The organism is Flavobacterium sp. NRK F7 (assembly GCF_024054195.1).
GTDB lineage: Bacteria > Bacteroidota > Bacteroidia > Flavobacteriales > Flavobacteriaceae > Flavobacterium.
The window spans coordinates 911,069-1,079,582 of the sequence record NZ_JAMXLB010000001.1 but is presented as its reverse complement, the minus strand read 5'-3'; the positions used below and the strand labels follow the sequence as shown (position 1 = coordinate 1,079,582).

At 31.5% G+C, this 168,514-nt stretch carries 142 protein-coding genes and 1 tRNA gene; 70 read left to right on the top strand and 73 right to left on the bottom strand.

Annotated features, from left to right (window positions below; genetic code table 11):
* Window positions 1–2,079: tail fiber domain-containing protein (locus NHF47_RS04560; protein ID WP_252763825.1), on the bottom strand; the 2,079-nt coding region annotated here is incomplete at its 3' end.
* A 297-nt stretch (window positions 2,080–2,376) separates the two neighbouring features.
* Between NHF47_RS04560 and NHF47_RS04555 the strand changes: the two genes are divergently transcribed.
* Complete coding sequence (locus NHF47_RS04555) at window positions 2,377–2,802, top strand: hypothetical protein (protein WP_252763824.1); 426 nt, start codon at window positions 2,377–2,379, stop codon at window positions 2,800–2,802.
* Between the two features lie 550 nt (window positions 2,803–3,352).
* Here NHF47_RS04555 and NHF47_RS04550 read toward each other — a convergent pair.
* The 4 genes from NHF47_RS04550 to NHF47_RS04535 all read right to left on the bottom strand — a co-directional run bounded on the left by NHF47_RS04550 (window position 3,353) and on the right by NHF47_RS04535 (window position 12,890).
* On the bottom strand, window positions 3,353–4,393 hold the full coding sequence (locus NHF47_RS04550; RefSeq protein WP_252763823.1) for a GMP reductase: 1,041 nt from the start codon (window positions 4,391–4,393) through the stop codon (window positions 3,353–3,355).
* Between the two features lie 133 nt (window positions 4,394–4,526).
* Window positions 4,527–5,450, bottom strand: a complete 924-nt coding sequence (locus NHF47_RS04545; protein WP_252763822.1) for a GYDIA family GHMP kinase — start codon at window positions 5,448–5,450, stop codon at window positions 4,527–4,529.
* A gap of 115 nt (window positions 5,451–5,565) precedes the next feature.
* Entirely contained in the window at window positions 5,566–6,912 is a 1,347-nt protein-coding gene (locus NHF47_RS04540) for a hydroxymethylglutaryl-CoA reductase, degradative (RefSeq protein WP_374670127.1), read from the bottom strand.
* Window positions 6,913–6,917: 5 nt separating this feature from the next.
* Entirely contained in the window at window positions 6,918–12,890 is a 5,973-nt protein-coding gene (locus tag NHF47_RS04535; RefSeq protein WP_252763820.1) for a PAS domain S-box protein, read from the bottom strand.
* Window positions 12,891–13,021: 131 nt separating this feature from the next.
* On the opposite strand from NHF47_RS04535, the gene NHF47_RS04530 reads away from it, so the two are divergent.
* Genes NHF47_RS04530 through NHF47_RS04515 form a run of 4 tightly spaced genes read left to right on the top strand, consistent with a single transcriptional unit; the run spans window position 13,022 to window position 18,902 of the window.
* Entirely contained in the window at window positions 13,022–15,193 is a 2,172-nt protein-coding gene (locus NHF47_RS04530) for a S9 family peptidase (protein ID WP_252763819.1), read from the top strand.
* A gap of 42 nt (window positions 15,194–15,235) precedes the next feature.
* Window positions 15,236–16,804, top strand: coding sequence for a peptide MFS transporter (locus NHF47_RS04525; RefSeq protein ID WP_252763818.1), 1,569 nt, complete (start codon window positions 15,236–15,238; stop codon window positions 16,802–16,804).
* Window positions 16,805–16,841: 37 nt separating this feature from the next.
* Window positions 16,842–18,386 carry a peptide MFS transporter gene (locus tag NHF47_RS04520; protein ID WP_140999164.1) on the top strand — a complete coding sequence of 515 codons (1,545 nt, stop codon included), beginning with the start codon at window positions 16,842–16,844 and terminating at the stop codon, window positions 18,384–18,386.
* A gap of 51 nt (window positions 18,387–18,437) precedes the next feature.
* Window positions 18,438–18,902: a thioredoxin family protein gene (locus tag NHF47_RS04515; RefSeq protein ID WP_252763817.1), complete on the top strand. Its 465-nt coding sequence runs from the start codon at window positions 18,438–18,440 to the stop codon at window positions 18,900–18,902.
* Window positions 18,903–18,905: 3 nt separating this feature from the next.
* On the opposite strand, the gene NHF47_RS04510 is transcribed toward NHF47_RS04515, so the two are convergent.
* The 6 genes from NHF47_RS04510 to surE form a co-directional block, all read right to left on the bottom strand.
* Window positions 18,906–20,918: a ComEC/Rec2 family competence protein gene (locus NHF47_RS04510; RefSeq protein WP_252763816.1), complete on the bottom strand. Its 2,013-nt coding sequence runs from the start codon at window positions 20,916–20,918 to the stop codon at window positions 18,906–18,908.
* 21 nt (window positions 20,919–20,939) lie between these two features.
* A complete protein-coding gene (locus NHF47_RS04505; protein ID WP_252763815.1) occupies window positions 20,940–21,551 on the bottom strand; it encodes a C40 family peptidase in 612 nt (203 codons plus the stop codon).
* A gap of 26 nt (window positions 21,552–21,577) precedes the next feature.
* Entirely contained in the window at window positions 21,578–22,693 is a 1,116-nt protein-coding gene (gene lpxB / locus NHF47_RS04500; RefSeq protein ID WP_252763814.1) for a lipid-A-disaccharide synthase, read from the bottom strand.
* A gap of 63 nt (window positions 22,694–22,756) precedes the next feature.
* A complete protein-coding gene (locus tag NHF47_RS04495) occupies window positions 22,757–23,266 on the bottom strand; it encodes a histidine phosphatase family protein (RefSeq protein ID WP_252763813.1) in 510 nt (169 codons plus the stop codon).
* 1 nt (window position 23,267) lies between these two features.
* Window positions 23,268–23,552 carry a hypothetical protein gene (locus NHF47_RS04490; protein ID WP_252763812.1) on the bottom strand — a complete coding sequence of 95 codons (285 nt, stop codon included), beginning with the start codon at window positions 23,550–23,552 and terminating at the stop codon, window positions 23,268–23,270.
* Entirely contained in the window at window positions 23,540–24,307 is a 768-nt protein-coding gene (gene surE / locus NHF47_RS04485) for a 5'/3'-nucleotidase SurE (protein ID WP_252763811.1), read from the bottom strand. The genes NHF47_RS04490 and surE overlap by 13 nt, the downstream gene beginning before the upstream one ends.
* Before the next feature lie 147 nt (window positions 24,308–24,454).
* Between surE and NHF47_RS04480 the strand changes: the two genes are divergently transcribed.
* On the top strand, window positions 24,455–26,626 hold the full coding sequence (locus NHF47_RS04480; protein WP_252763810.1) for a carboxy terminal-processing peptidase: 2,172 nt from the start codon (window positions 24,455–24,457) through the stop codon (window positions 26,624–26,626).
* A 131-nt stretch (window positions 26,627–26,757) separates the two neighbouring features.
* Here NHF47_RS04480 and NHF47_RS04475 read toward each other — a convergent pair whose 3' ends face one another.
* Window positions 26,758–29,805, bottom strand: coding sequence for a DUF2723 domain-containing protein (locus tag NHF47_RS04475; RefSeq protein WP_252763809.1), 3,048 nt, complete (start codon window positions 29,803–29,805; stop codon window positions 26,758–26,760).
* Window positions 29,806–29,949: 144 nt separating this feature from the next.
* On the opposite strand from NHF47_RS04475, the gene NHF47_RS04470 reads away from it, so the two are divergent.
* Window positions 29,950–32,694, top strand: a complete 2,745-nt coding sequence (locus tag NHF47_RS04470) for a T9SS type A sorting domain-containing protein (protein ID WP_252763808.1) — start codon at window positions 29,950–29,952, stop codon at window positions 32,692–32,694.
* A gap of 73 nt (window positions 32,695–32,767) precedes the next feature.
* Entirely contained in the window at window positions 32,768–33,763 is a 996-nt protein-coding gene (locus NHF47_RS04465) for a hypothetical protein (protein ID WP_252763807.1), read from the top strand.
* 29 nt (window positions 33,764–33,792) lie between these two features.
* On the opposite strand, the gene NHF47_RS04460 is transcribed toward NHF47_RS04465, so the two are convergent.
* From NHF47_RS04460 to NHF47_RS04445, 4 genes are read right to left on the bottom strand one after another with little or no spacing between them, the layout of a single operon-like run.
* Window positions 33,793–33,963, bottom strand: coding sequence for a hypothetical protein (locus tag NHF47_RS04460; RefSeq protein ID WP_252763806.1), 171 nt, complete (start codon window positions 33,961–33,963; stop codon window positions 33,793–33,795).
* A gap of 26 nt (window positions 33,964–33,989) precedes the next feature.
* Window positions 33,990–34,160 (bottom strand): bacteriocin, encoded by a 171-nt coding sequence (locus tag NHF47_RS04455; protein WP_252763805.1) that lies wholly within the window; start codon window positions 34,158–34,160, stop codon window positions 33,990–33,992.
* An 8-nt stretch (window positions 34,161–34,168) separates the two neighbouring features.
* On the bottom strand, window positions 34,169–34,309 hold the full coding sequence (locus tag NHF47_RS04450; RefSeq protein WP_252763804.1) for a hypothetical protein: 141 nt from the start codon (window positions 34,307–34,309) through the stop codon (window positions 34,169–34,171).
* A gap of 54 nt (window positions 34,310–34,363) precedes the next feature.
* Window positions 34,364–34,522: a hypothetical protein gene (locus NHF47_RS04445; protein ID WP_252763803.1), complete on the bottom strand. Its 159-nt coding sequence runs from the start codon at window positions 34,520–34,522 to the stop codon at window positions 34,364–34,366.
* 356 nt (window positions 34,523–34,878) lie between these two features.
* Between NHF47_RS04445 and NHF47_RS04440 the strand changes: the two genes are divergently transcribed.
* Window positions 34,879–35,133, top strand: a complete 255-nt coding sequence (locus NHF47_RS04440) for a bacteriocin (protein ID WP_252763802.1) — start codon at window positions 34,879–34,881, stop codon at window positions 35,131–35,133.
* Between the two features lie 22 nt (window positions 35,134–35,155).
* Here NHF47_RS04440 and NHF47_RS04435 read toward each other — a convergent pair whose 3' ends face one another.
* The 3 genes from NHF47_RS04435 to NHF47_RS04425 form a co-directional block, all read right to left on the bottom strand.
* On the bottom strand, window positions 35,156–36,877 hold the full coding sequence (locus tag NHF47_RS04435) for an AraC family transcriptional regulator (RefSeq protein ID WP_252763801.1): 1,722 nt from the start codon (window positions 36,875–36,877) through the stop codon (window positions 35,156–35,158).
* Between the two features lie 54 nt (window positions 36,878–36,931).
* Entirely contained in the window at window positions 36,932–37,993 is a 1,062-nt protein-coding gene (locus NHF47_RS04430; protein WP_252763800.1) for an AraC family transcriptional regulator, read from the bottom strand.
* A gap of 127 nt (window positions 37,994–38,120) precedes the next feature.
* The gene (locus NHF47_RS04425; RefSeq protein WP_252763799.1) at window positions 38,121–38,297 is read right to left on the bottom strand and encodes a hypothetical protein; all 177 of its coding nucleotides are present in this window, start codon (window positions 38,295–38,297) and stop codon (window positions 38,121–38,123) included.
* A 347-nt stretch (window positions 38,298–38,644) separates the two neighbouring features.
* Here NHF47_RS04425 and NHF47_RS04420 point away from each other — a divergent pair, with 347 nt between their 5' ends.
* From NHF47_RS04420 to NHF47_RS04390, 7 genes are all read left to right on the top strand, one after another.
* Window positions 38,645–39,823: an acyl-CoA dehydrogenase family protein gene (locus tag NHF47_RS04420; protein ID WP_140998415.1), complete on the top strand. Its 1,179-nt coding sequence runs from the start codon at window positions 38,645–38,647 to the stop codon at window positions 39,821–39,823.
* Window positions 39,824–39,945: 122 nt separating this feature from the next.
* A complete protein-coding gene (locus NHF47_RS04415) occupies window positions 39,946–40,728 on the top strand; it encodes a DUF3050 domain-containing protein (protein ID WP_252763798.1) in 783 nt (260 codons plus the stop codon).
* A 223-nt stretch (window positions 40,729–40,951) separates the two neighbouring features.
* Window positions 40,952–41,854, top strand: a complete 903-nt coding sequence (locus NHF47_RS04410) for a metallophosphoesterase (RefSeq protein ID WP_252763797.1) — start codon at window positions 40,952–40,954, stop codon at window positions 41,852–41,854.
* Between the two features lie 167 nt (window positions 41,855–42,021).
* Window positions 42,022–43,635: a sensor histidine kinase gene (locus tag NHF47_RS04405; protein WP_252763796.1), complete on the top strand. Its 1,614-nt coding sequence runs from the start codon at window positions 42,022–42,024 to the stop codon at window positions 43,633–43,635.
* A gap of 15 nt (window positions 43,636–43,650) precedes the next feature.
* On the top strand, window positions 43,651–44,301 hold the full coding sequence (locus NHF47_RS04400) for a LytTR family DNA-binding domain-containing protein (RefSeq protein ID WP_252763795.1): 651 nt from the start codon (window positions 43,651–43,653) through the stop codon (window positions 44,299–44,301).
* 91 nt (window positions 44,302–44,392) lie between these two features.
* The gene (locus NHF47_RS04395) at window positions 44,393–45,742 is read left to right on the top strand and encodes a LamG-like jellyroll fold domain-containing protein (RefSeq protein WP_252763794.1); all 1,350 of its coding nucleotides are present in this window, start codon (window positions 44,393–44,395) and stop codon (window positions 45,740–45,742) included.
* A 131-nt stretch (window positions 45,743–45,873) separates the two neighbouring features.
* A complete protein-coding gene (locus tag NHF47_RS04390; RefSeq protein ID WP_252763793.1) occupies window positions 45,874–48,714 on the top strand; it encodes a LamG-like jellyroll fold domain-containing protein in 2,841 nt (946 codons plus the stop codon).
* A 223-nt stretch (window positions 48,715–48,937) separates the two neighbouring features.
* Here the strand turns inward: NHF47_RS04390 and NHF47_RS04385 are convergent, their stop codons facing one another.
* Window positions 48,938–49,552 (bottom strand): HmuY family protein, encoded by a 615-nt coding sequence (locus tag NHF47_RS04385; RefSeq protein ID WP_252763792.1) that lies wholly within the window; start codon window positions 49,550–49,552, stop codon window positions 48,938–48,940.
* Window positions 49,553–49,576: 24 nt separating this feature from the next.
* Window positions 49,577–51,646, bottom strand: coding sequence for a TonB-dependent siderophore receptor (locus NHF47_RS04380; protein ID WP_252763791.1), 2,070 nt, complete (start codon window positions 51,644–51,646; stop codon window positions 49,577–49,579).
* Between the two features lie 113 nt (window positions 51,647–51,759).
* Between NHF47_RS04380 and NHF47_RS04375 the strand changes: the two genes are divergently transcribed.
* Together NHF47_RS04375 and NHF47_RS04370 are read left to right on the top strand one after the other, a co-directional pair.
* Entirely contained in the window at window positions 51,760–52,650 is an 891-nt protein-coding gene (locus tag NHF47_RS04375; protein WP_252763790.1) for a DUF6607 family protein, read from the top strand.
* An 8-nt stretch (window positions 52,651–52,658) separates the two neighbouring features.
* Window positions 52,659–53,006, top strand: coding sequence for a DUF6686 family protein (locus NHF47_RS04370; protein WP_308219256.1), 348 nt, complete (start codon window positions 52,659–52,661; stop codon window positions 53,004–53,006).
* Between the two features lie 32 nt (window positions 53,007–53,038).
* Here NHF47_RS04370 and NHF47_RS04365 read toward each other — a convergent pair whose 3' ends face one another.
* The 7 genes from NHF47_RS04365 to trmB all read right to left on the bottom strand — a co-directional run bounded on the left by NHF47_RS04365 (window position 53,039) and on the right by trmB (window position 57,753).
* Complete coding sequence (locus NHF47_RS04365; RefSeq protein ID WP_252763788.1) at window positions 53,039–53,368, bottom strand: 2Fe-2S iron-sulfur cluster-binding protein; 330 nt, start codon at window positions 53,366–53,368, stop codon at window positions 53,039–53,041.
* Window positions 53,368–54,426 (bottom strand): NAD(P)/FAD-dependent oxidoreductase, encoded by a 1,059-nt coding sequence (locus NHF47_RS04360; RefSeq protein ID WP_252763787.1) that lies wholly within the window; start codon window positions 54,424–54,426, stop codon window positions 53,368–53,370. Before NHF47_RS04360 ends, NHF47_RS04365 begins: the two co-directional genes overlap by 1 nt.
* Window positions 54,427–54,510: 84 nt before the next feature.
* Window positions 54,511–54,750, bottom strand: a complete 240-nt coding sequence (locus NHF47_RS04355) for a NifU family protein (RefSeq protein WP_130733409.1) — start codon at window positions 54,748–54,750, stop codon at window positions 54,511–54,513.
* 1 nt (window position 54,751) lies between these two features.
* Entirely contained in the window at window positions 54,752–55,894 is a 1,143-nt protein-coding gene (locus NHF47_RS04350; RefSeq protein WP_140998434.1) for an Mrp/NBP35 family ATP-binding protein, read from the bottom strand.
* Between the two features lie 213 nt (window positions 55,895–56,107).
* Window positions 56,108–56,443, bottom strand: coding sequence for an MGMT family protein (locus NHF47_RS04345; RefSeq protein ID WP_252763786.1), 336 nt, complete (start codon window positions 56,441–56,443; stop codon window positions 56,108–56,110).
* Between the two features lie 2 nt (window positions 56,444–56,445).
* Window positions 56,446–57,075, bottom strand: coding sequence for a LysE family transporter (locus NHF47_RS04340; RefSeq protein WP_252763785.1), 630 nt, complete (start codon window positions 57,073–57,075; stop codon window positions 56,446–56,448).
* On the bottom strand, window positions 57,076–57,753 hold the full coding sequence (trmB, locus tag NHF47_RS04335) for a tRNA (guanosine(46)-N7)-methyltransferase TrmB (protein WP_252766056.1): 678 nt from the start codon (window positions 57,751–57,753) through the stop codon (window positions 57,076–57,078).
* A 164-nt stretch (window positions 57,754–57,917) separates the two neighbouring features.
* Between trmB and NHF47_RS04330 the strand changes: the two genes are divergently transcribed.
* Both NHF47_RS04330 and NHF47_RS04325 read left to right on the top strand, forming a co-directional pair.
* The gene (locus NHF47_RS04330) at window positions 57,918–58,739 is read left to right on the top strand and encodes a UDP-2,3-diacylglucosamine diphosphatase (protein ID WP_140998438.1); all 822 of its coding nucleotides are present in this window, start codon (window positions 57,918–57,920) and stop codon (window positions 58,737–58,739) included.
* A gap of 12 nt (window positions 58,740–58,751) precedes the next feature.
* Complete coding sequence (locus tag NHF47_RS04325) at window positions 58,752–59,798, top strand: glycosyltransferase (RefSeq protein WP_252763784.1); 1,047 nt, start codon at window positions 58,752–58,754, stop codon at window positions 59,796–59,798.
* Here the strand turns inward: NHF47_RS04325 and NHF47_RS04320 are convergent.
* Both NHF47_RS04320 and NHF47_RS04315 read right to left on the bottom strand, forming a co-directional pair.
* Window positions 59,781–60,821: a cell wall metabolism sensor histidine kinase WalK gene (locus tag NHF47_RS04320; protein WP_252763783.1), complete on the bottom strand. Its 1,041-nt coding sequence runs from the start codon at window positions 60,819–60,821 to the stop codon at window positions 59,781–59,783. The genes NHF47_RS04325 and NHF47_RS04320 overlap by 18 nt on opposite strands.
* On the bottom strand, window positions 60,821–61,504 hold the full coding sequence (locus tag NHF47_RS04315) for a response regulator transcription factor (protein ID WP_140998441.1): 684 nt from the start codon (window positions 61,502–61,504) through the stop codon (window positions 60,821–60,823). Before NHF47_RS04315 ends, NHF47_RS04320 begins: the two co-directional genes overlap by 1 nt.
* Window positions 61,505–61,680: 176 nt before the next feature.
* Between NHF47_RS04315 and NHF47_RS04310 the strand changes: the two genes are divergently transcribed.
* The 5 genes from NHF47_RS04310 (at window position 61,681) to NHF47_RS04285 (ending at window position 68,853) form a co-directional block, all read left to right on the top strand.
* A complete protein-coding gene (locus tag NHF47_RS04310) occupies window positions 61,681–64,458 on the top strand; it encodes a TonB-dependent receptor (RefSeq protein WP_252763782.1) in 2,778 nt (925 codons plus the stop codon).
* Window positions 64,459–64,605: 147 nt separating this feature from the next.
* On the top strand, window positions 64,606–65,751 hold the full coding sequence (locus tag NHF47_RS04305; protein WP_252763781.1) for a hypothetical protein: 1,146 nt from the start codon (window positions 64,606–64,608) through the stop codon (window positions 65,749–65,751).
* Between the two features lie 171 nt (window positions 65,752–65,922).
* Window positions 65,923–67,425 (top strand): thrombospondin type 3 repeat-containing protein, encoded by a 1,503-nt coding sequence (locus NHF47_RS17265; protein WP_308219255.1) that lies wholly within the window; start codon window positions 65,923–65,925, stop codon window positions 67,423–67,425.
* A 121-nt stretch (window positions 67,426–67,546) separates the two neighbouring features.
* A complete protein-coding gene (locus tag NHF47_RS04290; protein ID WP_252763780.1) occupies window positions 67,547–67,894 on the top strand; it encodes a T9SS type A sorting domain-containing protein in 348 nt (115 codons plus the stop codon).
* 104 nt (window positions 67,895–67,998) lie between these two features.
* Window positions 67,999–68,853, top strand: coding sequence for a T9SS type A sorting domain-containing protein (locus tag NHF47_RS04285; protein WP_252763779.1), 855 nt, complete (start codon window positions 67,999–68,001; stop codon window positions 68,851–68,853).
* A gap of 74 nt (window positions 68,854–68,927) precedes the next feature.
* Here NHF47_RS04285 and NHF47_RS04280 read toward each other — a convergent pair whose 3' ends face one another.
* Complete coding sequence (locus tag NHF47_RS04280; protein ID WP_252763778.1) at window positions 68,928–69,869, bottom strand: methyltransferase domain-containing protein; 942 nt, start codon at window positions 69,867–69,869, stop codon at window positions 68,928–68,930.
* 160 nt (window positions 69,870–70,029) lie between these two features.
* Between NHF47_RS04280 and NHF47_RS04275 the strand changes: the two genes are divergently transcribed.
* Window positions 70,030–71,010, top strand: coding sequence for an acyl transferase (locus NHF47_RS04275; RefSeq protein WP_252763777.1), 981 nt, complete (start codon window positions 70,030–70,032; stop codon window positions 71,008–71,010).
* Here the strand turns inward: NHF47_RS04275 and tyrS are convergent, their stop codons facing one another.
* On the bottom strand, window positions 71,011–72,318 hold the full coding sequence (gene tyrS / locus NHF47_RS04270) for a tyrosine--tRNA ligase (RefSeq protein WP_252763776.1): 1,308 nt from the start codon (window positions 72,316–72,318) through the stop codon (window positions 71,011–71,013).
* Between the two features lie 138 nt (window positions 72,319–72,456).
* On the opposite strand from tyrS, the gene NHF47_RS04265 reads away from it, so the two are divergent.
* The gene (locus NHF47_RS04265) at window positions 72,457–73,449 is read left to right on the top strand and encodes an NAD-dependent epimerase/dehydratase family protein (protein ID WP_252763775.1); all 993 of its coding nucleotides are present in this window, start codon (window positions 72,457–72,459) and stop codon (window positions 73,447–73,449) included.
* Here NHF47_RS04265 and NHF47_RS04260 read toward each other — a convergent pair.
* From NHF47_RS04260 to NHF47_RS04250, 3 genes are read right to left on the bottom strand one after another with little or no spacing between them, the layout of a single operon-like run.
* Window positions 73,403–73,834 (bottom strand): DUF4296 domain-containing protein, encoded by a 432-nt coding sequence (locus NHF47_RS04260; protein ID WP_252763774.1) that lies wholly within the window; start codon window positions 73,832–73,834, stop codon window positions 73,403–73,405. The two genes, NHF47_RS04265 and NHF47_RS04260, sit on opposite strands and share 47 nt — an antisense overlap.
* Window positions 73,831–75,180: a dihydroorotase gene (locus NHF47_RS04255; RefSeq protein ID WP_252763773.1), complete on the bottom strand. Its 1,350-nt coding sequence runs from the start codon at window positions 75,178–75,180 to the stop codon at window positions 73,831–73,833. Before NHF47_RS04255 ends, NHF47_RS04260 begins: the two co-directional genes overlap by 4 nt.
* Window positions 75,180–75,905, bottom strand: coding sequence for a polyprenol monophosphomannose synthase (locus NHF47_RS04250; RefSeq protein ID WP_252763772.1), 726 nt, complete (start codon window positions 75,903–75,905; stop codon window positions 75,180–75,182). Before NHF47_RS04250 ends, NHF47_RS04255 begins: the two co-directional genes overlap by 1 nt.
* A 104-nt stretch (window positions 75,906–76,009) precedes the next feature.
* Between NHF47_RS04250 and NHF47_RS04245 the strand changes: the two genes are divergently transcribed.
* Entirely contained in the window at window positions 76,010–76,678 is a 669-nt protein-coding gene (locus tag NHF47_RS04245; protein ID WP_252763771.1) for a DUF4271 domain-containing protein, read from the top strand.
* Between the two features lie 10 nt (window positions 76,679–76,688).
* A complete protein-coding gene (locus NHF47_RS04240) occupies window positions 76,689–77,447 on the top strand; it encodes a uroporphyrinogen-III synthase (protein WP_252763770.1) in 759 nt (252 codons plus the stop codon).
* 84 nt (window positions 77,448–77,531) lie between these two features.
* Here the strand turns inward: NHF47_RS04240 and pckA are convergent, their stop codons facing one another.
* Together pckA and NHF47_RS04230 are read right to left on the bottom strand one after the other, a co-directional pair.
* Window positions 77,532–79,157 (bottom strand): phosphoenolpyruvate carboxykinase (ATP), encoded by a 1,626-nt coding sequence (gene pckA, locus NHF47_RS04235; protein ID WP_252763769.1) that lies wholly within the window; start codon window positions 79,155–79,157, stop codon window positions 77,532–77,534.
* A 71-nt stretch (window positions 79,158–79,228) separates the two neighbouring features.
* The gene (locus tag NHF47_RS04230) at window positions 79,229–79,612 is read right to left on the bottom strand and encodes a DUF423 domain-containing protein (protein ID WP_252763768.1); all 384 of its coding nucleotides are present in this window, start codon (window positions 79,610–79,612) and stop codon (window positions 79,229–79,231) included.
* Between the two features lie 236 nt (window positions 79,613–79,848).
* Here NHF47_RS04230 and NHF47_RS04225 point away from each other — a divergent pair, with 236 nt between their 5' ends.
* Both NHF47_RS04225 and NHF47_RS04220 read left to right on the top strand, forming a co-directional pair.
* On the top strand, window positions 79,849–81,219 hold the full coding sequence (locus NHF47_RS04225; protein ID WP_252763767.1) for a saccharopine dehydrogenase family protein: 1,371 nt from the start codon (window positions 79,849–79,851) through the stop codon (window positions 81,217–81,219).
* 86 nt (window positions 81,220–81,305) lie between these two features.
* Window positions 81,306–81,776 carry an Lrp/AsnC family transcriptional regulator gene (locus NHF47_RS04220; protein ID WP_252763766.1) on the top strand — a complete coding sequence of 157 codons (471 nt, stop codon included), beginning with the start codon at window positions 81,306–81,308 and terminating at the stop codon, window positions 81,774–81,776.
* Window positions 81,777–81,846: 70 nt separating this feature from the next.
* Here the strand turns inward: NHF47_RS04220 and NHF47_RS04215 are convergent, their stop codons facing one another.
* Window positions 81,847–82,545 carry a zinc metallopeptidase gene (locus NHF47_RS04215; RefSeq protein WP_252763765.1) on the bottom strand — a complete coding sequence of 233 codons (699 nt, stop codon included), beginning with the start codon at window positions 82,543–82,545 and terminating at the stop codon, window positions 81,847–81,849.
* Between the two features lie 251 nt (window positions 82,546–82,796).
* Here NHF47_RS04215 and NHF47_RS04210 point away from each other — a divergent pair, with 251 nt between their 5' ends.
* The 4 genes from NHF47_RS04210 to NHF47_RS04195 all read left to right on the top strand — a co-directional run bounded on the left by NHF47_RS04210 (window position 82,797) and on the right by NHF47_RS04195 (window position 84,998).
* On the top strand, window positions 82,797–83,390 hold the full coding sequence (locus NHF47_RS04210; RefSeq protein ID WP_252763764.1) for a hypothetical protein: 594 nt from the start codon (window positions 82,797–82,799) through the stop codon (window positions 83,388–83,390).
* 16 nt (window positions 83,391–83,406) lie between these two features.
* A complete protein-coding gene (locus tag NHF47_RS04205; protein ID WP_252763763.1) occupies window positions 83,407–83,802 on the top strand; it encodes an MmpS family transport accessory protein in 396 nt (131 codons plus the stop codon).
* Window positions 83,803–83,886: 84 nt separating this feature from the next.
* On the top strand, window positions 83,887–84,120 hold the full coding sequence (locus NHF47_RS04200) for a hypothetical protein (protein ID WP_252763762.1): 234 nt from the start codon (window positions 83,887–83,889) through the stop codon (window positions 84,118–84,120).
* 305 nt (window positions 84,121–84,425) lie between these two features.
* The gene (locus tag NHF47_RS04195) at window positions 84,426–84,998 is read left to right on the top strand and encodes a DUF2846 domain-containing protein (RefSeq protein WP_252763761.1); all 573 of its coding nucleotides are present in this window, start codon (window positions 84,426–84,428) and stop codon (window positions 84,996–84,998) included.
* 68 nt (window positions 84,999–85,066) lie between these two features.
* Here the strand turns inward: NHF47_RS04195 and NHF47_RS04190 are convergent, their stop codons facing one another.
* From NHF47_RS04190 to NHF47_RS04180, 3 genes are all read right to left on the bottom strand, one after another.
* On the bottom strand, window positions 85,067–85,480 hold the full coding sequence (locus NHF47_RS04190; protein ID WP_252763760.1) for a hypothetical protein: 414 nt from the start codon (window positions 85,478–85,480) through the stop codon (window positions 85,067–85,069).
* A gap of 72 nt (window positions 85,481–85,552) precedes the next feature.
* The gene (locus tag NHF47_RS04185; RefSeq protein ID WP_252763759.1) at window positions 85,553–86,152 is read right to left on the bottom strand and encodes a hypothetical protein; all 600 of its coding nucleotides are present in this window, start codon (window positions 86,150–86,152) and stop codon (window positions 85,553–85,555) included.
* A 226-nt stretch (window positions 86,153–86,378) separates the two neighbouring features.
* The gene (locus tag NHF47_RS04180) at window positions 86,379–89,321 is read right to left on the bottom strand and encodes a leucine--tRNA ligase (RefSeq protein WP_252763758.1); all 2,943 of its coding nucleotides are present in this window, start codon (window positions 89,319–89,321) and stop codon (window positions 86,379–86,381) included.
* Between the two features lie 155 nt (window positions 89,322–89,476).
* Here NHF47_RS04180 and NHF47_RS04175 point away from each other — a divergent pair, with 155 nt between their 5' ends.
* Both NHF47_RS04175 and NHF47_RS04170 read left to right on the top strand, forming a co-directional pair.
* Window positions 89,477–90,352, top strand: a complete 876-nt coding sequence (locus tag NHF47_RS04175; protein ID WP_252763757.1) for an ABC transporter permease — start codon at window positions 89,477–89,479, stop codon at window positions 90,350–90,352.
* A gap of 63 nt (window positions 90,353–90,415) precedes the next feature.
* Window positions 90,416–90,667, top strand: coding sequence for a DUF3098 domain-containing protein (locus NHF47_RS04170; RefSeq protein ID WP_252763756.1), 252 nt, complete (start codon window positions 90,416–90,418; stop codon window positions 90,665–90,667).
* Between the two features lie 562 nt (window positions 90,668–91,229).
* Here NHF47_RS04170 and NHF47_RS04165 read toward each other — a convergent pair.
* Window positions 91,230–91,847, bottom strand: coding sequence for a response regulator transcription factor (locus tag NHF47_RS04165; RefSeq protein ID WP_252763755.1), 618 nt, complete (start codon window positions 91,845–91,847; stop codon window positions 91,230–91,232).
* The gene (locus NHF47_RS04160) at window positions 91,848–93,716 is read right to left on the bottom strand and encodes an ATP-binding protein (RefSeq protein WP_252763754.1); all 1,869 of its coding nucleotides are present in this window, start codon (window positions 93,714–93,716) and stop codon (window positions 91,848–91,850) included.
* 95 nt (window positions 93,717–93,811) lie between these two features.
* Here NHF47_RS04160 and NHF47_RS04155 point away from each other — a divergent pair, with 95 nt between their 5' ends.
* The 6 genes from NHF47_RS04155 to NHF47_RS04135 all read left to right on the top strand — a co-directional run bounded on the left by NHF47_RS04155 (window position 93,812) and on the right by NHF47_RS04135 (window position 99,411).
* Entirely contained in the window at window positions 93,812–94,597 is a 786-nt protein-coding gene (locus NHF47_RS04155) for an undecaprenyl-diphosphate phosphatase (protein ID WP_252763753.1), read from the top strand.
* On the top strand, window positions 94,597–95,295 hold the full coding sequence (gene truB, locus NHF47_RS04150) for a tRNA pseudouridine(55) synthase TruB (RefSeq protein WP_252763752.1): 699 nt from the start codon (window positions 94,597–94,599) through the stop codon (window positions 95,293–95,295). The genes NHF47_RS04155 and truB overlap by 1 nt, the downstream gene beginning before the upstream one ends.
* Window positions 95,285–95,512 (top strand): hypothetical protein, encoded by a 228-nt coding sequence (locus NHF47_RS04145; protein WP_252763751.1) that lies wholly within the window; start codon window positions 95,285–95,287, stop codon window positions 95,510–95,512. The genes truB and NHF47_RS04145 overlap by 11 nt, the downstream gene beginning before the upstream one ends.
* A 204-nt stretch (window positions 95,513–95,716) precedes the next feature.
* Window positions 95,717–95,845: a hypothetical protein gene (locus NHF47_RS17240; RefSeq protein ID WP_256476859.1), complete on the top strand. Its 129-nt coding sequence runs from the start codon at window positions 95,717–95,719 to the stop codon at window positions 95,843–95,845.
* 120 nt (window positions 95,846–95,965) lie between these two features.
* Window positions 95,966–97,801: a DUF1800 family protein gene (locus NHF47_RS04140; RefSeq protein ID WP_252763750.1), complete on the top strand. Its 1,836-nt coding sequence runs from the start codon at window positions 95,966–95,968 to the stop codon at window positions 97,799–97,801.
* 11 nt (window positions 97,802–97,812) lie between these two features.
* Entirely contained in the window at window positions 97,813–99,411 is a 1,599-nt protein-coding gene (locus NHF47_RS04135; protein ID WP_252763749.1) for a DUF1501 domain-containing protein, read from the top strand.
* Here the strand turns inward: NHF47_RS04135 and NHF47_RS04130 are convergent.
* Complete coding sequence (locus NHF47_RS04130; RefSeq protein WP_252763748.1) at window positions 99,403–100,041, bottom strand: thioredoxin family protein; 639 nt, start codon at window positions 100,039–100,041, stop codon at window positions 99,403–99,405. The two genes, NHF47_RS04135 and NHF47_RS04130, sit on opposite strands and share 9 nt — an antisense overlap.
* 112 nt (window positions 100,042–100,153) lie before the next feature.
* Between NHF47_RS04130 and NHF47_RS04125 the strand changes: the two genes are divergently transcribed.
* The 8 genes from NHF47_RS04125 to NHF47_RS04090 all read left to right on the top strand — a co-directional run bounded on the left by NHF47_RS04125 (window position 100,154) and on the right by NHF47_RS04090 (window position 111,098).
* Window positions 100,154–100,933: a patatin-like phospholipase family protein gene (locus tag NHF47_RS04125; protein ID WP_252763747.1), complete on the top strand. Its 780-nt coding sequence runs from the start codon at window positions 100,154–100,156 to the stop codon at window positions 100,931–100,933.
* 68 nt (window positions 100,934–101,001) lie between these two features.
* Window positions 101,002–101,709 (top strand): UMP kinase, encoded by a 708-nt coding sequence (pyrH, locus tag NHF47_RS04120; protein WP_140998496.1) that lies wholly within the window; start codon window positions 101,002–101,004, stop codon window positions 101,707–101,709.
* A 73-nt stretch (window positions 101,710–101,782) separates the two neighbouring features.
* The gene (gene frr, locus NHF47_RS04115) at window positions 101,783–102,346 is read left to right on the top strand and encodes a ribosome recycling factor (protein WP_159778492.1); all 564 of its coding nucleotides are present in this window, start codon (window positions 101,783–101,785) and stop codon (window positions 102,344–102,346) included.
* A gap of 147 nt (window positions 102,347–102,493) precedes the next feature.
* Window positions 102,494–104,980, top strand: a complete 2,487-nt coding sequence (locus NHF47_RS04110) for a DUF5686 family protein (RefSeq protein WP_252763746.1) — start codon at window positions 102,494–102,496, stop codon at window positions 104,978–104,980.
* Window positions 104,981–105,057: 77 nt separating this feature from the next.
* Window positions 105,058–107,469, top strand: a complete 2,412-nt coding sequence (locus NHF47_RS04105; protein ID WP_252763745.1) for an RND family transporter — start codon at window positions 105,058–105,060, stop codon at window positions 107,467–107,469.
* Between the two features lie 30 nt (window positions 107,470–107,499).
* Complete coding sequence (asnS, locus tag NHF47_RS04100) at window positions 107,500–108,936, top strand: asparagine--tRNA ligase (RefSeq protein WP_252763744.1); 1,437 nt, start codon at window positions 107,500–107,502, stop codon at window positions 108,934–108,936.
* 80 nt (window positions 108,937–109,016) lie between these two features.
* Entirely contained in the window at window positions 109,017–110,483 is a 1,467-nt protein-coding gene (gene rpoN, locus NHF47_RS04095; protein ID WP_252763743.1) for an RNA polymerase factor sigma-54, read from the top strand.
* Window positions 110,484–110,486: 3 nt separating this feature from the next.
* Window positions 110,487–111,098, top strand: coding sequence for a hypothetical protein (locus NHF47_RS04090; protein WP_252763742.1), 612 nt, complete (start codon window positions 110,487–110,489; stop codon window positions 111,096–111,098).
* Here NHF47_RS04090 and NHF47_RS04085 read toward each other — a convergent pair.
* The 11 genes from NHF47_RS04085 to NHF47_RS04035 all read right to left on the bottom strand — a co-directional run bounded on the left by NHF47_RS04085 (window position 111,093) and on the right by NHF47_RS04035 (window position 118,891).
* Entirely contained in the window at window positions 111,093–111,788 is a 696-nt protein-coding gene (locus tag NHF47_RS04085) for a porin family protein (protein ID WP_252763741.1), read from the bottom strand. The genes NHF47_RS04090 and NHF47_RS04085 overlap by 6 nt on opposite strands.
* 77 nt (window positions 111,789–111,865) lie before the next feature.
* Window positions 111,866–112,339 carry a biopolymer transporter ExbD gene (locus NHF47_RS04080; RefSeq protein WP_252763740.1) on the bottom strand — a complete coding sequence of 158 codons (474 nt, stop codon included), beginning with the start codon at window positions 112,337–112,339 and terminating at the stop codon, window positions 111,866–111,868.
* Window positions 112,340–112,359: 20 nt separating this feature from the next.
* On the bottom strand, window positions 112,360–112,971 hold the full coding sequence (locus NHF47_RS04075; protein WP_252763739.1) for a biopolymer transporter ExbD: 612 nt from the start codon (window positions 112,969–112,971) through the stop codon (window positions 112,360–112,362).
* 2 nt (window positions 112,972–112,973) lie between these two features.
* Window positions 112,974–113,396 (bottom strand): hypothetical protein, encoded by a 423-nt coding sequence (locus NHF47_RS04070; RefSeq protein WP_252763738.1) that lies wholly within the window; start codon window positions 113,394–113,396, stop codon window positions 112,974–112,976.
* Between the two features lie 21 nt (window positions 113,397–113,417).
* Window positions 113,418–114,251 (bottom strand): MotA/TolQ/ExbB proton channel family protein, encoded by an 834-nt coding sequence (locus NHF47_RS04065; protein WP_252763737.1) that lies wholly within the window; start codon window positions 114,249–114,251, stop codon window positions 113,418–113,420.
* Window positions 114,252–114,330: 79 nt separating this feature from the next.
* Window positions 114,331–114,418 (bottom strand) — tRNA-Ser (locus NHF47_RS04060).
* 75 nt (window positions 114,419–114,493) lie between these two features.
* Entirely contained in the window at window positions 114,494–115,519 is a 1,026-nt protein-coding gene (locus tag NHF47_RS04055) for an asparaginase (protein WP_252763736.1), read from the bottom strand.
* A complete protein-coding gene (locus tag NHF47_RS04050) occupies window positions 115,509–116,645 on the bottom strand; it encodes a 1-acyl-sn-glycerol-3-phosphate acyltransferase (protein ID WP_252763735.1) in 1,137 nt (378 codons plus the stop codon). The genes NHF47_RS04055 and NHF47_RS04050 overlap by 11 nt, the downstream gene beginning before the upstream one ends.
* A 60-nt stretch (window positions 116,646–116,705) precedes the next feature.
* A complete protein-coding gene (locus NHF47_RS04045) occupies window positions 116,706–117,485 on the bottom strand; it encodes a TatD family hydrolase (protein ID WP_252763734.1) in 780 nt (259 codons plus the stop codon).
* A 100-nt stretch (window positions 117,486–117,585) separates the two neighbouring features.
* Window positions 117,586–118,305 (bottom strand): tetratricopeptide repeat protein, encoded by a 720-nt coding sequence (locus NHF47_RS04040; RefSeq protein ID WP_252763733.1) that lies wholly within the window; start codon window positions 118,303–118,305, stop codon window positions 117,586–117,588.
* A gap of 1 nt (window position 118,306) precedes the next feature.
* A complete protein-coding gene (locus NHF47_RS04035) occupies window positions 118,307–118,891 on the bottom strand; it encodes an RNA polymerase sigma factor (RefSeq protein ID WP_252763732.1) in 585 nt (194 codons plus the stop codon).
* Window positions 118,892–119,077: 186 nt separating this feature from the next.
* Here NHF47_RS04035 and NHF47_RS04030 point away from each other — a divergent pair, with 186 nt between their 5' ends.
* The 4 genes from NHF47_RS04030 (at window position 119,078) to NHF47_RS04015 (ending at window position 125,148) form a co-directional block, all read left to right on the top strand.
* Window positions 119,078–120,097 carry a hypothetical protein gene (locus tag NHF47_RS04030; RefSeq protein ID WP_252763731.1) on the top strand — a complete coding sequence of 340 codons (1,020 nt, stop codon included), beginning with the start codon at window positions 119,078–119,080 and terminating at the stop codon, window positions 120,095–120,097.
* Window positions 120,098–120,172: 75 nt separating this feature from the next.
* Window positions 120,173–122,188, top strand: a complete 2,016-nt coding sequence (locus tag NHF47_RS04025; RefSeq protein WP_252763730.1) for a PKD domain-containing protein — start codon at window positions 120,173–120,175, stop codon at window positions 122,186–122,188.
* Complete coding sequence (locus NHF47_RS04020) at window positions 122,151–124,751, top strand: CHAT domain-containing protein (RefSeq protein WP_252763729.1); 2,601 nt, start codon at window positions 122,151–122,153, stop codon at window positions 124,749–124,751. Before NHF47_RS04025 ends, NHF47_RS04020 begins: the two co-directional genes overlap by 38 nt.
* A complete protein-coding gene (locus NHF47_RS04015; protein ID WP_252763728.1) occupies window positions 124,711–125,148 on the top strand; it encodes a retropepsin-like aspartic protease in 438 nt (145 codons plus the stop codon). Before NHF47_RS04020 ends, NHF47_RS04015 begins: the two co-directional genes overlap by 41 nt.
* 86 nt (window positions 125,149–125,234) lie before the next feature.
* Here the strand turns inward: NHF47_RS04015 and odhB are convergent, their stop codons facing one another.
* Both odhB and NHF47_RS04005 read right to left on the bottom strand, forming a co-directional pair.
* Window positions 125,235–126,458, bottom strand: coding sequence for a 2-oxoglutarate dehydrogenase complex dihydrolipoyllysine-residue succinyltransferase (gene odhB / locus NHF47_RS04010; RefSeq protein ID WP_252763727.1), 1,224 nt, complete (start codon window positions 126,456–126,458; stop codon window positions 125,235–125,237).
* A 68-nt stretch (window positions 126,459–126,526) separates the two neighbouring features.
* Window positions 126,527–129,298, bottom strand: a complete 2,772-nt coding sequence (locus tag NHF47_RS04005; protein WP_252763726.1) for a 2-oxoglutarate dehydrogenase E1 component — start codon at window positions 129,296–129,298, stop codon at window positions 126,527–126,529.
* 113 nt (window positions 129,299–129,411) lie between these two features.
* Between NHF47_RS04005 and NHF47_RS04000 the strand changes: the two genes are divergently transcribed.
* A complete protein-coding gene (locus NHF47_RS04000) occupies window positions 129,412–129,957 on the top strand; it encodes a hypothetical protein (RefSeq protein ID WP_252763725.1) in 546 nt (181 codons plus the stop codon).
* Between the two features lie 7 nt (window positions 129,958–129,964).
* On the opposite strand, the gene NHF47_RS03995 is transcribed toward NHF47_RS04000, so the two are convergent.
* Together NHF47_RS03995 and NHF47_RS03990 are read right to left on the bottom strand one after the other, a co-directional pair.
* Window positions 129,965–130,315, bottom strand: a complete 351-nt coding sequence (locus tag NHF47_RS03995) for a hypothetical protein (RefSeq protein WP_252763724.1) — start codon at window positions 130,313–130,315, stop codon at window positions 129,965–129,967.
* A gap of 80 nt (window positions 130,316–130,395) precedes the next feature.
* Window positions 130,396–131,370 carry a polyprenyl synthetase family protein gene (locus NHF47_RS03990; RefSeq protein ID WP_252763723.1) on the bottom strand — a complete coding sequence of 325 codons (975 nt, stop codon included), beginning with the start codon at window positions 131,368–131,370 and terminating at the stop codon, window positions 130,396–130,398.
* Between the two features lie 194 nt (window positions 131,371–131,564).
* Here NHF47_RS03990 and NHF47_RS03985 point away from each other — a divergent pair, with 194 nt between their 5' ends.
* From NHF47_RS03985 to NHF47_RS03970, 4 genes are read left to right on the top strand one after another with little or no spacing between them, the layout of a single operon-like run.
* Window positions 131,565–132,161, top strand: a complete 597-nt coding sequence (locus NHF47_RS03985; RefSeq protein ID WP_252763722.1) for a TetR/AcrR family transcriptional regulator — start codon at window positions 131,565–131,567, stop codon at window positions 132,159–132,161.
* Between the two features lie 6 nt (window positions 132,162–132,167).
* Window positions 132,168–133,508, top strand: coding sequence for a TolC family protein (locus tag NHF47_RS03980; RefSeq protein ID WP_252763721.1), 1,341 nt, complete (start codon window positions 132,168–132,170; stop codon window positions 133,506–133,508).
* Window positions 133,509–133,521: 13 nt separating this feature from the next.
* Window positions 133,522–134,685 (top strand): efflux RND transporter periplasmic adaptor subunit, encoded by a 1,164-nt coding sequence (locus NHF47_RS03975; protein ID WP_252763720.1) that lies wholly within the window; start codon window positions 133,522–133,524, stop codon window positions 134,683–134,685.
* Window positions 134,686–134,694: 9 nt separating this feature from the next.
* On the top strand, window positions 134,695–138,198 hold the full coding sequence (locus NHF47_RS03970) for an efflux RND transporter permease subunit (RefSeq protein ID WP_252763719.1): 3,504 nt from the start codon (window positions 134,695–134,697) through the stop codon (window positions 138,196–138,198).
* A gap of 64 nt (window positions 138,199–138,262) precedes the next feature.
* On the opposite strand, the gene NHF47_RS03965 is transcribed toward NHF47_RS03970, so the two are convergent.
* Window positions 138,263–139,315: a ferredoxin--NADP reductase gene (locus tag NHF47_RS03965; protein ID WP_252763718.1), complete on the bottom strand. Its 1,053-nt coding sequence runs from the start codon at window positions 139,313–139,315 to the stop codon at window positions 138,263–138,265.
* Between the two features lie 118 nt (window positions 139,316–139,433).
* Here NHF47_RS03965 and NHF47_RS03960 point away from each other — a divergent pair, with 118 nt between their 5' ends.
* Together NHF47_RS03960 and NHF47_RS03955 are read left to right on the top strand one after the other, a co-directional pair.
* Window positions 139,434–140,900 carry a DUF5687 family protein gene (locus tag NHF47_RS03960; protein ID WP_252763717.1) on the top strand — a complete coding sequence of 489 codons (1,467 nt, stop codon included), beginning with the start codon at window positions 139,434–139,436 and terminating at the stop codon, window positions 140,898–140,900.
* 41 nt (window positions 140,901–140,941) lie between these two features.
* Complete coding sequence (locus NHF47_RS03955) at window positions 140,942–141,637, top strand: ABC transporter ATP-binding protein (protein WP_252763716.1); 696 nt, start codon at window positions 140,942–140,944, stop codon at window positions 141,635–141,637.
* 48 nt (window positions 141,638–141,685) lie between these two features.
* On the opposite strand, the gene NHF47_RS03950 is transcribed toward NHF47_RS03955, so the two are convergent.
* The 4 genes from NHF47_RS03950 to NHF47_RS03935 all read right to left on the bottom strand — a co-directional run bounded on the left by NHF47_RS03950 (window position 141,686) and on the right by NHF47_RS03935 (window position 145,218).
* Window positions 141,686–142,195, bottom strand: coding sequence for an acyl-CoA thioesterase (locus tag NHF47_RS03950; RefSeq protein ID WP_140998559.1), 510 nt, complete (start codon window positions 142,193–142,195; stop codon window positions 141,686–141,688).
* A 66-nt stretch (window positions 142,196–142,261) separates the two neighbouring features.
* Window positions 142,262–143,194: an SPOR domain-containing protein gene (locus NHF47_RS03945; RefSeq protein ID WP_252763715.1), complete on the bottom strand. Its 933-nt coding sequence runs from the start codon at window positions 143,192–143,194 to the stop codon at window positions 142,262–142,264.
* A gap of 79 nt (window positions 143,195–143,273) precedes the next feature.
* Window positions 143,274–143,957, bottom strand: a complete 684-nt coding sequence (locus NHF47_RS03940; RefSeq protein ID WP_252763714.1) for a response regulator transcription factor — start codon at window positions 143,955–143,957, stop codon at window positions 143,274–143,276.
* Window positions 143,950–145,218, bottom strand: coding sequence for a sensor histidine kinase KdpD (locus NHF47_RS03935; protein WP_252763713.1), 1,269 nt, complete (start codon window positions 145,216–145,218; stop codon window positions 143,950–143,952). Before NHF47_RS03935 ends, NHF47_RS03940 begins: the two co-directional genes overlap by 8 nt.
* A gap of 143 nt (window positions 145,219–145,361) precedes the next feature.
* Between NHF47_RS03935 and NHF47_RS03930 the strand changes: the two genes are divergently transcribed.
* From NHF47_RS03930 to NHF47_RS03915, 4 genes are all read left to right on the top strand, one after another.
* Window positions 145,362–145,835: a DUF1573 domain-containing protein gene (locus NHF47_RS03930; RefSeq protein WP_252763712.1), complete on the top strand. Its 474-nt coding sequence runs from the start codon at window positions 145,362–145,364 to the stop codon at window positions 145,833–145,835.
* A gap of 74 nt (window positions 145,836–145,909) precedes the next feature.
* On the top strand, window positions 145,910–146,380 hold the full coding sequence (locus NHF47_RS03925; protein ID WP_252763711.1) for a methylated-DNA--[protein]-cysteine S-methyltransferase: 471 nt from the start codon (window positions 145,910–145,912) through the stop codon (window positions 146,378–146,380).
* A 59-nt stretch (window positions 146,381–146,439) separates the two neighbouring features.
* Window positions 146,440–147,597 carry a serine hydrolase gene (locus NHF47_RS03920; protein WP_252763710.1) on the top strand — a complete coding sequence of 386 codons (1,158 nt, stop codon included), beginning with the start codon at window positions 146,440–146,442 and terminating at the stop codon, window positions 147,595–147,597.
* Window positions 147,598–147,793: 196 nt separating this feature from the next.
* Window positions 147,794–148,507, top strand: coding sequence for a 3'-5' exonuclease (locus NHF47_RS03915; protein WP_252763709.1), 714 nt, complete (start codon window positions 147,794–147,796; stop codon window positions 148,505–148,507).
* 48 nt (window positions 148,508–148,555) lie between these two features.
* Here the strand turns inward: NHF47_RS03915 and NHF47_RS03910 are convergent, their stop codons facing one another.
* Entirely contained in the window at window positions 148,556–151,501 is a 2,946-nt protein-coding gene (locus NHF47_RS03910) for a S8 family serine peptidase (RefSeq protein ID WP_252763708.1), read from the bottom strand.
* A gap of 193 nt (window positions 151,502–151,694) precedes the next feature.
* On the opposite strand from NHF47_RS03910, the gene NHF47_RS03905 reads away from it, so the two are divergent.
* The 3 genes from NHF47_RS03905 (at window position 151,695) to NHF47_RS03895 (ending at window position 156,035) form a co-directional block, all read left to right on the top strand.
* Window positions 151,695–153,134, top strand: coding sequence for a nucleoside recognition domain-containing protein (locus NHF47_RS03905; RefSeq protein WP_252763707.1), 1,440 nt, complete (start codon window positions 151,695–151,697; stop codon window positions 153,132–153,134).
* Window positions 153,135–153,138: 4 nt separating this feature from the next.
* Window positions 153,139–154,224: a serine hydrolase gene (locus tag NHF47_RS03900; RefSeq protein WP_140998577.1), complete on the top strand. Its 1,086-nt coding sequence runs from the start codon at window positions 153,139–153,141 to the stop codon at window positions 154,222–154,224.
* Window positions 154,225–154,433: 209 nt separating this feature from the next.
* Window positions 154,434–156,035 (top strand): fumarate hydratase, encoded by a 1,602-nt coding sequence (locus NHF47_RS03895; RefSeq protein ID WP_252763706.1) that lies wholly within the window; start codon window positions 154,434–154,436, stop codon window positions 156,033–156,035.
* 94 nt (window positions 156,036–156,129) lie between these two features.
* Here NHF47_RS03895 and NHF47_RS03890 read toward each other — a convergent pair whose 3' ends face one another.
* The 8 genes from NHF47_RS03890 to NHF47_RS03855 all read right to left on the bottom strand — a co-directional run bounded on the left by NHF47_RS03890 (window position 156,130) and on the right by NHF47_RS03855 (window position 167,277).
* A complete protein-coding gene (locus NHF47_RS03890; RefSeq protein ID WP_252763705.1) occupies window positions 156,130–159,039 on the bottom strand; it encodes a M4 family metallopeptidase in 2,910 nt (969 codons plus the stop codon).
* A gap of 139 nt (window positions 159,040–159,178) precedes the next feature.
* Window positions 159,179–160,345 (bottom strand): class I SAM-dependent rRNA methyltransferase, encoded by a 1,167-nt coding sequence (locus NHF47_RS03885; protein WP_252763704.1) that lies wholly within the window; start codon window positions 160,343–160,345, stop codon window positions 159,179–159,181.
* A gap of 72 nt (window positions 160,346–160,417) precedes the next feature.
* Window positions 160,418–161,077 (bottom strand): CoA transferase subunit B, encoded by a 660-nt coding sequence (locus tag NHF47_RS03880; RefSeq protein ID WP_252763703.1) that lies wholly within the window; start codon window positions 161,075–161,077, stop codon window positions 160,418–160,420.
* Window positions 161,078–161,079: 2 nt separating this feature from the next.
* A complete protein-coding gene (locus tag NHF47_RS03875; protein ID WP_252763702.1) occupies window positions 161,080–161,781 on the bottom strand; it encodes a CoA transferase subunit A in 702 nt (233 codons plus the stop codon).
* Between the two features lie 17 nt (window positions 161,782–161,798).
* Complete coding sequence (locus tag NHF47_RS03870; protein WP_252763701.1) at window positions 161,799–164,084, bottom strand: penicillin-binding protein 1A; 2,286 nt, start codon at window positions 164,082–164,084, stop codon at window positions 161,799–161,801.
* Between the two features lie 2 nt (window positions 164,085–164,086).
* Complete coding sequence (locus tag NHF47_RS03865) at window positions 164,087–164,578, bottom strand: gliding motility lipoprotein GldH (protein ID WP_252763700.1); 492 nt, start codon at window positions 164,576–164,578, stop codon at window positions 164,087–164,089.
* Window positions 164,559–165,728 (bottom strand): regulatory iron-sulfur-containing complex subunit RicT, encoded by a 1,170-nt coding sequence (locus tag NHF47_RS03860; protein ID WP_252763699.1) that lies wholly within the window; start codon window positions 165,726–165,728, stop codon window positions 164,559–164,561. Before NHF47_RS03860 ends, NHF47_RS03865 begins: the two co-directional genes overlap by 20 nt.
* Window positions 165,729–165,921: 193 nt before the next feature.
* Window positions 165,922–167,277 carry a rhodanese-related sulfurtransferase gene (locus tag NHF47_RS03855; RefSeq protein ID WP_252763698.1) on the bottom strand — a complete coding sequence of 452 codons (1,356 nt, stop codon included), beginning with the start codon at window positions 167,275–167,277 and terminating at the stop codon, window positions 165,922–165,924.
* 276 nt (window positions 167,278–167,553) lie between these two features.
* Here NHF47_RS03855 and recA point away from each other — a divergent pair.
* A partial coding sequence (gene recA, locus NHF47_RS03850) for a recombinase RecA (RefSeq protein WP_252763697.1) occupies window positions 167,554–168,514 on the top strand: 961 nt, incomplete at its 3' end.

Sequence of the window (168,514 nt, the reverse complement as noted above, 5' to 3'; positions counted from 1 at the left end):
TTTCGAAGATAATAATTGTTTCATATTTTCAATTTCTTTAGCTAAATCGGTGTATTTTTTACTCAGTTCTTCAATTTTAATTTCTTGTTTTTCAATAACACCTTGTTGTTCTTTGGTTACTTGAATCAATAATGCTGAAATTTTCGAATAATCTACGCTTTTGTAACCGTTTTTGTCTGTACTTACTATTTCAGGTAACACAACTTCTATTTCTTGTGCAATGACTCCAACTTGTAGCGATTGGTCTTTTTTATCCTTCCAATTGTAATAATACCCGTTAATTTGATTTAATTTATCTAAAGCGTTCTCAATCTTTTTAAAATTGGTTTTCCAACGACGGTCACTAAAAGTATTCCAAGCATTAGAACGAGCCACAGTACCGTCTCCAGACACCCCTACATCGAAATTACCATTCACTTTTAAATAATCGGTATCAAATTCTCCATAAACTAATGGAGTAGTGGAACCAGAATTTTCGATATATAATTTATTATCTCCCGTTTCATTACTTCCAGATCCTATTCCTATAAAGATATTTCCACTCCCAGTTGCATTTCTTCCAGCATTTTGACCTATTACCGTATTATTAGCGCCAGTTGTATTATTATATAATGCATATGCACCTATTGAGGTATTTTGAAAACCTGTTGTATTGTTGTTTGAAGCATATGCTCCAATTGAAGTATTATTTACACCAGTAGTGTTATTATATAATGCATTTATCCCTACAGCAGTTGCACCATCAGCTGTATGATTATACAATGTATTTACACCAACAGCTGTATTGCCAACTCCTGTAGTATTTGTATACATTGCAGATTTTCCAATTGCAGTATTAAAATTATTAGTAAGATCATCATTTAATCCAGCATATTCTCCTAAAAAAGTTGATTGTCCTGTGCTATGTACATTTATACGACCGTTTTTCATTGTAAAATACTGTGTTCCGGCAATATCAAATCGTATTGTATCGTCATCGGCTGATTCTTCTACTTGAATTTGCGTATCTAAATCGGTATCGATAATTTTAGTTGTATCACTATTTACATTTGTCCAAGTAATTGCACCAGCACCATCTGTGACTAAAGCTTGACCAGTAGTTCCATCTGATGTAGGAAATTGATAGGCGTTATTAACATCTAAAATTCCATTAACACGTAATAAATTCGTGTCGAATTCCCCATAAACTAAAGGTGTACCAGAAGCTGAATTTTCGATATATAATTTATTACTTCCTGTCTCATTTCTCCCTGATGAATATCCTAAAAATACATTTCCAGAACCTGTTGAGTTTTCACCTGCGTAAAATCCAAGTAAGGTATTATTGCTGCCATTTGGATTGTTCTTACCTGCGTTAGCTCCTAAAGCAGTATTATAAGAACCCGAAACATTAAATTCTAAAGTTGCAATACCTATAGCTGTGTTATATGCACCCGTTGTCAATAATCTTGAAGCATATGTCCCTACAGCGGTATTCCCATTTGATGTGTTGCTGTATAAAGCGGTTCTACCTAATGCTACATTTTGAATTCCATTTACATTCAAATATAAAGCATGACTTCCTACCGCTGTATTAGAATTTGTAGTTAAATCATCATTTGCTCCTGCATTTAAACCTAAAAATGTTGAATGCCCCGTATTAGTAACATTTATTCGACCCTTATTCATATTAAAGAACTCAACTCCAGCAGTTTTAAACCTTATAATATCTTCATCTGCTGATGCTTCCACTTGAATTTGCGTATCTAAATCGGTATCTATAATTTTAGAAATAGTGCCTGCTTTTTGTAAACCAATCCAAGTTGTAGTGGCATTATCCCAATAGTAAAAACCGGGATTATTTGTACCTACAGCAGTGTTCAAATAGACTAACATAGCATTTTGATCAACGGTTGGGTTGCTTGAAGGGAAAGTATCAATTCTTGGAATTAAAATTCCATCTTCGTTTGTAGGATTTGCAGTATCGTTAATTTGAATATCCAAACTCGCTTTTGGACTAGTTGTATTCACACCAACTTGTGCAGTTACAAAATTAAAAACACTAAAAAAGAAAATAAAGCAGCCAATTTTTTTCATCATGAATATTTATTTTTAAAGCATGCAAAATAAATATTTAAATAAAAAATACACTACTATATATAGTAATGCTACCCAATTGCTACCCTAGTTACCTACATTTTTATGAGAAGTAGACTTAAAGTATAACCTATAAATTAAATACCGAATAGCGGAAAGTTTTTTTACAAATAAAAGAATCATTTATATTACTTATTTAAGTTACTGTTTTTTATATCTTAGCTCAAAGTCGGGAGACTTTGCGCAGCTGAGAGGATGATGATAAAGAAAATAATCCAGATCATAATAAAGAAGGGTAATATGTACAGATATTTAATTATTATTATTTTATGTTGTAGTTGTAGACCTACATTAAAAATTATAAATGAAAAAAAAACTTTGACTAGAGATTATATAGAAAAAAGTAATGCTGATTTCAAAATAATGAATTCCGAAAGAGAATCTTTCATAATGTTCTTTACTTTTAATCCTAATGATTTTTTTTCTATTTCAAGTAAAGATACTGTTTATAGAAAGGGTATAATGAATATAAATCATGGTTATGGTGATAGATTATATGTTAGTAGAAATTCTAATATTGAAATTAAAATTAATAATTCAGTTTTAAATGTCCCTATTAAAAAATTAAGGAAGTATAGATATATTTATATAGAATTAATGAATGAAAATAAAAAAGATAAATATTTAATAACTTTTACAAATAAGGATAGGAAATATAGAATGTAATCCGATAGCGCGGATTTGTAATCCGTGCAATTAACAAATAAAACAAAAGCCAACCTGACCGCTCGGATTTATCAACGCAACGTTAGCGCGGAAATGCTTTCCGTGCCCACAATCAAAATAAATTAGACACAAAAGCCACTTCACTGTGGCTTTTGTTATTTTAAAAAAGACATTCTCTACCTATCTAAAGGAAAACCGTCTTTTAAGCACTTCCTATAGTAACATACACTACTACACTTGTAATTAGTATCACTTACCATAGGAGTATGCTCTATTGCACTTGTAAATTTGAAAAATACTATAGGAGTATACTCTGTTGCACTTGTAAATTTCAAAAATACTGTAGGAGTATGCTCTGTTGCACTTGTAAATTTAAATAATACTGCAGGAATATGCCTTCTTGCACTTGCAAACAACGTCACATACTGTAGTAGTATGACTGTTGCAACGCTACTGCGCAATTTATTCGTGTGGTAAATGGAAATAAAAGAAGCTGAAACAAGTTCAGCTTGACAAGATTTTGCTTTTTGGATAGGCTTTTGTTATTTAATCATGAAGTATACACTCTATTCTCCTGTTCGGCTACACGTATAAAAGTCGTGCGTTTGGTGAGTTCTTTGAGTTTAGCAGCACCTACATAAGTACAGGTACTTCGTAAACCTCCTAAAATATCTTGTATGGTATCTTCTACTTTGCCTCTAAAAGGTACTCTTACCGTTTTCCCTTCACTGGCTCTATAATTGGCCACACCACCTACATGCTTTTTCATAGCGGTTTCCGAACTCATGCCATAAAATTGTTTGTATTTTTCTCCTTTTATTTCAATCACTTCTCCACCACTCTCTTCATGACCGGCAAGCATCCCGCCGAGCATCACAAAATCGGCTCCTGCTCCAAACGCTTTGGCTACATCACCTGGAATGGCACAACCGCCATCGCTAATAATTTGTCCGCCTAAACCATGAGCCGCATCGGCACATTCTATAATAGCAGATAATTGTGGATACCCTACTCCTGTTTTTACGCGTGTGGTACATACCGAACCAGGTCCAATCCCTACTTTGATAATATCGGCACCAGCTAACAAAAGTTCTTCTACCATTTCACCTGTTACTACATTGCCTGCAATAATGACTTTATCTGGAAACTGTTTTCGGGTTTGTTTGACAAATTTTACAAAGTGCTCGGAATAGCCATTGGCTACATCAATACAAATGAATTGCAGTTTTGGAAAACGTTCAAAAATAGCTTGTACCTTTTTTGCGTCTTCTTTTCCTGTTCCTGTACTGACTGCAATATATTGATACAAATCATCTGAGATTTTGTTGAGAAATTGCGCCCAATCGTCTAAAGTATAGTGTTTATGAACCGCTGTAAAAATATGGTGTTTTGCCAAAGCCAAAGCCATTTCAAACGTACCCACCGTATCCATATTCGCAGCCATAATAGGCACACCACTCCACACATACGAGCTGTGCAAAAATTTAAAATTGCGTTGTAAATCTACTTGTGCTCTACTGCTTAAGGTGGATCTTTTAGGACGAATCATTACGTCTTTAAAGCCTAATTTTAAGTCGGTTTCTATTCTCATTTTTGAAGTGCTTTTTTCAAATGTAGGTTTTTCTTTTGAGATGAACAAGACCCTTTATTCAACTTTACAAGAAAGCCTAATTTGTTGAAAATCTTACACTTTTAGGAACAGAAGATATTTGACAAAAGAAACGTTAGTTACCCAACACCATGTCTTCATAACTCAGAATAGTTGGATACCCTTTGGCTACAAAATAATCGGTTGGGTCGTTTTTAGAGAGTACCATTACAAAATCGCCTCCCCAAGCTCCTAAACTTTTAACCACACCTTTAAAATCGGGGAAGAGTTGTTCTTTTACGGTTTCGGTTTCTAACACATCGCTCATAATGGCTTGGTGCTTTTCCATGAGTAAAGCAAAATCGCGTCCTTCTTGAACCGTTAAGGCTTCTTGCGTAATGGCATTGATTTTTGCAATTACTTTATCTACACGATGTTGTTTATTGATATAATTAGAAATCGCCGATTTACTGCTTTGCTTTTTATTCAAATAAACAAAGTGAATGTTTTCTTTAAACGGCGGATTGAAAGCAACCACCTCAACGGTAGGCTTGCCATTTTCAATAGTGTACAATATAGGTTCGCCATTTTGAGCACAGGCTACATCGTAACCGCTACCTCCAAAGCTTTTTTGTAATAATTCGAAAGCATCAATTTCTAGCCAAAAGCCAATATTGTTTATTAATGTAGAAGACGTTCCCAAACCCCAAAGTTGTGGAAAAGTAAGATGAGTCGTAATCGTATAGCCTTCACTTTCTAAGATAAAACTTGGATTTTGAAGAAAAGCTTGATGCAGAATTTCTAGTAAGGTATTTTTAATTTTTGAATGAGATTCTTGAAGGTCTTTGGTTTGAATCGCTTCAAAAGTAAGCGTGTCTTGAAACCAAATGGTACCATCGGAATCGTAGCTTGTCCAATGTATTTCTTTGTTGCTACCTGCATTTACGACTAAATTTTGTCCGAATTGAGTAGGTACAGCCAAAGCTTTAGCTCCATCCAGAACCACATATTCTCCTGTAAGGAGTAGTTTTCCGTTACTGTAAAATATTTTTTCTTGCATGATTGTGTTTTTAGCCCTGATGGAAGCGGCATCCTTTTTTATTTTGGCCTCTCGACTGCGCTCGAGGTGACAAAATAAAAAAGATATAGCGTACAGCAGGAAATAGCTCCAAAAATTATTGGCGTAAACTTTCTAAATAATCCACCACTAAACTATGGGAAATAGTGATGTTTTTGAAGTAATCCAATACTTTTATTTTTTCTTCTTTAGTCGCTTGGTGTTGATTCAAAATGTTATTAATATGCATTTTCATGTGCCCTTGCTGAATACCTGTAGTAGTTAACGAACGAACGGCAGCAAAATTTTGTGCCAGACCCGTTACCGCTACAATTTGCATGAGTTCTTCTGCGCTTGGGTTGCCCAACATTTGCAATGAAAATTTTACCAAAGGATGCAAACTCGTGAGTCCGCCAATGGTTCCTAAAGCCAAAGGTACTTCAATCCAAAAGGTAAAAATATCGTTTTCAATTTTGGCATGAGACAAACTACGATAGTGTCCTGACTGACTTGCGTAAGCGTGTACGCCAGCTTCCACCGCTCTAAAATCGTTACCTGTTGCTAATACCACTGCATCAATTCCGTTCATGATGCCTTTGTTATGTGTTACTGCTCGATAAGGTTCGACTTCTGCAATATTGACCGCTGTAACAAACTTTTCAGCAAATTCACGAGGGTTGATGTTGGCATCCTCGCTCATTTGGTCTACCGGACAAGAAACCTCAGCTCGTACGACACAATTTGGCACATAATTACTTAGAATACTCATGACTACCTGAATGTTTTTTTCAGTTTCTGTAAACGCTTCGTAATCGTGAGCTTCGTTTTCCAATGTTTTAGCGAATTGTTCTAAGCAAGTATTAATAAAATTAGCACCCATACTATCTTTGGTATTAAAAGTAGCATGTAATTGATAGTAGTTTGGCAGCTCGTGTGTTTTATTTTTTAATTGGATATCCAAAATACCACCACCGCGTTTTTGCATGTTTTTGGTTGCGTTTTCGGTATCCGCAAAGAATCGAGGTTTAATTGTATTGAAAAAAGTTTCTAATTTTTCAAATGCTCCTTGAAACAAGAAATGCACTTGACCTATTTTTTCGGTATTGATTACAGTTGCTTTAAAACCACCTCTTTCACCCCAAAATTTGGCTGCTTTAGAAGCCGCTGCCACAACCGAACTTTCTTCAATAGCCATAGGAACTGTGTAGCTTTTACCATTGATACTAAAATTAGGGGCTACACCATAAGGCAAATAGAAATTGGTAATGGTGTTTTCAATAAATTCGTCGTGAAGCTTTTGTAAATCTTCATTGGAATTCCAATATTGGGTCACAATTTGTTTCGCTTCTTTGGGATTGACAAAATAAGTGGTAGCAATCCAATCGATTTTTTCTTCTTTGGTTAGTTTAGAAAAACCTTTTATATTTTGCATCATAAATGATCTCATCTTTTTTAGTAACTGCAAAGATACTAAACGGAAATTTTATGCACCGTTTTTATCCATTTTATTACGGTTTTTTCAAAATAATCTTTATCGATAGGTTTTAGGATAAAATCATTCATTCCAATGTCTAAGCATTTTTCTTTTTCTCCTGTGATAACTCCAGCGGTTAAAGCAATAATCACCACGTCTTTATCCACTTTACGAATTAATTCTGTGGCTTCATAACCATTCATTACAGGCATTTGAATGTCCATTAATATAATTTCTGGTTTTGCATTTTTAAATACTTCTACAGCTTGAAGACCGTTTGAAGCTTCTGATATAACTGCATTTGGAAAAGCTCTAGTGACCAATGTTTTTGTCAACAACATATTGACTTTATTATCTTCAACAATTAGAATATTAATCTTGTTTTTATTGACTTCAACCAAATCGGAAGGAGTAATTTCATCTCCAACAAAAGGATTATTAATCTTATTTAAATAATTTTGAAGTACATTGATTTTCAAAGGTTTAATAATATTGTGAACATTCACAAAATCTTTGTTTGAAATAAAATCGGACGTAGAGTTTTGCATAATGATTAAATGTCTTTCCTGATTTTGACTCACTAATTCGATTATTTCTTGGGTCATTTTTCTATTTAGGAATTCATAATCAATAAGAATTAAGTCATATGCTGTAGCTTCTTTAATTTCAGAAACCAAGTTTTCTTTGGAAGAAAGGGTTAGACAAGGTAATTCGAGTGAGCGGAACATTCTTTCAATAACTTCGCATACCAAAGTATTATCTTCAACAACTATTGCTTTTTTAAATTTGTTATTGAGCAATATATTTTTGTTTTCACAAGTTTCCGTTTTTAAGACGATTTCAAAACTAAAACAACTTCCTTTTTTAACTTCACTGGATATCTCTAATTGACTATCCATTAATTTTAGAAGACTATTGGTAATGGACAAACCTAAACCTGTACCTCCAAAATTTCGAGTTGTAGAACTGTCTTCTTGAGAAAAGGCTTCTAATATTTTACCTTTATTTTCTGGTTTTATACCAATACCCGTATCTTTTACTTCAAATTGTATTTTAGAATGTTGTTTATTTACTTTAACAGCCTTAATATTGAGTTCAATTTGACCTTTTAAGGTAAATTTAACCGCATTACTTAATAAATTTTGTAAAATTTGTTTGAGTCGCACTTCATCGGTCCAAATCGTAGATTCTATATCTTCTTGGACATTTACAATCAATTCAATATTTTTTTGATGCGCAGTAAATTTGACCATATCGACGGATTGGTTTATAATACTATGCAGGTTTGTTTTGCTGTTTTCTAACGTTAATTTACCAGCTTCAATTTTAGATAAATCTAGTATATCATTCACTACATCAAGCAAGGACTCTGCAGATTGATTTACTGTTTGCAAATATTGTTTTTGCACTTCTGAAATACTGGTATTTAATAACAATTTACTAAATCCTATAATTCCATTTAATGGGGTTCTAATTTCGTGGCTCATATTCGCCAAGAATTCCGATTTGGCTTTATTAGAAGTTTCTGCTAATTCACGAGCTAAAATGGCTTCCTCTGCTTTTTTTCTTTCGGTGATATCAATTAAAACTCCTTCTAAATATTCCACAACTCCGTTTACTGTTACTGCTTCACCGTGTTCTTCTATCCAAATAATGCTTCCGTCTTTTTTAACTAATCTACTCGTTACTAAAAACGATTTTTTTTCTTGGATGGCTTTTCCAATTTCCACGATAGCTTTTTCTCTATCATCAGGATGATAAAGTTCATGTAGTTTTACTCTCTCCGAAAAGAAATCATCTTTAGAGTAGCCCGTTAGTTTTTCAAACTCATCGTTCAAAAAGACTTTGGTTCTATTTTCATCAAATTTTACTAAATAAACACCACCAGGAATATTATTTGCTAACAATTTGAATTTTTCTTCACTTTCTTGTAAGCCTTGTTTATTTTTGATTCTAATAATAGAAGTTGCAATATTGTTTGCTAGTGTTTCTAAAATAATAATTTCTTCTTTATCCCAAACTCGAACGATTTTAAAATTATCAAATCCAATATAACCAATCAGTCTATCAATATGAAATACAGGAATTAATAATGCTGAAAGAATGCCTCGCTCTTGCAATCTTTTCTTATGTATTGGATCTTCTACTTGGTCAGTAATAATTTGATAGGATTTATTTTGAAATAACCTTTCAAATATTTTGGGATAGCTCGCTTCTTTTAAGCCTTGAAAATGAGGATTATTAATATTCAATTGGTCATCATTAGCAAACCATTCAAATTTTTGATTTACTTCTTTTTCTATAGGGTCATATTCATAAAAACAAACGCGATCGGAATGAATGGCTTTTGTAAAATCTCCTAAAGTCTTATCAAAAATTTTATCCAAATCATCTTTTTGAATGAGTTTATTCGTATATTTTGATAAATGCGTTAAAATATTATTCTTATAAATAATCTGCTCTTCCAGTTTTTTTGTACTGGTAATATCTCTCATAACACATGAAAAACCGATGAGTTGGTTATCTAGATTTCTTTTAATTCTTACTTTTTGCGAAAACCAAACTATTTTACCTGATTTAGCAATAACGGGTAGCACATACGCTTCAAAATCATTTTGCTCATCGTTTTCAGGAACATAATATTTTAAGGAGTTTTCTTTTTCTTCGGGCGATAAAAAATTCGTAAAATGAGTTCCAATTATCTCTTCTTTTCGATATCCTAAAATTCGTAAACAAGCATCATTGATTAGAGTGATGATTCCATTTTTACTAATATCATAAATAATATCGGGTGCATTTTGAATTAAAGCTTGGTATTCGTTTTCTGCAATAATCTTTTGAGTAATATCATGACCTGTTGCAATAAATAAATCATCCGAATATTTAAAATCACTCCATTGAATAAATTTATACTCACCCGATTGGGCTTTTAATTTTCTAATATGAATCGTATTGGGCTGAAATTTAAGATTATAATCAATTTTTTCAAATTCTTTATCTTCCGTTAGATTCCAAAAATTATAACCTAATACTTCATCTGGAGCGTATCCTAAAATACCTACAATAGAGTCGCTACAAAAAGCCACACTTCCAAATTTATTACAAGCAATAGTAATGGAATTGGACTGATTGATAATATTATTGGTAAAAACTAATTTATCGTGAGTATTTAAAAAATTAATTCTTCTATAAAAATTGATAATTGTAATTATAAAAGACGCACTAACCAACTGAATATAAATTCCTTTATTTTCATCTTCTAAAATTAAAAAACAAACTACTAATGAGATGATAATAATGGTGTAGATAATATAGTTTCTGAACTTTTTAAAAACATTATAGGAAAAGAATAACAATAATAAAAATTCAGAAAAATTGACAAAATTTATTTCTGAGTAGCTTAAATTATTTAATACAACTAAGGTGATAATTATAAAAAAGAATCTAAATATCCATTCCAAATTCTTTTTAATTTTTTGTATGTAGGAAAATAGATAAAGGAATATGGCACAAAAACCTAAAATGATTTTTGTTATTACCTCATTCTCATTATAAATTTCAAATACAAAATAAGCTATTTGAGTGGTTATAATGATGATTCCAAAATATAAAAAGTAATTTTTTAAATCGTATTGAAGTTCATTTTCAGAAATATTTTTAACAAAATCTTTATTGTATTTAGACGAATCGCGAACTAAATAGTTAAAGGCAAAAATCGTCAAGGAGCAGATTAATAAAATAAACCACCAAGTAGTATAAAAAGGGGTTTCGATAACAAAAGAATAATAGGTTATATTCCCTAAATCATTTCCTAAAGTGTCCACTTCTTTTACATAAAATCTATAATTCCCAGGAGGCAAATTATAGTAATTTATATCTTTATTTTTAGTAGGTTTTGTCCAAAAATCATTAAGCCCTTTCAGTTTATAGGAATAATAATTATTTTCAGCTAAGGAATTATTTATTTGGCCAATATGAAATGTAATGGAGTTTTCTGCGTGATTAAAACTATGATTTTCATCGGGTACATTAAAATACTTATTACTTTTCGACTCAACGTCGTATTCATGATTGTTCACTAATAACTTTGTAATGAAAATGGGAGCCGATTTATCAGAATTATGTAGTTTTTGATTTTTATAATAGTATTTGTATAGTCCTTTTACAGTTCCCAAATAAATATTCCCTTCTTCATCTACAAAATCAGCTTTAGTATTCGTTTCAATTCCATCAAACATATTACTGGAATTCAAACTTTCGATGTTTACAATCCCTCCTTCTTTGCTAGAAGTAATGCGTTCCAATCCTAAATTGGAGCCCACTAAAATATTATCTTTAATTCCTGTAAAAGTGTAAATCAACGTGGAGGAAAGTCCATCATTAGTTCCAAATGATTTAATTTTATAGTCTTTATTAACAGAATAGATTTTACTTTCTCCAGCATACCAAATGGTATTGTATTTGTCTCGAGCACTTAAAAAAAGCAACTTATCTAAAATCTTTTTGGTAACAACAAATTGGCCGTCCTTATTTTCTAAAGTATAAAGACCTAATCCAGTCGCAACTAACCATCTGTTTTCTTCAACTTGTTCAATATTATAAACATTTTGTACTTTACTATTTTTAAAAAAATGAGCTTTTACTTGAAACTTAGCATCTAAAATAAGTAAGCCATCACCCAAAGTCCCTACCCAAAGTCGGTTCTGAGTATCTTTCTTTAAAGTGTTTACAGAAATTGATGGAAAAACATTCTTTAGCGAGTCTTTTCTGTAGGCATACAAGCCTTTTTCAGAACCAATAAGCAATTGATTTTCGTAAGGCAACATACAAGACACCCTTTTATCTAAAGGCAACTTTTGATCAAACTCTAAGTTAAAAAAATCTTTTCTATGAAAACTATTTAACCCATAATCTCTGCTAAAAACAAAAAGATTGTTTTTGTATTCTGATATCGAAAAAATCGATTTGGTATTGAGCTCAGGAATGTCAGAATATTTAACAAAAGTTTGGTTGCTAAACTGAATTACTCCTAAACTTATAGAAGCTAAAGACAAGCTACTATTTTCTACATAAATATCATTTATTTCTGTATGTGGAAACCCATTTCTAGTATCAATAATAACATAATTTCCGCTTTTATAAATAACCCCTACTCCTTCAAACCCTCTTCCTGAAACCCAAATATTCCCAGAATCGGTTTTATAAATATTATTAATACTTAATGGAGTTCCTTTATAATCTTTGACTGTTGTAATTAATCGATTATAGATATATTTATCTTTATTGAAGTGTAAAATATATATCTGACCTTGATCGTCCCCTACATAATGAAAAGTTTTTTTATTTTGAGTAATGCAAATATTTTTATCTGCAAAATCCAGTAAGGTAAAGGTATTGTTTATGTATTGATATAGCCCTTTATCTGTAGCAATTAATAAACTATTATTATCCAAATTCGTAACTCCATTTATCGTATTGATGGCTTTACCTTCAATACTAAGTAATGGATGTATCTTGTTGTTTTTTTCAATAGAATAAATTCTTTTTTTACTTACACCATATACAATTGTATCAATTTTGACAATTTTCTGAATAACATCTACCGAGTCATTAATCACCTTATAGTCAATAATTTTAGTGAATTGTTGACCATTAAAAACTAATAAACCTCTGTATTTGGTAAGTAAAAGTAACTCTCCTTTGTGCTCTGCAATATCCGTGATAAAAAAATTCTCAATATCGTGATATTTATTGTAGTTAATGAAACTGTTTCCGTCGTACCGAATTAAACCCGTTCCATTTGAACCATACCAAAGTAGCCCATTACTACTTTTAAAAATTTTATTTACAGAAGAAGACGGGAATCCCTTTTCCTGATTAATAACTTCAAAATTATATTGCTGACTATAGTTTTGATGACTTATCAGGAAGAAAAATGAAAATAAAATTAAATGGTAAAGTTTAATCATATTCAGTAAATAGCAGGTAGTTAAGCTCGTAAAAATACAAAAAAATTGCATCTTTAGCAAAATAAGTTAAATTTGATGGTTATTTGATAAAAAATCCCTATTATTGGGGGTTTTTTAATAATTAAAACGATATGAGAAGTAAGAAAATCACGTTACTTATTTTATTAATCGCTTCGTATTCAATAGTTGCGCAACAAAAAATAACACTAGAAGAAATTTGGACTGGAGCCTTCAGAACCAAAGGCATGGATGAATTACATGCGCTTAAAAACACAAACCAATATACCGTATTAGATTTTGACAGAGCTTCTAGAAGTATGCAAATCGATTTATATGATTTTGAAACTTTAGAAAAGGTAACCACCTTAATTAATACTAAAGATTTTTCTGAATTAGAGAGTATCGACAGTTATACTTTCGACTCATCAGAGACTAAAATTTTATTGGCCACACATTCATCTCCTATTTTTAGACACTCTTTTACTGCTACTTATTTTGTGTATGATACGAAAACAAAATCGCTACATAAATTTACCAATAATGCCATTCAAGAGCCTACTTTTTCTTCCGATGGTTCTAAAATTGCCTATGCTTTTGAAAACAACCTCTATGTTTATGATACTACTTCTAAGACCAACTTACAAATCACTCAAGATGGTCAAAAAAATAAAATCATAAATGGAATTACAGATTGGGTCTATGAAGAAGAATTTGCATTTGTAAAAGCCTTTGATTGGAACAAAACAGGTGATAAAATAGCGTATATCCGTTTTGACGAATCAGAAGTTCCAGAATTCTCTATGGATTTATACAATGAAGGTCTTTACCCATCTCAATATGTTTTCAAATATCCGAAAGCTGGTGAAAAAAATGCTACCGTTTCCCTTCATGTTTATGATTTAAAAACCAATACAAGTTCAAAAATTAACTTAGGAAATTATACCGATTTTTATATTCCAAGAATCCAATGGACAAACGATGCAAACATTTTGAGTGCACAAGTTATGAACCGCCATCAAAACAATTTAGATTTACATTTTATTGATGCTTCTTCTGGAAAAACAAACATCGTTCTTAATGAAAAAGACAACGCTTATATTGACATTACTGATAATTTAACTTTTTTAAGTGATACTAGTTTTATTTGGACCTCAGAAAAAGATGGATACAATCACATCTATCATTATGATAAAAATGGAAAATTATTAAATCAAGTGACCAAAGGAAATTGGGAAGTAACCGCCTATTATGGTTTTGATGAAAAAAACAAAACAATCTATTATCAATCGGTTGAGAATGGTTCGATAAATAGAGATATCTATTCGATACATATTTCTGGAAAAAAGAAAAACAGACTAACGTCTAAAACGGGAACAAACGATGCTACGTTCAGTCCTAATTTCCAACTTTTCATCAACACCTATTCTAGTGCTACGCACGCTCCTTTGTACACCTTAAATGACTCTAAAACAGGTAAAGAGTTAAAAACAATTCAATCCAATGAAACCTTAGAAAGTAAATTAGCTCCATATAATATTGCTCCTAAAACGTTTTTTACTTTAACTACAGAAAAAGGTCATACTTTAAATGCTTGGTCTATTAAGCCAAAAGATTTTGATGCTTCTAAAAAATATCCTGTATTAATGTACCAATATTCTGGTCCAGGCTCACAACAAGTAGCGAACCAATGGAATTCTAGTAATGATTATTGGTACTATATGCTGGCTCAAAAAGGATATATTGTAATTTGTGTAGACGGAAGAGGAACTGGTTTTAAAGGTGCTGAATTTAAAAAATGCACCTATAAAGAATTAGGAAAATACGAAGTAGAAGACCAAATTGATGCTGCAAAAGTGATTGCCAAATACGAGTATGTAGATGCTTCCAGAATTGGAATTTGGGGTTGGAGTTATGGCGGTTTTATGAGTAGCAATTGTATTCTAAAAGGGAATGATGTATTCAAAACAGCTATCGCAGTTGCTCCTGTAACGAGTTGGAGATATTATGATTCAATTTACACGGAAAGATACATGCAAACGCCACAAGAAAACGCGAGTGGTTATGATGACAATTCACCTATCAATCATGTAAACAAATTAAAAGGAAACTATTTACTTGTACATGGTACAGCAGATGACAATGTGCATGTTCAAAATACAATGAAAATGATTGAAGCATTGGTACAAGCCAATAAACAGTTTGACTGGGCCATTTATCCAGATAAAAACCACGGAATTTATGGTGGTAAAACCCGACTTCAATTGTATACCAAAATGACAAATTTTATCATAAACAATTTATAAAAGAGGCGTTGACTAGCCTTCATAATCTTTAATTTTTTACATATGGATTTTTCATTAGGACTAATAATTTTTGGATGGATTTTTTGCTTGATATGGATACCTATGGTAATCAAAGCAAATATTAAAATACATCCAAGAGCACTCTTTGTTTGCTTTTTTGCAGAAATGTGGGAACGTTTTTCCTATTATGGAATGAGAGCTTTACTTACCTTGTATATGGTTAAAGTTGTTTTCCAACAAATAGCTAGTGGTGAGGCAGATGTAAAATCTCTTGCAATTTATGGAACATATACTGCTTCTATCTATCTTGGGCCTATTATTGGAGGAATGATGGCAGATAAATTTTTAGGCTTTAGAAAATCTATTTTATTAGGTGGAATTTTAATTAGCATCGGTCATATTGTGCTAGCTGCTCAAGGTTTGGTAGCAGAAACTAATGAATTTTTCTTCTTTATTGCACTTTCATTCATAGTAGTAGGTACTGGTTATTTTAAACCAAATATTTCAAGTTTCTTAGGTAAATTTTATGAACAAGATGACCCAAGAAAAGACCCAGCTTACAATATTTTTTATATGGGCATTAATGTAGGAGCATTTTTATCAGCTCTTACATGTGGGTATTTAGGAGAAAGTGTTGGATGGCATTGGGGTTTTGGTTTAGCAGGTATAGGCATGTTTATTGGATTGATTGTTTTTTGGAAAAACCTTAAACATTTTGAAGGAAAAGGACTTGTTCCTGATGATAAATTTAACACTCAAAGTGTTTTTGCAGGTCTGAGTGCAAATAAATTAATAATACTACTAAGCTTCATTGCAGTGCCTTTATGGGCAATTTTATTCAGTTATGATAATGTATTTAAATTTGGTTTAACAGGAATTACGATTGTTGTTTTAGTTTATTTAATTTATCTTAGTACACAATACGAAAACGGATCTAGACTACTCGTCGTTTTAATATTATTTATATTCCATGCCATGTTTTGGGCTTTATTTGAGCAAGCTGGAGGTTCATTAACACTAATTACTGATAGATTTGTTGATAGATTTATCGGTAGTTCAGAAATTCCCGCATCGCAATTTCAAGCTTTAAATGCATTGTTTATTGTAATTTTCGCACCCATTTTTGCTTGGTTTTGGATGAAACTAAATAAGCTAAAAATGGAACCTAGCACACCATTAAAATTCGTTTATTCTTTGGTTCTTTTAGCTATAGGATTTTTAATTATTGTATTGGGAGCAAAATCAGCAATGGCATCAGGTGATAAAATTGTTATTTGGGTAATTATATTTATGTATCTTTTTCATACTTTGGGAGAGCTATGTTTATCCCCAGTGGGATTGTCAATGATAACAAAATTATCACCATCTCATATAGTCGGTTTTACAATGGGAGTTTGGTTTTTATCTTATTCTGTAGGTAATAAAGTAGCCACAGAAATTGGAAAATTAATAAGTGTTGGGGAAGTTGCGGAAAATGCTTCAATGGCAGAACAAATAAATCCTTATGTAGATGTTTATCTTCAATGGGGTGTATATGTAGTTTTAGGCTGCGCAGTAATTTTACTACTACTGGTTCCATTACTTAAAAAACTTATGAAAGGAATACATTAAAAAATAATAAATTAAATCTAACTTACAATTATAACTTATGAGTCAAAATTCAACCGATCAATTTTTTAAAAACAATGTCCTAGGGCATCCAGCAGGCCTTTTTGTATTATTCTTTACAGAAATGTGGGAACGCTTTTCTTATTATGGAATGCGTGCATTATTAGTACTCTTTTTAACCTCTTCTTTTGCAAAAGGAGGATGGGAATGGAGTGTAGAAGATGCTTTAGCTCTTTATGGTACCTATACTATGTCAGTATATTTCACTCCTGTTGTAGGTGGATTTTTAGCTGATAAATATTTAGGATACAGATGGGCAGTGGTTTTAGGAGCTTTAGCAATGACTTTAGGTCATGCATCAATGGCTGTAGAAACCCCAATGTTTTTATATATTGGAATTGGTTGTTTGATAATAGGTAATGGTCTCTTCAAACCTAATATGACATCGATAATTTCAAATGCTTATGCAAATCATCCTGAGAAAAAAGATGGTGCTTATTCTTTATATTACATGGGAGTAAATGCAGGTGCATTTCTTGGAATTATGCTATGTGGTTATATTGGAGAAAAAATATCTTGGAGTTGGGGGTTTGGACTTGCTGGAATTTTTATGCTTTTAGGAATGTTGCAATTCTATTTTACTCAAAATATTTTTGGTGAAATTGGTTTAAAACCTACAGCAGAATCGAAAAAATTAGCTCAAGAAAAAGCCGCTCAAGAATCAACTCCGGCAAATGTAATTAGAGATCGAATTATTGCTGTTGTAATATTTTCTATTTTCACTGTTTTCTTTTGGGCTGCTTTTGAACAAGCTGGAGGATCAATGACCATTTTTGCAGAAAAATTTACTCAAAGAGAATTATTTGGAAATGCGGCTTCAACATTTAAAATAGTAGACGCTGTTTTAACAATTATTCCTCTAATAATTATAACTTATGTTTTAATAAAACTTTTCAAACAAACCTTCAAAAAATATGCAATAGGAAATATTATTCTTTCTTTGAGTTTTATTATTATATGGGGAATTGTACTTTGGAAAGTTGGAAGAGAATTTTCTGCAACTGGGACTGAGGTTCCTGCAACATGGTTTGGTATTTTAAATTCCTTATTTATTGTTTGTTTTGCTCCTGTATTTTCAAAATGGTGGGAAAGTAAATATAATTTATCAGGACCAATGAAATTTGGGCTTGGGTTAACATTACTAGGGTTAGGTTTTGGTTTTTTAGCATATGGTAGTATCGATATTGTATCTGGTGAAGAAGTAGTGAGAGTTAGCATGTTTTGGTTAATCGCTGCCTATTTATTTCACACTTTAGGAGAGTTATGTATATCACCTGTGGGACTTTCTTATGTTAGTAAACTAGTTCCTGCAACATGGATTGGAATTATGTTTGGAGTTTATTATCTATTTATAGGAATGGGTAACAAATTAGCTGGTTCGATGGGTGGAATGATTGAGGAAATAACTGAAAAATACAGTCTATCTACTTTCTTTTTAATTTTTACTATTGTTCCAATTACAGCTGGTGTAATAATGGTAGTTCTGTCTCCAGTCATGAAAAAATTAATGCACGGTGTAAGATAACCAACATTTTTTGGCATCTTTTTTGTCTAAATTTGTATAAAAAATATCAAAATGAAAAAAATAACTTTATTTATAATAGTAACCTCTTTTAGCCTTACTACATATGCACAAGAATTAACCTGGCATACCGACATGGCTAAAGCTTCTGAGTTATCTCTCAAGAAGAAAAAACCAATGTTATTATTTTTCACGGGTTCTGATTGGTGTGGCTGGTGCATTCGTTTACAAAAGGAAGTATTACAAACACCAGAATTTGCAAAATGGGCTAAAAAAAATGTAATTCTTGTAGAATTGGATTTTCCTAAAAGAACACCTCAAGATGAAAATTTAAGAGCGCAAAATCAAAATTTACAACAAATGTTTGGCATTAGAGGATATCCTACCATATGGTTTGTATCTCCTGAAAAAACAAAAGAAGGAAAAATGAATCTAAAAGGCTTAGGAAGTACTGGATATGTAGCTGGTGGACCAACAAAATGGTTAGATGGCGCTTCAAAAATTGTAGCCAATAAATAAAAATTATTTCAATCTATAATATCCCTTTTCGGCTGTTGCATGAAAAGGGATATTTTTTTGTTTACAAGTTCTCTCCCATTGGTCAATCAAATAATAAAAATTACTGTTATCTGCAATTATTTCTTTTGGCTGAACCATTTCTATCAAGCGTACTAAATTAATTTTCGGATTTTGAGTAAGCACCACATAATCTGCTTTTAAATTGAACTCAAAAACGCCCATTTGATCCACAATTAAAATTCGATTATCATGATAACTCATTACATTTTGCAGTGCATTTATTTGATAATGATTTGTATGCAATCCTCTTTTATAATTCTTTATAGTTTCTTCATTGAAAACCGAATCATGACTAAAAAACTGAACTTGATTTCCTTTTTTAGCGCTTAAAAGTGTTTTTTTACTATTAAAAACTATCAATTCATCTGTACTTTGTTTTGTCCATTCAATATAAATTAAGCTAATTTGAAATAGTAACAACGCAATAGCCATGTTTCTAAAGGCAAACCATTTTAATTTATAACACCAATATATAAAGAAAAGAATAATCAAATAAGACAATATTACCATTTCGCTAGTAAAAGAAATATTTTTTATAACACCACTATCAAAAGTTGCTATAACAGCTATATATTGATTCATTGTAGCTATTAAAAAAGAGAGAATTTTACCTAACAAAAGCGCTAGAGATTTAAAAATAAAATTCAATAATAAAAGGACACACCCCAGTATCAAAACGAAACTACCCAAAGGAATTACAACTATATTTGCCAACAAAAAAAGTAAAGGCAATTGATGAAAATAATATAAAGTTAAAGGCAGCACTCCAATTTGAGCTGCTAAAGACACCAGAACAATATCTATAAAATAAACACCTATTTTATGTTTGGTAAAATAGCATTTTTCATAAAAAGGTTGGAACAACAAAATAGAAATAACCGCTGCATAACTCAATTGAAAACCGATATCAAATATATAATTAGGATTAAAAAGTAATAAAAGTAACGCAGAAACTGCTACCGCATTAAAAGCATGATTTTGCCGGTTATAAAAAGTTCCTAAACTAACAAAACTAAACAAAGTTACAGCTCTAGTTACAGATGCAGGCAAACCCGTTAATAAAGCGAAAAGCCATAAAAGACCTAAAATTAGAAACAGTCGTATAATGCTCCCATATTTCCTTTTTTCTAGAGGCTTTAAAAGCAATGAAAAAAAGAAATACAATATCCCAATATGCAAACCAGAAATTGCTAAAATATGTATAACTCCTGCATTACTATAATTTGCTATTGTTTCTTCATCAATTACATTGCGTTGTCCAAATAATAAGGCTTCTAAAATACTTTTTGTTTTCGCATCAAATTGATATTCATCAAAAGAAGCTATTAATTTTTCTCTTATATTTTGTATGTAATAATTTGTATTTTTATGAATTCTAGTGGTAATAACACTGCCTTTTCTACAAAATACTTGATGAGAAATATTCAATTTTTCAAGATAGGCACTATAATCAAATTGATAGGGATTTGTAGCTTTAAAAGTGGGAAGTAATTTTCCTATAATTATAATTTCCTGTCCAGATTTTAAAATAGCATTGGTCTTGTCATTGTAAACTAAAATTTTACCAAAACAACTTGTATCATTATATTGAGACAACGAAACAATATATTTATGAAAGTTTTCACTTGGCTTTAAAACAGAAACTATACTTCCTTTAATAATAGTTTCATTAGTGTCTGTCAAAAAATTAGAATAATGATTTTCATAATGACTATCGGTATGCCAGTAATGTGCTTCGCTTCCCAAGCAAAAAAATAAAAAATAGGCTGCAATTCCAAAATAAACATCCTGAAACCATTTTTTCTTAGCTCTTATATAAGCTAGAATGCTTATTAAAAAAGCAACAGTAATCGCTACGTTAAGATAGCCTATATTAGGTTCAAAAAAAGAATTAAAGATTATCCCAAGTATAAATGAAGTTGTAAGGGTTATTATTGGAAACTTAAAAAACTTCATATTGGGAATTTTAAATAGGAATTAGTATTCTAAAACTCTATTTATTTGTGCAAATGTCTTTCCGTAATATGCATCAGATGTAGAAGAAACTATTACTCCTTTTTGAGTAGAAGAATGAATAAATTTAATTTCGTTTGGTAAAACTTCGACAATGATTCCTACATGATTTACAACAGTCTTCCCATTGGTTTTAAAAAAAATTAAATCTCCAGGTTGCGCTTCTTTAGTACTCATCATCTCCCCTTCTTTTGCCATATCTATCGATGTTCGAGGTAGTTTTATATCATAATTTCCAAAAGTACTAAAGACCAAACCAGAACAATCCATCCCGGTTTTTGTAGTACCTCCCGTTTTATAGGATACACCTAAATTTCGAAGTGCATCATCTACAATCTGATTGGCCAATGCATTTTCACTTTTAGATACTCTAATATAAGTTGTCTTATCATATTCATTTGTAGTTTCCGAATCATAAGATGTCTCAGCAACTAGTCTATTGGTTGTTTTCTTTTCTTTAGTATACGAATAAACTCCTTTCTCAATCGCTTCTTCTTTAGAAGTGATGATGTTGGATTGTGTTTTACAACTTACAATTGTAATTGTGAGAAATAATAAATAAGTAATTTTTTTCAAAACGTATTTTTTTGCTAAAATAAATATTATTTTTTTATAGAAGATACTATTAAGTGCGCTGTTTTTTTACTTGCGCCTACACCACCTAATTTTTCTTCTAAAATGTTATAATTTTCAATCATTTTGGTTCTTTCTGCTCCCTGTAAAATTTTATTTAATTCTATTTTAAGTTGGCGAGAATTAAAGTCATCTTGAATTAACTCTTTTACTACTTCTTGATCCATAATTAAGTTTACCAATGAGATATATTTCAAAGTAATAATCCTTTTTGCAATTTGATAAGAAACCCAACTTCCTTTATAACATACCACTTCAGGCACTTTAAACAAAGCTGTTTCTAAAGTTGCGGTCCCTGAAGTAACCAAAGCAGCATGAGCAACTTGTAACAAATGATAGGTCTTATTTGAAATAAAATGTACATTCTCTTTTTTCAGAAAAGGTTCATAAAATGAAAAATCTTGACTAGGAGCTCCAGCAATAACAAATTGATAATCTGGAAAATCCTTTACTATAGACAACATGCCTGAAAGCATTTTAGTAATTTCTTGTTTTCTACTACCTGGTAATAGCGCAATAATAGGTTTATCAGTTAATTTATTTTCAAGTATAAAAGTTGCTCGATCCAATTTTTTCCTATTTTGAATGGCATCAATTAACGGATGGCCTACAAATGATACAGGAAAATGATGCTTTCCTTCATAGAAATCTTTTTCGAAAGGTAGTATGACATACATGTAATCTACATCTCTCTTAATCGCTTTAATTCTATTTTCTTTCCAAGCCCAAATTTGAGGAGAAATATAATAATGCGTCGGAATATTTCTTTCTTTTGCCCAAGTAGCAATACGCATATTAAAGCCAGGATAGTCAATGAAAATTATCACATCAGGTTGAAAAGCTTGAATATCGGATTTACAAAATTGAATATTATTCAAAATGGTTTTTAAATTTAAAACCACTTCCAAGAATCCCATAAAAGCCAAATCTCTATAATGTTTTACAAGAGTTCCACCTGCATTTTGCATTAAATCACCTCCCCAAAACCGAATAGCCGCATTTGGGTCTTCTGTATAAATTGCTTTCATAAGATTAGAGCCATGTAAATCTCCAGAAGCTTCACCTGCAATTATATAATATTTCATTTATTTCGAATTAATAATCTATTATTTTATCTGTTTTTAAATAAAAATACAAAGAATTATGCATTAAAAATTGTATAAACTACAGTCTACTAAACGTTCATCTGAATACGTTAAAATCCATATTTTACTATAAACATCTTCTGTTAACTCTTTAAATTTATCTTTTCCAATTAATTGATTTACCAAGGCTGGAATGCTATTTGAATGTCCTACTACAATTGCCGTTTCCCCTTTCACTTTCGACCATAAATAAGTAGAAAAATTAGGATCTTTTGGATTGTAGATTTCAACAGTAATGTTTTTACTTGCTGCAACTGGTGCCACTGTATTTTTTGTACGTATGTAAGGTGACGAAAAAATTTGATCTACATCGATGTCAGATAATAAAAAACGAAGTCGTTCTGCTCTTTGTTTTCCTTCAGTTGTTAGTTCAGGATCTTTAGAACCGTCTAGCATTTTTTCAGCATGACGTACTAAAATAATTTTGGTCACTATTGGCTCATAATTGGCATTTTGAGCCATCAAAATAGAACCACAAAATAAAAAAACAAGTACTACAATTGCCTTTTTCATATTATAAAAATAAGGTTATTATAACTAAAATAAACATCGCTAAAATTATACCTCTAGCCATGAGATCTTTATTTTTCTTTAATAAAATAAAAAACAGGATAAGATTAGGCACACTTCCTAATGTAATAACTTTGCCAATCATTCCTGCTTGTCGCATGATTCTAAAACCTTCTATAAAACCTTGTTTTGTAAAAAACTGAAAGGCAAAAAATGTTCCAATGAAAGCCCCTAATAGACCAATGATTAAGCCTATAAAAATGTCTTTTTTTGATATCATAGTTTCCATGAGTTTAAAGTACTTATTGCATGATGAGCCGTTAAATCAAACTGTACAGGTACAACGGAAATATAGTTGTGTTTTAAAGCCCATTCATCTGTATCCTCTCCAAGATCCTTATTCACAAATTCTCCAGTTAACCAAAAATATTCTTTCCCTTGAGGGTTGGTTCTTTTGTCAAATTCTTCGACCCACATAGCTTTCGCTTGACGACATATTTTAACACCCTGAATTTCATTTGCATCCACTTTAGGGAAATTCACATTTAAAACGACTCCCTCAGGCAAACCATTTTTCAAAACAGCTGAAACAATTGACTTCACATGCGATCGTAAGGGTTCAAAATTAGTATTCCAACTATAATCCAAATGTGAAAAACCTATTGCTGGAATTCCTTCTATTCCTGCCTCAACAGCAGCACTCATGGTTCCAGAATAAATTACATTTATGGAAGAATTCGAACCGTGATTTACCCCTGAGACACATAAATCAGGTTTGCATTTTAAAATTTCATGAACCGCCATTTTTACACAATCCACAGGAGTGCCAGAACAACTGTATTCATGCTCAATTTCAGGATCTAAATTAACCTTGTCTAGATGCAAGGTGTTATTAATAGTAATAGCATGACCCATAGCACTTTGAGGACTATCAGGAGCTACCACAATAACTTCACCAATCTCTTTCATAACACTTATTAAAAAACGAATTCCAGGTGCTACTATACTATCATCATTGGTTATTAAAATAAGGGGGTTTTTCATGTTTAATTTTTTGCTAAAATAAATAATTTAAATGGAAAGAAATATCAACCAACTTAAATTTAAAAAATTTAGTTAAAGTGAAAAAAATGTGTTAAATTGCGATGTAATGGCATGATTTTTTATGTACATTAGTAGAAATTTTTATTGATGACCCAAATTGTTGATTTTATGAAAAGAAATTATAAGGTTATTTTGCTGATAACTGCCTTAGCTGCAGTTTTATGGAGTTTTATACCTACTAAGAAAACAGAAGATCCCGAGAAAGACAAATTACTCTTGGAACTATTGACCTACGTACTTGAAAAGGGACATTATAGCCCTGTGGAGATAAATGACTCTTTTTCAAGAGAAGTATATGACAAATATATTACTGGAATCGATCCTACAAAAAGATTTTTTTTAGCATCTGACATTAAAGAATTTGATCAATATAAGCAAGTTATTGACGACATGATTAAAACGAAAGACTTATCTTTCTTTTATTTAACAAACGCTCGTCTTCTAAAAAGAATTTCTGAATCAAAATCCATTTATAAAACTTTATTAGCAAAACCATTTGATTTTTCAACTGAGGAATTTATTGATACCGATTATGAAAATCAATCGTATGCTAAAAATGATAAAGATTTAAAAGAAAGATGGCGCAAGCAATTAAAACTATCTTTATTATCAACAATTACAGATAAACAAAAGCTAGAGCACAACAAAAAAGAAAAAGACCCAAACTACAAAGAAAAAAAGTTTGAAGAAATTGAAAAAGAAGCTCGCGAAAGTTCTTTAAAGTCTTTAAATGAATACTTTGACTTTGTAGAAAATGAATTAGATAGTAATGATTGGTATTCCATTTTTATTAATTCTGTTGTAGAACAATTTGACCCTCATACTTTTTATTTTTCTCCTGAAGAAAAAGATAAATTTGACATTAGCATGAGTGGAAAATTTGAAGGAATTGGAGCTCGTTTACAAAAGAAAGACAATGTAGTAGAAGTTTCTGAGTTAATTTCTGGTGGTCCTGCATGGAGATCTAAAGAGTTAGAAGCAGGTGATATCATTCTTAAGGTAGCTCAAGGCAAAGAAGAGCCTCTTGATATTGCAGGTATGCGTCTTGATGATGTGGTTAAAAAAATTAAAGGTGCTAAAGGTACTGAAGTTCGTCTTACTGTTAAAAAAGTAGATGGTTCTATTGAAGTAATTTCAATTATTAGAGACGAAGTTGAAACCGAAGAGACTTTTGCTAAATCCTCAATCGTTGAGAAAAACGGAATGAAATATGGTGTAATTTACTTGCCTAAATTCTACATTAGTTTTGACAACAAAGACAATCGAGATGCTTTTAAAGATGTTGCCATTGAAATTGAACGTCTAAAAGAACAAAATGTTCAAGGAATTGTAATGGACTTAAGAGGTAATGGTGGTGGATCATTAGAAACCGTGGTTAATATGACAGGGTTGTTTATTGAACAAGGTCCAGTAGTACAGGTAAAGTCTTCAGACAGAAAAAAAGACATTCTTTCGGACAAAGATCCATCTGTACAATGGACAGGTCCTTTAGTAGTTATGGTTGATAATTTTTCAGCTTCAGCTTCTGAAATTTTTGCAGCTGCGATCCAAGATTACAAAAGAGGAATTATCATTGGAAGCAAACACACTTATGGAAAAGGAACCGTTCAAAACATAATTGATTTAAATCAATTTGTTAGAAGCAATTCTTTTGGAGATTTAGGGGCGTTAAAAACAACTACTCAAAAATTCTATAGAATTAATGGTGGTTCAACTCAAAGAGAAGGTGTATTAAGCGATATCGTACTTCCAGATCGATTTGCTTATTTAGACATGGGTGAACGAGATGAAAAAAATGCTTTACAATGGGATAAAATTGATGCTGCAGATTACAACCCTATCTTTTCAGGATTTGAATCTATTATTGCAAACAGTAATAAAAGAATTGCAGATAACCAATATTTCAAATTAATTGATGAAAATGCGAAATGGATTTTCGAAAGAAAAGATGATAATACTTATAATTTAAGCATTGATCGATTTAAAGAAAAAATGGAATTAGTGGATTTAAAATTGAAAAAATTTAAATCACTATCAGATTATAAAAATAATTTAACGTTCACTTCATTACCAAACGAATTGGCTTTATTTAAATCAGACCCTGTTCTGAAAGAAAAAAGAAGTCGTTGGCATGAAGATTTAGGAAAAGACATTTACATTGACGAAGCCTTGAATGTTTTAAGCGACCTTGACCAAATTGGATTACGAAGTGTTGTTTACACTAAAAACAGAAAAGGTAAACTTGATAAAATGGATTAACTACAAAACAAAAAAAAGGGTTCAAAATGAACCCTTTTTTATACTTATACATAAAGAAACAACACCTTTTCTTATTCGTTTTTTATAGTGTAATTTGAACCTGTAACCACAAGAATCTATTTATATTTTTCTTAATAAGGCCAATTTCTAATGTGCCATTTGGTAAAATAAGCATTAAATTCTATTGCCTTTTGCTTTTCCTCCAAAGCTCTTTCTGGATTGAAAGGTTCTAATTGTACAATCATTTGCTCATACATTTCTTTCAATTTTACTGCATGTTTTACATTTATAATAGGATTAGTAGAAGAATTAAAGGAAGTAATCCATTCTAATTCTTCCCAGATATTGTTCAAGCTTTTTAAACACACTTCATTTCCTTTTTCTTTTTGCCCAATTTTATAGTATAGCTTACCTAAAGCAAAAGCATACTGCTTATAAGGAATCTTGCCATCTGGTAAATTCTTAAAAGACCTATCTAAAACTTTTTCAGCTTCTTCTATATTGTTTTCTTCCACTAAAGCTTGAACCAGGAAATAGTCATTTCTCCTAATTATAGTTTGAGCATATTCCCTATTTTCAGACTTTATAAAAATATCAGAATCATTCTCAAATACAAAAGAGTTCTTTTGAAAGAGCAAATTACTTTCAAGAGTATTTACTATTTTTGGATTCATCTCTTTATCTATTCTTTCTAAAGGCAAGAGTTGTTCTACAAAACCAGTGTGGACTAAATAATTTTGAAAACCTAAATAGTGTTCTCTATTTCCATTTACTAAAAAACAGATTGGTCTTTCTTGTATGTTCTCCAAAATCAAATTCATTCCAATTAAGTCATTTAACTGATAAAAATCTTTACTAAATTTCCATGTGATTTGATTTGTAAATTGAGTATTCAATCGCTTTTTATCAATATTAGAAAAGATGCTTTGAGTCGTGTCAATTTTAATTTGAAAAACATCACCAGGAATGTAATGCTGCTTCTTCCCATTCCAAGTTATCTTGGTATTTTCATCATTCAAAAATTGAAACAATGAAGCAAGATCCACATGCTCTTTAGTATCGATTTTTAAGGGATACAACTTTGGATTCCCTTCGCGGTAATTTTCATAAGAAAAACTAATTTTTAAAGGGTCAGAAGAGAAATTCTTGTTTTTCAATTTATCAATATAATACGACAAATTCAACAAATCATAATTCACCACTCTAACGTCACTTCTATAGTGTTCCACTTCTTGTAAGTACCATAAAGGAAAGGTAAAATTATCACCATTCGTAATCAATATTGCCTCTTTCGGACAAGAATCTAAATATTTTTTTGCTAAATCATATGCAAATGTATCACCAGTTCTTTGATGATTGTCCCAATTTTTAGCCAATAACTGTAAAGGAGACATTATAAACACTACTATTGCTAGAATAGATACCCTTAGCTTCTCTGATTTAATTTTTGAAGCCCATTCATTTAAACTTAATAAGGATAATCCAATCCAAATACTAAAAATGATAAACGAACCCATAAAAATATAATCTCGCTCTCGAATTAAAATGCTCTCTGGTAACGGATTTACATAAATAATTATTCCAATTCCAAATGTTAAAAAGAAAATCAAAGTACTAAAAAAATAAACCCCTTGCTTTCTTAATGACCACAATCCTATAAGCCCGAAAATAAAAGGCAAAAAGTAATAAACATCATTACTTTTATCTTGTTTGTATCGTTCAGGAATATCTTCTTGCGCCCCTATTCTATCCGCATCAAAAAATGTAATTCCGCTTTGCCAATTTCCGTTAAAAACCGTTCCAGTTCCTTTAATTTCATTTTGTTTGCCAATAAAATTCCAATATAAATATCTTAAGTAAAGCCATTCCACTTGATAATTTTTAAAAAACTCCAAATTCTCAGAAAATGTAGGTTTAAAAATAGTCTTCTCCTTACCTAAAACAGGATACATCAACTTTTCTCCTTTTATAGCTACCCAACTGGAATACAAAGCAATACTACTACTTTTCTGACTGTACATCCTTGGGAAAAACATATCAAATTCGTGAGCATAGTTCACTTTACTCCATTTACCATCGTCGACTAATTCATATTTTTTTGATACAGCATTATAATCATATATAGGTTCACCATCTACAAATGGAAAATCTTTATCCAAAGGAGCATTACAAATTTTGCCCTTTAACAAAGGAGTATCTTGAACTCCGAATTGTTTCGCTTGAATGTATTTTAATAAATCATTGGAAGTATATATTTGGTTTGAAATGGAGCTTTCTACATGATTACGAACCAAAGGTATTAAATAAGAACTAGCACCTACTGAAAAAAGAAGTAGTGCTACAATATATTTTTGAATAGGAGGATATTTTTTTTTGGTAAAATACAATCCTGAAAATAAAATTCCCAAAAAGATAAGTATCAAAAGAAACAATCCGCTATTTACAGGCCAACTAAGACTATTCACTAGTTTCATATCTAGCCAATAGGCAATTTTTAAAAACCCTTGTATTCCAATAAGATAAAGTGATAAAAATAAAACGACACTCACTCCTAAAGCCAATAAAAGCGATTTCCATTGCAAGCCATACTTTTTATGCACATAAATAATAGATAGCGGAACAACTATCGATAAATTAATTAAATGCACACCAAGAGAAATTCCTAACAAAAAAACCATCAAAAAAACTATTTTAAGTTCTTTAGATTGATCTTTTTCGGAATGCCATAATAGCATAAGATAAAATAAGAACATCAATAAAAAAACAGAAAGTGTATATACCTCAGCTTCTGTAGAAGCAGTCCAAAAGGTATCTGAAAAAGCAAGTGTTAAAGAACTTACAACCGCACTTAAAATCGAAACTGTATTTTTATTTTCAGATATTTTCAAACTAATATGCTTCACAATTTTATACACATACATCACAGTAAGTGCTCCAAAAAAAGCGGAAATTAAATTCGAAATGAATGCTGCCCAAGTACTAGGAAAAAACAACAACACTAAATTACATAATAAAGTGTAAAAAGGTGCTCCAGGTGGATGTGTTGCTTGTAGATGATAATTGCTAGCAATGAATTCGCTACTGTCCCAAAATGCAATCGTTTTTGAAACCGATACAGCATAAATTAAAAAAACTAAAACAAAAAGAAAAGGGCTAATAAAGTTTTCAATTTTCTTCATAAATACAGGTACTAATTGGGTGCAATATACTAGTTTTATCGGTAATGAAATGCTCCTTTCAACGATTTAAATTCCACTTAATATAATAAAATTGGCTTTTCTTTAAGAATTGTTTATTTTGACAACAACTAAAATCAAGAAAAAATGAGAAAAAAATTACTCTTATCCCTTTTGGTTAGTTTACTGATTGCCAATTTTTCGATAGCGCAAACGTTAAATGAAACATCAGGAACTGGCTCTGGAGTAAGTATTACTTCAGGAGATTACAACACCATGTATGGGGACAGTACAGGAAGTTTTTTAACTTCTGGTTCTCAAAACACGTTTATGGGATACCAAGCAGGTAGAAGTAACACCACTTCTGAAAGTGTGTTTATTGGTTACCAAGCGGGTTATTCCAACACAACAGGTTTTGACAATACTTTTATTGGACATCAAGCGGGTTATTTCAATGTTACTGCTGGAGACAATACTTTTGTTGGAACAGAGTCTGGAGAAAACAACACTACGGGTTACGACAACACCTTTGTTGGAGAAGAATCAGGCACAAGCAACACAACAGGTTATGAAAATACTTTCATAGGTGAAGATGCAGGATATAGCAACACTACAGGTTACAAGAATGTATTTGTAGGAAATGAGGCTGGTATTTCTGCTAATATTGGATATAGAAATGTAGCAGTAGGTAGTGAAGCGATGAGTGACGTTGATGAAGGTCATCATAACACAGCACTTGGTGATTCTGCAGGTATTGATATTGGAGACGGAAAATACAATACGATGGTAGGAGCTGCTTCAGGAGTGGCAACAGAGTATGCAAAATACAATACTTTTATAGGCGCCATGTCTGGTTGGGATAACAATCGTACCAACAGTATTTCTAACGCAAATCATAATACGTATGTAGGATATTACTGTGGTTTCTCAAACAGAGAAGGACAATATAACGTAGGAATGGGGTCTTTAGCCAATTTTGATAACACCAACCGCTCTAATGCTATGTTTTTTGGGTATGATGCTACACCAAGTAATGACAACTTAATGATGTTTGGTAATCGATCTTTTGCAGATGGACAATATACCATTTCCTTAGGTCACGACCATGATACTAGAGGCGATTACAGTATTGTTATGGGTAATGCGGCAGATGTAGAAGCAGCGGGAGATTATGTCGTAGCCATTGGTAATGCGATTAATGTTGACAACATGCATGTAACCGCTTTAGGAAGTAATGTAGTTGCGCAAAATGATGGCGCTATTCTATTAGGTTATGGTGCTTCCTCTACAGACCCAAGTGCTTTAAATCCAACAAACAATATCGCGATTGGTTATAATGCTAACGTACAAGGTTTCAATTCAGTAGCTATAGGAAATGCGGCAACAGCTGCAACTGATAATACTATGGTATTAGGAGGCGCAACCAATCCATTAAGTGTAGGTATTGGTACCGATTTACCCAATTCAAATGCTTCATTAGAACTAGCAGATACAGATAAAGGTTTTAAAATAAACAGTTTAACCAATACGCAACGCACCACATTAGGAAGTAGTTTAGGAGCTTCTGATGAGGGAATGATGGTATATGACAATGAAGATAATTTAGTGTATACTTGGTCAGGTTCTTCATGGAGTAATGTAAGTGCAGGAGATAATTTAGGAAATCATACTGCTACAACTGCATTAGACATGAATGGTAAAAACATTAATGATGCCAATAAAGTAACCGTAGATGGATTTAATGGTGTTGTATTTGACACTAGTAGTTATGATTTTTCTATTAATATCGGTGGAGGCACTGAATACAATTACGGACCTATTTCCGATGTTTCAATGAAATTCTCAAGTGTACAAAGTTATCCTCAAGATGGATGGGTTTGGGGTGTAGATGGTGTTGCACCAATTGCTGCTTTAAATACTGAAGGGAAATTACAAATTGCAAACAGCTTAAATATTGCTGGAGCTTATGAATTTCCAATAGTTGACGGTACAGCTTCACAGGTATTAGTTAGTGATGGTTCAGGAAATTTATCTTGGGCAACTCAAACCGATAATCAAGAATTAAGTTTATCAGGTACTACTTTAAGTATTTCTGGCGGTACAAATACAGTTGATTTAGCTTCTTTTGCAGGTACCGATAGTCAAGATTTAACATTATCTGGCAACACTTTAAGCTTAACAAACGACGCTACTTCAGTAGATTTAAGCAGTTACTTAGATAATACAGATAATCAAGAATTAAGTTTATCAGGAGCTACTTTAAGCATTTCTGGTGGTACAAATACGGTTGATTTATCTTCTTTAGCAGGAACCGATAGCCAAGATTTAACATTATCAGGAAACACATTAAGCTTATCAAACGATGCTACAACAGTAGATTTATCAGCCTATGTGAATACCGACTCTCAAAACTTAACTTCTGCAACTTTAACAGGAAACACTTTAACTATTGCTATTGAAAATGGAGCTTCTGTAAATGTAGATTTATCGCCTATTTTAAGTGCATTAGAAGCAGAAAACATCAACCAACAAACACAAATAAATGATATTTTAACTCGTTTAGATGCTATTGAGGCTTGTGCATGTGACGGAATGCTTTCAGGGCCTACAACTACAACAGTTAAAGTTTCTGGACCAATTTTATACCAAAATATTCCAAATCCTTTTAATAACACCTCAGTAATTAAATATTACCTTCCATCTGAATCTCAAAATGCTAAATTAGTATTTACGGATATGTTAGGTAAGGTTATTGAAAAAGTAGATTTAAATGAAACTGGAGAAAATGAGCTTCACATTAATACTAAAGGGCTTGCTTCTGGAATCTATAATTATACACTTTTCATAGGTGGAAACAAAATTGATAGTAAAAAAATGGTTATTAAATATTAATTCATTTTTTTACTAAATAAAATTCTGAAAAAGCTTCAAGTGTAATCTTGGAGCTTTTTTATATTTTTACACAATGAATCACATAAATATAGAAAAATTAAATACCTTACTAATACTTGTCTCATTAGTCCTAGCCTATATATTTCCATTTGAATTATTTGTCATTGTTTATGCGATTTTAGGACCCCTTCATTATTTTACAGAAATAAATTGGATTAAAGACAAAAACTATTTCGTTAAAAGTAAAACTTGGATTTATTTAACGCTTATTTTTGCATTTTTTATTGCTATTCCTGGAATTTTGAAGATTTCTAATATAAGTTTTCTAAATGACCTCTATCCTTTTTACTTGCTACGATATGGTTTACCAAAATACAGTAATCATCTCATTTTTTTATTATTAATTATCGCCTTTAGTTTACTTTTTTGGAAGAAAAGAAAACAACAACTACTCATTATCGTTCTAGGAATTATTGTTGCAATTGCTGTACACCAATTTAAAACGTATCATATACTAATTGGGATTTTATTACCCACCCTAATTCATGTTTATATATTTACAATTTTGTTTATGTGGTATGGCAACTTAAAAGAAAAAAAAACAATTAATTCTCTGAATATAACGTTAATGCTATTAGTGCCCTTTTTTTTATTAATTATTAATATTGACAATACCAGTTACCACTTTTCCGAAACTACTAAATCCATAATTGCAGAGCATTTTTATAAATTAAATTATACGGTTTTAGATCTATTTGGATTAGAAAAAAAACCCGATTTATTCTTTTATGATAGTGCTAATTTGAAAATTCAGATTTTTATTGCTTTTGCTTACACCTATCATTATTTGAATTGGTTCTCCAAAACAACAGTTATAGGTTGGCATAAAAAAATTACACAAAAAAAATCAATCTTAATTGGAACATTATGGCTCGTTTCTGTTGGATTGTATTTTTACAACTATAGTATTGGCCTTGCGGTATTATTATTTTTGAGCTTACTTCATGTAGTCATGGAATTCCCATTAAATATTCTGACCCTAAAAGAAGTACTAAAAAAGACCCCTTAGAAAGAGGCCTTTTACAACATGAATTATAATTATTCACATAAAAAATAATCATAACAACCGTCAATTTCAGGTGGAAAATCATCACTAAAACAACATAAAGCACCGCCACCAGCATTACCATTTCCGCCACCATTTATTTTCATTTGTTGCTCTTTTGACAACTTTTTAACACCTTCTAAATTTAAAATTGATTTTTTCATTTTTTCCAAGTTTAAATGTTTAATAATTAAAAATCTTGGCAAATAATCCAAGATTCACAGCCAAATGGAGGAAGTATAGGTGAGTCGTCTTTTAGACAACATAAATCCCAATCTTTTGTTTTTCCTCCGCTAATTACTTTCAATTCTTTATTAGAAAGTAATTTTACTTTTTCGATTTTTAAAATTGCTTTTTTCATGAAATTATTTATTTCTCCATACATGGTGGATAACCTGGTTTACCACATATAGTTGCATGTGGCGTTCCATTATGAGCTCCTTGAATGTTTACTTGCTGTTTTTTACTAAGAGTTTGTACACCCTCTAAATTTAAAATTGATTTTTTCATAATTTTTAATTTAATTTTTATGATTGAAATATTTGACTAATAAAAATTCTTTTATTATTGCAAATGACATGGAGGAAACATGGAACATACTTCTGGAAAATTTATTCCAAAAGGACTGTTCGGATTGCAACAACCACCAGCTCCATTAATTTTTAATTGTTCTTCTTTAGAAACAACTCTAAAATTTTCAAAATTTAAAATTGATTTTTTCATAATTTTTGCTTTTAATTGTTTCAAACATTTTTTTGTCAATTGAAACTTTTGACACTATAATGGCCATTATATTTTAAGATATTCCATCACTCATTATTAAATGAATAATTCGATAACCTCAAAACAAAATTGTCAGAAAAAAATGGTTTTTAAAAGCAGCTCTACATAGGATTTATAAAAAAAGGGGCTGTAATTTTTAAATTATAGACTAAAAATAAATTTTTAAATCACTGATTTACAATTACTTATTGTCTGGATTGGTTTACAACAACTTAGATTCTTGAATTTCAAATCTTCTTGAATACAATTTTTATACATTTGAAATATCATTAATCATTAAAAATCAATTAACAAGTATGAAAAAAAAGAATTCGATTTTAGCAAGTTTTGCGTCTAACGAATTAAGCACAAAACAACTTAAAAATGTTTATGGTGGTACAGAAATAACAACACCTCCTCCAACAAGTACTCCTTCTAGCGGTGGAAGCGTTGATTATGGTGGAAACCCTCCTCCAGGCTATACGCCTCCTCCAACTGGTTCTGGGTCGGGAACAGCTTGGAATGGTGATAGCGATACCAAACCAAGAACAGGTAGTCAACAAATTCCTTAATTAAAAAGAAAAGAGACATTTATTATGTCTCTTTTCTTTTTTTAACCTCATTTATAAATTGAAAAGGAGTTATTCCTGTTTTCTTTTTAAAAGAAGTTGTAAATGAATCCGCATTTTTAAAACCTGCACTTTCAGCTATTGCCTGTGTTGTATATTCTCTATATCTAGAATTAGTTATGATTTCATTTATCACAAAATTAATTCTTAATTCGTTTAAATAATTACTAAATGATTTTTGATAATGTTTGTTAACAATGTTTGACAAATAAGTGGTATTGGTTTTAATTTTTTTAGCAACACTTTGCTGTGTAAAATCTGATTTTAGATGTTCTTTTTTATCGATTAAATTTTTAAAGTTTGCTAAGATTTCATTCTCATTATCTATACTTATTACCGTAGGAGTTTCATTTTTAACATTGGAATCTATAGAAGTATTATCTTCATATTCTTTTATTAACTTTTCAATTTTTTCATTGAATCTTTTCTTAGTGTAAAATCGATTGATAACAAGAGTAATCAAGAGTATAAAAATTAAAATAAATACACCAATAAAAACTTTATTCATCACTATTTTACTATTATTATCTTGAATTATTTTTTGAATTTCATTTTTAGTTTCAATATTATTGACCTTTTTATTTACTTCAATAATATTAACATTTTTTATTTGATTGATTTTATCGCTATTCTTAAGATAAATATTGGAATATAGTAATGACTTTTTATAATCTTTTAAAATATTATAAATTTTAGCTTGTTTAAAATTAGCATCAACATATTCGGACAAACCTAAATTTTTTTGAAGATTATATAATGAATCCACATTATGAAAGTAGTGTAGTGCTTTGATGTATTCCTTTTTTTCATAATAAATTAATCCTAAATTATAAACAGAACTATATTCAATTAGATTATTATTATTTTCTTTAGAAATTGAATATGCATTTAAGTAATTTTCTTCTGCTTTTTGTAATTCATTTTTATAAAAGTGAATATTCCCAATATTTTTTAATGAGTTCATTTTAAAATAAAGATTATCATTGCTATACAATTTTATGGTTTTATCATAAAAAAAGAAAGCAGAATCTAATAACTTAAAATTGTCTCTGTTCTTTGCAAAATAAGCTTCATAACAAACTCCTAAATTAAAATTTACAAAGGCTTTTTTACTAAAATAATCTTCTTGTGTAACATTCAATTTATTGGCATCAATTGTAGCGTCTACTAACCTATAAATTTTAATAGCTTTTTCATAATTACCTATTTCATAGTATATATTACCAATATTCAAATTGATCATCCCAATCTGAATTTCGTCATTAATGGAAATAGCAAATTGTTTTGCTTTTAAATAAACATCTAAAGCATTTGAAAAAGATTTTGCGTTTTTATAGATATTTCCTCCGTATATATGTATTAAAATAGAATTTTCAATATTAAATTTATTTTTTGGAAGAAAATTTATAATATTTGATGCTTCATCATAAAGAACTACCGCTTCTTTAATTTTTCCATTTTTCGAAATCAAATTCCCTTTAGCTCCTTTAGCAAAAGCTAAATGTATTTTCTCTTTAGATTTTTCTATTTGATTAATATAAAACAAACAGCTATCAGAATTTGTATTAAAGAAAGATCTTGTTTTGTTTCGTACTATTAAAAATTCATCATCACTCAAGTTTTTATTAGTCTGAGAAAAAAGAATTGAAGTAATAAATAAGCAGATAATAATGATAGAATTCCTCATACAATTAAAATAAAGTTCAACAAATATATTATAAAAGCTGAAAATCAAAAAAACTTAATGCTTTCTGATTTTGGCCTTCGTTTCTGTGATGTATTGAAAAGGGGTTAATCCTGTTTTTTTTTTGAATGAAATGGTGAAGGAATCAGCATTCTTAAAACCAGCACTTTCCGCAATAGCTTGCGTTGTGTATTCTCTAAATTTTGGATTGGATTCAATTTGATCAATAATAAATTTTATTCTCAAATCATTCAGATAACTACTAAACGATTGTTCATAATATTTATTTACTACATAGGATAAATAAGCGGTATTGGTCTTTATTTTTTTAGCTACAAATTGCTGCGTAAAATTTGGATTTAAAAATAGTTTCTTCTCTATTAATTGCTGTAATTTTTCAATAATTTCATTTTCATTTTCTTGACTTAAAAGTACCGAATCGGTTTTACGAGATGCATTCTTTCCACGATAAAAATTACTATTACCTATTTGTGACTCTAAAAAATAAGGTGTCATTACTAAACCATAATAACCCAATGCGATAACAAATACTGCTAAAAAAGCTACCGTTATCTCTGAAACATTCAATAATATACTACACCAAGTAATTCCTATTCCAAAAATTAATAACCGAAGCCATTTTAATTTGTTTTGTTGGGTATTACTTGAAAATTGAAACGATTCATATTTACTAATTAATCGCAGCGAATATCCTACGCTACTAAAACCTGATAAAAGAACAAATACAAAATAAACCACACCCCATGAAGTAGTTTTATTAAGGAAAAGAGTTTCATCTAATTTTTCAACAACAAGCAAATAACTTAATCCCAAAAAACAAATTATAAGTGGTAAAAAAAGCAAAAGCAAAACTATTTTCTTACTTGAAATACCTAACATACTTCTTGTATATAAGAATAATAAAGGTCCGTGTAAAAGAGGAAAAGGCACATTCAAAACATTAAGAAAGAAATTGTCCTTTTTAAAATAGTAAAGAAATAAATCTAGGGTTAAAACCAGTAACCAAATAATTAAAATATAATCTGATTTCGTTTTTTGTTTATACCATAAAATGAATAGTAAAAAAAGGGAAAGAAAACTACCTAATATATAAATCATGTTGCTTGTTTTTAGCAAATTTATTTAGATTAGTAGTAATATAATTCAAAATTTATGCTAATTTTTTAAAATGAAAAAAGCTACTTATTCAACAATAAGTAGCTTTTTTTGAAATGAATTAAACGGTTTAACAGATATAATTGTTTTGAGCAGGAATATAACAACATACCTTCTCTCCATTCACATAAATATAACTTCCATCACCACCGCAACGCTTTGGGATTAAAGCTCCGCCATTAATTTCTTTTTGTTCTTTTTTAGTTAATTCTTGTGCACCACTTACCTTTAAGATCTTTTTTAACATAATTAAAAGTTTTAAAAATTTATACTTATTTATTTGTTTAAGACATCTAAACATTTGTCTCCTAATATCTAAAAGATTAGTATTGATTTTTAAAAATCAATCCCTAATCACAAAGTGGTTTATAGTAGTAAAAATCTCGAGAAGTTGTTACAAAATTCATTATAACGACTTCTAAAGTAGTATTAATTTTCGAATTATAAAAATATTTTTATGACCAAAATAAGTGCTGGTTCCAATATGTTTAAAAAATATAACATTTGTTCGTTGATTTGTTAAAAATCTTTATTTACTTTTGTTTTATTATTTTAACAAAGCAGTAAGGCAAACTAGCTCTTAATAACTTATATATGAAACCAGACTTATTTCAAGCTCCAGATTATTATCAATTGGATGATTTATTAAATGACGAACACAAATTGGTACGTGATTCAGCACGTGCTTGGGTAAAAAGAGAAGTTTCTCCAATTATTGAAGAATACGCTCAAAAAGCTGAATTTCCAAAACAAATTGTGAAAGGTTTAGCAGAAATAGGTGGTTTTGGACCTTATATTCCAGTAGAATATGGTGGTGCAGGATTAGATCAAATTTCATACGGTTTAATCATGCAAGAAATTGAAAGAGGTGATAGTGGCGTACGTTCTACGTCTTCTGTACAATCATCATTAGTAATGTATCCTATATGGAAATATGGAAATGAAGAACAACGCATGAAATATTTACCAAAATTAGCTACAGGTGAATTCATTGGTTGTTTTGGTCTTACAGAACCCGATCATGGTTCAAATCCAGCAGGAATGGTAACTAATTTTAAAGATATGGGCGACCATTATCTATTAAATGGTGCTAAAATGTGGATTTCAAATGCTCCATTTGCTGACATCGCAGTGGTTTGGGCTAAAAATGAAGAAGGAAGAATACATGGTTTAATTGTAGAAAGAGGTATGGAAGGTTTTACCACTCCTGAAACGCATAATAAGTGGTCACTTCGTGCTTCTGCAACAGGTGAATTAATTTTTGATAATGTTAAAGTACCAAAAGAAAACTTATTACCGAACAAATCTGGTTTAGGAGCTCCTCTGGGCTGTTTAGATTCGGCACGTTATGGAATCGCTTGGGGTGCAATTGGTGCTGCTATGGATTGTTATGACACTGCCTTACGTTATTCGAAAGAACGTATTCAATTTGACAAACCAATTGGAGCTACCCAATTACAACAGAAAAAATTAGCTGAAATGATTACTGAAATCACTAAAGCGCAATTATTAACCTGGAGATTGGGTGTTTTAAGAAACGAAGGAAGAGCTACTTCTGCTCAAATTTCTATGGCAAAGAGAAACAATGTAGACATGGCTTTAACCATTGCTAGAGATGCGCGTCAAATGTTAGGTGGAATGGGAATTACAGGTGAATATTCTATCATGAGACACATGATGAATTTAGAGTCTGTAGTAACGTATGAAGGCACACATGATATTCATTTATTAATCACTGGATTAGATATTACAGGATTAAATGCCTTTAAATAATAGTACAATAGATAAAAAAAATCAAAAATGCTTCGCTTTTTAGTGAAGCATTTTTAATTTTGGAACATTATTTGCAACCTATTTACTAATAGGTTACGTATATAATTTTAAAAACCAGCATTATGAATACCCAAATTGTTAACCAAAAAATCTTAGCTTATAAAGAACAATTACTCCAGCATTCATTATATAATGAAATCAAAACCGTTGAAGATTTAAATTGTTTTTTAGAACATCATGTTTTTGCTGTATGGGACTTCATGTCACTTTTAAAAGCATTACAAGCTAAATTAACCTGCACTACAACACCTTGGCTACCTGTAGGAAATCCTGAAATTCGTTATCTAATTAATGAAATTGTAGTGGCAGAAGAAACCGACGTGGATCAAAATGGCAACAGAAAAAGCCATTATGAATTATATTTAGACGCTATGGAAGCTCTAGGTGCCGATACACTTCCTATTCAAAATTTTCTAAGCGATGTAGAAACAACTAAAAATATTTTTGTTTCTATTAAACATAGTGACCTACATCCAAATGTGAAAGCCTTTTTGGATTTTACATTTCGAGTTATTGAAGAAGGAGATTCACATCAAATAGCAGCCGCTTTTACTTTTGGTAGAGAAGATTTAATCCCTGAAATGTTTACAGCAATACTAAAGAAATTTCAAGCTAATTTTCCCGATAAAGATTTATCTAAATTGATTTACTATTTCGAAAGACATATCGAATTAGATGCCGATGAACACGGACCAATGGCCATGAAAATGGTAGAAGAATTATGCGATAATGATGCTAAAAAATGGCAAGAAGTAGAAGAGGTATCTATTGTTGCCCTTCAAAAAAGAATTGGTTTGTGGAATGCTATTGAAGAAGCCATTACTAAAAAAATGGAATTCATTTAAAGCTTTTCGCGCTATCCGATTCAAGAAATCGTTTCCAAATTACATTACTAAATAAAAAAAAGGAGCTTCTTTACAGTTGCTCTTTTTTTATAAGTAAAGCTATCCTTTGGAAACAATTTGCTTTCCACTACTATCACGGCTAAATAATCTAGCATATAAACTAGTATTTCCATTAAAAATAACCTATTTTTGATAAGAACATATACCATTAAAGCTTGAAAAAATGTCTTCTCAAGATCGATTAAATAAAGCCTATAAAGAAGCTAAACGGATTGCTTTTACCAATACTGATAAATTTATTTTATTTAGCGATTGTCACCGCGGCGACAGTAGTTTTGCAGATGACTTTGCTAATAATAGAAATATTTATTTTCATGCCATGAGTCATTATTTTAAAGAAGGTTATACCTATATCGAATTAGGAGATGGTGATGAATTATGGGAAAATATGTTTTTTAAAACGATTTTCGAAGCGAATAAAAACGTATATCAATTACTCCAACAATTCTATATGACCAATAGGTTACATCTCATTTATGGCAATCACGATATGGTGTATCGAAACCAAAATGTAGTCAAAAAAAATTTATACGAATACTTTGATCAACGAAAAGGAGAAAACGTGCCTTTATTTCCAGGTATTCAATGTAACGAAGCCATCGTATTAGAAAACAAGGACAATCACAACCAAGAATTGTTTCTAACTCACGGTCATCAAGCTGATTTCATGAATTATGTAGGCTGGAAAATCAATCGTTTTTTGGTACGAATTTTATGGAAACCCTTACAAGTTTGGGGTATTAAAGACCCAACAAGCCCTGCAAAAAATTATGTTGAATTAATTAAAGTGGAAAGACGTATTAAAAAATGGATTGCAGATAACGGCAACAAAATAACCATTACAGGTCACACCCACCGACCTCGATTTCCTAGCCCAATTGAAAACGCTCTTCATTATTTTAATGATGGCAGCTGCGTGCACCCTAGAAGCATTACAGGAATCGAAATTGTAAATGGAACCATCGCTTTAATCAAATGGTTTATTGATACTAAAGAAGACGGCACACTTCAGATTAAAAAAGAGTTCTTAGAAGGACCTTGCCGATTGGAAGATTATAAATCCTAATCTCTATTGCTTCGTTCCCAATCCTTTTACAACATTCAAAAAATAAATACTCAATATTGTAAAATATAAAAAAAAAGTAGTAGGTTTATATAGCTATAACCAAATGAAGTAAAATGCTAAGAAAAAAAGACCTCTTTTTTTTTATTACTTTTTTTTGCTGTCTATTTATGTATGGACAAAAAGACTATAATACTACAATTGATCGTTATGTATCGCAATTTCAATATGATTCTGCATCTTATTTTACTCAAAAAGGAATCAAAGAAAATAAAGAAGATAACCATTTAAAAGCAAGTTATTATATTCGATATGCTCAAATATTAAAATCACTTTCTAAAGCAGATAGCTGTTTCTATTTTTTAGACAAAGCCGAAAACTATTTTAAAAAAGTAAACAACAGGAATGAACTGTTTCATATTTTAACTATTAGAGCTGAAGTTTCAAGATATTTAGTAAAACAAAACTTAGCCAATAGTTATATTTACGAGGCAGAAAAATTATTTAACGAGAATACCAACTTACACTATAAATACTATTACTTAAATAGGAGAATGGCAATCCTTGCCGAATATTACAACACAACACCTGATTCTCTTACTAAAGTTAAAGAAATTGGCCATGAAATTTTAGAAAACGCAACTGAAATTAAGGACAAATCTATTATCGTTTATACTCTAAATGAAATAGGCTATTTGGATTTTAATAGAAATCCTGAAAATGCATTGCCTTATTTTCTAAAAGCTTATGCAATTGCAAAAGAATATGATGTAAAAATTGCATTTATTGACGTATGCATCAATCTAGGTAGATTCTATCAACAAAAAGACAACGATATAACAACCGCCAAAAAGTTTTATAAAGAAGCAGTAAATCAAGCTAAAATTATAAACAATTTATGGCAAATTCAACAATGTTACAATGAATTAAAGAACATCAATACTTTAGATAACAACTTTAAAGAAGCTATGTTTTATGGTGATTCGTTAAATGAAATAAATAGTAAAATTTCCTTTTATTCCAGCAATAAAAGATATGAACTATTAGAAAATAAAATTATTATTGAATTCAATGAAAAGCAATTGAAAGCTTCTAAAAAAAACATCTATTATCTAATTACAGTTTTATTGATATCGCTTTTAGGAGTTTTTATACTCATATTCTACAGCAAAAAAATTCAACACAAAAACAAGTTGTTGGAGAAACTATCCGAGGAAAATGAATTTTTAATTAGCGAAACCAATCATCGCGTGAACAACAATTTACAGTTAATCACTTTATTAATTGCCGACACACTTAGAAAAAAAGAAAAGGAAGAACATCGGAATGATTTCTTGCGAATATTATCCAAAATTGAAACCATAGCATCGCTTCACCGCCATTTGTATAAAAATAAAAACAAAAACGAAATCGCTTTAAAAGATTATTTGACAGAAATTAAAAACAACTTCAATGAAATTGCTGAAGATAAAAATGTAGCACTTACTTTTACTATTGACGATTTCAAAATTGAATCTGAAAACGCCATGTATCTTGGGTTATTAATCACCGAACTGATAATAAATTCTATCAAATATGCCTTTACAGCAACGCAAGAGAAAATAATTACTACCTCCATAACCAAAGAAACTCAAGGGTATTCTTTCAATTATCAAGACAATGGAAAAACAAGTATTAACGAAAACATAAAACCGAAGTTAATTCACCAACTTTGTTTACAACTAGACGTAAACTATACCATCAACACTTCTAATGGATTTCAACTCTCATTTGTAAAAAAATAAATCTATTATTACCCTATGCCTAAAATTTTAATCGTAGAAGATCAAGTACTCATTGCAAATCATATCAAAGAGATTCTTGTTGAAAATAAGTATCTCGATATCGAATTAGCCTATAAATTAAATCAAGCCTCTGAAAAATTAAATGATTATCACCCAAATCTAATTTTATTAGACATCAATGTGGAAGGTAAAGACTCTGGAATTATTTGGGCACAAGAAAACCTAAAAAGTGAAAAAGTGATTTTCATTACAGGCCAAACTGAAATTGAAACATTGAAAAAAGCATTAACCATAAAACCGGTTGCTTATTTAACCAAACCCATAAAAACAATAGACGTAATTGCAGCTATTGAATTAGCCATAGAACAAACCAAACTCAATTTCATTACTATTAAAGAAGGTTATGAGGAAATCAAATTACCTTTTGATGACATTTTATTCATTAAAAGTGATAAAAACTATATCGATATTCAAACCTCAACAAAAATGATTACAGTTCGCTATTCTTTAGATCATTTTCATCAAGAACTAGATCAAAATCAATTTATTAGAGTGCATCGTTCTTATGTTGCAAATAAAAATAAAATAACGAGTAAAAGCACAACTTCTCTTAAAATCAATTCGTTTGAGATACCCGTTTCCAGAACATTATCTTTCAAACTTTAGTTTTATATACAAACTTCTGCCATTCGTCCCAAAAAAAGATAAGAAATAGGTATTTGATTTACTTTTGTAAAGTAACTCAAAATCTCACCTTATGAAACAAAAATACTTTGTAACTTTCTTACTTTCTTTTGGTTTTATCTTAACTTTTGGACAAAACAATGCTGTTAATCTTTCAGGTAACAACAACTTCTATTTAGCTGGAGGAGCATTGATGTTGGGTGATGGAAGTAACGTTTTTGATATTAATAATTTCACTATTGAGTATGATTTTTATCTTAACAGTGCTAGTAATTATAATGGAAGATTTTTTTCTGGAAATACTTTTAACTTTATTGCAAAACCTTTGGATTTTTATGTTGATAATTCTGGAAGTTCCTTTCTAAAGTTAGGAGATGGTTCAACTTCGGAAACTATTCCTAATACTCCAAGCTTCAATATCGGTCAATGGTATCATGTGGCATTTGTAGTAAACAACACTGCTACAAAAAATATTAAAATGTTTGTTAACGGTAATCTTGTTGTAGATTATAATTTCTCCTTGACATTGTCTGACAATAGTACAAATATTACTGTAGGTAGTAGAACGAATAATTCGGGTGATTGTAAGTTTGACAATTTAAGAATTTGGAGTATTTTAAGAACCAGTACCGAAATTCTTAACAACTACAATGGCTGTTTGAACAATACAGAAACGGGTTTATCGGCAAACATAAATTTTGACAGATCAAACAATGGAACTTTTAGAAATAGAGTAGAAAGTTCTCCACGTAAAAATGGATTACTGGAAGGATTATGTTCTTTTTCTAGTGGAACTGGCTGTACTATTCCAGAAATAGCTCCTGCTGTTACTGTAACTGGTAGTTATGCTGGCATTTATTATGCTATTGGTACATTAAATGGAAAAACGCATTATAAAACTGATGAAATTGTGTGTAATGCTGCAAATTTCCCTGCAGCAGTTTCATGTGACGGAACTCAAAATGCCTACGAAATATTTTGGGACAATACACAATGGGTATTAGCTCCTGCAGATTGTACTTGGATTTTTACTGATTGTGGAAATACTGTTGATTTTACTGGATTAATAGGTACTAATTCAAGCAATACTAATTTTGCGCCATGTACAGGTTGGTCTTTTACCGATACCAATGTAAATAGTACGTTTTCTTCAACGGATTGTGCTACATTATCAATCAACAATCTTGAATTTGAAAAAAAGATTTTAGCTTATCCTAATCCAGTAAATCACTTTTTAATAATTGAAACTAAGGAAAATATAACAGTTCAGTTATTGGATGTTTTTGGAAAAACCATTTTAGATCAAAAAATGGATACCCCAGCAACTTCTTTTGATCTATCTAAAAATGCAAAAGGAGTTTATATTCTAAAAATGACTGATAAAAATGGAAATGCTAGCTTTCAAAGAATCATAAAAGAATAAGAAATTAATTTAAAAAAGACTTGTGAAAATCAAGTCTTTTTTCATTCATATACAAACTTCTGCCATTCGTCCCTTTTAAAAAGCATCAATGGCTATTATATTTAATTTTACCTTATAAAAAACACTTTCCTATGAAACAAAAATACTTTAGTTTATTATTACTTGTACTATTTTGCATTTCAAACACCTTATTTGCACAAAATAATGCTATCGACCTTGCTGGAACAGCTAATTATGTGAGCCTTCCCAATAATTATTCATTAAACAGTACTGGATTTACAATAGAATTTGATTTCTATATGCATTCTTTACAAAATTATAATGGTGGAGTATCTGCTACTACCAACACGGGTAGCCCACAGCCTATAGATTTTTATGTTGATAGCAACGGTAATGCGAAATACGTTTTTGGCGATGGTATAAACCATGAAACTATTGATTTAATGACATTAAATACAGGACAATGGTATCATATTGCTATTGTCTTATATTCAGAAATAAGTGTATATATTGATGGCACTTTTATATCCTCTTATGAACCTTATGGCTTAATGGCTGCATTCGGTATCGGGAATGTTAGAATGGGTGATCGTATGGATGGTATGACCAATGCCAATGCCAAGTTCGATAATGTTCGTATTTGGTCAGTAGCAAGAACAAGCACCGAAATAGCCAATAACTTTAACACATGCTTGACAGGTAATGAAGCTGGTTTAGAAGTTTATTATACTTTTGAAAGTATTTCAGGAAATACCGTTACAGATCTTGCCACTACCAACGGTAGTCAAGATGGAACCATTGTAGGAACTTTTTCAACAGCTTCAGGTACTGGATGTAATCAGAATGTTCCAGCACCTACTACTTTATATACGACTCAAATTTTTACTGGTGATGATAAAACAGTGGATGACCTCCAAGTAACAGGAAGCAATATTAAGTGGTATTATGATGCAGCAGGTACTATATTATTAACTAACAATTATCCATTATATGATAATTTTACCTATTATGCTTCTCAAACCGTAACAGGAGTAGAAAGCACAAACCTTTTACCTGTAACTGTAAAAAGAGTTTCTACTAACTCTCAAATTGTTACACCAGGTAGTACCGTAGCAGATTTAGTTACTACTACCAGTACAGGTGCAACAGCGCAATGGTTTACAACTGCTTCAGGTGGTTCACCATTAGCCAGTACGGATGTACTTGTTTCTGGCACGTATTATGTAGAGCAAATAAATCCTACCACTATTGAAACGCTTGCAACTGGATTTCGTTTTCCATCAGGAGTAGCGATTCAAAATGATGGTAAAATTTTAATAGCTGACTTTGGCAATGGTTTATTAAAGCGTATGGATGCTGATGGTAGTAATATAGTAACCTTAGGAAGCGGATTTGATCCATTTGGGGTTACTGTACAACCTAATGGTAAAATTGTTTTGGCTGATTATACACAAGGTGTTAAACGAATGGATCCAGATGCTACTAATATAGAATCATTTTTACTTAATGAGCTATACCTTTCTTCTGGAATTGCCATACAAAATGATGGTAAAATTGTAGTTTCTGTAACAGATGACAGTAACATTATTCGATTAGATTCGAATGGTACAAATTCAGAAATTTTGGGAAGTGGATTTAATTCTCCTTATGCTTTAGCCATTCAAGATGATGGCAAAATTGTAGTGGCTGACACAAATAATAACGTTATAAAAAGAATGGATTCAGACGGCACAAATATTGTAACCTTAGCAAGCGGACTTAATTCTCCCTCAGGAATATTTATTCAAGCTGATGGCAAAATTGTATTTACTGATTCTGGAAATAATACGGTAAAAAGAATGGATGCTGATGGTACAAATATTACCTCAATTGCAACTGGTTTAAATTATCCTTTGGGTATAGCTATGCAAGCTGACGGTAAAATTGTAGTATCTGATTTTGGTAGTGATACTGTAAAGCGCATTACAGAAACAGCACCAAGCAACCGTGTAGCGGTACAAGTAACTACTACCACAACAGCTGCTACTCATTTAAATTTTGATGGTAACAACGATTATATTCAATTAACTCATTTTGAAAAACCTAATGAATTTACGATTGAAGCATGGGTAAAAACCAATTATGATTATAACAACACAATTATTTCATGGTCAAAAAACTCTAATGATACGAGCCATACCAAATTACGTGTAGATGATGGAGATGTAGATTTTTATATTTATGACTATGTGAATGATATTAATAATACGATTTCTTCTTCTATCAGTATTAATAGTAATTGGCATCATATAGCAGTAGTCAAAAATGCGAATGCAACTAACAATTTAGAAATTTATATTGATGGGGTTTTAGGTGTAACGGGTACTGCAACTATCAATATTACGTCAGATAATTTACTTATTGGTGGAAGATCTTATAATAATTTAGCTCCTTTTGAACTATATGAAGGAAATTTAGATGAAGTTAGAATTTGGAATACTGCAAAAACTGCTACTGAAATTAATGCTACTAAAAATTGTGAGTTACTTGGAAATGAAAGTGGTTTGCTGGCTTATTATACCTTTAATCAAGGTTACGATCAAGCAAATAACGATGCAGTTACTACTCTAACGAATTCAGTTTCTGGAGGTTCAAGTGGTGTGTTGCATAATTTTAATCTCTATGGAACAACTTCAAATTGGTTATCTGGCTCACCAGTGGCTTCAGGAGTTACTTGTGCAAGCTTAGCTACTAGTTCTTTTATAAACTCTGAAGACTTGTTATTATATCCAAATCCAACATCAGGAATTTTTAACATTGGTACAGAAAAAGAAAGTACAATTACTGTTTATGATGTTTTAGGAAAAGAAATTATCTTACAAAATAACAACTCAAAAACAATTGATATGTCTCATTATCCTAATGGTATTTACTTTGTTAAAATCACAACCCTTAGTGGAGAAAGTAGCTTACATAAATTAGTAAAAAAATAATGAAACTATTTAATAAATATAAAGTAGAAATGCTATTAACCCTCCTATATATTGCATTAGTTTTTCTAGCAGTTTATATTTATCATATGTAAAAAAAGGGCTGTTTAAAACAGCCCTTTTTAATTAAATAAAATTATCTCCTAATGAGAAAACAATTTTTCAACTAAAAAAATAACAAAAAATCTAAATGAATAAGATGTGTTTTTTAATGACTTTATTCTCATTAAAAATGTGTTGTATTATTCGGTTGGTATACAAATTTGAAAGTATAATAACGAGATGCTGATGTCATATCTGGACTGGCAGGAGCATCTTGATAATAACTTAAAATTTCAAATTTAGCATACTTCCCATCATGTGTTTTTACGACATATATTGTACCCGCTTTGGGAGTAATGACATGTGTAGTTGGATTATAATCATACCACGGTTCTGAAAAAGCATAAGACCCCGAACCATCTTGAACAAAAGAAGCAGCATCAGGAATGCTAGTAACCGTATTAAAAACACCTACAACTTTACTTACTGCACCTTCACCAGTTCTGGTGGGTTCATCGGTCAAACCTATGGCTTCTCCTCCATTTACGAGAAGCGTTGTACCACGAAAAGCAATATCCCAATTATCTGAAGTTACAATTTGATTTTCTGAAAAACTGAATTTTGTAAAAGCTCCAGCAGTTGGTTGCCCTTGTCCTCCTGTTTGTGGTGCGTACAAATTAGTCACCGTTTTTGTTTCTAAGCTGACTGGAGTTGCTGTTGCTGCATTGTCGTCATTAGTACAAGAGGTAAAAAAAATAAATAATGAAAAAAGGGACAATTGAATTAATTTGGTATTCATACTATATGTATTTAAGTTAATTTGTTACAAGTTAAATTGCATTCTAGCAAATAATTGTCGACCAGAAAGCGTACTAATTTGATTCGGATTTTTAAAATTGAATAGATTATTACTCCCAATTTGCACACTCATTTTTTGTTTAAATGTCTTGGTTATAGAAAGGTTTGTTAAAAAATACTCTTTCACAAAAGCATCGTATTGATCGAGAATTTGATTGTTGTTTGAATCTACAATTCCATATTTACTTCTGTAGAAAACTCTTAAATTAAAAGTGGTTTTAAGTTTTGAAATCGTATATAATACTTTAAAATTTGCCGTGTGCTTTGAGCGATTAAAAAGACCGAAATAGTCTGTTTTTTTTAATTGAAAAGATTCCAAAGTGTTCGCATCTCTCGCAAAGACATTTCCGCTGTCTAAATCACGTAAAACCGACCTATCTTTTGCAATAAGATATTGGTAACCCAAAGAAAACTTCAAATTGGAATGAAAAGAATAATGGAAGTTATTTTCAAAACCATAGGTAAAAATTTCATCTATATTAAAATAACTGAATACATTTTGACCGTTTGTTTTCTGAGCTATTACTTTTGTATCAATTAAATTAGAAATCGCATTGTAAAACACATTGGTGTCCCATTTAAAGTCATTTTTCTCATAAAAACTGCCCAAATTAATGTTAATTGAACTTTCTGGTTTTAATTCACTTGAAAAATCAGTTCCATTTGTTCGAAATAAAATTTGTCCTTGATTGTCTAATGCATCCAACCTTTCTTCAGCCACATTATATCCAAAAACGGCATAACCAATGGCCGAATTAGTAAAATCGAAATACAATTGTCTGAAATCCGGAGCTTTATAACCATAACCAATAGACGATTTTAATGATAAATGTGTGTTTAATTTATAATTTGCTGCTATTTTAGGACTCCATTGCGATTGATACTGATTGTGGTTATCCAACCGAAATCCTGCCAAAATATTCCATTTTTTCGTAGGAGTATAATCGTATTGTAAAAAAGCATATTGTGAATTAAAGATTGCTACAGAAGCAAAATACGTTCTATCCAATGCTTCATGATTTAAACCAAGACCAGTTGTTATTTTGCTTTTTGGTAATGAAAAAGTTGTTCGTATTTCTGGTCGAAAAAGCCATTGGTTATAAAAACTGTTTTCAAAAGCAAAACCCTGAGAATCATTTAAAAATTCATCCGTTTTATAATTTGTAGCATATAATTCATACTCTGAGTCAATAAAAGCATTCCATTTATGCGATACTTTTACTTGAGTATCCCATTCCTTTATTTTAGAAAGCCCCTTAAAACTTTCCGAATCTATTGTGGCTTTATAATCTTGCTCTTGATGGTAAAATCGCGTACCTAAAACCAATTGTAACCTTTTTGAAAAATCATAATAGAATTTAGGCTGAACCGTAACATTTTGATACGGTTCCACTGTTTTTTCTGGAATAGCTTCATTTAAATCATAACCAGCAGTTGCAAAGTAATTGGTAAAAACACTACCTGAAAATGCTTTTTTCTTCCATACCAAATCAAGATTAGCATCTTGCGTTTCAAAAGTAGCATAGCGATAAGCACTGGTAGCAGATAAGACATCTTCTTTAGGTTTTTTAGTAATAATATTAATCACGCCAGCTAAAGCATCAGAACCATATAACGAGGATGAAGCTCCTTTCACAATTTCTATACTACTAATATTCCCCACACTAACGCGAGACAAATCTAACGTGCCAGCACTTCTACCTATCAAAGGCACACCATCTAACAAAATAAGAGTATAGGCTGCATCCAAACCTTGCATTTGTATCCCTTCAGTACCACCAAAATCGGGAATTGTAATTAAACCCGTTTGCTCGGCTATAATATCGCTCAAACGAGTTACACCAGCTTTTGATATGGCGTCTGCAGTAATAATAGCACTTGGCAATGGCAACGAGGACAAACTCCTTTCTGTTCTTGTAGCGGTAACGATTACTTCATCCAATACTTTTGATTGTAAAGAATCGGTTTCAATTTCTTGTGAATAAGTAACATTTACACTGATTAGGAATTGTATGAAAAAAAGAAACTTTTTCATTATTTATATTTAGACTTAATAAAATTATTATTGCAAATATATTCCTTATTTTTATTTATTCTAAATTAATTTAATATTTTTGTCAAAGAAATTTATACTAAAAACTCATAATCATGAAAAAAACAATTTGTATTTTAATTTTAAGTATTTTATACACAATAAGTTACGCGCAAGAAAAAGAAAAAGACATCGCATCGATAAAAAAAATGTGTGGTTGTTATGAAGTACAATTCAATTTTACAGAGACCTTTCAAACCGTAAAAGATTCAACACATAAACCTTCCCCAACAAAAAAGGATTACGGTTTAGAATGGGTAGAATTAGTAGAAGAAACGCCTAACAAATTAGTTTTACAACATTTGTTACTTGTAAATGATCAAATGATTATTAAACATTGGAGACAAGATTGGCTATATGAGAATACTGATTTCTATCAGTTTTACAAAGACAAAACATGGAAATATGTGGCTTTACAACCAAAAGAGGTTAAAGGACAGTGGACACAAAAAGTATATCAAGTAGATGATAGTCCCCGTTATGAAGGCACTGCGTCTTGGATACATACAGATGGCAAAGACTATTGGATGAATACAACAGACGCACCACTACCAAGAAGAGAACACACGATTCGTAAAGACTATAATGTATTAGAACGAAGAAACATTCATGAAATAACCGATTATGGTTGGTTACACGAACAAGATAATAGAAAACTCGTGCGCGATGAAAAAGGAAATGACACTGAAATTGCGCAAGAAAAAGGCTTGGATTTATATGTTAAAGTAGACAATTCGAAATGTTTAGCGGCACAAAACTGGTGGAAAGCAAACCAAAAGTTTTGGAAAAATGTAAGAGACAAATGGCAAACTGTTTTTAACAAAAAACAAAATATTCAATTAGAAAATACGGTAGACAACAAGCCTTTATTTTCACATTTATTTGATTTGGAACCAACAGCTACCAAAGAAGAAACGGATAAAATTATTGATTCATTTGTAAGATAAATAATACTATGTGCCATCATTTTAAATACCTGACCAAAAATAAAAATGGCTTTTTGATTTACTGTTATAAGTCGAAAGCGTATCAGTTATCCTATAAGAACTTAAATTTTAATCTATCAGATTATGAATTGAACTGTTTGGTTAGGTATTTAGAAGCTATCGATTGTACCTATTGGGAAAAGGAATATGAAAATTCGATTTATGAGAAAAAAATTCCTATTCCAACCTTACAAAATAATTTTATGATTCTTTTAGAACGGCATGAAGTTGCGGAATTACTATCCTTACTCGATTTCAATAGAAAATCTGGATTTCTTTCCTATAATGATATTAATTATCCCATGAATTTAAATTAAAAAAAGCGAGATTGAATCTCGCTTTTTATTTTTTATTGTTCTGGTGCAATTTCAATTTCCAAACCCTCCAAATCTTCTGTGAGGTGTATTTGACAGCCCAAGCGACTATTTTCTTTTACATGATAGGCTTCTGAAAGCATTGCCTCTTCATCGTCATTACGTTCAGTTTTCAAAACATCATTCAAAACATAACACTGACAAGAAGCGCACATGGCCATTCCGCCACAAATACCAATAGTTCCTTCTTCCGCTAATTCATAAGAACGAATTAGTTCCATAACATTCATATTCATATCGGTAGGAGCCTGTATTTCATGAAGTACTCCATTTCTATCTGTGATTTTTATGGTAATATCTGTCATTAATCTATCGATTTTACAACTGCTTTTTCAGCTTCTTTTCGTGTTCCATCAAAACCATCTACACCTGATACAGTCGTATACTTTAACACATATCTTTTTCCAGGATTTAAACGATTATACACACTTTGGCACATTAAAGTGGCTTCATGGAAACCACATAAAATCAGTTTCAACTTGCCTGGATAAGTATTGACATCACCAATGGCATAAATTCCTTCAATATTTGTTTGATAATCTAAAGCATTATTAACTTTAATGGCATTTTTTTCGATTTCCAAGCCCCAATTTGCGATAGGCCCTAATTTTGGGGTTAACCCAAATAAAGGAATAAAATAATCGGTCTCGACATGCATACGTGCGCCATTGATTTCAATATCTAAAGATTCGATACGTTCGCTTCCTTTAAAACCCACTACCTCAGCAGGAGTAATTAATTTAATTTTTCCATCTGATTTTAATTCCTGCACTTTTTCTACAGAATCTAACGCCCCTCTAAATTCATTTCTTCGGTGTACCAAAGTAACGGATTTAGCAACATTAGAAAGGAAAATGCTCCAATCTAAAGCAGAATCTCCTCCACCAGCAATTACAATGTTTTTATCACGATATTTTTCAGGATCTTTTACAAAATAATCGACACCTCGATCTTCTTGCTCATAAAACTCAATGTCTTTTAAAAGTGGTTTTCTAGGCTCAAAAGTACCTAATCCACCCGCAATTGCAATGGCTTTGGCTTTATGTTGTGTGCCTTCTTTTGTGGTAACAATAAAACTTCCGTCTTCTTGTTTTTCAATTGTTTCAGCAGTTTCACCCAAAGTAAAACCAGGTTGAAACTGTTTGATTTGCTCCATTAAATTGGTTACCAAATCCCCTGCCAACACTTCTGGATAACCTGGAATATCAAAAATTGGTTTCTTAGGATATAATTCTGCTAATTGTCCTCCTGGTTGAGGCAAAGCATCAATAATATGACATTTTAATTTAAGTAATCCTGCTTCAAAGACCGCAAAAAGTCCTGTAGGACCAGCTCCTATGATTAATATATCTGTTTCTATCATGTATTCAAAAGTTTAAAATCAAACAATAAATAAGTTCAAATTTCTATCATTTAAACTATTTATTCTATGATTTTTATCATCTAATTAAGCAATATTTTCTACTGTTTCAATTTGAGGAACATACTTTTTAATCGTAGTTTCCACACCTGCTTTCATGGTGCTAATACTTAAACTACAACTGGTACAAGCTCCTTCTAAACGAACTTTAACATGCTTATCATCAACAATATCCACTAATGAAATGTCTCCTCCATCTGAATTCAAAAAAGGGCGAATTTCATTTAATGCTTTTTCGATGTTTTCTATGATTTCTTCTTTATTCATCTTATTTTCCTTTAACAGCAGCACAACCTGCCATTGTCGTTATTTTTATTGCTTCAGTTGCTGGTAAATTTTCATTTCTGTTCACCGTTTCCTGAACCACATTTCTTGCCAATTCTTCAAAAGCTTTTTCTAAGGGTGTTGCCGTTTGTAAAGCCGCAGGACGACCATAATCTCCTGCCTCTCTAATACTTTGCACCAAAGGAATCTCACCTAAGAAAGGTACATTTAAGTCTTCTGCTAAATTTCTAGCACCTTCTTTACCAAAGATATAATATTTATTATTTGGCAACTCTTCAGGAGTAAAGTAAGACATATTTTCAATAATTCCTAAAACAGGAACATTGATGCTTTCATTGGTAAACATAGAAACACCTTTTTTAGCATCTGCAAGAGCAACAGCTTGAGGTGTACTAACGACTACTGCACCAGTAATAGGTAAGGATTGCATGATAGACAAATGAATGTCTCCTGTACCAGGTGGTAAATCGATTAACATAAAATCGATTTCTCCCCAATTGGCATCAAAAATCATTTGATTTAAAGCTTTGGCTGCCATAGGTCCTCGCCAAATAACAGCTTGATCTGGTTTCGTAAAGAAACCTATCGAAAGTAACTCCACACCGTAACTTTGTACCGGTTGCATTTTGGATTTTCCATCTACTTCTATTGAAATAGGTTTGGCACTTTCAACATCAAACATGATGGGCATCGAAGGTCCGTAAATATCAGCATCTAAAACACCTACTTTAAAACCCATATTCGCTAAGGTAACCGCTAAATTAGCTGTAATTGTAGACTTTCCTACGCCACCTTTTCCCGAAGATACCGCAATAATATTACTGATACCTGGTATGGCTTTCCCTTTTATTTCATTCGGCTGATCTTCTTTTTTAGAAGCTTCTACTTTAATGTTTACTTTTACTTTCGCTTTTTCATATACCTTATCATGAATAACCTTCATAATATCTACTTCCGCTCTTTTCTTAATATGTAATGCGGGCGTGCTTAACAATACGTCCACTACAACTTCATCTCCAAAAGTGATTACATTTTGAATGGCGCCACTTTCTACCATATTCTTACCTTCACCTGCAACCGTAATGCTTTCAAGAGCCTTTAGAATTTCTTTTCTATCTAATTTCATCTCATTAAGAGTTTATTTTTGGTATTCCAAAGCATTACTAATAAGGCTACTTTGAAACAACACTTCATTATAATTATAAAAATCAAATTCTTATTAAGACTGAATTTGAATTGCAAAGATAGTCAGAAGTTTAAAAGTGTAAAAATATTACAGATTAAAGTTTTCTTATAATTGAATCAAAAAAAATTATAGAATCATTTTAACATAAAAAAATCAAAAATCAGGTTCCCAAAAATGCTTCTCAAAATCAACTATTTGATTGTCTTTGACCTTTATCCCTTCATTTTCTAAAAGCTGTTGCATTAAATTGGTTCCTTCAAAATGATGTTTTCCAGAAAGTAATCCTTTTCTATTGACCACTCTATGAGCAGGAACATCTTCCATATTGTGACTTGCATTCATTGCCCAACCCACCATTCTTGCTGATCGAGTGGCTCCAAGTGCTTTTGCAATGGCACCATAGGAAGTAACTTTCCCTTCAGGAATTAAACGCACAATTTCATATACGCGTTCAAAAAAATTATCGGTATGGGTTTCTTTTTTACTCAATTTTAAGAAGCAACTAATTTATATAAAGAAGAAATTGCTACGATGCCTGTTATGGCAGCAATTATAAAATTAATGTTTTTTATTAAAAACCCAACTTTATCTTCTATTTTTCTAAAAACAGCTGCATAAATATAAAAAACCAATAACGTTCCTAATCCAGCACCAATCACAAAACAGAAATTCGCAAGAGGAGAAAAATCAAAAATATTTTTAGAAGACAAGGTTAAACTAGCAAAAACATAATACGGAATGGCAAACATGTTAAAAGAAGACAGTACTACACCATATAAAAACCTATTTTTTTTACTCTTTATGGTTACTTCTTCTTTAGGCGGTTTTGGTTTTTTTAAGCCATTATAAATAAAAACAACGGTTAAAATAATAAAAATAAATACCGCAAACTTTTTAAGATTCTCACTTACTACGGGGTGGCTTTCTAAAAATTTTGCAAAATACAAGCCCACAAAACATTGTATCATTACAATAAATGCAGCACCATATCCAAATAAGAGCCCTGCTTTTTTGGTTTCATTTACACTAAGCTTTGCAACCATCATGTTCAACATTCCAGGTGGAATAATTCCAATGAAAGCAATAAAAAAGCCTAATAATAAAGAGATTAAATATTCCATTTATGGTTTAATCTTAAATTGAATATAGGTAATGGGTTTGTTTTGTTCTAAATACTGACTCTCGTAGAACGTTTGAATTTTCGTAACTTCATGAGGAGCTCCTTCATTCTTGTATACATTATGATTGGCATACAACACTTCATGACCTTCTCCATGCAGCAATCCTAAAGTATATCCATGCATAAACTCACTATCCGTTTTAAGATGCATAATGCCATTCGGTTTTAAAATTTTTTTATATCGTTTTAAAAACTCAGAATTGGTCATTCTGTGCTTGGTACGTTTATATTTGATTTGCGGATCTGGAAAAGTAATCCAAATTTCATCCACTTCATTTTCATTAAAACAATGTTCAATTAACTCAATTTGGGTTCTTAAAAAACAAACATTATTCATTCCTGATTCTACTGCAGTCTTTGCACCTCTCCAAAAACGTGCACCCTTAATATCAATTCCAATAAAATTTTTATTCGGATATTGTTCTGCCAAACCTATAGAATATTCTCCTTTTCCACAACCTAATTCTAAAACTATCGGATTTGTATTTTTAAAAAAATCAGTATTCCATTTTCCTTTTAAAGCAAAGTTATTAGAAACAACTTCCTCCCTTGTTGGCTGAAAAACATTTGCAAAAGTTTCATTCTCTTTAAATCGCTTCAGTTTATTTTTACTTCCCACTTTATAATTTAATTTATTGGCAAAATTAATGAAATAAAGTTTTGATAATGATTGATTAACTTTAATTAAAGTTAAAATTTCTTTTTTTGTAGGATATAATCTGTATTGAAACAAAAAGCAATCCACTTTTATTCAACAATATAGACACTATTTATTGTGAAAAAATGAAGAAACGAAAAGTAGAACTTGTTGTCATTTCTGATGTTCATCTTGGCACGTATGGCTGTCATGCAAAAGAACTATTGGAATATTTAGGCTCCATTAAACCTAAGACGTTAATTTTAAATGGAGATATTATTGATATTTGGCAATTTAGAAAATCGTATTTTCCAGCAAGTCATCTTAAAGTCATCAAAAAAATCATTTCATTAAGTTCCAATGGTACAAAAGTGTATTATTTAACTGGAAATCATGATGAGTTTTTAAGAAAATTCACAGATTTACATCTAGGAAATCTTCACTTATTAAATAAACTAGTTCTTGAATTGGATGGAGAAAAAGCATGGATATTTCATGGTGATGTTTTCGACTCTTCCATTACGCATGCCAAATGGCTAGCTAAATTAGGTGGTTGGGGATACGATTTATTGATTTTAATTAATCGTTTTTTAAATTGGATCTTAGTAAAATTAAATCGTGAGCCTTATTCCCTTTCTAAAAAAATCAAGAACAATGTAAAATCGGCTGTAAAGTTTATTACTAATTTTGAAAACGTCTGTACCGAATTAGCGATTGAAAATCAATATAAATATGTAATTTGCGGTCACATTCATGAACCAAAGATTGAAACAATTGCGAATGCAAAAGGTTCCACTACCTATCTTAATTCAGGAGATTGGATAGAAAACCTGACTGCTTTAGAATACAATAAGAAAAAGTGGAAACTGTATAAATACAAACCTCAATATGAATATCTCACAGATGATGTTTATTTTGATTATGAAAATCAATTGGCCGAACAATTTATTTCGGTTTTAAAAAAATAATACAACAAATAAATGCCTAAAAGAATTCTTATCGCTCCGCTCAATTGGGGTCTCGGCCATGCAACGAGATGCATCCCTATTATCAGAGCCTTAGAAAAGAATAATTTTGAGCCCATTATTGCTTCAGATGGTGTTTCTCTTGAATTATTAAAAAAAGAGTTTCCACATTTGAACAGCATTACACTTCCTTCTTACAATATTACCTATGCTGAAAAAGGAAAGAATTTTAAATTAAAATTAATTTCCCAACTCCCTCATATTTTTAAAGCGATTAGGGACGAAAGAAAAATAACTCAAAAACTAATTGAAAAATACGATATTGAAGGCATTATCTCTGATAATCGTTTAGGTGTTTATGCTACGAAAATACCTTCTGTTTTCATTACACACCAACTGAATGTTTTAACAGGAAACACTACTTGGTTAACCACTAAATTGCATCATTATTTTATAAAAAAATTTAATGAATGTTGGGTTCCTGATAAAGAAAAAGGACCTAATTTATCTGGAGATTTAGGCCATTTAGAAGAACCTTTTAAAAACATCAAATACATTGGACCTCTAAGTCGATTGTATAAAAAAAATTCGCCAAACAAATACGATTTGATGATTATCCTTTCTGGGCCAGAGCCTCAAAGAACGTTACTGGAAGAAAAGTTAATCCTAGAATTAAAAAAGTCTAAAGACAAAATTCTTTTTATTAAAGGTATTGTTGAAGCTGAACAAAAAATAGAAGAAGTAAAAAATATTACGTACTATAATTTTATGACAAGCGAACAAATTGAAACTGCTTTTAATGAAAGTGATAAAATTTTAACGCGATCTGGATATACTACCGTAATGGATTTAGCGCAATTAGAAAAAAAAGCTTTTTTTATACCCACTCCAGGACAATATGAACAAGAATATTTAGCTAAAAAATTTAAAAAAGAAGGAATTGCGCCTAGTTGTAAGCAAGAAAGTTTTGATCTTTCTAAGCTAAACAAAATTGATTTGTATAGGGGGTTTAGCAACTATACCACAGACGTTAGCTGGAAGAAACTATTTCGTCTTTTCTAGAGTAAATGAAAATTCGGAACCAATCCCATACTGACTTTCAACATAAATTTTTTCTTTATGCCCTTCGATAATATGTTTTACAATTGCTAAACCTAAACCTGAACCACCTTCACTTCTAGCACCACTTTTATCAACTCTATAAAACCTTTCAAACAGCCTTGGAATATGTTGTTTTTCAATACCTTCGCCATTATCTGTAATTCGCACAATTACTTTGTTATTTACTAAATCTTCAATACTCACTTCAGTAGTTCCTCCTTGTTTTCCATACTTAATAGAGTTCATTACGAGATTAGTAACCACTTGTTGTATTTTTTCTTGATCTGCAATTACTTTAACAGGTTTGTAAAGAGCATCAAAAGTTAGCGATATATTCTTTTTAGAAGCTCGCATTTCTAATAATTCAAATACATTTTGAATTACTTCTACTATATTGAATTCTGTAAGTTCTAAATTTAAATCTCCTGTTTCTAATTTGGTAATCATATCCAAATCTTTCACAATATAAATTAACCGTTCTACACCTTTTTCGGCTCTTTGCAAATATTTTTTACGAATATTTTTATCGTCCATTGCGCCATCTAGCAACGTAAGTAAATAGCCTTGAACGGTAAAAAGAGGTGTTTTCAATTCATGAGACACATTTCCTAAAAACTCTCTTCGGTATTCTTCTCTAATTTTTAAGGTTTCAATCTCTAATTTTTTATCTCTAGCAAATTTCTGAACTTCCCTAGTTAGCGTTGCCATATCTGTAGTTACAGGCTGATTTCTAAACGAAGCATTTTCAAGAAGCGACACATCATCGTATATTTTTTTTACTCTTCTGTAGATAAAACGTTCCACGCGATATTGCAAAACAAAAAAGGAGAAGAAGAAAAGAATGATAGCAAAAAAAAGTACAAATAAAGGATTGCTTTTTAATAAAAAATGATTAAAAAGGAATAAAACTCCCGATGAGAAGAGTGTGATATAAGTCGAAGACTTAATCGCAAATTTATATGATTTTTTAAAATTAATAACCATTAAAATTCTACCTTATACCCCACACCTTTAATTGTTTTAAAAAAATCATCACCGATTTTTTCTCTTAATTTACGAATATGTACATCTATAGTCCTACCGCCTACTACTACTTCATTGCCCCAAACTTTATCCAAAATCTCTTCTCTTGTAAAGACTTTTCCAGGTTTTGTAGCTAATAAATAAAAAAGTTCAAATTCTTTTCTTGGTAAAACAATCTCTTCATCCTGACGAATAATTTTATATTCTTCCCGATTAATCTCAATATTCCCTAAACGTAAGGTATCTGTAGCATTAGAATCGTCTTTCAATCTTCTTAAAAGTGCTTTTACTTTGCTTACTAAAATCTTTGGCTTAATAGGTTTCGCAATATAATCATCCGCACCTGCATCAAAACCTGCCACTTGCGAATAATCTTCTGAACGAGCCGTTAAAAAAGTGATGATGGTATGCTCTAATTCTGGAAATTTTCGAATGTTCTCACAAGCTTCAATTCCATCCATTTCAGGCATCATGACATCCATTATAATCAAATGAGGTAATTCTTTTTTTGCCTTGGTTATAGCTTCTTTTCCATTGGTAGCTGTAACAATTTGATAGCCTTCTTGGGACAAGTTGTAACCCACTATCTCTAAGATATCTGGTTCATCATCAACTAATAATATCTTAATTTCCTTTTTTTTCATAAAAAATTTGCTTGTTTCGTAGTCGTAAAGGTAAAGATAATATAAAAAGATTCAAGCTCTTAACAATAATTTAATGACTTTACATTTCCTTAACCTTGTAGAAACATTTTTATAATTACCCAGTAACAGTCTAGTAACTTACTTGGAGTTCCTTTGCACCAAAATTCAACAACACGATGAAACTAAAATTTTTACTAGGCTTTTTGCTATTAACTACGTTAACATTTTCACAGAATGGAACCGTAAGCGGAGTAATCACTGACAAAGAATACAACAACGAACCTCTTCCTTTTGCCAATGTGCTTATCAAAGGCACAACCATTGGAACATCAACAGATGATAATGGAAAATATAGCTTATCTGTAAAACCAGGAAGTTATACTTTAGAAATTGGTTATTTAGGTTATGAAACTAAAGAAATTCCTTTCACTATAAAAGCAGGTGAAAAAAAAGTAATCAACTATACCTTAGCTGCAAGTGGCGTACAGTTAGCAGATGTTGTAATTACACATACTGTTACTAAAGAAAGTGAAACTGCTTTATTACAAGAACAACAAAAAGCTGTAGAAATCAAACAAGCTATTGGTGCTGAAGAAATTTCTAAAAAAGGAATTAGCGATGTAGCCGCAGCTGTTGCAAAAACAACAGGTATTTCAAAATCAGAAAGTTCAAGTGGTATTTATGTAAGAGGCTTAGGTGACCGATATAACATGACTACTTTAAACGGACTTCCTTTACCATCTAACAATCCTTCTACAAAAAACATTTCACTTGATTTATTTTCAACTGACATTGTAGAGTATATTGGTATTGACAAAACCTATAATTACAAAAATTATGGAGACTTTGCGGGTGCAAATGTGGATATCGTTTCTAAAAACTATACTGGTTCAGGAATGCTAGAAGTTGGTTCAGGATTTAGTGTTAACTCAAACGCAATCAGTCAAGATAAATTTTATTTACAAGATGGACCAAACTTTACTGGTTTTAGTAAGGTTAATGAACCTGCGAATGGTTTAGCCAATTATAATTTTTCAACAAGTTGGGATAAACAAGCTGCAACTCCAATTAATTCTTCATACTATGTTAGAGGTGGAGATTCTTATGCAATTGGAGAAAACAGTAAATTCAGTTTCTTTGTAAATGGATCTTTTGACAATGCTTATTCGTATAAAGAAGGTGTTAGAAGAGGTTCAATTACTCAAGATGGAACTAAAGTAGTTGATTTATTTCAAAATTCTTACAGCTATTCTACCAATACTAATGGCTTATTAAACTTAGTATATAAAGTAAATAATAAAAACTTATTTAAAGCGAATTCAATGTATATTAACTCTTCAAGCCAAGATCATAGTGAATATACTGGAACTTTGAATGTTTTTGACAGAGCTCCAAATGGTGGAGGGTTTTTAAGAAGATCAACATTTGACAGAACTAGTCTTTGGGTAAACCAATTATTAGGAGAACATAAATTATTGAATGAAAGAATAGATGTAAACTGGGGATTATCATATAATATGATGACAAATGTAATTCCTGACAGAATGCAAAATACATTTATACCAAGAAATGATGACGATTTATCACAAGGTTTAGTTCCATCTAACTATAACAAAGCTGACAACAATAGATATTATCAAGAAATGACAGATGATGAAGTAGCAGGAAACTTTAGTGCTACTTATAAATTCAAAAAAGATTCAGAAGACAATTATAAAGGTAAGCTTATTGCAGGTTATAGCGGTAGATACAAAACAATCGACTTTAATGCTATTCAGTACAACATGAAACCTGTAAACGAAGTAACGCAACCAAACATTGATGTAAATAACATTGATGCGTATTTCAATCAAAATAATTACAATGCTGGTTTATTTACATTGAGTACTTTATTTGGAGATGTTAATTCTCCAAATGGATACAAACCTCAAAACTATAATGGTCAACAGATTATCTCTGCTGGTTATGGTGCTTTAGAATATCAGTTTACACAAAAGTTATTTGTGAATGTAGCTTTTAGAGCAGAATATATCATTCAAGATATCGAATATTTTACGACTCTTATACCAACTAAGACTAAAAAATTATTCGATACCATGGAGTATTTACCATCGTTAGCAGCGAAATATGAGTTAACTGAAAAACAAAACATCAAGTTAGCAGCTAGTAAAACATATACTTTACCTCAGTTTAAAGAAAGAGCTCCTTTCTTATATGAAGAAGTTGGTCAAGCTTATTTTGGTAACCCATATTTATACAACTCAACCGATTATAATTTTGATATAAAATGGGAATATTTTCCAAAAAATGGAGAAGTTTTCTCTCTAACAGGATTTGGTAAATACATACAAAACCCAATTAACGAAACAACAGTTGCTTCCGCTTCAAATGATATTTCATGGATTAACTCAGGTGATAAAGCGATAGGTCTTGGAGCAGAAATAGAAATAAGAAAATTCTTTTATCAAATAGAAAACAACACGGAGAACACAAGTGAAAGTTTCAGTGGAGGATTAAACATCTCTTATTTATATACAAACCAAGATTTAAACAAAGACAAAGTTTTCAAAGAGACAAAAGGATTTATCAATGCATTCTTTACGTATGATGAAAGTGCTTTAACTGGGGCATCAGATTTATTAGTTAATGGTGATGTAAGTTTCAACAAAAACATGTCTAATGACAGAGCATTTACCGCAACATTTACCGCAGGTTATTTCTCAGATCGTATTTATGCTTTAGGAACTAACTACAAAGGAAACATTGTAGACAAAGCGGTAATCACTTCTGATTTAATCTTAAAATATAAAGTTAATAAAAATTTAGGATTAGGCTTAAGTTTCAAAAACATAAACAATCCATCTATTAAAAGAGTTCAAGAAACACAAGATGTTACTATTTCAGAATACAAAAAAGGAAGAAATTTTGGTTTTTCATTGAAATATGAATTCTAAACAATAAATTAACAATAAATAAAGATTAGGCTGTTTTTTTACTAAAACAGCCTTTTTTTTATTAATAAACTCATAACCTTTAGGTAAAACTCTCCTAGCATACTATAGTTAAATTTGCCCTATTAAAATAAAATAACACAATCTAAAATGAAAAAATTATTATTATCTGCTTTAACGATTGCAGCTTTAACACTATCATCTTGTTCAAGAGATAATGAAGATGATAACACAAATGTTGTAACAATTGATCCTACAAATTTCCAAGGAACTTTAAAATCAGGACAAACGTTAACATTAGATCCTTCAATAACTTATAAATTAACAGGACCATTCGTAGTAGAAAATGGAGCTTCTGTAACTTTCCCTGCAGGAACAAGAGTTGAGGCATCAGGAGGTACTTCTGCATACATTGCTATTTCACAAGGTGCTTATATTTATGTAAATGGTACTGCAAGTAACCCAGTAATCATGACTAGTGCTAATAGTTCTCCAAATCAAAGTGACTGGGGTGGATTAGTAATTTGTGGTAAAGCCTACACTAACAAAGGTGGTTCTACAGGTCAGTCTGCTTTAGCAGAAGTTTCTAACTTAACGTATGGTGGTTCAGACAACAACGATAGTTCAGGTGTAATTCGTTATTTAAGAGTAGAGTATACAGGTGCTGCTTTCTCTAGTGATAAAGAATTTAATGGAGTTTCTTTATTTGCAGTAGGTTCAGGAACTGTATTTGAAAACGTTGAAGCTTATATGAGTGGAGACGATGGAATTGAATTTTTTGGAGGTGCAGTTAATGCTAAAAACTTAGTTATTGTTAACGCACAAGACGATGGATTAGATTTTGCTGACGGTTTTACAGGATCTTTCGAAAATGTTTTCATTAAAGATATCGAAAAAGCAGGTGTAGAAGGTTCAAACAATGGAGATAATTTTGATGCAACACCAAGAACAAATGCAACATTAAAAAACTTTACTATTTTAAAAGGTTCTTTAGCTGGTTCTGAGCATGGTATGTATTTAAAAGAAGGTACAGGATACTGGAATTGTCAAAACATCTATATTGATGGTTTCACTAAAGGTTTTAAAATTAAAGATGCAACAACAGATGCAGTTTCTAATGCAAATGTAGATAACAACCACGTTATTTTCAACCCTGTTTATTTTGGAGCTACAGTTACTACTCAATCAGAATATGCAGGTACGAATACGACTTACATAACTGTAGGGGCTAACACAGGTGCAGGTAATAGCGCAACTGCTCCAGCTTGGACAACTGGATGGACAATCGGTCTATAATTTTTCTATAATAAAAGTTAAAAATCCCTCAATTGAGGGATTTTTTGCTTTATAATCTAATCTTATTCAAAAGAATAACTATAGAAATTTAATCATAATTTGATAACGGTAACTATACTTTAAAACTAGTAATATATTATAATTTCACTGAAACAATTAAAATTAAAATTCATGAAAAAAACAATCCTATTTTTGCTGTTCTTTTTTATAGTCGCTTTTTCTGCAAATGCTCAATCAATAATTACAACTTATACTACTCGCAACTTTGGAAGCAACTATTCACAAGCTTCTAATCAATTTTGTTTACCAAATGCATCATCAAATGGTTTTAGTTTCAGAGTTAATGTCGTATCAACAACCTCAAATCCTTTACAAACCAATAAGCTTTATAAATACACAAATGAAAATATTACCTATTACTTGTATGTTGTAAGTAAAAATACAAATATTGATAATGATAGAGATTCTAGTGACCTAAGTAACTTTGAATTACAAAATATTACTTGTACCTATGAAACAGGCTATAATGTGAGAGACCTAGGAAATAATTATTCTACTGCAACAAATCTAGTATGCTCATCAATGGCGTCTACAAGCGGTAATAATTATAGAATTAATGTTCTTTCACAAACTTCTACAGATCCATTACAAATAAATAAACTATATAAGTTTACAGATGAAAGTATTGTGAAATATTTATATATAGTTAGTAAATTATCTGGCCCTGCATCTGATACAGATTCAAATTTTGAGAACAATTATATTTTACAGACACCTTTCTGTGATGCCGATAACGACGGTATCGAAGATAGTATTGACAATTGCAAAACTACCTATAATCCAAACCAGTTGGATACAGATGGAGATGGTAAAGGAGATGTTTGTGACAATTGTCCTTCCAACTCAAATGCAAATCAATCAGATATTGATGGTGATGGAATTGGCGACGTTTGTGATAATGATAAAGATGACGATGGCGTTCCAAATAGTTCAGATAATTGCCCAACTCAACCCGGTCCTGCTTCAAATAACGGTTGTCCAAGTACAACTCCTGCAAATATTATAATTACAAAAGTAAAAATAAAAAAAAATGGAGCAACTGTTGTTTATGACTCTTCTGTAAGTAACAGTATAGCGAATCTAAATAATGGTAATTCTTATGATTTAGAAATCGAAATAAAAAACATAGGTGGACAAACACAAAGTCAGATTCAATGGCTTATAGCTGAATCTATAGATAATATTATGAATTCTTCAGGAAATAATTCAGACTGTTTTAATACAGGAGGCGGTAGTGCTAATTTAACAGTAAATTTGGCAGCAAATCAAACATTAAATTCTGTTAGGAACGTACAGATTTACGATGGCAAAATGGGACAATGTAATGTTTATACTCAAGGAGGATTCTTAATGATTACTGCAACAACATTTGGAAATGCATTTGCTGTTCCTTACAGTTATTCTTCATCATCGAATAAAGGACTTATTTTAGAAAAAAATAGTTTATATAGTGTTGATAAACCATATTCCTTAGAAATTTATGATTTTAGTGGTCAAAAAGTTTTAATGAAAAGTATTATTACTAATGAACAAGAAAACGAAATTATTAAAATGCTTCCAACAGGATTATATATTATAAAGACTCCAACAGAAACTAGAAAAATATCAAGATAGTTTATACAGATTAGAATTTTTCTATAATAAAAGTTAAAAATCCCTCAATTGAGGGATTTTTTATTTGGCATTGTTATTGCAATAAAAAAATTGTTTATATTTACTTTTTAAAATAATGCGAGTGATAAAAAAATACTTTTATATAATTCTTATTAGTACCCTTTTATTTTCTGTAGATAGTATCTCTCAGAACAATAAACCTACTGCCTCAAGTACTACTTCAACTCAAGACCCAAACATTGAGGGGCTTACTATTTATCCTAATCCAGTGAATAGTGGAAAAATTTACATCACTTCTAAATTGGGCTTAGAAAAGAAAGTCGAAATTTTTGATGTATTAGGTAAAAAAGTGTTTGAAGCCGTTGTAACTACAAAAGAAGTAAACATTAGTGCCCTAAATACAGGTGTGTATATTGTAAAAGTCAAAGAAGGCGAAGCTTCAGCCACACGAAAGTTAATTATCAACTAGTTAACGAAAACTCTTTAATTTTATTTAACTGTAATTTTACATTGGCTATTTTTATAAAACAGAAAATACTTGCTATATTTGTAGACATTTAAAAACATAAAAAAATGAAAAAACTTTACTTTTTATCTTTATTATTAGGAACTTCCTTAACATTTGGGCAATCCCCAATAATAACTGCAATGATTGATGGACCATGTACTGGAGGATATCCAAAAGTTTGTGAAATATACGCTAACGGAACTGTTGATTTCTCACTTTATTCAGCACAAAATCAAACAAATGCTAATACAACTTGGGGAGCTACTTTAGACTTAACTCCACTAGGTACTAGAACAGATGAGTATGTATATATTATCCAAACTGGTGGTAATACAGCTATTGCTACAACTGAGTTCCCAAGCATTACAGCTTCAAATTCAATTGAAAATGCCGTAATGAACCTTAACGGTGATGACAGAATCAGAATTATTAACACGGCTACAACTGCTGTTATTGACCAATTTGGAGTAACTGATGTTGACGGAACAGGAACTTCTTGGGAATGGTTAGACACTTATGCAATTAGAAATAATGGAACTGGACCTGATGCTGGTTTTACAGAAGCTAACTGGACTTTTGGGGCTATTAATTTATTTGATACGGGTTCAGGAACTTGTACTGGAGGTACTCAATTGCAGTCTATAGTAGCACTTGGAACTTTTACTCTTTCAACTAAGTCTTTTAATGCTATTGATGGTTTAAAAATGTATCCAAACCCGTTAACAGGTAACACCTTAAACTTCTCATCAAATGCGAATGCTGCAATGACTGTTCAAGTATATGATGTATTAGGTAAAGAAGTGGTAAAAGGAAACGTAACAAACAACACTTTTAATACAGGTAACCTAAAAGCTGGTATTTACATTGTAAAAATCACAGAAGAAGGAAAAACAGCTACTAGAAAGTTAGTAGTAAAATAATAATTAATGTCATTCTGAAATAAATTCAGAATTTCAAAAAATCAAAAACACCAACATAATGTTGGTGTTTTTTTTTATGATTTTGTAAGTAGTAACGTTCCTCTTTGGTATTTTGTTAAATCAGTAAGATTAACTTTACAAGCGTATTTTGCAACAACATCAGCATGTATAAATCTCTCATCTAACAAAACTCTTTCTCTATAATTTTCACCCCTAAAATCAACTAAAAAACCATATTTCTTAGCCAATTCTAAATAATAGATATAAGAAAGCCTATTTACATATGCAATGGAATTTCCTGCCCAGAATTGCCAGTATGCATTCGAATACTTTAAAAAGTTAAACTCGGAAATTGTTTTATCTTGAAAAAAGCCAGGATTAGCAAAATGATCAATAAAATTAATTGTGTGAATCGAAAATCCATCTGGAACCAGCCAATTTTTCATTTTTTTAAAAAGAGAATCTAAAATTTCGGGAGATATATGTTCAAAAACTACCTGAGAAGTAATATAATCAAATGATTGTTGGTACTTTTCAATATCTTCAAACTGATAGGGCGCCAGATAAATTATGTTTAATTTTTCAAAAAGACTTTTTAAATCTTTTACATTAGATATTGTTTCCATTTTTTGCAAAAGTGTTTCCTTATTATAAATACTTCTCGTTAAAATTGCATTTATAAACGCTTCATCATTTAAGTATTGGGATTGTTTTTTAAAATTTGAAAAAACTACGTCGGGTGAAATATCTACAGTTATAATCTTTTTAAAACCTAATAAATAAAGTGTTATTGCTGATATAAGTGAATATCCTGTACCTATTTCTAAAGCAACCCTCTCTTTTTTTAAAAATTCAGCGCCACAATAATCAAATCTTCTAACTGCCTCCCAACTTTGGTATTTAAAAACATTTTTATGATACTCTTTACTTAAAGTTACTGGTATGTGATTTAGTTTATCCCCTAAACGAGTAAAAGATAAAAATTTTTGAAGACTAGCCTTGATTTTCCAATTCATAACTCAAATATAAGCATCAATCTTAAATAATTTATTACAACCTTATCATTTATATGTTTATTAAAATCATACTTATTTAAAATCTTTAAGTTATTATTATACTTTTTTTATTTTATATTTTTGCATCTATTGGAAATCGAAATAGTTTCCGCAATTCATTATGATTCACACAGAGGATATATTTACAATTTCAAGCAAAAGAGAATTTGAAAAACTTACCTTAAAAGTTTTTCGTTACCAATATGACAACAACAAAGTATATCAAGAATTTTGTAATTATCTCAATAAAGACAAGTCTAATGTAAAAACAATTCTAGACATTCCCTTTTTACCGATTCAGTTTTTCAAAAGTCATGAAATTATCAGCACCACCAACCCTGTTCAGGAAATTTTTACTAGTAGCGGAACAACAGGCATGCAAACTAGCAAACATTTCGTAACTGACGTTGCGTTATACGAACAAAGTTACCGTAACGGTTTTTCAGAATTTTATGGCAATATTGAAGATTACTGTGTTTTAGCTTTACTTCCTTCTTATTTAGAACGCGAAGGGTCTTCCTTAATTTATATGGTTCAAGATTTAATCCAAAGTAGCAACCACCCTGATTCAGGCTTTTACTTGAATAATTATGAAGAATTGATTGCCAAATTGATTGCCTTAGATCAATCGGGACAAAATGTAATTTTAATTGGTGTAACGTACGCTTTATTAGATTTAATAGAAAAACATACTTTTCAATTGAAAAACACCATCATTATGGAAACGGGTGGTATGAAAGGAAAACGAAAAGAAATGATTCGAGAAGAATTACACGCTATTTTAAGCCACGGTTTTGGTGTACCTGTTATACATTCTGAATACGGTATGACCGAGCTTCTATCGCAAGCGTATTCACTTGGAAATGGCATTTTCGAATGTCCACCTTGGATGCAAATCCTAACCAGAGACACAGAGGATGCTTTATCCTATGTTTCAAATGGAAAAACAGGAGGAATTAACGTTATTGATTTAGCCAATGTGAATTCGTGTTCGTTTATTGCTACTCAAGATTTGGGAAAAAAATATCCCAACCATTCTTTCGAAGTGCTGGGACGTTTTGATCATTCTGATATTAGAGGTTGTAATCTAATGGTTTTATAATTACACCACTCTTATTACATAGTAGTTTTTCTTCCCTTTTTGCAATAACAAGAATTGATTATTAATTAAATCTGCTGCCGTAATAATCTTATCTTCTTTTACTTTTACTTTATTTAAAGAAACTGAATTTTGCTTTAATTCTCTTCTAGCATCACTATTTGAATCTAAAAAATTAGTTTTAGTTGCTAAAGCCGAAACCATATCCAAACCTGCATCAAAATCAGCTTTAGAAATAGTAGCCATTTTTATACCTTTAAAAATATTCAACAAATCATCCTCAGACATATTGTTTAGTTCTATCATATCTTTACTAAAGAAAGCATTTGATGCAACAATAGCTCTTTCAAGTTCTTCTTTTGAGTGTACCAATATCATTAATTCATCAGCCAAACGTTTTTGCAATACTCTTAAATGTGGTGCTTCGTTATGCTCAGCAATTAATTTTTCTACTGTATCTTGGTCTAGAAACGTAAAAATTTTAATATATTTTTCTGCATCAACATCGGTAGTATTTAACCAAAATTGGTAAAAAGTATATGGCGTGGTTTTATCGGCATCTAACCATACATTACCTCCTTCAGATTTTCCAAATTTAGAACCATCTGCTTTAGTAATTAAGGGACAAGTCATGGCATAGGCTTTGGAACGCTCCTCATTGTCCACGTTCATTCTACGAACCAATTCGGTACCTGTTGTAATATTTCCCCATTGGTCACTTCCTCCCATTTGCAACAAACAATTGTATTCTTTATTTAAATGGTAGAAATCGTAACCTTGAATTAATTGGTACGTAAACTCTGTAAAACTCATTCCTTCACTGCCATCATCACCACTTAAACGCTTCTTTACAGAATCTTTTGCCATCATGTAGTTAACCGTAATACGTTTCCCCACATCTCTTGCAAAATTAATGAATGAAAAATCTTTCATCCAGTCATAATTATTTACTAATATAGGAGCAGCAGCATCTGTAGCATTGAAATCTAAAAAGCGAGACAAAACGCGCTTAATACCTTCTACATTATGATTTAGTGTAGCTTCATCTAACAAATTGCGCTCATTTGATTTCCCAGAAGGATCGCCAATCATCCCTGTTGCACCACCTACTAAAGCAATAGGCTTATGACCAAACTTTCTCAAATGCATTAGTAAAATGATAGGCACTAAACTCCCTATATGCAAAGAATCTGAGGTAGGATCAAAGCCAATATAAACAGTGGTAGACTCTTTAACCAGTTGTTCTTCAGTTCCAGGCATCATATCATGAATAAGGCCTCTCCATCTTAATTCTTCTACTAAATTCTTCATTTTTGTAATTAATTTTCGCAAATATATCAATTTTAGAAACCAAACTTCCTATTCCAAATTCCAAATTTTGGTAAATTTTAAAAAAATATTCTGAAAGTCATCCTATCAAAAGTCAAACAATCTCTTTATATTTACCCTATGATTCTAGTTACTGGTGCAACGGGCTTAGTAGGCTCTCATTTATTACTTCAACTGCTTTCAAAAAATGAAACAGTAAAAGCATTATACCGAGACAAAAGTAAAATTGAAACGGTAAAACAACTCTTTTTATCCAAAAACAAAATAGTACTATTTGAACAAATTATTTGGGTTAAAGGGGATCTAACCGATATTCCATCTCTAGAAATAGTCTTTGAAAATGTTACTTCTGTATATCATTGTGCAGCTTTAATATCGTTTGACCCAAAAGACGAAGAAAATCTTCGCAAAATTAACATAGAAGGGACTGCCAATGTAATCAATTGTTGTATCGACAAAAAAGTAAACCAACTTTGTTATGTAAGTTCGATAGCCGCGTTAGGAGATGCAAAAGAAAATGAATTTCTCATTACTGAAGAAACAGAATGGAATCCAGAAAAACTGCATAGTGATTATGCTATCTCGAAATATGGTGCTGAAATGGAAGTTTGGAGAGGACAACAAGAAGGCTTAAATTGTATTGTGGTAAACCCTGGAATTATTTTTGGGAGTGGATTTGCAGAACATGAAAGCAATCGTTTTTTTGCTGCAATAAAAAGAGGTATTTCTTTTTATACAAAAGGAAAAATCGGAATAATTGCTGTTGAAGATGTGGTTTCAATTATGTATTCGTTAATGATGCAAAAACAATTTAATCAACGTTTTATTCTTGTAGCAGAAAATACAACCTTTGAACAACTTTTGTTTTGGATTGCAGATGCGATGCAAGTAAAAAAACCATTTATTCACGCTAATAAAACCCTTACAAACCTGGCATGGAAAATGGATTGGTTGATTTCAAAACTTACTGGAAGAAAAAGAAAATTTACAAAACTAACTGCTATTGCTTCTCATAATAAAAAAGAATACAGTAATGAAAAAATTAATTCGGTGTTAAACTATTCTTTTATTGAGATGAAAGACTATCTAATTCCTTTAGCGAAGGCTTATTAAACTCTCTTTTTTTATTGATTGGTTTTTCAGGCCTGTTTCTTAATTCTTGAGCCATCAAAGTATCCAATTCTGTCTTTCTTTGCTGCAAACGGTCGGAAACCTTTTTATACATCCTTTTATATTTTTTAAAATCAGCAGCATAATACCTTTGATTTTGATAATACGTTGTACTATCTAAGTCATACTTGGTATAAATATAATTTTTAATTCGTATTTGGTTTTCTGTTAGTTTATTTGGCAAATAAGCTTCAGAAGCCTGTAATAACGCTGTATCATATAAAATATCAACCATCGTATCTTCCGACAACAAACGTTCTGGCTTAGGCACTGGGTTTTCGGCACATGAAAACAAAACTAAAACAACTAATACTACTATTTTTTTCATTTTACATCTCTTTCAAATAACAACCTTTTACCCACTTTTATTTCCTTACTGCGCCCATTTGCATAAACCAATCGACCATTTACAAAGGTATGCGTAACTCTAGATTTAAAAGTTGCACCTTCAAAAGGAGACCAACCACAATGGTATAAAATATTTTCTTTTTTTACATTCCAAGGCAAGTGCGGATTAACAATTGCTAAATCTGCATAATACCCTTCTTTAATAAAACCTCTTTTTTCAATCTTGAAAATTTTAGCAGGATTATGACACATTTTCTCTACAATTTTTTCTACTGAAATTTTACCTTTATGAAAAGCTTCAAACATAGCCACAACTGCATGTTGTACCAAAGGCCCTCCAGAAGGACAACTCGTGTAAGGATTAATCTTTTCTTCTAATGTATGCGGTGCATGATCCGTAGCTATTACGTCTATTTTATCATCTAATAAAGCTTGCCATAATACTTCTCTATCCTCTTTGGTTTTTACAGCTGGATTCCATTTTATTAAGGAACCCTTGGTATCATAATCTTCATCACTAAACCATAGGTGGTGCACACAAACTTCAGCAGTAATTTGTTTTTGTTCTAATGGAATTTTGTTGGTAAATAATTCCATTTCTTTAGCCGTTGACAAATGAAAAACATGTAATCTTGCACCTGTTTTTTTTGCCAACTCAATAGCTTTAGAAGAAGAAATATAACAAGCTTCTGCGCTTCTTATTAACGGATGATATTTCATTGGAATATCGTCTCCAAATTCTTCTTTATATTTTTCTAAATTTGCTTTAATTGTTCCTTCATCTTCGCAATGAACTGCAATTAACATTTTTGTAGAAGAAAAAATCTTTTCAAGCACATCTTGATTATCTACTAACATATTTCCAGTAGACGAACCTAAAAACAATTTTATTCCAGCTACATTTCTAGGATTGGTTTTTAATACTTCTTCCAAATTATCATTGGTACCACCCATCATAAAAGAATAGTTCGCATAAGAAGTAGTAGCAGCAATTTCATATTTTTGTTCTAAAAGTTCCTGAGTAACTGCATTTGGAACTGTATTAGGTTGTTCGATAAAAGACGTTATTCCGCCTGCGACAGCAGCTCTACTCTCCGATTCTATATTTCCTTTGTGTGTTAATCCTGGCTCTCTAAAATGAACTTGATCATCTATAGCTCCTGGAATTAAATAACTTCCTTCAGCATCAATAATAATACAATCTGAGGATTTTAAACTGATTTGTTCCGCAATTTCTTTGATGAATTCATTTTCAATTAATACATCTCCTTCAAAGACCACGCCTTCATTTACAATTTTAGCATTTTTAATTAAAAAGGTACTCATTATAGTTGGTTAAAAATTTTTCTTATTCGTAATAAAACAACTCCAAACACAGCTTCTCTTATGATAGACCCGCTCATTTTTGATTGTCCTTTAGTTCTATCAGTAAAAATAATTGGCACTTCTACTATTTTAAATTTTTGGACATAAGCCCTGTATTTCATTTCTATTTGAAACGCATAACCTATGAATTTTATTCTATCTAAATTAATTTTTTCCAAAACATTTCTTCTGTAACAGATAAAGCCTGCAGTTGCATCATGAATTTTCATTCCTGTAATCAATTTTACATACACAGAAGCAAAATAAGACATTAGCACTCGATTCAAAGGCCAATTTACTACATTTACACCTGTTGAATAGCGAGAACCAATGGCAACATCAGCCTGTTCCATCTCACAAGCAAACAACAATCGTTCTAAATCTTGAGGGTTATGAGAAAAATCGGCATCCATTTCAAAAATATATTGATACCCTTTAGATAAAGCCCATTTAAAACCATGAACATAAGCCGTTCCTAAACCAGATTTCTTAGTTCTTACAGATAGAAAAAGTTTTTCTTTATATTGCTGTTGTAAATCTTCTACTTTTTTTGATGTTCCATCAGGTGAATTATCATCTACAATTAAAATATGAAATTCTGTTTGCAAAGAAAATACTGCATGTATAATCTGATCTATGTTTTCTATTTCATTGTATGTTGGTATTACTACTATTGCCTTCAACATCCCTTAAATTAATTTTCGACTACAAAAATAAACTATTTATTAAGTTTATCTCTTAATAAATTTATAATAATTATTTGAAGTTAATTTTTGTAAATTTGCCACAAATGACAGCAATTCAATTTCACGAAAGAGTTATTCACTTTAAAGACTGGGCAACAATTTTATTTGTCCTAAGCTTTCTTGTCATTGGTATTAACAAGAATGTTTTTCAAGCTCGTTTTGCCGAGTTTATTAAATTAGCAGTTTCCGACAAGTACACAAAAATTTATAAAGACACTAGTAATTTAAGAAGTGGCTTTACGATTTCTATGTTTTTTATACAGTTGGTTTCTTTAACTTTTTTTATTCTTTTGTTTTTGAAACAATTTCAGTATTCCAAAATTCAAGAAGGCATCCTTTTTGTACAAATTTTCACTTTTCTAGCGGTTTTTATTTTATCGAAATATTTAGTTGAAAAAATTATTGCAACTACATTTAAAATTGAAGAATTTAACGAACAATTCAACTTATTAAAAGTGAGTTATCGAACTTATTTTGGCTTTTTACTTTTACCTATAAACATTATCCTTTTTTACAATCCTGTATGGAATAAAAACTGGATTTATTATATGATTATTGTTATTCTCTTTTTAGCCAATTTAACCACCTATATTGTTGCTCTAAAAATCTATCAAAATTTAGTATTACGTAAAATATTTTATTTTATTTTATATCTTTGCACCCTTGAAATAGCACCTTACTATTTTATCTATTATTTTATTACAAAAAATTAGAACAAAGCGTATGTCAAATTTAAAAGTGAAAACAATTTTGGTTTCACAACCAGAGCCTAAAGTAGAGAATTCTCCCTATTTTGAGTTACAAAACAAACTTAAAGTTAAAGTTGACTTCAGACCTTTTATCCACGTAGAAGGAGTTCCTGCCAAAGAAATAAGAGCACAAAAAATAGATTTAAACAATTTTACTGCGATTATTTTAACAAGCAGAAATTCTGTTGATCATTTTTTTAGAGTTGCTGAAGAAATGCGCTTTAAAGTTCCTGAAGATATGAGGTACTTTTGTCAATCAGAAGCAGTCGCTTTTTACTTACAACGTTATGTAGTGTATCGAAAAAGGAAAATTTATGTGGGACAAAAAGATTTTGTCGATTTAGCTCCACTGATTAAAAAATACAAAGACGAAAAGTTTTTATTACCTGCATCTGATCAATTAAATTATGACATTCCTCAAACTTTAGATAGTTTGAAAATAGCATGGACTCCAGCTATTTTTTATAGAACAGTTATGAGTGATTTATCTGATTTAAAAGATGTATATTATGATGTTCTGGCTTTTTTCAGTCCAACAGGAATTAAATCTCTTTTTAAAAACTTCCCTGATTTTAAACAAAACAATACAAGAATTGCAGTATTTGGAACTACTACTCAAAAAGAAGCTATTGACAGTGGCCTTAGAGTAGACATCATGGCTCCTTCTCCTGGAACACCTTCTATGACTGGAGCACTTGAAAAATATATTTCAGAAGTTAACAAAGGAAAATAATACTAATAAATATTTGTTATTATAAAATATAAAAAAGGGTTCTAAAATTTTAGAACCCTTTTTTATATTTATTATTTGATATTTTTATAAAGTAGGACCTGCTTTTACCAATAGTTTTCCTTCTTCATTATCTGTATACTGTTCAAAGTTTTTAACAAATTTAGAAGCCAAATCTTTAGCCTTCACTTCCCATTTTGAAACTTCATCATACGTTTCTCTAGGATCTAGAATAGAAGAGTCAACATCATGCAAAGCCACCGGTACAGTAAAATTAAATACTGGAATAACTTTAGTTTCCGCTTTTTCAATAGAACCATCTAATATAGCATCTATAATTGCGCGAGTATCTTTTATAGAAATTCTTTTCCCAGTTCCATTCCATCCTGTGTTAACCATGTAAGCAGTAGCATTGTGCTCCTCCATTTTCTTCACCAATTCTTCACCATATTTAGTAGGATGCAAAGATAAAAATGCTTTCCCAAAACAAGCTGAAAAAGTAGGCTGTGGTTCTGTAACGCCTCTCTCAGTTCCTGCCAATTTTGCAGTAAATCCAGACAAGAAATAATATTTAGTTTGTTCAGGAGTTAATTTAGATACTGGAGGCATTACTCCAAAAGCATCGGCTGTAAGAAAAATTACTTTGGTAGCATGACCTGCTTTAGATACTGGTTTAACAATATTCTCAATGTGTTCAATTGGATACGATACACGCGTATTTTGAGTTACTGATCCATCAGCAAAATCAATTTTACCATTTGCATCTAAGGTTACATTTTCTAGTAAAGCATTTTTCTTAATCGCTTTAAAGATATCAGGCTCGTTTGCAGCACTTAAATCAATAGTTTTTGCATAACAACCTCCTTCAAAATTAAAGACACCATCATTATCCCAGCCATGCTCATCATCACCAATTAATTCTCTCTTAGGATCAGTTGAAAGAGTTGTTTTACCCGTTCCAGACAAACCAAAGAAAACAGCCACATCTCCCTCTTTTCCTTTATTTGCAGAACAGTGCATAGATGCAATTCCTTGTAAAGGCAAGTAGTAATTCATCATGGAAAACATTCCTTTTTTCATTTCTCCACCATACCATGTTCCTCCAATTAACTGAATTTTTTCAGTTAAATTAAAAGCTACATATACTTCAGAATTTAAATTATGTTTTTCAAAATCTTTAAAAGAAGCTTTTGACGCATTCATTACAATAAAATCGGGTTCACCAAAATTTTCTAATTCAGCATCTGTAGGTCGAATAAACATATTTTTAACAAAATGTGCTTGCCAAGCTACTTCCATTATAAAGCGTACTTTTAAACGCGTGTCTTCATTGGCTCCACAAAAAGCATCAACTACATATAATTTTTTTTCTGATAACTGATTTACAGTTGTCTCTTTAAGCGCATTCCAAGTTTCAGTAGAAATAGGCTTATTATCATTTACCGCTTTATCAGAAGTCCACCAAATAGAATCTTTGGTTACCTCATCTTTTACAATATACTTGTCTTTTGGAGATCGACCTGTAAATTCTCCTGTCATAACATTCACTGCTCCAAGCTCTGACAATTGACCTCTTTCAAATCCTTTTAAATCTTCACTTAATTCTTCTTGGTATAAAAACTCATACGAAGGGTTGTAAATAATTTGTGAAGCGTTTCTAATTCCATATTTTTCCAACGAAATCGTTTTCGTAATTTGGGCGTAGCTATTCATAAAAAATGAGTTATGTTGTATGTTTTAAAGTGCAAAATTATAAATTTAATTTTAGAAAGAAGAACGAATTGCTATTTTTTAGTGAAAACACAATAAAAAACATATAACCATGAAGCAATTAGCAACAAACCTCCTACAGGTGTTAAGGGACCAATAAACTTTGTTTTTAATACTGTTAAACTTGCGGTCGATAGCAAATAAATTGAACCTGAAAATAAAATTACCCCAATGACAACTAAATACAGAACAATCCCTTTCTGTTTTAGTGTTAATAAGGAATTATTAGCTACAAACAATAAAAATAAGGCATGATAAATTTGATATCGTACCCCAACTTCGAAGGTATTCAACTGATCTAAGGTTAGCATTTTCTTTAAACCATGAGCACCAAAAGCACCTAACAGTATCGCTACTGCCCCCATTATGAGCGCAATTAAAAGGATTTTTCTATCCATATCTTTTTTTTTAGTAAAAATAGTAACTAATACAGAAATTACAATTTAAAAAAGATTAAATAAAATACGCTAACAATTAAAACTATAATCATTAATCTTAGAATTCAATTTTACTTGTTACCCTCCTAAAGCTTAAAAATGTTAAATCTTATACATTTTAGAATATATTTTAAGGTAAAATTTTTATAAATATAACATTTCACTATCTTCGTGTGATATTTTTGTAAAAATTAGTCATGAGAAACATATTAGTTATTGGCGCAGGAAGAAGCGCATCATCACTTATTAAATACTTATTAGAAAAGTCAGAAAAAGAACAATTACATATAACCATTGCAGACCTGTCTCTTGAATTAGCACAAAGGAAGACCCACAATCATCCAAATGCTAGACCGATTGCTTTTGACATATTGGATGCTGAACAACGAAAAGACGAAATTCAAAAATCAGATATTGTGGTATCTATGCTTCCAGCTTTCATGCACCTAGAGGTAGCAAAAGACTGTTTATTCTATAACAAACATATGGTTACTGCTTCTTACATTAGCCCAGCGATGCAAGAATTAGACAAAGAAGCTAAGGAAAAAGGATTGGTTTTCATGAATGAAATTGGACTTGATCCTGGTATTGATCACATGAGTGCTATGAAAGTGATTGATCAAATAAGGGAAAAAGGTGGAAAAATGATTTTATTCGAGTCTTTTTGTGGTGGTTTAGTCGCTCCTGAAAGTGATACGAATTTATGGAATTATAAATTTACTTGGAATCCTAGAAATGTAGTATTGGCAGGTCAAGGTGGTGCTGCCAAATTCATTCAAGAAGGCACATACAAATATATACCTTACAATAAATTATTTAGAAGAACTGAATTTTTAGAAGTAGAAGGTTTCGGACGATTTGAGGCTTATGCCAACAGAGACTCTTTAAAATATAGAGAAGTGTATGGTTTAGAAAATGCATTAACAGTTTACAGAGGTACCATTCGAAGAGTAGGATATTCTAGAGCATGGGATATTTTAGTGCAATTAGGTATGACTGATGATTCTTATACTATTGATAATTCAGAAGAAATGACCTATAGAGAATTTACGAATTCCTTCCTTCCTTATCACCCAACCGATACAGTTGAAATTAAATTGAGACACGCTCAAAAAATAGATCAAGATGATATCATTTGGGATAAATTACTTGAATTGGATTTATTCAACGGAAATAAAAAAGTAGGTTTAAAAAATGCAACTCCTGCTCAAATCCTTGAGAAAATACTTTCTGAAAAATGGACTTTAGAACCTCAAGACAAAGACATGATTGTCATGTATCATAAATTTGGATACGAACTAAACGGGAATCAACATCAAATAGATGCAACAATGGTTTGCATAGGAGATGATCAAACCTATACGGCTATGGCCAAGACTGTGGGCTTACCAGTTGCTATTGCAACCGTAAAAATATTAAATGGCGAAATTACTACAGCTGGTGTACAACTACCTATTTCTAAAGAAATTTACACTCCTATTCTTGACGAATTAGAAGATTATGGAGTAATTTTCAAAGAAATGGAAGTAGATTACTTAGGTTACAATCCTTTAAATGTGAGCAGCTAATAAAAAGTAACGATTTTAAATAAAAAAATTTGTTTTATTTACTAAATTAGTGCATTTACAAACTATTACTTACAAACAAAACATACATGAAGATAAATCAATTACAAATTGAAATTGATGGAATTGATAAAGAAATTCTACGCGATTTAATGGAAGACGCTAGAAAACCTATTTTACAAATTGCAAAAAAAATCGGTATTTCTGGAGCAGCCATCCATCAAAGACTTAGAAAATTAGAACAAGCCGGAGTGATATCAGGATCTAAATTCACTGTAGACATTAAGGTTTTAGGCTATTCTACAATGGCTTTTGTAGGCGTTTATTTAGAAAAAGCTTCCAGTAATTCTGACGCAGTAAGAGAATTAAAAAAAATACCTGAAGTTTTAGAATGTCATTATACGACAGGAAACTGGAGTATTTTAATTAAAATTATTTGTAAAGATAATGAACACCTGATGCAGTTATTAAATAAAAAAATTCAAGCCATTAAAGGTGTTTCTAGAACAGAAACTTTTATCTCTTTAGAACAACAAATAGACAGGCAAATACAGCTTTAAAGTTGCATAGTTAAAAACAAAAACCCTATTTCAATACTGAAATTAGGGTTTTTATATATGCAACTTTACTTTAGTCTCTAGAACCCAATATCCTATACGCCCAATATAAAAGTGATGCCAATGCTCCAAGTGCAGCCACAACATAGGTTCTTGCTGCCCACTTTAAAGAATCTTCTGCACCTGCATATTCTTGTTGGGTTAACATATTTTTGCTTTTTAACCAATTTAAAGCTCTGTTACTTGCATCATATTCAACAGGCAACGTAATAAAACTAAACATTGTGGCAATTGCCATTAAAATTAAACCAGCCACAGCTACATAAAAACCAATACTTGTTTTCGAAGCAAATCCTAAAATCAATCCTCCTATAATTAACCATTGTGACAAACTGGAAGAGACATTTACGATGGGAACCATTTTAGAACGCATTGTTAACCAACTGTAAGCTTGAGCATGTTGAACGGCATGACCACATTCATGAGCTGCAACAGCTGCGGAGGCGGCATTTCTTTGGTTATAAACCGCTTCACTTAAATTCACGGTTTTATTCATAGGGTTATAATGATCCGTTAACTGACCAGGTGTTGAAATCACTTTAACATCATAAATACCATTATCAGATAACATTTTTTCAGCAATTTCAGCACCACTCATTCCATTGCGTAAATGCACCTTAGAATAATAGGCAAATTTGCTTTTCAATTGTGCGCTAACCAACCAACTAAAAAGAGCAATACCACCAATTAATATCAAATAAGTAAAATCCATATTACATTTTTTTTTAAACTTTAAAACACTATTTAAATATCAAAATACATTCCAGTTTTAAAAAATGACACTTTGACACCATAAGCACTTATAATCAACTCATTAATCAAGGTAAATCTTGCTATAATTTAAAAAATAAAGGACTGTATTTTATAAAAGCTATGACAATCTGTTTTTTAAAGATGAAAAAACTATACAATTTTACAACGTAATAATCATCAAAATTATTTTGAATTTAAAATCAAATTAACATGAAACACTTATTCATTATAAGTATCTTATTTTCTTTCTTGAGTTGCAATCCAATAAAAAATGCAGATCGATTAGCCGAAAAAAATAAAACAACAATAGTATATCCTGAATTCAATTTCAATGCTGATGCTGCAAAAAAACAATTGGAAAAAGGAAATGGATTAATTAAAGGCGTTTTATATAAATCTACCAATAAATTATCAGTTACTGGAGCAAAGTCTTTTGGAAGAGGGATAAAAGTAGATTTATATCCTGTTACGGATTATTTTATGGTTTGGTATCAGTTAAGAGAAAAGAAAGAAAACAAAAAAACGGTTGTTTACTTATCAGATGAAGCTTATTCCATGCGATTAGAAACCTATACGGATGATTATGGCCGGTTTGAATTTAAGGAAATGAAACCAGGAAAATATTTCTTACAAGCCTTCATGTCTACTTCTAAAACTTATTCTAGAGATGTAGTCGTTGGAACAAACTCCTATGGAACTCAATTTTACCAAAAAGAAAACTACAACGTAGTAGACCATCATAGAGTTGAAAAATTCGTTGAAATCTCGAATTCAGGTGACATTATTGAAGTAAAATTAAATTAATATAAAAACTATACAAATGAACAAAATTCTAAGAAATCTTGTCGCTATTTTCATCTTCACAACTATTTCATGCAGTAAAGATGACACTCCATCTTCCAATTCAAAAATTATAAAATATGAACTTAGTGGTACATATTCAGGTACCTTAATCGTAGTATATACGAATCCTGATGGTGTAAACCAAATTGAAGATAATATTAGCTTGCCTTGGTCTAAAGAAATTACCCTTAACAATCCAAGCGCTACAACTGCGGTAGTCTTAACCGCAGGATCGGAAGTAAGTGGATCAGGACAAGTTAATGAAGTAGTTACTGGGAAAATTTTTATTGGCTCAGATCTTAAAAAAACAGCTACGGTCAATACCACTAGCATTGGTTATGCCAGTTTAAACATTGCTACTTTATATGAATAAAAACACACAAATAAATGATAGATAAAAGTCAAAAACGCAATTGACTAAAATGGTTTGCGTACCTAAATTTTAAAACAAATAATCATGGAAAATTTCAAAAAATTCGCATTAACAAATGAAGAAAGTTCAGCAATTAAAGGTTCTGGAAGAGTATCATACAGTACTTCTGTAGATAATGGTGATGGTACCACTACAATAACCTATGTAAGTTTTGTGGACACAAATGGTAATTACACTTGGGATGCAGGTGAAGAAGGCAGTACTGCTGTAGTAATTTGTCCAAGAGGAACAAGACAAATCACGAACCAACAACTTTAAAAAAAATAATAGTAGAAGCATTTAAACTATTATAATTTGTTTTGTTAAAATGGGACCTTCTGTCCCATTTTTTTAAATTGCTTACTACAGCAAAAACATTTCTAGTGTATTTTTAATTAACCGAACTTATTATAAAAATTGAATAAATTATTAAAACTAAATAGTCTAGATTCATTTTTTCTAATATTTTTGCAAACCAAAAAAACAATTAAATTAGAAATACAAAAACATGTTTTTAGATTTGTTTTTCATTCTTTCTCCAATTAAATAAGAAATCAACAAACATTAATATTATACATTTTAAAATGAAATCAATTCAACGATTAGGAATCTTAATTTTTACTTTACTAGCTTTTTCAAAGACTTTCTCTCAGGAAACTATTGAAATTAAAAAACCAACAGAAGGAAAAAGTTTAGTTTATTTTATTAGACCCACTGCTGTTGCTTTTTTAGTTAATTTTAAAGTATTTGACAAAGACACCTTTTTAGGAACTTTGTCTTCTAAAAAATATTTCACTTACGAATGTGAACCAGGCGAACATTTATTTTGGGCAACCTCAGAAAACAGGGATTATGTAATCGCAAATCTAGAAGCCAATAAAACTTATGTGATAAATGTTTCTCCACAAATGGGCGCTTTTGTTGCTGGAGTTAATCTAATTCCTTATGATCCAAATGTTGCTAATCATAAAAAATTATTTAACAAAGCACTTACTAAAGGAAAAGAAATGGTTCAAGACGAAAAAGAAACTGCAAATGACCAATCGGAAACCATTCAAAAAGGATTAGAAAAATATGAGGAATTAGTTGCTTCTGAGTCTACTAAAATTGCGCGTTTAAATCCGAACATGAATTTTGAAAATGCAAATAAAGAATAATTTTTGAAAAATTATTCTTACAATAGAATGATAAAAAAATGGGGCTTTTGGCCCCATTTTTTATATTTTTAATTCGTTGGTGATTTTGTTTTATTCACATCCATTACTGGTAATAATCCATTAGATGGAACATAAATAATTTGTGGTAAATCGCCTTTATCTGCTAATTTTTCTAAGGTACGAATGAACAAATATTGATTGTAGGTTTCACTCAACGTTCCATTTTCTACACGCATGGCTTCTGCCATCCCTTTTGCTCTTTCTATTTCTGCTTGCGCATTCAATTTCTCAGCTTCTAATTTGGCTTTGGCTTCTTCCACCAAAATTCTTCGGTTTTGTTCTGCTTTTGCCATTTCCGCTTTTCCTGCCATTTCTTGTTGCCAAACGTTATATCTTGGTAAACCAAACATTAATAAGGCTACGAAAAGAAAAATAAAAAACATAACTCCGATTATTACTTTTCCTGCATTTCTTTTTTCCATTTTTTTAAGTTTTTAGTTACTTATTATACGCAAAAAATGAAAAATGTTACAAAAAAAGGATTGAAAAACAATTTAGGAAACGTTTTTTAGCTCTTTATTTTTTTTAGCTTCTTCAAATAATTGTCTACGTAAACTTTGTTCTCTTTCGATACAAACTCTTCGGTAGGATTCATATTCTTCTTCTAAATCCTTTAATACTGTTTTAGAATGACTGGTTACTGCATTTGCCGTTTTAAATTTGTAAAATAAAATACCCGCCACTGCAAGTGTACCTAAAAATAGGGTCCACATCGTAACCGAATAACTATCTTTACTAACTAACATTCCTAAAAAAGAAATGCTTGCCTTCTCTTCTGTCAAAACGGCATTATTCTGCTTTAATTCCTGAATTTCATTTTGAAGCAACAAAATACTTTTTTTATTTTCAGCAATTTCTTTATTTAATGTATTTTGAATTTGCTCTTGTTCTTTAATAAAAGTGTTTAAACTGTTTTGAAAACCATAAATAGCATTTTTTTCGATTACTTTGTAGTTTTGGTAACTGGAAGATTTAGTAATTAAAGTGTTTAAATCAGTTGCAATTTTTGGTTCGTTTTCCTGTGCAACAGACACAGACAAGGAAGCACTAAAACACAATAGTGCAACCATCATTTTTTTAGATAGTTTAGTCATGATAGATTGGTTTGATAATTTAAAAAGGGCATATTTCTACTTCAAGAAATAAATCCTTTATTGTTTGTTTATTACAATAAATGAAAAAAAAACGAATTTATTGTGTAAAAATCTAATTTTAAGGTTTTTTTTAGATATTTCATGCCTTTTTATAAGAATTTTCAATAAAAAAATCCCAAACAAACCATTTCTGTCTGTTTGGGATGTACTATAAAAGATAAAAAATCTATCCTACTAAATTGATAATTTTTCCTGGAACGATAATTACTTTATTGGGTGTTCTTCCTTGTAACTGATTTTGCGTTCTTTCATCTGCCATAACAATTTCTTCTATTTGTTCCTTGGTTAAATCCAATGGCAATTTCATCGTAAATCGCATTTTTCCATTAAAAGAAACGGGATATTCTTTTTCGCTTTCCACCAAATATTTTTCTTCAAAAATTGGAAACGGTACTTTCGCAATCGAACCAGCATGACCTAAAGCGCTCCACAATTCTTCTGCAATATGAGGTGCATAAGGAGATAACACAATTGCTAAAGGTTCTAGAATAGCACGGTGATGGCATTTTTGTTGGGCCAACTCATTCACGCAAATCATAAATTGGGAAACCGAAGTATTAAAAGAGAAGTTCTCGATATCTTCTGTGGCTTTTTTAATCGTTTTATGTAGCGATTTGTACATTTCTGCTGTGGGTTCTTCATTGGTTACTATCAAACCATTATCATCAAAATACAAACGCCATAATTTTTTAAGGAAACCATATACCCCTGTAATTCCGGCTGTGTTCCATGGTTTTGCTTGTTCCAATGGCCCTAAGAACATTTCATACAAACGCAAGGTATCGGCACCATATTCATTACAAATATCATCTGGATTGACAACGTTGTATTTCGATTTTGACATTTTTTCTACTTCTCTCTCGACTCTAAATTTATCTCCTTCATCAAAAATAAATTTTGCATGTAAGAACTCTGGTCTCCATTTTCTAAACTTGTCTATATCTAATTCATCTGTAGAGTTTATCAAAGAAACATCAACATGTATTTTACTAAAAGTTGGAACATCAGTCCCAGTTAAGTCAATTATTTTCTTTAAAACATCAGATTTTTTTTCTGAATTATAAAAATTATCAAATTGCCCTTTTGATATAAAAACATCTTGTCTTTCATTTATTCTAATTACAAAAGCACTCATTCCCAAAATCATCCCTTGATTAATCAATTTTTTGAACGGTTCTTCTGTTGGTGCGAAACCTCTATCTTTTAAGAATTTGTTCCAAAAACGAGAATACAATAAATGTCCGGTTGCGTGCTCACTTCCTCCTATATATAAATCTACATTTTCCCAATACGCTAAGGCTTCCTTACTTGCAAATTCATTTTCATTGTGTGCATCCATATAACGCATCCAATACCAAGACGAACCGGCCCAACCTGGCATGGTATTTAATTCTAGAGGGAAAACGGTTTTGTTCTCGTCTCTCGACTCCGCTCGAGATGACAAAAACTCATTACTGACAACCGAATTGGTTTTGGTATCCCAAGCCCAAACAGTTGCGTTTCCTAAAGGTGGTTGACCGTCTTCTGTAGGTAAATATTTTTCCACTTCGGGTAACACAATAGGTAAATGTTTCAAATCGATCATTTGTGGTAACCCATTTACATAATAAACAGGGAAAGGTTCGCCCCAATAACGTTGTCTTGAAAAAACGGCATCACGCAAACGATAATTGGTTTTTCCTTTGCCTTGACCCATTTTTTCAAGAGCTTCAATTACTTTTTTCGTTGCTTCTTTATAGCTTAAACCATTTAAGAAATCCGAATCCACTAATTCAAAGCCTTCTTTTGCTCCAAAAGCCGCTTCCGAAATATCTTGATTGAAAATATTTTTAATTTCAGGCATACCCTTCGTGCCTTTAAAGAAATTGGCAAACGCATAATCGCGTTCGTCTCCACAAGGAACCGCCATAACCGCACCTGTTCCATAACCCGCTAATACATAGTCCCCAATCCAAACGGGAATGGATTCTTTAGTAAACGGATGTTCAGCATACGCACCTGTAAATACTCCAGAAATGGTTTTCACATCGGCCATACGTTCTCTTTCTGATCGTTTTGAAGTCGCTTCAATATAGGCTGCAACAGCTTCTTTTTGTTCTGGTGTTGTAATTTTAGCTACTAAATCGTGTTCTGGTGCTAACGTCATAAACGTAACTCCGAAAATAGTATCAGGACGTGTGGTAAACACATCTATTTGAAGAGGCTTCTCGACTCCGCTCGAAGTGACATTAAAAGAAACCATTGCACCAACTGATTTTCCAATCCAGTTGCGTTGTGATTCTTTTAAAGATTCAGTCCAATCAATGGTTTCCAAACCTTGTAATAAGCGTTCGGCATACGCAGAAATACGCATGGACCATTGTGTCATTTTTTTACGGATAACGGGATGACCGCCACGTTCTGAAACACCATTTACAATTTCGTCATTGGCCAAAACCGTTCCTAATGCGGGACACCAGTTTACTTCTGTTTCTGCTAAATAGGTTAATCGGTATTGCAATAGTATTCTTTGTTGCTGCTCTGACGAAAATGCGTTCCATTCGCTTGACGAAAAAACAGTAATCCCTTCATCACAAACCGCATTAACCATAGCATTTCCTTCTTTTTCAAAAAGAGCAATTAAAGTTGCTATATCTTCCGCTTTATTGGTATCGTTATTATACCACGAATTGAACAATTGAATAAAAATCCATTGGGTCCATTTGTAATAATCAGCATTTGAAGTACGTACTTCTCTACTCCAATCAAAAGAAAATCCAATTTTATCTAATTGCTCACGATAGCGTGCAATATTTTCTTTGGTGGTTTTATCTGGATGTTGCCCCGTTTGAATGGCATATTGTTCTGCAGGTAACCCAAATGAATCATATCCTTGTGGATGCAACACATTAAAACCTTTATGTCTTTTATATCTTGCGACGATATCAGAAGCGATATATCCTAGAGGATGACCCACGTGCAAACCAGCGCCTGATGGATAAGGAAACATGTCTAATACATAATATTTTGGTTTACCTGAGGATTCTATAGGATTTTCTGCAGCGAAAGTTTGGTTGTCTGCCCAATATTTACGCCATTTGGCTTCGATTTCGTTATGAAAATATTTCATTTGTAAGTGTAAATTTTAAAATTTTAGAGTCCTTTTTTACTCCTTAAAAAAACAGGTACAAAAATACATTTTAAAATATTAAAGTTAAAACTTTGTTGTTATATTCTACATAAACAAAATTTCTTTACTATTTTTACCTCATATTTCTAAATTTTATGGCATCTTCATTTGAAAATTATAACAAAAGACGTTTAATTTCATCTTATTTTTCGGTAGTATTAAGTATTTTTTTAGTCCTTTTTTTGTTAGGTACGTTAGGATTATTTGTAATCAATTCTAAAAAACTAACCAATGATTTTAAGGAAAACATTCCAATGACTGTTTTCTTTAAAAATGAAGCTAAGGATAGTGTTTTGAATGCATTTGATACGCAATTAAAAAATTCTCGATTTATTAAAGAATATGCTTTTGTTCATAAAGACAGTGCAGCCAAACACAATGTAGACATTGTAGGAAAAGATTTTATGTCTTTTTTAGGATTCAATCCGTTACAAAACTCTTTTGATATTAATTTAAAAGGCGAATATGTAGTAGCAGATAGTATTAAAAAAATTGAGCACGAGATTAAAAAAAATGAAATGGTTTCAGAAATCATTTATGACAAGCAATTGGTAGATTTAGTAAATGATAACATTAAAAAAATCAGTTTATGGATGCTTATTGCTAGCGGTTTTTTAGCGGTTATTGCCATGCTTTTAATTAACAGTTCGTTACGATTATCTATTTATTCCCATCGATTTACCATTAAAACCATGCAAATGGTTGGCGCAACCAAATCGTTTATTAGAAAACCTTTTATTTGGAGAAGCATTAAATTAGGATTAATTGGTTCCGGATTAGCAATACTAGCTCTTATTGGTCTTTTATATTATGCTGATCAATATTTACCTAGTTTAGGATTATTAAAAGATTATGTTTCTTTAGGAATTGTATTTATAGGAGTATTAATCGTAGGAATTATTATTACTTCAATTAGTACCTTTTTTGCAACCCAACGTTTTTTAAATTTAAGAACAGACGATTTGTATTAGTTTTATAAAAACAAAATACAATTCAGTATATTACTAATAAATTTTTAGAAAGAAATTACAGATATGAAAAACAACAATCAAGACAATAATCAACCAGAGTTTTTATTTGGTAAAACCAATTATACTTTTTTATTAATTGGTATAGCCGTAATTGCTTTAGGATTTCTATTAATGAGTGGTGGTGGAAGTGAAGATCCTAATGTTTGGAATCCAGAAATTTTTAACTTTAGAAGAATTCGTTTAGCACCAACGACTGTATTGCTAGGCTTTGGTATTGTTATTTATTCTATTTTCAAGAAAGACAAAAACAACTAAAAAAGAAAACACCCTTAAATCAGCATAGGCGTTTAAAGGTGTTTCTTAATTTAATTTACAATTGCCCAATTGTTGTTGTTTGTTTCTTGTTTGTTTACTCATTTGTGAATACAAAGAAAACACTATTTCGATATCTTTATACCCCTGAAAATAGGGGTTTATTTTTTTACATCGTTTTCAAAAAAGAAGAATACACTATAAAAAGAAAATACCCCTTTAAATAAGCATAGGCATTTAAAGAGGTATTACTTAATTTAATTTACAGTCGCCGAATTGTTGTTTGTTTATTTCTTGTTTGTTTATTCGTTTGTTAAAGCAAAGTAATCTCTTTTTTGACATATAAAAACCCCTGAAAAAGGGGGTATTCTATTTTTTAATCAAAAAAAATCGCTTATAAAAGAAAATACCCTTAAATCAGTTAATTGATTAAGGGTATTTCTTAATTTAATTTACAGTTGCCCAACGTTGTTTGTTTGTTGTTTGTTTTGTTATTGTTTGTGTTACAAAGAAAATACTATTTCTAAAACCACAAACCCCTGTAAAAAGGGGGCAACTTATTTTTTTAAATCAAATTGATTTTCATGGCATATTTTATCAAGCCAACTACATTGGTTGCACCTGTCTTGTAAAGTAAATTTTTACGATAGCCTTCTACTGTATAGTTAGAGATGTTTAAAATTTCAGCTATTTCACTTGTTGTTTTTTCTTCTATGATAAGTTTCAAAACATCAATTTCTCTGGGTGTAATTTCATTGGATTTATCCGATTTTAATTTGAAATTTTTAATGTAATCATCATAAATATCGGCTTGAAAAAAAGAGTCTCCTTGTACAATTTTTTGAATTCCGTTCAACAAATCAATACTAGAAACATTTTTATTTAAAAAACCATTTACACCTAATTGCATTAACTTATGAATTGTAGATTGATTTGTTAAACTACTCAAAACCAAAATTTTCACATTAAGCCCTTTACTTTTTAAGGTTTTAATTAAGAAAAAACCATCTTGATCTGGTAATTGTAAATCCGTTATCAACACATCTGGAGAAAATGACGTTATAATTTGCAATGCTTTCTCTACAGATGACACTTCCATTACTTCGTATTTATTTCTTAAAACAGAGGCAATACTTTCTGCAAAAACTTTGTGGTCGTCCACTATTAAGACTTTGTGTAACATTTATATGGGTAATTTAATATCTAAAGTTGTTCCTTTATCTGAAGTGATTAAGTAGAATTTCCCTTGGAGCATTTCAATTCTTTTTTCAATATTTTTTAAACCAATTCCCGATTTTGAACTATTTTTTGAAAAACCTACTCCATTATCTTTGATTATAAGAAAAATTTCCGATTCTGACTGAATAATATCCAATTGTATTTCTGAAGCTTGAGCATGCTTCAAAATGTTATTTATCGCTTCTTGTATAATCCTATAAATATTTAATAGAATTGAATCATCTAAGGTATTAATTTTTTCGTCTATTAATATATTTTTACGAATCTTTATTCCCTTTTTCTCTGGAATTAAACATAAACTATGAATCAATTGCGAAAATTCGATATCTAATATTTTATCTGAATTTAAATCGTGTGACCAATCTCGCACTTCATTATACAATTTATCTATTTTGTCCACGACTGAATTAATCGCATTGGCATCTAATATTTTCTCATTTGTTAACGCCACTTTTAAAGCTCCAATTTCATTTGCAATTCCATCGTGCAATTCTAAGGATAGTCGAGAACGTTCTTCAGATTTTGCTTTAATTTTTTCCTTTATAATTTCGGTACGTTGATTTTCCAACATGGACTTCAATTGTTCTTCATGAAGTAATTTTTGGTTGTTTCTAAGCTTTTTTTGTGTCTTTATTTTATTAAAATACACTCCTATTAAAGTTACTAGCAACACTAAAAGTATCCCAAAACCAATCACAAATTGAGATTTAATTTTCTGCTCTTTTTGAATGATTTTTTCTTTTAAAGCTAATTCTTTTTTGTTTTCTCTCAATTGAAATCGAGACTCTAAATCACTTCCTAGCTTTGCTTTTTCAACGTTAAAAATACTATCATTAATCTTATTAAAAAGAGCTAAACTTTCATTTTCATTTAAAAAATCACCCTGACTGGAATAGTAATCTTTATAGGCCAGGTAAATATCTTTTAATACTAAAATATTTCCTTGATTAAATTCTAAAGCTTTATCTAAATTAAATTTGATTAAGCGTTCATTTTTTTCGATTCTTGCCAAATGAGACAAATTCAAATAGGTACTCGATAACAAACTAGAAAAACCATTCTTTCGCTGATAATGCAACGATTCGTACAAACATTGATTGGAATTTTCAATATCTCCTAATAAAAGATACACATAGCCTAATTTATTTAAAAACAAAGGGTAATCATACACGTCTTTTTCATCAAAGAGTGCAAAACCTGTCAACAAATTTTCCTTCGCATTCAAGTAATCCCCTTTTTTAAGAGCCACTTCACTCTTTCGCAAATAATAATCTTGTTCGGAAGATTTACCTCGAATGAGTCGGAAAGATTTATCAAAATATTCGTTTGCTTTTTCTAATTGCTTTTCTCTCAAAAACAAATCTCCCATTAGCATGTACATTAGCCCTTTTTGTTGTGGAAATTGAGATTCATTTATTTTAAGTAAAGCTTGTGTTAACTCTTCAATTAACACATTGGTATCCACATAATTAATTCCCCATGTAGCATAATCAATAACCGATTGATAATAGGGTTCTTTTGCCAAGAAATGTTCTTTTGAAAACTGCAATTGTTTTTGGTAAAAATAACGTGCCGAATCCACATTCCCTGAATAATCATGTATATAACCTAAATAGCGATAGGCAATGATTTTTTGCTCATTTGTTTTAGCCAATCTATAAAGTTGATACGCCTCATTTTTTGCTTTTAAAGGTGCATTTATATATTGCGCAACAACTTTTTCTTTAATCAAATCAAATTCTTCATTGGAAGTATTTTGAGCGATCAAAGTTTGAAACATACAAACAAATAATAAAGCAATCTTTCTTTTCATTTCAGTAATAGCTGAGTAATTTTAGTGAAATCAAACTTACTAAACTACAAAAAAACAACTAAAACTATTATAAAAAAACATATTTTTGTAAAATTATGAATACACTACAAGCAATTATACTCGCAATTATAGAAGGTATAACCGAATTTTTACCAGTATCTTCAACAGGTCATATGATTATCGCCTCTTCTTTTTTTGGTATCGCAGATGATGATTTTACCAAACTCTTTACGATAGTCATTCAATTAGGAACTATACTTTCCGTTGTGGTTCTCTATTTTAAACGTTTTTTTCAAAGTATTAATTTTTATTACAAATTATTTGTAGCGTTTATTCCAGCAGTAGTATTTGGCTTATTATTAAATGACATTATTGATAGTTTATTAGAAAATCCAATTGTAGTTGCCATTTCATTAATTATAGGAGGTTTCATACTCTTAAAAGTAGATGATTGGTTTGGAAATTCTGAAAACACAGAAATATCCTATGTAACCGCTTTAAAAATTGGTTTTTTTCAATGTTTAGCTATGATCCCTGGTGTTTCTAGAAGTGGGGCAAGTATTGTAGGTGGAATGAGTCAAAAGTTATCACGAACAGCCGCAGCAGAATTTTCATTTTTTCTAGCCATTCCAACTATGTTAGGTGCAACTGTAAAAAAATTATATGATTATTACAAAGCAGGATTTGAATTAACACAAGACCAAACTCAATTGTTACTTATTGGAAATATAGTTGGTTTTATAGTAGCCTTAATTGCTATTAAGTCCTTCATTGGCTATTTAACGAAACATGGTTTTAAAGTATTTGGTTATTACCGAATTCTAGCTGGAGTAGCAATACTACTTATTCACTTTTTTATTAAAGAATTAACTATTATATAATGACTGCTGAAGATTTCTTGAATGGTCAAATTCTATTAATCGATAAACCTTTAACTTGGTCCTCTTTTCAAGCGGTTAATAAATTGAAATACGTTTTAAAAAAACGCTATGATTTACCTAAAAAATTTAAAATTGGACATGCAGGAACATTAGATCCACTTGCCTCTGGTTTATTAATTATTTGTACAGGTAAGTTTACCAAAAAAATAACCGAAATTCAATCTCAAGAAAAAGAATATACCGGTACAATTACCCTTGGAGCCACAACACCTTCTTATGATTTAGAAACGGATATTGACGCTACTTTCCCAACAGAACATATTACAGATGCTTTAATTAATGAAACTACTAATCAGTTTTTAGGTGAAATTGATCAAAAGCCACCTGTTTTTTCCGCAATTAAAAAAGACGGAAAACGTTTATATGAACATGCAAGAGCTGGAGAAGAAGTAGAAATTAAAGCTCGAAAAACCACCATATATGAGTTTGAAATTACACGCATTCATCTTCCAGAAATCGATTTTAGAATCAAATGTAGCAAAGGGACTTACATAAGATCAATTGCCTATGATTTTGGTATAGCACTTCAATCTGGTGGTCATTTAACAGCTTTGAGAAGAACAAAGATTGGTAATTATGACGTAAAAAATGCTGTTGATCCTGCAAATTTTGAAAAAAATATTTTACATGAAATTTAAAGCGCTCTTTCTGATTGTTTTTGTGTACCAATTGAACTTTGGTCAGGTAGAAACTACCATTAATGAAACTCAAACTCCTTCACAAAATTTCACTTATACTCAATTTGATATTATTGTTCCATTTAAAGGAAACAAAAATAGAGGAGCTTATTATTCAGATGGATCTCGAGATGATAATTGGTTTGTTCCAGACGGTTTAGGTGCTAAATTTGGATAAGGGGTTCACTATAAAAAATGGATTGGTTTAAGTGCAAATTCAGGTGTAGATTTTTACGGAAGTTATAAATTAGTAACCGTTCCTGTATTTACAAATTTAAGATTAAGTCCAAAAATAGGAGAAGAAACTAGAATAACCTTACAATATGGTATTGGAAAATCTTTTGCTATTGGAAGAGGTCATTTGCAAGGTAGTTATCAGAAAATGAGCATTGGTCTCGAATTTGAAGGCATTTGTTTGTTTATTGAAGGCAACAACCATGGATATACGGTTGGCAACTCTATAGATGAAGTCTACAGTATTAACCTTGGTTTTTGTTTGTTCAATTTTTAACTCCATTTTTTTTAAACAAGGCAAATAAGACCCTTTCCTTCTCACCCCTATTTATGGGGGTTAATGTTACTACAAGAATACTTTCTTTTGTAGCCAACTAACCTTCTAAATACAGAGCAAATGAGGAACCAAGTTATAACGAGAAGAGCGCTCTTTCGTAATTTATTTACGAATCCAAAGGTTAGTATACTTCAAAAAGACCCTTTATTTGAAAAATATTCTAGGAAAGTTTTTAACGGAAGAAGAACTTTAGCCCCAAAATCTACCGTAACTTCAACCAAAAACACTGAATTAGAAAGAGTTAACCCAGTAACATCTGGTTTAGAAATCTACAACGGACCGTGGTCGGATAAAGAAGCGATTCATTTACTCAAAAGAACGGGTTTTGGATTTAAAAAATCAGATTTGGATACGATTACAAATCTATCTATGATAGAAGCGGTCGATTTAATTCTGACAATTGACACAACTCCTCCATCACCACCCATAAATAATTATGAATTGGACGAACCCGATGAAAATAATTTACCTTATGGAGCCGATTGGACTACCGATCCTTTTGTAACCAATAATACGGGAAATACCACAGATAGAAAACGCATGAATAGTCTAACATCCTGGATGACTAACTTAGCTATTAATCAGGATATTTCAATAAGAGAAAAAATGGTTTTATTTTGGTATCATTTTATTCCCGTTGATTTTGATTTTATTAAAGCCAGTTCAAACCAATATATATCAGGAAATACAGCTCGCGTTTGTTATTTATATATTAAGAATTTAAGAGACTACTCTGGTGGCAATTTTAAAGCTTTAATTAGAAGTATTGCTACTCAGCCTGCCATGATGTATTATTTAAACAATCAGGCCAATACCAATACCGCCCCAGATGAAAATTTTGCCAGAGAAATCATGGAATTATTCACGTTGGGTAAGGGTTCCAATAGTCAATATTCACAACCCGATGTAATAGAAGCCGCAAAAGTACTCACAGGTTGGCGAGTCCAAAACTTGAATACACCAAATCCTACTACAGAATTTGTTCCTAATAAACATGATGACAGTACCAAACAGTTTTCTCCTTTTTTTAATAATACAACCATAAACAGTGGAGGCGCACAAGAATTAGACGACTTTATTGATATGCTTTTTTCTAAATCTGAAGTCGTTTCCCAATATATCTGCAGAAGATTATATCGCTTTTTTGTCTATTATGACATTGATCCATACATTGAAACCAATGTAATTGAACCCTTGGCCCAACATTTTGTTGCAAATAATTGGGATATTTTGCCTGTTTTAGATAAGTTATTTAAAAGCCAACATTTTTATGACATGGCAAACAGAGGTGTCTATATTAAATCTCCATTGGATTTATTTATCGGGTTTTTAAGAACCTTTAATATTAACACTACTATTAGTGATCCAACTAATTATGATGCGCAATATTATATATGGCAACGTTTCGATAATCTTTTAGCTGATATGGAGCAAAGCATGGGCAGCATTCCCAATGTTGCCGGATGGCAAGCTTTTTATCAAAATCCTTCTTTTCATGAATATTGGATTAATTCGAATACCATTCAAAAACGTTTCGCCTATATTTCCTATGCTTTCTATGGTATTACATTTACACGAAATGGTTTAACCACAAAAATAAAAGCAGATACTTTAGAATTTGTATCCCAATTTTCAAATTCTATTTGTGCTGATCCAAATCTTTTGGTTGATGAATGTATTAAATATCTATTACCAATTGATTTGAGTATGGAACAAAAAAGCATCCTGAAAACTCAAAATTTACTTTCAGGTCAAGCTACCGATTATTATTGGACACAAGCTTGGAACAGCTATATTCAGGATCCAACAAATGAAACCAAGAAACTAGCGGTAAGCAGTCGTTTGAATAGTTTATTCCTTACGCTTATACAATTAGCTGAATTTCAATTAATGTAATCTGAAATAACATGAAAAGAAGAAAATTTATACAAACCTCAGCTTTAGTTGCCGCTCCTTTATTATTCAATAAAATTCCGGTTTTAGCTTCTTCACATTTGGAAAGCACTAATTTAGAAATGTTAGCCAATGCTGCCTTATCCTGTGGTAAAATACTAGTTATTGTACAAATGAGTGGTGGTAATGATGGTTTAAATATGGTTTTTCCAAGAGATAAATGGAGTGAATTATCTAATGCAAGACCTAACATTCTCTTAAATGAAAATGACGTATTAACTTTGAATAACAACCCCACAACTGGTTTACATCCTTCTATGGTGGAAATACAAAACTTATACAATCAAGGTGAATTAATGATAGTTCAAGGTGTTTCTTATCCAAATCCTAGTTATAGCCACTTTCGCGCAACCGATATTTGGTTTACAGGTTCTCAAAGTGATGAAACTTTAAATACGGGATGGATTGGTAGAGCTTTAGATGCCATGTATCCCAATTATCCAGAAGCCTATCCAAATAGTGATATGAGAGATCCTTTAGCGGTACAAATTGGTTCAACACTTCCTTTTTCACTCCAAGGTCCTAATATTAATATGGGTTATAGTGCACCTGATCCCAATCAGTTGCTCAATGTTATTAATGAAACAACAGATCCAGCTCCAAACACTGATTATGGCTTAGAACTTACGTTTCTTCGCTTAATGAAGGATCAAAGTAACGCCTACAAGGAAACCATTCAAACCGCCTATAATGTTCCTCAGGAACAAACTACAGCATATCCTGATGATAAATTAGCTGCCCAACTAAAAATTGTGGCACGTTTAATTAATGGCGGACTACAAACCCCTATTTACATCGTAAATCACCATAAGAGTTTTGATACCCATGAAAATCAAATTATGGAGTCGGATAGAAAATTAGGAAGACAACCTGAAAATCTATCCATCCTTTCCAAAGCCATTGGAGCATTCCAAGCCGATTTAAAAAAAATGGGCAAAGCAGATAAAGTTACCGGAATGACTTTTAGTGAATTTGGAAGACGAATTAAAAGCAATGACAGTTTAGGTACCGACCATGGTTCGAGTGCTCCCGTACTTTTCTTCGGAAGCTCATTAAATACTGGTGTTGCCAATGTTATCGGAACCAGCCAACCTGTATCAGGAATGATTGGTTCATCTCCCGATTTGCCCCAAAATGCCGCTGTAAATCAACAAGTACCTATGCAATTTGATTTCAGACAACTCTATGCTACTATTATGAAAGACTGGCTTTGTATGACAGATGATCAAACACGAGCTGTATTAGGAAATAGTTTCGAAACCTTACCTATTTTCAGAAACAATTCTATTGATCCACCAGTCGATAACGATTTCATCCTTCTTTTCCCCAACCCGATTAGTAATAATCAAATTAACGTAGCGTTCAAAAAGTTTATCAATACAGAAGTCAAAGTGAGTGTTCATGCTGTATCTGGTAAACTTATTTACGCTAACAAACATTTTGTACTAGGTGACACTCTAACCTTTTCACCTAGTACAATTCTTTCTAAAGGAGTTTATATTTTAGAAATAACTTACCACACTAGTGTACTTCAGAAGAAATTTTTAGTGTAAAATTTCTTCTGAAGTACTTTTTCTTTTTTGCAAGTAAGAAGCAATTAAATCATAAATTTCCTCTTGAGTGGTGATTCCTTTGTCTTGTAAATACCATTTTTGAAGTTCAATTTTAGCAGTTTCATCTATAACTCCATGTAATGCTTTATAATCTGTAATAAGTTTTTTAGCAGGTAATGGTCTTGGACCCCAATCAGCAATTACTTCTTTCGTTGTTGTATCCAATAAAATAAGTTTTGGTATAGAACGACTTCCATTGGTTAAAAAAATATTCATAAGATCCTCATTATCATCTCTGAATACAATTTTCAAATCAATTTTTGAGGATAACTCAGCCATCTTATTCATAATTGGTAATAATTGTGCTGCATCTCCACACCATCCTTCTGAAATTACCAGCCAAGTTAAAGAAATGGGTAACTCTTTTATTTTTTTTTGAATAGCATCAGTAATCGCGATAGTTTTATCCAAACGTTTCATTCTGGTTTCGTTCAATTGCGAATAATGTAATAATGCTTCACTCTGAGTATGTCCTGTAACTTTTCCTTCTTCCATAAGTTTAGCAACTATCGTTTTATAGGTTTCGTAAGTAACCGCATTTGAAAGTGCTTTTTCAATTATATTTTTCATATCGCTTTCCTTTATTTTACAAATTTAAAGCTAAATTTGGACATAAAATGTTCGTTAGGTTACATAATGAATTTTCAGAAATAGAAAAGAATACAAGCAAACAGAAACAACCATGGATTTTCAATCAAAAGAAATTGGCATCGCTTTATCTGGTGGTGGTTCAAAAGGAATTGCGCATGCTGGAGTACTTCAGTTTTTGGATGAACTCGAGATTAAACCAACTGTTTTATCAGGTTCAAGTGCAGGAGCTATCATTGCAGCCATGTATGCTTTTGGGAAAACCCCAAAAGAAATCCTTACTTTTTTTCAATCCATTTATTTCTTCAATTGGAAACATTTTACCTTAAAAAAGCCTGGGATAATTGACTCTGATTCTTTTAAAATTTATTTTAATACCATATTTGGTGAAACTAAAATTGGTGATTTACCTATTCCAGTAAAAATTACAGCTACCGATTTAGTCAAAGGAAAATTAAAAATTTTCAACGACAATACTAAAGTAGTCGATGCGGTTTTGGCTTCTGCTTCCTTTCCTGGCATGTTAACTCCATATGAAATCAACAAAAAACTATATAGTGATGGCGGCATTTTAAATCATTTTCCAACCGATTTGCTGCAAGGCCATTGTGATTGTATCATTGGGGTTTATGTGAGTCCTATTCAAAATATTGAAGCCAAAGATTTAAAATCGATTAAAGCAGTTACTACAAGAGCTTTCGATTTATTATCGGCACAAGGAAATTATCAAAAATTTAGCCTTTGCGACCATATAATTGAACCTAAAGAATTAGCTAATTTTAGCACATTTGAAACCAATAAAGCAAAAATGCAAACTATTTTTGACATTGGTTACCGCGAAGCTAAAAATACTTTACAAGAAATAAACGCATAATAGTAGCAACATTTTTTTTCTGTAGATATATAATTATATTTGCATCACGAAAATAAACATACATTCTGATGAAATATAAAAGAATTCTTCTAAAATTAAGTGGTGAAGCTTTAATGGGTGATCGACAATACGGAATCGACCCCAAACGTTTAGCAGAATATGCTCAAGAAATTAAAGAAATTCACGACAAAGGAGTTGAAATTGCAATTGTAATAGGTGGTGGAAATATTTTTAGAGGAGTAGCAGGTGCAAGTAATGGAATGGATCGCGTTCAAGGCGATTATATGGGAATGCTTGCCACTGTTATTAATGGAATGGCTTTACAAGGGGCTTTAGAAGATGCAGGTATGCAAACGCGTTTACAAACGGCCTTAAAAATTGAAGCCATTGCTGAACCCTACATAAAAAGACGTGCTACAAGACACTTAGAAAAAGGAAGAATTGTTATTTTTGGAGCAGGAACAGGAAATCCTTACTTTACAACAGATACCGCAGCTGTATTAAGAGGTATTGAAGTACATGCAGATGTCATCCTAAAAGGAACGAGAGTAGATGGTGTTTATACTGCTGACCCAGAAAAAGATGCTAACGCAGAAAAATTTGATTACATCTCTTTTGAAGAGGTATTAGCAAAAGGATTAAATGTAATGGACACAACCGCATTTACACTTAGCCAAGAAAACAAATTACCAATTATTGTTTTTGATATGAATAAAGAAGGTAATTTATTAAAAGTGTGTGAAGGTCAAACCGTAGGAACAACAGTAACCATATAAATTACACATTCGATTACTTGATGGTTCGATCATTCGAAGAGTCAAAATATCTAAAAATCAAAATATCTAAAAAATGACTGAAGAAATTAATTTTATTATAGACAGTGCAAAAGAATCTATGGAAGGTTCCATTGCTCATTTAGAAAAAGAATTTTTAAATATTAGAGCTGGTAAAGCGTCACCTCAAATGTTAGGTGGTGTTTTTGTAGATTATTATGGCTCGCAAACCCCTTTATCACAAGTAGCTAATATTAATGCTCCAGATGCGAGAACCTTAACAGTAACTCCTTGGGAAAAAAACATGTTACAACCTATAGAAAAAGCAATTATGATTGCGAATCTTGGGTTAAACCCAATGAATAACGGGGAAAATATTATTATTAGCATTCCTGCTTTAACGGAAGAAAGAAGACGCGAGCTAGTAAAACAAGCGAAAGCTGAGGCAGAAGATGCCAAAATTGGTATTCGTAACGCTCGTAAAGATGCTAATACGGATATAAAAAAAGAAGAAAAAAACGGTACTTCTGAAGATATTTGCAAAAAAGCAGAAGAAGATGTTCAAAAATTAACCGATGCTTACATTAAAAAAATAGATGAACATCTGGTGATTAAAGAAGCCGAAATCATGAAAGTATAGTTTTCTGCTTTTATATAAAAACATAAAATCCCGAAATAAACTCGGGATTTTTTTTATGCAAAATGTTAAGGATTCCTAAATGTTACTTACATCCCCAAAAATAATAACTAAATTTATGTAAGTTTGTACATTAACAAATCCCTTTTAATGAGATACATCTTTTTTTGGTTTGTTTTGTTCCATACTGCTATTTCATTTGGTCAAGACAAAATTAAAGCTCAAATCATTGATATAGACAGTAGAGTTCCATTAGCCTATGCTAAAGTGGAATATCTAGGAAAGACTCTAACCACTACATGGGAAGGAAAATTTGAAATTGCAATTACTGAATACGATAAACCTTTAATCATTAAATACAAAGGGTATCAAACCAAGAACGTTTATATTTCACCCAATCAAGATTTGGTCATCATTAAAATGGCCATTGACTTGAATACTTTTGAAAAAGTTGAAATTTACACCGACAATAAAGTCAATAAACTAGTCAAAAAAGTTATCGACAATAAGCGTTTCAACCAACCCGAAAAAGCGCTAGAAAGTTTTCAGTATAAAAACTATGAAAACTTATTAGTTACAGCTAATCCCGATTCTATTTCAGGCAAAATTGAACCCGTTTACAAACGTACTTTATTTGGAAAACGAATTATTCGATTGGATTCTACCAATTATAAATTCAAAAAAATGGTGGAAAAAAATCATTTGTACCAAACGGAAAAAGTAAACCTCATTCAATACAACAAAAAAGGCTATAAAGAAACGGTTATTGCAACGAGAATGGCTGGTTTTAAAGAACCCCTTTATGAATATTTAGGACTCAATTTATTTTCGTATTCGGTTTACGAAAACCCTTTTGAAATATTAGAAACACCCGTTCAAAATCCTATTTCAAATTATGGGCGTCGCTTGTACAACTTTTACATGGTGGATTCGTTAAACATTCAAAACAGAAAGACTTACAAAGTATTTTTCCAACCTAAAAAATTAAAATCAAGTCGTTTAAGAGGGTTGCTTTATATTGATGCAGAAACTTTTGCCATTGCTAGAGCCTATTATCGAATTTATGGTATCGTCAATATCAATGCCGATTATACCTTTGACTATCAAGACAAAGAAGGTCTTTGGTTTCCAAAAAAAAGAAAAATAACGGTTTTAAAAGGCAATAATGTTGATGATATTAAAATTTTAGGCAACACCATAAAATTCAGTTCTTCCTTAGATCCAACACCCAATACCAATGCAACGGATCAAGTATATTTGATTATTGAATCCATCCCTTTTGATATTGAATTAGACAAACGAGTTACGGTTCACAATAAAGGAATTAAAATTTCAATAGAAAAAGATGGATTAAAAAGAGAAGACAGTTATTGGAAAAAATTTGCCAAAGACACTATCGACAAAAGAAGATTAAGAACCTATACGTCTCTTGATAGTCTTTCTGAGTCTAAAAATTTAGAACGAAAAATATTCTTAGGAAAAAAAATATTAAATGGATATTACCCAATAAGCATCATTGATTTAGACTTAAGAAGCCTTGTGAAATTCAACAACTATGAAGGGTTCCGATTCGGATTAGGTGGTGTAACCAATGATAAACTTTCTGAAAAGTACAAAGTTGCTTTTTATGGAGCCTATGGAATTAAAGATGAAGCGTTTAAATTTGGCATAACGCCTTCTTACCTTCTTGATCAAACATCAGAAACGTGGATTAGTGCCTCTTATTCCGATGATTTGAACGAAATTTCACAAATTACGTTTGCAACCGATCCTCGACGATTTAAAATATACGATCCTAGACCTATTAACATTTCCACTTTTTATGGCAATAAAACGACTTCTTTATTTGTAGAAAGCAATTACTTTCCAAAAACAGAAACCTATTTTGCTTTATTTAATAGTCAAATCAATCCTAAATTTGATTACACTTTCGTAAATAATGATATTGAGTATAAAACCTATACTATTACCGCATTTCAAGCGGCCATTCAATGGAATCCGTTTAGCAATTATATGCAAACACCTAAAAGTAGAATTGAAATTGAAAAAAGACATCCAAAATTCTCGTTTCAAGTCACGCAAACTGTTCCTAAAATGCTGGATAATGATTTCGTTTTTACAAAAATCGATTTCAAGACTTTTTATGAAATTCCCTATTTATCAGGACAATCTAGCTCGGTTTTATTACAAACAGGAATTGCATTTGGAGACGTTCCTTTAACACATTTATACAGTTTACAGCCAAATAATTTAAATAGAGATGCTTTACTACAAAGAATAACATTTGCTGGTAAAAACAGTTTTGAAACCATGTATTTTAATGAATTTTTCTCTGATAAATACGTTTCCTTACAATTAAAACACACTTTTAATAGAGTTCGTTTAGCATATCGTATTAACCCCGAATTTTCTTTTGTAACTCGTTATGCTTGGGGACAAATAAATAAAGAAAATACGCATATGGGTTTGCCTTTTAAATCTTTAGAAAAAGGTTTTTTTGAAAGTGGCGTTGAATGCAATAAATTATTTAGAGGTTTAGGTGTCACTGCATTCTTTCGATATGGTCCAAATCAATTGCCTACAATTGAAGATAATATCGCTATTAAAATTTCCTACTTTATCGATTTAGGATTTTAAAATTTCCTTAAATCTTTTGGTTGTTACCTAACTAATTAAGTAAGAATCATTACCTTTGCGCTCTAATTTTTGAGACGATGATTAAATGGCTAACGACCAGTTTTTGGGATTTTATTGCTAGCAAGATATTACGCAACAGAATAGGTCTTTTAGTGGCTCTGGTGCTTTTTACCTTGTTCATGGCTTTCCAATGGCAAAAAATCCGAATGACCTATACTGAAGCAAACATACTTCCAAAGGATAATGATATTTCCATTCAATATAATCTTTTCTTAGAAAAGTTTGGTGAAGAAGGGAATCTTATTGTAATAGGTTTTAAAGATGATGCTTTTTTTACAGAGAAAAACGTTCGCCTTTGGGAAGAATTTATCAATGAAATTAAAAAGGACAAAGCTGTTGATTTAACATTATCTATAAGTGATCTTAAAGTCTTAAAAAAAGATACTTTAAATCAAAAATTCAATTTAGTTCCTTTTGTGAATAACAACCAGTTTTCTGATGCGTATTTAAAAGAAAAAAAAGAGGAACTGTTTAACAATTTGCCTTTTTATGAAAGCATGTTATTCAACAAAGAATCTGGAGCAGTTCGATTTGCCATTTACATCAATAAAGATATTGTAAACACCTCTAAGCGAAAAGAATTTGTTGACAAGTATCTTAATGAGAAAAGAGTAGAAGCTTTTGAAAAAGCAACCGGAATTGATTTGAAAATTTCAGGAATGCCTTACATTAGAACTTTAAATTCTCAAAGTATATTAGGAGAAATTGGTCTATTTGTAGGTGCTGCTTTAGGAATTACTTCGTTACTTTTCTTTTTCTTTTTCCGAAGTTTTCGCGCCACTTTTATTTCTATGATTATTGTAATTATAGCCGTAATGTGGTCTTTTGGAACCATTGGTTTATTGAATTATGAAATTACCGTTTTAACTGCAATTATTCCACCGTTAATTATTGTTATTGGTATACCCAACTGTATTTTCTTGATTAATAAGTACCAACAAGAAATTAAAAAACATGGAAATAAGGCTAAATCTTTACAACGTGTCATTTCAAGAGTAGGTAATGCCACATTAATGACCAATTTAACTACTGCTGCTGGATTTGCTACTTTCATCATAACCGATAGTGATTTATTAAAAGAGTTTGGAATTATAGCTTCCTTGAATATTATCTTTTTATTCTTTTTAAGTTTAATAATTATACCAATTCTTTACAGCTACATGCCTTTACCAAAGGACAAGCATTTAGCCCATTTAGAGAAGAATTATATCCAGTTTTTTATTGATTGGATTTTAGTTACTATTAAGAAAAAAACGATTGCTATTTATTCCGTAGCGATTGGCTTATTAGTCTTTGGAATCATTGGAATTACGCAAATGCGTATCTCAGGAAGTGTTATTGAAGATATGCCTAAAAATACAGATTTTTTTGAAGATATTCGCTTCTACGAAAAAGAGTTTGATGGTGTAATGCCTTTAGAAATCATGATTGATACCAAACGCCCTAAAGGCGCTTTAAAATCAGCTACTTTAAAAAGAATTAACGAGCTTCAAGAAACGATTGAAGAAATTCCAGAACTTTCTAAACCAGTGTCATTGGTGAACTTGTTAAAATATGCCAAACAAACTTATTATAACGGGAATCCAGAATACTATGAACTTCCTACGAAACAAGAAGAAGCATTCATTTTATCTTACATCAAAAACTCCACAGGAAAAGGCAAAGAAAATCTTTTAAAAAGTTATATTGATAGTACGGGTCAATTTGTGAGAATTACGACGTTCATGAGAGACATTGGCACCGATAAAATGAAACATACGGAAGAGCGATTAGCTCAAAAAATTGACAAACTTTTCCCAAAAGAAAGATATGATGTTGCCATTACGGGTAAAGCTTATATTTTTGAAAAAGGAACACATTATTTAGTGCACAACTTAGTCATTTCTTTACTATTTGCCATCTTCTTGATTTCTTTATTGATGGCTTATTTGTTCCGATCTTTCAAAATGATTATCATCTCTTTATTACCAAATATTCTTCCATTAATTATTACTGCTGGATTGATGGGCTTTTTAGGAGTTCCTATTAAACCTTCGACGATTTTGGTATTTAGTATTGCTTTTGGTATTTCAGTTGATGACACGATTCACTTTTTGGCAAAATACCGTCAAGAGTTGATTGCAAATAATTGGAGAATCAAAAAATCAGTTTACAACACAGTAAAAGATGCTGGTGTAAGCATGTTATATACTTCTGTAGTACTTTTCTTTGGATTTTCGGTATTTACTTTATCTAGTTTTGGAGGTACTATTGCTTTAGGAGGATTGGTAGCCACCACTTTACTATTTGCCATGTTATCCAACTTAATTTTTTTACCCGCTTTATTACTTTCCTTAGAGCGTTCTATTGCAAACGAACAAGAATTTACAGAGCCTACAATAGATATTTTAGCAGAAGATAAAGAAGAAATTGAAACTGAAAACGAATAATTTTATATTTGCATATTAAATTTTAACAAAATGAAACATATTAAAGTCATAGACCTATTAAACAATACTAAAACACTACAAGAAGTAACCGCTAAAGGTTGGGTAAGAACTTTTAGAAACAATCAGTTTATTGCTTTAAATGATGGATCAACCATAAATAATATTCAGTGTGTTGTTGATTTTGAAAACACCGCTGAGGAAACCTTAAAAAGAATCACAACAGGAGCTGCAGTTTCAGTAACAGGAACGTTACAAGAAAGCCAAGGTAAAGGACAATCCGTTGAAATTCAAGTTACAAAAATTGAAATTTTAGGGGATAGTGATGCTGAAAAGTACCCTATTCAACCTAAAAAACATTCTTTAGAATTTTTGCGTGAAAATGCCCATTTAAGAGTTCGTACCAATGCATTTGGTGCCATTATGCGTGTGCGTTCCGTATTGTCATTTGCAGTACATCAATATTTTCAAGAAAAAGGATTTGTTTATGTAAATACACCTATCATTACAGGTTCTGATGCTGAAGGTGCCGGTGAAATGTTTAAAGTAACTGCTTTACCATTAGACGGCTCTGCTCCTAGAAATGAAGATGGAACCGTAAATTATAAAGAAGATTTCTTTGGTAAACAAACCAACTTAACCGTTTCTGGTCAGTTAGAGGGAGAAACTTTTGCTATGGCTCTAGGCCAAATTTATACGTTTGGACCAACTTTTAGAGCTGAAAATTCTAATACTTCTAGACATTTAGCAGAGTTTTGGATGATTGAACCCGAAGTTGCTTTTAATGATTTGGCAGCCAATATGGATTTAGCAGAAGATTTCATTAAGTATGTAATTAAATACACGGTTGAAAAATGTGAAGATGATTTGAAATTCTTAGAAAGCCGCCTTTTAGAAGAAGAAAAATCAAAACCACAAGCAGAACGCAGCGAAATGAGTTTATTGCAAAAATTAAACTTTGTATTAGACAACAATTTCAAACGTGTTTCTTATACTGAAGCTATTGATATCTTAAAAAATAGCAAGCCCAATAAAAACAAAAAATTCAATTACATTATTGACGAATGGGGTGCTGATTTACAAAGTGAACACGAACGTTTCTTAGTCGAAAAACACTTTAAATGTCCTGTAATTTTATTTGATTATCCTGCCAAAATCAAAGCCTTTTACATGCGTTTAAATGATGACGGACAAACAGTAAGAGCTATGGATATTCTTTTCCCTGGAATTGGTGAAATTGTTGGAGGTTCTCAAAGAGAAGAACGTTTGGATGTTCTTATTGAAAAAATGAAAGCATTAGGTATTGAAGAAGAAGAATTATGGTGGTATTTAGACACTAGAAGATTTGGATCTGCAGTACATTCTGGTTTTGGATTAGGATTTGAAAGATTGGTTTTATTTGTTACAGGAATGACTAATATACGCGATGTAATTCCATTCCCAAGAACACCTCAAAACGCAGAATTTTAATATTCTTTATTTAATTAATCGTTTAGTCGTATATTTGTGTATTCGACTAAACGATTTTTAGTTTTTGATCACATTTCACAATGTTAAAGCAAAGTTTACAATTTAAATTATCTCAAAAATTATCTCCTCAACAAATTCAGTTGATGAAGTTAATTCAGTTACCTACGCAAGCATTTGAGCAACGTCTACAAGAAGAATTAGTAGAAAATCCTGCTTTAGAAAATGGTAAAGAAGAACGTTCTGAATATGATGAATTCGACGATGTTTCCAATGGTGACGATTATGATGATTATGAAGGAGAACGCATTGAAGCTGAAGATATTAATATTGATGATTATTTAAGTAACGACGAAACGCCCGATTATAAGTACCAAACTAATAATTACAGTGATGATGATGAAGACAACAGTATGCCTTTTATTGCTGGTGTAACATTTCATCAAGATTTACTGAATCAATTGAATACTTTTATTTTAACGGATGAAGAACGAGATATTGCTGAGTTTTTAGTTGGTAGTATTGATGACATGGGCTATATCCGAAGAAGCATACAAGATATTGTAGATGATTTAGCATTCACACAAGGAATTTATACAGATGAAAAGACCGTAACACGTATCCTTGGAATTGTTCAAGAGCTAGAACCTTCTGGTGTAGCTGCAAGAGATTTACAAGAGTGCTTATTACTCCAATTAAAACACAAAACACCTACCGATTCTATTGAGCTGGCTATTGATGTTATTGAAAATCAGTTTGATGCTTTTACCAAAAAACATTATGAAAAACTGCTATTAAAATACGAAATTTCAAAAGACCAACTTCGTAAAGTTATTGACGAAATTGAAAAATTAAATCCAAAACCTGGAGGTGCCTATGATGGGAACCAAAAACCCATTGAACATGTCGTACCTGATTTTACGATTCGCATTGTTGATGGAGAGCTGGAACTACAATTAAACGGAAGAAATACTCCAGAATTACATGTTTCTAAAGATTATCAGGAAATGCTTCAAAGCTACAAGGTTTCCTCTGAGAAATCCAATGCACAAAAAGACGCCGTTCAGTTTATTAAACAAAAACTAGATTCTGCAAAATGGTTCATTGATGCCATTAGACAACGTCAGGAAACTTTATATGTTACCATGAATGCGATTATGCATTATCAAGAAGAATATTTCTTAGATGGCGATGAGACCAAGTTAAAGCCAATGATTCTGAAGGATATTGCCGATTTAATTGGCTTAGATATTTCCACAGTTTCAAGAGTAGCAAATAGTAAATATGTTGAAACACCTTATGGGACTAAATTAATCAAAGAATTCTTTAGTGAAGCCATGAAAAATGACCAAGGAGAAGATGTTTCTACAATTGAGATTAAAAAAATACTTGAAGTTGTAATTAGTGAAGAAGATAAGAAAAAACCACTTCCTGACGATAAACTAGCTGAAATGCTAAAAGAAAGAGGTTATCCAATCGCTAGGAGAACCGTTGCTAAATACAGGGAACAATTAGACATTCCTGTCGCGCGTTTAAGAAAAGAAATTTAGGACATGGATTTAAAAAAAGCGCTCCCCTTTTTTTCCTACGTTTTCCATCCCATATTTATTTCGGTATATGGCACTTTTTTTTATTTTTTAGTGTCTCAAATGTATGTGTATGACACTCTTTTCTACATGATACTCCTTCAAGTGAGCATACTAACGGTATTATTGCCCTTATCCCTATATTATTTGTTTCTGTCTATCGGTTTAGTCACTTCGTTTACTGAAGCCAATTTAAAAGAGCGGAAAGTACCTATTATGATTCAAGCCGTACTCCTTTTTATGCTCATCAAATTCAGCAACTCATTCGACACTATTCCTGAACTCTATTATTTTTTTCTAGGCGGCTTTTTTAGTTCTATACTGGCTTTTATTGCGGTTGTAGTAAAATTCAAAGCAAGCCTACACATGATAGCGGTTTGTTCTTTAGCGACCTTTATTTATGCACTAAGCATTCATTTACAAGTTCAATTAATTAACAGCATAGCCTTTATGATTGTAATGATAGGCTTTGTAGCTTCTTCTCGCTTGTACATGAAATCTCACACACCTATTGAATTGGTTATAGGCAGTTGTATTGGCATCATTTCACAAGTGAGTTTTTGGTATTTTTGGTTATAAAATATAGAAAATAAAGCCAACATTAAAAGAGTTTAAACCCAAGTCCTTATCACCAATTTTTACCTGATCAAAATTAGATTTCAAACCATAATAGGCATACAAATTAATCGTATTATATCCTACGCTTAAATAGGGACCATATTGAATTTTGGTGAGTTCATTACTATTTCTTATACCATAACTCTCTGTATTGGATTCAAAAATACTTTTACTAGCAAATAAATAACTTACTTTAAACCCTGTATAAATTCTCCAAAATTTATGACTATCATAACTAGCATTGCGCCATCTAATTTCAAGTGGTACTTCAACATAATGCAAGCGCAATTTACTCTTATTATATGTATTATCTATACTGTAGGAATTTTGAGCCGAAGAGGCATCGGTGGCAATTTTGAGATTGTGCTTAATATCATTATAAGAATATCCTAACCCTAAACCAATGGCCCATTTTCTATCTTTTGTAATTGGCATATCTCTTAAAAAACCTAAAGTTACACCTGAAGAAAAAGAATACTGTGAATACCCACTTGGTGCATTTCTCAGTAAATTATACGTTATTGAAAAATAGAATTGATCTTCTCTAAAAAGTGAGTCAACCGGAATTTTTCTTTCTTCAATTTCTTGAGAAAAAGATACAGTAACAACACTTAAATATAACAACAATAACAGTCTACGCATTTCAATCATTTAGAATTAGATTATAAAATTAATAAAAAAAGGTACGCTATGCGTACCTTTTACTTATATTTAAACGAAAAGATTAATTAATCTAAAGGGTTACCTTTATTTGTTGTATAGTTAACTTTTAATTGTTCCACTTTACGTAACTCAGTTTTGATATCTTGTATCAATCCCATTCTAACTTCTTTATCAACTTTTAAAGAAGCCGTTAAATATTTCTCATCTTCAGAGTTTCTTTCAGCTCTTTCAGTAATTACAAAACTTCTAATATCTGAAACCGAAGAGATTTTATCATTTAACTGAATACGATCTGATCCACCTAATTTACTTGCATAATTAGATTTAGGTTTACCAGCATAAATATACATGATGTAATTTTTCTTATGCAATTTAGCAGTTTGATCTGCTTTAGGTAATCTATTTTCGATCATCAAATCACTATCCTTCATGGTAGTAGCAGTCATAAAGAAGAACAAAAGCATGAATACAATATCCGGTAACGATGCTGTGGAAATTCCAGGTGTTCCACCCGATTTTTTCTTTTTAAATTTAGACATAATTTCTAAAACTTAAAGGGTTATTGATTCTTTTTTGGTTCTGCTTCTGAAAGCCTCATTGGATATAAATCTTGAATTAACTTAACCTTAGGTTGTAATTCATCAATTAATCCATCTACCGCTTTTGATGCTGGGTCATTTGCTATATACTCTATTTCTGTATACTTTCTACCATAACGTCTCATACTTTCTCTATCTCTTAAGAAATAGTAAGCCGCTACGAGCTCGTTTTGAACAGCAATGTATGTTTCATAGGTAGTTTGACCGTCATTCATTAAAGAGATAACTGCATCATCTGGTCCATCAGACGAATTTGGGTCTTTTTTTCCTTGACAATACGAACATTGTTGTGCTCCATTATTATCTAAGAAATCTATAGCCGCTTGCCTTAACTCTTTGATATCCATAGGCTTCTCATTAACTAACAGTTGATTATCACGGTTTACTAAAACACGCATAATATTTCTTTCATTAATTTGAGGCTGAACTGGATTCTCATCCCATCTAGGCAACAATCTATTGATTCCCTGATCAACTCCAATGGTAGTTGTGACCAAGAAGAAGATTAAAAGAAGGAAAGCAATATCTGCCATAGAACCAGCATTTACCTCTGGTGCTTCTCTTTTTGCCATAATTATTTTTTAATTTTTGTGAATCCAGCCCAAACCATTGTTCCTAAAGCAACAACTGTAAGGATGTAAAAAGCATTCAATCCTGCACCTACTAATTTTGGTGTTGAACCAGAATATACTTCACCATTAGCTCTAACATCATCTCCATTTGCAAGCAAGTAAGAAACTACTAATACTCCAGCAAATAAAGCAACTGAAATTAAAGTCTTTTTTAAATTTTCTGAATCGGAAAACAAATTCTTTAATACATATATCAATACAATACCAATACAAATTGCAAGTACAATATAAGATAAATAAATTAAAGGAGTAATCCATTTATTGTCTGCACCATCTTCTGAAGAAGCCATAAGTAATCCTAAGAATAGAACACTTACCACTGCAAGAATGATAGCTGCAAATTTTGTTATCTTGTGTAAATTCATGAGAATTGTCTTTTTATGTTATTATTTTCTGTAATCAGACAAGATATCAATTAAGCTAATTGATGCGTCTTCCATATCATTAACGATAGAATCGATTTTAGCGATAATATAGTTATAGAAAATTTGTAAAATAATAGCTACAATAAGACCGAATACAGTTGTTAATAAGGCAACTTTAATACCTCCAGCAACTAATGATGGCTCCATAGATCCAGCTGATTGAATTTGGTCAAACGCCTCAATCATACCAATTACTGTTCCCATGAATCCTAACATCGGTGCTAACGCGATGAATAAAGAAATCCAAGATACGTTTTTCTCTAATTGTCCCATTTGTACTCCACCATAAGCTACAACAGCTTTCTCTGCAGAATCAATTCCGTGAGCTTGTCTGTCTAATCCTTGGTAGAAAATAGATGCTACTGGACCAGAAGTGTTTCTACAAACTTCTTTAGCAGCTTCAACACCACCAGATTTTAATGCATCTTCTACGTCTGCAATTAATTTTTTAGAGTTAGTAGTTGAAAGATTTAAATAAATAATTCTTTCGATAGCAATTGCTAATCCTAAAATCAAACAGATTAATACAATTCCCATAAATCCAGGACCTCCTTCAATGAAACGTTGTTTCATTTTTTGAGTAAAAGTTGCTTCGTCTTCTGTTGTAGTAACAACATCAACAACTTCTTCGTCAGATGTTACTGCATCGTCTGTAGCTACTGCATCATCAGTTGAATCATCAACCATTTGAGTAGCTGTTGCAGTAGTATCTGCATCAGTAGGTTGGTCTTGAGCTTGAATGTTACCAAAAGTCATAAGCCCTGTGATTGCTAAAATAGAAAATAATCTTTTCATCGCTTTTGTTCTTAATTTAATTAGTTAATTGGGTTAAATGTATAAAATTATTTATGAAATTAAAAATATTTTATTCCTGCGGAGAGGAAGGGATTCGAACCCTCGATGCCCTTTAGGGGCATACATACTTTCCAGGCATGCTCCTTCGACCTCTCGGACACCTCTCCTTGACAATGTTCAATTTCAAGGGCGCTAAATAACGTAAAAATTCTCACGTATAAAAATTTTAGTGCTATTTTTTACTATATTTCTCCTCGTAAGCTGGTTTCAAAAATGGTTTTGAACACCTTATGAGACACTTTTTGACCTAATAAATACATCAATTTTGTAATTGCAGCTTCTGTTGTAATATCATATCCAGAAATAACTCCAATCTTTTTTAATTGCGTACTCGTCTCGTATTGTCCCATCGTAACAGCTCCTCCACTACATTGCGTTACGTTTATAACGTGAATATTATTATTTATTGCTTCTTGTAATTTTTCAATAAACCATTTTTCTGAGGGTGCATTTCCAGAGCCATAGGTTTCTAATACAATCCCTTTTAAATTTTGTATATGAATAATAGCATCCATCACTGCTGCGGTAATCCCTGGAAAAACTTTTAAAATAACTACATTTTGATCAAAATCCAAGTTCACTTTTAGTGCTTTTGTGTTTGCTTTTTTCAGAATTGCTTCTTTATTCACTTTCAAATGAACACCTGACTCCGCTAACTCAGGAAAGTTTGGAGATGCAAATGCATTAAAATGTTCCGCACTTATTTTAGTAGTTCGGTTTCCTCTATATAATTTGTATTCAAAATACAAGCAAACTTCTTGAATTACCGATTTTCCCTTTTCTTTTAAAGAAGCTATTTGTATGGCTGTAATTAAATTTTCTTTAGCATCTGTTCTTAAGTCTCCAATAGGCAATTGAGAACCCGTAAAAACTACTGGTTTTGATAAATTTTCCAGCATAAAACTTAAGGCAGAAGCACTGTAAGACATGGTATCAGACCCATGCAAAACCACAAATCCATCAAATTTTGTGAAATTTTCCTGAATAATTACTGCGATTTGTTGCCAATATTTGACATTCATATTGGAAGAATCGATGGGTTCTTCGAAGGAAAGGGTATCGATTTCACAATCTAACAGTTTAATTTCAGGAATTTTATTGAGTAATTTTTTAAAATTAAACGCTTTTAAAGCACCCGAAACAGTACTTTTAACCATTCCAATAGTGCCTCCTGTATAGATTAATAAAATATTAGGTTTATTTGGCATTGTGATATTTCATTTTATTAACCACAGGATTCGCATACATAGCTAAAAAACCATCTCTTACCGTAGGATTATCGGTATCAATTCGCATTTCAAAACGTCTCTGAAACAATTGTTTTTCTTCTTTGGTATAATAAGAGGCAAATTGTTCGGTTTGATGTAAGATATCGTAAGCGATATAATTGGTAGGCCAAAGCTTGTAATTTTGTAAAATAGAATCGTCAATTACATTGGCTAAAGCTTGAATTTGCTTATTTGAATTATCAAAATCACTCTTAATCATATCCAGTTCATGCTGAATAATATCGCCTACATGAATATGAATTCTTTTTTTCTGACCAATAATCCCACTTAAAAGCGTTATAAAATCTTCATTTTTCTCCTTAATATATACTTCATCTTTAGCTTGAGCCAATAATTGTGGCATTTTTAAAGCATCTGTAGGGTCATATTCATAAGAAATTGAAACAGGAACTATTTTTAATTTTTTAAAAAAGTCCATTACATTATTTTCATCTGAAGCCATGGCAACCATTTTTAAAACACCTTGATGGGTTGCATCATTACCGTCTTTGGTTCGACCTTCTCTTTGAGCAATCCAAACCGATCGATTTTCTTTGTTCAAAAGATGGTACATGTACTCCGACATTAACTTTGAACTTTGTAATAATTCTCTGGGAGAAAGATTGCGCTGTACTAAAAAGTTTCTATTGAGTTTAGATAATTTTAAAACAAAATCTTTTTTTACCAAATTATCTCCAATGGCTGAAGCGGTCATAACTAAGCCATGATCAAAAAGGGAGACATTTAGTAAAGAGGTATCTAAAATAATATCTCTGTGATTAGAGATAAACAAATAAGGAGTATTTCTTTCTAATTTTTCAAAACCAGAAGTCGTTAACCCATCCGAACTTTTTTCTAAAACTTTTTGAATGGATTGATACACAAAATTAATTTGAAAATCTCGAATGGAATGTGTTTTTTTTAATTGTTCTTTCCAAACTTCATCAGCTACATCTGGAAATGTAAAATTCATCATCGCTTTTAACATAGGATGGTTTAATGAAGCACACAGGGCTTCATTTACTTCTGAATCATAGTAAGGACGAATACTATCGAATTTTGACATATTAATAAAAATCAATACACAAAAGAACAAAAAAAATAATAAATGAAGATGAAATCATCGTTAAATTCCGAAAATCGCCTTGGAGTTGGCCGTTGTAATAGTTGCAATTTCAGCTACAGAAAGCTGGTAAATTTCAGCTAACTTTTGGGCAACCAGCAAAGTATAACTGCTCTCATTGCGTTTTCCTCTATGAGGAACAGGTGCTAAGTAAGGTGCATCGGTCTCCAAAACAATATGTTGTAAATCGATTTCATTTAAAAATTGATCAATTTTTCCATTTTTAAAAGTAGCCACTCCTCCTATTCCTAATTTCATATTCAAATCGATGGCTTTTTTTGCTTGATTAAAATCACCTGTAAAACAATGAAATATTCCAAATAAATCAGTAGCCCTTTCTTGCTCTAAAACTTCAAAAACCTCATCAAAAGCATCTCTACAATGAATATTGATAGCCAATTGATATTTTTTAGCCAATTGAATTTGGTACTGAAAAGCTTCTTGTTGCTCTTTTAAATAGGTTTTATCCCAATACAAATCTATTCCAATTTCTCCAATGGCATAAAACTTTCTTGAAGCCAATTGTTTTTCAACATTAGCCAATTCTTCTTTGTAGTTTTCTTTAACATACGTTGGGTGCAATCCCATCATTAAAAAAATATTATCTGGATATTGTTTTTCCAAATCATACATTTTTTGCGTACAACTGGAATCTATTGAAGGTAAGAAAAAACGGGAAACTCCAACATTTATGGCACGTTGAATCATAGCATCTCTATCTGCATCAAATTCTTCACTATACAAATGAGTATGCGTATCTGTTAATTGTAATAAGGTATCCAAAACGTTTGTATTTGGTTGCAAAAATAGAATCTTTATTCGGCTTAAACTAAAAAAGCTACTGAATATTCAGCAGCTCTTTCTTTTCTTTTTCATGTAACGTTTATAATTTTTCTAGTATTTCTTGTGCTTTACTGTAATCGTCAGCCGATTCTGGCAACCCTTCTAACAGTTGTTTACAAGAGGTATAATCTTTCTGTTTCAACTTAGACAAACCCAAATACCAAATTGCCTTTTCTTTATAAACGGAATTCCCACTTTTTATAGTTTGCAATAGTGCTTCGGCTTGTTCAAATTTATTGGTCTCAAGTAAAGCAATCGCATGGTATAAATTAATCTCTTCGTTTCGATTTGCATGTGGAATTTGTTCAAAATAACCAACAGCACTTTCATATGCTTTTGCATTAAAAGCGTCTTGAGCTTCTTTCAAAACTGCAACACCTTCACTTCTTTCTGTAAAATAGGCCTTTTCATGTTGGTTATACTCTATATAATTTGGTTCGTTGCTTTGCATAAAAAACCAAATGGAGCAAAACAGTACCACAGTAGCTGCAACCGCAAACCATTTGGAATACATTGGAATTATTTTTAAACTATTTTTATTAGATTGGTTTTCAAGAGCTATCAGCTTTAGATTTTGTTTAAAAGCAACTGTTTTACTTGAAAACTTATTTTTTAAAAATTGATGTGTTTGTTGATACAATTCAAAATTTTCTTTCCAATACGTATCTTCTAGCAGTTTGTTCTCAAAAGCTGCTTTTTCCTCTAGATTCATTTCATTTCCCAAATATTGCTCAAAAGCAAAGTACATCTCTTCTTGCATCTTATTTATTTTTTAAAGATTGATAGTGAACCGATTCTCTAATTAATTGCGTTAATTGTGCAGTGCAGAGTGATTTTTTCTTTCTCACATATGCATACGTTACGCCTAATTTTACCGCTACTTCTTCCATGCTTTTGGTCACAAAACTTAATCGTAACACTTCTTTACATTTTTCCCCTAATTGTTGAAACATCTGATCAAATAAGGCTTGTTTTTCAGAAAAAATTTCGGTTTGAAATATCATTTCTTGAAGCGATTCATCTTTAGATACATTTTCATTTATGAATGTTACCTCCTTTTGTGAAGATTTTTTCAATTCGTTCAACCATTTTCTTTTGCAGAGTAAGAAAAAATAAGCGTCAAACGGACAGGTTAATTGTAATTTTTTTTCTGTTGCTTGTTGATAAATCGTAATTAAAACTTCCTGAACCACATCTTGTGCTTCGGCTTCACTTCCATTATTATTTTTGATATGTTGAATTACTTTGGGGACAAATTTCTTATAAATTGCTTGTATAACCGAAGTATTATTCTCCTTTAAACCCGTTATATAAAATTGATCTTCATGCAGTTGTTTTTCACTCATATCCATTTATTTATTAGCTAAGATATAAAGAAACTACAAAATTAAAATAATTAAGGGGTAACAATTCATCGCCTTTATGGATATAGTAGTATAAAACTTTTTGACTGTTTTTTTACTAAAGAGGTAACAATTCAAACAAAAAGTTGATATACTAGAAAATAACTATAAATTAAAAAATTAGAAATCATGAAAAAGTTAGATGTTTTAAGAAAAAAAGTAAGTGGATTATTTCAAACAGTTATTATAATTAGTTTTATAGCAACCACTATAAGTTGTGAAAAAAATGATGATAATGATTGTGATGGAAATTGCGATCCAAAACCAACTGCAGCAGAATTTGCTGCGCTTAGAGAAGATGCGTTAGAAGCTATAACTCAAAATTTTCAGTTAGATGTTGCCAATGGAACTACAACTTTCACTTCCGCTAACGGAGTAGAAATTGACATTAACCCTTCTTGCTTAAGTCTTAATGGCAATCCCTTAACTGGAATTGTAGACATCAAATATATTGAAGTGTTTAATGGTGGAAATATGTTGGTTACAGACAAGACCACTATGGGTGTTTTACCTACAGGAGATTTAGCCATGTTAGTTTCTGGAGGAGAATTCTATATTAATGCCACACAAAATGGCCAACAAATAACTTTAAACTGTGGTATGAATTTACGAATTCCTTCCAATCTTACATCGGAAGAAAATGATATGATTTTATGGAATGGTCAAATTGACGAGGATGGAAATATCGAGTGGAATGAGGAACGAGATGCAACTGGTGGCCAAGGAGGTGTTTTTCTAGAACAAGGAGCAAATGGTTCAACGTATTATGCCTTCTTTAATAATTTTGGATGGACCAACGTCGATAAATTTTACAGCTTTACAGGTCCAAAAACTCAAATTTTGGTTACCGTACCTACAGGTTACAACTACGAAAACAGTGCGGTGTATTTACATTATGATGGCGAAGGTAATGCTTTGGCTAAATTAGATACCTATGACGCTGTTACAGGTCAGTTTTCAGAACACTACGGACAAATTCCAGTTGGTTTAGCGTGTCATATCATCTTTGCAACGGAAGAAGATGGACAATGGAGATATGCCATAAAACCAGTAACCATATCCGCTAATGCAGTATATAATTTTACTTTTAGCGAAACGGTTGTAGGAACAGAAGCTCAGTTAGTTGCTGCAATTAATGCGCTGCCATAATTAGTTTAGTTTGTTAGAGAAAGTGGTGACTTGTTCATCACTTTTTCTTATATTTAACCTAAAATCTCAAAACCCATGCTAAAAAAAATAGCATTTATTTTTTTTCTTTTTCAATTTATTTTGTTGTTTTCTCAAACCAAAGAAAAAGATACAATAATTCCTAAAGCAGTTATTGTTCCTCTTCAAGAAGGAAACACTTTTTATTTTGATTCTGAAAAACCGGCTTTAAATCAAATAGCGGGAGCTCCAAAAGCTTTTTATAGCTATTATTGGGAATTTGGAGATGGTCATTTTAGCACAAAGGAAAAACCAAAACACACTTACAAAAACCCAGGAAACTATGAGGTGAAATTGTGGGCTACCAACAATTATGACACTGGAAGAACGCCTTCAACACGACCTACAAAAGTAAAAACAAATGAAACTGCAACTGTTTTAGACAACGAAATTCCAATTTTGAAAGACAATATTGAATTAAGAAGAAACAGAGAACCACTTCCAAATGAAGATTTTGTTATTGTTTTGAGTTATAAAAATGATAAAGAATATGTTACTAATGGCACCATTTACTTTTATTACAATGAAAGAGAATTTAAGCAGGATAATTTCGAATTATTAGAAACACGAAATTATTATGATGAAAAAATAATGGAATTAGGAAAAGATTTAGTGTACAACCAAGCGTACGATGATCAAATGCTAGTTTTGGCTACAGCCGAAAATATATCGTATACGAATTATAAATTTCAAGATACAACAGAGCGTAAGAATCTTCCATTATCTATTGAAGAAGCCCAACAAACCTTCCAAAATGGAAAAAAAATTACTTTTAAAAATCTCAATCCCAATGAACAACGCCATATCTTTTTTACTTTGAAAACCACGCCAGAAATGATTAAAGATACAAGTGCTATTTTAAAAGTAAGAAGTATTTACGTTCCTGATGATAATTACGAAAACCATAAAATTAAAGATATGGAAATGGAGATTGTAACTTCTCATGATCCAAATAAAATGTCTACTAGTGGCTTATTTATCAATTACAGATTGGTGCGGTTTAAACGAATTAAATTCAAAACACGTTTTCAAAATGATGGTGAAGGACCTGCACGAACGATTCGTTTAGAAACGGATGTACCTGACATGTTTGACAAATCCACGCTTCAAATTGAGAGTATGTATCCAGAATGTCCCATTTGCCCTAAGAATGAAGAAGTTCGATATAGTTGCTTAGATACTTTAATTCAGCAAAAGCAAATCATCTTTACTTTTAAAAATATTTATTTACCTGGTACCCAACAGAAAAATGTAACTGAAAAAGATTCTACAAAAGGATTTGTAAAATATAGTTTAAAATTTGGTGAAGATTTCCATAAAATAGGCACTAAAAGTCGTACAAAAATTATTTTTGATAAAAACGAACCTATAGTCACTAATTATTCTAGAACCCGATTTAACCCTGGAATTTCCATAGGTGTGAAAGCGGGATATACCTATTTTCCTAAATTAAATAATTCCAAAAGTTATTTCACCGGACTTACAATTTCTCCTTTTAAATCGTATCGCTTTTATTGGCAAAGCGAATTATATGCTAACAAACATGATTTTGAAAGTCAAAATTCCTTTACTATTTCACCAGAACCTGAAGTTGTAGGACCTTTTGAAACTGGCACAGGACAAGTTATTGATGTGGCGTTTGTAGGAAGAGAAGTTTCCGTAGAACAATCCAGAAAAATAGTAGAAACTGTTCCCATTTCGTTGCGATATAATATTAACAATTACATCGGAATTGGTTTTGGTCCACAAATAAGCACTATCGTTTCTTCTTCCACAGAAACAAAAACAACTACACATTATTATGAAATCACCCAAACTCCTAATACTCCTAGCTTAGTTCCCGGAAATGAATATCGAAATTTAATTCAATACCGTTCCGAAACAACCAAAGAGAAAACAGAAGTTCAAACCCAATTTTTCTTAGATACAACTTTTGGTTTTGCTAGAATTGGACCAAGTTTAGGAATTCGGTATTATAAAAATTTTAAAAATAATTTTGATTCGTGGCAATTCTATGCAATTTGGAAGTTTTAAAAATATCCTTTTTATTCTTTTATTTTCAATCTCAAGTTTTTCACAAAATTTAGAAGATCAGATTTACAACGCCATTGATACATTTGTAGCTAATCCTAACTCCACTACTCTTAACGAATTAAACCAAAAAGCACTTGTCTTTTCTAAATCGATTGCTACTAATGATGAAAAACTGGCTTTAGTCATTTTATATTGCAATAAAGGTTCGTTTGAAATGAAAGCGAATTTGCAACAAAAGGCAATTGACTCCTATGAAAAGGCTTGGTTACTTTTTTCAAACAACCATTTATCCAATTATGATATCATCGAATTTTGTTTGAAACCCTTAGGCACTTTGTATACCAAAACGGGTAATTTTACTATGGCAGAAAATATCATCAAAAAGTATATTTTCATGGCGGAAAAAGACAACAACCCACCCAACATTATTTCTGGTTACATTAATTTATCTATTGTTTACAAAACCATTGGTAACTATAAAACCGCTATTGATTTACTTCAAAAAGTAGCAAAAAATCAAAATGCTTCTGCTGTTCAAAAAAAAAGAATTCAAGAAGAACTCGCAGTAAATACTATGGGTTTACAAAATAAGAATTTCGATAAAAAAACAACTTTAAAAGAGGTTGAAACCAATGATACTCAAGCATTAAAAAACAAGGCGTGGATGGCTTTACAAAATAACAATCCTAATGCAGCCTTAAGCTATTTTGAAAAAGCAAAGACCCAAATTTTAAAAGATAAAAATATAGAGGCGAGAACCTTAGCAAAATTATACACCGAAGAGGCTTCTATTTACATTTCTTTAAATGACAATCAAAAGGCAAGAAATAGTTTTACAAAAGCTTATGCTACTTTACTTCCTTTTGATAAAACAAATACCCATTTAGACACCAATATACTTTATCCTGAAAATACTTTTTTAGTCATCTTTGATGGCTTGGCTTATCTAGAAGAAGATAATCTAGAAAAATTAAAATGGTATGACTTGAGCTTTTATGTGAGTGATTTAATTCGTGACCAACTCATCTCTCAAGAAGCTGAAATTAGACACCAAATTGAAGATCGAAAACGTACCGAAAAATGCATCGACATCTTGTGGAACCTCTATCAAGATAGGTCAGAACTGCATTTCTTAGAAAAAGCATTTACCTATGCTGAAAAAACAAAAAACACTGTTTTAAAAGACCGAAATCAGCAAAAAACCTTATTGGAACAATTCCCAAACAATTCCGATTTACAATTACAAAACGAATTAGTAAGCAAACAAGAGTTCTTAATTAACGAATACATTCGTTTGCAAATTACCCAAAAAAACCACGAACGATTGATCAGCTTAAACAATGAATTAGCAACCTTAAGCATACAATTGAAAAACTTGAATAAAAAAATTAATACCATCTTTAAAAGCAAAACAGAGACTATAACACTATTTGATATACAAAAAAAATTGAACGAGGATCAAGCGCAACTACTTTATTATTTTTGGGGTAAAGAAAAAGCGTATTCCTTTTACAGCAATAATGGAGAAGTAAATTGGAAAAAAATTACATTCAACACAGATCAAGAAAATACATTAAAAAAATTCATCGCTTCGTTTGAAAAAGCAAATACCATTAATAGTAATGTTGCTTCTTTTACAACTACAGCTTATTCACTCTATACCCTATTAGGTTTAGAACAAGTTGAACCTCAAAAAAATTTAGTCATTTTTCCTGATGGATTACTTCATTTTGTAGCTTTTGATGCTTTGGTAACCCAAAAAACCAATTCTAAAACCTATACTACCATTCCATTTTTAGTCTATCAAAATAAGATAGCGTATCAAAGTAATGCAACTTTTTATTCTAAAAATGTGGTTTCTCATAAAAACAATACAATCGTTGGCTTTTTTCCTATTTTTAAAAACACCAATGCTTATTTAGAATATTCTATTGAAGAATCTAAAATCTTAGAGAAAAACAAAGCTACTTTATTTCTAAATGAAGCTGCAAACCGTGAAAACTTTAAAAAATATTGCAATCAATACGGAATCATTCATCTTTCTACTCACGGCACAAGTGGTTCGTTTAGTACACCTGCCACCTTAGTATTTTATGATGATGTTATGTTAGTAAACGAATTATACGGATTACAAGATTGCCATCCTGATTTAGTGGTTTTAAGTGCTTGTGAAACGGGTATTGGTAAACTTCAAAAAGGAGAAGGAGCTATAAGTATAGCACGTGCGTTTCAATATGCAGGAGCTAAAAATGTGCTTTTTAGTTTGTGGAAAATTAATGATTTTGCGACCTCAGAAATTATGACTCATTTTTATTCTAATTACAATAAGCAACATTCCTTTTTTGAATCGAATTATGCCGCTAAAATGGATTATTTGGAAGACCAATCCATTTCAAATGCAAAAAAATCACCTTACTACTGGAGTGCATTTGTATATTATGGAGCTATTGACAGCTCAGAGACAACTTATATTTATTATTATGCGTTAGGATTTCTTCTCCTAATTGTACTATTTTTGAGTTATGGAAGAATTGCAAGATTTCTTAAAAGAAAAGAAATATAAAAAGATAAAATTTACTGTTTTAAAAACCCAACATTTACTTATTAAAGCCAAAATAAATGGCGTAAATGGCACTTTTATTTTGGATACTGGAGCCAGTAATAGCTGTGTGGGTAATGAAGGCATTTCAAAGTTCCAATTATTTGCTGAAAACTCAGAAACGAAGGCTGCTGGAGCAGGTGCAACTGGAATGGAAACCCAAGTTTCAAAAAGTAATGTATTGCAAATGAGCCGTTGGAAAACCAAAAGTCTTATGGTTATTATTTTTGATATGAGTCATGTAAATGAGGCTTTGAACAGTTATAAAACCAAAGCAGTAGATGGCATTATTGGTGCAGATGTATTGTTACAAGGAAAAGCCATTATTGATTATTCCAATCATTATTTGTATTTGAAATAGTGTACGTAAAGTTACTCAAAATAAAAAACCCCAAATTCATAGAATTTGGGGTTTTGTTTATACTAAAAATTTAGAATATCATTTTATTAAAGCTCTAAAGCTTTCTTAGGATTGTTATCCATTAATAATTCTACTGGATTTTCTAAAGCTTCTTTAACAGCCACTAAGAAACCAACCGACTCACGTCCGTCGATAATTCTATGATCATACGATAAAGCTACAAACATTACTGGAGCAATTACTATTTGACCGTTTTTAACGATAGCTCTTTCCACTACATTATGCATTCCTAAAATTCCAGATTGAGGAGGATTAATAATAGGAGTAGATAACATACTTCCAAAAACTCCACCATTAGAAATCGTGAAAGTTCCTCCAGTCATTTCATCTACCGTAATTTGTCCGTCACGCGCTCTTAAAGCCAAACGTTTGATTTCCGCTTCAACGCCTCTGAAAGACAATAATTCTGCATTACGCATTACAGGAACCATTAATCCTTTTGGTCCAGAAACCGCTACAGAAATATCACAAAAATCGTAAGCCACTTTGTAATCTCCATCGATCATAGAGTTAACATCTGGGTACAATTGTAACGCACGAGTTACTGCTTTTGTAAAGAAAGACATAAATCCTAAACCAACATTGTGCTTGTTTTTGAATTCGTCTTTATATTGGTTACGTAAGTCGTAAATCGCAGTCATGTCTACTTCATTAAAAGTAGTTAACATAGCTGTTTCATTTTTAGCAGATACTAAACGTTCTGCCACTTTACGACGTAACATGGATAATTTCGTTTTCTCAGAACCTCTGTTACCACCAGTAGGTGTTCCCATTGAAGGCACTGCATTTTTAGCATCTTCAGTAGTGATGCGTCCACCTTTACCCGTTCCTACGATAGTAGATGGCTCAATGCTTTTCTCTTCTAATATTTTTCTTGCTGCTGGAGAGGGTGTTCCAGAAGCATATGTTTTTTCTGTTTCCGCTGGAGCCTTTGGTGCTTCATCCTTTTTAACTTCTGTTTTCACTTCTTCTTTTGAAGCAACTGCACCGTTATCGTTACCAGATGGTTTTGCAGCACCCGTATCAATTAAACAGACTACTGCACCAACAGCAACCGCATCACCTTCTTCCGCTTTTAAAGTAATAATACCACTTGCTTCCGCTGGTAATTCTAAAGTAGCTTTATCTGAATCTACCTCAGCAATAGCTTGATCTTTTTCAACATAATCGCCATCTTGTACTAACCAAGTTGCAATTTCTACTTCTTTAATTGACTCTCCCGGTGATGGGACTTTCATTTCTAAAATCATATTCTTTTAGTTTAAAAGTTGACCCTATACTTGCATTTTTTAATGACAGGGCTGACATTTGAATTTTTTTATTGAACTATTGTTTTATCGAAAACCATTTCTATAGCTTTTTTCTGGCGTTTTTTAGAACGCTCGTAACTTCCTGCAGCAGGAGCACTATAGGCTTTTGGTGATGCTAATCTTAATTTTACTAAATCGAAATTCATTAACATATAACTGTAAGCTCCCATGTTTTTAGGCTCTTCTTGAGCCCAAACATAATCTTCTACATTTGGATAGCTCTCAATAATCGCTTTAATTTGATCCGTAGCTAATGGGAATAATTGCTCTAAACGTACTACGGCTACATCATTTCTTTCTAATTCTTCTCTTTTAATAATAATATCGTAGTACACTTTACCCGTACAAAGCACTAATGTTTTTATTGCTTTTTTATCCGTAACATTTGGATCATCTAAAATTTCTTGGAATTGTCCGTTTGCTAATTCATCAACTTTTGAAACTGCTAAATCTAGACGTAACAGACTCTTTGGTGTAAATACAATTAAAGGCTTGCGGAATTTACTTTTCATTTGTCTTCTCAACAAATGGAAGAAGTTAGCTGGTGTAGTACAATCTGCAATATACATATTGTGTTTCGCACACATTTGTAAGTAACGCTCCATACGTGCTGATGAGTGCTCCGCTCCTTGGTTTTCGTATCCGTGAGGCAACAACATTACCAATCCGTTTTGATTGTTCCACTTATCTTCCCCTGCAGAAATATATTGGTCAATCATAATTTGAGCACCATTAGAAAAATCTCCAAATTGTGCTTCCCATATCGTTAATGTATTTGGTGAAGCTAAGGCATATCCATATTCAAAACCAACTACTCCATATTCGGAAAGTAAGGAATTATAAATATAAAAATTCCCTTTTTTATCTTTGATATCGTTTAATAAAACTACTTCTTCTTCAGAGTCTTCTACTTTAATTACAGCATGTCTATGAGAAAAAGTACCTCTTTCTACATCCTGACCCGAAATACGTACGTCGTAACCTTCTTGTAATAAAGTACCATAGGCTAAGAGTTCGCCCATTGCCCAATCTAAACTATCTTTCTCAAAATACATATCATTTCGATCTTTGATAATTTTAGTAATCTTACTAATAAATTTCTTATTAGAAGGCAATTCGCATATGGTTTTTGCTATTTCAGTTAATTTTTCTTTATTGAAAGACGTATCTTGTTTTTCAAGCATTCCTGCATCTGAAACTTGTTCAAATCCGGTCCATTCATTTTGCATGAAAGGTGTAATGACTGTTAAGTCTTTTTTACGAGATTCTTCTAAGTTTTCATCGAGTTTTGCTTTGTATTTCTCTTCTAATTCTTTGACATAATTAGCATCAATAATACCTTCATTCTTCAATTTTTCAGCATAAATATCTCTTGGATTTTTATGTTTTGAAATTGCTTTATATAAAATAGGTTGTGTAAATTTAGGCTCATCCCCTTCATTATGTCCATATTTTCTATAGCCTAATAGGTCGATAAATACATCGGTACCAAATTCCATTCGGTAATCTAACGCAAACAACATGGCATGAACTACTGCTTCAGCATCATCTGCATTCACATGTAAAACTGGAGATAATGTCACTTTTGCGACATCGGTACAATAGGTAGATGAACGCGCATCTAAATAATTTGTGGTAAAACCAACCTGGTTGTTGATGACCAAGTGAATGGTTCCTCCTGTTTTGTAACCATCCAATTTTGCCATTTGAATGATTTCATAAACAATACCTTGTCCAGCAACAGCGGCATCTCCATGCAAAGCAATAGGCAATACTTTAGAAGCATTATCTGGATAATTTCGATCTTGTTTTGCTCTAGCAATACCTTCTATAACGGCACCAACAGTTTCTAAATGTGACGGGTTTGGTGCTAAATTTAAATTGATTTTTTTACCAGAATTTGTTTCTCTATCTGATGTAAGTCCTAAGTGGTATTTTACATCACCATCGAAGTACATATCATCATCATAATCTTTTCCATCAAATTCTGAGAAAATATTTTGTGTATTCTTTCCAAAAATATTGGCTAAAACATTCAAACGCCCTCGGTGAGCCATTCCCATTACAAATTGCTCTACACCTTTTTCAGCAGCAGCTTCTATTAATGCATCTAAAGCTGGAATAGCCGATTCACAGCCTTCCAATGAAAATCGCTTTTGTCCAACATATTTAGCATGTAAAAACGTTTCAAAAGAAACCGCTTCATTTAACTTTCCTAAAATATTTTTCTTTTGTTCTGCCGAAAAATTAGGCTGATTATCATTAATATCCAATCGGTTCTTAATCCATTCTTGCACTTTTGGGTCACGAATATACATGTATTCTACTCCTATGGAAGAACAATAAACACTTTCAAGATGTTTGATAATTTCAGCTAAAGTACTTGGTTGCATGTTTACCATTTTAGCTGCATCAAAAACCGTATTCAAATCGGATTGTGATAATCCAAAATTCTCGATGGCTAATGTAGGTGAATATGTCCTTCTCTCTCTTACAGGATTTGTTTTAGTAAACAAATGTCCTCGCGTTCGATATCCTTCAATTAACTTAAGAACATTAAATTCTTTAAGTATTTTTTCAGCATTGTCATTTACAGTTGTAGTTCCATTTGCCATGGCTGACAATTGCTCCACTGGACTTGCAAACTCATTTGCAAAATCAAAACCTTGGAAAAAACTTCTCCAACTCGGTTCAACAGTATCTGGGTTTTGTAAATATTGATCGTATAAATCAGCGAAAAATGCTGTATGAGCAGCATTTAAAAAGGAAAACCTATCCATATATCTAGTCTAATGACGATTTGGTTAAAAATATTATGCAAAAGTAAAACATTTGCTATAATCTTTTAAAGAAAATCGTACTTTTATAACATATTTTTTTTAGAATTGGGCCTATGAAAAAGAATAAGCAGTTTTTTTTAACATTTTGTTTGGTTTTTACCCTTTTAATAACAAATGTTTTTCATAGTAATGCACAAGAAAATGAGTCTATTGAATCACGAAGTTTATTTTGGGAAAAAGTACAATTTGGTGGTGGTTTAGGTCTTGGTTTTGGCAATAATTATACGAATGTAACTGTTGCACCTAGTGCCATCTATAACTTTAATGACTATTTTGCAGCTGGTCTTGGTTTACAATATAGTTATGTGAAACAAAAAAATGTATATCAATCGAATCTCTATGGAGGAAGCATTATTGGTCTCTTTAACCCTTTAGAGCAAATCCAACTTTCAGCTGAATTAGAACAATTAAGAGTAAATACTACTTTTGAGGATTATTATGGCAATTTTACCGATAATTTTTGGAATACAGCCTTGTTTTTAGGCGCTGGTTATCGATCTCAAAATGTAACGTTTGGTTTGCGGTACAATGTTTTATACAAAGAAAATCAAGGTGTTTATGCCAATGCTTTTATGCCTTTTATAAGGGTTTATTTTTAAAAGAATACTAGTACTTATTTCTAAACCATACTTTTTGCCATTCTCTTTTTAGCACTAAAAAAGTAACTTGTTCTGCTAATATAACTAAATCAGAACCGTCTAATTTTTTAATTTCACTTTCAGAAACATCAATTATATAAAGTAAATTTAAATATTCAGCAAATTTGTGTTGAATTAAACGATACATTTTTTCGTGTACCAATTCTTTAAACTGAAAAGGAAAAATATCCAAAGGAATATCAATGGGTTCGTTTGCCAAAGCAAAATCTTTGTTGGTTTGCTCAATCAATTTAAAATACAAGTGATTTTCTTCTGATTGATTGATTAAGTCATCGATATTTACAGGTTGTATATACATAAATTAAAAAAATAAATTCCAAATTCCAAAAACTTTAAAATACCTTATTGGGATTTGGAATTTCCAAAATTGTAATTTAATTACACATTTCTATTCATCAACTTTTCTCCAAAAGCCCTCAAAATCATCTTTTTCTCTTTTGAAATTTCCATTTTTTCTAAGGTATCAAAAGCTTTAAGTGTATAATCTTTTATAGCATCTTGAGTAGCATTGGCTGCACCTGAACTCACAAAAATTTCTTTTACGGATGCAATTTTATTTATATTATCTGTAGGCTGTATGGAAAACAAATGCAACAATTGCTCTTTATCATCTGCTTTACTAAATTCTAAAGCTTTTAAGTACAAATAGGTTTTTTTATTTTCTATAATATCCCCTCCTACTTGTTTTCCAAAAGTTTCTGGATTTCCAAAAGCATCTAAATAATCATCTTGCAACTGAAAGGCAATTCCTAAATTTAGACCAAAATCATAGATTAAATTGGCATTTTCACTAGACGTTTCTGCAACAATCGCACCCATTTTCATGGCTGCACCTACCAAGACTGCTGTTTTATATTCAATCATTTTTAAATATTCAGGAATGGTAACATCGTCTCTGGTTTCGAAATCCACATCATATTGTTGCCCTTCGCAAACTTCTAAAGCCGTTTTACTGAATAATTTAGCCAATTGTTGAAAAATTACAGGTTCATAACTTTCAAAGAACTGATACGCTATGATAAGCATGGCGTCACCCGATAAAATTCCTGTATTCACATCCCATTTTTCATGTACGGTTTGATTGCCTCTTCGTAAAGGAGCATCATCCATTATATCATCATGAATTAATGAAAAATTATGAAACACCTCAACCGCCGTAGCTGCAGGAATTGCTTTCTCACAAGAGACATTAAAAATTTCAGTAGCCATTAAAGTTAAAACAGGTCTCATTCTTTTCCCTCCTAAAGAAAGAATATAAGCTATGGGTTCATATAAATTTTTAGGCTCTTTGTTAATTTGTAAAGTTTCAAAATGATTTTTAATAATTTCTTGAAATTGACTAACAGTGTGCATAGTATAGGGTAAATAAATTTCCGCACAAAAATAGTTTTTTTATTTGGAGTATGTATCAAAATAACGGATAAGAATTACTTCTTAAGGTAATGTTAAATTTATGTAAAAACTAAGGAAACTTTTTTTGTATTAAAAGTTTCCTGTATATATTTGCATCGAATTAAAACTTAAATACCAATGAATATATAACTAGTATGAAGGACCAAATTTTAGAAAAAGCAACCGAAATGTTCCTAACACTTGGATTTAAAAGTGTGACTATGGACGACATTGCTTCTGAAATGGGAATTTCTAAAAAAACAATTTATCAGCATTTTTCAAACAAAGACAGTCTAATTAAAGCTACAACAAGTAATTTATTTGAAAGGATATCATGTGGAATTGATGAAATTATTTTAGCAAATAAAAACCCCATTGAAGAACTTTTTGCCATCAAGGATTTTGTAGTTCAAAATTTAAAAGATGAAAAAACGTCACCTATTTACCAACTACAAAAGTATTATCCTAGAATACATAAGTCTTTAACTATAAAGCAATTTGACAAAATGGGAACTTGTGTAGTAGATAACTTGGAAAAAGGTATTGCATTAGGCTTGTTTAGAAGTGAAATCAATAAAGAATTAATTAGTCGTTTTTATTTTGCTGGAATGACAAGTATTAAAGATGCTGAAATTTTTGACCCCAAAAAATTTAGTCCAAGAGAAGTCCAATTAAACTATTTAGAATACCACTTGAGAGGTATTTGCACAGCAAAAGGAATTGAAATTTTAAATAAACTAATAACCAAATAATTAAAAATGAAACATAAAATTGTAATACTCTTATTACTTTTTGTCAGTTTTGTAAGTGCGCAAGAAGAAAAACAAACGTATTCTTTCTCATTGGAAGAAGCTATAAGTTATGCGTTACAAAATAACTATAAAGCAATAAACGCAAGCAGAGACATCGAAGCTGCTAAACAAAAAAAATGGGAAACAACCGCTACTGGTTTACCTCAAATTAATGGAAATGTAAATTATCAGAATAATATTGTACTTCAAAAATCGGTAGTTCCTGCTGAATTTTTTGGTGGAAATCCTGGAGAATTTGCAGAAGTTGAATTTGGTACCAAACATAACATGACAGCAAGTGCTTCCTTAACCCAATTAATTTTTGATGGTTCTTATATTGTTGCTTTACAAGCTTCAAAGACCTATTTGAAATACTATCAAAATTATAAGGTTAAAACCGATAATGAAACTCGTGAAATGGTAACCAATTACTATGGAAATGTTTTATTAGCAAAAGAAAACATCGCAATACTCGAAAAAAACAAAGCTACATTAGAAAAAAATGTTTTCGAAGCAGAACAAACTTATAAAAACGGTCTTATCGAAGAAGAAAGTGTAGAGCAATTACAAATCACATTAGCTTCTGTAAATAGCAGTCTAAGCAATATGAATCGTTTAGTTGACATTTCTACAAACATGCTAAAAATCAATTTAGGACTAACTATCGATGATACACTAATATTAACAGACAACTTAGATGCTTTAGCTACCCAAAAAGTAGATTTAGCCGCTACAAGTGAATCTTTTAATGTTGCCAACAATATCGATTATCAAATCGCAGAAAACTTTAGAGAACAAAGAAGATTGGAGTATAAATTGCAAAAAGCGGCTTATTTACCTAAACTTTCTGCAAGTGCTAATTTTGGATACAATGCCTTTTCAAATGAATTTACTTTCTTCCAACAAGATCAAAAATGGTTTAATTTTTCCTATGTAGGAGTTAACTTAAACGTACCTATTTTTGGAAGTTTTGGTAAAAGAGCTAAAAGTCAACAAGCTAAAATTGCTTTTGAACAAGCAGAAACCCAACTTACAGAAGCGGAACAAATGCTAAAATTACAATATGAATCCGCTAAAAGTGATTATGAATTTAGTATTGAACAATATGCAACTTCAAAATCCAATTTAAAATTAGCTGAACGTATTGAAAATAAGCAGCAAATCAAATTCAGAGAAGGTCTTTCAACCAGTTTTGAATTTACAGAAGCACAACGTCAATTATACACTGCACAACAAAATTATCTTCAATCTATGATTGATGTTATTAACAAAAAAACAGCTTTAGAAAAAATAACTAATCCTCAATAATACAATCTTACAAATGAAAAAAATATATATTACAGTAATCGCATCACTAGTACTACTTTCATGTGGTGGCGATAAAAAAAATTCTACGGAAGCCGTAATTGAAAAAGGTGACTTAACACAATTAAGAGCTAAAAGAGGGGAATTGATCACACAATCAGATGCCTTGCTTGCAGAAATAGCAAAGATTGATGAAGCTATTGGCAAACTGGATGAAAATCATAAACTAGCTTTAATTACAACTATTGCAGCAAAAGATACGGTCTTCAATCATTATTTAGAATTACAAGCTACCGTACAAACCAAACAAAACATTGTTTTAAATGCGGAATATGGTGGTGTTTTACAACAAGTTTATGTAAAAGAAGGTCAAAAAGTTTCTAAAGGTCAAACTTTAGCTAAAATTGATGATGGTGGTTTAGGATCGCAATTAGCGCAAATGGAAACGCAAGCGGCTTTAGCAAAAACTACTTTTGAAAGACAACAAAACCTTTGGAACCAAAAAATAGGTTCAGAAATTCAATATTTACAAGCTAAAACAAATTATGAGGCACAAGTAAAAGCAGTTTCTCAAATGAAAGCTCAAATTGCTAAAACGGTAGTTAGAGCTCCTTTTTCAGGTACAATTGATGATATTATCACTGAAAAAGGAAGCGTAGTAGGACCTGGAACTCCAATTTTAAGAATCGTTAACTTAAGTGATATGTATTTAGAAGCTGAAGTTCCTGAAAAAAACATTGCAACTGTTAAAAAAGGAACTGAGGTAATTGTAGATTTCCCAATTTTAGGTGAAACCTTCAATGCAAAAGTTACACAAGCTAGTAACTACATCAATCCTGCGAACCGTTCTTTTAACATCCAAATCGCTGTTCCAAGTAAAAACGGTCAAATTAAACCTAATTTAACTTCAAAAATTCAAATTAAAGATTATACAAATCCAAAAACTATTGTGGTGCCTATTAGTATTATCTCCGAAAATGCAGAAGGAGAACAATATCTATATGTTGCAGACAATACTACAAAAGATGGTCAAGCCACAGCTAAAAAAGTAATAGTTAAAACCGGTTTAACTCAAGGTAACTATGCTGAAATTACAGAAGGTATCAAAGACGGAGATTTAGTAATTAGTGAAGGAGCTCGTAGCGTAAAAGACGGACAAAAAGTATCCATAATCAAATAAGTGTAAGTAATGAGTACCACAAATACAGATACAAACAAAGAATTTAAATTATCATCATGGGCTATCGAAAATAAGATGACCATATATGTAGCGATGGTAATGTTCTTGTTTCTTGGATTATCTGCATACTACAGTATGCCTAGAGAGGATTTCCCAGAAATTAAAGAAACGAAAATATACATAAGTACCGTTTATCCAGGTAATACTGCTGAAGATATTGAAAGACTTATCATTGACCCTTTAGAAGACGAAATCAGAAATGTGAGTAATGTGGTCAAAGTTTTGTCTACCTCTCAAGAAGATTATGGAATTATTACAGTAGAATTTGATGAAAAAATTACTGTAGAAGCGGCGAAACAAAAGATTAAAGATAAAATAGACACCAAAACTGGTGGTGAAGACTGGCCAACATTTAATGGTGCTAAAGTTGAACCTAATGTGTTTGACTTGAATCTTTCTGAAGAAGTTCCTATTATGAACATTAACATTCAAGGAGATTATCCAGTTGATAAATTAAAAGTCTTTGGTGAATACTTAGAAGATGAAATTGAAGCGTTAGAGGAAATCAAACAAGTTGATATTCGTGGAGCCCAAGAAAAAGAAGTAGAAGTTGCAGTAGATATTTACAAAATGATGGCTTCTCAAGTAAGCTTTGATGATGTAATTAATGCTATTAGAAACGGAAACGTAACCATGTCTGCGGGTAATTTAATTGCTAATGGTCAAAGAAGAACCATACGTATTCTTGGTGAAGTAGACCAACCCAAAGAATTAGAAAGCTTTGTGGTTAAAACACAAGGTGGTGCGGTATATCTAAAAGACATTGCTAAAATAACCTTTAAAGATGTTGATAAAACCACTTATGCTAGAGAGTTTGGAAATAGCGTTGTAATGCTAGACGTTAAAAAACGTGCTGGTAAAAACATGATTAACGCTGCGGAACAAATTAGAGAGATTGTAAAAAAAGCGGAAGAAAATTATTTACCTAAAGATCTGAAAATTACAATTGCTAACGATCAGTCGTCAAGAACCTTAAATCAGGTAGACGATTTAGTAAACAATATCATTTTTGGTATTATCTTAGTTGTAGGAGTTTTAATGTTCTTCCTTGGATTTAGAAATGCATTATTTGTAGGTTTTGCAATTCCAATGTCGATGTTCATGTCTTTCATGATTCTAAGCGCTTTAGGATACACGATGAATACCATGATTCTTTTTGGATTAATTATGGGATTAGGAATGTTAGTAGACAACGGAATCGTAGTTGTTGAAAACGTTTACCGATTAATGGAAGACGAAGGAATGGGACGTATTGAAGCTGCTAAGAAAGGAATTGGGGAAATTGCGCTGCCAATTATTATTTCAACGGCAACAACGGTTGCAGCTTTCGTTCCACTTGGAATGTGGCCTGGTGTAATGGGGCAATTTATGATTTATTTCCCAATCACGCTTTCTGTAGTATTAGGTTCCTCTTTATTTGTGGCAATCTTCTTCAACTCGGTAATGGTATCTCAATTTATGGATATCAACGAAAAAATATTATCTCGTAAAGCCTTAATCCGATTAAGTATTATTTTAGGTGGTTTTGGAGCTATTATTTTAATCCTTGGTGGCAGCATGCGTGCTTTAGGTTCAGTAATGATTTTTACTGCCCTTATGTTCTGGTTGTATAAATATGTTATTAAAGGATGGACGCTTTCTTTCCAAAACAAAGTTTTAACCAAATGGGAAAACTGGTATGAAAGTGGATTGAAATTCTTTTTATCTGGCAAAAAACCCTACTTAACAGTAGTGGGAATGGCGTTAATGTTCTTTGTTATTTTAGGATTATACTTTGGATGGAGCGTAGGAAGTGGTCGTACCAAAGTGGAATTTTTCCCAGACAATACGCCCAACCAAATTATTGTATACATCGAATATCCGCAAGGAACTGATATTACCAAAACCAATGAAATTACAAATTCGATTGAAAAAAGAGTCTATGCTGTATTGAATCAGGATTTAGAAGGAGAATCGATTATCAATCCGGAAGACAAAACCAATTATTTAGTAGAAAGTGCTGTTTCACAAGTTGGTGAAGGAGCTGGTAATCCTCAAACAGATGGAGGTTCTACCGCTGAAATGCCTCATAAAGGTAAGATTACGATTTCGATGAGAGAATACAAGTTTAGAAATGGCTTAGACTCTGAAGATCTTCGTAAAAAAGTGCAAGCAGCTCTTAAGGATATTTATCCTGGAGTGACAATTTCTGTTGAAAAAGATGCAGTTGGTCCTCCAGCAGGTTACCCAATTAACATTGAAATTAAAGGAAAAGATTACAATGAATTAATTGCTACTGCTGAGAAAATGAAAGATTTCTTGAATACCAAAAATATTCCTGGAGTGGATGAATTAAAAGTAGACGTGAACAAAGACAAACCTGCAATGAAAGTGGTTGTGGATAGAGAAAAAGCAGGTGAAATGGGTGTTTCTGCTGGACAAGTAGGAAATCAATTGCGTCGTTCTATTTTTGGTGAAAAAGCAGGTATTTACAAGAAAGATGGGGAAGATTATGATATTTATGTTCGTTTTAACGAAGACAATCGTTACAACAAAAGTGCTATTTTTAATCAGAACATCACTTTTAGAGATATGGCTTCAGGCCAAATTAAAGAAATTCCAGTTTCAACGGTTGCTTCTCAAAAGAACACCTCTTCATTTAGTGCCATTAAACACAAACAATATGAAAGAGTGGTTGTTCTATATTCTGCTTTATCACCTGGCTTTACAGATGCTGGAGCAGTAGTAGCTCAAATTCAAGCTGAAATGGGAAATTTTGACGCTCCAAAAACAGTAAAATTTGACTACACAGGTCAATTAGAAGAACAAGGAAAACAAATGGCTTTCTTAATGGGTGCTTTAGTAACTGGTTTATTCTTAATCTTTTTAATTTTAATTTTCCAATTCAACTCTGTTTCAAGACCAGGAATTATCATGGTGGCTGTATTCTTAAGTTTCATTGGCGTATTCTTAGGATTAATGATAACGGGATGGCCATTCGTAATTATGATGACCATGATGGGTATTATATCATTAGCCGGAATTGTGGTGAATAATGGTGTGGTATTACTCGATTATACCGATTTATTAATCGCGAGAAGAAAAGAAGAGTTAAATCTTCCTAAAGAAGCGCAATTACCTAAAGAAGATATTTTTAATGCAATTGTAACAGGTGGTAAGGCACGTTTACGACCCGTTTTATTAACAGCTATTACAACGGTATTGGGATTAATTCCATTAGCAATTGGATTTAATATCGATTTCTTCAGTTTGTTTGCAACTGGTAATCCTCATATATATATGGGTGGTGATAACGTAATTTTCTGGGGACCTTTAGCATGGACCGTGATCTTTGGATTAATCTTTGCTACTTTCCTTACTTTAATAGTAGTTCCTGTTCTATTCTATTTGGTAAACCTTTTCAAAATTTGGTTACGCAATAGAAACAACAAGAATGAAGTAATTACCGAATAATTATAATTTAATTTTAACAAAAAAGCTCCGAAAATCGGAGCTTTTTTTATTTCAACTATTGCGATTATACATCATCAAAATCCACAAAAACGGTATCGGTCGTAGGAACCGCTTGACAAGCTAATACCAATCCTTCTTCGATTTCCCCATCGGTTAAAATAGCATTTTTCTTCATAACAGCTTTTCCTTCTTTTACTCTACATATACAACTACTACAAACACCACCTTGACAAGAATAAGGTGCATCAATTCCTTGTTTCAAAGCAGCCTCAAGAATGGTTTGTTTTTGACTCATTTCAAAATGTGTTTCTTCATCATCAACCACAACTGTAATTTTTGTATGACCTTCTAAAGTCGCAGCACTCGCATTTTCATTCGCAGTTGTCGTAAACAATTCAAACTTAATGTCTTTTTCGGAAACATTGTTCTCTTTTAGCACATTAGAAACCAAATTAATCATTTCTTCTGGACCACATAAATAATACTTGTCAAAGCTTTTCTCGCTGTGTTTATTTTTAAGGACATAATTCACAGCCGATTTATCAATTCGACCAAATAATTCACCCTCAACATTAATTTTACTATACACATAATGTACAAAAAATCGGCCTACATAGTGTAAATGCAATTCTTGAAGTTGGTTGTGAAAAATAGTTTCTTCTACGTTTTTATTCCCATAAACTAATACAAAAGTGCTTTTTGGCTCGCTTTCTAAAACCGATTTTACAATCGACATAATTGGTGTTATACCACTTCCTGCAGCAAAAGCCACATAATTTTTTTGTCTGTCTGATTGGGGTTCGAAAATAAATTTACCTTCTGGCAAACCTACTTCAATTAGATTGCCTTCTTTCAAATTTTCATTGGCAAATTTAGAAAAGAAACCATTTTTAACGGCTTTAACAGCCACACGCAATTCGCCACTTTTGGGAGAAGAACAAATAGAATAGGCTCTTCTAACTTCTTGACCGTCTAAGGTTAATTTCAAGGTTACATATTGCCCAGAGACAAATTGATAAAAAGTTTTTAATTCTTCTGGAACATTAAAAAGTATCGATACCGAAGAAGGGGTTTCTCTTCTTATTTCTTTTATAACTAATTTATAGAATGTTGACATTTCTTTTATATTTTCTACAAAAATAAGAAACAAAATCGCCTTGTTTGTAGATAAATTAAAAAAAATCGTAACATTTTAGTGCAAGTGACTACCAATAAGAAACCAACAAAACTAAAATATGGTCAAACAATTTCTCAAATTAGAGTGGAAAGCCTTTATACGATCTTCTTCCTTTTCCACTAATATTGTCTTAAAAATTTTCATGATTCTGGGAGCCTTGTATTTCATGAGTATGTTTCTTTTATTGGGTTTTGGTGCCTATCATATTCTAGAAAAAGCAGGTCAAAATCCTTTTGATACAATCAATAGTTTTGCTTTGTATTACTTACTCGTGGATTTAGTGATTCGGTTTTTCTTTCAAAAAATGCCCACTTTATCAATCCGACCTTTTTTAAATCAAAATATTAGGAAAAATAATATTGTTCGATTTGTCTTGAATAAGACCATGTTGTCTTTTTTCAATTTTATCCATTGGTTTTTCTTTATTCCATTTACGATAACTTTAGTTATGAAAGGATATGCTGGAACTGCTTGGATTTGGTGTATAAGCATGCTTCTTTTTGTATACATTAATAATTTTTTAGCCATTTTAATAGACAAAAAAGATGCTGTTTTTTACACTATAGTAGGTGTTTTTGCCCTCTTTGGTGTACTTCAATATTATTCTGTTTTTGATATTAGCCTTTACTCTAATCCTTTTTTTGCTTCTTTTTACAACCAATCTTTTTGGGTCCTTATCCCAATTGCAATCTTAGCCTTATTGTATTATCTTAATTTCAAATTTTTTAAATCGAATTTGTATTTAGATGCTGGCTTATCGATTGAGCAAAATTTAGCGACTACTGAAAACTTAACTTTCTTAGATCAATTTGGCAAATTAGGTACTTTCTTAAAAAATGACATTCGTTTGTTAAAGAGAAATAAAAGAGCGAAAACAACACTATTAATGAGTGTTATGTTTTTATTCTACGGATTATTGTTTTTCACAAATTCTCTAGAAGTTTATAATGCACCCGTTTGGAAAATTTTTGCTGGTATTTTTGTTTCAGGTGGTTTCTTATTTAATTTCGGACAATTTGTACCAAGCTGGGACAGTTCGTATTATCCTCTAATGATGACACAAAATATTACTTATAAAGATTATTTATCGTCGAAATGGTGGTTAATGGTAATTGCTACCACCGTTTCTACTCTTTTAGCCAGTTTGTATTTGTTCTTTGGGATAGAAACCTATTTAGCGATTCTTACAGGAGCTATTTTTAATATTGGAGTAAATTCACATTTGGTTTTATTAGGTGGTGCTTATATAAAAACACCTATCGATCTAACTTCAAATAAAAATGCTTTTGGTGACAAAAAGGCTTTTAATGTAAAAACCTTATTAATTTCCTTACCAAAATTACTATTACCCATGCTTGTTTATGCCATTGGTCATTATACGCTTGGCTGGCAATTTGGTTATTTATTAGTAGCCTTATTAGGTGTTTTAGGCTTTGCTTTTAAAAATAAAGTTTTCCAAATCATCGAATCAATTTACAAAAAAGAAAAATACATTACTCTTGAAGCCTATAAGCAGAAAGGTTAGTTTTTTTGAACTCATTATTAATTATTTGAAATTACCGTAACATGATACAAGTAAACAATTTATCCAAAAAATATAACGGCACAACAGTACTGCAAATTGAAAATTTAGAAATACCAAAAGGACAAAGTTTTGGTCTTGTGGGAAATAATGGTGCTGGAAAAACCACTTTTTTTAGTCTTCTTTTAGATTTGATTCAACCTTCAAGTGGAAAAATTACTTCTAATAACGTTCAAATAAACACTGATGAATCGTGGAAAGTATTTACCACTTCATTCTTAGATGAAAGTTTCCTTATTGGGTATTTAACACCAGAAGAGTATTTTTACTTCATTGGAGAATTAAGAGGTTGGAATAAAGCAGATGTAGATGCTTTTCTTACGAAATATGAAGATTTCTTTAATGGTGAAATTTTAAATAATAAAAAATATTTAAGAGATTTATCGAAAGGAAATGCCAAAAAAGCAGGAATTATAGGAGCGTTAATTGGGAATCCAGAAATTATTATTTTGGACGAACCATTTGCTAATTTGGATCCAACAACACAAATTCGCCTCAAAAAAATCATCAAATCATTGGCAGAAGACAGTAACACAACCGTTTTAGTTTCAAGTCATGATTTACAGCATACTGTTGAAGTCTCTGATAGAATTGTGGTTTTAGAAAAAGGAAACATTGTAAAAGATTTAGTACCCACAACAGAAACCTTGAAAGAACTAGAAGAATTCTTTTCAGCTTAAAAAATTATAAAACAAAAAGTCCGATTTTAAAAATCGGACTTTTTTTATTTATGAGAATAATGCTTTTAATTCTGTTGCTTCATTAGGTTTCATTTTACCAGCTAGTACTAAACTCAGCTGCTTTCTTCTTAGTGCTGCATCATAGCGCTCTTTTTCTAAAGGCGTTTGTGGTTCAATAGGTGGCACTTGTATAGGCCTTCCCGTTTCGTCTACAGCAACGAAAGTATAGATAGCTTCATTTGCTTTATTTTTAATGCCCGATTCTCTATCTTCAATCCAAACATCAATAAAGATTTCCATAGAAGTATTAAAGGTTCTCGACACTTTAGATTCTACCGTTACCACACTTCCCAAAGGAATAGCTCTATTAAAAGCTACGTGATTTACTGATGCTGTAACGCAAACTCTTCGAGAATGTCTTCTTGCAGTTATACTAGCGGCTCTATCCATACGTGCTAATAATTCGCCACCAAAAAGATTATTTAAAGGATTCGTTTCACCTGGTAAAACTAAATCGGTTAATGTAGTTAATGAGTCAGAAGGGTATTTTGCTTGCATTGTTTTTTTTGCAAAGATAATAAGCTTCGAAGATTCATTGCATAAAAAAATCCCAAAAATGGGATTTTAATCAATCAAAAGCCATGATTCTATACTTTCTTCTTTGTAAAGTTTATTTTTTAGATTTTCAGCTTCTTCTAGAGATTTAAAGCTACCATAAGCTACTGGCACTAATCCATAATTGTTTTTTTCTAATACTCTTGCATCATAACCTTGATCCACCAACATTTTTTGAGCTTTTTCTGCATTCTTTTCACTTCTAAATGCTCCAGCGATTAAATGATACGGTCTCTTTTCTTCTTTAACAGCCAATTCCACAGTAGGTATAGGTGCATCAATAAAGAAAGTAGCTTGTTGAATTCTATGTTGTACTTCTTGTTGTACTTCTTTTTGAACGCGTAAGGTATCAGTAGCCACTTGTTGATCGTGAACAATTTTATACGCTGATAAACCTGCACCAAAAAACAACGTAATTGCAGCTGCATATTTTAAATACGAATAGTTCTTTTTCGATTGTTTCGGTTGTAAAACAATAGGTTCTTTTACTTCAAAAACTTCAGCTTGTTGTAATAATACTTCACGTTTTACTTCTGGAGTTACAAAACTATTTAGTCCAAAAGAAGATATCAAGTAATTTATATTTTGACTAGGTTGAAAAACCCAGTTATATTCTCCGTTTACAAAAATTTCACCAATGTTATCTAAAACAATTTTATCTCTATCTTCTAAAGCCGCAATCCATTGGTTAACTTCAGTAGCAATTTTAATTAATGCATTACCATAAGAAATGCTTTCCGCTAATGCAATATGATTAGCCAACAGTCCATCATTATTTTTGATGTTGCTATTAAAAGAAATAACTTTTCTAGGAGGCAAAAAAGTACTCGCACTCCCACTAATAGTCGCCGATTCGATTTCAGATAAAAAAGCTCCAAAACCTGGCACTGTTACACATTGGTAACGATATAATAATTCGGATATATATTTGTCTAATAACATAAACGCAAAGTTACATAAACAATATAGTTTTCAAAATTTTATTAACAATTTTTATTAACAAATAAAAATGCTATAAAAATCAATCAATTACCAACTTAAAACCTATTCTAGGAATGTTTTCTATTCTTACATTCGGTTCTTCTTTTAAGATTTTTCGGATTCGAGAAATAAACACATCCAAACTTCTTCCAGAAAAATAGTCATCATTACCCCATAAAGAGGTTAAAATCGTTTCTCTTTTTAAAACAGTATTCCTATTTTCTAAAAACAATTTTAAAAGAGAAGCTTCTCTTTCTGTTAAAGTAATTTCTTTTGAATTATTTTTTAAAATATAATTTTCAAATTCAAATTCAAAAGAACCTAGTTGGTATTTCGTTAAAATCTTCTCGCTTTTCTTCTGGCTTCTATTTAAAAAAATTTCAATTTTAAGAATTAATTCTTCAATCGAATACGGCTTTACTAAATAATCATCTGCACCTAATTTTAAACCTTTAATTCGGTCTTCTTTCATTGTTTTTGCCGATAAAAAAATAATTGGTATATCACTATCCCTTTTTCTAATTTCAGTAGCAATTTGAAAACCATCCATATCGGGCAACATAATATCTAAAACGCACAAATCAAATTCTTGTTCGCAAAAGAGTTTAAATGCTACCGCACCATTATTGGAGTGAATCACTTCAAAATGTTGTTCTAGATTATCAGCTGTTAAAAATGCTAATGTTTCATCATCTTCTACATAGAGAATTTTTTTCTTACTCATGAATTTCTGATTTAGGTATTTGAATAAAAATTTTCAAACCTGGATTTATATTTTCAGCTTTTATTTTCCAACCATGCAATTGAACAATTTTTTTAACATAGGCTAAACCAATACCAAAACCTTCGATTTCTTTACTATCTGTTCTTTCTACTCGATAAAATTTATCAAAAATAAAAGGCAAATCTTTTTTTGGAACACCTTCTCCATTATCAGCAATATGTATCGAATAATAATTTTCTTCTTCGAGTACTGATACTGTTACAATTGGATTTTTAGGTCCATATTTGACAGCATTTTCTACAATATTATAAAAAATGTTGTAGAAGTGAAATTCATCTGCATGAACAATAAGTTTTTTTGAGAACAAAAAGTCAAACTGAACCAGTTTAGTATATTTTAAAGAAATATTTTCTTTTGTTAATTCTATCATTTTCCTAAAATCAACTGCTGATTTATTCAATTCAATATTGTTACTATCCGTTTTTGCTAGAGATAAAATCTGCTCAATATGTTCGTTTAATTTATTACTCTGTTTAATTATGATTTGAATATATTTTGAAAGTCTAGGGTTTTTCTTTATTTCTTCTTGATCATTGGCATAGTTAGAAGCAATTAAAATAGAAGCTAAAGGTGTTTTAAATTCATGTGTCATATTGTTAATGAAATCATTTTGCAACACCGTATATCGCTTTTGCTTTAACATTAATAACACAGAATACACATAAACTATAAGTACAACAAACAAAACCACTGTATACAACCAATATTGTTTTAGACTTGTAAAATAACTTTGCTTTAAAGTTGGAAAACGAACCGCAAAATAATAAATTAAATCGTCATTTTTAGTAAAACAATCCACGCATTTTTTACTAGGCTGACTGGTCGCTGTAATATAATTTCCATAGACCATATTATTAGAACCACAATCATAAATAGCATATTCAAAATCCAAATCTAACTTTACTTTGGCAAATTCTTTCTTAAGATAAAATTCTAAGATGTTATTTTCAAAAACATCATTCACATTGACCACATAATAGTTATGAGCTACTTTTTTGATTTGATTTGTAACTATTAGTTCGGAATTATTATCTACATAAATTCGTTCCACTACATCTAATAAAGCATAATGAATTTTGTCTTCCACCTCTTTTTTTTCAAAAGAATATGCTTGATTAAGCAAAAACAATTGCATCACAATAACACCTAATATGGCAAGAAAACCAACCAGAATAACTATATTAAATCGTGTAAACTTCACCTCTTTTTTTATGTAATGGTACGAATAATGCTGTTTGATTTTTAACTGTTAACAAGTCATTAACAATCATTACACGTTAGTTAACAACAAAGTTAGTATTCCTTTTTAAATTTGCATATCGAATAATTACAAAAACATTATATATGAAAACGCTTAAACTATCAATTGTTGCATTATTCATTACTTCTTTATCTTTTGCACAAGCAGTAGAAGCAAAAAAAGTAGTAACAAAGGCCCCTAATACAGTTGCAGCTCCAGCTCAAACTAAAGCTTCTGCTATGAAATGGAATACAGAAACTCATGAATTTGGAGAAATTGAAAAAGGAAAACCTGTTTCATATGAATTCACATTTACGAATACAACAAAAGAAACGATATTAATTACAAACGTAAAACCATCTTGTGGTTGTACAGCAGCTAATTATACAAAAACACCAATTAAGCCAGGTGAAAAAGGAAGTATTACTGCAACATACAATGCAGCATCTCCAGGAAATTTTACAAAAACAGTAACAGTTACAACTAGTGAAGAAGGTGCAGCTCCTAAGGTGTTAATTATCAAAGGAAGCGTTAAAGCTGAAGAGAAAAAAGAAGAAAAATCTGTTATGTTCAAATAATAAAACAACAATTTTTTTATATCTTACTTACGAAAAACCATCTTTTTATAAGATGGTTTTTTTATATTTATAGGATGCAAACAGTGTTTATTAATACTCCTTTAGGCACAGCCAAAATAGAAGGTGATACAAATGGCGTTTCTGTAATTTCAATTAGAGAAGAAGGAGAAATTTCAAAAAAAATTCCCATTGAACTTAAAGAAGTGGTACTGCAATTACAAGAATATTTTGCAGGTAAAAGAACTCAATTTAATTTTGAACTGAATCCTAAAGGGACTGATTTTCAAAAAAAAGTTTGGAAGGCACTTCTAGAAATTCCTTATGGAAAAACCACTTCTTATTTAGAACTGTCTAAAAAACTAGGCGATGTAAAAGCTATAAGAGCAGTCGCATCTGCAAATGGCAAAAACCCTCTTTGGATAGTCGTTCCCTGCCATAGAGTCATTGGTACTGATGGCTCTTTAACCGGTTATGCTGGAGGATTGTGGAGAAAGAAATGGTTACTTGAGCACGAAAATCCAGTAAAGCAAGAAAGTCTTTTTTAAATTTTTAAAAGCAAGCCTTTTTTTGTTTATTTTTATGCTTATAAAACCGATAAGCAACTATGAAATTCTTAAAAAAATTCTTCAAGTGGTTTGCAATTATACTTGTATCCATTATCATTTTAATGTACATCTTTGATGTAGACTATTTATTAAGAGCCGTCCGAACAATTTATTTTAGAGGTTATACTACAGCCTTTTTGGAAGATTATACTCATTTCCCAAATAGAGAAATAAAAAATGGAGTGGCTCAACCATGGAATATTGCTAAAGATTACAACCAAGTTCCTTCAACAGAAACTTTAGATAAAACCCACAAAGAGTTACAAACCGTTGCTTTTTTAATCATTAAAAACGATAGTATTGTACATGAAAGCTATTTTGATGGCTATTCCAAAGACTCTAAATCCAATTCCTTCTCGATGGCGAAAAGTGTCGTTACTATGGCTTTGGGAAAAGCCATTATGGAAGGAAAAATAAAAAGTTTGGATCAAAAAGTAGCTGATTTTTTCCCAGAATTAAAAGGTGCATTTGCCAAAGAAGTTACGGTTGGTGATTTATCTTCAATGGCATCTGGTTTAAGTTGGGATGAGAAATACTACAGCCCATTTTCTATAGTAACCCGTGCTTATTTTGATGATGATTTAAAAAAGGTGATTTTAGGGTTAGAAATAAACGAAAAACCAGGGCAATCTTTTAAATACCTTAGTGGTGCAACGCAATTATTAGCCATGTGCATTGAAAAAGCTACTGGAGAATACCTTTCAGATTATGTTTCTAAACACTTTTGGCAACCTTTAGGAGCAGAAAACAATGCTTTGTGGCAATTGGATCATGAACCAGATGGAATTGAAAAAGCGTATTGCTGTATTGCAAGTAATGCTCGAGATTTTGCTCGTTTAGGAAAATTATATTTGAACAATGGAAATTGGAAAGGAAAACAAATTTTAGATTCTACTTTTGTACAAAAATGTATAACACCTCGCTTTCCTGAAAGTCCTCAATATGGATACGGTTTTTGGATGCACACCATTAACAATAAAAAATTATTTTATTTAAGAGGTCATTTAGGACAATTTGTAATTGTAATTCCAGAAGACAATCTTATTATTGTTCGTTTAGGACACATTAAAGGTGTACAAACAGAAACTGATCCTCACAGTAATGATTTATATACGTATGTTGAAGAAAGTTATAAAATCTTAGAAAAAAGAAAATAAATATAAAATGAATAGTCATTTTTCTGGATTACATCATTAGAAACATTTTCTTAAAAAATAAAAATAAAACAAAGCATCGATATAAAGACAAAGCAACACGTCAAATAAAACGTGTTGCTTTTAAAAATGATAATTTTATTATTCGCCACTAGCTATAAAAGTTAATTGAATCTTTATAGCATAAAACTATTTTAAAATGATTGAAAAAATTAACCTCAACAATATCTTATTTTTAGATATTGAAACCGTACCTGAATATGACAGCTATTTAGGTATGGATGAAGAAACCAAAAAATTATGGGAAAGCAAAACACAATACCAAAGAAGAGACGAAGTATCAGCAGAAGATTTTTATGAGCGTGCTGGAATTTGGGCTGAATTTGGAAAAATAATTACCATTTCTGTAGGCTATTTCACTAACAAAGCCGACATTAGAAACTTCAGAGTAACCAGTTTTTGGGGAGAAGAGAAAAAAATTTTACAAGACTTTTCTAATTTATTAAACAATCATTTTAATCAGCCCCAACATCTTTTATGCGGACATAATGCTAAAGAATTTGATATTCCATTTATCGCTAGAAGAATGATCATTAATTCCGTTCCATTACCAGACAAACTGAATTTATTTGGTAAAAAACCTTGGGAAGTACCACATTTAGACACCTTAGAATTATGGAAATTTGGAGATTATAAACATTTTACTTCTTTAAAATTACTTACAAAAGTATTACAAGTTCCTTCACCAAAAGATGATATTGATGGCAGTGAAGTAGCTCATGTATATTATATAGAAAAAGACATCGATAGAATTATTACTTATTGTGAAAAAGATGTAATTGCAGTGGCTCAAATATTTTTACGTTTTAGAAAAGAAGATTTACTAATCCCCGACGAAATCATTCATGTATAAAAAAAGAGCTATTTCTAGCTCTTTTTTTTATTATATTGGAAAAGTTAGTTATCTTTTTACTACTACTTTTTTAGTAGTTTTCCCCGCTCCGTTTTCAATAGATAATAAATAAACTCCTTCAACAAGGCTTGCAATATTTAAATTAACATTAGCTTCAGAAGATTGCTCTTTTTGAATTATTCTTCCCTGCATATCAACTAAAGCATATGAAGTTAAACCTGTTACATTATTACTTAATGTAATGGTAAGATTATCTTTAGCAGGATTAGGATAAACATTTACAAAATCTGCCAATTCATTTGAATTACTTTTTAAAGATTGCTCTATTCCACAAATATAAATAGTAACTGAGTTAATTGAACCACCATCTCCGTTAAATGGATCTTCCACTCTTAAAGTCCATCTTCCATCTGCAAGCATTCCATTAAATGCACTTAAAGGCTCATTAGGTTTTACAATTCCAGATATAGCAGGACTAAACGGTTCACAGAAAAACTGAGTTCCATCATCATCTAAAGTACATATTATATCATCATTATCACCACATGGTTGATCGAATAATTTTATTGTAGGACTTCCAATTGAAGAAGGACCTATTAAATAATAAGTCATATCCTGAATATACGTATGCGAAATATCAATAGCAACATTAATATCCGCAATTGTCAATCCTCCACTTACCATAATAGGAACTGAGGCTGTACTATTTGCGGTTGATGCAATTGTTGCATTAGTGAAATTTACAGCAGAAAATTCGTATCCACAAGTAATAATTCCTGTTTTAAAAGTATAAACAGTTGCATTAGATGCCATTGCCGTTGCGCATCTATTTGAAGGAATTACACGCCAATAATAATTTGTCCCTTCTTGTAAATTAGTTACATAATAATTTGTTTCTAAAACACCATTTTGATCAACCACAATGTTGTTAAAATTAGCATCAGTAGCTACTTGAACATGATAAGACTCTTCATTACTGTTCTGGCTCCAATCTAAATTAATGGAAGTGCTAACTGGGTTAAGATTATTTGCTGGGCTAACCAAAACTGTTGGTTGAATAACATTAGAATATACAAATAATTTTTTTAATCTTGTTTCTGTTTCAGTACCATTATCACCAATTATACCAACATCGTAATTACCTGGTTGTGCATTTGTAAAACCTGTAATAGTCATAGTTACTGTTCCATTAGCACTTAAACTAGAAGGAGTAAATACTGCATTAGCACCAGAAGGTAATCCAGTTGCAGAAAAAGAAGTTGTACCTGAACCTGTTTGTTTGTAATCGAAAAGATAAGTTGCAGTTCCATTGTTACAAACAATTAGATCATCAGATTTAGAAACTAATGAAAAGTCAGATTTCACACCTGTGACAACTAAAGAAAAATCCTGACTCCCATTTATTAAAGTTCCTTTATGAGTAATCGTAATTAAATACTCACCTGCACTTGGGTTATCAATTTTTACTTGCTCTACATTATCCACATTGTTATCATCTGTCCTAGTTGCTGAAGTATTAGGATCAGCTTGTAATCTCCATGGATAATATGTTGTACCATTTCTTGTGATTTTAATATCTAAATTGTTTATTAAAGCAGCAGTTGCTTCATTTTCAACAGTATTTGTTTTAGCAACTCCTGGCACATCTGTCCAAGTTATAGATGCTATCAAAGGGTTATTCGCCCCGCCTTCTGAAACAAAACTCATTGTAAATGTCTCCCCTTGAGATAGATTTTCTTCAGAAATCCATGAATCTAAACCATTATTACTAATCGTTTGAGCTGCTTTTTTGGCATTCAATAATCCCCATCCAAATTTCGCATCAGGACCAACATTACCAGCATCATCAGCTGTATGACATGCTAAGCCTTTTAAAGTAGCCGCTTTCATAAAATTATTAGTAACATTTTTATAATGTTGCTGCAACAGTAAGAGAGTTCCTGCTACATTTGGACTTGACATAGATGTTCCAGTTGACACTCCTAAAGCAGTATCTGAACTAGATATTGTTGAAGTTAATGAAGTTCCATTTCCAGTAATATCTGGTTTAATTCTTCTGTCATCAGTAGGTCCTTGACTACTTGAAGAGTTTATTAGAACACTAATTAATGTTCCATCAGCAGTAACATTTGCATCTTGAGCATTAGCTACAATTAAAGTATTTTTAGCCGTTTTATCTCCAGTCAATTTATCAAAACCTGCAGCAATAGGGTTTGCATTATCATTATTATTACCCTCATTTCCGGCAGACATTACTGGCAAATAATAAGGAGCTAAAAAAGCAATTTCGTCCCAGTTACGCGCTGCATCTGTGTAAGCTCCAATATACCAAGCAGGTAAAATACTCCCTGAATCTGCAGTAATTGGCACACCATATGAGTGATTTGAAATTAACATACCTCCTAAAACTTCACTAGTTGCTTCACTTTCATCGTTTGTCCAATTGAAAGTTCTTGCAGTAGCTTGATAAGCCATTCCTTGCGCTGTTGCAGATGAATTAGAAGCCAAAATCGTTCCTGTTACATGGGTTCCATGACTTGAATAAGTTGTTCCGGCTGGGTCATCAACAGTGGTTACTCTTCCTTCAAATAAAGTATGTGTTCTTCTAACAGTTCCTCCATCCCAAACTCTGGCTACCATTCCTTGTCCATTCAAATTTAAACCTAAGGTCCCTCCAGAATTTAGATGTACTGCTCTAGTGGATTTAGCCGCATTTGCATTTGCAGTGGAATAATAAATTGGTGAACCGTCAAAGCTTAATTTCATTAATTCTTGAAATGAACCATCTTCCCCGTAAATATAGATTGGCCATCCCATTTGATTTGCTTTTTTGACAGCAATTTCTTTCTCTTTCATTTCTACTTTCTCAAAAAAATTGATTCTCTCTTTAATTTTAGTGAGGTCATAGTTTTTTATAATTTTTGCAACATCTTCTTTTGTTTGTGCAAAAGATAAAGATGTAACAAAAACTATTGCTAGTAATTTTAATTTCATGAATAAAAGTTTAAATTTTTAAAAGTGCATAAAATTAAACTTTTTTTTATAAATAATTATATTTTACTCAATATTAACACACTAGTCCTTATTCTAAACATTAAAAAAAGTAAAATAATTTAATTTCCAGCTACTTTAAAAATGTTTGAATTGTTTTCTTTCATAAATTGTATATTTACAAAAATTCAATTTTATGGTTTTAAGTAGATTTTGGTTAGCTATTTTTGTTTCTTCAATTGCATTTATAATTATTGGTTTGTTTACCAATAATTATTATTCTATCGATTATGTTTTAAATGGCAAACAAGGAGAACCCATTTTAATAGCTGAAAAATATTTAAAAGATGTTCCTCAAGCCGTTCAAGACTCGATTCTTCGGTCTAAAGAGAATACTTTTACAGTTAAAACAACCAAAACTACCACAGATACTATATATGTCTACAACAAACAATCGGTAAAAATTTATAGTGGTGTGCAACAAGCTGACGGATTACTTCCCATGGCAAAAAGTAGTTTGTTGGATTTAATTATTCCCTTAATTGCTTATTTAGCCTTTTTTTGTGGTATTATGGAATTGCTAATCATTTCAGGAGCTTCTGAAAAGTTAGCCAAAAAACTGAGTCCCATGTTTGCAAAGGTTTTTCCCACAATTCCTAAAAATCACGAATCCATATCGTATATGACCTTGAATTTTGCAGCCAATTTTTTAGGGCTGGATTCTGCTGCCACTCCATTTGGTTTAAAAGCAATGCAAAGCTTACAAGAATTGAATGACGATAAAGATCGAGCAAGTGATGCCCAAATTATGTTCATGTGTTTGCATGCTGCAGGTTTAACTTTAATCCCTACTTCGATTATTGGTTATCGCGCTGCCGAAAATGCAGCCAACCCTGCCGATGTGATGTTACCGTGTATTATTACTTCTTTTGTAGGAACAATTGCGGCATTCTTGTTAGTAGGCATGAAACAGCGTATCAACTTTAAAAGTGTCTCCCTTTTAGCTGTTTTGATGGGACTTATAGGTGCCATCATTGGTTTGTTATTTTATGTCAACACTTTAGACTTAATTGGTAAAAATTATTTTACAGCTAATTTATCGGGTGTATTGTTACTCGCTATTATTGGTTTTACCTTAATTTTCTCATTTGTAAATGAAAAAAAATTTACGGAGCATAAAACCACCATGTTTGACACTTTTGTTGTAGGTGCCAATAACGGACTCAAAACAGGAGTTATGATTTTCCCGTATGTGATGGGAATGTTAGTTGCAATTTCTTTACTGCGCAACAGTGGTTTGTTTGAAATTATAAGTCAGGGTATTTCTTTTATTTTTTCTCATTTAGGAGTAGCTAAAGAAATTACCGATTCACTTCCTGTAGCCATTTTAAGACCTTTTAGTTCTGGAGGATCTAGAGGTTTTATGATTGATGCCATGCGTACTTTTGGCCCAGATTCTTTTGCTGGTCGTTTAAGTTGTATTTTTCAATGTAGTGCAGAAACTACTTTTTATGTAATCGCGGTTTATTTTGGCTCAGTAAGTATTAAAAATACGCGCTATACGTTAGGCATGATGCTTCTAGTAGATTTAATATGTGTGATTACAGGTGTATTAGTGGCCAGTTGGTTTTTTTAATAGTATGAAACCTTTATTTTTATTTTTTATTCCTTTACTAAGTTTTTCACAAATTAATTTTGATAAAATTAATAAGAAGACTGAAATATTAGCTTCCAAATATTTAAAAAAAGAAGATATTCCTGGAATGAGTATTAGTATTTCTTATAATGATACTATTATATTCTCACAAGGTTTTGGTTTTGCAGATTTAGAAAAAAAAACAAAAATATTTCCCTCAAAAACAAAATTTGAAATTGCTAGTATTACAAAAATGATTACGAGTGCCGTTTTAGGTAAAATGTATGAAGAAGGAACTATTGACTGGAATAAAACACCACATTTTTATTTGGATAGCTTAGCAAAAAAACCATTTGATTTCACAATTAAACAGTTAGCAGGGCATATTGCAGGTTTAAGAAGAAATGCTAGCGAAGAAAAGTGGTCTCTTGATAACAAATATTCTAAAAAAGATTTTTACAGAGTTTTTACTAAAGATTCATTACAATATCAACCGCAAACAAATTTTGTTTACAGCAATTATGGATTTAGTGTTTTGGGTTTTGTAATAGAAAAAATCTATCATAAAAATGTTTTTGACATCCAAAACGACTTGATTTTTAAACCTTTACAAATGAACAATACTTTTATAGATGATGGACATTATGATGAAAATACAGTTACATTTTATAAAGAAATTGAAAATAAAAAAGTAAAAATTACAGAATACGTTTATAATAACACATCATATTCTGCAGGTTGTCATCTTTCAACTTCTGAAGATTTGATTAAACTTGGTAATGCTTTTTTATTTGCTAATAGATTACTTAAACAAGAAACTTTAGTAGAATTAATTAAACCTCAAAAATTAAATTTTGGAGGTAAAACATTTTATGGAATGGGTGTAAATGTAAACAAAGACATCTATGGAAATTTTAATTATGGTCATGGGGGAAATGCAATTTCAGCTAGAAGTAAATTGTTAATATATCCAAGTTCCAAATTAATAATTGTTATGTTAGCAAATAAAAGTAAGACTAAAGAAGATAATTTTGTAGAAAAGATTGCAGATAATTATATTCAATTTTTAAATAATAAAATAGATTTTTAACCTCTAAGCATATTGATCTCTTTTATCGCTTAGATCGATCCTTAATTATCCAACCCAATGTCAAACTAAAAAACAAAGTAGTTAGTAGAATAATTGTTAATATGAAAATTGATTTTCAACTTCATACAAGACATTCTAAATAACCACAGAAATTTTTTATCAAAAATATTGAAATACTTACCTTTACCCCACTAAAAAAACACAAAAAAATGGATTTTATATACCAAGAACCTTTTCCAATTGAAAAGGATGACACCCAATACAAAAAAATAAGTTCCGATTATGTAAAAGTGGACAAAATAGGAGATAGAGAAATTCTAACTGTTGATCCAAAAGCTTTAGAATTGCTTTCTGAAGTAGCCATGAATGATGTTTCCTTTATGCTACGAACCAAGCATTTACAAAGTCTTCAGAATATTCTAAATGATCCCGAAGCGACCGATAACGATCGTTTTGTAGCTTATAATTTATTACAAAATGCTGTCGTTGCCGTTGAAGGAGAACTACCTTCTTGTCAAGACACAGGAACCGCTATTGTTATGGCAAAAAAAGGAGAAAATGTTTACACGGGAGCTGATGATGCCCAATGGCTATCAAAAGGTATTTTCAATACGTATGAGAAAAAGAACCTACGCTATTCTCAAATTGTACCTATCAGTATGTTTGAAGAAAAAAATTCAGGTTCCAATTTACCAGCTCAGATTGATATTTATGCTAAAAAAGGAAATTCGTATGAATTTTTGTTTTTAGCCAAAGGTGGAGGTTCCGCTAACAAGACGTTTTTGTATCAGCAAACCAAATCGCTTTTAAATGAAAAATCATTAGAAACATTTATTCGTACCAAAATAAAAGATTTAGGAACATCGGCCTGCCCTCCGTACCATTTAGCTTTAGTCATTGGTGGCACTTCTGCTGAAGCTAATTTAGCAACCGTAAAAAAAGCCTCTGCAGGTTATTTAGATCATTTACCAACCTCAGGAAATATGGGTGGTCAAGCTTTTCGAGATTTAGAATGGGAAAAACGAGTACAAGAAATTTGTCAAGAAAGTGCTATTGGAGCTCAATTTGGAGGTAAATATTTTACACATGATGTACGTGTGATTCGTTTACCAAGACATGCTGCTTCTTGTCCAGTTGGTTTGGGAGTTTCTTGTTCAGCTGACCGAAACATCAAAGGTAAGATTACTAAAGATGGTATTTTCGTGGAACAATTAGAAACCAATCCAAAACAATTTTTGCCAGATGTTGCCCCTCACTTACAACCTGCTGTTGAAATTGATTTAGACAGACCGATGCAGGAAGTATTAGCTGAATTAACCAAGTATCCTATTAAAACCCGTTTGAAATTGAATGGAACGGTTATCGTTGCACGTGATATTGCGCATGCAAAAATTAAAGAATTATTAGATGCTGGTAAACCAATGCCAGACTATTTCAAAAATCATCCAGTATATTATGCTGGTCCGGCAAAAACACCAGAAGGAATGCCATCGGGTAGTTTTGGGCCTACAACAGCAGGAAGAATGGATGTATATGTGGATGAATTTCAAGCTGCAGGAGGCAGCATGATTATGTTAGCCAAAGGAAATAGATCCAAACAAGTAACCGATGCTTGTGCTAAATATGGCGGTTTTTACTTAGGCTCTATTGGTGGTCCAGCCGCTATTTTAGCGCAAGAAAACATTTTGAAAGTAGAAGTGGTAGATTTTCCAGAATTAGGAATGGAAGCTGTTCGAAAAATTACAGTTAAGGATTTTCCAGCTTTTATTATCACTGATGATAAAGGAAATGATTTCTTTGCTAATTTATAATTGTTTATAATTAAGTAATAATATAGAAAAAAAGAAAGAGGCTACAAATTGTAGCCTCTCCTTTTGAATATAACTAACTTAACTTAATTAATTCTTATTCTTTAATAAACTTCTTAGTGATTTTTTCCTTATAAGTATTCAATTCAACTACAAAAATTCCTGTATTTAACGAACTGATGTTAATTTGGTCATTCTTAATTTGTCCTTGTAATACTAATTGTCCCATAACATTATATATCTTATAATCTTTCATACCCTCATTAGAAATTACATGTAAAATATTTCCTTTAACTGGATTTGGATACATTACAAAATCTACACCTTTACTCGTTTCTGTAATGGTAGAAACTTCTGTTACTAAACCAGTTGTGCCTACACAGAAGTTTGTTGACTCGCTTGAACCGAATGAACCACCACTAGCTAAAGTTGTTCCATTAGAAGTGACAGAATAACTTCCGTTTCCATACGCACAGCAAATTCCATCACCATAGCTGTCGTTAATTTTAAAAGTATAACATCCAGCAGCTAAACATTTTGTAATTGTTAATGAAGAGCCATCAGCTTGACTACCGTACGTTCCACCAGATTCAACCACTTGTCCACTAGAATTTAAAATCTGCCAGCTTGTTTCTTCTGGATAATTATCAAATACAAAATTGATATTCACATTGGTACATGTTGGTGGATTTACGGTTCCTGTTGATAAAGCCACATCATCTACAGCAATATCTCCTTGCCAAGTACTTCCAGTTGTTCCAACAAATCGCAATTGAACTGTTGAACCTGTGTAAGTAGCCAAGTTAACAGAAGCCGATAACCAAGAATTACCTTGGTTTCCAGATTTTGTCCAAAGATCCGTCCAAGAAGTTCCATTTGTACTTGCTTGTAATGTTAATCCTCCCATACCTGCTGCTCCATACATATGATATTTAAAGGTAAAAGTTGCTGCTGAAGCGCTACTTAAATTATAACATGGTGAATTCAATATTGTCTTTTTATTAGAATAATTAGGACTAGAAGCTTCTACGTATACATAATAAGAGCCTTGAGCAGCACTAGAAGGTCCTGTACCACTAGAAGGAGTTCCATTAGCGTCTACAATCCAATCGAAATCATCTCCAGAACCTTGTGTCCAAGCTCCCAAAGTATTTTCAAACCCTTCAGCATAAGGGAATGAAGTAATAGTAGTGGAACAAGTGGTTCCTCCACCACCTCCGCCACCAGAGTATGCAGCACCAACACCTACTGCATAGAATGCATTAGTTGTTGCTATTACTTCAGCAGAACCAGCTCCATATAAATCGGTAGCCGCTTGTATCCCATAAGTTCTTGCATTTGCAAATGTAGAATTAGCAGAAAGATAAACGCTTTCTAAACGATACGCAATTTTTGCAGCTTTATCAATACCTATTCCTGTTACATTATACGTATTTCCAATATCATTTGTGCCTGACTTACCAACCGTTAGAATATAAAACCAGTGATTTAAAACACCACTATTTCTATGCACACCACAATAGTCATTAGACTGTGTAGGTGTTCCACAATTAGGATTGGTCCAATAGGTTCCGCCATAAGTATCAGGTTGCCCTTCACTATTTGGATCACTCATAGAACGAAGCGCTAAATGCCCAGAACGTCTTTCAATATCTTCACCAATTAACCACGTACTTTTATTTGGAGCCGCATAATACTCTACAGCTGCTCCCCAAATATCTGAAAAAGCTTCATTTAAAGCTCCAGATTCTCTTTGGTAAGCCAAATTAGCAGTATAGGTACAAACTGCATGACCTATCTCATGAGCAGCTACATCTAATGCCGTTAAAATGTCGAAATACGTACCACTTCCGTCTCCGTATGTCATTCTAGATCCATCCCAAAAAGCATTGTCATAATTAGAACTGTAATGTACATAACTATTAATAGCTGCTCCCGAATTGTTAAAACTATTTCTATTGTGTACTGCACTCCAATAATCATATGTTTTTTCAGCGCCCCAATGCGCATCTAAAGCTCCATTATCTTTATTGGTCGAATGCTCAGCAGTTGTCCAGTTATTATCATTGTCTGTAAAATTTACAGCTGAATTATAATTGGTACTTTTATTTAAATCGTAGGTATTCACTCCATTTCCTCTAGTATTATCCTTTAAGATATAACTTCCTCCACTTAGGGTAGTTTCAATACTTTGAGAGCCACTATATCTTGTTGCCGCTGTTCCAGAAACTAATGCCTCAAAGGCTTTAGCAATTTTCTCAGGATTTTTAAGATCTGAACAAGCATGATTTGATTCAAAAAGGTGTGCGGAACCATGTCCAAAATTAGTTGCATGCTTTATAGTTGCATTATAAAACAATACTTTACCAGTTTTAGCGTCTACATAAACATCGGCTCTACTTATAGGGTTTGTAGCATAAATGTCAAATTTATAAGCCAACTGTAATTGCGGCTCAACTCCTTCGACACCTATACTTTCTAATTCTGGTAATAAAACCAATTCTCCTTGAGGTTTTGAATAACCAATAAGAGCGGCTTCTTTTGTGTTTTCCCATAAAAAAGAAGCACTATGGGTTGCTTTTTTAGCAGCTTCAAGAGCTACGTTTGGGCTAATAGTTGGGTTAATGTTAATTTTAGTTGGATTGTAAATTTCACCGTTCATAGAAACAACTCTACCGCCTTTAGAATTGATTGTATAAGTGGCAAACTCTATTTTGACATTATTATAAAAAAGTTGATACTTCTCATGAGAAAACCCAAGGTTATCGTTTTCTTCTTTGATTTTTTGAAAAGTAAATCCACTTTTAAGATTCAAATTTTCTTTTAAAATACTTTGAAAATTTGACGGAGAAACGTTAGCACCTTCTTTGAATACAATTAGACTAGGTTTCCCATTTTCATCTAAAATTTTCTCTTTGATTTTTTTATCCCCTTCTTGCCCATAGGATAAAAATGAAAAAGAAGCAAGCAAAGACAATGCTACTGCTTTTTGTAGTTTGTTTTTCATAATTGTTTGATTGTTAAAGATTAGTTAAAAACAAAGGTAATAATTTTTTAACACAAACAATTACAGTAAAAATATATTTTTTGTTAAAATGAAATAAATAATGTTTTTTTTATATTAAAATTTATTAAAAAAATAAAAACTATTCAACAAAAAGCACTAATCCTTTAAGATAATGTCCTTCTGGATGATAAATGTTTGTAGGGTGATCGGGTCCTTGGTTTAATTTATGTAAAACCCTAATATCTCTCCCTGTTTCTATAGCAGCAGCAGCAACAGTATTATAAAATAGTATATCATCAATAACCTGAGAACAAGAGAATGTAAACAATACCCCATTTGGAGCCAATGCTTTTATTCCCGCTATATTTAATCTTTTATAGGCCTGCGTGGCAGTATGCTTACTTTTTATATTTTTAGCGAATGCAGGAGGATCTAAAACAATGACATCATATTGCTTGGAATGTTCTTTCATAAATTCAAAAACATCAGAAGCAACGGCTGTATGATTGGCATCTGGAAAATTTAATTGCATATTCTTTTCTGCTAAATCCACCGCTTTTTGTGAAATATCTACAGAAGTAACTAAGTTAGCACCAGCACTCATTGCATAAATCGAAAAACCTCCTGTATAACAAAAAGTATTTAACACTTTTTTATCTTTTGAAAATGTCCCTAGTAACTTCCTATTATCTCTTTGATCCAAGAAAAAACCCGTTTTTTGTCCTTCTACCCAATTGACATGAAATTGAATTCCATTTTCTTTAGCAATACATTCGGATTGATTCCCAAATAAGAAAAAATCTTTCCCAGTATTCGGAAGTGTTCCACTACTTTTACAATAAATCGTTTCACAAAAATTTGGTAAACTTGTTTTAATCGCTTCAGTTAGTGCTTCCATTTGCAAGTAAATTCCGTAAGAATGTGCTTGAATTACCCAATTTTTATTATAGTAATCTATAATTAACCCTGGTGTTCCATCTCCTTCACCATGTATCACTCGAAAAGCATTTGTTTGGTCTAAATTCAATAATTTCAATCGTAATTCCCAAGCAGAGGTAATCCTTTTTTTCCAAAAACTGGAATCAAAAGTTTCGTCATTAAAAGTTAAGATACGAACCACAATACTTCCTCTATCACTAAAAAACCCCGTTCCCAAATGTGCATTGTTATGATCAATTACATCTACCATTTCTCCATCTTCGATTTCCCTACTAACTCCATATATCGCTCCACTAAAAACCCATGGATGTCTTCTTAAAATCGACTTTTCTTTTCCTTTCTTTAAAATTATTTTTGGATAACTCATATTGTAAAAATTAGCCACAACACACTACTATAAACAGTGGATTGTGGCTCTATTATATTTGTATTATATTATTTAGTCAAGAATCATTTCTGGAATATTTCCTTCGATAATCAAAGTGCCTTCTGTAGCATTTTTTACATCTTCCACTGTAACACCAGGAGCCGTTTCTAACAATTTAAAACCTTCTGAAGTAACCTCAAGAACAGCTAATTCAGTCACAATTTTTTTTACACAACCCACTCCAGTTAAGGGCAAAGAACATCGCTTTAACAATTTTGACTCACCAGCCTTGTTAACATGCATCATGGCCACAATAATGTTTTCAGCTGAAGCTACTAAATCCATAGCGCCTCCCATACCTTTTACCATTTTTCCTGGTATTTTCCAATTCGCAATATCACCATTTTCTGCTACTTCCATAGCACCTAAAATAGTTAAATCAACTTTCTGGCTTCGGATCATACCAAAACTAAAAGCCGAATCAAAAAAACTTGCTCCAGGCAAAGTAGTTATCGTCTGTTTTCCAGCATTGATAATATCTGCATCCTCTTCGCCTTCAAAAGGGAAAGGTCCCATACCTAAAACGCCGTTTTCACTTTGGAATTCAACTGATATATCTTCTCTTACAAAATTAGCAACCAAAGTAGGTATTCCTATTCCAAGATTCACATAGTAACCGTCTTTTACTTCTTTTGCTATTCTTTTTGCTATTTGATTTTTATCTAATGCCATGATTACGCTCTTTTTCTAGTTGTACGTTGCTCGATTCTTTTTTCAAATGTAGCCCCTTGAAAAATACGATTTACCATAATACCAGGAATGTGTATTTCATTTGGATCTAAAGTTCCAGCTGGCACTAACTCTTCTACTTCAGCAATCGTAATTTTAGCTGCGCCTGCCATAACTGCGTTAAAATTTCTAGCCGTTCCTTTAAAAATAAGATTCCCTGCTTCGTCACCCTTCCATGCTTTAACAATAGAAAAATCTGCTTTAAATGCTAACTCCATAACATGCATTTTACCATTAAATTCTCTTGTCTCTTTCCCTTCGGCAACTTCAGTACCATAACCCGCAGGTGTAAAAAAGGCAGGTATTCCTGCTTGGGCAGCTCTACATTTTTCCGCTAAAGTACCTTGTGGTGTTAATTCAACTTCCAGTTCACCTGAAAGCATTTGTCTTTCAAATTCAGCATTTTCCCCAACATAAGATGAGATCATTTTTTTTATTTGACGGTTTTGTAACAACAGTCCTAATCCGAAATCATCCACTCCTGCATTGTTAGAAATACAGGTTAAGTTGGTTACTTTTTTATTTACTAATTCAGCTATACTATTTTCTGGAATACCACAAAGGCCAAAGCCTCCTAACATAATTGTCATTCCGCTTTCAATTCCTTGTAGTGCTTCGCTAACGTTTTTTACGGTTCGCTTAATCATATTTTATTTGCTTTTTTTCAAAAATCGAATTCAGACATATTCGGCTTGTCCACATCAGTTGAATCAACAATTGGAGCGGCTGTTGTACAATCAACACGAATACTTATTTTTTCAGGTCTTTCAAAACTTTCTTGAGACACGTTTAATTCTTTATCCTTGTAACATTTATCCATAAATAATCCCCAAATTGGTAAAGCCATACAAGCTCCCTGTCCATATAAAGTTCTTCTAAAATGTGCCGCTCTGTCTTCGTTTCCAACCCAAATTCCAGCTGATAAGTTTGGTACCATTCCAATAAACCATCCATCAGAGTTGTTTTGTGTTGTTCCTGTTTTACCAGCAATAGGATTCGTAAATTTATACTTGTAATTGGTTAAACCATTAACAGAACCCCATCTTAAACGAGCCCCAGTTCCTGATTCTGTTACCCCTTCCATTAATTTAATAATAGCATATGCCACATCTCTGTTCATTACATCTTTGGATTGTGGAATTACTTGATCTAAAACTACTCCATTTTTATCTTCTATTCTAGTAATGAATGTTGGTGCAATATAAACTCCTTGATTCGCAAATGTACTAAAAGCACCTACCATTTCTTTAACTGTAATATCAACAGCACCTAAGGCAATCGCAGGAGTAACTGGTATTTCTGTTGTTACACCTAAATCTCTTGCCATATCAACTACTGATTGTGGCCCTACACGATCCATTAATTTAGCTGACACAGGGTTTAATGAATTAGCTAACGCTTTTTTAAGTGTAACCATGCCTTTAAAAGCACCTCCATCATTTGTTGGCGACCATGTTTTTGAAATTCCCCATTTCCCTTTTGGCATCGTAAATGGGCCGTCAATAATAGAGTCACATGGCGACATTCCTAACTGCTCTATAGCCGTTGAATACACAAAAGGCTTGAAAGTAGAACCCACTTGTCTTGCACCTTGGCCTACGTGATCGTATTGGAAATATTTATGATTAATACCACCAACCCATGCTTTAATATGACCCGTTTGTGGTTCCATGGCCATCATACCTGTTTGAAGGAAATGTTTGTAGTAACGAATAGAATCTCTTGGAGTCATTACCGTATCTTTTTCACCCTTCCAAGTAAAAATTTTCATTTTCGTTTTAATCTCAAATGATTTTAAGATTTCTTCTTCGGACTTTCCATCGTCTTTCATGATTCTCCAGCGTTCCGAATTTTTCATGGCGCTTTTTATAATCTTCTCCGTTTCTTCATCTGTGATTTTTATAAAAGGAGCATTTTTTTCCGTTTTTGCCAATTCGAAAAATTTAGCTTGTAGAATGGTTAAATGTTCTTGCACGGCTTCTTCTGCATATTTTTGCATACGAGAATCGATAGTGGTATAAATTTTTAAACCATCTCTATAAATATCATATTCCGTACCATCTTCTTTTTTATGATTTTTCACCCAATCTTTCATGTAAACTTTCAAATATTCTCTGAAATAAGTTGCAATCCCTTGATTGTGATCTTCAGGTCGGAAATCTAAAACGATAGGTTTTTGTTGTAATTCTATTTTTTTACTTTCTTTAAGATAGCCACTACGAACCATTTGCCCAAGTACGATATTTCTTCTATTTCTTGATCTTTCTTCGAAACGTTTTGGATTGAATCTAGAGGGATTGGTTAACATTCCAATAATAACAGCTCCTTCTTCTGTACTTAAATCTTTTGGTTCTTTGTTAAAATAAATTTTAGAAGCCGAACGAATACCGATGGCACCATTTACAAAATCAACTTGATTTAAATACATCGCAATAATTTCATTTTTGGTGTATTGACGTTCCAATCTAGTAGCAATAATCCATTCCTTTATTTTTTGAACAATTCTCAAAATTATATTTCTAGAACCGTCACTACCGTGAAATAAATTTTTTGCCAACTGTTGGCTAATCGTACTCGCGCCACCATCTCTTCCTAAGCTTAGAACTGCACGTAAAGTACCTCTTGCATCAATACCTGAATGTTCATAAAAACGTTCATCTTCTGTAGCAACAAGCGCATGGACTAAATCTTTTGGCAATTCTTCATACGTAACAGGCACTCTATTTTGGGCATAAAATTTTCCCAAAACGACTCCGTCAGAAGACATAATTTCAGTAGCAATATTCGAATCTGGATTTTCTAGAGTTTCGAAAGTAGGCATTGCTCCAAAAAAGCCCCAAGAAGCAAATAGAAATAATAAAATAATAAATCCTAACCCAAATAAAAAGGTCTTCCAAAATATTTTTATATACTTAGAAAATTCACTGCTTTCTTTTTTCTTTGTTGCCATATTTATTTTGTTTTTTCTATTCTGAAACCCACATCTGTTACACCATTCAATTCTTCTACACCTGAAACACTTCCTGTTTCCCTTAGTGCTTGTTGTATTTCTATGGTATATGTTCCTTTTTGTTTAAACACAAAATTCTCTTGATACCATAATTTACTTTCTTTTACGTCTGAAAAACCCTCTCCCATTAATGAGCCATCTGGATTTGCCATTGCATATTCTAAAGTATCGATTTTAACTAAACTATCAGGTTGTTTTAACGAAACTGTAACAAATAAGTTGCTAAAAGGATAATCATTATTATTTCTGATATTCAAAAATAAATTATAAGGATTAATAGTGTCATTCTGTTCAAAAGTAAACCGAACAACATCTTCTTGTTTCCATTTGCCATTTAAAGCTTGATATTCATCAAAAACTCTCTTTTCGTCGCAAGAAAAACAGAGTATACATAGAAAAATCAGTATAAAAAAATTATTCCTTTTTAGGTCCATTTTTAAAATTTGTTGGTTTACGACGCTTTTTATTTTTATTATTTTTCTTTTTAGGCTTTTGATCAAATCTGGTTAAACTATCTTGTCCAACCACATTTTGGAAGTTTTTCTCAATTTCTTTCGTTGCTTCTACGACAAAATCTTCAATGGCAGAAATTCTAATTTTTTGCTTGTTTTTAACCAAAATTTCTTTAACATCCGCAACGGATAAAACATGCCAATGCGCTGGTTGATTTTCATAAGAAAACCACATTAATTCTTTGAAAATATCTACTTTTTGGCAGTGTGCATTACCTTTTTCGGTATATAACTTTGTATCCAAATCAGGAAAATCTTTAAGCGCATCAAGATAGGTGTCTAATTCGTAGTTTAAACAACATTTTAATTTCCCACATTGTCCTGCTAATTTTTGAGGGTTTAAGGAAAGTTGTTGGTAACGTGCTGCTGAAGTATTCACACTTCTAAAATCGGTTAACCAAGTAGAACAACACAATTCTCTTCCACAAGAACCAATTCCTCCTAAACGAGAAGCTTCCTGACGAAAACCAACTTGTTTCATTTCAATACGAATACTAAATTCTCTTGCAAAATCTTTAATCAATTGACGAAAATCAACGCGATCACTAGCGGTGTAATAAAATGTCGCTTTGGAACCGTCGCCTTGGAATTCTACATCAGAAATCTTCATCTCTAAATTAAGAGAAATGGCAATTTCGCGAGCACGCATACGTACTTTCTCTTCTTTATTTCTGGCCTCACTCCAAATATCAATATCTTTTTGAGAAGCCTTTCTGTATATTTTAGCAAGCTCACTATCGATACTTACATTTTTCTTTTTCATTTGGATTTTAACCAATTCTCCTGCTAAAGAAACGATACCTACATCATGTCCAGGCGAAGCTTCAGTGGCTACTATATCTCCAATGGATAAGGCTAATTTTTCAGGGTTTCTGAAAAACTCTTTTCTTCCATTTTTAAAACGAACTTCCACACAACCAAAAGGTTCTTGCCCTTGTGGTAATGTCATATTGGATAACCAATCAAAAACTGTTAATTTATTGCAGCTTCCTGTGCCACATGATCCTTTATTGCCACATCCTTTAGGAACTCCATCTGTAGTAGTTCCTGTCGAACAGTTATTACATGCCATAATTTGAATATATATTGATTGCGCTTAAACAGCACTACTTGTCTAAAACGTATTTTGAGTGTAAAGATAATATAAATTTACTTATAGATAGAAACTGAAAATTAGCTTTAAAACAAAAAACCTATTTACATTTTAACGCAAATAGGTTTTTTAAAGTATATTTTTAAAACTGTTTTTTACTCTTGAAAACTAGTTACTTCATTTTAAACAGTTTATCTGATAATCGAACTCGAAATGGCACTTGAAAAGTTACCTTGTCTCCAGACTTAGCATGAGCCACTTCTTTTCCATTAACTAACATTTTTTCTAGTATCAATTCTTGATTCCCAGTTGTAGGCCCAGAGATTAAAATTTTATCTCCACTATTTAATTCTTGATTTTCAATTAAAAATTGAGCTACTTGTGCTTTTACAAAAAAGTGTTCGGCTTTACCTAATAGCACTTTTTTAACTTTAATCTTTTCACGAATGGTTTTTGTCTTTGAGACAACATCTAAAGGTTCATCTGACAACACACCAGAATGTTTGAATTTTAACTTCTCCGATTTTCCTTTTCTAAAGACTTTATTTCCTACTTGCTTCCCTTTTCTTAATTTTACTTGTTCCGCTAATGGCAGATGAATCACTTCTTGACATTCCATTGAGCAACAATTCTCCATAACAGCCTTACATTCATCACATTGAATAAACAATAAATGACAACCATCATTCACACAATTTGTATGATTATCACAAGGTTTTCCACATTGATGACATTGTGAAATAATATCTTCTGTTATACGTTCGCCTAAACGATTATCAAAAACAAAGTTTTTACCAATAAATTTGCTTTCCAAACCTTCTTCTTTTATTTGCTTCGCATAATTAATGATGCCACCTTCTAATTGATAGACATTTTTAAATCCTTGATGTTTGTAATAGGCCGAAGCTTTTTCACAACGAATCCCTCCAGTACAATACATTACCAAGTTTTTCGTTTCTTTGAAATCTTTCAATTGTTCGTTGATAATAGGTAAACTTTCTCTAAAAGTTTCTACATCTGGAGTAATAGCTCCTTTAAAATGACCAACTTCACTTTCGTAATGGTTTCTAAAATCCACTACTATTGTATTTGGATCTTCTAGTATTTCATTAAACTCTTTGGCTTTTAAATGAATTCCTTTTTTAGTTACATCAAAAGTAGCATCATTTAATCCATCAGCAACAATTTTATGTCGCACTTTAATAGTTAATTTTAAAAAAGAATGATCATCTTGTTCTACAGCTACATTCAGACGAATGCCTTTCATAAAATCATAGCTTTCTAAGGTATCTCTAAAAGCTTCAAAATTATCGGCTGGAACACTCATCTGGGCATTTATCCCTTCATGAGCCACATAGATTCTCCCAAGAGCATCTAAAGGATTCCAGGCTAGAAATAAATCGTTACGAAATTGTTGAGGATCTTGAATTTTAGCATACGCATAAAAAGACAACGTTAAACGTTGTTTGCCCGCTTGATCAATAAGCTCGGCTCTTTCTTCTGCGCTTAAGGTGTTATACAGTTGCATGCTATAAACGTTTAAGTGAGAAATTATTTTATAAACCCTAAATGGAAGGATTTCTGGTTGCAAAGATAAAATTTTATTTTAAAGTTTGAAATACACAAAAGCAAATTAAAAATCAAAGTTAACTATAGATTCACATCAAAATAATTATAAAATTTCACCTGAAAACCAACTTTTTAACACCTCAAAAAGCATCCTAAAGCAAAATTTCAACTTGTTAATAAAATTTCATTGCAAAAAGATAAAATTTAGGTATTTTTACGCAAAATATACATAATTATGAGCACAGATAAAGACGCAAAATTAAAAGCCTTACAATTAACATTAGACAAATTAGATAAAACCTACGGAAAAGGAACTGTAATGAAGATGGGTGATGCTGCTGTAGAAGAAGTAGAAGTCATTTCATCTGGTTCATTAGGATTGGATTTAGCTCTTGGCGTAAATGGATATCCAAAAGGTAGAATTATTGAAATATATGGCCCTGAATCTTCTGGTAAAACAACTTTGACTTTACATGCTATTGCAGAAACACAAAAAGCGGGTGGAATAGCTGCATTTATTGATGCAGAACATGCTTTTGATCGTTTTTATGCCGAAAAATTAGGAATCGATATTGATAATTTAATCATTTCGCAACCAGACAATGGGGAACAGGCTCTTGAAATTGCAGAAAGCTTAATTCGTTCTGGAGCAGTTGACATAGTAGTGATTGACTCTGTTGCAGCTTTAACACCTAAAAGTGAAATTGAAGGCGACATGGGAGACTCAAAAATGGGATTACATGCTCGTTTAATGTCGCAAGCGTTACGAAAACTAACCGCAACAATTCATAAGACAAACTGTACCGTATTTTTTATCAATCAATTACGCGATAAAATTGGAGTAATGTTCGGAAGTCCTGAAACGACTACAGGTGGTAACGCATTAAAATTCTATGCTTCTGTAAGAGTGGATATTAGACGCTCTTCACAAATTAAAGATGGTGAAAATGTAATTGGTAACAGAACTAAAGTTAAAATAGTTAAAAACAAAGTGGCGCCTCCATTTAAAACTGCAGAATTTGATATTATGTATGGGGAAGGAGTTTCCAAAGTAGGTGAAGTACTCGATTTAGCAGTAGAATTTGAAATTGTTAAGAAAAGTGGTTCATGGTTTAGTTATGGAGAGACGAAATTAGGTCAAGGTCGAGATTCGGTGAAAGCTTTAATAAAAGACAATCCAGAACTAATGGATGAAT

What these genes read in the sequence shown, in the direction of transcription:
- NHF47_RS04555 (WP_252763824.1), top strand. Translation starts at nt 2,377, where the DNA reads ATGTACAGATATTTAATTATTATTATTTTATGTTGTAGTTGTAGACCT.
- NHF47_RS04550 (WP_252763823.1), bottom strand. Translation starts at nt 4,393, where the DNA reads ATGAGAATAGAAACCGACTTAAAATTAGGCTTTAAAGACGTAATGATT.
- NHF47_RS04545 (WP_252763822.1), bottom strand. Translation starts at nt 5,450, where the DNA reads ATGCAAGAAAAAATATTTTACAGTAACGGAAAACTACTCCTTACAGGA.
- NHF47_RS04535 (WP_252763820.1), bottom strand. Translation starts at nt 12,890, where the DNA reads ATGATTAAACTTTACCATTTAATTTTATTTTCATTTTTCTTCCTGATA.
- NHF47_RS04530 (WP_252763819.1), top strand. Translation starts at nt 13,022, where the DNA reads ATGAGAAGTAAGAAAATCACGTTACTTATTTTATTAATCGCTTCGTAT.
- NHF47_RS04525 (WP_252763818.1), top strand. Translation starts at nt 15,236, where the DNA reads ATGGATTTTTCATTAGGACTAATAATTTTTGGATGGATTTTTTGCTTG.
- NHF47_RS04520 (WP_140999164.1), top strand. Translation starts at nt 16,842, where the DNA reads ATGAGTCAAAATTCAACCGATCAATTTTTTAAAAACAATGTCCTAGGG.
- NHF47_RS04515 (WP_252763817.1), top strand. Translation starts at nt 18,438, where the DNA reads ATGAAAAAAATAACTTTATTTATAATAGTAACCTCTTTTAGCCTTACT.
- NHF47_RS04510 (WP_252763816.1), bottom strand. Translation starts at nt 20,918, where the DNA reads ATGAAGTTTTTTAAGTTTCCAATAATAACCCTTACAACTTCATTTATA.
- lpxB (WP_252763814.1), bottom strand. Translation starts at nt 22,693, where the DNA reads ATGAAATATTATATAATTGCAGGTGAAGCTTCTGGAGATTTACATGGC.
- NHF47_RS04495 (WP_252763813.1), bottom strand. Translation starts at nt 23,266, where the DNA reads ATGAAAAAGGCAATTGTAGTACTTGTTTTTTTATTTTGTGGTTCTATT.
- NHF47_RS04490 (WP_252763812.1), bottom strand. Translation starts at nt 23,552, where the DNA reads ATGGAAACTATGATATCAAAAAAAGACATTTTTATAGGCTTAATCATT.
- surE (WP_252763811.1), bottom strand. Translation starts at nt 24,307, where the DNA reads ATGAAAAACCCCCTTATTTTAATAACCAATGATGATAGTATAGTAGCA.
- NHF47_RS04480 (WP_252763810.1), top strand. Translation starts at nt 24,455, where the DNA reads ATGACCCAAATTGTTGATTTTATGAAAAGAAATTATAAGGTTATTTTG.
- NHF47_RS04475 (WP_252763809.1), bottom strand. Translation starts at nt 29,805, where the DNA reads ATGAAGAAAATTGAAAACTTTATTAGCCCTTTTCTTTTTGTTTTAGTT.
- NHF47_RS04470 (WP_252763808.1), top strand. Translation starts at nt 29,950, where the DNA reads ATGAGAAAAAAATTACTCTTATCCCTTTTGGTTAGTTTACTGATTGCC.
- NHF47_RS04465 (WP_252763807.1), top strand. Translation starts at nt 32,768, where the DNA reads ATGAATCACATAAATATAGAAAAATTAAATACCTTACTAATACTTGTC.
- NHF47_RS04460 (WP_252763806.1), bottom strand. Translation starts at nt 33,963, where the DNA reads ATGAAAAAATCAATTTTAAATTTAGAAGGTGTTAAAAAGTTGTCAAAA.
- NHF47_RS04455 (WP_252763805.1), bottom strand. Translation starts at nt 34,160, where the DNA reads ATGAAAAAAGCAATTTTAAAAATCGAAAAAGTAAAATTACTTTCTAAT.
- NHF47_RS04450 (WP_252763804.1), bottom strand. Translation starts at nt 34,309, where the DNA reads ATGAAAAAATCAATTTTAAATTTAGAGGGTGTACAAACTCTTAGTAAA.
- NHF47_RS04445 (WP_252763803.1), bottom strand. Translation starts at nt 34,522, where the DNA reads ATGAAAAAATCAATTTTAAATTTTGAAAATTTTAGAGTTGTTTCTAAA.
- NHF47_RS04440 (WP_252763802.1), top strand. Translation starts at nt 34,879, where the DNA reads ATGAAAAAAAAGAATTCGATTTTAGCAAGTTTTGCGTCTAACGAATTA.
- NHF47_RS04435 (WP_252763801.1), bottom strand. Translation starts at nt 36,877, where the DNA reads ATGAGGAATTCTATCATTATTATCTGCTTATTTATTACTTCAATTCTT.
- NHF47_RS04430 (WP_252763800.1), bottom strand. Translation starts at nt 37,993, where the DNA reads ATGATTTATATATTAGGTAGTTTTCTTTCCCTTTTTTTACTATTCATT.
- NHF47_RS04425 (WP_252763799.1), bottom strand. Translation starts at nt 38,297, where the DNA reads ATGTTAAAAAAGATCTTAAAGGTAAGTGGTGCACAAGAATTAACTAAA.
- NHF47_RS04420 (WP_140998415.1), top strand. Translation starts at nt 38,645, where the DNA reads ATGAAACCAGACTTATTTCAAGCTCCAGATTATTATCAATTGGATGAT.
- NHF47_RS04415 (WP_252763798.1), top strand. Translation starts at nt 39,946, where the DNA reads ATGAATACCCAAATTGTTAACCAAAAAATCTTAGCTTATAAAGAACAA.
- NHF47_RS04410 (WP_252763797.1), top strand. Translation starts at nt 40,952, where the DNA reads ATGTCTTCTCAAGATCGATTAAATAAAGCCTATAAAGAAGCTAAACGG.
- NHF47_RS04405 (WP_252763796.1), top strand. Translation starts at nt 42,022, where the DNA reads ATGTATGGACAAAAAGACTATAATACTACAATTGATCGTTATGTATCG.
- NHF47_RS04400 (WP_252763795.1), top strand. Translation starts at nt 43,651, where the DNA reads ATGCCTAAAATTTTAATCGTAGAAGATCAAGTACTCATTGCAAATCAT.
- NHF47_RS04395 (WP_252763794.1), top strand. Translation starts at nt 44,393, where the DNA reads ATGAAACAAAAATACTTTGTAACTTTCTTACTTTCTTTTGGTTTTATC.
- NHF47_RS04390 (WP_252763793.1), top strand. Translation starts at nt 45,874, where the DNA reads ATGAAACAAAAATACTTTAGTTTATTATTACTTGTACTATTTTGCATT.
- NHF47_RS04385 (WP_252763792.1), bottom strand. Translation starts at nt 49,552, where the DNA reads ATGAATACCAAATTAATTCAATTGTCCCTTTTTTCATTATTTATTTTT.
- NHF47_RS04380 (WP_252763791.1), bottom strand. Translation starts at nt 51,646, where the DNA reads ATGAAAAAGTTTCTTTTTTTCATACAATTCCTAATCAGTGTAAATGTT.
- NHF47_RS04375 (WP_252763790.1), top strand. Translation starts at nt 51,760, where the DNA reads ATGAAAAAAACAATTTGTATTTTAATTTTAAGTATTTTATACACAATA.
- NHF47_RS04370 (WP_308219256.1), top strand. Translation starts at nt 52,659, where the DNA reads ATGTGCCATCATTTTAAATACCTGACCAAAAATAAAAATGGCTTTTTG.
- NHF47_RS04365 (WP_252763788.1), bottom strand. Translation starts at nt 53,368, where the DNA reads ATGACAGATATTACCATAAAAATCACAGATAGAAATGGAGTACTTCAT.
- NHF47_RS04360 (WP_252763787.1), bottom strand. Translation starts at nt 54,426, where the DNA reads ATGATAGAAACAGATATATTAATCATAGGAGCTGGTCCTACAGGACTT.
- NHF47_RS04355 (WP_130733409.1), bottom strand. Translation starts at nt 54,750, where the DNA reads ATGAATAAAGAAGAAATCATAGAAAACATCGAAAAAGCATTAAATGAA.
- NHF47_RS04350 (WP_140998434.1), bottom strand. Translation starts at nt 55,894, where the DNA reads ATGAAATTAGATAGAAAAGAAATTCTAAAGGCTCTTGAAAGCATTACG.
- NHF47_RS04340 (WP_252763785.1), bottom strand. Translation starts at nt 57,075, where the DNA reads ATGGAATATTTAATCTCTTTATTATTAGGCTTTTTTATTGCTTTCATT.
- NHF47_RS04330 (WP_140998438.1), top strand. Translation starts at nt 57,918, where the DNA reads ATGAAGAAACGAAAAGTAGAACTTGTTGTCATTTCTGATGTTCATCTT.
- NHF47_RS04325 (WP_252763784.1), top strand. Translation starts at nt 58,752, where the DNA reads ATGCCTAAAAGAATTCTTATCGCTCCGCTCAATTGGGGTCTCGGCCAT.
- NHF47_RS04320 (WP_252763783.1), bottom strand. Translation starts at nt 60,821, where the DNA reads ATGGTTATTAATTTTAAAAAATCATATAAATTTGCGATTAAGTCTTCG.
- NHF47_RS04315 (WP_140998441.1), bottom strand. Translation starts at nt 61,504, where the DNA reads ATGAAAAAAAAGGAAATTAAGATATTATTAGTTGATGATGAACCAGAT.
- NHF47_RS04310 (WP_252763782.1), top strand. Translation starts at nt 61,681, where the DNA reads ATGAAACTAAAATTTTTACTAGGCTTTTTGCTATTAACTACGTTAACA.
- NHF47_RS04305 (WP_252763781.1), top strand. Translation starts at nt 64,606, where the DNA reads ATGAAAAAATTATTATTATCTGCTTTAACGATTGCAGCTTTAACACTA.
- NHF47_RS17265 (WP_308219255.1), top strand. Translation starts at nt 65,923, where the DNA reads ATGAAAAAAACAATCCTATTTTTGCTGTTCTTTTTTATAGTCGCTTTT.
- NHF47_RS04285 (WP_252763779.1), top strand. Translation starts at nt 67,999, where the DNA reads ATGAAAAAACTTTACTTTTTATCTTTATTATTAGGAACTTCCTTAACA.
- NHF47_RS04280 (WP_252763778.1), bottom strand. Translation starts at nt 69,869, where the DNA reads ATGAATTGGAAAATCAAGGCTAGTCTTCAAAAATTTTTATCTTTTACT.
- NHF47_RS04275 (WP_252763777.1), top strand. Translation starts at nt 70,030, where the DNA reads ATGATTCACACAGAGGATATATTTACAATTTCAAGCAAAAGAGAATTT.
- tyrS (WP_252763776.1), bottom strand. Translation starts at nt 72,318, where the DNA reads ATGAAGAATTTAGTAGAAGAATTAAGATGGAGAGGCCTTATTCATGAT.
- NHF47_RS04265 (WP_252763775.1), top strand. Translation starts at nt 72,457, where the DNA reads ATGATTCTAGTTACTGGTGCAACGGGCTTAGTAGGCTCTCATTTATTA.
- NHF47_RS04260 (WP_252763774.1), bottom strand. Translation starts at nt 73,834, where the DNA reads ATGAAAAAAATAGTAGTATTAGTTGTTTTAGTTTTGTTTTCATGTGCC.
- NHF47_RS04255 (WP_252763773.1), bottom strand. Translation starts at nt 75,180, where the DNA reads ATGAGTACCTTTTTAATTAAAAATGCTAAAATTGTAAATGAAGGCGTG.
- NHF47_RS04250 (WP_252763772.1), bottom strand. Translation starts at nt 75,905, where the DNA reads ATGTTGAAGGCAATAGTAGTAATACCAACATACAATGAAATAGAAAAC.
- NHF47_RS04245 (WP_252763771.1), top strand. Translation starts at nt 76,010, where the DNA reads ATGACAGCAATTCAATTTCACGAAAGAGTTATTCACTTTAAAGACTGG.
- NHF47_RS04240 (WP_252763770.1), top strand. Translation starts at nt 76,689, where the DNA reads ATGTCAAATTTAAAAGTGAAAACAATTTTGGTTTCACAACCAGAGCCT.
- pckA (WP_252763769.1), bottom strand. Translation starts at nt 79,157, where the DNA reads ATGAATAGCTACGCCCAAATTACGAAAACGATTTCGTTGGAAAAATAT.
- NHF47_RS04230 (WP_252763768.1), bottom strand. Translation starts at nt 79,612, where the DNA reads ATGGATAGAAAAATCCTTTTAATTGCGCTCATAATGGGGGCAGTAGCG.
- NHF47_RS04225 (WP_252763767.1), top strand. Translation starts at nt 79,849, where the DNA reads ATGAGAAACATATTAGTTATTGGCGCAGGAAGAAGCGCATCATCACTT.
- NHF47_RS04220 (WP_252763766.1), top strand. Translation starts at nt 81,306, where the DNA reads ATGAAGATAAATCAATTACAAATTGAAATTGATGGAATTGATAAAGAA.
- NHF47_RS04215 (WP_252763765.1), bottom strand. Translation starts at nt 82,545, where the DNA reads ATGGATTTTACTTATTTGATATTAATTGGTGGTATTGCTCTTTTTAGT.
- NHF47_RS04210 (WP_252763764.1), top strand. Translation starts at nt 82,797, where the DNA reads ATGAAACACTTATTCATTATAAGTATCTTATTTTCTTTCTTGAGTTGC.
- NHF47_RS04205 (WP_252763763.1), top strand. Translation starts at nt 83,407, where the DNA reads ATGAACAAAATTCTAAGAAATCTTGTCGCTATTTTCATCTTCACAACT.
- NHF47_RS04200 (WP_252763762.1), top strand. Translation starts at nt 83,887, where the DNA reads ATGGAAAATTTCAAAAAATTCGCATTAACAAATGAAGAAAGTTCAGCA.
- NHF47_RS04195 (WP_252763761.1), top strand. Translation starts at nt 84,426, where the DNA reads ATGAAATCAATTCAACGATTAGGAATCTTAATTTTTACTTTACTAGCT.
- NHF47_RS04190 (WP_252763760.1), bottom strand. Translation starts at nt 85,480, where the DNA reads ATGGAAAAAAGAAATGCAGGAAAAGTAATAATCGGAGTTATGTTTTTT.
- NHF47_RS04185 (WP_252763759.1), bottom strand. Translation starts at nt 86,152, where the DNA reads ATGACTAAACTATCTAAAAAAATGATGGTTGCACTATTGTGTTTTAGT.
- NHF47_RS04180 (WP_252763758.1), bottom strand. Translation starts at nt 89,321, where the DNA reads ATGAAATATTTTCATAACGAAATCGAAGCCAAATGGCGTAAATATTGG.
- NHF47_RS04175 (WP_252763757.1), top strand. Translation starts at nt 89,477, where the DNA reads ATGGCATCTTCATTTGAAAATTATAACAAAAGACGTTTAATTTCATCT.
- NHF47_RS04170 (WP_252763756.1), top strand. Translation starts at nt 90,416, where the DNA reads ATGAAAAACAACAATCAAGACAATAATCAACCAGAGTTTTTATTTGGT.
- NHF47_RS04165 (WP_252763755.1), bottom strand. Translation starts at nt 91,847, where the DNA reads ATGTTACACAAAGTCTTAATAGTGGACGACCACAAAGTTTTTGCAGAA.
- NHF47_RS04160 (WP_252763754.1), bottom strand. Translation starts at nt 93,716, where the DNA reads ATGAAAAGAAAGATTGCTTTATTATTTGTTTGTATGTTTCAAACTTTG.
- NHF47_RS04155 (WP_252763753.1), top strand. Translation starts at nt 93,812, where the DNA reads ATGAATACACTACAAGCAATTATACTCGCAATTATAGAAGGTATAACC.
- truB (WP_252763752.1), top strand. Translation starts at nt 94,597, where the DNA reads ATGACTGCTGAAGATTTCTTGAATGGTCAAATTCTATTAATCGATAAA.
- NHF47_RS04145 (WP_252763751.1), top strand. Translation starts at nt 95,285, where the DNA reads ATGAAATTTAAAGCGCTCTTTCTGATTGTTTTTGTGTACCAATTGAAC.
- NHF47_RS17240 (WP_256476859.1), top strand. Translation starts at nt 95,717, where the DNA reads ATGAGCATTGGTCTCGAATTTGAAGGCATTTGTTTGTTTATTGAAGGC.
- NHF47_RS04140 (WP_252763750.1), top strand. Translation starts at nt 95,966, where the DNA reads ATGAGGAACCAAGTTATAACGAGAAGAGCGCTCTTTCGTAATTTATTT.
- NHF47_RS04135 (WP_252763749.1), top strand. Translation starts at nt 97,813, where the DNA reads ATGAAAAGAAGAAAATTTATACAAACCTCAGCTTTAGTTGCCGCTCCT.
- NHF47_RS04130 (WP_252763748.1), bottom strand. Translation starts at nt 100,041, where the DNA reads ATGAAAAATATAATTGAAAAAGCACTTTCAAATGCGGTTACTTACGAA.
- NHF47_RS04125 (WP_252763747.1), top strand. Translation starts at nt 100,154, where the DNA reads ATGGATTTTCAATCAAAAGAAATTGGCATCGCTTTATCTGGTGGTGGT.
- pyrH (WP_140998496.1), top strand. Translation starts at nt 101,002, where the DNA reads ATGAAATATAAAAGAATTCTTCTAAAATTAAGTGGTGAAGCTTTAATG.
- frr (WP_159778492.1), top strand. Translation starts at nt 101,783, where the DNA reads ATGACTGAAGAAATTAATTTTATTATAGACAGTGCAAAAGAATCTATG.
- NHF47_RS04110 (WP_252763746.1), top strand. Translation starts at nt 102,494, where the DNA reads ATGAGATACATCTTTTTTTGGTTTGTTTTGTTCCATACTGCTATTTCA.
- NHF47_RS04105 (WP_252763745.1), top strand. Translation starts at nt 105,058, where the DNA reads ATGATTAAATGGCTAACGACCAGTTTTTGGGATTTTATTGCTAGCAAG.
- asnS (WP_252763744.1), top strand. Translation starts at nt 107,500, where the DNA reads ATGAAACATATTAAAGTCATAGACCTATTAAACAATACTAAAACACTA.
- rpoN (WP_252763743.1), top strand. Translation starts at nt 109,017, where the DNA reads ATGTTAAAGCAAAGTTTACAATTTAAATTATCTCAAAAATTATCTCCT.
- NHF47_RS04090 (WP_252763742.1), top strand. Translation starts at nt 110,487, where the DNA reads ATGGATTTAAAAAAAGCGCTCCCCTTTTTTTCCTACGTTTTCCATCCC.
- NHF47_RS04085 (WP_252763741.1), bottom strand. Translation starts at nt 111,788, where the DNA reads ATGATTGAAATGCGTAGACTGTTATTGTTGTTATATTTAAGTGTTGTT.
- NHF47_RS04080 (WP_252763740.1), bottom strand. Translation starts at nt 112,339, where the DNA reads ATGTCTAAATTTAAAAAGAAAAAATCGGGTGGAACACCTGGAATTTCC.
- NHF47_RS04075 (WP_252763739.1), bottom strand. Translation starts at nt 112,971, where the DNA reads ATGGCAAAAAGAGAAGCACCAGAGGTAAATGCTGGTTCTATGGCAGAT.
- NHF47_RS04070 (WP_252763738.1), bottom strand. Translation starts at nt 113,396, where the DNA reads ATGAATTTACACAAGATAACAAAATTTGCAGCTATCATTCTTGCAGTG.
- NHF47_RS04065 (WP_252763737.1), bottom strand. Translation starts at nt 114,251, where the DNA reads ATGAAAAGATTATTTTCTATTTTAGCAATCACAGGGCTTATGACTTTT.
- NHF47_RS04055 (WP_252763736.1), bottom strand. Translation starts at nt 115,519, where the DNA reads ATGCCAAATAAACCTAATATTTTATTAATCTATACAGGAGGCACTATT.
- NHF47_RS04050 (WP_252763735.1), bottom strand. Translation starts at nt 116,645, where the DNA reads ATGTCAAAATTCGATAGTATTCGTCCTTACTATGATTCAGAAGTAAAT.
- NHF47_RS04040 (WP_252763733.1), bottom strand. Translation starts at nt 118,305, where the DNA reads ATGCAAGAAGAGATGTACTTTGCTTTTGAGCAATATTTGGGAAATGAA.
- NHF47_RS04035 (WP_252763732.1), bottom strand. Translation starts at nt 118,891, where the DNA reads ATGAGTGAAAAACAACTGCATGAAGATCAATTTTATATAACGGGTTTA.
- NHF47_RS04030 (WP_252763731.1), top strand. Translation starts at nt 119,078, where the DNA reads ATGAAAAAGTTAGATGTTTTAAGAAAAAAAGTAAGTGGATTATTTCAA.
- NHF47_RS04025 (WP_252763730.1), top strand. Translation starts at nt 120,173, where the DNA reads ATGCTAAAAAAAATAGCATTTATTTTTTTTCTTTTTCAATTTATTTTG.
- NHF47_RS04015 (WP_252763728.1), top strand. Translation starts at nt 124,711, where the DNA reads ATGGAAGAATTGCAAGATTTCTTAAAAGAAAAGAAATATAAAAAGATA.
- odhB (WP_252763727.1), bottom strand. Translation starts at nt 126,458, where the DNA reads ATGATTTTAGAAATGAAAGTCCCATCACCGGGAGAGTCAATTAAAGAA.
- NHF47_RS04005 (WP_252763726.1), bottom strand. Translation starts at nt 129,298, where the DNA reads ATGGATAGGTTTTCCTTTTTAAATGCTGCTCATACAGCATTTTTCGCT.
- NHF47_RS04000 (WP_252763725.1), top strand. Translation starts at nt 129,412, where the DNA reads ATGAAAAAGAATAAGCAGTTTTTTTTAACATTTTGTTTGGTTTTTACC.
- NHF47_RS03995 (WP_252763724.1), bottom strand. Translation starts at nt 130,315, where the DNA reads ATGTATATACAACCTGTAAATATCGATGACTTAATCAATCAATCAGAA.
- NHF47_RS03990 (WP_252763723.1), bottom strand. Translation starts at nt 131,370, where the DNA reads ATGCACACTGTTAGTCAATTTCAAGAAATTATTAAAAATCATTTTGAA.
- NHF47_RS03985 (WP_252763722.1), top strand. Translation starts at nt 131,565, where the DNA reads ATGAAGGACCAAATTTTAGAAAAAGCAACCGAAATGTTCCTAACACTT.
- NHF47_RS03980 (WP_252763721.1), top strand. Translation starts at nt 132,168, where the DNA reads ATGAAACATAAAATTGTAATACTCTTATTACTTTTTGTCAGTTTTGTA.
- NHF47_RS03975 (WP_252763720.1), top strand. Translation starts at nt 133,522, where the DNA reads ATGAAAAAAATATATATTACAGTAATCGCATCACTAGTACTACTTTCA.
- NHF47_RS03970 (WP_252763719.1), top strand. Translation starts at nt 134,695, where the DNA reads ATGAGTACCACAAATACAGATACAAACAAAGAATTTAAATTATCATCA.
- NHF47_RS03965 (WP_252763718.1), bottom strand. Translation starts at nt 139,315, where the DNA reads ATGTCAACATTCTATAAATTAGTTATAAAAGAAATAAGAAGAGAAACC.
- NHF47_RS03960 (WP_252763717.1), top strand. Translation starts at nt 139,434, where the DNA reads ATGGTCAAACAATTTCTCAAATTAGAGTGGAAAGCCTTTATACGATCT.
- NHF47_RS03955 (WP_252763716.1), top strand. Translation starts at nt 140,942, where the DNA reads ATGATACAAGTAAACAATTTATCCAAAAAATATAACGGCACAACAGTA.
- NHF47_RS03950 (WP_140998559.1), bottom strand. Translation starts at nt 142,195, where the DNA reads ATGCAAGCAAAATACCCTTCTGACTCATTAACTACATTAACCGATTTA.
- NHF47_RS03945 (WP_252763715.1), bottom strand. Translation starts at nt 143,194, where the DNA reads ATGTTATTAGACAAATATATATCCGAATTATTATATCGTTACCAATGT.
- NHF47_RS03940 (WP_252763714.1), bottom strand. Translation starts at nt 143,957, where the DNA reads ATGAGTAAGAAAAAAATTCTCTATGTAGAAGATGATGAAACATTAGCA.
- NHF47_RS03930 (WP_252763712.1), top strand. Translation starts at nt 145,362, where the DNA reads ATGAAAACGCTTAAACTATCAATTGTTGCATTATTCATTACTTCTTTA.
- NHF47_RS03925 (WP_252763711.1), top strand. Translation starts at nt 145,910, where the DNA reads ATGCAAACAGTGTTTATTAATACTCCTTTAGGCACAGCCAAAATAGAA.
- NHF47_RS03920 (WP_252763710.1), top strand. Translation starts at nt 146,440, where the DNA reads ATGAAATTCTTAAAAAAATTCTTCAAGTGGTTTGCAATTATACTTGTA.
- NHF47_RS03915 (WP_252763709.1), top strand. Translation starts at nt 147,794, where the DNA reads ATGATTGAAAAAATTAACCTCAACAATATCTTATTTTTAGATATTGAA.
- NHF47_RS03910 (WP_252763708.1), bottom strand. Translation starts at nt 151,501, where the DNA reads ATGAAATTAAAATTACTAGCAATAGTTTTTGTTACATCTTTATCTTTT.
- NHF47_RS03905 (WP_252763707.1), top strand. Translation starts at nt 151,695, where the DNA reads ATGGTTTTAAGTAGATTTTGGTTAGCTATTTTTGTTTCTTCAATTGCA.
- NHF47_RS03900 (WP_140998577.1), top strand. Translation starts at nt 153,139, where the DNA reads ATGAAACCTTTATTTTTATTTTTTATTCCTTTACTAAGTTTTTCACAA.
- NHF47_RS03895 (WP_252763706.1), top strand. Translation starts at nt 154,434, where the DNA reads ATGGATTTTATATACCAAGAACCTTTTCCAATTGAAAAGGATGACACC.
- NHF47_RS03890 (WP_252763705.1), bottom strand. Translation starts at nt 159,039, where the DNA reads ATGAAAAACAAACTACAAAAAGCAGTAGCATTGTCTTTGCTTGCTTCT.
- NHF47_RS03885 (WP_252763704.1), bottom strand. Translation starts at nt 160,345, where the DNA reads ATGAGTTATCCAAAAATAATTTTAAAGAAAGGAAAAGAAAAGTCGATT.
- NHF47_RS03880 (WP_252763703.1), bottom strand. Translation starts at nt 161,077, where the DNA reads ATGGCATTAGATAAAAATCAAATAGCAAAAAGAATAGCAAAAGAAGTA.
- NHF47_RS03875 (WP_252763702.1), bottom strand. Translation starts at nt 161,781, where the DNA reads ATGATTAAGCGAACCGTAAAAAACGTTAGCGAAGCACTACAAGGAATT.
- NHF47_RS03870 (WP_252763701.1), bottom strand. Translation starts at nt 164,084, where the DNA reads ATGGCAACAAAGAAAAAAGAAAGCAGTGAATTTTCTAAGTATATAAAA.
- NHF47_RS03865 (WP_252763700.1), bottom strand. Translation starts at nt 164,578, where the DNA reads ATGGACCTAAAAAGGAATAATTTTTTTATACTGATTTTTCTATGTATA.
- NHF47_RS03860 (WP_252763699.1), bottom strand. Translation starts at nt 165,728, where the DNA reads ATGGCATGTAATAACTGTTCGACAGGAACTACTACAGATGGAGTTCCT.
- NHF47_RS03855 (WP_252763698.1), bottom strand. Translation starts at nt 167,277, where the DNA reads ATGCAACTGTATAACACCTTAAGCGCAGAAGAAAGAGCCGAGCTTATT.